228 protein-coding genes and 5 pseudogenes (2 of these 233 only partly in view) are annotated in these 221,153 nt (G+C 72.5%); 132 read left to right on the top strand and 101 right to left on the bottom strand.

The features are described from left to right. On the bottom strand, window positions 1-89 hold the start of the coding sequence (locus tag Pdca_RS37005) for a transglycosylase family protein (protein WP_269462868.1). Its footprint begins 94 nt before the window's first position; the window shows 89 of its 183 coding nt (coding positions 1-89); the start codon lies at window positions 87-89; the stop codon falls past the left edge of the window. 72 nt (window positions 90-161) lie between these two features. Here Pdca_RS37005 and Pdca_RS36450 point away from each other — a divergent pair, with 72 nt between their 5' ends. From Pdca_RS36450 to Pdca_RS19700, 3 genes and pseudogenes are all read left to right on the top strand, one after another. After that, the gene (locus Pdca_RS36450; RefSeq protein WP_232021060.1) at window positions 162-953 is read left to right on the top strand and encodes a tyrosine-type recombinase/integrase; all 792 of its coding nucleotides are present in this window, start codon (window positions 162-164) and stop codon (window positions 951-953) included. After that, a pseudogene (locus Pdca_RS36445) lies at window positions 905-1,309 on the top strand (tyrosine-type recombinase/integrase); the annotation flags it as partial. The gene Pdca_RS36450 and the pseudogene Pdca_RS36445, both read left to right, overlap by 49 nt. Beyond that, window positions 1,306-2,583 (top strand): hypothetical protein, encoded by a 1,278-nt coding sequence (locus Pdca_RS19700; protein ID WP_085915147.1) that lies wholly within the window; start codon window positions 1,306-1,308, stop codon window positions 2,581-2,583. The pseudogene Pdca_RS36445 and the gene Pdca_RS19700, both read left to right, overlap by 4 nt. A gap of 277 nt (window positions 2,584-2,860) precedes the next feature. Here Pdca_RS19700 and Pdca_RS19695 read toward each other — a convergent pair whose 3' ends face one another. After that, a complete protein-coding gene (locus Pdca_RS19695) occupies window positions 2,861-3,940 on the bottom strand; it encodes an Rv3169 family protein (RefSeq protein WP_085915146.1) in 1,080 nt (359 codons plus the stop codon). Beyond that, window positions 3,937-5,007 carry a phosphotransferase family protein gene (locus Pdca_RS19690; RefSeq protein ID WP_158092268.1) on the bottom strand — a complete coding sequence of 357 codons (1,071 nt, stop codon included), beginning with the start codon at window positions 5,005-5,007 and terminating at the stop codon, window positions 3,937-3,939. The genes Pdca_RS19695 and Pdca_RS19690 overlap by 4 nt, the downstream gene beginning before the upstream one ends. Before the next feature lie 221 nt (window positions 5,008-5,228). On the opposite strand from Pdca_RS19690, the gene Pdca_RS19685 reads away from it, so the two are divergent. From Pdca_RS19685 to Pdca_RS19665, 5 genes are all read left to right on the top strand, one after another. Next, window positions 5,229-6,371, top strand: coding sequence for a helix-turn-helix transcriptional regulator (locus Pdca_RS19685; protein ID WP_085915144.1), 1,143 nt, complete (start codon window positions 5,229-5,231; stop codon window positions 6,369-6,371). 109 nt (window positions 6,372-6,480) lie between these two features. After that, window positions 6,481-8,256, top strand: coding sequence for a PEP-utilizing enzyme (locus Pdca_RS19680; RefSeq protein WP_085915143.1), 1,776 nt, complete (start codon window positions 6,481-6,483; stop codon window positions 8,254-8,256). 73 nt (window positions 8,257-8,329) lie between these two features. Continuing rightward, on the top strand, window positions 8,330-9,541 hold the full coding sequence (locus Pdca_RS19675; RefSeq protein WP_085915142.1) for a cytochrome P450: 1,212 nt from the start codon (window positions 8,330-8,332) through the stop codon (window positions 9,539-9,541). Next, window positions 9,535-10,275, top strand: a complete 741-nt coding sequence (locus Pdca_RS19670) for a tyrosine-protein phosphatase (protein ID WP_085915141.1) — start codon at window positions 9,535-9,537, stop codon at window positions 10,273-10,275. The genes Pdca_RS19675 and Pdca_RS19670 overlap by 7 nt, the downstream gene beginning before the upstream one ends. Before the next feature lie 56 nt (window positions 10,276-10,331). After that, window positions 10,332-11,840 (top strand): AMP-binding protein, encoded by a 1,509-nt coding sequence (locus Pdca_RS19665; protein WP_085915140.1) that lies wholly within the window; start codon window positions 10,332-10,334, stop codon window positions 11,838-11,840. A 5-nt stretch (window positions 11,841-11,845) separates the two neighbouring features. Here the strand turns inward: Pdca_RS19665 and Pdca_RS19660 are convergent, their stop codons facing one another. Continuing rightward, a complete protein-coding gene (locus tag Pdca_RS19660; RefSeq protein ID WP_085915139.1) occupies window positions 11,846-13,486 on the bottom strand; it encodes an AMP-binding protein in 1,641 nt (546 codons plus the stop codon). A gap of 106 nt (window positions 13,487-13,592) precedes the next feature. Here Pdca_RS19660 and Pdca_RS19655 point away from each other — a divergent pair, with 106 nt between their 5' ends. Beyond that, window positions 13,593-15,065, top strand: coding sequence for an AMP-binding protein (locus Pdca_RS19655; protein WP_085915161.1), 1,473 nt, complete (start codon window positions 13,593-13,595; stop codon window positions 15,063-15,065). Here Pdca_RS19655 and Pdca_RS19650 read toward each other — a convergent pair. From Pdca_RS19650 to Pdca_RS19625, 6 genes are all read right to left on the bottom strand, one after another. Next, window positions 15,056-15,472 carry a MaoC/PaaZ C-terminal domain-containing protein gene (locus Pdca_RS19650; protein WP_085915138.1) on the bottom strand — a complete coding sequence of 139 codons (417 nt, stop codon included), beginning with the start codon at window positions 15,470-15,472 and terminating at the stop codon, window positions 15,056-15,058. The genes Pdca_RS19655 and Pdca_RS19650 overlap by 10 nt on opposite strands. After that, window positions 15,469-15,930, bottom strand: a complete 462-nt coding sequence (locus Pdca_RS19645; protein WP_085915137.1) for an FAS1-like dehydratase domain-containing protein — start codon at window positions 15,928-15,930, stop codon at window positions 15,469-15,471. The genes Pdca_RS19650 and Pdca_RS19645 overlap by 4 nt, the downstream gene beginning before the upstream one ends. Next, on the bottom strand, window positions 15,927-17,531 hold the full coding sequence (locus tag Pdca_RS19640; RefSeq protein ID WP_174824326.1) for a PEP/pyruvate-binding domain-containing protein: 1,605 nt from the start codon (window positions 17,529-17,531) through the stop codon (window positions 15,927-15,929). Before Pdca_RS19640 ends, Pdca_RS19645 begins: the two co-directional genes overlap by 4 nt. A 41-nt stretch (window positions 17,532-17,572) precedes the next feature. Further along, window positions 17,573-19,222 carry an AMP-binding protein gene (locus Pdca_RS19635; protein WP_197719778.1) on the bottom strand — a complete coding sequence of 550 codons (1,650 nt, stop codon included), beginning with the start codon at window positions 19,220-19,222 and terminating at the stop codon, window positions 17,573-17,575. 100 nt (window positions 19,223-19,322) lie between these two features. Then, on the bottom strand, window positions 19,323-20,384 hold the full coding sequence (locus Pdca_RS19630) for an alcohol dehydrogenase catalytic domain-containing protein (RefSeq protein WP_085915135.1): 1,062 nt from the start codon (window positions 20,382-20,384) through the stop codon (window positions 19,323-19,325). Then, entirely contained in the window at window positions 20,381-21,856 is a 1,476-nt protein-coding gene (locus Pdca_RS19625) for an aldehyde dehydrogenase family protein (protein WP_085915134.1), read from the bottom strand. Before Pdca_RS19625 ends, Pdca_RS19630 begins: the two co-directional genes overlap by 4 nt. 138 nt (window positions 21,857-21,994) lie before the next feature. On the opposite strand from Pdca_RS19625, the gene Pdca_RS19620 reads away from it, so the two are divergent. Genes Pdca_RS19620 through Pdca_RS19610 form a run of 3 tightly spaced genes read left to right on the top strand, consistent with a single transcriptional unit; the run spans window position 21,995 to window position 25,776 of the window. Further along, window positions 21,995-22,609, top strand: a complete 615-nt coding sequence (locus Pdca_RS19620; RefSeq protein ID WP_085915133.1) for a hypothetical protein — start codon at window positions 21,995-21,997, stop codon at window positions 22,607-22,609. Window positions 22,610-22,663: 54 nt separating this feature from the next. After that, complete coding sequence (locus tag Pdca_RS19615; protein ID WP_085915132.1) at window positions 22,664-23,851, top strand: acyl-CoA dehydrogenase family protein; 1,188 nt, start codon at window positions 22,664-22,666, stop codon at window positions 23,849-23,851. Next, window positions 23,848-25,776, top strand: a complete 1,929-nt coding sequence (locus tag Pdca_RS19610; protein WP_085915131.1) for an AMP-binding protein — start codon at window positions 23,848-23,850, stop codon at window positions 25,774-25,776. Before Pdca_RS19615 ends, Pdca_RS19610 begins: the two co-directional genes overlap by 4 nt. A 29-nt stretch (window positions 25,777-25,805) precedes the next feature. On the opposite strand, the gene Pdca_RS19605 is transcribed toward Pdca_RS19610, so the two are convergent. Beyond that, the gene (locus Pdca_RS19605) at window positions 25,806-26,564 is read right to left on the bottom strand and encodes a FadR/GntR family transcriptional regulator (RefSeq protein WP_197719777.1); all 759 of its coding nucleotides are present in this window, start codon (window positions 26,562-26,564) and stop codon (window positions 25,806-25,808) included. 99 nt (window positions 26,565-26,663) lie between these two features. Here Pdca_RS19605 and Pdca_RS19600 point away from each other — a divergent pair, with 99 nt between their 5' ends. The 14 genes from Pdca_RS19600 to Pdca_RS19535 all read left to right on the top strand — a co-directional run bounded on the left by Pdca_RS19600 (window position 26,664) and on the right by Pdca_RS19535 (window position 40,134). Beyond that, window positions 26,664-27,725: an acyl-CoA dehydrogenase family protein gene (locus Pdca_RS19600; RefSeq protein ID WP_085915130.1), complete on the top strand. Its 1,062-nt coding sequence runs from the start codon at window positions 26,664-26,666 to the stop codon at window positions 27,723-27,725. A gap of 100 nt (window positions 27,726-27,825) precedes the next feature. After that, window positions 27,826-28,992 carry an acyl-CoA dehydrogenase family protein gene (locus Pdca_RS19595; RefSeq protein ID WP_085915129.1) on the top strand — a complete coding sequence of 389 codons (1,167 nt, stop codon included), beginning with the start codon at window positions 27,826-27,828 and terminating at the stop codon, window positions 28,990-28,992. After that, on the top strand, window positions 28,992-29,756 hold the full coding sequence (locus Pdca_RS19590; protein WP_085915128.1) for an SDR family NAD(P)-dependent oxidoreductase: 765 nt from the start codon (window positions 28,992-28,994) through the stop codon (window positions 29,754-29,756). The genes Pdca_RS19595 and Pdca_RS19590 overlap by 1 nt, the downstream gene beginning before the upstream one ends. A 1-nt stretch (window position 29,757) precedes the next feature. Then, entirely contained in the window at window positions 29,758-30,930 is a 1,173-nt protein-coding gene (locus Pdca_RS19585) for a thiolase family protein (RefSeq protein WP_085915127.1), read from the top strand. Window positions 30,931-30,932: 2 nt separating this feature from the next. Beyond that, a complete protein-coding gene (locus Pdca_RS19580) occupies window positions 30,933-32,144 on the top strand; it encodes an acetyl-CoA hydrolase/transferase family protein (protein WP_085915126.1) in 1,212 nt (403 codons plus the stop codon). Next, a complete protein-coding gene (locus tag Pdca_RS19575; RefSeq protein ID WP_085915125.1) occupies window positions 32,141-33,070 on the top strand; it encodes a hydroxymethylglutaryl-CoA lyase in 930 nt (309 codons plus the stop codon). The genes Pdca_RS19580 and Pdca_RS19575 overlap by 4 nt, the downstream gene beginning before the upstream one ends. Next, the gene (locus Pdca_RS19570) at window positions 33,067-33,825 is read left to right on the top strand and encodes an SDR family NAD(P)-dependent oxidoreductase (protein WP_085915124.1); all 759 of its coding nucleotides are present in this window, start codon (window positions 33,067-33,069) and stop codon (window positions 33,823-33,825) included. Before Pdca_RS19575 ends, Pdca_RS19570 begins: the two co-directional genes overlap by 4 nt. Beyond that, window positions 33,822-34,676 (top strand): 1,4-dihydroxy-2-naphthoyl-CoA synthase, encoded by an 855-nt coding sequence (gene menB / locus Pdca_RS19565; RefSeq protein WP_085915123.1) that lies wholly within the window; start codon window positions 33,822-33,824, stop codon window positions 34,674-34,676. The genes Pdca_RS19570 and menB overlap by 4 nt, the downstream gene beginning before the upstream one ends. Window positions 34,677-34,684: 8 nt before the next feature. Then, window positions 34,685-35,464: an enoyl-CoA hydratase-related protein gene (locus tag Pdca_RS19560; protein ID WP_085915122.1), complete on the top strand. Its 780-nt coding sequence runs from the start codon at window positions 34,685-34,687 to the stop codon at window positions 35,462-35,464. A 16-nt stretch (window positions 35,465-35,480) separates the two neighbouring features. Then, on the top strand, window positions 35,481-36,518 hold the full coding sequence (locus Pdca_RS19555; RefSeq protein WP_085915121.1) for an LLM class flavin-dependent oxidoreductase: 1,038 nt from the start codon (window positions 35,481-35,483) through the stop codon (window positions 36,516-36,518). Window positions 36,519-36,535: 17 nt separating this feature from the next. Then, window positions 36,536-37,339 carry an enoyl-CoA hydratase/isomerase family protein gene (locus Pdca_RS19550; RefSeq protein WP_085915158.1) on the top strand — a complete coding sequence of 268 codons (804 nt, stop codon included), beginning with the start codon at window positions 36,536-36,538 and terminating at the stop codon, window positions 37,337-37,339. After that, window positions 37,339-38,154: an enoyl-CoA hydratase/isomerase family protein gene (locus Pdca_RS19545; protein WP_085915120.1), complete on the top strand. Its 816-nt coding sequence runs from the start codon at window positions 37,339-37,341 to the stop codon at window positions 38,152-38,154. Before Pdca_RS19550 ends, Pdca_RS19545 begins: the two co-directional genes overlap by 1 nt. Before the next feature lie 4 nt (window positions 38,155-38,158). Continuing rightward, entirely contained in the window at window positions 38,159-39,106 is a 948-nt protein-coding gene (locus Pdca_RS19540) for a DUF7064 domain-containing protein (protein WP_085915119.1), read from the top strand. Then, window positions 39,103-40,134 (top strand): phosphotransferase family protein, encoded by a 1,032-nt coding sequence (locus tag Pdca_RS19535; RefSeq protein WP_174824327.1) that lies wholly within the window; start codon window positions 39,103-39,105, stop codon window positions 40,132-40,134. Before Pdca_RS19540 ends, Pdca_RS19535 begins: the two co-directional genes overlap by 4 nt. A 228-nt stretch (window positions 40,135-40,362) precedes the next feature. Here Pdca_RS19535 and Pdca_RS19530 read toward each other — a convergent pair whose 3' ends face one another. From Pdca_RS19530 to Pdca_RS19520, 3 genes are read right to left on the bottom strand one after another with little or no spacing between them, the layout of a single operon-like run. After that, window positions 40,363-41,268, bottom strand: a complete 906-nt coding sequence (locus Pdca_RS19530; protein WP_085915118.1) for an SDR family oxidoreductase — start codon at window positions 41,266-41,268, stop codon at window positions 40,363-40,365. Further along, the gene (locus Pdca_RS19525; protein ID WP_085915117.1) at window positions 41,265-42,419 is read right to left on the bottom strand and encodes an acyl-CoA dehydrogenase family protein; all 1,155 of its coding nucleotides are present in this window, start codon (window positions 42,417-42,419) and stop codon (window positions 41,265-41,267) included. The genes Pdca_RS19530 and Pdca_RS19525 overlap by 4 nt, the downstream gene beginning before the upstream one ends. After that, window positions 42,419-43,219: an enoyl-CoA hydratase-related protein gene (locus Pdca_RS19520; RefSeq protein WP_085915116.1), complete on the bottom strand. Its 801-nt coding sequence runs from the start codon at window positions 43,217-43,219 to the stop codon at window positions 42,419-42,421. The genes Pdca_RS19525 and Pdca_RS19520 overlap by 1 nt, the downstream gene beginning before the upstream one ends. A gap of 186 nt (window positions 43,220-43,405) precedes the next feature. Here Pdca_RS19520 and Pdca_RS19515 point away from each other — a divergent pair, with 186 nt between their 5' ends. Both Pdca_RS19515 and Pdca_RS19510 read left to right on the top strand, forming a co-directional pair. After that, window positions 43,406-44,395: a PDR/VanB family oxidoreductase gene (locus Pdca_RS19515; protein ID WP_085915115.1), complete on the top strand. Its 990-nt coding sequence runs from the start codon at window positions 43,406-43,408 to the stop codon at window positions 44,393-44,395. Continuing rightward, window positions 44,392-45,174: an enoyl-CoA hydratase/isomerase family protein gene (locus Pdca_RS19510; RefSeq protein WP_085915114.1), complete on the top strand. Its 783-nt coding sequence runs from the start codon at window positions 44,392-44,394 to the stop codon at window positions 45,172-45,174. Before Pdca_RS19515 ends, Pdca_RS19510 begins: the two co-directional genes overlap by 4 nt. 52 nt (window positions 45,175-45,226) lie before the next feature. On the opposite strand, the gene Pdca_RS19505 is transcribed toward Pdca_RS19510, so the two are convergent. Genes Pdca_RS19505 through Pdca_RS19495 form a run of 3 tightly spaced genes read right to left on the bottom strand, consistent with a single transcriptional unit; the run spans window position 45,227 to window position 47,431 of the window. After that, window positions 45,227-46,105, bottom strand: coding sequence for an alpha/beta hydrolase (locus tag Pdca_RS19505; RefSeq protein WP_085915113.1), 879 nt, complete (start codon window positions 46,103-46,105; stop codon window positions 45,227-45,229). Between the two features lie 19 nt (window positions 46,106-46,124). Then, on the bottom strand, window positions 46,125-46,967 hold the full coding sequence (locus Pdca_RS19500; protein ID WP_085915112.1) for a mycofactocin-coupled SDR family oxidoreductase: 843 nt from the start codon (window positions 46,965-46,967) through the stop codon (window positions 46,125-46,127). Further along, window positions 46,964-47,431: an SDR family oxidoreductase gene (locus Pdca_RS19495; protein WP_208115256.1), complete on the bottom strand. Its 468-nt coding sequence runs from the start codon at window positions 47,429-47,431 to the stop codon at window positions 46,964-46,966. The genes Pdca_RS19500 and Pdca_RS19495 overlap by 4 nt, the downstream gene beginning before the upstream one ends. Here Pdca_RS19495 and Pdca_RS36440 point away from each other — a divergent pair. The 3 genes from Pdca_RS36440 to Pdca_RS19480 are packed head-to-tail and all read left to right on the top strand — an operon-like array spanning window position 47,351 to window position 49,334. Then, entirely contained in the window at window positions 47,351-47,956 is a 606-nt protein-coding gene (locus Pdca_RS36440) for an enoyl-CoA hydratase-related protein (RefSeq protein ID WP_197719776.1), read from the top strand. The two genes, Pdca_RS19495 and Pdca_RS36440, sit on opposite strands and share 81 nt — an antisense overlap. Beyond that, window positions 47,878-48,915, top strand: a complete 1,038-nt coding sequence (locus Pdca_RS19485; RefSeq protein ID WP_174824328.1) for a thiolase C-terminal domain-containing protein — start codon at window positions 47,878-47,880, stop codon at window positions 48,913-48,915. The genes Pdca_RS36440 and Pdca_RS19485 overlap by 79 nt, the downstream gene beginning before the upstream one ends. After that, complete coding sequence (locus Pdca_RS19480) at window positions 48,912-49,334, top strand: Zn-ribbon domain-containing OB-fold protein (protein WP_085915111.1); 423 nt, start codon at window positions 48,912-48,914, stop codon at window positions 49,332-49,334. The genes Pdca_RS19485 and Pdca_RS19480 overlap by 4 nt, the downstream gene beginning before the upstream one ends. Before the next feature lie 38 nt (window positions 49,335-49,372). Here Pdca_RS19480 and Pdca_RS19475 read toward each other — a convergent pair whose 3' ends face one another. Genes Pdca_RS19475 through Pdca_RS19465 form a run of 3 tightly spaced genes read right to left on the bottom strand, consistent with a single transcriptional unit; the run spans window position 49,373 to window position 52,778 of the window. Then, window positions 49,373-50,227 (bottom strand): FadR/GntR family transcriptional regulator, encoded by an 855-nt coding sequence (locus Pdca_RS19475; RefSeq protein WP_197719775.1) that lies wholly within the window; start codon window positions 50,225-50,227, stop codon window positions 49,373-49,375. Between the two features lie 59 nt (window positions 50,228-50,286). After that, a complete protein-coding gene (locus Pdca_RS19470) occupies window positions 50,287-51,630 on the bottom strand; it encodes an amidohydrolase family protein (protein WP_166665844.1) in 1,344 nt (447 codons plus the stop codon). Continuing rightward, window positions 51,627-52,778 carry a CoA transferase gene (locus Pdca_RS19465; RefSeq protein ID WP_085915110.1) on the bottom strand — a complete coding sequence of 384 codons (1,152 nt, stop codon included), beginning with the start codon at window positions 52,776-52,778 and terminating at the stop codon, window positions 51,627-51,629. The genes Pdca_RS19470 and Pdca_RS19465 overlap by 4 nt, the downstream gene beginning before the upstream one ends. Window positions 52,779-52,804: 26 nt before the next feature. Here Pdca_RS19465 and Pdca_RS19460 point away from each other — a divergent pair, with 26 nt between their 5' ends. From Pdca_RS19460 to Pdca_RS19435, 6 genes are all read left to right on the top strand, one after another. Beyond that, on the top strand, window positions 52,805-53,836 hold the full coding sequence (locus Pdca_RS19460) for an enoyl-CoA hydratase/isomerase family protein (RefSeq protein WP_085915109.1): 1,032 nt from the start codon (window positions 52,805-52,807) through the stop codon (window positions 53,834-53,836). A 99-nt stretch (window positions 53,837-53,935) separates the two neighbouring features. Beyond that, on the top strand, window positions 53,936-55,252 hold the full coding sequence (locus tag Pdca_RS19455) for an MFS transporter (protein WP_085915108.1): 1,317 nt from the start codon (window positions 53,936-53,938) through the stop codon (window positions 55,250-55,252). 79 nt (window positions 55,253-55,331) lie between these two features. Continuing rightward, on the top strand, window positions 55,332-56,705 hold the full coding sequence (locus Pdca_RS19450) for an FAD-dependent oxidoreductase (RefSeq protein ID WP_232021059.1): 1,374 nt from the start codon (window positions 55,332-55,334) through the stop codon (window positions 56,703-56,705). 42 nt (window positions 56,706-56,747) lie between these two features. After that, window positions 56,748-58,070, top strand: a complete 1,323-nt coding sequence (locus tag Pdca_RS19445; protein WP_085915107.1) for an MFS transporter — start codon at window positions 56,748-56,750, stop codon at window positions 58,068-58,070. Then, window positions 58,067-58,813 carry an SDR family NAD(P)-dependent oxidoreductase gene (locus Pdca_RS19440; RefSeq protein WP_085915106.1) on the top strand — a complete coding sequence of 249 codons (747 nt, stop codon included), beginning with the start codon at window positions 58,067-58,069 and terminating at the stop codon, window positions 58,811-58,813. The genes Pdca_RS19445 and Pdca_RS19440 overlap by 4 nt, the downstream gene beginning before the upstream one ends. Window positions 58,814-58,832: 19 nt before the next feature. Further along, on the top strand, window positions 58,833-59,858 hold the full coding sequence (locus tag Pdca_RS19435; protein ID WP_232021058.1) for an alcohol dehydrogenase catalytic domain-containing protein: 1,026 nt from the start codon (window positions 58,833-58,835) through the stop codon (window positions 59,856-59,858). Between the two features lie 46 nt (window positions 59,859-59,904). Here the strand turns inward: Pdca_RS19435 and Pdca_RS19430 are convergent, their stop codons facing one another. Continuing rightward, window positions 59,905-60,645 carry an SDR family NAD(P)-dependent oxidoreductase gene (locus Pdca_RS19430; RefSeq protein WP_085915105.1) on the bottom strand — a complete coding sequence of 247 codons (741 nt, stop codon included), beginning with the start codon at window positions 60,643-60,645 and terminating at the stop codon, window positions 59,905-59,907. Window positions 60,646-60,699: 54 nt separating this feature from the next. Here Pdca_RS19430 and Pdca_RS19425 point away from each other — a divergent pair, with 54 nt between their 5' ends. The 16 genes from Pdca_RS19425 to Pdca_RS19350 all read left to right on the top strand — a co-directional run bounded on the left by Pdca_RS19425 (window position 60,700) and on the right by Pdca_RS19350 (window position 74,773). Then, a complete protein-coding gene (locus Pdca_RS19425; RefSeq protein WP_085915104.1) occupies window positions 60,700-61,413 on the top strand; it encodes a nitroreductase family protein in 714 nt (237 codons plus the stop codon). 58 nt (window positions 61,414-61,471) lie between these two features. Further along, a complete protein-coding gene (locus Pdca_RS19420; protein ID WP_085915103.1) occupies window positions 61,472-62,260 on the top strand; it encodes an enoyl-CoA hydratase/isomerase family protein in 789 nt (262 codons plus the stop codon). Between the two features lie 91 nt (window positions 62,261-62,351). Beyond that, a complete protein-coding gene (locus Pdca_RS19415) occupies window positions 62,352-63,374 on the top strand; it encodes a phosphotransferase family protein (protein ID WP_085915102.1) in 1,023 nt (340 codons plus the stop codon). Continuing rightward, complete coding sequence (locus tag Pdca_RS19410; RefSeq protein WP_232021057.1) at window positions 63,371-64,168, top strand: SDR family NAD(P)-dependent oxidoreductase; 798 nt, start codon at window positions 63,371-63,373, stop codon at window positions 64,166-64,168. The genes Pdca_RS19415 and Pdca_RS19410 overlap by 4 nt, the downstream gene beginning before the upstream one ends. Further along, window positions 64,165-65,403: an acyl-CoA dehydrogenase family protein gene (locus Pdca_RS19405; protein ID WP_085915151.1), complete on the top strand. Its 1,239-nt coding sequence runs from the start codon at window positions 64,165-64,167 to the stop codon at window positions 65,401-65,403. Before Pdca_RS19410 ends, Pdca_RS19405 begins: the two co-directional genes overlap by 4 nt. After that, window positions 65,400-66,209: an SDR family NAD(P)-dependent oxidoreductase gene (locus Pdca_RS19400; protein WP_085915101.1), complete on the top strand. Its 810-nt coding sequence runs from the start codon at window positions 65,400-65,402 to the stop codon at window positions 66,207-66,209. The genes Pdca_RS19405 and Pdca_RS19400 overlap by 4 nt, the downstream gene beginning before the upstream one ends. Next, window positions 66,206-66,670: a Zn-ribbon domain-containing OB-fold protein gene (locus tag Pdca_RS19395; protein WP_232021056.1), complete on the top strand. Its 465-nt coding sequence runs from the start codon at window positions 66,206-66,208 to the stop codon at window positions 66,668-66,670. Before Pdca_RS19400 ends, Pdca_RS19395 begins: the two co-directional genes overlap by 4 nt. Next, window positions 66,667-67,824 carry a thiolase family protein gene (locus tag Pdca_RS19390; protein WP_232021055.1) on the top strand — a complete coding sequence of 386 codons (1,158 nt, stop codon included), beginning with the start codon at window positions 66,667-66,669 and terminating at the stop codon, window positions 67,822-67,824. Before Pdca_RS19395 ends, Pdca_RS19390 begins: the two co-directional genes overlap by 4 nt. Continuing rightward, window positions 67,821-69,131, top strand: coding sequence for an acyl-CoA dehydrogenase family protein (locus Pdca_RS19385; RefSeq protein WP_085915100.1), 1,311 nt, complete (start codon window positions 67,821-67,823; stop codon window positions 69,129-69,131). Before Pdca_RS19390 ends, Pdca_RS19385 begins: the two co-directional genes overlap by 4 nt. Further along, complete coding sequence (locus Pdca_RS19380; protein WP_085915099.1) at window positions 69,128-70,240, top strand: acyl-CoA dehydrogenase family protein; 1,113 nt, start codon at window positions 69,128-69,130, stop codon at window positions 70,238-70,240. The genes Pdca_RS19385 and Pdca_RS19380 overlap by 4 nt, the downstream gene beginning before the upstream one ends. A 64-nt stretch (window positions 70,241-70,304) precedes the next feature. After that, window positions 70,305-70,943, top strand: a complete 639-nt coding sequence (locus tag Pdca_RS19375; protein WP_085915098.1) for a TetR/AcrR family transcriptional regulator — start codon at window positions 70,305-70,307, stop codon at window positions 70,941-70,943. Between the two features lie 100 nt (window positions 70,944-71,043). After that, on the top strand, window positions 71,044-71,409 hold the full coding sequence (locus Pdca_RS19370; protein WP_085915097.1) for a hypothetical protein: 366 nt from the start codon (window positions 71,044-71,046) through the stop codon (window positions 71,407-71,409). Further along, a complete protein-coding gene (locus Pdca_RS19365; protein ID WP_085915096.1) occupies window positions 71,406-71,798 on the top strand; it encodes a hypothetical protein in 393 nt (130 codons plus the stop codon). Before Pdca_RS19370 ends, Pdca_RS19365 begins: the two co-directional genes overlap by 4 nt. Before the next feature lie 37 nt (window positions 71,799-71,835). Further along, window positions 71,836-72,165, top strand: coding sequence for an EthD family reductase (locus Pdca_RS19360; RefSeq protein ID WP_085915095.1), 330 nt, complete (start codon window positions 71,836-71,838; stop codon window positions 72,163-72,165). After that, window positions 72,158-73,645 (top strand): class I adenylate-forming enzyme family protein, encoded by a 1,488-nt coding sequence (locus Pdca_RS19355; protein ID WP_085915094.1) that lies wholly within the window; start codon window positions 72,158-72,160, stop codon window positions 73,643-73,645. Before Pdca_RS19360 ends, Pdca_RS19355 begins: the two co-directional genes overlap by 8 nt. A gap of 9 nt (window positions 73,646-73,654) precedes the next feature. Further along, window positions 73,655-74,773, top strand: coding sequence for an alcohol dehydrogenase catalytic domain-containing protein (locus Pdca_RS19350; RefSeq protein WP_085915093.1), 1,119 nt, complete (start codon window positions 73,655-73,657; stop codon window positions 74,771-74,773). 13 nt (window positions 74,774-74,786) lie between these two features. Here Pdca_RS19350 and Pdca_RS19345 read toward each other — a convergent pair whose 3' ends face one another. Further along, window positions 74,787-75,380: a hypothetical protein gene (locus tag Pdca_RS19345; RefSeq protein WP_085915092.1), complete on the bottom strand. Its 594-nt coding sequence runs from the start codon at window positions 75,378-75,380 to the stop codon at window positions 74,787-74,789. Further along, window positions 75,275-76,759, bottom strand: a complete 1,485-nt coding sequence (locus tag Pdca_RS19340; RefSeq protein ID WP_085915091.1) for an oxidoreductase — start codon at window positions 76,757-76,759, stop codon at window positions 75,275-75,277. The genes Pdca_RS19345 and Pdca_RS19340 overlap by 106 nt, the downstream gene beginning before the upstream one ends. A gap of 86 nt (window positions 76,760-76,845) precedes the next feature. On the opposite strand from Pdca_RS19340, the gene Pdca_RS19335 reads away from it, so the two are divergent. Beyond that, window positions 76,846-77,181: an isochorismatase family protein gene (locus Pdca_RS19335; protein ID WP_085915090.1), complete on the top strand. Its 336-nt coding sequence runs from the start codon at window positions 76,846-76,848 to the stop codon at window positions 77,179-77,181. 191 nt (window positions 77,182-77,372) lie between these two features. After that, window positions 77,373-78,045, top strand: a pseudogene (locus Pdca_RS19330) (IS5 family transposase); the annotation flags it as partial. 38 nt (window positions 78,046-78,083) lie between these two features. Here Pdca_RS19330 and Pdca_RS19325 read toward each other — a convergent pair. The 3 genes and pseudogenes from Pdca_RS19325 to Pdca_RS38180 form a co-directional block, all read right to left on the bottom strand. Further along, window positions 78,084-79,019, bottom strand: coding sequence for an IS3 family transposase (locus Pdca_RS19325; protein ID WP_085915148.1), 936 nt, complete (start codon window positions 79,017-79,019; stop codon window positions 78,084-78,086). Window positions 79,020-79,078: 59 nt separating this feature from the next. Next, window positions 79,079-80,230, bottom strand: a complete 1,152-nt coding sequence (locus Pdca_RS19320) for an IS30 family transposase (protein WP_125911214.1) — start codon at window positions 80,228-80,230, stop codon at window positions 79,079-79,081. Window positions 80,231-80,343: 113 nt separating this feature from the next. Continuing rightward, window positions 80,344-80,556 (bottom strand): annotated as a pseudogene (locus Pdca_RS38180) (transposase); the annotation flags it as partial. Window positions 80,557-81,070: 514 nt separating this feature from the next. Here Pdca_RS38180 and Pdca_RS37590 point away from each other — a divergent pair. Beyond that, entirely contained in the window at window positions 81,071-81,193 is a 123-nt protein-coding gene (locus Pdca_RS37590; RefSeq protein WP_269462801.1) for a hypothetical protein, read from the top strand. A gap of 24 nt (window positions 81,194-81,217) precedes the next feature. Here the strand turns inward: Pdca_RS37590 and Pdca_RS38055 are convergent, their stop codons facing one another. Both Pdca_RS38055 and Pdca_RS19305 read right to left on the bottom strand, forming a co-directional pair. Further along, the gene (locus Pdca_RS38055; protein WP_085916902.1) at window positions 81,218-82,168 is read right to left on the bottom strand and encodes a cold-shock protein; all 951 of its coding nucleotides are present in this window, start codon (window positions 82,166-82,168) and stop codon (window positions 81,218-81,220) included. Between the two features lie 507 nt (window positions 82,169-82,675). Beyond that, window positions 82,676-83,053 (bottom strand): winged helix-turn-helix transcriptional regulator, encoded by a 378-nt coding sequence (locus Pdca_RS19305; RefSeq protein WP_085916901.1) that lies wholly within the window; start codon window positions 83,051-83,053, stop codon window positions 82,676-82,678. Window positions 83,054-83,272: 219 nt separating this feature from the next. Here Pdca_RS19305 and Pdca_RS19300 point away from each other — a divergent pair, with 219 nt between their 5' ends. Beyond that, a complete protein-coding gene (locus tag Pdca_RS19300) occupies window positions 83,273-83,920 on the top strand; it encodes an NAD(P)-dependent oxidoreductase (protein WP_085916900.1) in 648 nt (215 codons plus the stop codon). 137 nt (window positions 83,921-84,057) lie between these two features. Here the strand turns inward: Pdca_RS19300 and Pdca_RS19295 are convergent, their stop codons facing one another. Both Pdca_RS19295 and Pdca_RS19290 read right to left on the bottom strand, forming a co-directional pair. Further along, on the bottom strand, window positions 84,058-85,446 hold the full coding sequence (locus Pdca_RS19295; protein WP_125911460.1) for an IS1380 family transposase: 1,389 nt from the start codon (window positions 85,444-85,446) through the stop codon (window positions 84,058-84,060). Between the two features lie 255 nt (window positions 85,447-85,701). Then, window positions 85,702-86,595, bottom strand: coding sequence for a mycobacterial-type methylenetetrahydrofolate reductase (locus Pdca_RS19290; RefSeq protein WP_085916868.1), 894 nt, complete (start codon window positions 86,593-86,595; stop codon window positions 85,702-85,704). A gap of 861 nt (window positions 86,596-87,456) precedes the next feature. Here Pdca_RS19290 and Pdca_RS19285 point away from each other — a divergent pair. The 4 genes from Pdca_RS19285 to Pdca_RS19270 all read left to right on the top strand — a co-directional run bounded on the left by Pdca_RS19285 (window position 87,457) and on the right by Pdca_RS19270 (window position 90,071). After that, entirely contained in the window at window positions 87,457-87,816 is a 360-nt protein-coding gene (locus Pdca_RS19285; RefSeq protein WP_085916867.1) for a hypothetical protein, read from the top strand. A 130-nt stretch (window positions 87,817-87,946) separates the two neighbouring features. Beyond that, the gene (locus Pdca_RS19280) at window positions 87,947-88,339 is read left to right on the top strand and encodes a GntR family transcriptional regulator (protein ID WP_085916866.1); all 393 of its coding nucleotides are present in this window, start codon (window positions 87,947-87,949) and stop codon (window positions 88,337-88,339) included. Next, window positions 88,336-89,211, top strand: a complete 876-nt coding sequence (locus Pdca_RS19275; protein WP_085916865.1) for an ATP-binding cassette domain-containing protein — start codon at window positions 88,336-88,338, stop codon at window positions 89,209-89,211. Before Pdca_RS19280 ends, Pdca_RS19275 begins: the two co-directional genes overlap by 4 nt. Then, window positions 89,208-90,071, top strand: a complete 864-nt coding sequence (locus Pdca_RS19270; protein WP_085916864.1) for a hypothetical protein — start codon at window positions 89,208-89,210, stop codon at window positions 90,069-90,071. Before Pdca_RS19275 ends, Pdca_RS19270 begins: the two co-directional genes overlap by 4 nt. A gap of 9 nt (window positions 90,072-90,080) precedes the next feature. Here the strand turns inward: Pdca_RS19270 and Pdca_RS19265 are convergent, their stop codons facing one another. From Pdca_RS19265 to Pdca_RS19255, 3 genes are read right to left on the bottom strand one after another with little or no spacing between them, the layout of a single operon-like run. Beyond that, entirely contained in the window at window positions 90,081-91,064 is a 984-nt protein-coding gene (locus tag Pdca_RS19265) for a CPBP family intramembrane glutamic endopeptidase (protein ID WP_197719774.1), read from the bottom strand. Beyond that, window positions 91,061-91,669, bottom strand: coding sequence for a DUF3887 domain-containing protein (locus tag Pdca_RS19260; RefSeq protein WP_197719773.1), 609 nt, complete (start codon window positions 91,667-91,669; stop codon window positions 91,061-91,063). The genes Pdca_RS19265 and Pdca_RS19260 overlap by 4 nt, the downstream gene beginning before the upstream one ends. Before the next feature lie 44 nt (window positions 91,670-91,713). Next, a complete protein-coding gene (locus tag Pdca_RS19255) occupies window positions 91,714-92,817 on the bottom strand; it encodes an IS630 family transposase (RefSeq protein ID WP_125911472.1) in 1,104 nt (367 codons plus the stop codon). Window positions 92,818-92,964: 147 nt separating this feature from the next. Here Pdca_RS19255 and Pdca_RS19250 point away from each other — a divergent pair, with 147 nt between their 5' ends. Then, on the top strand, window positions 92,965-94,152 hold the full coding sequence (locus Pdca_RS19250; RefSeq protein WP_085912716.1) for an MFS transporter: 1,188 nt from the start codon (window positions 92,965-92,967) through the stop codon (window positions 94,150-94,152). Window positions 94,153-94,572: 420 nt separating this feature from the next. Continuing rightward, on the top strand, window positions 94,573-94,908 hold the full coding sequence (locus Pdca_RS19245) for a zinc-binding dehydrogenase (protein WP_232021052.1): 336 nt from the start codon (window positions 94,573-94,575) through the stop codon (window positions 94,906-94,908). Between the two features lie 21 nt (window positions 94,909-94,929). On the opposite strand, the gene Pdca_RS19240 is transcribed toward Pdca_RS19245, so the two are convergent. Both Pdca_RS19240 and Pdca_RS19235 read right to left on the bottom strand, forming a co-directional pair. Continuing rightward, the gene (locus Pdca_RS19240) at window positions 94,930-95,688 is read right to left on the bottom strand and encodes an alpha/beta fold hydrolase (protein ID WP_085912718.1); all 759 of its coding nucleotides are present in this window, start codon (window positions 95,686-95,688) and stop codon (window positions 94,930-94,932) included. Continuing rightward, a complete protein-coding gene (locus Pdca_RS19235; protein WP_085912847.1) occupies window positions 95,685-96,053 on the bottom strand; it encodes a DUF1330 domain-containing protein in 369 nt (122 codons plus the stop codon). Before Pdca_RS19235 ends, Pdca_RS19240 begins: the two co-directional genes overlap by 4 nt. Window positions 96,054-96,136: 83 nt before the next feature. On the opposite strand from Pdca_RS19235, the gene Pdca_RS19230 reads away from it, so the two are divergent. The 3 genes from Pdca_RS19230 (at window position 96,137) to Pdca_RS38050 (ending at window position 98,042) form a co-directional block, all read left to right on the top strand. Next, window positions 96,137-96,763, top strand: a complete 627-nt coding sequence (locus Pdca_RS19230) for a TetR/AcrR family transcriptional regulator (RefSeq protein ID WP_085912719.1) — start codon at window positions 96,137-96,139, stop codon at window positions 96,761-96,763. A gap of 80 nt (window positions 96,764-96,843) precedes the next feature. Continuing rightward, a complete protein-coding gene (locus Pdca_RS36435; RefSeq protein ID WP_197719772.1) occupies window positions 96,844-97,401 on the top strand; it encodes an MFS transporter in 558 nt (185 codons plus the stop codon). Next, the gene (locus tag Pdca_RS38050; protein ID WP_373865549.1) at window positions 97,362-98,042 is read left to right on the top strand and encodes an MFS transporter; all 681 of its coding nucleotides are present in this window, start codon (window positions 97,362-97,364) and stop codon (window positions 98,040-98,042) included. Before Pdca_RS36435 ends, Pdca_RS38050 begins: the two co-directional genes overlap by 40 nt. A 40-nt stretch (window positions 98,043-98,082) precedes the next feature. Here Pdca_RS38050 and Pdca_RS19220 read toward each other — a convergent pair whose 3' ends face one another. Together Pdca_RS19220 and Pdca_RS19215 are read right to left on the bottom strand one after the other, a co-directional pair. After that, window positions 98,083-98,487, bottom strand: a complete 405-nt coding sequence (locus Pdca_RS19220; protein ID WP_085912720.1) for a VOC family protein — start codon at window positions 98,485-98,487, stop codon at window positions 98,083-98,085. 15 nt (window positions 98,488-98,502) lie between these two features. Beyond that, on the bottom strand, window positions 98,503-99,063 hold the full coding sequence (locus Pdca_RS19215; RefSeq protein ID WP_085912848.1) for a MarR family winged helix-turn-helix transcriptional regulator: 561 nt from the start codon (window positions 99,061-99,063) through the stop codon (window positions 98,503-98,505). A 38-nt stretch (window positions 99,064-99,101) separates the two neighbouring features. On the opposite strand from Pdca_RS19215, the gene Pdca_RS19210 reads away from it, so the two are divergent. Next, window positions 99,102-100,322 carry an FAD-dependent oxidoreductase gene (locus Pdca_RS19210; protein WP_158092138.1) on the top strand — a complete coding sequence of 407 codons (1,221 nt, stop codon included), beginning with the start codon at window positions 99,102-99,104 and terminating at the stop codon, window positions 100,320-100,322. Window positions 100,323-100,391: 69 nt separating this feature from the next. Here the strand turns inward: Pdca_RS19210 and Pdca_RS19205 are convergent, their stop codons facing one another. Continuing rightward, complete coding sequence (locus Pdca_RS19205; protein ID WP_085912722.1) at window positions 100,392-101,168, bottom strand: DUF899 family protein; 777 nt, start codon at window positions 101,166-101,168, stop codon at window positions 100,392-100,394. A 166-nt stretch (window positions 101,169-101,334) separates the two neighbouring features. Here Pdca_RS19205 and Pdca_RS35670 point away from each other — a divergent pair, with 166 nt between their 5' ends. Genes Pdca_RS35670 through Pdca_RS35665 form a run of 3 tightly spaced genes read left to right on the top strand, consistent with a single transcriptional unit; the run spans window position 101,335 to window position 101,938 of the window. Beyond that, window positions 101,335-101,484, top strand: a complete 150-nt coding sequence (locus tag Pdca_RS35670; RefSeq protein WP_158092139.1) for a hypothetical protein — start codon at window positions 101,335-101,337, stop codon at window positions 101,482-101,484. Window positions 101,485-101,504: 20 nt separating this feature from the next. After that, window positions 101,505-101,855: a GNAT family N-acetyltransferase gene (locus Pdca_RS38045; protein WP_158092140.1), complete on the top strand. Its 351-nt coding sequence runs from the start codon at window positions 101,505-101,507 to the stop codon at window positions 101,853-101,855. Next, window positions 101,783-101,938 carry a hypothetical protein gene (locus tag Pdca_RS35665; protein ID WP_166665824.1) on the top strand — a complete coding sequence of 52 codons (156 nt, stop codon included), beginning with the start codon at window positions 101,783-101,785 and terminating at the stop codon, window positions 101,936-101,938. Before Pdca_RS38045 ends, Pdca_RS35665 begins: the two co-directional genes overlap by 73 nt. On the opposite strand, the gene Pdca_RS19195 is transcribed toward Pdca_RS35665, so the two are convergent. Further along, window positions 101,908-102,786: a LysR family transcriptional regulator gene (locus Pdca_RS19195; protein WP_085912724.1), complete on the bottom strand. Its 879-nt coding sequence runs from the start codon at window positions 102,784-102,786 to the stop codon at window positions 101,908-101,910. The genes Pdca_RS35665 and Pdca_RS19195 overlap by 31 nt on opposite strands. 110 nt (window positions 102,787-102,896) lie before the next feature. Between Pdca_RS19195 and Pdca_RS19190 the strand changes: the two genes are divergently transcribed. Together Pdca_RS19190 and Pdca_RS19185 are read left to right on the top strand one after the other, a co-directional pair. After that, window positions 102,897-103,625: an SDR family NAD(P)-dependent oxidoreductase gene (locus Pdca_RS19190; protein ID WP_085912725.1), complete on the top strand. Its 729-nt coding sequence runs from the start codon at window positions 102,897-102,899 to the stop codon at window positions 103,623-103,625. Window positions 103,626-103,677: 52 nt separating this feature from the next. Beyond that, window positions 103,678-103,878 (top strand): annotated as a pseudogene (locus Pdca_RS19185) (MFS transporter); the annotation flags it as partial. A gap of 126 nt (window positions 103,879-104,004) precedes the next feature. Here Pdca_RS19185 and Pdca_RS19180 read toward each other — a convergent pair. The 6 genes from Pdca_RS19180 to Pdca_RS19155 form a co-directional block, all read right to left on the bottom strand. Next, the gene (locus tag Pdca_RS19180) at window positions 104,005-104,850 is read right to left on the bottom strand and encodes an NmrA/HSCARG family protein (protein WP_085912726.1); all 846 of its coding nucleotides are present in this window, start codon (window positions 104,848-104,850) and stop codon (window positions 104,005-104,007) included. 161 nt (window positions 104,851-105,011) lie between these two features. Beyond that, window positions 105,012-105,404, bottom strand: a complete 393-nt coding sequence (locus tag Pdca_RS19175; RefSeq protein WP_085912727.1) for a GNAT family N-acetyltransferase — start codon at window positions 105,402-105,404, stop codon at window positions 105,012-105,014. Between the two features lie 86 nt (window positions 105,405-105,490). Beyond that, window positions 105,491-105,892, bottom strand: a complete 402-nt coding sequence (locus Pdca_RS19170) for a RidA family protein (protein WP_085912728.1) — start codon at window positions 105,890-105,892, stop codon at window positions 105,491-105,493. 46 nt (window positions 105,893-105,938) lie between these two features. After that, a complete protein-coding gene (locus tag Pdca_RS19165; protein WP_085912729.1) occupies window positions 105,939-106,580 on the bottom strand; it encodes an alpha/beta hydrolase in 642 nt (213 codons plus the stop codon). Then, entirely contained in the window at window positions 106,577-107,584 is a 1,008-nt protein-coding gene (locus Pdca_RS19160) for a ring-cleaving dioxygenase (protein WP_085912730.1), read from the bottom strand. The genes Pdca_RS19165 and Pdca_RS19160 overlap by 4 nt, the downstream gene beginning before the upstream one ends. A gap of 199 nt (window positions 107,585-107,783) precedes the next feature. Then, window positions 107,784-110,543, bottom strand: a complete 2,760-nt coding sequence (locus tag Pdca_RS19155; protein WP_085912731.1) for an ATP-binding protein — start codon at window positions 110,541-110,543, stop codon at window positions 107,784-107,786. 275 nt (window positions 110,544-110,818) lie between these two features. Here Pdca_RS19155 and Pdca_RS19150 point away from each other — a divergent pair, with 275 nt between their 5' ends. Beyond that, window positions 110,819-112,771, top strand: a complete 1,953-nt coding sequence (locus tag Pdca_RS19150; protein ID WP_085912732.1) for a S9 family peptidase — start codon at window positions 110,819-110,821, stop codon at window positions 112,769-112,771. A 116-nt stretch (window positions 112,772-112,887) separates the two neighbouring features. Here the strand turns inward: Pdca_RS19150 and Pdca_RS19145 are convergent, their stop codons facing one another. The 5 genes and pseudogenes from Pdca_RS19145 to Pdca_RS19130 form a co-directional block, all read right to left on the bottom strand. Next, on the bottom strand, window positions 112,888-113,283 hold the full coding sequence (locus tag Pdca_RS19145) for an SDR family oxidoreductase (protein WP_085912733.1): 396 nt from the start codon (window positions 113,281-113,283) through the stop codon (window positions 112,888-112,890). A 100-nt stretch (window positions 113,284-113,383) separates the two neighbouring features. Further along, window positions 113,384-113,533, bottom strand: coding sequence for a hypothetical protein (locus Pdca_RS35660; protein ID WP_166665843.1), 150 nt, complete (start codon window positions 113,531-113,533; stop codon window positions 113,384-113,386). Between the two features lie 530 nt (window positions 113,534-114,063). After that, window positions 114,064-114,468, bottom strand: a complete 405-nt coding sequence (locus Pdca_RS19140; RefSeq protein ID WP_085912734.1) for a VOC family protein — start codon at window positions 114,466-114,468, stop codon at window positions 114,064-114,066. 229 nt (window positions 114,469-114,697) lie between these two features. After that, window positions 114,698-115,198, bottom strand: a pseudogene (locus Pdca_RS38040) (MFS transporter); the annotation flags it as partial. A 276-nt stretch (window positions 115,199-115,474) separates the two neighbouring features. Next, complete coding sequence (locus Pdca_RS19130) at window positions 115,475-115,957, bottom strand: hypothetical protein (protein ID WP_125911471.1); 483 nt, start codon at window positions 115,955-115,957, stop codon at window positions 115,475-115,477. Between the two features lie 103 nt (window positions 115,958-116,060). Between Pdca_RS19130 and Pdca_RS19125 the strand changes: the two genes are divergently transcribed. From Pdca_RS19125 to Pdca_RS19115, 3 genes are all read left to right on the top strand, one after another. Next, entirely contained in the window at window positions 116,061-116,759 is a 699-nt protein-coding gene (locus Pdca_RS19125) for a response regulator transcription factor (protein ID WP_085912736.1), read from the top strand. Then, complete coding sequence (locus Pdca_RS19120) at window positions 116,759-118,036, top strand: HAMP domain-containing sensor histidine kinase (RefSeq protein ID WP_085912737.1); 1,278 nt, start codon at window positions 116,759-116,761, stop codon at window positions 118,034-118,036. The genes Pdca_RS19125 and Pdca_RS19120 overlap by 1 nt, the downstream gene beginning before the upstream one ends. Before the next feature lie 240 nt (window positions 118,037-118,276). Beyond that, window positions 118,277-118,687, top strand: coding sequence for a PepSY domain-containing protein (locus Pdca_RS19115; protein WP_085912738.1), 411 nt, complete (start codon window positions 118,277-118,279; stop codon window positions 118,685-118,687). Window positions 118,688-118,743: 56 nt separating this feature from the next. On the opposite strand, the gene Pdca_RS19110 is transcribed toward Pdca_RS19115, so the two are convergent. Beyond that, window positions 118,744-119,691 carry an SDR family NAD(P)-dependent oxidoreductase gene (locus Pdca_RS19110; protein WP_197719769.1) on the bottom strand — a complete coding sequence of 316 codons (948 nt, stop codon included), beginning with the start codon at window positions 119,689-119,691 and terminating at the stop codon, window positions 118,744-118,746. Window positions 119,692-119,811: 120 nt separating this feature from the next. On the opposite strand from Pdca_RS19110, the gene Pdca_RS19105 reads away from it, so the two are divergent. Next, on the top strand, window positions 119,812-120,420 hold the full coding sequence (locus Pdca_RS19105) for a TetR/AcrR family transcriptional regulator (protein ID WP_085912739.1): 609 nt from the start codon (window positions 119,812-119,814) through the stop codon (window positions 120,418-120,420). Between the two features lie 104 nt (window positions 120,421-120,524). Next, on the top strand, window positions 120,525-121,118 hold the full coding sequence (locus Pdca_RS19100) for a mycothiol transferase (protein ID WP_085912740.1): 594 nt from the start codon (window positions 120,525-120,527) through the stop codon (window positions 121,116-121,118). Between the two features lie 115 nt (window positions 121,119-121,233). On the opposite strand, the gene Pdca_RS19095 is transcribed toward Pdca_RS19100, so the two are convergent. Beyond that, window positions 121,234-121,623, bottom strand: coding sequence for a tautomerase family protein (locus Pdca_RS19095; RefSeq protein ID WP_085912741.1), 390 nt, complete (start codon window positions 121,621-121,623; stop codon window positions 121,234-121,236). Window positions 121,624-121,726: 103 nt separating this feature from the next. Here Pdca_RS19095 and Pdca_RS19090 point away from each other — a divergent pair, with 103 nt between their 5' ends. Further along, window positions 121,727-122,173 (top strand): winged helix-turn-helix transcriptional regulator, encoded by a 447-nt coding sequence (locus Pdca_RS19090; RefSeq protein WP_085912850.1) that lies wholly within the window; start codon window positions 121,727-121,729, stop codon window positions 122,171-122,173. Between the two features lie 106 nt (window positions 122,174-122,279). Here the strand turns inward: Pdca_RS19090 and Pdca_RS19085 are convergent, their stop codons facing one another. The 3 genes from Pdca_RS19085 to iolC all read right to left on the bottom strand — a co-directional run bounded on the left by Pdca_RS19085 (window position 122,280) and on the right by iolC (window position 124,986). Next, window positions 122,280-123,155 (bottom strand): alpha/beta hydrolase, encoded by an 876-nt coding sequence (locus tag Pdca_RS19085; RefSeq protein ID WP_085912742.1) that lies wholly within the window; start codon window positions 123,153-123,155, stop codon window positions 122,280-122,282. A gap of 137 nt (window positions 123,156-123,292) precedes the next feature. Then, window positions 123,293-124,024, bottom strand: coding sequence for a Cgl0159 family (beta/alpha)8-fold protein (locus Pdca_RS19080; RefSeq protein WP_166665842.1), 732 nt, complete (start codon window positions 124,022-124,024; stop codon window positions 123,293-123,295). Further along, window positions 124,021-124,986 carry a 5-dehydro-2-deoxygluconokinase gene (gene iolC, locus Pdca_RS19075; RefSeq protein WP_085912743.1) on the bottom strand — a complete coding sequence of 322 codons (966 nt, stop codon included), beginning with the start codon at window positions 124,984-124,986 and terminating at the stop codon, window positions 124,021-124,023. Before iolC ends, Pdca_RS19080 begins: the two co-directional genes overlap by 4 nt. A 125-nt stretch (window positions 124,987-125,111) precedes the next feature. Between iolC and Pdca_RS19070 the strand changes: the two genes are divergently transcribed. Next, the gene (locus Pdca_RS19070; RefSeq protein WP_085912744.1) at window positions 125,112-125,867 is read left to right on the top strand and encodes a GntR family transcriptional regulator; all 756 of its coding nucleotides are present in this window, start codon (window positions 125,112-125,114) and stop codon (window positions 125,865-125,867) included. Window positions 125,868-125,885: 18 nt separating this feature from the next. On the opposite strand, the gene Pdca_RS19065 is transcribed toward Pdca_RS19070, so the two are convergent. The 7 genes from Pdca_RS19065 to Pdca_RS35655 form a co-directional block, all read right to left on the bottom strand. Continuing rightward, the gene (locus tag Pdca_RS19065; protein ID WP_158092141.1) at window positions 125,886-126,599 is read right to left on the bottom strand and encodes an urease accessory protein UreF; all 714 of its coding nucleotides are present in this window, start codon (window positions 126,597-126,599) and stop codon (window positions 125,886-125,888) included. Further along, the gene (locus Pdca_RS19060) at window positions 126,577-127,113 is read right to left on the bottom strand and encodes an urease accessory protein UreE (protein WP_218031419.1); all 537 of its coding nucleotides are present in this window, start codon (window positions 127,111-127,113) and stop codon (window positions 126,577-126,579) included. Before Pdca_RS19060 ends, Pdca_RS19065 begins: the two co-directional genes overlap by 23 nt. After that, the gene (locus Pdca_RS19055; RefSeq protein ID WP_085912746.1) at window positions 127,110-128,003 is read right to left on the bottom strand and encodes an urease accessory protein UreD; all 894 of its coding nucleotides are present in this window, start codon (window positions 128,001-128,003) and stop codon (window positions 127,110-127,112) included. Before Pdca_RS19055 ends, Pdca_RS19060 begins: the two co-directional genes overlap by 4 nt. Continuing rightward, on the bottom strand, window positions 128,000-128,650 hold the full coding sequence (gene ureG, locus Pdca_RS19050) for an urease accessory protein UreG (RefSeq protein WP_085912747.1): 651 nt from the start codon (window positions 128,648-128,650) through the stop codon (window positions 128,000-128,002). The genes Pdca_RS19055 and ureG overlap by 4 nt, the downstream gene beginning before the upstream one ends. Window positions 128,651-128,663: 13 nt before the next feature. After that, window positions 128,664-130,379 (bottom strand): urease subunit alpha, encoded by a 1,716-nt coding sequence (gene ureC / locus Pdca_RS19045; RefSeq protein WP_085912748.1) that lies wholly within the window; start codon window positions 130,377-130,379, stop codon window positions 128,664-128,666. A gap of 10 nt (window positions 130,380-130,389) precedes the next feature. Next, complete coding sequence (locus Pdca_RS19040; RefSeq protein WP_085912852.1) at window positions 130,390-131,133, bottom strand: urease subunit beta; 744 nt, start codon at window positions 131,131-131,133, stop codon at window positions 130,390-130,392. Window positions 131,134-131,261: 128 nt separating this feature from the next. Beyond that, entirely contained in the window at window positions 131,262-131,711 is a 450-nt protein-coding gene (locus tag Pdca_RS35655; RefSeq protein ID WP_158092142.1) for a MarR family winged helix-turn-helix transcriptional regulator, read from the bottom strand. A 189-nt stretch (window positions 131,712-131,900) separates the two neighbouring features. On the opposite strand from Pdca_RS35655, the gene Pdca_RS19030 reads away from it, so the two are divergent. Next, window positions 131,901-132,950, top strand: a complete 1,050-nt coding sequence (locus Pdca_RS19030; protein WP_232021051.1) for a substrate-binding domain-containing protein — start codon at window positions 131,901-131,903, stop codon at window positions 132,948-132,950. An 87-nt stretch (window positions 132,951-133,037) separates the two neighbouring features. Here Pdca_RS19030 and Pdca_RS19025 read toward each other — a convergent pair whose 3' ends face one another. Genes Pdca_RS19025 through Pdca_RS19015 form a run of 3 tightly spaced genes read right to left on the bottom strand, consistent with a single transcriptional unit; the run spans window position 133,038 to window position 135,788 of the window. Beyond that, the gene (locus Pdca_RS19025; RefSeq protein WP_085912751.1) at window positions 133,038-133,850 is read right to left on the bottom strand and encodes a 2-keto-4-pentenoate hydratase; all 813 of its coding nucleotides are present in this window, start codon (window positions 133,848-133,850) and stop codon (window positions 133,038-133,040) included. Next, window positions 133,843-134,877: a 4-hydroxy-2-oxovalerate aldolase gene (gene dmpG / locus Pdca_RS19020; protein ID WP_085912752.1), complete on the bottom strand. Its 1,035-nt coding sequence runs from the start codon at window positions 134,875-134,877 to the stop codon at window positions 133,843-133,845. Before dmpG ends, Pdca_RS19025 begins: the two co-directional genes overlap by 8 nt. Beyond that, a complete protein-coding gene (locus Pdca_RS19015; protein ID WP_085912753.1) occupies window positions 134,874-135,788 on the bottom strand; it encodes an acetaldehyde dehydrogenase (acetylating) in 915 nt (304 codons plus the stop codon). The genes dmpG and Pdca_RS19015 overlap by 4 nt, the downstream gene beginning before the upstream one ends. A gap of 39 nt (window positions 135,789-135,827) precedes the next feature. On the opposite strand from Pdca_RS19015, the gene Pdca_RS19010 reads away from it, so the two are divergent. The 14 genes from Pdca_RS19010 (at window position 135,828) to Pdca_RS18945 (ending at window position 151,473) form a co-directional block, all read left to right on the top strand. Next, a complete protein-coding gene (locus tag Pdca_RS19010; RefSeq protein ID WP_085912754.1) occupies window positions 135,828-136,625 on the top strand; it encodes an IclR family transcriptional regulator in 798 nt (265 codons plus the stop codon). 153 nt (window positions 136,626-136,778) lie between these two features. Further along, a complete protein-coding gene (locus tag Pdca_RS19005; protein ID WP_085912755.1) occupies window positions 136,779-137,126 on the top strand; it encodes a PadR family transcriptional regulator in 348 nt (115 codons plus the stop codon). A 40-nt stretch (window positions 137,127-137,166) separates the two neighbouring features. Further along, on the top strand, window positions 137,167-137,745 hold the full coding sequence (locus Pdca_RS19000; protein ID WP_125911470.1) for an HAAS signaling domain-containing protein: 579 nt from the start codon (window positions 137,167-137,169) through the stop codon (window positions 137,743-137,745). Window positions 137,746-137,892: 147 nt separating this feature from the next. Then, window positions 137,893-138,819, top strand: a complete 927-nt coding sequence (locus Pdca_RS18995) for a LysR family transcriptional regulator (RefSeq protein ID WP_125911469.1) — start codon at window positions 137,893-137,895, stop codon at window positions 138,817-138,819. A gap of 151 nt (window positions 138,820-138,970) precedes the next feature. Then, window positions 138,971-140,578, top strand: a complete 1,608-nt coding sequence (locus Pdca_RS18990; RefSeq protein WP_085912758.1) for a sigma-54-dependent Fis family transcriptional regulator — start codon at window positions 138,971-138,973, stop codon at window positions 140,576-140,578. Window positions 140,579-140,709: 131 nt separating this feature from the next. After that, entirely contained in the window at window positions 140,710-141,828 is a 1,119-nt protein-coding gene (locus Pdca_RS18985; RefSeq protein WP_085912759.1) for an NDMA-dependent alcohol dehydrogenase, read from the top strand. After that, window positions 141,828-142,769 (top strand): AAA family ATPase, encoded by a 942-nt coding sequence (locus Pdca_RS18980; protein WP_085912760.1) that lies wholly within the window; start codon window positions 141,828-141,830, stop codon window positions 142,767-142,769. Before Pdca_RS18985 ends, Pdca_RS18980 begins: the two co-directional genes overlap by 1 nt. Before the next feature lie 137 nt (window positions 142,770-142,906). Continuing rightward, on the top strand, window positions 142,907-143,713 hold the full coding sequence (locus Pdca_RS18975; RefSeq protein WP_232021050.1) for a VWA domain-containing protein: 807 nt from the start codon (window positions 142,907-142,909) through the stop codon (window positions 143,711-143,713). Between the two features lie 178 nt (window positions 143,714-143,891). Further along, window positions 143,892-144,992: a DNA alkylation repair protein gene (locus tag Pdca_RS18970; protein WP_085912761.1), complete on the top strand. Its 1,101-nt coding sequence runs from the start codon at window positions 143,892-143,894 to the stop codon at window positions 144,990-144,992. 451 nt (window positions 144,993-145,443) lie between these two features. Then, window positions 145,444-147,042, top strand: a complete 1,599-nt coding sequence (locus Pdca_RS18965; protein ID WP_085912762.1) for a GMC family oxidoreductase — start codon at window positions 145,444-145,446, stop codon at window positions 147,040-147,042. Window positions 147,043-147,141: 99 nt separating this feature from the next. Next, window positions 147,142-148,440 (top strand): cytochrome P450, encoded by a 1,299-nt coding sequence (locus Pdca_RS18960; RefSeq protein ID WP_085912763.1) that lies wholly within the window; start codon window positions 147,142-147,144, stop codon window positions 148,438-148,440. A gap of 10 nt (window positions 148,441-148,450) precedes the next feature. After that, complete coding sequence (locus Pdca_RS18955; RefSeq protein ID WP_085912764.1) at window positions 148,451-149,683, top strand: NAD(P)/FAD-dependent oxidoreductase; 1,233 nt, start codon at window positions 148,451-148,453, stop codon at window positions 149,681-149,683. Next, window positions 149,680-150,006: a 2Fe-2S iron-sulfur cluster-binding protein gene (locus Pdca_RS18950; RefSeq protein WP_232021049.1), complete on the top strand. Its 327-nt coding sequence runs from the start codon at window positions 149,680-149,682 to the stop codon at window positions 150,004-150,006. Before Pdca_RS18955 ends, Pdca_RS18950 begins: the two co-directional genes overlap by 4 nt. Before the next feature lie 24 nt (window positions 150,007-150,030). Then, on the top strand, window positions 150,031-151,473 hold the full coding sequence (locus tag Pdca_RS18945) for an aldehyde dehydrogenase (protein WP_085912765.1): 1,443 nt from the start codon (window positions 150,031-150,033) through the stop codon (window positions 151,471-151,473). Here the strand turns inward: Pdca_RS18945 and Pdca_RS37585 are convergent. Further along, complete coding sequence (locus Pdca_RS37585) at window positions 151,458-151,985, bottom strand: acyl-CoA dehydrogenase family protein (RefSeq protein WP_197719768.1); 528 nt, start codon at window positions 151,983-151,985, stop codon at window positions 151,458-151,460. The genes Pdca_RS18945 and Pdca_RS37585 overlap by 16 nt on opposite strands. Before the next feature lie 216 nt (window positions 151,986-152,201). Here Pdca_RS37585 and Pdca_RS18935 point away from each other — a divergent pair, with 216 nt between their 5' ends. The 14 genes from Pdca_RS18935 to Pdca_RS18870 all read left to right on the top strand — a co-directional run bounded on the left by Pdca_RS18935 (window position 152,202) and on the right by Pdca_RS18870 (window position 166,637). Continuing rightward, window positions 152,202-154,034: a flavin-containing monooxygenase gene (locus Pdca_RS18935; protein WP_085912766.1), complete on the top strand. Its 1,833-nt coding sequence runs from the start codon at window positions 152,202-152,204 to the stop codon at window positions 154,032-154,034. A 128-nt stretch (window positions 154,035-154,162) separates the two neighbouring features. Next, window positions 154,163-155,512, top strand: a complete 1,350-nt coding sequence (locus tag Pdca_RS18930) for an MFS transporter (protein WP_085912767.1) — start codon at window positions 154,163-154,165, stop codon at window positions 155,510-155,512. 81 nt (window positions 155,513-155,593) lie between these two features. After that, window positions 155,594-156,781 (top strand): GAF domain-containing sensor histidine kinase, encoded by a 1,188-nt coding sequence (locus Pdca_RS18925; RefSeq protein WP_085912768.1) that lies wholly within the window; start codon window positions 155,594-155,596, stop codon window positions 156,779-156,781. A gap of 99 nt (window positions 156,782-156,880) precedes the next feature. Next, entirely contained in the window at window positions 156,881-158,215 is a 1,335-nt protein-coding gene (locus tag Pdca_RS18920) for an MmgE/PrpD family protein (RefSeq protein ID WP_085912769.1), read from the top strand. Next, window positions 158,212-158,721 (top strand): MaoC family dehydratase, encoded by a 510-nt coding sequence (locus Pdca_RS18915; RefSeq protein WP_085912770.1) that lies wholly within the window; start codon window positions 158,212-158,214, stop codon window positions 158,719-158,721. The genes Pdca_RS18920 and Pdca_RS18915 overlap by 4 nt, the downstream gene beginning before the upstream one ends. Beyond that, window positions 158,718-159,905, top strand: coding sequence for an acyl-CoA dehydrogenase family protein (locus Pdca_RS18910; protein WP_085912771.1), 1,188 nt, complete (start codon window positions 158,718-158,720; stop codon window positions 159,903-159,905). The genes Pdca_RS18915 and Pdca_RS18910 overlap by 4 nt, the downstream gene beginning before the upstream one ends. Beyond that, window positions 159,902-160,405: a MaoC family dehydratase gene (locus Pdca_RS18905; protein WP_085912772.1), complete on the top strand. Its 504-nt coding sequence runs from the start codon at window positions 159,902-159,904 to the stop codon at window positions 160,403-160,405. The genes Pdca_RS18910 and Pdca_RS18905 overlap by 4 nt, the downstream gene beginning before the upstream one ends. An 11-nt stretch (window positions 160,406-160,416) precedes the next feature. After that, window positions 160,417-161,409, top strand: coding sequence for an HpcH/HpaI aldolase/citrate lyase family protein (locus Pdca_RS18900; protein WP_232021048.1), 993 nt, complete (start codon window positions 160,417-160,419; stop codon window positions 161,407-161,409). Beyond that, complete coding sequence (locus Pdca_RS18895; protein WP_158092143.1) at window positions 161,406-162,323, top strand: alpha/beta hydrolase; 918 nt, start codon at window positions 161,406-161,408, stop codon at window positions 162,321-162,323. The genes Pdca_RS18900 and Pdca_RS18895 overlap by 4 nt, the downstream gene beginning before the upstream one ends. Before the next feature lie 13 nt (window positions 162,324-162,336). Continuing rightward, window positions 162,337-163,005, top strand: a complete 669-nt coding sequence (locus tag Pdca_RS18890) for a response regulator (protein WP_085912775.1) — start codon at window positions 162,337-162,339, stop codon at window positions 163,003-163,005. An 82-nt stretch (window positions 163,006-163,087) separates the two neighbouring features. Continuing rightward, window positions 163,088-163,462 carry a response regulator gene (locus Pdca_RS18885; protein WP_085912776.1) on the top strand — a complete coding sequence of 125 codons (375 nt, stop codon included), beginning with the start codon at window positions 163,088-163,090 and terminating at the stop codon, window positions 163,460-163,462. A 34-nt stretch (window positions 163,463-163,496) separates the two neighbouring features. Further along, window positions 163,497-165,059, top strand: coding sequence for a class I adenylate-forming enzyme family protein (locus Pdca_RS18880; RefSeq protein ID WP_085912777.1), 1,563 nt, complete (start codon window positions 163,497-163,499; stop codon window positions 165,057-165,059). Next, window positions 165,056-165,862 (top strand): SDR family NAD(P)-dependent oxidoreductase, encoded by an 807-nt coding sequence (locus tag Pdca_RS18875; protein WP_085912778.1) that lies wholly within the window; start codon window positions 165,056-165,058, stop codon window positions 165,860-165,862. The genes Pdca_RS18880 and Pdca_RS18875 overlap by 4 nt, the downstream gene beginning before the upstream one ends. Window positions 165,863-165,887: 25 nt before the next feature. Next, a complete protein-coding gene (locus tag Pdca_RS18870; protein ID WP_085912779.1) occupies window positions 165,888-166,637 on the top strand; it encodes an SDR family NAD(P)-dependent oxidoreductase in 750 nt (249 codons plus the stop codon). A gap of 102 nt (window positions 166,638-166,739) precedes the next feature. Here the strand turns inward: Pdca_RS18870 and Pdca_RS18865 are convergent, their stop codons facing one another. The 5 genes from Pdca_RS18865 to Pdca_RS18845 all read right to left on the bottom strand — a co-directional run bounded on the left by Pdca_RS18865 (window position 166,740) and on the right by Pdca_RS18845 (window position 168,780). Further along, window positions 166,740-167,135: a nuclear transport factor 2 family protein gene (locus Pdca_RS18865; protein WP_197719767.1), complete on the bottom strand. Its 396-nt coding sequence runs from the start codon at window positions 167,133-167,135 to the stop codon at window positions 166,740-166,742. Continuing rightward, window positions 167,132-167,449: a MoaF-related domain-containing protein gene (locus tag Pdca_RS18860; protein WP_085912780.1), complete on the bottom strand. Its 318-nt coding sequence runs from the start codon at window positions 167,447-167,449 to the stop codon at window positions 167,132-167,134. Before Pdca_RS18860 ends, Pdca_RS18865 begins: the two co-directional genes overlap by 4 nt. Continuing rightward, window positions 167,446-167,631 carry a hypothetical protein gene (locus tag Pdca_RS18855; protein ID WP_085912781.1) on the bottom strand — a complete coding sequence of 62 codons (186 nt, stop codon included), beginning with the start codon at window positions 167,629-167,631 and terminating at the stop codon, window positions 167,446-167,448. The genes Pdca_RS18860 and Pdca_RS18855 overlap by 4 nt, the downstream gene beginning before the upstream one ends. A 152-nt stretch (window positions 167,632-167,783) precedes the next feature. Further along, window positions 167,784-168,221, bottom strand: coding sequence for an SRPBCC domain-containing protein (locus Pdca_RS18850; protein WP_085912782.1), 438 nt, complete (start codon window positions 168,219-168,221; stop codon window positions 167,784-167,786). 283 nt (window positions 168,222-168,504) lie between these two features. After that, entirely contained in the window at window positions 168,505-168,780 is a 276-nt protein-coding gene (locus tag Pdca_RS18845) for a hypothetical protein (protein ID WP_085912783.1), read from the bottom strand. Between the two features lie 234 nt (window positions 168,781-169,014). On the opposite strand from Pdca_RS18845, the gene Pdca_RS18840 reads away from it, so the two are divergent. The 3 genes from Pdca_RS18840 to Pdca_RS18830 all read left to right on the top strand — a co-directional run bounded on the left by Pdca_RS18840 (window position 169,015) and on the right by Pdca_RS18830 (window position 171,935). Beyond that, on the top strand, window positions 169,015-170,262 hold the full coding sequence (locus Pdca_RS18840; protein ID WP_085912784.1) for a sensor histidine kinase: 1,248 nt from the start codon (window positions 169,015-169,017) through the stop codon (window positions 170,260-170,262). Beyond that, window positions 170,259-170,936, top strand: a complete 678-nt coding sequence (locus Pdca_RS18835; RefSeq protein WP_085912785.1) for a response regulator — start codon at window positions 170,259-170,261, stop codon at window positions 170,934-170,936. Before Pdca_RS18840 ends, Pdca_RS18835 begins: the two co-directional genes overlap by 4 nt. Before the next feature lie 90 nt (window positions 170,937-171,026). Then, on the top strand, window positions 171,027-171,935 hold the full coding sequence (locus Pdca_RS18830) for a CPBP family intramembrane glutamic endopeptidase (protein ID WP_085912786.1): 909 nt from the start codon (window positions 171,027-171,029) through the stop codon (window positions 171,933-171,935). A gap of 124 nt (window positions 171,936-172,059) precedes the next feature. On the opposite strand, the gene Pdca_RS18825 is transcribed toward Pdca_RS18830, so the two are convergent. The 4 genes from Pdca_RS18825 to Pdca_RS18810 form a co-directional block, all read right to left on the bottom strand. Next, on the bottom strand, window positions 172,060-172,605 hold the full coding sequence (locus Pdca_RS18825) for a methylated-DNA--[protein]-cysteine S-methyltransferase (RefSeq protein ID WP_085912787.1): 546 nt from the start codon (window positions 172,603-172,605) through the stop codon (window positions 172,060-172,062). 141 nt (window positions 172,606-172,746) lie between these two features. Then, entirely contained in the window at window positions 172,747-173,628 is an 882-nt protein-coding gene (locus tag Pdca_RS18820; RefSeq protein ID WP_085912788.1) for a methylated-DNA--[protein]-cysteine S-methyltransferase, read from the bottom strand. After that, the gene (locus tag Pdca_RS18815; RefSeq protein WP_125911468.1) at window positions 173,628-174,266 is read right to left on the bottom strand and encodes an RNA polymerase sigma factor; all 639 of its coding nucleotides are present in this window, start codon (window positions 174,264-174,266) and stop codon (window positions 173,628-173,630) included. Before Pdca_RS18815 ends, Pdca_RS18820 begins: the two co-directional genes overlap by 1 nt. 109 nt (window positions 174,267-174,375) lie before the next feature. After that, a complete protein-coding gene (locus Pdca_RS18810; protein WP_085912789.1) occupies window positions 174,376-175,110 on the bottom strand; it encodes a 2OG-Fe(II) oxygenase in 735 nt (244 codons plus the stop codon). A gap of 187 nt (window positions 175,111-175,297) precedes the next feature. On the opposite strand from Pdca_RS18810, the gene Pdca_RS18805 reads away from it, so the two are divergent. Continuing rightward, window positions 175,298-175,921 (top strand): NAD(P)H-dependent oxidoreductase, encoded by a 624-nt coding sequence (locus Pdca_RS18805; RefSeq protein ID WP_085912790.1) that lies wholly within the window; start codon window positions 175,298-175,300, stop codon window positions 175,919-175,921. Here the strand turns inward: Pdca_RS18805 and Pdca_RS18800 are convergent, their stop codons facing one another. From Pdca_RS18800 to Pdca_RS18770, 7 genes are all read right to left on the bottom strand, one after another. Further along, window positions 175,922-177,160 carry a cytochrome P450 gene (locus Pdca_RS18800; protein WP_085912791.1) on the bottom strand — a complete coding sequence of 413 codons (1,239 nt, stop codon included), beginning with the start codon at window positions 177,158-177,160 and terminating at the stop codon, window positions 175,922-175,924. Between the two features lie 38 nt (window positions 177,161-177,198). Then, a complete protein-coding gene (locus tag Pdca_RS18795; protein ID WP_158092144.1) occupies window positions 177,199-178,281 on the bottom strand; it encodes an ABC transporter substrate-binding protein in 1,083 nt (360 codons plus the stop codon). Between the two features lie 32 nt (window positions 178,282-178,313). Then, window positions 178,314-179,153, bottom strand: a complete 840-nt coding sequence (locus Pdca_RS18790; protein WP_085912793.1) for a mycofactocin-coupled SDR family oxidoreductase — start codon at window positions 179,151-179,153, stop codon at window positions 178,314-178,316. Window positions 179,154-179,306: 153 nt separating this feature from the next. Next, entirely contained in the window at window positions 179,307-180,134 is an 828-nt protein-coding gene (locus Pdca_RS18785; protein WP_085912794.1) for an FAD binding domain-containing protein, read from the bottom strand. Continuing rightward, window positions 180,131-180,622: a (2Fe-2S)-binding protein gene (locus tag Pdca_RS18780; protein ID WP_085912795.1), complete on the bottom strand. Its 492-nt coding sequence runs from the start codon at window positions 180,620-180,622 to the stop codon at window positions 180,131-180,133. The genes Pdca_RS18785 and Pdca_RS18780 overlap by 4 nt, the downstream gene beginning before the upstream one ends. A 2-nt stretch (window positions 180,623-180,624) precedes the next feature. Continuing rightward, window positions 180,625-182,934, bottom strand: a complete 2,310-nt coding sequence (locus tag Pdca_RS18775; RefSeq protein WP_085912796.1) for a xanthine dehydrogenase family protein molybdopterin-binding subunit — start codon at window positions 182,932-182,934, stop codon at window positions 180,625-180,627. Window positions 182,935-183,014: 80 nt separating this feature from the next. Beyond that, window positions 183,015-184,037: an LLM class flavin-dependent oxidoreductase gene (locus Pdca_RS18770; RefSeq protein ID WP_158092145.1), complete on the bottom strand. Its 1,023-nt coding sequence runs from the start codon at window positions 184,035-184,037 to the stop codon at window positions 183,015-183,017. A 237-nt stretch (window positions 184,038-184,274) separates the two neighbouring features. Here Pdca_RS18770 and Pdca_RS18765 point away from each other — a divergent pair, with 237 nt between their 5' ends. Together Pdca_RS18765 and Pdca_RS18760 are read left to right on the top strand one after the other, a co-directional pair. Next, window positions 184,275-184,760, top strand: coding sequence for a MarR family winged helix-turn-helix transcriptional regulator (locus Pdca_RS18765; protein ID WP_158092146.1), 486 nt, complete (start codon window positions 184,275-184,277; stop codon window positions 184,758-184,760). Then, window positions 184,757-186,232, top strand: coding sequence for an MFS transporter (locus Pdca_RS18760; RefSeq protein WP_197719766.1), 1,476 nt, complete (start codon window positions 184,757-184,759; stop codon window positions 186,230-186,232). The genes Pdca_RS18765 and Pdca_RS18760 overlap by 4 nt, the downstream gene beginning before the upstream one ends. 32 nt (window positions 186,233-186,264) lie before the next feature. Here the strand turns inward: Pdca_RS18760 and Pdca_RS18755 are convergent, their stop codons facing one another. Continuing rightward, window positions 186,265-187,137, bottom strand: a complete 873-nt coding sequence (locus tag Pdca_RS18755; RefSeq protein WP_085912799.1) for an SDR family NAD(P)-dependent oxidoreductase — start codon at window positions 187,135-187,137, stop codon at window positions 186,265-186,267. Between the two features lie 68 nt (window positions 187,138-187,205). Next, window positions 187,206-187,961, bottom strand: a complete 756-nt coding sequence (locus tag Pdca_RS18750; protein WP_085912800.1) for an SDR family oxidoreductase — start codon at window positions 187,959-187,961, stop codon at window positions 187,206-187,208. Between the two features lie 160 nt (window positions 187,962-188,121). On the opposite strand from Pdca_RS18750, the gene Pdca_RS18745 reads away from it, so the two are divergent. The 3 genes from Pdca_RS18745 (at window position 188,122) to Pdca_RS18735 (ending at window position 191,876) form a co-directional block, all read left to right on the top strand. Further along, on the top strand, window positions 188,122-189,204 hold the full coding sequence (locus Pdca_RS18745) for a zinc-dependent alcohol dehydrogenase (RefSeq protein WP_158092147.1): 1,083 nt from the start codon (window positions 188,122-188,124) through the stop codon (window positions 189,202-189,204). An 89-nt stretch (window positions 189,205-189,293) separates the two neighbouring features. Next, complete coding sequence (locus Pdca_RS18740; protein WP_125911466.1) at window positions 189,294-190,535, top strand: cytochrome P450; 1,242 nt, start codon at window positions 189,294-189,296, stop codon at window positions 190,533-190,535. An 84-nt stretch (window positions 190,536-190,619) separates the two neighbouring features. Further along, window positions 190,620-191,876: a cytochrome P450 gene (locus Pdca_RS18735; RefSeq protein WP_085912803.1), complete on the top strand. Its 1,257-nt coding sequence runs from the start codon at window positions 190,620-190,622 to the stop codon at window positions 191,874-191,876. 49 nt (window positions 191,877-191,925) lie between these two features. Here Pdca_RS18735 and Pdca_RS18730 read toward each other — a convergent pair whose 3' ends face one another. The 3 genes from Pdca_RS18730 to Pdca_RS18720 form a co-directional block, all read right to left on the bottom strand. Then, complete coding sequence (locus tag Pdca_RS18730; protein WP_085912804.1) at window positions 191,926-193,014, bottom strand: alpha/beta hydrolase; 1,089 nt, start codon at window positions 193,012-193,014, stop codon at window positions 191,926-191,928. 116 nt (window positions 193,015-193,130) lie between these two features. Continuing rightward, window positions 193,131-193,616, bottom strand: a complete 486-nt coding sequence (locus Pdca_RS18725; RefSeq protein WP_125911465.1) for a MarR family winged helix-turn-helix transcriptional regulator — start codon at window positions 193,614-193,616, stop codon at window positions 193,131-193,133. Between the two features lie 71 nt (window positions 193,617-193,687). Continuing rightward, the gene (locus Pdca_RS18720) at window positions 193,688-194,515 is read right to left on the bottom strand and encodes a TauD/TfdA dioxygenase family protein (protein WP_085912806.1); all 828 of its coding nucleotides are present in this window, start codon (window positions 194,513-194,515) and stop codon (window positions 193,688-193,690) included. 265 nt (window positions 194,516-194,780) lie between these two features. Here Pdca_RS18720 and Pdca_RS18715 point away from each other — a divergent pair, with 265 nt between their 5' ends. The 9 genes from Pdca_RS18715 to Pdca_RS18675 all read left to right on the top strand — a co-directional run bounded on the left by Pdca_RS18715 (window position 194,781) and on the right by Pdca_RS18675 (window position 202,278). Beyond that, window positions 194,781-195,923 carry an acyl-CoA dehydrogenase family protein gene (locus tag Pdca_RS18715; RefSeq protein ID WP_158092148.1) on the top strand — a complete coding sequence of 381 codons (1,143 nt, stop codon included), beginning with the start codon at window positions 194,781-194,783 and terminating at the stop codon, window positions 195,921-195,923. 55 nt (window positions 195,924-195,978) lie between these two features. Then, window positions 195,979-196,878 (top strand): alpha/beta fold hydrolase, encoded by a 900-nt coding sequence (locus Pdca_RS18710; RefSeq protein WP_158092149.1) that lies wholly within the window; start codon window positions 195,979-195,981, stop codon window positions 196,876-196,878. Further along, window positions 196,875-197,195, top strand: coding sequence for a Dabb family protein (locus Pdca_RS18705; RefSeq protein ID WP_085912809.1), 321 nt, complete (start codon window positions 196,875-196,877; stop codon window positions 197,193-197,195). The genes Pdca_RS18710 and Pdca_RS18705 overlap by 4 nt, the downstream gene beginning before the upstream one ends. After that, window positions 197,192-198,652 (top strand): aldehyde dehydrogenase family protein, encoded by a 1,461-nt coding sequence (locus tag Pdca_RS18700; RefSeq protein ID WP_085912810.1) that lies wholly within the window; start codon window positions 197,192-197,194, stop codon window positions 198,650-198,652. Before Pdca_RS18705 ends, Pdca_RS18700 begins: the two co-directional genes overlap by 4 nt. Before the next feature lie 39 nt (window positions 198,653-198,691). Continuing rightward, the gene (locus tag Pdca_RS18695; protein ID WP_085912811.1) at window positions 198,692-199,174 is read left to right on the top strand and encodes a VOC family protein; all 483 of its coding nucleotides are present in this window, start codon (window positions 198,692-198,694) and stop codon (window positions 199,172-199,174) included. Next, window positions 199,171-199,620 (top strand): VOC family protein, encoded by a 450-nt coding sequence (locus Pdca_RS18690; RefSeq protein ID WP_085912812.1) that lies wholly within the window; start codon window positions 199,171-199,173, stop codon window positions 199,618-199,620. Before Pdca_RS18695 ends, Pdca_RS18690 begins: the two co-directional genes overlap by 4 nt. Window positions 199,621-199,815: 195 nt before the next feature. Then, window positions 199,816-200,952, top strand: coding sequence for an LLM class flavin-dependent oxidoreductase (locus Pdca_RS18685; protein ID WP_158092150.1), 1,137 nt, complete (start codon window positions 199,816-199,818; stop codon window positions 200,950-200,952). Beyond that, window positions 200,949-201,341: a nuclear transport factor 2 family protein gene (locus Pdca_RS18680; protein ID WP_085912814.1), complete on the top strand. Its 393-nt coding sequence runs from the start codon at window positions 200,949-200,951 to the stop codon at window positions 201,339-201,341. Before Pdca_RS18685 ends, Pdca_RS18680 begins: the two co-directional genes overlap by 4 nt. Before the next feature lie 175 nt (window positions 201,342-201,516). Then, a complete protein-coding gene (locus tag Pdca_RS18675; protein ID WP_166665841.1) occupies window positions 201,517-202,278 on the top strand; it encodes a FadR/GntR family transcriptional regulator in 762 nt (253 codons plus the stop codon). 19 nt (window positions 202,279-202,297) lie between these two features. On the opposite strand, the gene Pdca_RS18670 is transcribed toward Pdca_RS18675, so the two are convergent. From Pdca_RS18670 to Pdca_RS18615, 12 genes are all read right to left on the bottom strand, one after another. Then, entirely contained in the window at window positions 202,298-203,053 is a 756-nt protein-coding gene (locus Pdca_RS18670; RefSeq protein WP_158092151.1) for a FadR/GntR family transcriptional regulator, read from the bottom strand. A 152-nt stretch (window positions 203,054-203,205) separates the two neighbouring features. Continuing rightward, a complete protein-coding gene (locus tag Pdca_RS18665; protein WP_085912817.1) occupies window positions 203,206-204,348 on the bottom strand; it encodes a CaiB/BaiF CoA transferase family protein in 1,143 nt (380 codons plus the stop codon). A 43-nt stretch (window positions 204,349-204,391) separates the two neighbouring features. Then, window positions 204,392-205,270, bottom strand: coding sequence for a VOC family protein (locus tag Pdca_RS18660; protein ID WP_085912818.1), 879 nt, complete (start codon window positions 205,268-205,270; stop codon window positions 204,392-204,394). A gap of 84 nt (window positions 205,271-205,354) precedes the next feature. After that, window positions 205,355-206,320 (bottom strand): substrate-binding domain-containing protein, encoded by a 966-nt coding sequence (locus Pdca_RS18655; protein ID WP_085912819.1) that lies wholly within the window; start codon window positions 206,318-206,320, stop codon window positions 205,355-205,357. 76 nt (window positions 206,321-206,396) lie between these two features. Continuing rightward, window positions 206,397-207,653: a cytochrome P450 gene (locus tag Pdca_RS18650; protein WP_085912820.1), complete on the bottom strand. Its 1,257-nt coding sequence runs from the start codon at window positions 207,651-207,653 to the stop codon at window positions 206,397-206,399. Between the two features lie 75 nt (window positions 207,654-207,728). Continuing rightward, window positions 207,729-208,697, bottom strand: a complete 969-nt coding sequence (locus tag Pdca_RS18645) for a PDR/VanB family oxidoreductase (protein ID WP_085912821.1) — start codon at window positions 208,695-208,697, stop codon at window positions 207,729-207,731. A gap of 114 nt (window positions 208,698-208,811) precedes the next feature. Next, window positions 208,812-209,585 carry an ABC transporter permease gene (locus tag Pdca_RS18640; protein ID WP_125911464.1) on the bottom strand — a complete coding sequence of 258 codons (774 nt, stop codon included), beginning with the start codon at window positions 209,583-209,585 and terminating at the stop codon, window positions 208,812-208,814. Next, on the bottom strand, window positions 209,570-210,382 hold the full coding sequence (locus Pdca_RS18635; RefSeq protein WP_158092152.1) for an ABC transporter permease: 813 nt from the start codon (window positions 210,380-210,382) through the stop codon (window positions 209,570-209,572). Before Pdca_RS18635 ends, Pdca_RS18640 begins: the two co-directional genes overlap by 16 nt. Window positions 210,383-210,398: 16 nt before the next feature. Continuing rightward, a complete protein-coding gene (locus Pdca_RS18630; RefSeq protein WP_085912857.1) occupies window positions 210,399-211,250 on the bottom strand; it encodes an ABC transporter ATP-binding protein in 852 nt (283 codons plus the stop codon). A gap of 32 nt (window positions 211,251-211,282) precedes the next feature. Continuing rightward, a complete protein-coding gene (locus Pdca_RS18625) occupies window positions 211,283-212,386 on the bottom strand; it encodes an ABC transporter substrate-binding protein (RefSeq protein WP_085912824.1) in 1,104 nt (367 codons plus the stop codon). A 163-nt stretch (window positions 212,387-212,549) separates the two neighbouring features. Further along, complete coding sequence (locus Pdca_RS18620; RefSeq protein ID WP_158092153.1) at window positions 212,550-213,314, bottom strand: SDR family NAD(P)-dependent oxidoreductase; 765 nt, start codon at window positions 213,312-213,314, stop codon at window positions 212,550-212,552. Then, on the bottom strand, window positions 213,307-214,236 hold the full coding sequence (locus Pdca_RS18615; protein WP_085912826.1) for an NAD(P)-dependent oxidoreductase: 930 nt from the start codon (window positions 214,234-214,236) through the stop codon (window positions 213,307-213,309). Before Pdca_RS18615 ends, Pdca_RS18620 begins: the two co-directional genes overlap by 8 nt. A gap of 203 nt (window positions 214,237-214,439) precedes the next feature. On the opposite strand from Pdca_RS18615, the gene Pdca_RS18610 reads away from it, so the two are divergent. After that, window positions 214,440-215,267, top strand: a complete 828-nt coding sequence (locus Pdca_RS18610) for a TauD/TfdA dioxygenase family protein (protein WP_085912827.1) — start codon at window positions 214,440-214,442, stop codon at window positions 215,265-215,267. Between the two features lie 115 nt (window positions 215,268-215,382). On the opposite strand, the gene Pdca_RS18605 is transcribed toward Pdca_RS18610, so the two are convergent. Together Pdca_RS18605 and Pdca_RS18600 are read right to left on the bottom strand one after the other, a co-directional pair. Continuing rightward, the gene (locus tag Pdca_RS18605) at window positions 215,383-216,504 is read right to left on the bottom strand and encodes a CapA family protein (protein WP_158092154.1); all 1,122 of its coding nucleotides are present in this window, start codon (window positions 216,502-216,504) and stop codon (window positions 215,383-215,385) included. Window positions 216,505-216,595: 91 nt separating this feature from the next. Then, window positions 216,596-217,552, bottom strand: a complete 957-nt coding sequence (locus Pdca_RS18600; protein ID WP_085912829.1) for an ABC transporter substrate-binding protein — start codon at window positions 217,550-217,552, stop codon at window positions 216,596-216,598. A 287-nt stretch (window positions 217,553-217,839) separates the two neighbouring features. Between Pdca_RS18600 and Pdca_RS18595 the strand changes: the two genes are divergently transcribed. The 4 genes from Pdca_RS18595 to Pdca_RS18580 all read left to right on the top strand — a co-directional run. After that, window positions 217,840-218,688 carry an NAD(P)-dependent oxidoreductase gene (locus Pdca_RS18595; RefSeq protein WP_085912830.1) on the top strand — a complete coding sequence of 283 codons (849 nt, stop codon included), beginning with the start codon at window positions 217,840-217,842 and terminating at the stop codon, window positions 218,686-218,688. A 100-nt stretch (window positions 218,689-218,788) separates the two neighbouring features. After that, the gene (locus Pdca_RS18590; protein WP_085912831.1) at window positions 218,789-219,649 is read left to right on the top strand and encodes an SDR family oxidoreductase; all 861 of its coding nucleotides are present in this window, start codon (window positions 218,789-218,791) and stop codon (window positions 219,647-219,649) included. A 32-nt stretch (window positions 219,650-219,681) separates the two neighbouring features. Next, window positions 219,682-220,911 carry an acyl-CoA dehydrogenase family protein gene (locus Pdca_RS18585; RefSeq protein WP_085912832.1) on the top strand — a complete coding sequence of 410 codons (1,230 nt, stop codon included), beginning with the start codon at window positions 219,682-219,684 and terminating at the stop codon, window positions 220,909-220,911. 63 nt (window positions 220,912-220,974) lie between these two features. After that, window positions 220,975-221,153, top strand: partial view of a TetR/AcrR family transcriptional regulator gene (locus tag Pdca_RS18580; protein ID WP_085912833.1) — the beginning only. It continues 511 nt past the right edge of the window; the window shows 179 of its 690 coding nt (coding positions 1-179); the start codon lies at window positions 220,975-220,977; its stop codon lies off the right edge, out of view.

The raw sequence follows: 221,153 nt of genomic DNA, 5'->3' as shown, positions 1-221,153 counted from the left end.
GCCTTGGTCGCCTCGTCGGCCATGGGTGCGTAGCGGTCACCGCCGTAGGCGACCCGGGTTGCGGCGTCGAATTGAAGGCCACCACTTATCTGGACACCTCCTACGCCACGACAAGGAAGCTGCAGGTCAGACGGCCGCGGCTCATGATCTAGTTCGCGGTCATGCGAGTGGTGACGTGCGGACCGGAGCGGCCAGGCGAGCCGGCGGTGGGGGTGGTCGATGACTGCGGGGTGCCGGTGTCGGAGGTGTCGGCGTTCCTGTCGTCGTTGGCGGTGCGGGACTACTCGCCGAACACGGTCCGGGCCTACGCCTACGACCTGATGAAGCTGCTGCAGTTCCTCGACGAGCGCGGCGAAGCCGTCAGCGGGTTCTCCCCGATGCTGGCCACGGAGTTCCTGGGCTGGCTGCGGGCGCAGTCCTCGGCCGGGCGGGCGCAGCGCAGCCAGCTCGGTCTGGTCAGCGGCGACGGGCGTCGGCTGTCGGCGCGCACCTGCAACAGGGTGCTGGCCGCGGTGTCGTCGTTCTACGAGTTCCTGATCAGCTGCGGCGGCTACACACTGGTGGAGAACCCGATCCTGCGCGAGGCCGACCAGGCCTCGGCCCGCGTTCTGGGCCGGCACCGGCCACCGCTGCTGACCAGCGCCGATCAGCGCCCGGTCCGCCGGATCCTGCGGGTTCGCACCGTCGACACGCTGCCGCGCCCGATCCCGGACGAGACCTACCTGGCGCTGCTGGGGCAGCTGGACAAGCTGCGGGACCGGGCGCTGCTCGAGCTCATGCATGAGGGCGGCCTGCGACCGGGTGAGGTGCTGGGCTTGCATCTGGAGGACGTCTCCTACGGTCGAAACGGGTCACCGTCCGCCACCGCGACGATCACCCGCAGGGCGCACGGCAGAAGTCCCGCCGAGATCGAGTGGTGGACCTGCTCGAGGACTGGGCACTCCCGGCCCTGAACCGCTACGTGCTGCTCGAACGCCCACCAGAGGCCCAGACACCGCTGCTGTTCCTGATCGGCGGCCGAGGCGCCCGCAGAGACCACGCACTGAGCTACGACGGCCTGGTCCGGCTGTTCCAGCGGGCCGCGGCCCGCGCCGGAGTGCGCGAGCCCTGGCTGACCCCACACAGCCTGCGCCACACGCACGCCACCCGGATGACCGAGCTCGGGATGCGGGAGCTGACCTTGATGCGGCGCCTCGGCCACGCACACCCGGACTCGACCAAGGTCTACGTCCGGCTCACCGACCACCAGGTCCGAGACGACTACCGGACCGCCCTGGAGCAGGGCCCGCAGCCGGAGACGGCGCGATGAGCGCGCCACGACGTTCACGGTCACCGCGCACCACCGACGGCTACTCGGGCCCCTCGCACGCCTCGGCCGGCGAGTACGAGCGGTTCCTGCGCGGCGGGCTGCGCGGGTCGAAGAACTGGACACCGATGCTGATGCAGGCCCGGGCGGAGTTCGTCGCGCACTACCCGTCGATGACGCGATGGGCCCGCCGTCCGCTGGCAGAACGCGTCGGCCCCACGATCAACGCGCGCCCCGGCCCGGCAGGAACGCTGGTCGACCCGGCGGGCGCGGCGGCGAGCTTCCGAGCGCGGCCCTACCTGTTCTATCTGTCGTTGACCGGGCGGCTGCGGCTGGACTGGCCGTGGTTGTTCGGGGCCGCGAACCTGCGGATCCTCGCCATCGCCGACGGGCTGGGCCTGCCGCTGCGCGCGCAGATGGCAGCCCTGCGCGAGCAGGAGCTCGGACGGGGTCTGTCGGCCCCCAGCGTCAACAAGAGCCTGCCCTGGGCCCTGCCGCGGCTGATCCTGCACCGAGCCGACCCCGACCTCACCACGTTGTCCCTCGCCGAGATCGACGAGCTGCGCACGGCCATCCGCACCGTTGCCTCGCTGCCCGAGATCGAGCAGCTCGACCTGAAGATCCGGATGCGGTCCGGGTTCCCGATGGCCTGGCACAGCAGCGTCACCCAGACCGGCGTCGCGGTGTTCCACGCCGGGTTCATCGAGGCCCTGCCGCTGCGCAAGCAACCCCGCCCGACGGCCGCGCTCAGCTCGGTCCCCGCGGTCGAGGAGGCGATGGGCCGCTACCTGCGCGAGCTCGCCGTCCGACGCGCGCCCGGCACCGTCGCCCAGGCCCGCTCGGGTCTGCTGCGGCTGGCGGCCTGGCACGCCGAGACCCGACCCGAGCAGACCACCCTGGCCGGGCTCGACCGGCCCGCCCTGCTGGAGTTCCTGGCCTGGCTGCCCCACCAGCGCAAGTGGAAGCACCCCGACCAGCCGCTCTCGGCGGTCTATCGCGATCACGTCATCGGCCACGTCGCCCGGTTCTTCCGCCACGCCGCGATCAACGAGTGGCCCCACATGCCCACTAAACCCCCGCTGACCAGCTCCGACGTTCCTCGCGGGATCGAGCGCGTCCCACGGTTCATCCCGGCCGAGCAGCTCGACCCGCTCATGGACGGCATCCGCGCCCTGGGTGGGAGGTCCATCCTGCGACCGCAGAATCCGCACATTCCGCAGAACCCTGACCGTGCAACGGCACAGAAACGGCACAGGCACAAGCGGCGCAGGCAGTGATTTCTCGCTGACGCCCGGCGGATTGCGCGGATTGCGCGGATTGCGCGGACAGACCTGGTGACTCACCCCAAGGATGGGTGCCGTCGCGTCGTGCCTGCGATACGGCCGTGTTTCCCGCTGGCGGCGCGGGTCCAGGTGCGTTGGCGGGGCGAAACCGACCTCGCCGTTGTCCGTCCCGGGGTCTCCGACAGCCGCCGGGTGCAGACAGGGCCGGTCGAGGCCGCGCCATCGAGCGTCATGTCCGTCGAGCGCTCCCCGGTGCCGGTGTTGTCGAACGCTAGGCGGCGGTCATGCCCGAGGGGGTATGCCGTCCCACCACCGCGTGCTCGAAGAGGCCGACTCCGGAGCGACCGTCCGCGGTGCGGAGCTCGGAGAGCATCTGGGTGTGCAGGACCGAGCGGTCGGTGGGGTCGAGGTCGGCCAGCACCCAGTCCTCTCGGTCGACGACCGTCCCGCCGTGCCAGGCTCCGAAGGCATGGTCGGGGTGGGAGTAGCCCAGGCCTTTCATCAGGAAGGGAACGCGCGGGGTGACCGCGATGTCCCGGTCGACTGTCCCGCGAGGCCCGAGCCGCAGGGCGGCCGTCTCCGCCCACCGGGTCCCCGCGCGGTAGCGGATGTCGCAGTCCAGCGTCGAGGTGCGGGCGAGCTCGCCCGGCGCGTCGTGGACGGGCACGACCGCGCCGGTCGTCCCGATCCGGTTGCCCTCCGGGTCCTCGTGCCACACGGCGTGCACGCACTCCTGGTCGAAGTGGAAGACGGACCACACGAAGTAGGAGTCCGACGAGCGGCGCGCGGGCCCGGCGGCGGCGCTGCCGTGTGTCGCCCGGATGCCCCACGAGCGGTCGCGGACCGAACGCCACCGGTCCGGAGTCAGCGTGGTGGTCACGCCGTCGACGGTCAACGAGCCCTCGACCGTCCCGAACTGTACGAGCCTGGTCCGGTCCGACGTGGTGCGGATGCCGCTGGTCCGGAGCGTGCGCGGCTCCTCGAGCGGGTCGGTCCGGGAGCGGAACACCAGCTCGCCGCCCAGCCCCGCGTGGCTCTCGGCCACCACGCGCAGGGTCCGCAGCGGCTCCACGACCTCGACGGAGAGGGGGCCGACGGCGAGTGCCCGGTCGTCGGTCAGGGCGCCGGAGGCGAAGACGGAGGTCTGGACGCCGCCCCGGGAGACGGAGAACGCGGCGTCGACGACGCCGAGGTTGGGGTACAGGCTCAGGCCGAAGCCGATCGCCGTGGTGGCGTCGAGGTCGAAGGCGCTGAACCAGTATCGCTCGTAGTGCGCGGGATCGCCGGACTCCGGATGTGCCACCGGCATCGGGGTCTGGTGGACGGGGTAGTCGTCCCAGGAGGTGATCATGCGGGCAGGAACTCCTCGGCGCCGAGCTCGAGAGCCTGGGTCGCGCCCTTGTCCAACATCTGCAGCAGCATCCGGTCACCGCGTTCGGTCGAGCGCACGGTGCCCGCCGCGGGCGTGATGACCAGGAGGATGGCCAGTGACAGCCGTCGGTACTCCGTCCAGGCCCACTCCTCGGTCAGGTTCGGCACACCGCGGGCGGTGAGGTCCTCGACGTGGCGACGTACGACGTCGGCCTCCAGCCGCCGTCGGTCGGCGGGCGCCACCGAGCTCCCCATGAGGTAGGCCAGGTCCCACATCGGCGCACCCCACCCGGCGATCTGCCAGTCCAGCACCCATACGCGGTCGGCGGAGAACATGAGGTTGTCCAGCCGGAAGTCGTGGTGGGCGAGGGTGAACGGCCCGGGCAGCGACTCCGCCCAGGCGCCGCAGACCTCCCCGAACCGCGCGATCAGCTTCCGCTGCGCCGGCTCCAGCCCGGGGCCGAGCCGCTCCTGCGCGATGCCCCACGAGCGCCGGTACCGCTCGGCGAGCTCCGGGATGGGCACCCCCATCCGGCGGTGGAGCCAGTCCAGCCCGCCCGTGTCGCGATCGTCCCAGAGCGGCGCCTGCATGCCGGCCAGCTCGGCGCGGGCCCGTTCGAGCTGGTCGGCGTCGGCGCGGTCCAGCTGGTCGCCCGGTGCCGCGATCCGCGACAGGTCCTCCAGGAGCATCCCGCTGGTGCTCCCGTCGACGTCGAGGGTCCCGAACAGATGGGGGGTCCGCACGGCGAGCCGAGGGGCCAGGTCCGTGTAGAAGCGGCATTCCCGCTCGTAGGCGCCGAGGCTCGCCGCGGTGCGGGCGGCGTCGGGGTCGGCGGAGGGCATCTTCGCCACGACCGTCGCGGGTCCGGCGCCCTCGGGGCGATAGCGCAGGGCGAGGCGGAAGGTGTCCGCCAGGAGCCCCGCGCCGAGAGGCTCCGACTCGACGCCGACGACTTCCGCCCCTTCGGCGAGGCTCCCGCCGGCGAAGAGCGACTCGGTCAGTTCCGCGGTCGTCCACCCGTGCCCGGGTGGAGCCTCGATCGTCATGCGTGCGTACCTCCGTCGGTCACGCTCGTCCTGTCTCGCTCGGGCGGGCGTCATCGTGTCATGGATTTGGTCGTACCGACTATGGTCTGACCGAAAAATCTGTGCGATGGCTGGGACCCGAGGTTGACCCCGGGTCTATCATTGGTCGAACGGTCGGACCGCTGACGCGCTGCGGCCGAGCACGGACGCAGCGGGGCGAACCGGTCGGTCAGGAGGCTGTCATGCGGGACCTCGTCGACGACCCGGGCAGCGGCGACCTCGAGCCGGAGGCGCTGCTCATCCGGACCCGGGAAACACTCGTCGGGATCGAGGACTTCGCCCGCCGTCACGACGACCACCTGGGGTTCGCGGTCCGAGTGGCCGAGAACCTCCGCGACGCGGCGGACTCGCTCGTGGTGGGAGAGCACTACCTGAGACGGCGGCTGCGGCTGGCGGAGGGCGGGGGTGCCACCGCCGAGACCGAGGACCTGCGGCTCCTGGTCCGGGCTCAGGCGCTCCGCCTCTCGATCGGCGAGGTCCGGGTGCGGCGGCAGGCGCGCGCGTCCGCCGAGCTGCATCGGTCGCTGACGAGGCTGCGGGGTGACCTCGACACCGCCCAGCTGCTGTGCGAGATACCGCGGGAGCTCGGGCGGCTGGGGTACAGCCGCTCGCTGATGTCCGGGCTGCGGGGCAACACCTGGCGGGCGACCTCTGCGTACGCACACCAGGACGAGTCGTTGGCCGGTGCCCTGGTGCAGGTCGGATCGGCGATGCCCGGTCGGATCGGTCGCGAGGAGCCCGAGACGGAGGCGGTCCGCGGCCGCACGGCAGTGCTGGTCAGGGACGCCCAGGCCCAGCCCCGGGTCCACCGGGAGCTGGTGACCCTGGGCGACACTCGCGACTACGCCACCGCTCCCGTGATCGTCCACGGCAGCGTCGTCGGCCTCCTGCACATCGACCGGCACTCGCAGACCGAGGCCGTCGACGAAGCCGACCGGGACCTGCTGGGTCTGTTCGCGGACGGGGTGGGCCTCGCACTCGAGCGGGCGCGCTACCACGAGCGGATCAGTGCGATGCGGCGACAGTTCGAGCTGCAGATCAACGGGATCGACGAACTGACCTACGGTCTCACCGGCTGGGAGGAGCTCGGTGGGCGTCCCGCGCCGACGCACCCCTACCTGTCCGACGGGCCGCTGAGCGAGCTGACCCGGCGGGAACTCGAGGTACTGCGCCACCTCGCGGGTGGGGCGTCGAACCAGGACATCGCCGACCGGCTCAGTCTGTCCGTCGGCACGGTGAAGACGCACGTCAAGGGCCTGCTGCGCAAGCTGGGAGCGGCCAACCGCGCGGACGCCGCCGCCCGCTTCCGCGCGCTGAAGGGCTGAGTCGGGGGGAGAAAAGCACCCCTCGGGAGAGAGGTGCGTCACGGCCTCGCGTCCGAGGATCGGGACCGGTAGGGCGCCGATGACCACCTGTCGACCAATGGAGGTTGCCATGACCGACGCCACAGGCGTGGATGTCGCGTACGAACCCGTGGGTATCGGGCTCAACGTCCACGAGACCCCCGCCGTCGAGGGACGGGTCAAGTGGTTGGACTCGCCCGACGAGGTCCTCGACTTCGTCGAGGAGGAGGACGACGTCACCGACGTCGTCGTGATCGTTCGGGGTGGCACCACGACCTTCCTGACCCCGGCGCTGACCGCCGGAATCTGCGGGATCGTGACGCTGCAAGGCGCCCCGGAGAGCCACCTCGGCATCGTGAGCCGCGAGTACGGGATCCCCTGCGTCATGTCCGTCGCGTTCGACAAGGGCGTGCGGACCTCGCGCGGCGAGGTCGTGCCCGCGGACGGCACCCGGATCAGGCTCGACTCGACGACCCGGCCCAAGGCCACGGTGAGCGTCGAGATCGGTGCTCCGGTGTCCGACGAGCCGGTCGCCGAGGCAGGCCCCGGGATGACCCCCGAGCAGCTTGCCCAGATCCAGCTGCTGCTGGAGAAGTTCGGCGGTGAGGTCCCGCACGGGGCCGAGGGCGACGCGATCATGCGGTCGCGGCTGAACACGAAGGTCCTGGAGCTGACCGACGAGAGCGTCGGTCAGCCGCTGACGGTCACCGAGGTCAACGACATCCTCACCTACCTGACGTGGAACGAGTGGGACGCGCTCGCCGCCCGGGCGACCGAAGGCGAGTCCGGCCTGATCCCGCGCCAGGAGTACGAGGCGCTGGGCATCCTGAACTCCTGGTTCCGGCACCCGGGCTGGCTGTCGGTCATCGAGGCGAAGGTCGGAGCCGAGGGCGTGGCCGACCTCGGCGCCGTGGCGCAGCGCGAGATCGGTACGAAGGTCAACCTGCTGCACGCCTGGGCCGCACTCACCGCGCCGTTCTTCGGCCGCGGGATCGCGGTGGAGATGGGGCTGCACGACGAGCACCGCGGCGCGGCCGACCTCCTCCCGAGCGCCACGACCGTGCGCCGGATCTACCAGGGCATCTGGGGTGAGGGCGGCATGTTCACCTCGATGCGCGACTACCACGCACCCTTGCTGAACGACCAGTGGCTGGACCGCTTCGCCGCCGACCGGATCCCCCTGGCGGACGCGGACGCCCGCTCCGCCTTCCAGAAGTTCAACGCGTCCGCGGAACTGCTGGGCTTCCTGCACCACTTCGACAACCGGCTCGGTCTGGGAGACAGCGGCCCCTACCCGCTGCCCGACGGCGGATTCGTCGTGGTCCGCGACCTCTTCGTCAACGAGCCGGCCTTCGAGTGGTCCGAGCTCTCCGGCGACCTGCCGTACTCGATCACGATGGCGATGGCGTTCAAGCCGGACAGCGGGCTCGAGGTCAAGGTCACCGACCTGTCGACGATGTTCACCGAGCCCACGAACTACCTCCAGCACCTCGCCGGTGTCTCGGTCTACACCCGGCAGCACTGGGACACCCCGGCCACCGAGGTGCAGGCGCTGTCGGTGGCGGACATGGCGGAGATGCGTCAGCGGGTGGAGTCCGCGTCGGCCGCGCTCTACCGGCACATCGCGGGCATGGATCACCGCGAGAAGGTGTTGGCGGGCGCCAAGGTGTACACCGCGGGCTTCATGCTCCCGTTCGCCCGCGCGGCCGGGGTCTACGACGAGCTGGTCGCCGAGCACGGCCTCTTCGAGGTCCACCCCGAGGCCGCGGCCGTCTACGACCGCATCGTCAGCGGCGTCGCGACCGAGATGATCCCGCGGTTGTTCCTCACGGGCTCGTGGGGTGTGCCCGTGCCCGAACAGGGCTGACCCGACCGATGGAGGACCGGCGCGCCCCCGCCCCGGGGCGTGCCGGTCCACGCTTGAGAGAGCAGGAGATGCGATGACAGTGGATGTCGGGTCGGCCGAGGGCATCGACCTCACGGACATGCGGCCCTTCGTGGCGGGCACCCAGCACGAACTGTTCCGCGCGCTGCGGGACCACGACCCGCTCCACTGGAACGAGGAGACCGACGGCGGCCGCGGCTTCTGGTCGCTGACCCGCTACGCCGACGTCCGAGACGGAGCGACCGACCACGAACGGCTCTCCAGCGCGGAGGGCACGCAGCTCGCCGAGCGCCGCGTCGAGGGCAAGCTGCACAGCCTGCACAACATGGACGAGCCCGAGCACGGCAAGCTCCGCCGAATCGCCATCCCCTACCTGCGCGCGGTGAAGATCAAGCGCTGGCAGGCCTCGATCGCCGAGTCCGTGTCCCGGCTGCTCGACGAGGTCGAGGCGGCAGGCGAGGTCGAGTTCGTCCACGCCGTCTCCGCGAACCTGCCGATCCGCGTCCTCGCCCGTGTCCTCGGCGTGCCCGCGGAGGACTGCGCGACCCTGGCCGAGCTCAGCAACGTCGCCCACATCCAGGACCCCGAGTACGTCACCACCGACGAGCAGCGCGAGACCGCCCGCGAGGAGCTGTTCGCCTACTTCAAGGACCTCTCGGCCAAGCGCCGCGCGGACCCGCAGGACGACCTCGTGTCGGTGCTCGTCCACGGCGAGGTCGACGGCGAGCCACTGAGCTGGGAACAGCTCGCGGCCTACTACATCGTGCTCATGGCCGCGGGCAACGAGACGACCCGACACCTGATCTCCGGCGCCGTCGACGGTTTCGACCGATTCCCCGACGAGTGGGCGCGGCTGCAGGCCGACCGGACGCTGCTCCCCTCGACCGTGGAGGAGATGTTCCGCTGGGTCTCGCCGGTGGCGTTCATGCGCCGCACCGCCCTCGCTCCCGTCGACTGGCACGGCCGCACGATCGAACCGGGGCAGAAGGTCGTGCTGTGGTTCGGCAGTGCCAACCGGGACGAGCGGGTCTTCGCCGACCCCGACCGGTTCCACGTCGGACGGACCCCCAACGAGCACCTCACCTTCGGCTGGGGAGTGCACTTCTGCATGGGCGCCCATCTCGCGCGTGCCGAGGTGAGTGCCTTGTTCGGACAGATGCTGGACCGCGGGCTGGACGTCCGGCTGGCGGCCCCGCCGCAGCGCCTGGAGGCGAGCATGTTCGCGGGGATCAAGCGGATGCCGGTCGTCGTGAACCGCACGTGTTGAGCCCGACGGCGGGGCTGCTGCATTTTCGCGAGGTCGCTGGACTGCCGGCGGCGGACGGCCGCCGGGTGCGCCGCGGGCTGCTCTTCCGCAGCGACACACCACAGTTCCTGAGCGATGCGGGAGCCCGGCACCTCGTCGAGGTCCTGGGCGTCCGCACCGTGATCGACCTGCGGTTGCCCCATGAGCTCGAACGGGAGGGACGCGGCCCGCTGGGCCCGCTCCCGCACCGCCACCGGCACCTGCCCTTCGAGGTGGGAGCGCTCGTCGGCGACAGCTCGGTCGGGGTCATGGACCCCGACGACCCCATGGTCAGCACCTACCTCACCTACGTCCGTGCCTCACCGGAGGCGGTCGCCGGGGTGGTCGGCGAGCTCGCCGCGGCGACGGGGCCCGCCCTCGTCCACTGCAGCGTGGGCCGGGACCGCACGGGTGTCGCGATCGCCGTCGTCCTCGAGGCGCTCGGGGTTCCCCGGGAGGATGTGGTCGCCGAGTACGCGGCCGACCCTGCAGGCGCTCGGGCGGGCATGGAGCGGCTGCGGAGTATGGCCACCTACGGCGCGGCGGTCGCCGCGTTCCCGCCCGAGGCGTACGAGACCGATCCGGTCTCCATGCGCCGGTTCCTGGCCGCGGTCGACACCGAGTTCGGGGGCGTGCTCGGGCTGCTGGCCGCGCACGGGATCGGCCCCGCCGAGGTCGAGCGGCTGCGCGAGCGCCTGCTCGAACAGCCCACCTGACCGTCCCGACCCACGGCCCGGCCGCACGACCGAGAACGACCGAAGGAGCGACCACCATGTACCCCCCCGTCCACGCCGCCGCGGCTCCCGACCGTCCCGCGATGGTCCTGGCGGGCAGCGGCGCCACCCAGACCTACGCCGAGCTGGCCGACCGCAGTGCCCGGCTCGCCACCTGGCTGCGCCGTGCGGGTCTGGTCGAGGGCGACCGGGTCGTCATCGCCCTGCCCAACGACCTGCGGTGGGGCGAGATCGCCTGGGCGTGCTGGCGTACCGGTCTGGTGCTGTGCGCGGTGAACTGGCACCTCTCCGCACGCGAGCTCGCACCGCTGATGGAGGACGCCGCGCCCCGCGTGGTCGTCACCTCGGTCGAGCTCGCGCCGACCCTGCGGGCCGCGGCGGGCGACGGGCCCCGGTACCTGGTCGTCGGTGAGAGCTACGACGCCGCGGTGGCGGGTACGCAGGCCGACTCGGAGCTCCCGGAGACGATGGGTGGTCGGCTGCTGTTCAGCTCCGGCACCACCGGGCGGCCGAAGCCGTTCGAGGTGCCGCCGGCGGGCAGGCACCCCGAGGAGGTGCCGGTGCGGTCGGGCCAGATGATGGAGAGCCTGGGCTTCGAGCCCGGTGCCTGCGTGTACCTGTCGACCGGCCCGGCCTACCACGCGGCCCCGCTGGGCTTCCTGCAGTCGGTGCACCAGCTCGGCGGGACCGTCGTGCTCATGGAGCGGTTCGACGCCGAGGACGCACTGGCCGCGATCGAGCGCCACCGCGTCACGCACAGCCAGTGGGTGCCCACGATGTTCGTCCGGCTCCTCCGGCTGCCCGACGAGGTCCGCGAGCGGTACGACCTGTGCTCCCACCAGGTCGCCGTCCACGGCGCCGCGCCGTGCGCGCCGGAGGTCAAGAAGGCGCTGATCGACTGGTGGGGTCCGATCGTTCACGAGTACTACGGCGCGTCGGAGGGCTACGGCCGCACCGCGATCACCGCCGAGGAATGGCTCGCCCACCCCGGCTCGGTCGGGCGGTCGGTCGGCGGTGCGCTGCACGTGACCGACGAGGAGGGCCGCGACCTGCCCACCGGGGAGGTCGGCACGGTGTGGTTCGTCAAGCCGGACGCCGACGAGCCGGTGCGCAGCGCGGACGGCGCCGCCGACCTCGCCTCGACCCGTGGTTGGGGCGCGGTCGGCGACCTCGGCAGGCTGGACGCCGACGGCTACCTCTACCTGACCGGCCGCAAGGGGCAGACCATCATCAGCGGCGGGGTCAACATCTATCCACGGGAGATCGAGGATGTCCTCGTCCTGCACCCCGCGGTCGCGGACGTCGCGGTGATCGGAGTGCCCGAGGAGGAGTTCGGCGAGCAGGTCAAGGGCGTCGTCGGGGTGGCCGCGGGCTACGAGCCGACGCCGGAGCTGGCCGCCGCGCTGATCTCCTACTGCCGGGATCACCTGGCGAGCTTCAAGTGCCCTCGTTCGATCGACTTCGTCGAGCGGGTCCCGCGCAGCGACGCCGGCAAGATCCTGATGGCGGAGCTGCGCGGGCGCTACCACGCCGTCACGAGTCGCTGATCCGCTCAGCTCTCCCGGGCGAGGTCACGGAGGCGGAACTTCTGGACCTTGCCGGTGGCCGTCATGGGCAGCGCCTCGACCAGCACCAGCTTCTCCGGCAGCTTCTGCATCGAGATCCCCCGTCCACGCAGGAAACCCGTGAGGCCGTGGAGGGTGGGGCGCTCCCCGGGCACCGGGACGACGACGGCGCAGGCCTTCTCGCCGAGACGCACGTCCGGGTAGGGCACGACCGCGACCTGCGCGACGGCGGGGTGGGCTCCGACATGGCCTTCCACCTCGGCGGCACTGATGTTGGTCCCGCCACGGATGATGATGTCCTTGAGTCGCCCGCTCACCCGCAGGTAGCCATGCTCGTCGAGCCGTCCGAGGTCGCCGGTGTGGTGTCGCCCGCGGGAGTCGATCGCGGCGGCGGTCCGCACCGGGTCGCGCCAGTAGCCGAGCACGGCGCCGGGTCCGAAGTAGCAGATCTCGCCCTCCGCTCCGGTCGCGACGTCCTCGCCGTCCGGTCCGACGAGCGTGATCTCGATGCCGTCGAGCGCGGCGGAGCCGTCGGATCCGGCGCGCCGTTCGAGGGGGTCTCCGGGGTGGCAGCAGGTGCCCGCGAGGATCTCGGTGGCACCGTAGAGCGGCATCAGCACCCCACCGTCGAAGGCCTGGTCGAACTCGACCGCCAGGGCTTCTGGGATCGGTGCCCCGGCGCACAGCCAAAAGCGCATCGACGACAGGTCCCGCCGCGCCTCCCGCTGGGCGTCCAGGGCCATGCGCACGAACGGTGTCGCCGTGGCGCTGACCGTGCAGCCGTAGCGCTCGATCCGGCGGAGTCCCTCGTTCGGCTCCCACACGTCGAGCAGGTGGACCTCGGCGCCGACCGTCATCGGCACCAGGATGCCGACGACCAGGCCCGTCGCGTGCGCGATCGGCGACGGCATGAACACGACGTCCTCGGGGCGCGCCTCGAAGACGTCGACGGCGAGGCCGCGAGCCGAGAAGTCCGCCGTGTTCCAGGTGTGGACGCAGCCCTTCGCGGTCGACTCGGTCCCCGACGTGTAGACGATCAGATGGGGCAGATCCGGGTCGGGACGCGGTCCGAGGTCCGCGGTCGCGCCCGCACAAGCCTCGTCGAAGGCCAGCTCGTCCTCCTGCACGGGCCCACGGGCCACGACGAGTGTGCCGAGCGCCGGGATCTCCTTCCGGAGGGTGCGGAACATCTCGGCGTGGTCGAACCCGCGGAACTCGCCGGTGGTGATCGCGGCCACCGCTCCGGAGTCGCGCAGCACGTGCTCGACCTCGCTCTGCCGATAGACCGTCATGATCGGTACGAGCACGGCGCCGAGGCGGGCGACCGCCAGGTAGCCCACGACGAACTCGGCCCAGTTCGGCAGCTGCATCGCGACGCGGTCGCCGGGATCGACACCGGCGTGGAGCAGTGCCGAGGCGAGGCCGCCCGAGCGGGCGCGCACCTCGGCGTAGGTGAGCTCGACGGTGCCGTCGGACACGAAACGCCGGTCGGGGGTGGCGTCGGCCCAACGGTCGAGTAGCGCGCCCGCCGAACCGCCCTGCCACCAGCCGCGCTCGTGGAACCGGCGGACGGACTCGTCGTCGTACCGGTCGTGCACCGAGAGGGGAGCGGGCTCCTGGGTGACCATCGGGTCCTCCGCATCGTCGCGACCATCCGCCTGTGACGGGGGCCACGAGCCTAGCCGCTGTCGTTCGCCCTTATCAATGGTCAGTCCATAAATGTACGGTGGGTCCGTGTACCCCCGAATCCATGCGGAGACGGCGCCGCGGCGTCCCGCGTTCGTGGTCGCCGACACGGGAGAGCAACTCGACTGGGCCGAGCTGGACGAGCGCAGCGCCGCGCTGGCCGCGTGGTTCCGCGACCGCGGGCTGCGCCCGGCGGACACGGTGTTCGTGCTGTTGGGCAACGACATCCGCTTCGCGGAGGTGGTGTGGGCCTGCTGGCGCAGCGGCCTGGTGGTCGCACCCGTTCATCCGGGACTCGGCGCCGACGAGCTGCGCCCGATGCTGGAGGACGCCGCACCGGCCGCCGTGGTCGCGCACCGTTCCGACGTCGTGCGGGCGGCCGGGGCGACCTGCCCGGTGCTCCTCGTCGGGCCCGACTACGCCGCCGCCCTGCGCACCGCGGCGGGCGCCCCCGAGACGATGGGTGGGCGGCTGCTCTTCAGCTCGGGGACGACCGGGCGGCCGAAGCCCTTCCGGGAGGAACCGCCCGGCCTGGCGCCCGAGGACGTGCCGCTGCGCTACGCGGCGATGATGACCGACCTTCGCGTGCTCCCGGGCCCCGGCGAGTCGCCGCCGGTGCTGTTCAGCCCCGGTCCCGCCTACCATTCGGCGCCGATGGCCTTCCTCCAGGCCGTGCACCAACTCGGTGGCACGGTCGTGGTGACCAGCCGGTTCGATGCCGAGGGCTCGCTGGCGGCGATGGAGCGGCACGGCGTCACCCACAGCCTGTGGGTGCCCACGATGTTCGTCCGGATGCTGCGACTCCCCGCGGAGACCCGGGCCCGGTACGACCACGGCGCGCACCGGGTGGCGGTGCACGGCGCCGCGCCCTGCCCGGCCGAGGTCAAACAGGCGATGATGGACTGGTGGGGCCCGATCCTCTACGAGTACTACGGCTCCTCCGAGGGCTACGGCCGCACGTCGATCGGCCCCGAGGAGTGGCTCGCCCACCCTGGGTCGGTCGGCAGGCCGAAAGGCGGCGGCGTGTGCATCGCCGACCCCGCGGGAAGGGCGCTGCCGGTGGGGGAGACGGGGCAGGTGTGGCTCGGTCGGGCCGACGCCCGGGTGCCCGAGCGGCTCACCGCGGCGAGTGCGGGCTGGGGGTCGGCAGGTGACCTCGGCCGCGTCGACGTCGACGGTTACCTGTACCTGACCGGCAGGCTCGGGCAGACGATCATCACCGGCGGGGTGAACGTCTACCCGCGTGAGGTCGAGGACCTGCTCGCGCTGCACCCCGCCGTGGCGGACGTCGCCGTGTACGGCGCGGCCGACGACGAGTTCGGTGAGCAGGTCCGCGCGGTGGTCGCGCCGCTCGGTGACCCCCCGCCCGGACTGGCGGCGGAACTGATCGACTACTGCCGGGCGCGGCTGGCACACCACAAGTGCCCGCGGCAGGTCGCCCTGGTGGAGCGGGTCCCGCGCAGTGACGCCGGGAAGATCCTCCTCGGCGCCCTGCGCGCGCAGCTCGACGGTCAGGCCTGAGCGACCAGGGCCGTCCCCCGCACGACCTCGTCGGTGCCCACCGCGGCGCGCAGGACCAGCTCCGCGACGGGCTCGCCGTCGAGCTCGGTCAGCGCGGTGACCTCACCGGTGAACCGCAGGACGGCGCCGAGCCGCACCGGAGCACGGAAACGGACGTCCAGCTCGCGCAGGTGCTCGACCCCGCACCAGTCCGTGAGCCAGCCCGCGAGCATGCCCGCCTGCATCTGGCCCATCGCGATCACGGTGTCGAAGCCCGCCTTCTCGGTGAAGGTCGAGTCGTGATGCAGCGGGTTGAAGTCGCCGCCCGCCCCGGCGAACCGCACGATGTCGGTCTGGGTCACCGGGCCGTGCTCGCGCTCCGGCACGGCGTCGCCCACGGCGAGTGGCCGTGGTCCTCGGGTCGTCACCGGCCACGCTCCATCACGGTCTCCCACCACTCCACGGCCGTCACGCCGTCTGCGTCCACGAAGGCCGTCCGCAGGGTCAACCGGCGCATCGGCGACCGTCCGGGACGGCCGCCGACCTGCTCGTCCCCGACCAGCCTTCGGACGCCGCGGAGGCGGTCGCCCGCCATGAGGGGGCGGTGGTAGCGCCACCGCACCCCGCCCACCAGCACCCGCTCGAGGGCGAGCCCCAGCCGCTGCACCATCGCCTGCTGGTCCCGGTGGTGGCCGCTGACGACCACGTGCGTCGGGGTGGCGGGCTGCGCGGCGAACCCGGCCGCCAGCGCCGCACCGGCGTCCGTGTGGATCGGGTCGGTGGTCGCGGTGGCCCGGGCGAACTCGCGGATCTTCCCCTCCTCGACGGTGAAGGCGACCTCGTCGACGACGTCCCCGATGCCCAGGATCACGTCTGCGCCGCTCACGTCCGGGAGGTCCAGGACTCGAGCACCGCCAGCTCGGGCAGGTGCTCGGCGAGCACCGCCGCGTCGTCCAGACCGGTGCCGCCGGCTGCGGCCGGATCGCCACCGAGCCAGACCTCACCGGTCGTGCCGTCCAGGCTGACCAGGTCGCCGGGCGCGATCGTGTACCTCCCGTCCGCGGTGCGGGCGCCGGAGCCGTCGATGAGCAGCGTCTCCACACCGACGACGGCGGGCAACCCCCAGCCCCGGGCGACGACCGCCGCATGGCTCACGAGCCCGCCGGTCCCGGTCACCACACCCACCGAGACGGCCATCCCGGGGACGTCCTCCGGGCTGGTCTCGGGCCGGATGAGCACGATGTCCTCGTCGTCGCCGGAGTCCGCGGCCTCGTCCGCGCTGAACACCGCCTTGCCGCTCACCCGACCGGGTGAGGCCCCGAGCCCGGTCGCGATCGCCTCGCCCCGGTGCTGTGCGCAGGCGGCCGCGAGGACGGCCTGACGCGCGGTCTCGCGGACCTCGGCGTCGACCCGGGCGACCGCCTGCTCGCGGGTCAGCGGGCTGTCCGCCTCCTCGGCCATCTGCACCGCGGCCCGCACCGCCGCGACCGCGCTGCGCTTGCCGACCCGCGTCTGCAGGACCCACAGGCGCCCTTCCTCGACGGTGAACTCGACGTCGCAGATGTCGGCGTAGTGCTGCTCGAGCCGATCCAGGACGCCGTCGAGCTCGGCCCAGACCCGGGGAAGGTCGGTGCCCAGGGTGTCGATGGTCTGGGTGCGGGCCACACCGGACACGACGTCCTCCCCCTGCGCTCGTGGCAGGTAGTCGCCGTAGCGGCGGGCCTGGCCGGTCGCGGGGTCGCGGGTGAACACCACCCCGGTCCCGGACTCGCCCCCGCGGTTGCCGAACACCATCGCCTGGACGTTCACCGCCGTCGCCAGCGGCCCGGGGATCCGCTCGCGCCGCTGGTAGGCCGCGGCCCGCTCGCTGCCGCACGAGCGGAACACCGCTTCGACGGCGCCGCGCAACTGTGCTCGCGGATCCTGCGGGATGTCGACGACCCCGTGCACGCGCGCGATCTCCGCCCGGAGTGCGGCGACGTCGTCCGCGGGTGCCTCCTCGCCGAGGTCCTCGGCATTCAGCACAGTCGTCGCGTACATGCGGACGAAGCGCCGGTAGCAGTCCCAGGCGAACCGCTCGTCGCCTGCGGCCTTGGCGAGACCTTCGACGGTCTGGTCGTTGAGGCCCAGGTTGAGCACGGTGTCGAGCATGCCCGGCATCGAGCGCGGGGCGCCGCTGCGGACCGCCAGCAGCAGTGGGTCCGCGGGGTCACCGAACCGTCTGCCCAGGGACTCGCCGAGCCTCGCGATGTGCTCCTCGACGAGCGCGTCGAGGTCGGCGGGCCAGCCGTCGGCGAGATACCGGCGGCAGGTGTCGACGGTGATGGTGAAACCGGGCGGGACGGGCAGGCCCAGCGCGGTGGTCATCTCGGCGAGCCCGGCACCCTTGCCGCCGAGCAGCTCGGTGAGGGTGCGGGCCGGAACGCCGTGATCGTGGTGGAAAGCGAAGACGGTTCCAGCCAGGGGTGGGGCGGCGGGGGAGGGCATCGTTGCGGTTCCTCTGCGGGTCTGCGGAATCTCGGGCCGGGTCAGGTGGCGGGGACCTGCTCCAACTTGCGGGCGATGTCCTTGCGGAGCAGGTGCTTCTGGATCTTTCCGGTCGCCGTCGTCGGCAGCTCCGTGACGGTCTCGACACGCTCCGGGGTCTTCTGCACCGCGACGCCTCGTTCGTGCAGGTACCTCCGCAGCGACTCGAGCGACGGCGGATCGGCGGGGTCGGCGGGGACCACGTAGCAGCAGACGCGCTCACCCAGCCGCGCGTCGGGCATGCCGACCACGGCCGCGGCGCCGACGGCCGGATGCTCCGCCAGCAGGTCCTCGACCTCCCTGACGCTGATGTTCATGCCTCCGCGGATCACGATGTCCTTCGTCCGGCCGGTGACCCGGACGTAGCCGTCGGCGTCGCTGCGGCCGAGATCGCCCGAGCGGGAGAAGCCGTCCGGTGTGTACAGCTCGGCGGTCTCCCGCGGGAGACCGAGGTACCCCAGCATGTGGTTGGGGCCCCGGTAGGCGATGTCGCCCTCCTCGCCGGTGGGCAGCTCCGCCCCGGTCTCGTCGACGACGCGGACGGCGGCGTGCGGGAGGGAGGCGCCGTCCGAGGTGAGCGACCGTTCGGGATCGTCATCGACGGTGCAGGCCGTGGTGGTGAGGTTCTCGCTGCGCCCGTAGAGGCTGAGGATCTTCGCCGAGGGCAGGAGCGCGCGGGCGCGCTCGACGACCGAGCCGGGGATCGGTGCCCCCGCGCAGACCCACACCCGCAGGCTGGATGCGTCGTGCTCGGCGGGGTCGAAGGCCGACAGCGCCATCTGGAGGAACGTCGTGGCAGTGACGCTGAGCGAACAGCGGTGCCGCGCGATCTCCTCGAGGCCCCGGCAGGGTTCCCACTCGGCCATCACGTGCGTGGCCCCACCCGCGAGCAGCGGCATGAGGACACCGGTGACCAGGCCGGTGGTGTGGGTGATCGGCGACGGGCTGAACCCGACGTCCGAGGCGGTCACCGCGAAGGCCTCGTTGAGCATCCGCGCACCGGCGGCGTAGGTGTTGAAGGTGTGGACGCAGCCCTTCGGCCGCGCGGTCGTTCCGGAGGTGTACACGATCACGAACGGGTCGTCCGCGGTGACCGGCGTGCCGAGGGAGGCCAGCGCCTCCGCCGGGTCGACGTCCGCGGTGACCGCGTCGAGGGTGACCGCAGGCTCCGCCGGCTGCACGTCGGCACGCACGACGAGCAGGGTGTGCAGCGACGGCCGGTCTCGGGCCAGGTCGCGGAACATCGCCAGGTGGTCGAAGCCCTTGAAGGAGGCCGGGGTGACCACCGCCGACACCTCGGCGTCGTCGAGCACGTAGCCGACCTCGTCGCGCCGATAGATCGGCATGATCGGCACCATGATCGCGCCGAGCCGGGCCAGCGCCGCGGCGACGAGCACGAACTCGGCCCAGTTCGGCAGCTGGACGGCGACCCGGTCACCCGGCGAGACGCCGCGGTCACGGAGCCCGACGGCGAGCTGTGCCGAGCGGTCGCGGAGCTCGCGATAGGTGAGCGACTGCGTGCCGTCGGTGACGAATGTCGCCTCGCCTCGACGCCCTGCCTGGCGGTCGAGCAGCGCGCCGAAGGTCTCCGTGCTCCAGCAACCGGAGTCGTAGTTCTCCTGCACCTCGACCGCGGAGTAGCGGTCGCTCACGGTGGGAATCCTCATCGATTTCCGTCCTGGTCCGGGGTCGTGCCGACCCTGTCACCGATCGGCCCGAAGATACAATGGTCTGGCCGAAAGCTCAACGCCGTCACGTCGGCGTGAGCACGGTGCGGACCACGCGCCCCTGCTGCTGGTCGGCGACGACCTGGTTGATCTCCGTCAGGTCGGCGGTGCCTGCCACGAGCCGCTCCACGGGGAGGCGGCCGGCTCGCCACAGGTCGACCAGGAGGCCGAGGTCGCGGCGCATGCTCATCCCGCCGTGCCAGCTCCCGGTGATCCGCTTGTCGTCGTGGAAGAGCTCGTAGGCGGACAGCGGCACGGTCTCGTCCTTGCGGCCCGCGCCGACCACCGTCACGGTCCCGCCCCTGCGGACCGCTCGCCAGGCGTCGAGGATCGTCGGCGGGTGCCCGACGGCGTCGATCACCACGTCCAGGTCGCGCCCGCGCTCCGCGAACTCCGCCGGCGTCATGCTCTCGGTCGCTCCCAGCTCGCGAGCGGTCTCGCGGCGGCGCTCGGTCGGGTCGACGGCGATCAGGCGGGCGGCCCCGGCGACCTGGGCGCCGAGCACGGCGTTGAGGCCGACGGCGCCTGCACCGATCACCGCGACCGAGTCCCCGGGACGGACCCGGGCGCTGCGGAGCGCGGCGCCGACCCCGGTGGGCACGGCGCAGCCGAACATCGCCGCGACGGGGAAGGGCACGTCGTCCGGGATCGGGAGGACGGCCGCCCGGGGGAGCACGGTCAGCTCGGCGAACGTGGCCGTGTTCATGCCCTGGTGGACGACCTCGCCGTGGATCGAGAGCCGCGCCGTGGCGGGTCCGGAGCCGGTCGACCGGCGACCCGCGCACAGGTGCTCGTCCCCGCGCAGACAGGGCGTGCACGTGCCGCACGGAGCGACCCAGAGCACCAATACATGCTCGCCGACCGTCAGATCCGTGACTCCCGCACCGAGCCGCTCGACCGTCCCGGCACCCTCGTGCCCGAGTACGACCGGGGTCGGCTGCCCGAAGGCCGTGGTCAGGGACAGGTCGGTCGCGCACACGCCCGCCGCGCGGACGCGCACGACGACCTCGCCGGGGCCGGGCTCGGCGAGGTCGACGTCGCTCACCTCGAACGTCCCGCCTGCCGACCACTGCACCGCTGCTCTCATCGTGCCTCTCCTGTCTGTCGCGTCGGCGGCGTCGGCGGCAGCCGGTGGATCGAGGTCGGTGCGAGGAACTCCTCGATGCCCTCCGGCCCGAGCTCGACGCCGAGGCCGCTGTCCTTGTGTCCGGCGAAGGGCGCCGCGGCGCTCGACCCGTAGTGGTTGATGCCGATCGTCCCGGCCTCGATCCGGGAGGCGACGGCGGCGGCGCGCTCCGGGTCCGCGGAGAAGACCGTGCCCGCCAGGCCGTACGGCGTGTCGTTGGCCAGCGCCACGCCCTCGTCGAGGGTGTCGTATCCGAGGACGGACAGCACGGGGCCGAAGATCTCCTCCCGCGCGATCCGCATGGTCGGGGTGACGTCGTCGAACACGGTGGGCTCCACGTAGAAGCCGCGGACCGGGCGCGCGGGCCGACCGCCGCAGACCACCGCCTTGGCCCCCTCCGCGTGTCCGCTCTCGAGATAGCCGAGCACGCGCTCTCGCTGGCGGGCCGAGACCAGCGGGCCGAAGAACGTCGACGGGTCGGTCGGGTCGCCGAGCGGGGCCGACGACACGACGTCGGCCACGAGGTCGACGATCTCCCGGCGGCGGGTGTTCGGCACGATCAGCCGCGTACAGGCCTTGCAGGTCTGTCCGGTGTTGCGCATCGAGACCTTGAGGATGGAGCGGGCGATCACGTCGGGCTCGGCGTCGTCGAGGACCAGGGCGGGCGACTTCCCACCCAGCTCCAGCACGACGGGACGCAGCAGCCGTCCGCAGGTCTCCCCGATGCGCCTGCCCACCGCCGTCGAGCCGGTGAAGGAGATCTTCGCGACGAGCGGGTGGTCCACGAGCGCCTGGCCGGTGGCCGCGCCGCCGGTGACGAGGTTGACCACACCCGCGGGGATCCCGGCGGCGGCGACCGCGTCCATCAGCATGCGCGCCGCGAGTGGTGTCTCCGCCGCGGGCTTGACCACGACCGGGCAGCCCGCGACGAGGGCGGGTGCGAGCTTGATGACGATCAGGCTCAGGGGGTAGTTCCACGGCGTGATCAGGCCGGCGACGCCGCGCGGGCGGCGCTGCACGATCGTGTCGCCCGTGCCGTGTGGGTTCGGGCGGACCTCGTCGGCCAGGACGCCGGGGGCCACGTCGGCCGTATAGCGCAGGTGGGCCGCCGCCGCGGCGGGGGCGTGAGTCGCCTCCGCGATCGGGGTGCCGTTCTCGCGGGTGATGGTGCGGCTCAGCGCCCCGGCCCGGTCCTCGATCTGCTGCGCCAGTGCGCGGACCAGCCTGCACCGCTCGGCGACGGGGGTCGAGGCCCACGCGACCCGCACGGCGTGAGCCGCCCGCACGGCGGCGTCGACGTCCTCGGCGTCCGCGCTGACGACCGTCGCGATCTCCTCCTCGGTGGCGGGGTCGACGACGGACGTGAACGCGACGGAGTGGGCGCGCCGCGGTTCGCCGGCGACGAAGAGGTCGGAGATCAGGTCAACGGGCATGGCGTCGTCCTTGACATCGAGGGCCTGGGATCGGAATCATAACCCGAAACGGCCTGACCATTTCAACGATCGACCGGAAGGCCGCTGTCGACGGAGACGGGGCCGTGTGTGCCTCCTCCGCTGGAGGAGAGAGGGACGATGAGCGACACCACGCGTTTCCTGGCCCTGCACGCGCTCAAGGTCAAGGGGCTGGCCTCGGCCGACGACCTGGCCGTGATCACGGGTGTCGAAGACCTCGGCCCGACACTGGAGGGTCTGGTCGGCGAGGAGCTCGTGCGGCTGCGTACCGGTCGGGTCGGCGGCTACGCACTCACCAAGGACGGGCGCGCGGCACACGCCGAGGCGTTGCCCGACTCGGTGTCGGTCGCCGAACGCGCGGCCCTGGACGAGGCCTACCGGACCTTCCTGCCGGTGAACTCCCGGTTCAAGGCGACCTGCACGCGGTGGCAGTGCGTGGACGGCGGCGAGCGGCTCAACGACCACTCCGACGCCGACTACGACGCCAGGGTGATCGAGGACCTGGCCACGACCCACGAGGAGATCAGCGCGGCGCTCGCCGCGGTCGAGGACGTCTCACCGCGCTTCGGCCGGTACGTGCCGCGGTTCGCCGCGGCGCTGACCCGGGTGCGCGCCGGGGAGAACGAGGCGTTCGCGCGGCCCATGAGCAACTCCTACCACGACGTGTGGATGGAGCTGCACGAGGATCTCCTGCTCACCCTGGGGCGCGAGCGGGACGCCGCCGACGGACACTGACACATTTTGGTCTGACCGATAACGATATCGGCGATCATCGACGAAGGAGCGTGCATGGATCTCGCTGACTCCCCGGAGGAGGCGGAGCTCCGCACCCGGGTGCGGGCCTGGCTCGCCGAGTCCCTGCCCCGGCTGCCCTGGCCCGAACCGGTCGAGCTGGCCGACAAGCTGCCGTTCTGGCGCGAATGGCAGCGGATGTTGTTCGAGGCCGGGTACGCGGGACTCTCCTGGCCCCGGGAGTACGGAGGCCAAGGGGTCGATGCGGCGCTCCGGGCGGTCTTCACCGACGAGGCGGACCGCGCAGGCGCGCCCGAGCGGCTCAACACCGTCGGGGAGGACTTCGCCGGTCCGACGATCATCTCCTTCGGCACCCCGGCGCAGAAGGAGCGCTTCCTGCGTCCGATCCTGACCGGTGACGAGCTCTGGTGTCAGCTGTTCTCGGAGCCGGACTCCGGCTCGGACCTGGCCTCCCTGCGGACGCGCGCGGTGCGGGTCGACGGCGGGTGGCGGATCACCGGTCAGAAGATCTGGACCAGCCGGGCGCACCTCGCGACCAACGCCATCCTGCTCGCCCGCACCGGCGGGCCCGACCTGCCGCGACACAAGGGCATCACCTACTTCGTGCTCCCGCTGGCGAGCGCGGGCGTCACGATCCGCCCACTCAGCCACATGCTCGGCGAGGCCGAGTTCAACGAGGTGTTCCTCGACGACGTCTTCGTCCCGGACGACCTGGTGCTCGGCGAGGTGAACCGGGGCTGGGGGGTCGCGATGGCCACCCTCGGGTTCGAGCGCGTCGGCATCGCGACAGGCCGCGTGAACACCAAGCGCGCGGTCGACGACATCGTCGACCAGGTCCGCGGGATGCAGGACGCGTCCGGAGCCCCGCTCGGCGCCGACCCGACGGTGCGCCGCCGGGTCGCCGATCTCTACGGTCGCGCTCTGGTGCACCAGGCGATCGGACAGCGCGTGCTCACCATCGCGGCGGACGGCGGCCCTCCCAGGCCGGTGACCTCCATCGGCAAGCTGTACTTCTGCCCGCTGGTGGAGGACCTCGCGGACTTCCGGCAGTCGTTGTCGCCCCTCGGCGGACAGCTCGCACCCGAGGAGCAGACACCCGCGGAGGGCCGCTGGCAGCGCCTGGCCTACCAGGCCCGCGGCACGGCCATCGCCGGTGGCTCGACGTTCATCCAGCGCAACATCGTCGCCGAGCGGATGCTCGGCCTCCCGAGGAGTGGCTCGTGAGCCCCGCAGAGACCTACGTCTGGAGACCCGGCCCCGAGCGGCTGGAGCGCTCGCGCGTCGCTCGACTCGCCCGGGCCCACGGGGTGGACGGGATCGACGCGCTCCGGGCCCGGTCGGTGGCGGACGTCGCCTGGTACTGGGACGCCGTGGTCGCCGACCTCGGCCTGCGCTTCTCCCGCGGCTACAGCCAGGTGCTCGACCTCTCCGCGGGCATCACCGACGCCGAGTGGTTCGTCGGCGGCGAGCTCAACGTGGCAGACGCCTGCCTCGCGCGGTGGGCCGAGGATCCCGACGCTCGGGACCGCACCGCGGTCGTGCACGAGGCGGAGGACGGCTCCCTCGACTCGCTGACCTTCGCGGAGCTGGACGACCGCGTCCGCCGGGTCAGCGCGGGTCTGCGCGGCCTGGGCCTGCGCCGCGGCGACGCAGTGGCGCTCTACCTGCCGATGGTCACCGAGGCGGTCGTCGCGTTCTACGCGGCGGCCCGGATCGGCGCGGTCGTGGTGCCGTTGTTCTCCGGCTTCGCGCCGGGCGCGATCGCGTCCCGGCTCGCCGACGGCGAGGTGCGCGCCGTCGTCGTGGCCGAGTCGACGGTGCGACGGGGGCGCACGGTCGCGATGCTCCCCGCGATCCGCGACGCGGTGGCGCAGAGCCCCTCGGTGAGTCACGTGGTCGTCGTCGGCACCCCCGGGCCGGGGGAGACGGCGTGGGCGGACCTGTCTGCCCACGACCCGGAGACCGGGCCCGCCGAGCCGATGGCGGCGGCCGACACCCTCCTGCTCGCCTACACCTCGGGCACGACGGGGAAGCCGAAGGGTGCCGTCCACACCCATGCCGGGTTCCTCGTCAAGACGGCGAGCGAGGTCGCGTACTCCTTCGACGTCGGTCCCGGCGGGGTGTTCTGCTGGATCACCGACATGGGCTGGATCATGGGCCCGCTGTCGATCGTCGGCACCCACGCCAACGGAGCCACCCTCGTGCTCTACGAGGGCTCGCCCGACGTACCCGACCTGGGCAGGCTCTGGCAGCTGGCCGAGCGACACCGGGTCACCATGCTCGGGGTGTCGCCCACCCTGATCCGGACGATCCGCTCGTCCGGCGCGGGTCCGTTCGACCTGTCGTCGGTGCACACGCTGGGGTCGACGGGAGAGCCGTGGGACCCGGAGTCCTACGAGTGGCTGGCCCGGGAGGTCTTCGGCGGTCGGGTGCCCATCATCAACTTCTCGGGCGGCACCGAGGTCGGCGGCTCCTTCCTCGCGCCGTACCCGGTCGAGCCGATCGCGAGCTGCTCGCTCGGCGGGCCGTCGCTGGGCATGGACGTCGACGTCGTCGACGCGGCGGGGCAGCCGGTGCGTGGCGAGATCGGCGAGCTCGTCTGCAGGCAGCCGTGGCCCGCAATGACCCGCGGGGTGTGGCGTGATCGCGAGCGCTATCTCGAGGCGTACTGGTCCACCTTCCCGGGCCTGTGGCGCCACGGCGACCATGCGATCGTCGACCAGGAGGGCCGATGGTTCCTGCGCGGCCGCTCGGACGACGTCATGAACGTCGCGGGCAAGCGGCTGGCCCCGGCGGAGGTCGAGGCGGTGCTGATCGCGCACCCCGACGTCGCCGAGGCGGCGGTCGTCGGGGTCCCCGACCCGAAGAAGGGGGAGGCCGTCTGGGCGTTCTGGGTGCCCCGGGCGGGCGCGGCCGAGAACCCGGACATCGTCGAGGAGCTGCGCCGCATGGTCGGGGAGGAGCTGGGCAAGCCGTTCGCCCCCAGCCTGGTCCGTCGGGTCGCACAGCTGCCGAAGACGCGGTCGGCCAAGATCATGCGAAGGGCCGTGCGGGCGGCGGCGCTCGGCGAGGACCCGGGCGATCTCTCCGGCGCCGAGAACCCCGGCGCCCTGGACGTGGTCCGGGCCGCGGTCGGTCGGTCGTCGTGAACGCGAGCGCAGGCGGCGACACGCGGACCCTAGGTCTGGTCCGGCACCGAGACCGTGGTCCGGTCGTCGACCTCGAGGGCGGCTGCGGCGTACGAGTGGACGTGGCGGGTCATCCGGCGGATGGCGGCCTCGGCGTCCCGCTCGCGGATCGCGCGGGTGACCGAGCGGTGCGCCCGCACGGTGATGTCGCGGACCTCGTCGTTGATGAAGCCCTCGTTGTTCGTCGTCGTGTAGATGGCCCGGGACAGCGCCATCATGATGCCGGTCAGGATCTCGTTGTGGCTGGCGGTGGCCACCGCGATGTGCCAGTCCACGTTGGCGCGCAGGAAGCCCTCGAGATCCGAGCTGGCGGCGATCGCCTCGTTGGCGGTCTCCAGCCGGTCGAGGTCGCCGGACGTCCGGTGCCCGGCCGCGAGTCGCGCGCAGGAGGGCTCGATCGCCTCGCGGGTCTCGTGGACCGACGCCAGGCGCAGCTGCCGCCCGCGGATGAGCAGCTCCAGCGAGCTGGCGACGGACTCCTCACCGGGCTTCTGGACGAAGGCGCCACCGGCGCGCCCCGCCTTGATGCGGATGAGGCCCTGGACCTCCAGGATGCGCAGTGCCTCCCGCACGGTCGTGCGGCTCATGCGGGTCTGCACCACGAGCTCGCGCTCGGGCGGGAGCGGAGTGCCCTCGGGGTACTCGCCGGACAGGATCCGTTCGCGCAGCTCGTTGGCCAGGACGTCGGAAGCCTTGGGGACCTCCATGGGGGAGAGTCGGATCGCCGAGCGGGCGTCGCCGGTGGGCATGGGGACCTCCTTTCGTGGTCTAAAGGTCGGACCCAAATTACCATCGATGAGCGGGACGCGACCTCAGTGCCGCACCCCCACGCCGAGTAGGAGTACGGAATGCGCTGGGAACTCTCCGACGAGCAGGCCGACTTCCGCGCCGTCCTGTCGGACTGGCTCGGGCAGGCGTGCCCCTCCGATCGATTGCGGTCGTGGCTCGACACGGGCGATCACGCCGCGTTCGAGGAGTGTTTCGCCCAGGACGGATGGTTCGGTGTGGGGACGGCCGAGGACCTGGGTGGGGAGGGCGGCGGGCTGATCGAGCTCGTCCTCGCCGCCGAGGAGCTCGGCAGGCGCGCCGCGCCGACCTCGGCCTGGCTCGCGTCCATGGTGGCCCTGCCGACGCTCGCCGGGATGCCCGAGGCGGCGAAGGCGCTGCTCTCGGACCGGATGACGACCGTTCTCACCGTATCGGCGGGGGCGGTCCCCGGTCGCGCGGCGACCGTCGCGGAACGGGACGGAGGCCTCGTCGGCACGGTCCCCGCGGTCCTGGCCGCGTCCCGGGCCGTCCGCCTGGTCGTGCCGGTCGCGGACGGTCTGCGGCTGGTGGAGGTGGATCAGCCCGGGGTGCGGATCCGAGAGCGCGCGCTCACCGACCGCAGCCGGACCGTCGCGGACGTGGAGTTCGACGGCGCGGTCGGCGCGGTCGTCCCGGCCGAGGACGGTGCCGCTCTCCTCGAGCCGGCCGCGCTCCGGGCCGCGGTCCTCGTGGCGGCGGACTCGTTGGGGGCGATGGAGCACCTGTTGGACGCGACCGTCGAGTACGTCCAGCAGCGCAGGCAGTTCGGCGTCGCGATCGGCTCGTTCCAGGCGGTCAAGCACGCCGCCGCCGAGATGCTGGTGAAGGTCGAGGCGGCCCGGTCGATCGTGTACCTGGCGGCGGCGTCGGTGGAGGCGGGCCACGAGGACGCGCCGCTGCACGCGGCGGCGGCGAAGGCCCAGGTGTGCGCCGCGGCGGTCGCGGCGGCGGACTCCGCGCTGACCCTGCACGGCGCCATCGGCTACACCTGGGAGCACGACCTGCAGATCTTCTACAAGCGCGTGAAGCTCGACGCCGAGCTGTTCGGCGCGCCCGTGGCCTGGAACGACCGGATCGCGGACAGGCTGTCGCTCGTCCCCTAGTTCGGTATGACCTTTCTTACGACGTCGACTGTCGCGAGTTTTGGTCAGTCCTTTGTTACGATCGACCGCGACGAGACGACGTGGTCCGAGGAGGTGTGCGGTGGACTTCGAGCTCACCGAGGATCAGGTGACCATCCGGGATGCGGTCCGGGACCTGGCGGGCAAGTTCGACGACCAGTACTGGATGGAGCACGACCGGGACAAGGTCTTTCCGACCGAGTTCTACGACGCGCTGGCCACGGGTGGCTGGCTGGGGATCACCACGCCCGAGGAGTACGGCGGGCACGGGTTCGGCATCACCGAGGCGTCGCTCCTGATCGAGGAGGTCGCCAAGTCCGGCGGCGGGATGAACGCGGCCTCGGCCATCCATCTCTCGATCTTCGGCATGCACCCGGTGATCAAGCACGGCTCCGAGGAGCTGAAGAAGCGCACGCTGCCGCGGATCGTGGACGGCTCGTTGCACGTCTGTTTCGGGGTGACGGAGCCGGGTGCCGGTCTGGACACCACGAACATCACCACGTTCGCGAAGCGTGAGGGCGACCACTACCGGGTCAACGGGCGCAAGGTGTGGATCTCCAAGGCCATGGAGTCGGAGAAGGTCCTCCTGCTGACCCGCACGACGAAGCCGGGCGAGGTCGCGAAGAAGACCGACGGCATCACGCTGTTCCTCACCGACCTGGACCGCGACCACATCGACATCCGGCCCATCCCGAAGATGGGCCGCAACGCGGTCACGTCGAACGAGCTGTTCATCGACGACCTGATGATCCCGGTGGAGGACCGGGTGGGGGAGGAGGGCCAGGGTTTCCGCTACATCCTGGACGGTCTCAACCCGGAGCGGATGCTCGTGGCGGCGGAGGCGTTGGGCCTGGGCCGGGTGGCGCTGGACCGGGCGGTGACCTACGGCAACCAGCGTGAGGTGTTCGGCCGTCCGATCGGGATGAACCAGGGGCTGCAGTTCCCGCTCGCGGACTCGTTGGCCCGGCTCGACGCGGCCGAGCTGATGTTGCGCAAGGCGACCTGGCTCTACGACCAGGGCAAGCCCTGCGGTCGTGAGGCGAACACCGCGAAGTACCTCTGTGCCGACGCCGGGTTCCAGGCCGCCGACCGCGCTCTGCAGACCCACGGCGGGATGGGCTACTCCGAGGAGTACAACGTGTCCCGCTACTTCCGCGAGGCCCGTCTGCTCAAGATCGCGCCACTCCCGCAGGAGATGGTGCTCAACTACCTGGGCTCGCACGTGCTGGGCCTGCCGAGGAGCTACTGATGCCCGCCCTGGACGTGTTCAGCCTCGACGGCCGGTCGGCGCTCGTCACCGGCGCCGGGGGCGGGATCGGCGCCGCCGTGGCCACCGCGTTCGCCAAGGCGGGCGCATCGGTGCTGGTCACAGACGTCGACGAGGACGCCGCCCGGCTGGTCGCCAAGCAGATCGTGGAGGCCGGGGGCAGCGCGGAGAGCCAGGTGCTCGACGTCCGGGACCGGGCGGCCGCGGACGCCGCCGCCGCGAAGGCCGCCGACCTCGGCGGCGGCACCCTGCACATCCTGGTCAACAACGCGGGTGCGATCTCGCCCGCCATGTTCGGCAAGCTCACCGAGGACGCGTTCCGGCGGATCGTCGAGATCCACCTGATGGGTTCGTTCACCGTGTCGCAGGCCGCCCTGCCGTTCCTGCCGGACGACGGCTCCGGTCGCGTCCTCAACGTCACCTCCGCCGCGGGGCTGGTCGGCACGATCGGCCAGGCCAACTACGGCGCCGCGAAGGCCGGGATCATCGGCCTCACCAAGTCGCTGGCGAAGGAGTTGGCGCGCAAGCAGATCACCGTGAACGCGCTGGCCCCGCTGGCCGCCACGGCGATGACGGAGAACATCCGCAGCAACGAGAAGCTCGCACAGAAGACCCTGGAACGGATCCCGTTGCAGCGCTGGGCCTCCCCGGACGAGATCGCGGCGAGCTTCGTGTTCCTGGCCTCGCCCGCGGCGGGCTACATCACCGGCCAGGTGCTGCCGGTCGACGGCGGGACGGTGATCTGAGATGCCGCTGCACGGTCGGGACGTCTTCCTCGTCGAGGGGGCGCGCACCCCGTTCGGCAAGGCGCACCCCGAGAAGGGCTGGTTCCGGGACACCCACCCCAACGACCTTCTCGGCGCGGTCTACCGCGACCTCCTGGGCCGCGCCGGGATCGCCCCCGGTGTCGTCGAGGACCTGGTCGTGGGCTGCACGGCCCCCTTCGGCGAGCAGTCCCGCAACATCGGGCGGAACGCCTGGCTGCAGGAGGGCTACCCGCCCGAGGTCCCGGCCGTCGTGCTGGACCGGCGCTGCGGTTCCGCGCAGACCGCGAGCGAGATGGCGGCGTCCCTGGTCGCCTCCGGGGTGCACGACGTGGTGATCGCCGCCGGCGTCGAGCACATGGGCCACGTGCCCATGAACTCCCCGGCCAGGATCAGCGAGCTTTACGGCGAGCCGTGGACCGCGCGCATGTGGGAGCAGTACGACTTCGTCCCGCAGGGCGAGAGCGCCGAGCTGATCGCCGAGCGCTGGGACCTCTCCCGCGAGGAGATGGACGAGTTCGCGGCCCGCTCGCACACCCTGGCCGCCGAGGCGATCGCGGCGGGCCGCCTCGACGCCGAGCTGATCGACTGGGAGCTCGACGGCGAGGTCCGCCACGGCGACCAGACCGTACGCCCCGGCACCACCACCGAGACCCTCGCCGGGCTCAAGACGGTGTTCCGCAAGGAGAACGGGCGGATCACCGCGGGCTCGTCCTCCCCGATCTGTGACGGCGCCGCGGGCGTGCTGCTGGCCGCGCGGGAGGCCGTGGACGCCCACGGACTCACCCCGCGCGCGAAGATCCTGGACCAGACCACCGTCGGCGTCGACCCGGTGATCATGCTGACCGGGCCCATCCCGGCGACCCACAAGCTGTTGGAGCGCAACGGCTTGTCCATCGGCGACATCGACCTCTTCGAGGTCAACGAGGCGTTCTCCTCGGTGGTGCTGGCCTGGCAGCGCGAGCTCAAGCCGGACATGGACCGGGTGAACGTCAACGGCGGCGCCATCGCCCTCGGTCACCCCGTCGGTGCGACCGGCGGGCGCCTGCTCGCCACGATCGTCGCGGAGATGGAGCGCCGGGACGTCGAGCTGGGCCTGGTCACCATGTGCTGCGGCGGCGGCCTCGGCACCGCGACCCTGCTGCAGCGGGTCTGACCATGATCGACCTGCGGCCGTACGTCCGTCCCGGCGACGGGGTCTGGTGGAGCCAGGCCGGGGCCGAGGCGACCCCGCTGGTGGACGCCCTGCTGGACCAGGTCGCGGACATCGGCCCGGTGCGCGCGTTCAGCGGGCTGACCTTCAACCGGCGGCTGCGCGAGGTGCCACCGGAGCTCACGCTCGTCTCGTACGGGGCGATGGGGGAGCTGCGGCGCAACCGGACCGTGCAGGTCGTGCCCGCGCACTACTCGGTGCTGCCGCGGCTGTTCGCCGAGCGGGTGCTGCCGGGGGACGTCGGGCTGGTGCAGGTCTCCCCGCCCGGCCCGGACGGGGTGTGCTCGCTGGGCATCGGCGTGGACTACGCCGGGGATGCGGTGCGGCACAGCAGGATCCTGATCGGCGAGATCAACCACCGGATGCCCGTGACCACCGGCACGCCGGGCATTCCCGTGGAGCGCTTCGCCGCCACCATCGAGACCGACCGGCCGGTTCAGGAGGCCCCGGACCGAGCACCGGACGCCGTGGACGTGGCCGTCGCCGCACGCGTCGCCGAGCTGGTGGAGGACGGGGACACCGTGCAGATGGGCGTCGGCGCGCTGCCGACGGCGATCATGGACGGTCTCGCCGGGCACCGCGATCTGGGCTTCCACTCCGGCATGCTCACCGACGGGGTGCTTCGGTTGGTGGAGAAGGGGGTGCTCACCGGGCGCCGCAAGGAGATCGACGAGGGCGTGCTCGTGACCGGCACCGCCATCGGGTCCGCCGAGCTCTACACCCGCCTCGGCGAGCTGCCCGTGGAGTTCCGGCCCGCGAGCTACACCCACGATCCCGGCGTGCTCGCCCGTCTGCGCCGCCTCGTCGCGATCAACTCGGCCATCGAGGTGGACCTGTCCGGTCAGGTCGGGAGCGAGGCCGTCGGCGGTCGCTACCTCGGCGGCATCGGCGGGCAGGCGGACTTCTCCGGTGCGGCGGCCCGCACCGGGGCGCGGTCGGTCATCGCGCTCCGCTCCACGGCGGGCGAGGCGTCGACGATCGTGCCGACCCTGCGCGGTCCGGTCAGCACCGGCCGGGCGGACGTCGACGCCGTCGTCACCGAGCACGGCACCGCCTGGCTGCGTGGCTGCCCCCACGAGGACTACGGCGCGCGGCTGGTCGCCGTCGCCGCCCCCGAACACCGAGACGCGCTCTCCCGAGCACTGGAGGAGTCATGAGCAGGCGGGTGCACATCCGCGAGGTCGGGCCGCGCGACGGGTTCCAGAACGAGCCCGAGCGCATCGCGACGGACGACAAGATCCGGCTGATCGAGGCGCTGGCCCGCGCGGGCTTCGAGCGCATCGAGGTGGCCAGCTTCGTGCGGCCGGACGTGATCCCGCAGCTGGCGGACGGCGTCGAGGTGCTCAACCGCATCGACGTGCCCGAGCGCGTGAAGCTGATGGTGCTGATCCCGAACAGCCGCGGGCTGGACAACGCGCTGAAGGTGCGGGAGCGCTTCCACGAGGCGGCGATCTTCGTGTCCGCCTCGGAGACGCACAACAAGAAGAACGTCAACCGCACGGTCGCCGAGACCATGGCGGACAACGCGGTCATGGCGAAGCGGATCCGGGCCGAGGGCCTGGACTGCGCCGCCGTCGTCGCCACCTCGTTCGGCTGCCCCTACGAGGGCAAGGTCGCGCTGGGCCGGGTGCTGGACCTGGCCGAGCGGTTCGCCGAGGCGGGGGCCACGGAGATCGGGTTCGGCGACACCACCGGCATGTGCAACCCCGCCTACGCCCGCGAGTTCTTCGCCGCGGCGCTGGAGCGGCTGCCCGGGGTCGAGGTCACCGCGCACTTCCACAACACCCGCGGACAGGGTCTGGCGAACGCCTACGCCGCCCTCGAGGCGGGCTGCACGAGCTTCGAGTCCAGCTTCGGTGAGCTGGGCGGCTGCCCCGTGCCGAAGGGCTCCACCGGAAACATCGCCACCGAGGACCTGGTGAGCATGTTCCACGAGATGGGCGTCGAGACCGGCCTGGACCTGCCGGCCGTGATTGAGGCCGCCCGCGAGGCCCAGCGCGTGCTCGGCCGCACCCTGACCAGCCACTCCTTGATCGCCGGTCCGATCGAGTGGCACCTGAACGACGAGAGGATCCACGCATGAGCACCCGCACCGCGTTCGTCACCGGCGGCGCCCAGGGCATCGGCAAGGGCATCACCACCACGCTCGGCGCGCACGGCTTCGCCGTGGCCGTCGTGGACCTGAACACCGAGGCCGCCCAGGCCACGGCCGCCGAGATCGTCGAGGCGGGCGGCCGCGCGATCGCCGTCGCCGCCGACGTCACCGACACCGCGTCCGTGCAGGCCGCGGTCAAGACCGTGACCGAGGAGCTCGGCCCGATCGAGGTCGCGGTCAACAACGCGGGCTGGGACGACTTCATGCCGTTCCTCAAGACCACCGAGGACTTCTGGGACCGCATCCTGGAGATCAACTTCAAGGGCATGCTGCGGGTGACCCACGCCGTCGTGCCGGGCATGGTCGAGCGCGGCTTCGGTCGCGTGGTCAACATCGGCTCGGACGCGGGCCGCGTGGGGTCCTCGCTCGAGGCCGTCTACTCCGGCGCGAAGGGCGGCACGATCGCCTTCACCAAGACCCTCGCCCGCGAGGTCGCGACCAAGGGTGTCACCGCCAACACGGTCTGCCCCGGCCCGACCGACACGCCTGCGCTGCGCAAGTTCGCCGACGCCTCCGGCCAGGACGCGGACAAGGTGATCGGCGGGATGACCCGTGCCGTCCCGATGAAGCGTCTGGGCCTGCCCGAGGACGTCGCGGCCGCCGTCGCCTTCTTCGCCTCCGACGCCGCCGGCTACATCACGGGCCAGACGCTGTCCGTCAGCGGTGGCCTGACGATGGCATGAGGGTCTCCGGCCCGCGCCTCCCCGTGGCGTGGTCGTCCGTCGGCAGGTACACCGACATCCGTCTCGACCACTCCGGCGACGGCATCGCCAAGATCACGATCTGCAGGCCGGAGGTGCGCAACGCCTTCCGCCCGCAGACCCTGATCGAGGTGTCCGACGCGCTCACCCGCTCGCGCGAGGACGGCTCGATCGGCGTGATCGTGCTGACGGGGGAGGGGCCGGACGCCTTCTGCTCCGGCGGTGACCAGCGCGTCCGCGGCGACACGGGGTACCTGGAGGAGCCCGGCAGCGCCGACGCGGTGGGCCGCTTCCACGTCACCGACCTGCAGGTGCAGATCCGCAGGCTGCCCAAGCCCGTCGTCGCGATGGTGGCGGGCTACGCCATCGGCGGCGGGCACGTGCTGCATCTGACCTGCGACCTGACGATCGCGGCGGACAACGCCCGGTTCGGCCAGGTCGGGCCCAAGGTCGGCTCGTTCGACGGCGGCTTCGGCGCGGGTCTGCTCGCCCAGCAGGTCGGGCAGAAGCGGGCGAAGGAGTTCTGGCTGCTCTGCGAGCAGTACGACGCCGCCGAAGCCCTCGAGATGGGGCTGGTCAACACCGTCGTGCCGCTGGCCGAGCTGGAGACCGAGACCGTCGCGTGGGCCCGGCGGATGCTGCAGCTCTCGCCGATGGCGCTGCGGCTGTGCAAGGCGAGCTTCCACGCCGCCGAGGACGGCCTCGCCGGGATCCAGCAGCTGGCCCACGACACCAACCTGCTCTTCTACGCCACCGAGGAGGCCCAGGAGGGCCGCGAGGCGTACAAGGCCAAGCGCATCCCCGACTTCAGCGCGTTCCCGCGCCGGGCTTAGGAGAAGACATGTCCGAGGACGACCGGGTGGTGACGTGGGAGGACGCCGGCACCGGCGTGCTCGTCGCGACGATCGACCGCAGGCCCGCCAACGCGCTCGGCCCGCCGATCATCGACGGGCTGAACGCGCTGCTCGACGAGGCGGAGCGCCGCGACACCCGGGTGCTGGTGCTGACCTCCGGCATCCCCGGCTTCTTCGCGGCGGGCGCGGACATCAAGCACATGGGCACCGTGGACGCCGAGTCCTTCGCGGCCTACGGGGACCGGCTGCGCGCGGCCGTCGAGCGGCTCGCGGCGGCGGACCTGATCAGCATCGCCGCCGTGGAGGGCGTGGCTCTGGGTGGCGGCCTCGAGCTCGCGATGGCGTGCACCATGCGGGTCTCCGGGGCCGACGCGAAGTACGGCCTGCCCGAGGTCCGGCTCGGCCTGATCCCGGGCGCCGCGGGGACCCAGCGGCTGCCCCGGCTCGTGGGCCGCGGCCGGGCGATCGACATCATGGCCACCGCGCGCCAGGTCCCCGCGGACGAGGCCGCGGCGATCGGGCTCGTCGACCGGCTGGTGCCCGCCGGGGCGGCCGAGGAGGCCGCGCTCGTCCTCGCGGGGCAGCTCAGCGGCCTGTCCCGACCGGCCCTCGCCGCCGTGGTCCGGACCGTGGACGCCGCCTTCGACCAGCCCTTCGACGAGGGGAAGCGGTACGAGGTGGAGCAGATCCACGAGCTCTTCGTGCACGGTGAGGCGCGCGAGGGGATCACGGCGTTCCTGGAGAAGCGACCGCCGAAGTTCGGCTAGGGAGGGGCGCGCGACGATGCGCGAGCAGTACGGACTCACGATCTTCACCGGCGGCCGCGGCCCCCGGCGCTTCCGGGCGGCCGCGGACCTCGCGCGCCGCGCGGAGGCGGCCGGGTTCGGGGCGGTGTGGACCGGCGAGCTCTACAACCGGTCCGCCACCGTCCCGATGGCCGTCCTCGGTGCGGCCACGGAGCGGGTCGCGATCGGCTCGAACATCGCCTACGGCGTCGGGCGCTCACCACTGATCTGGGCCGCGGAGGCCCGAGACCTCGACGAGCTCACCGGCGGTCGGATCATCCTCGGGCTGGGCAACGGCACGTCCGGGATGATGGAGAACTGGCTCTCCACGAGCGGCGAGTCCCCGGCCGTGCGGATGGAGGAGCTGGTCACCGTGCTCCGGGCGCTGTGGACGCTGCACGAGGGACCGGTGCACCACGACGGCCGCTTCTACCGGCTGCACCTCGCCCCCACGGCCGAGACGCCCGCCCCGTTCCGGGACCACCTGCCGATCTGGACGGCCGGCGTCGGTGCCCGCATGGTCCGGGCGGCGGGTCGGGTCGCGGACGGCCTCGTCGCTCACCCGATGACCACCGCGGCGTACCTGGCCGAGGTCGTCCGGCCCGAGCTGGAACGCGGCGCCGCGGACGCGGGCCGCTCACTCGACGGGTTCGTGGTGAAGGGCACCCGCATGGTCGCGCTCGACGACGACGAGGAGGCGGCCCGCCGCCGGGTCGCCTTCGCCATCGCTCAGTACGCCGCCTCCCGCGTCTACGACCGGCTGTTCGCGCTGCACGGCTGGGACGCCGCCCAGCAGCGGATCCGCGCCGCCGTGAAGGCGGGGGACCCGGTGGCCGCGGCCGCCGCCGTCCCCGACGCCGCGATCGACGCCATCGGCATCGCCTGCCGCGCCGCCGACCTGCCCGCCCGCGTCGCCGCGCACGCCGAACACGTCGACCACCTCGACCTGTGCGCCCCGCCCTGGGGACTCGACCCGGACGGGCTCGAGGACGCGACCGAGCAGATCCTGGCTGCCCTGACCCGCGCCCACGTGTGACCCGAGAGGACGACCCGATGCCCGAGACCCCGACCACCTTCCGGCTCGAACGGCCGCGTGACGGCGTGGTCGTGCTGACGCTGGACCGTCCGGCGCAGTACAACGCCATGACCGCGGTCATGTTCCGCGAGCTGGAGTCCGCCGGACGCGCGCTCGACCGGGAGCCCGCGCTGCGGGCCGTCGTCCTGACCGGCGCCGGCAAGGCCTTCTGCGCGGGCTACGACCTCGCCGACGCCGAGAAGCTCACCGAGCTCGGTGCACTGGGGATGCTGGACCTCCAGGAGAGCGCGGCTCGCGCCCTGACCGCGATCCGCGGGATCCGCGTCCCGGTGATCGCGGCGGTGAACGGCGCCGCCGCGGGAGGCGGCCTCGCGCTCGCCCTCGCGGCCGACATCCGACTGGCCTCGCCGCGGGCGAGGTTCGTCCCCTCGTTCGTCACCATCGGGCTCTCAGCCGGGGACCTCGGAACCTCGTGGCTGCTGCCGCGGCTCGTCGGCCCGGCCGTCGCGGCGGAGTTCCTCTACAGCGCCAGGACGATGGCGGCGGCCGAGGCCGAGGAGACGGGTCTGGTCAACCGGGTCGTCCCCGAGGAGGAGCTGCTCGACTCCGCGGTCGGGCTCGCCGCGCAGATCTGCGGCAACTCACCGGGTGGGGTCCAGCTGTCGAAGCGGGCGCTGCACGCGAACATGGAGGCGAGCTCCTACGCCGCCGCTCTCGAGCTGGAGAACCGTGGACAGGCGCTGCTGACCCGCAGCGACGACATGACCGAAGCGCTCGCTGCCTTCCAGGAGAAGCGCGCGCCCGTCTTCGAGGGACGCTGATGATCACCAAGCCGCTGGCGGAGCTCGAGACCCTGCGGGTCGAGCTGCGTGAGGACGGCGTCGCCGTCCTCACGGTGAACCGTCCCGACCGCGCCAACTCCCAGACCCAGACCATGTTCCACGAGCACAACGAGGCCGCCCTCGCGCTGCGGGACAGCGGCGCGCGCGCCTTGATCCTGCGCGGGGCGGGGGAGAAGGCCTTCTGCTCCGGCTTCGACCTCGCCGAGGTCGGCGCGATCCGAGCCATGGGCGTGCGCGAGTTCCTGTTCTTCCAGGAGGCCGCCACGGGCGGGCTCGCCGCCCTTCGCGACCTGCCGTTCCCCGTGATCGCCGCGATCCACGGCCCCGCGGTGGGCGGCGGTCTCGCGCTCGCGCTCGCCGCCGACATCCGGCTCGCCGCGCCCACGGCGAAGCTCTCCTGCGCCTTCGTCCGGGTCGGGCTGTCCTGCGGCGAGCTGGGGACGTCGTACCTGCTCACCCGGTTGATCGGGTACGGGCGGGCGGCCGAGCTGGGGTTCACCGGCCGCATCGTCGGTGCGGACGAGGCGGCCCGGATCGGGCTGGTCAACCGCGTGGTACCGAGCGAGGACCTCTTCACCGAGGCGGACACGCTGGCTGCGGCCATCGCCGCGAACTCGCCCGGTGGAGTCCGGATGTCGAAGCGGGCCCTGCTGCGCAACCAGGAGGTCACCTCCTACGCCGCCGCGCTGGAACTGGAGAACCGCGGACAGGCCCTGCTCACCCGAGCCGACGACATGCCCGAGGCGCTCTCCGCCTTCCTCGAGCGCCGCCCGCCGAACTTCACCGGGAGATAGCACGATGACCCTCGCCGACACCCACGTCCCCGACCCCGGCTTCGGCCCGCGCGACGACCTGCGCCACTGGCCCGCCGAGGCGGGCGGCCGGATGCGGGACTCGCTCTTCTACGAGATGATCATGCCGGACGAGCGGCTCGGGCTGCAGGTCTACCTGTACCTGACCGCGCACGGCCGAGCGGGCTTCAACGTCTCCGTCTGGAGCCCGGACACCGAGCCCCTCGCCCTCGACCTCGACGGCGGTTCCGTGCCCGAGGACATGGACCTCGACGACTTCCGGCTCAAGGGCCTGTCGATCCGCCAGCCCGAGCTGCGGCGCACCGCCGAGGTGACCTACGAGAGCGAGAAGGTCCGCCTGGAGTACCGCTTCGACGCGGTCCAGGACGCCTTCAGCTACCGCTCCAACCCCGACGGACTGCCGGAGTGGTTCGCGCAGAACCGGCTCGAGCAGACCGGGCGGGTGTCCGGTTTCCTCGAGGTGGGCGGCCGCCGCGTGGAGTGGGACCGCCGGATGGGCCACCGCGACCATTCGTGGGGCAACCGGGACTGGGGCATCCCGCACCACTGGAAGTGGTTCGTGGCCTACACCGACTCCGGCAACGCCATCAACGGCTGGATCTGGATCGCGGGCGGCGAGTGGGGCTTCGCGGGCTCGGTGCTCAAGAACGGCGTCACCGTCCCGGTGTCGCACATCGAGCACAAGGCCACCTACCACGACGACATGTCGCAGAAGCGCCTTGAGGCGACCCTCGTCGACACCGCGGGCGGGCGCACCGAGGTGACCTTCGACCGGTTCGCGCTGATCAGGCTGCCCACGAACGACAAGATGGCCACCGAGATCTGGGAGTCCGCCTGCGACGCCACGATCGACGGCGAGGCGGCCGCCGGGCAGTGGGAGACGCACTGGTCCCGGGACTACCTCAACCACCTCGTCGCGAGCCGGAACCGGTGACCGAGGAGGCACCCGCCTGGGCGTGGTCCGCGGCGGATCTCGCTGCGCTGCGACGTTTCCTGGAGGAGCGGGGGATCAGCGAGGGCCCGCTGACCACACGCCGGATCGGGGACGGGCACTCCAACCTGACCTACCTGGTGTCGGGGAGCAGCCGGGTCGTCGTCCGGCGCCCGCCGCCCCCGCCGCTGCCCCCGGGCGCGCACGACATGCTCCGCGAGGCCCGGCTGCTGCAGGGGCTCGCGGGGACCGGAGTGCCGGTCCCCGAGGTGCTCGCGACGGCGCAGGCGGACGAGGTCATCGACGTGCCGCTCTACGTGATGAGCCACGTCGAGGGGCCGGTCGTCACCACCGAGACCCCGGCACCGCTCGCCGACACCGCGTCCCGACGGGCGATCGGTGAGAGCATGGTGGACGTCCTCGCGGCGATCCACGAGGTGGACTGGAAGGCCGCCGGACTGTCCGAGATGGGCAGGCCGGAGGGCTTCAACGGTCGCCACCTGGGGCGGATGCGCAGGCTCGTCGCGGACGAGCAGGGCCGCCCGCCCAAGGCCTTCGTCGAGGTCGACGGCTGGCTCGAGGCCCACGTGCCCGCCGAGTCCGGGGCCACGATCGTGCACAACGACTACCGGCTCGGCAACGTCATCCTCGCCCCGGAGCCGCCCGGTCGGATCGCCGCGGTGCTCGACTGGGAGCTCGCCACCCTCGGCGACCCCCTGTTCGACGTCGGCAACTTCCTGGCGTCCTGGCCGGTGGCCGGGGAGCCGATGACTCCGACGGCCGAGCTGGGTGCCGCGGTGCTGGAGGAGGGCTACCCCACCCGGGAGGAGCTCGCCGCCCGCTACGCGGCGACCACCGGCCGGGACCTGTCCGAGCTGCGCTGGTACACCACGATGGCGCTGTGGAAGCTCGCGGTGCTGTTCGAGTACAAGCACCGCCGCACGAAGGCGGGCCTCGGGGACGAGTACTTCGCCGACCCTGCGCTGGTCACCTCGTTCCTCGACCGCGCGGCGGCGACCGCGGGCCGCTGACCCCGCACGCACGAGGAGGGGTCCGCCCGGAGCGGACCCCTCCTCGTGTGTGCGTCGTGCGTTTCTAGTGCCCCGTCCAGGAACGTTGGGGCCGGAATCGGGGGATCCAGGCGCCCGTGGGCAAGGCGCCGCCCCGGCCTCGTACCGGGCGTACTCGGCCTGGGCGGCAACGCCGCCCACGGGTGGCTGGGCGGCCGAGTTCGGTCCTGAACGTTTTTGGACGGGGCATTAGGGCTTGCGCTGGGCCTTGCTGGCCGCCGAGGCCGCCTTGCTCTTCTCCTTGGCCACCGCCCAGTCCTCGGCGCTCATCGCGGTCAGGCCCGCGAAGGTGCCGGGGCCTGCGAGCATCTGGCCGCCGTCCATCGCGATGGTCTGCCCGGTGAGGTAGTCGCAGGCGTCGGAGAGCAGAAAGATGGTGAGGTGGGCCAGCTCCTCGACGGTGCCGGTGCGGCCCATCGGGATCTGGTCGATCTGGGTGGCCCCCACCGAGCTCTTCTCCGTGGGGTTGAGCATCTCCCAGGCGTAGTCGGTGGGGATCGGGCCGGGGGCCAGCGCGTTGAGCCGGATCCCGTGGCGCGCCCACTCCACGGCCAGGGACATGGTCATCGAGTGCACGGCGGCCTTGGCCATCGCCGAGGGCGTGACGAACGCGGAGCCCGTCCACACCCATGTGGTGAGGGTGGAGAGCACAGCACCCGGCAGGCCTGCGGCGATCCAGCGCCTGCCCGCCGCGTTCGTGGTGTGGAAGGAGCCCTTCATCACCGTGCTGCTCACCGCGTCGAAGGCCCGCGGGCTCAACGACTCGGTCGGGGCGATGAAGTTGGCGGCCGCGTTGTTGATCACGCTGGTCAGTGGGCCGTGCTGGTCCCAGAGGGCGCCCATCGCGGCGTCGACGCCGTCGCCGTCCCGCACATCGACGGTCTGGACGTGCACCGACCCGGGACGGGACTCGGACGCTTCGGCCGCGGCCTCCTCCAGCACGGCCTGCCTGCGACCCCACAGGTGTACCGATGCGCCGTGGTCGACCAGGTGCCGGGCGACGCCGCGACCCAGCCCGGTGCCCCCGCCGGTGATCAGGATGCGCCGGCCCGCGAGGAGGTCGGGTGCGAACGGGCTCTTCTTCGAGGTGGTCATGTCCGCTCCTTCGCCGGGGCCCGCAGGCCACGGCTGATGATCTCGCGCTGGATCTCGTTCGTGCCGCCGTAGATGGGCGGGGCCAGCGCCCGACGGACCTGGCTCTCCATGCCGTACTCGCGGGCGTAGCCGTAGCCGCCCATCAGCTGCATGGCCTCCAGCGAGGCCTGCTTCGCGGTCTCGGTGCTCTTGATCTTGGCCATCGACGAGCGCGTGCCGAGGTCGCCCTCCTCGCCCGCGTCGATGCGGTCGGCCACGTCGTAGACGAAGGCCCGGCAGTGCTCGATCTCGGTGGCGAGGTCGGCGAGCCGGTGGCGCACGGCCTGGAAGGAGCCGATGGCCCGGCCGAACTGCTCGCGCTCGGCGGTGTAGGCCAGCACGTCGTCCAGCGAGCGCTGCGCGGCGCCGACCCCCATCGCGGCGATGATCACCCGCTCCACGCCGAGGCCGCGGTTGAGGTGCTCCCACGCGGCGCCCTCGGTGCCGACCACGGCCTCCGCGGGCAGCCGGAGGTCTGTGAGGAACACGTCGTTCACGACGTGCCCCTCCATCGTGTCGATGCCGCGGATCTCCAGGCCGGGGGTCGAGGTCGGAACCATGAACAGCGTCAGCCCCTCCTGCCTGCGCCCGCTGCTGTCCGTCCGGGCGAGGACCAACAGGTGATCGGCCAGGTGCGCGACGGACGTCCACGTCTTCTGCCCGTCGAGCACCCAGTCCGAGCCGTCGCGGCGGGCCCGCAGTCGCGCCGAGGCGAGGTCGGACCCCGCTCCCGGCTCGGACAGCGCGATGGCCTCGATCCCGCCCGCGACGAGGTTCCCCACGATCGTGCGGCGCTGCTCGGGTGTGCCGACCAGCAGGTAGGTCTGCGCCGCCGTCAGACCGGTGGAGTAGCCCGAGATCGGGGCCAGTCCGCGGGTGGTCTCCTCCAGGAACAGACACTCGTCGACGAAGGTGCCGCCGAGCCCCCCGTCCGCCTCCGGCAGCGAGATGCCCAGCCATCCCTGAGCCGCGAGCCGCCGCAGCAGTTCGGGGCTGTTGGTCTCCGTCCCGCCCGCGGTGAGCGCGTCGCGCTGCGCAGCAGAACCGCACTCGCGGTCGCAGAACGCGCGCACCTCGGCGGCGAAGCCGGCCTGCTCCGGGGAGAACCGCATCAGTGCGTGCGGTAGTTGCCGAACTTGGGCTGCCGCTTCTCGTTGAAAGCGGTGATGCCCTCCTTGGCCTCCTCGGTCTCGCCGAACATCTTCAAGGTCGTGATGGCCATGTTGCCGATGCTGATCATGTGCTCGGTATCGGTGTTGAAGGACTGCTTGAGCACCTTCAGTGCGGTGGGGGAGTAGGAGTTCATGGTGTCGGCCCACTCACGGACCGCGCTGCGGAGTTCCGCCGCGGGCACGACCTTGTTCACCAGGCCCCAGTCCAGGGCCTCCTCGGCGGACAGCCTGCGCAGCATGAACCAGATCTCGCGGGCCCGCTTCTCGCCGACCACCCGGGCCAGGTAGCTCGAGCCGAGACCGGCGTCGAACGAACCGACCTTGGGGCCGTTCTGGCCGAACGTCGCGGTGTCTGCGGCGATGGTGAGGTCGGCGAGGACGTGCAGCACGTGGCCGCCGCCGATGGCGATGCCGTTGACCGCTGCGACGACGGGCTTGGGCACGTCGCGGATGACCCGGTGCAGAGCCTCCACCTCGAACAGGCCGGTCTCCGAGGGCCCGTAGTCGCCGGACTCCATCCGCTGCTTCTGGTCGCCGCCGGAGCAGAACGCCTTCTCCCCGGCGCCGGTCAGCGCGAGAACGCCGACCTCGTCGTCCGCCCAGGCGAGCTTGAACGCGAAGACCAGTTCGTCGACGGTGCGCGCGCGGAAGGCGTTGTACCGATCCGGACGGTTGATGGTGATCCAGGCGAGGCCGTTGTCGACCTCGTAGGTGATGTCGGTGAACTCCTCGGGCTTCATGCTGCCCCTTCCTCGGCGATGAGAGACGTGGAACGGCCGACACCACGCGGCGGCGACGGCGGCGGTCGGCCTGCGGTCAGGAGCCTAGGTCGTCGGCTTGAGTTTTGGCCAGACCTTTATATCATCAGCCCGAAACTTCCGGAGCGGCGAAGGCCGCGGCCGGCGACCCGAGACCAGTGGGCGGCGATGACGAACACGACAGTGCAGTCGGGTGCGAACAAGGACCTGACTCTCGAGGAGGCCCACTTCAGGGCCCGGGTGGAGGCGCGCGAGGAGCCGGCCGACGGCGTCGTCGGTCTGACCCTCGTGCCCTCGGACGGCGGGAGGGTTCCGTCGTGGAGCCCCGGCGCCCACATCGACCTGGTGCTGGAGGACGGGCTGGTCCGCCAGTACTCGCTCTGCGGCGACCCGCAGGACCGGACCCGGTACACCGTGGCCGTGCTCCTCGAGCCGGAGGGACGCGGCGGCTCCCGCCGGATCCACGAGACGCTGCGGGTGGGCGCCGAGGTGGAGGTCCGCGGGCCGCGCAACCACTTCCGCCTGGAGCCCGCCGAGCGCTACGTGTTCGTGGCGGGCGGCATCGGGATCACCCCGATCCTCGCCATGACCGGCGAGCTGGACCGGACCGGCAGGCCCTGGACGCTCGTCTACGGCGGCCGCCGTCGGGACTCGATGGCCTTCGCCGACCGGCTCGCCGCACTCGGCCCGCACGTGCGGCTGTGGCCGCAGGACGAGCGCGGCCTGATCGACCTGGCGGACGCGCTGGGCGACCCCGCCCCGGGCACCGCGGTCTACACGTGCGGCCCCGAGCCGCTGCTGCGGGCCCTGGAGGAGCACTGCGCGGCCCACTGGCCCGCGGGCAGCCTCCACCTGGAGCGCTTCACCCCGCTGGACGTCGACACCACCGGCGACACGCCGTTCGAGATCGAGCTCGCGGACGGCCGGGTGCTCACCGTGCCCGCGGACCGGTCGGCGCTCTCGGTGCTGGCCGAGGCGGGCCTGGACATCCTGTCCTCCTGCGAGGAGGGCACCTGCGGCACCTGTGAGGTCGAGATCGTCAAGGGAGAGGTCGACCACCGCGACACCGTGCTGACGCCCGAGGAGAAGGAGGAGAACTGCAGCATGATGGTCTGCGTCTCCCGCGCCGCCTGCGCGCGCCTGAAGCTCGACCTGTGAACGCCCCGGTCCGCTACGAGGTGGACGAGTACGGTGTCGGAACGCTGACACTCGACCGACCCGAGTCCCGCAACGCCCTGAGCGACGAGGTGCTCGACGCCCTGCTGGCCGCACTGGAACGCGCCCGGGCCGACTCCGCGGTCCGGGTCGTGGTGCTCGCCTCCGCCGACGACCGGGTGTTCTCCGCGGGCGGTGACCTCAAGGCCTTCGCCTCGGACGCCCCCACCATCGAGAAGTACGCGGGGCTCGACCGTTTCCCGCGGCTCTTCACCCTGCTCGGCGAGCTGGGCAAGCCGGTGATCTGCGCCGCCGGCGGCGACGTGCTGGCGGGGGCCTTCGGGCTCGCCCTGGCCTGCGACCTGGTGATCGCCCGCCGCGGTGTGCGCTTCGGCTGCCCGGAGATCAACGTCGGCGTGTTCCCGTTCATGATCTCCGCGCTCATCTACCGCTCGATCGACCGGATGAAGGCGAACGAGCTGATGATGCTCGGCGACCCCGTCGACGCCGACGACGCGGCCCGGCTGGGCTTCGTCAACGTCGTCGTCGAGGCCGAGGACTTCGACACGACGGTCCGGGACTGGGCGCGCAAGGTCGCGGCGAAGTCCCCGCTGCTCATGAGGCTGGGCAAGGAGGCGCTCGCCGCGACCCGGGACCTGGCCCTGCCCGAGGCCCTCGACGCGCTGCGCCCCCGGCTCGCCCTCGCCTTCACCACGGAGGACATCAAGGAGGGCGTCGCCGCCTTCCGGGAGAAGCGGGACCCGGTGTGGCGGATGCGGTGACCGCCTGCTGAGGCCGGCGCGATCGACGTCGCCTCCCCGCCTCCCCGACCGCTCAGACCCGGGGGCGGACGAACGCCTTCGCGGCCTCGAGGGCCTCGGCGGCCTCAGGGAGGAAGGGGAAGATCGTGAAGATGTGCGGGACGTGGGCGATGAGCAGGAGCTCGGCCTCCCCGCCCGCGGCCCTCGCCTTCTCCACGACCCGCACCGAGTCGTCGCGCAGGGCCTCGTGGGCCCCGGCCACGGCGAAGATCGGCGGGAGGTCGTGGAAGTCCCCGCTGACCGGCGAGGCGTAGGGGACCGTGTGCGGGTCGGCGCCGCTCAGGTACAGCTCGCAGTTCGCCAGCGCGAACGGGCGGCTGACGACCGGATCCTCCGGGAACTCGTCGTAGGACGCGCCCTCGGCGGCGAGATCGGCCCACGGCGAGAACAGGGCGATCGCACCGGAGGTCGGCTCGCCCTTGTCCCGCAGGGACATCTGCAGGCCCAGGGCCAGCCCGCCGCCCGCCGAGTCGCCCGTGGCGATGATCCGGGCGGGGTCGACCTGCGTGGTCAGCCAGAGATAGGCCGCGCGGGCGTCGTCGAGCGCGGCGGGGTACAGGTGCTCGGGCGCGAGCCGGAAGTCGACGACCAGGACCCGGGCGTCGAGCGCGCGGGAGAGCCGGTAGGCGAACTCGCGGTAGTTGTGCGCGGAGCCCATGACGTAGCCGCCGCTGTGCAGGTGGATCGCGGCGCGGTCGCGCGCGACGCCGGGTGCGGACACCCACAGGCACGGCACCCCGCCCGCGTCCACCTCCCCGATCTCCGCGTCCTCCGGGACCGGGTACTGCGCGTGCATCGCGGTGACGGCCTGGCGCCACTCGGCGAACCCGGGCTCACCCGGGGGGTGGGCGTCGAGCCAGGCCTGGTTCGCCTGCGCCACGAACTCACTCATGATCGCTTCTCCTCGTTCGTCACTTGACCAGCAACCCGGCGTCGATCGGCAGGGGGACGCCGGTGATCAGCCGAGAGTCCTCCGACGCCAGGAAGACCACGGCACGACTGATGTCCCACGGGTCCGCCCACGGCGCCGGCAGCGCGTGCATGCTCGCCGACGCTTCCGTGAAGTCCTCGCGGGTGGGGTCCTCCAAATCCGGGCGGAAGATCTTGTAGGTGGTCTCGTTCTGCACCATCGGGGTGTCCACCTGTGTCGGGTGCACGCTGTTCACCCGGATGGAGTGCGGGGCCAGCTCGGAGGCCAGCACCCGCATCAGCCCGACGACGCCGTGCTTGGCCGCCGAGTAGGCCCCGATGCCCTGGTAGCCGCGCAGCCCCGCCATGGAGCTGGTGAGGACCATCGACCCGCCGCGCCCACCCGCGATCAGGTGCGGCACGGCGGCCCGGCAGGTCTTCCAGACCCCGGTGAGGTTGATGGCGAGCATCTGCTCCCAGTCCTCGTCGGTGATCTCGTGCGCCGCGACCTTCGACGCCGCGATGCCCGCGTTCGCCACCACGACGTCCAGCCTGCCGAGCTCGGCGACCGCGGCGTCGAGCGCGGCGCCCAGCGCCTGCCCGTCGCGCACGTCGACCCGCGCAGACACGGCGCGCCGGTCGAGCGCCTCGACCTGCGCGACCGTCTCCGCCAGCTCCTCGGCGGTGCCGAGCGGGTAGCCGAGCCGGAGCTCGGGCAGCTCCTCGGCGACGTCGACCAGGATGACGTCCGCACCCGCCTTCGCCAGCTCGATCGCATGGGACCGGCCCTGGCCCCGCGCGGCACCGGTCACGAACGCGACCTTGCCCTCCAGTCCGCCGCTCACCGGATCACCAACCCGGCATCGACGGTCAACGCGGTGCCCGTGACGTACCGGGACTCGTCCGAGGCGAGGTAGACCACCGCATTGCTGATGTCGACGGGCTCCACGGTCTCCACCGGCAGCGTGTTGAGGAACAGCGGCGCGAGGTCCGTGTCCTGGCTCAACAGGGCCTCCAACCCGCCCATGCCCTCCAGCATCCGGGTCGCGACACCCGTGGGGTGCACGGTGTTGACCCGGATGTGGTGCTTGGCCAGCTCGTTGGCCAGCGACCGGGCGATGCCGACGACCCCGTGCTTCGACGCCGTGTAGGGCCCGAGGAACGGCAGCCCCTTGATCCCGGCCGTGGAGCTGGTGGCGATCATGGAGCCGCCACCGTCCGCGATCAGGTGCGGCGCGGCCGCGGCGAGGGTGTTCCAGACGCCGACGAGGTTGGTGTCCAGCGTCTCGCGCCAGATCTCCGGGGTCACCTCAGTGCCGCCCGCGCGCTGACCGGGATCCGGAGCATCCGGGTACCCGTCATCGCGGCGGTCAACGGTGCCGCGGCGGGCGGCGGGCTCGCCCTGGCCCTGGCCGCGGACATCCGGCTGGCCTCGCCGCGGGCGAAGTTCAGTGCGGCCTTCGTCAAGATCGGACTGTCGGCCGGGGACCTCGGCACGTCGTGGCTGCTGCCCCGACTGATCGGACCCGCCGCCGCCGCGGAGTTCGCCTATACGGCGGGCACGATGGACGCGGCGAGGGCCGAGGAGACCGGGCTAGGCCGGCCGCGCCGGAGGCGCCTTCGTCCAGCGGCCGCCGCGCGCCCGGCGCCTGCCGCGACACTGTCGGATGAGGCCTTCGCCTCCTGGTCCAACGGGCAGTACCCGGTCCGGGGTCGTGTCGCCGGCTCGACGACGCCGGCCTCACCCCGTCCGATGTGGACGGCATCGTGCGCTGCTCGCACGACACGGTGTACGCGCACGACCTGGCGCACGCGATCGGCGTCCCGCAGCTGACCTTCTGGTCCGACGTCGGCCCCGGCGGGGTGGCGCCCGCCGCGATGGTCGGCCAGGCCGTGGCGGCGATCCTGTCCGGCCAGGCCGAGACCGTGGTCGTGTTCCGCGAGCTCAACGGCCGCTCGGGCCGCCGCTACGGGCTCGCCGACGCCGCCGGTGACCGGGTCGGTGGCGCCGGGACCTACGACGAGTTCTTCCTCCCCTACGGCCTGCTCACCCCGGGTCAGGTGTTCGCGATGCTGGCCCGGCGGCACATGGCCGAGTTCGGCACCGAGCCCGAGCACCTCGGCCACATCGCGCTGACCTGCCGGGAGCGTGCCAACGCCAACCCCGCGGCGCAGATGCACGAGCGCACGATGACGATGGACGACTACCTCGGGTCACGTCCGATCGCCGAGCCGCTGCGGCTGTTCGACTTCTGCCTGGAGACCGACGGGGCCTGCGCCGTCGTCGTCACCTCGACCGAGCGGGCCCGGGACCTGCGCCGGCCGCCGGCGCTGATCCGGGCCGTCGCGCAGGCGAGCATCCCCGACCCGCAGCCCGGGATGATGTACCCGATCCTGATGCGGGACTCGCTGACCGAGCTGCCGGCCGCCGCCGTGGCCCGAACCCTGTGGTCGCGGGCCGGGCTGGGCCCCGGGGACGTCGACGTCGCCCAGCTCTACGACTGCTTCACGATCACCGTGCTGCTCCAGCTCGAGGACTGGGGCTTCTGCGCCAAGGGCGAGGGCGGACCGTTCGCCGCGAGCGGGAACCTCGGTCCGGGCGGCTCGCTGCCGATCAACACGGCCGGCGGGCACCTGTCGGAGGGATACGTGCACGGCATGAACCACGTGCTGGAGGGGGTGCGGCAGATCCGCGGCACCTCGACGTCGCAGGTCCCGGGCGCCGAGACCTGCCTGGTCGCGACCACCCCGCTGCCCCCGGGCAGCGGGCTGCTGCTGCGGAGCGACGGGTGACCGGGCCGGCCGGGCCCTCCCGGCTGCTACCGGTCGACGACGACCTGGACACCGGGCCGTTCTTCGCCGCCGCCCGCCGCGGCGAGCTGGCGCTGCAGCACTGCACGGCCTGCGGGCTGCTGCTGCACGTGCCCAAGGCCTACTGCCACCGGTGCGGGAGCTGGGAGACCGACTGGCGGGTGGTGCCGGGCCGCGGCAGCCTGCTGACCTGGACGGTCGTCACCCACCAGGTCCATCCCGCGCACCCGGTGCCCTACACGGTGGTGCTCGTCGCCGTCGACGGCTGCGGAGCGCACCTGGTCGGCTCGCTGCCCGGCCGGCCCGAGCTCGCGACCGGGCAGCCGATGGAGGTCTGGTTCGAGCACCTCGACCACGGCGTCGTGCTGCCGAACTGGCGGCCGGTCGCGCCGCACGAATGAGCCCCGCTCCCCGGTGACCGGCGGGCCCGGTCGGGTGGTCACAGCCACTCGACCGGGCCCCCGGCGCGCTCGCCGAGATCGGCCGCGGTCGCGGCGACGACCTCACCGATGTGGCGTTCCATCTCCTCGCGGGCCTTCCGCGGACGACCGTCGACGACGGCGCGGGCTATGGCGTGATGGTCGTGCACCAGCACGCCGTAGAGCCGGCGCGGATCGTCCACCCGCGCCACGTGGTGACTGACGATCAGGCCGTAGCTCGGCAGGGTCAGCTCCAGCACGCGGTTGGCGGCCAGCGTCGCCAGCCGGGCGTGGAAGCCCGCGTGCATCTCGACGAAGTCGTCGACCCCCTCGGAGTCGTACGGCGGGTGGTCACCGAGGTAGGGCGCCATCAGATCGCGGCGCAGCCCGGCGTCGGGATGGCGGGCCGCCCGCTCGGCGAGCATCGTCTCGGCCACCTCCCACGCCTCGAGCAGCTCGGCGTAGCTGGCTCCCGCCATCCGGAAGTAGAGCGTGGTCATCCGGCCGATGCTCGCCGGGTCCACCGACCCGACCTTCGGCCCGCCCCGCGGGCCCCGCCGGATCGTGATCAGCCCCTGGGTCTCCAGCAGCCGCAGCCCCTCCCGCAGGGACTCCCGGCTGACCCCGTACTGCTCGATCATCGACGCCTCGTTGGGCAACGCGTCACCGGTGCGGTAGCCCTTCTCCAGGATGTCGGTGACGATGTCGCGGGCCACCGCCTCGGACGCCTTGAGCGGCCGGAACACCGCACCCGCCGAGCCCATCGTGACCAGCCGGTCGTCCCGGGGGGTGGACGAGACCCGAGCCGCCCGGACCCAGCCCCCCGAACCCGGTGCCGACCGGTCCGTCCCCCCGGCGTCAGCGGGATTCCTCATGAGCGAAGGCTAGCCCATCCGGGCCCGCCGACCTGGTCCTCCGGGCCCGGTCGGCGGTGTCACGGGACCAGGCGTTCACCGGCGAGGAACACCGCGCGTACCGCGGAGGCGTCCGGTGCGGACAGCACCGTGTCGAGCGGGGCGTGCAGCAGGACCAGGTCCGCCGGGGCGCCCGGGGCCAGCCGGCGCGCCGGCCCACCGGGGGCGTGCGCGGGCGAGAGGTAGCCGGCCAGCGCGCGGCGTGCGCCGAGCCGTTCCGCCGGTCCCAGGGGCTCGCCGTCCGGAGTGGTGCGCGAGACCGCCGCGGCGACGACCGTCCAGGGGTCGGCCGGACCGTAGGGCGCGTCCGAGGACAGCCCGAGGCCGACGCCGGCGGCGTCGATGCTGGCGCACCGGTACAGGTCGGGGTGCTCGACGGCGGGGACCTCGCGGCGGAAGCGGTCGCCCCGATCGCGCAGGAACCCGGGCTGGGTCACGACGGTCAGCCCGCGCAGTTCCGGGAGCAGGGCCTCCGGTACCAGGGCGGCGTGCTCGACGCGGTCGCCGGGGTGCCGCCCCGCCACCTCCAGCGCGGCCAGCAGCAGCACCAGCGACTCGACGGTCACCGAGTGCACGGCGACCCCGCGTCCGGCGCGGTGCGCGGCCGCGATCCGGTCGGCGAGCTCGTCCGGGCCGGGCAGGTCGTGATCGGACAGGACGATCTTGTACGGCCCCGCGGCGACGCCCGGCGGCGGATCCGCCCCCAGCGGCAGACCGAGCAGCGTGAGCCGCTGACGGACCGTGGACAGCGAGGCGACGGCCGCCGCGGCGAGATCCGGCGTGGCGTCGGTGACGGCGGTGATCCCGTAGCCCGCCAGCTCGGTGGCGACGCCGCGCGGGTCCGGCGGCCCGGTGCCGGGCAGGTGCGCGCGCAGCCAGGCGTCGGCGCGGAACAGCCGCCCGGTCGGGGCCCCGGCGGCGTCCCGTTCCAGGCCGGGGTGGTCCGCGTCGCCGAGGACGGCCAGCGCGGCCGAGTTCAGTGTCCACATCGCACCGCTGTGGTGCTGGACCCGGACCGGATCGGCGGGGCGGACCGTGTCGAGCACCCGGGCGTCGAGGTCGTCGTCGTGGTTGCCGACGACCCGGATCCAGCCGCCGGTCCCTGGCCGGGCGGCCGCGAGCGCGGTGAGCAGGCTCGACCGGTCGCGCCCGGCGGGCACCGACTCCCGGGCGGCGGCCAGCGCGTGCAGGTGCAGGTGGTGGTCGGCGAGCCCGGGCAGCAGGGCCCCGCCGCGGCCGTCGAGCACCTCGGACACCCCGGCCGGGACGGCACCGGCGGGATCGACGGCGTGGATCCGGCCGTCCCGGACCGTCACGTCGGCGAGCGCGCCGCGGACCTCCACCCGCCGCAGCAGCAGGGTCACCGTGGTGCCGCCCGCTCGGCGGTGACGGCGGTGATGACGGCGGTGGTGTCGGCGCCGAACGCCGGTGCCCGGCCCGGGGCGGTGCGGGCCCGGGGCTCCGCGACGGCCCGGTCCCCGGACGGGCCGCCCGGCGACCCGTCCAGTGTGGCCGCCACGACGCCGGTCATCGACACGTCGTGCAGGACGCCGGGCTCGCACAGCGCGAGCGCGGCCGCGGTGAGCCCGGTCAGCGGGTCGGCGATCGCGTCCCCGGCGAAGACCGGGAGCCCCTCGTGGTCGCGGGCCACCAGGCCGGCGGACGCGGCGACGTCGTCGCCGAACCCGACCCGGTCGCTGTCCCGGCCGGCGGCGGTGATCGAGATCCAGGTCGCGCCGCGGGCCACCTCGGCCCCGGCGTCGATCCCGAACCCGCGCAGCGCGCGCGGCCGCGAGGCCTCGACGACGATGTCCGCGCGGCGCACCAGCCGGTGCAGCGCGGCGCGCTGGTCCGGGTCGCCGGGGTCCAGCACGACCGACCGGTCCCCGGCGTGCAGCAGGTCGTGGAACCCGGGCGTGCCGTGCCGCGACCGGTCGGGCCGCGACGGCGTCTCGACGGTGACCACCCGGGCCCCGGCCAGGCCCAGCAGGTGGGTGCACAGTGGAGCCGCCCAGAGCGCTCCGAACGAGACGACCGTGGCCCCGGCGACGTCGCGCGCCGGACCGGGGACCGGGACGGCCGGTGCCGGCTCGACGGCGTCCGGGACCGAGTGCGCGGCCAGCCCCAGCAGCGCGGCGCCGTCGTCCAGCTCGGCCGGGGTGAGGCCGGCCAGCGCCCGCGCCAGCTCCGGCCACGGGTCGGCGGCGGGCAGCTCGCGGCCGACCAGGGCGCCCAGCAGCGCCGGGTCGTCGGGCCGCGCGCAGCCGACGGCCGCCCATCCGGTGCGCAGCCGCAGCAGCCTGCTGCCGCCGCCCACCGAGATCCGGCCCGCGCGCCGCCGGCCGGTGAGCGCGGCCCGCTCCGCGAGCAGGGCCGCTCCGTCCGTCCCGAACAGCCTGCCGAGCTCGGCGGCGACCGCGGCGGCCCGGCCGGGCGGGACCAGGGCCGGGCCGTCCGGGTGCCCGGTCAGCGGGACGACGCCCGAGGCGAGCCAGGCGTCGGCGGCGTCCATCCCGACAGCCTAGGCTCGCCCGCACCATGACAGACACGGACGCGGTGGTCGTCTCACCCGGCGACCTGGCCGGGCTCTGGTCCCTGGCCCGGCCCGGCACCGACGGGCCGGTGGTGCTCGGAGTGGACCTGCGCGCCCCGGCCGACGCCGGCGCCGTGCTGCCGGACCCGCTCCCGGATCTCGTCCTGGTCGGGGTGGGCCCGGTCGCGCCGGAGCACGCCCGGCTGGCCGCGGCGCTGGACCTCACCCTGGCACCGCGCGGCCCCGCCGCCGCGGCCCGGTGGAGCATCGCGGTCGACGACCCGCCGGCCGAGCTCGCCGAGCTCACGGCGGCCGCCGCACGGGCGCCCCGGGCGACCACGGTGCTCACCGACCTGCTCCGCTGGAACGGCCGGCTCACCGTCCCGGCCGCGATCGAGGTCGAGTCGTTCGCCTACGCGACGGTGCTGGCGGGGGAGGAGTTCCGGTCCTGGCTCGCCCGCCGCGGGGACCGGCCCGAGCCGCCCGACGTGGACGATCCCGTGCTGCTCGCCCGGGACGGCGACACGCTGCGGGTCACACTGAACCGCCCGGCCCGGCGCAACGCCTACGGCCGGCTGCTGCGCGACGCGCTGGTCGACGCCCTCGACCTCGCCGTCGCCGACCCGTCGGTCACCCGGGTGCTGCTCGACGGGGCGGGTCCGGCGTTCTGCTCCGGCGGCGACCTCGACGAGTTCGGGACCGCACCGGACCCGGTCGTCGCCCACCTCGTCCGCACCCGCGGGGGAGCGGCGCGCCGGGTGCACGCCCTGGCGGCCCGGACCGAGGTGCGGGTGCACGGGGCCTGCGTGGGCGCCGGCGTCGAGATCCCGGCGCTGGCGGGCCGGGTGGTCGCCGCGCCGGATGCGACGTTCCGGCTGCCGGAGATCGGGATGGGCCTGATCCCCGGCGCCGGGGGGACGGTCGGCATCCCGCGCCGGATCGGGCGCCGGCGGGCGCTGTACCTGGCGCTGTCCGGGCGGGCCGTCGATGCGGGCACCGCGCTCGACTGGGGTCTGGTGGATCGCATCGACCCGTGACGGGCCCGCGACGCTGTTGAACTGATATCAGTTTTGTTCTAGCGTCCTGATCCGGTTGCGGCACGGAGCGGTGTCGCCCGGGACCCCTGAGGAGCGTCCATGACGGCGACGGACGAGAACCCGGCCCGCCGGGCGAGCATCGCGGCGGCGGTCGGCACCGCTGTCGAGTACTACGACTTCGCGGTCTTCGGCGTGCTCGCCGTGGTGCTGGCGCCGCTGTTCTTCCCGGCCGGCGATCCCGCCGTGGCGCTGCTCGCCACGCTCGCGGTCTACGGTGCGGCGTTCCTGGCCCGCCCGCTGGGCGGGCTGCTGTTCGGCCGGATCGGCGACCGGCACGGGCGGCGCACCGTGCTGCTGGTCACCGTGGCGCTGATGGGGGTGGCGACGCTCGCGACCGGGCTGCTCCCGACCTACGCCACGATCGGCATCGCCGCGCCGGTGCTGCTGACCGTGCTGCGGATCGTGCAGGGCCTGTCGGCCGGAGGGGAGATCGGTGGCGCCGCGTCGCTGGCGACCGAGTCCGCGCCCCGCGCGCGGCGCGGTCTGTTCGGCTCGGCCACCTCGATCGGGGCCGCGGCCGGCATCGCCGGTGCCTCGGCCGTCGCCGGGCTGGTCGCGCTGGTGCTCACCCCCGAGGACATGGCGGCCTGGGGCTGGCGGCTGCCGTTCCTGGTCGCCGCGCCACTGCTCCTGATCAGCGTCGCGCTGCGGTGGCGGGTCGAGGACTCGCCGGTCTTCACCGAGATGCGCGACGGGGGCGAGCGCGCCGCCGCGCCGGTCTCGGAGGTGCTGCGTGAGCACCGGGCCGCCGTCCTGCGGGTCGCGGCCGCCGCGTTCGCCCAGACCACCACGGGCGGTCTCGCGTCGGTCTACCTGGTCGTGCACCTGACCTCGGTCCTGGGGTACCCGCTGGCCCAGGCGGTCTGGCTCTCGGTCGGCATCGCGCTCGTGCCGCTCACCGTGATCGCATGGACCGGGGCGCTGTCCGACCGGTTCGGGCGGCGCCGGATCGGCGCGCTGGGCTACGGCGGGTTCGCCGTCCTCGCGATCCCGTGCTTCGCGCTGATGGGGCTCGGCAGCCTGCCGGTCGCGGTCCTCGCGGCCCTGGTGCTCAACATCCCCTACGGCGTGGTCCTCGGCGTCGCCTTCACCCAGTACGCCGAGCTCTTCCCGACGCGGGTCCGCTACACCGGGGTGTCACTCGGCTTCAACGTGGGCGGGGTCGTCGGGTCCGGGCTGTTCGCCCTCGTGGCGACCTTCCTCGTCGAGGTCACCGGCAGCCCACTCGGGCCGGCGTTCTATCTCGTCACCGCCGCGGCCGTCGGGCTGCTCGTGCTGCTCTCGGTGCGGGAGACCGCGGGCAGCGACATGCGCGACCCGGCCCCCGATGTGGTCGCGGGGCGCGACACCGCTTGACCCGCCGACGTCGGGTGCCTAGCGTCTAACTGAACTCAGTTCATGTGAGCGCAGTGGCTCACGACGGAAGGGTGTGACCGTGGACGACCAGCACGCCACGACCGGACGGGCCGACCTGCTCGTGCTGGGCGGCGGGATGGCCGGACTCTCCGCGGCCGCCCGGGCCGCCGGGCACGGCCTGCGGGTGACCCTGGTGGAGCGCGGCCCGGACCTGGGCGGCTCCGCCCGGTACGCGGGCTACCTCTGGACCGCCGCCACCCCGGAGGTCATGGCCGAGGTCAACCCCGGTGGCTCGCCCGAGCTGCGGGACACGGTCGTCGCGGGCTTCCCCGGTGCGCTGGACTTCGTCCGCGACCTCGGCGTGCCGGTCGGGGAACCGGTCACGGTCCTGAGGTACGGGACCGGCCACCAGGTCGACACCGGCGCCTTCGTCGCCGCCTGCCGCCGCCGCATCGCGGCGTCCGGCGAGATCGTGACCGGGGCCCGCACCGAGCACCTGCTGACCGACGACGCCGGCCGCGTCACCGGCGCCGGGATCGTCACCCCCGACGGGACCCGGCGCACCGTGCGGGCGACGACGACGCTGCTGGCCACCGGCGGCTTCCCGGCCGACGCCGACCTGCGGGCCGAGCACGTGCACCCGCAGGCCCGTGACATCGCCGCCCGGTCCAACCCGTGGAGCCGCGGCGACGGCCTGCGCCTGGCGCTGGCGGCGGGTGCCCGCGTCACGAACTCCGGCGGCGGCTTCTACGGCCACCTCGTCCCGACCGGCGTCGAGCTCACCCCGGAGCTCTACGTCGAGGCCGCGCTCTACTACAGCGAGCACGCGTGGCTGTTCAACCTGGCCGGGGAGCGCTTCGTCGACGAGAGCGTCGGCGACCACCTGACCACGATCGCGCTGGTGGACCAGCCGGAGTGCCGGGGGCTGCTGGTGACCGACGCCCGTGGCTACCGTGAGGTGGTGTGCGCGCCCTACGTCGAGGGCGGTCCGGCGAACGACAAGTTCGAGCTGGCCCGGCGCCGGGGCGCGCGCTGCGTGGTGGCCGACTCGGCCGCGGACTTCGCCCACGTGCCCCCGGAGTGGGGCTACGACGGCCCGCGGATCGCGGCCGAGATCGCCCGGCTCGCCGCCGGCGGCGAGCCCGGCCCCGCCCGCTCGATCCTCCCGCGCCCACTCGACGAACCGCCCTACTACGTCATCGAGACGACCGCGGCGATCACCTTCCCGTTCGCCGGTATCGAGGTCGACGGCCGCGGCCGGGTCCGCTCCGCGGACGGCGGCGTGGTCGACGGCCTGCACGCCGCGGGCGCCGACGCCGGCGGCCTCTACCGGAACGCCTACGCCGGCGGCCTCGTCCCGGCCGTCGTCCTCGGGCTGGCCGCGGCGGACGCGGCCCGCGACCGCGCCGCGGGCACCGCGGACCTCGTGCCCGGGCCGGCGGGCACACCCTGACCGGCACCATCCCCGATCCCCCTCTCCGCGCAAAGGAGCGCCATGTCGAGCACCACCTCCACGGAGGCCCGGCGGATCGGCCGCCGGGCCAGCACTGCCGCGGCCGTCGGGACGGCCATCGAGTACTACGACTTCGCCATCTACGGCTACCTCGCGGTCGTGCTGGCACCGCTGTTCTTCCCCTCCGAGGACGGCCTGATCGGTGTGCTCGCCACGCTGACCGTCGTCGCCAGCGGGTTCCTCGCCCGCCCGCTCGGCGGTTTGTTCTTCGGCCGCCTCGGTGACCGGAAGGGGCGCCGGGCGGTACTGATGGCGACCGTCGCCGTGATGGGTGTGGCGACCGTGCTGACCGGCCTGCTCCCGACCTACGCGGAGGTCGGCGTGCTCGCGCCGGTCCTGCTCACCGTGCTGCGGATCGCGCAGGGCTTCTCGGCCGGCGGCGAGATCGGTGGTGCGGCGTCGCTGGCCACCGAGTCCGCTCCGTCGAAGCGCCGGGGCCTGTTCGGATCGGCGACTTCGGTCGGCATCGCGCTGGGCCTCGCCGGCGCGGCCGGGATCGTGGGCACGGTCACCGCGCTCACCACGCCGGAGCAGCTGGCGAGCTGGGGGTGGCGGATCCCGTTCCTGATCGCGGGCCCGCTGCTGGTCGGCGCGGTCCTGTACCGGATGCGGGTCGAGGACTCGCCGGTGTTCCAGAAGATGATCGACACCTCCGAGCCGCCCAAGGCGCCGATCACCGAGGTGGTGCGCGACCACCGGCGCTCGGTCTTCGGCGTGGTGGGCGTCGCCTACGCCACGATGACAGCGGGTGGTCTGAGCTCGGTGTACCTGCTGGTGCACCTCTCCGCGGTCCTGGGCTACTCGCTCACCTGGGCGCTGTGGCTGATCGTGCTGATCGTGCTGCTCCCGATCGGGCTCATCCCGTGGGCCGGGGCGCTCAGCGACCGTTACGGCCGGCGGACGGTCCTGACCGTCGGCCTCATCGGGTTCGCGGTCCTGGCGGTGCCCTGCTACTGGGCGATGCAGCAGGGGTCGATCGGGCTCGCCGTCGCCGCGGCACTGCTGCTGAACGTGCCGTTCGGGATCTGCCAGGGCGTGATCTACACCCTGTACTCCGAGCTGTTCCCGACCCGGGTCCGCTACACCGGCGTCTCGATCGGGTTCAACATCGGCGGCGTCATCGGCTCCGGGCTGGTGTCGGTGATCGCGACCTCGCTGGTCTCGCTGACCGGCAACACCCTCGCGCCGGCGTTCTACCTGCTGTTCGCCGCGCTGGTCGGTCTCGCTGTGGTCGCGACGCTGCGCGAGACCTCGCGCATCGCGCTCGCCGACGACGCGGCGGACCGGGCGACGGAGCGGGCGTGACGCCTGCGACGGCCGGCCGCCGGATCGTCGTCACCGGTGCCGGGAGCGGGATCGGGCGGGCGGTCGTCGAGCGGCTCACCGAGGCGGGTGCCGGGGTGGCCGGCCTCGACCTCGGCGGCGCCCGGGCGACGTCCGGCGGGGCTCCGCTCATCGAGTGCGACGTGCGCGACGAGGCGGCGGTCACCCGGGCGTTCGACCGGGCGGCCCGCGAGCTCGGCGGGATCGACGGGCTGGTCACCTGCGCCGGGGTCACCGACGGGACGCCGACCGCCGAGATGGGCCTGGCGACCTGGGAGACGGTCGTCGGGGTCAACCTCACCGGGACCTTCCTCGCCGTCCGGGCCGCGGTCGGGCACCTGCTCCGGGCCGGGGGAGGGTCGATCGTCACGATCGGCTCGGTCGGCTCGCTGGTCGCGGCCGGGCGCTCGGCGGCCTACGACGCGTCGAAGGGCGGTGTGCTGGCCCTGACCCGGTCCTGCGCGGTGGAGTACGCCGACCGCGGGATCCGGGCCAACTGCGTCTGCCCCGGCGCGGTCGACACCGGTCTGGGCCGCAACAGCGCCGACCGGCTGGGGCTCTCCCCGGAGGTCCGCACCGGGGTGCCCGGCCGGGTCTCCCCGCCGCAGGCCAGGGCCGCGCACCCGCGGGAGGTCGCCGACGTGGTGGCCTTCCTGCTGTCCGACGCCGCCACGTTCGTCACCGGGGCCGCGGTCCCGGTCGACGGCGGCTACACCGCCATCTGACCCTCGGAGGGGAAACCACGTGCACGCCTACCGGATGACGGCCGCGGGAACGGCCCGGATGGTCGAGCTGCCGGCACCGCGACCCGGCCCCGGGCAGGTCCTGCTGCAGGTCCGCGCCGCCGGAATCTGCCACAGCGACCTGCACGTGCTCGACGCACCGGCGGCCATGTGGGAGCCGCCCTTCACGCTCGGGCACGAGATCTGCGGGACGGTCACCGCGACCGGCGACGGGGCCGACCCGGAGCTCGTCGGCCGGCAGGTCGTCGTGCACGCCCCCTACGGTTGCGGGGAGTGCAGCCGATGCCGGGCCGGCGCGACCAACGACTGCGACCGGCGGCGCTCCCTGCCCGCGGGGCTGGGCCTCGGCGTCGACGGCGGGATGGCCGACGAGATCGTCGTCGACGCGGCGCGGCTGGTCGGTGCGGACGGGCTCGACCCCGCCGAGGCGGCCGCGCTCACCGACGCCGGCCTGACGTCCTACCGGGCGGTCACCGGATCGGCGGCGCACCTGGCGGAGCCGGGGGCGGTCGCCGTCGTGATCGGGGTGGGCGGGCTCGGTCACATGGCGATCGGCATCCTGCGCGCCCGGACCGGCGCGCACGTGGTGGCCGTGGACACCCGTGAGGAGGCGCTCGAGCTGGCCCGTGCCTGCGGCGCGCAGACCGCCTGCCGCCCGGACGAGGCCGCGGCCGCGGTGGCGTCGGCGTCGGAGGGGCGCGGCGCGGACGTCGTACTCGACTTCGTGGCCGCACAGGCCACACTGGACGGTGCGGGACCGCTGCTGCGGATCGCGGGGGAGCTGGTCCTCGTCGGCGGCGCCGGTGGGGTGCTGGCGGTGCGCAAGCCGGGCCCGCTGCCCTCCGGCGCGAGCCTGCGGCTGCCGTTCTGGGGTTCCTACGACGAGCTCGTCGAGACCGTCGCCCTCGCCCGGCAGGGCGGCATCCGGGCCCGCACGACGACCTACCCGCTCTCCGAGGTGACCCGCGCGCTGGAGGACCTGCGCGCCGGACGCGTGCTCGGGCGGGCGGTCCTCGTCCCGGAGTGAGGCGTCCCGGACCGAGGCCGTGATCCGCGTGCGGGCCCGGCCGGCCTCAGCGGGCCGACCAGCCGCCGTCGACCAGCAGCTCCGAGCCGGTGGTGTAGCCGGCCTCGGCACTCAGCAGGAAGGCGACGGCGGCGGCGACCTCCTCCGGGCGGCCCAGCCGGCCCATCGGGGTGTGGGCCAGCATCTCGCGGTGGCGGTCGGTGCCCTCGTAGCGTCCGAGCAGCTGCGCGGTACCGATGAACCCCGGGACGACCGCGTTGACCCGCACGCCGCGGTCGGCCCAGTGCAGGGCCGCGTTGAGGGTCATCGAGCGCACGGCGCCCTTGGCCGCGGCGTAGGAGAAACTGTTGCCCAGCCCGCCCGTCGTGCCCAGGACCGACCCGATGTTGACGATCGAGCCCCCGCCGGAACGCTCGATCACCGGTCCGCAGTACTTCATGCCCAGCCAGGTGCCGAGCTGGTCGACGGCCACCACGTCGTCCCAGCGCCGCCGGGACTCGTCGGCGACGGTGCCCAGGCTGCCGATCCCGGCGTTGTTCACCAGGCCGTCGAGCCGGCCGGTCGCGGCGGCGAGCCGCTCCCACTGCTCCTCGGCGGCGACGTCGAGCGCCGCGGTGCGGGTGCGGCCACCGATCCGGCCGGCGAGCTCGGCGCAGGCCGCCTCGTCGACGTCGGTGAGCACGACCTCCGCCCCGTCGGCCACCAGCCGCGCGGCGATCGCCGAGCCGAGACCGCCGGTCGCGCCGGTCAGCAGCACGGTCCGGCCCTCGAGCCCTCGCTCCGTCATCCGCTCCTCCTCGAGCTCTTGACAACGCTACCTGAATTGACTTTGATTCAGGTTATGCTCATCGACGAGGCCCTGTCCACCACCCGCGCGGTGCGCCGGCGGCTGGACGCGACGCGTGACGTGCCCGTCGAGCTCGTACGGGAGTGCGTCGAGCTCGCGATGCAGGCTCCGGCCGGGTCGGCGGTGGCGCGGACCCGGTTCGTCGTGGTCCGGGACCCGGAACGGCGCCGGGCGGTCGCCGAGATCTACTCCGACGTCTACCGCAACTCCTACAAGGAGTCCGCCGGCTACATCGGCAAGGTGTCCCGGGCCGACGCGGAGGGGCAGCTGATGCAGGAGCGGACCGCCCGGTCCGCCGACGCCCTCGAACGCGCCCTGCACGAGGTCGGGACGATCGTGATCGGCTGTCTGGACGGTGCCCGCCTGGACGGGGTCCCCTCGATGACGAGCAGCTCGCTGCTCGGCGGGGTGCTGCCGGCCATGTGGAGCTTCATGCTCGCCGGGCGTGCCCGCGGGCTCGGCACCTGCTGGACGACCATGCACCTGGCCCGCGAGCGGGACGTCGCCGAGGCGCTGGACATCCCCTTCAACCGGGTGCAGCAGGTCTGCCTCACCCCGCTCGCGTTCACCGTGGGCACCGACTTCCGGCCGGCGAGCCGGCCCGGGGCCGACGAGGTCGTGCACTGGGACGGCTGGGACGCCGACCGCGAGGGCCCCGCGCCGATCAAGGGTCTGCTGGGGCCGTCGACGGCGCCCGGGACTCCTTGACGGAAACCCGCTCCATCCGCAGATTTAACTGAGTTCAATTCAAGACATCGGAGGAATCATGGCAGTCGAGGACGACATCCAGTTCGAGCGCGACGGTCACGTGGCCCGGATCTGGCTGAACCGCCCGCACAAGCGCAACTGCATCACGGTCCCGATGCTGCACCGGCTCGACGAGATCATCACCGAGATCGAGGCCGACCCGGAGCTGCGGGTCGCGGTCGTGCGCGGGCGTGGCAACACCTTCTCGTCGGGCTTCGACCTCGACAGCCTGCAGGCCGAGTTCATCGGCAGCAGCACCGCGATGGACGTCGCCGTCGTGTCGGCCAAGGTCTGCGACCGGCTCTACAACATGTCCACCCCGTCCGTGGCGGTCCTGGAGGGCTACGTCACCGCCGGCGGGTTCGAGGTCATGATCTCGTGTGACTTCGCCATCGCGGACGAGACTGCGCAGATCGGCGACTTCCACATCCGCCGCGCGCTGTTCGGCGGCGCCGGCCCGATCTACCGGCTCCCGCGCATACTCGGCATCCGCAAGACCAAGGAGCTCATGCTCACCGGCAAGCTGCTCAGCGGCAAGGAGGCCGACGACTTCGACCTGGTCAACGCCAGCGCGCCGGCCGAGAAGCTGGACGCCACGGTCGAGGAGTTCATCAGCCACCTCACCGACAAGAGCCCGTTCCAGATGAAGTTGACCAAGATGGCGGTCGACCGGGGCCTGGACGCCGACATCGCCTCGCTGATGGTGCTGGAGCACCTCGCGGTCGGCGTGACCCTCAACTCCGACGACGCCGCCGAGGGCGTCGCCGCCTTCCTCGAGAAGCGCGAGCCCAAGTGGACGGGTCGCTGACCCGCGGACGGATCGCGTCGGCGGTCTGGCGCACGGCCATGCTGGTCGGCGCCGGGCCACCGGCAGGTACACCTCGACGAGGAGGACGACGATGCCCCGGACCGACGTTCCGCGGGACGCGGACCCGCAGCTCGCCGCACGGGTCCGCACCGAGCTCGGCACGGACACCGCGGGACCCCTGAGCGTCCTGGAGGGCGGCCGGTCGGGACTGACCTACCGCATCGACGCCGGCGCGCTGCCGCTGGTGATCAAGGCGGTCCCGCCGGGACGGGAGCCGATCGGGCGCAACGACGTCCTGCGCCAGTCGCACGTCCTGTCCGCGCTGGCGGGCTCCGGCCTGCCAGTGCCCGCCGTGGTCGCTCGCAGCGACGAGGCACCGGCCTGGTTCGCGATGGAGTTCGCGGCCGGCGAGGCCTCCGAACCGGTCCTCGACCCGACCGGGGGCGCCGACCAGGTGCTGTCCCGGCTGCGGATGCTGGCGGCGGCGCGCGTGCTCGGCGCGCTGCACGCCGTCCCACTCGACACCCTCACCGCCGGGATCACCGCCGCCGGCGGCACCCCGCCGGAGGTCTCCGGGCCGGCCGACGAGCTGGCCCGCTGGACGCGGACGATGGAGGCGGTGCCCGAGGACGTCCGCCCCGGTGCGACCGCGCTGCTCGACCGGCTCGCCGCGTCGGTGCCCGGCCCCGTCGCCCCGGTCCTCGTGCACGGTGACTTCCGGCTCGGCAACCTGCTGTGTGTCGGCACCACCCCCACCGCCTTGGTGGACTGGGAGATCTGGGGGCTGGGCGACCCGCGCGTCGACCTGGGCTGGTTCGGGGTCTTCACCGACGGGTCGCTGTTCCCCGGGGTCGGCAGCGTCGTGTCCGGACTGTCGGACCCCGACGAGCTGGCCGAGGCCTACCGTGCCGCCCGCGGCGAGGACGGCGGCACCGCCGACGACATGAGTTGGTTCCACGCGCTGGGCCGGCTGAAGATGGCGGCGATCATGGGCCACAATCTGCGCCGGCACCGCGAGGGCCGGCACCACGACCCGGTCCAGGAGCAGCTGCCCCCGACGATCCTGGCCCTGATCGCGTCGGCCGCGGCGATCCTGGACGGGGAGCCCTCGTGACCGCCACCGACGCCGCAGCCACCGGCGCCGCACCGTCGCCGGCCGAGCTGTTCGACCTGACCGGCCGGACCGCGGTGGTCACCGGGGCGTCGTCCGGGCTCGGCGTGCGCTTCGCGCGGGTGCTCGCCGCGGCGGGGGCGACCGTGGTCGTCGCCGCGCGGCGCGCCGAGCGGCTGGCCGAGGTTGCCGCCGGCGACGACCGGATGCATCCGTTGGTCGCCGACGTCTCCGCCGAGGCGGACCGCGCGGCGCTGATCGAGGCCGCGTGCTCCGCGGGCTCCGGGACGATCGACGTCCTGGTCAACAACGCCGGCGTCGAGAGTGCCGGGAAGCCGGCCGAGGAGAGCCCGGCCGGCTTCGCCGGGGTCCTGGACACCAACCTCGTCGCCCCCTTCCACCTGGCGCAGCTGGCCGCCCGGCACCCCGGACCGGACGGTCTGTCGATCGTCAACATCAGTTCGGTACTCGGGCTGGTGTCCGCCGCGCCGCTGGGCGGCGCGAGCTACGCCGCCTCCAAGGCGGGGCTCATCGGGCTCACCCGCGAGCTGGCCGGTCACTGGGGCGCCGGCGGCGTCCGGGCCAACGCGCTGGCCCCGGGCTGGTTCCGCACCGAGATGAACGACGCCCTGTTCGACGACGAGCGGTCGGTCCGCTGGATCGAGAGGAACACGATGCTGCGACGCCCCGGACGCCCGTGCGAGCTCGACACCGCGCTGCTGTTCCTGGCCGCCCCGGCCAGCTCGTACCTGACCGGGCAGGTCCTAACCGTGGACGGGGGGTGGACGGCCCGATGACGCCGCCGACCCCGCCGAGCAGCGACGAGCTCGAGGAGTTCCGCCGCACCGCGCGGGCCTGGCTCGCCGGGCACCTGCCCCCGCGCCGCGACGACGAGCGCAGCTCGGTGGCCGTGTTCCACGACCTGCCGCACGACGAGGAGCGCGCGCTGATCGCCCGCGTCCAGGACTGGCTGCGCGTCCGCTACGACGCCGGGTACGGCGCTCTGACCTGGGCGGTCGACGACGGCGGTGCCGGGCTGAGCGGCCTGCACGAGGAGGTCTTCGTCGAGGTCGAACGGGAGTTCGCGACCCCGGGCCAGCACGAGCTCACCTCGGTGAGCACCGCGCTGATCGCCCCGACGGTGCGGATGTTCGGCACCCCCGCCCAGCGCGAGCTGCTCATGACCCCGCTGCTGCGCGGCGACGAGCTGGCCTGCCAGCTGTTCTCCGAGCCCTCGGCCGGGTCGGACCTCGCCGGGCTCGCCACCCGCGCGGTCCGCGACGGTGACAGCTGGGTGGTCAACGGGCAGAAGGTCTGGAGCTCCGGGGCTCAGTTCGCCGGCTGGGGCGAGCTGATCTGCCGGACCGACCCCGACGTCGTCAAGCACAAGGGCCTCACCGCGTTCCTGCTGCCGATGGACACACCGGGCGTCGACGTCCGGCCGCTGCGCCAGATGTCGGGCGGGACCTCGTTCTGTGAGGTCTTCCTCGACGACGTCCGGATCCCCGACTCGCTGCGCCTCGGCGAGGTCGGCGGCGGGTGGGGCGTCACGCTGGCCACGCTGGGCTTCGAGCGCGGGCACTCCGGTGCGAACGCCGAGCTGGGCGGCGGGTTCGCCGACCTGCTCGCCGACGCGCGGGCCCTGGGCCGCGGCGACGACCCCGAGGTCCGCCGACTGCTCGGCGATGTCCGGGTGGCGGAGAAGATCGCCGAGCTCTCCGCCCAGCGGGACCGCGAGTCCCGCCTTGCCGGGACCGAGCCCGGCGCGATGGGCTCGCTGCGCAAGCTCGTCTGGGCGCAGCGGCTCGCACTGGTCTCCGAGGCCGCCGCGGCGGTCCTGGGGCCGCGGCTCGTCGCCGACGCCGGGGACGGGACGCACCGCTGGGTCTCGCACGTGCTCGGCGCGCCCGGCTACCGGATCGCCGGCGGCTCGGACGAGGTGCAGCGCACGATCATCGCCGAGCGGCTGCTCGGCATCCCGCCGGAACCGCGCGCCGACCGGGGCGTGCCGTGGAAGGACGTCCCCCGATGAGCAGCAGTACAGCGAGAACGGTGGCCGACGCCGTCGCGGAGACCCGCGCGTCCGGCGCACCGCTGGCCGGGCGCACCGCGCTGGTCACCGGCGGGTCGCGCGGGCTGGGGCGGGAGATCTCGATCGCGTTCGCCGCCGCGGGCGCCGACGTCGCGATCGTCTCCCGCAAGAAGGACGCGTGCGCCGAGCTCGCGGCCGAGCTCGCCGAAGCTACCGGCCGGCGGGTGACCGGGCACGGCGCGCACGTCGGCGAGTGGGACCGGCTCGGCGAGCTGCTCGACGAGGTCGAGGACGGTCTCGGCCCGGTCGACATCCTGGTCAACAACGCCGGGATCGCGCCGGTCTACCCGAGCCTGGACGGGGTCACCGAGGAGCTCTTCGACAAGATCATCGGAGTCAACCTCAAGGGCCCGTTCCGGATGATGGCCGTCGCCGGGAAGCGGATGGCCGAGCGCGACGGCGGGGCGATGCTCAACATCTCCTCGATGGCGTCCGGCCGGCCCACGGCCGGTGACCTGCCCTACGCGGCGGCCAAGGCGGCGCTCAACACGCTCACCGCCGGGTTCGCCCAGGAGTACGGGCCGACCGTGCGGGTCAACACGATCGTCGCCGGGCCGTTCCGGACCGACATCAGCAAGGCCTGGGACATGGACGCGGTCGACGAGATGGCGCGCAGCTGGCCGTCCCGCCGGGTCGGCGAGCCCTCGGAGGTGGTCGGCGCCGCGCTCTACCTCTGCGGTCCCACGGCGAGCTACACGACGGGCAGCCTGCTGGCCGTCGACGGCGGACGGCTGGCCGCGCCGTGAGCCCCGCCGCGAACGTCGCCGGCACCGTGTTCGTCGACGACGGGCTGCTCACCGACACCCCGGACGGTCCCGCCCTGCTCGGCAGCCGGTGCGCGGACTGCGGGGCGCACACCTTCCCCCGGCAGGGCGGCTGCCCGCGGTGCACCGGTGAGGCGATGCAGGACGTGCCGCTGCACCGGACCGGGACCCTGTGGACCTGGACCGTGCAGGGCTTCCGGCCGAAGCCGCCCTACACCGGTTCCGCGACCCACGAGCCCTACGGCGTCGGCTACGTCGAGCTCGCCGGCCAGCTGCTGGTCGAGGCCCGGCTCACCGAGTCCGACCCGGCCCGGCTGCGGATCGGGATGCCGATGGAGCTGGCGATCGTCCCGTTCCGGGAGGCCGACGGCGACGGCGGCGATGGCGGGGGCGGCGGCCCGACGCACACGTTCGCGTTCGCCCCGGCGGGGGTGGACCGGTGACCGGCGTCGCGATCGTCGGGGCCGGGATGCACCGGTTCGGCCGCACCGACGGGGTCTCGGGCCGGGCCCAGGCCGTGCACGCCGCCCGCGCGGCGCTCGCCGACGCCGGGCTGAAGTTCTCCGACATGGGCTTCGCCTTCGGCGGCTCGCACTCCGCCGGGGACGCCGACACGCTGGTCTCCGAGCTCGGCCTGACCGGGCTGCCCTTCATCAACGTCTACAATGGCTGCGCCACCGGCGGCTCGGCGCTGATCTCCGCGCACGCCGCGATCGCCTCCGGGGCGCAGGACGTCGGCATCGTGATCGGCTTCGACAAGCACCCCCGCGGCGCGTTCGACACCGACCCCTCCGAGCACGGCATCGGCTCCTGGTACGGCGAGACCGGGATGATGGTCACCACCCAGTTCTTCGGCATGAAGATCCAGCGCTACCTGCACGACCACGACATCGAGCCCGGGGTGCTCGCCGCGGTCGCGGAGAAGGCGTTCCGCAACGGCGCACGCAACCCGATGGCCTGGCGGCGCAAGGAGCTCAGCGCCGCGGAGATCGCCGCGGCCCCGATGATCTCGCACCCGCTGACGCAGTACATGTACTGCTCACCGGGGGAGGGGGCGGTCGCGCTCGTGCTCGCCCGCGCCGACCGGGCCCGCGACCACACCGACCGGCCGGTGTTCCTGTCGGGCGCGGCGTTCCGCAGCCGTCGCTACGGCTCGTTCGAGGTGTTCTCGCCGTGGCTGGCGCTGGACCGGGCCGACTCGCCCACCTCCGAGGCGTCCCGCGCGGTGTTCGAGCAGGCCGGGATCGCGCCGTCGGACGTCGACGTCGCCCAGATCCAGGACACCGAGAGCGGCGCCGAGCTCATGCACATGGCCGAGACCGGGCTCTGCGCCGACGGCGAGCAGGCAGAGCTGATCACCTCCGGCGCCACCGCGATCGAGGGCCGGCTTCCGATCAACACCGACGGCGGCTGCCTCGCCAACGGCGAGCCGATCGGTGCGTCCGGGCTGCGGCAGGTGTTCGAGAACGTGCTGCAGCTGCGCGGCGAGGCCGGCGACCGGCAGGTGCCCGGCGGGCCGGAGGTCGGGTTCACACACGTCTACGGGGCACCCGGCATCTCCGCCTGCACGGTGCTCACCCGAGAGGAGACCAGATGAGCTGGGGATTCGAGTCCGACGAGGACGTCCAGGCCGAACTGGACTGGGTCGAGACCTTCGTCCGCGAGCAGGTCGAGCCGGTCGACCAGGTGATCGAGCACGCCTGGAACCCGCGCGACCCGGTCCGCAACGCGCTGATCAAGCCACTGCAGCAGCAGGTCCGGGAGCGCAAGCTGTGGGCCTGCCACCTCGGGCCCGAGCTGGGCGGGGAGGGCTACGGGCAGCTGCGGCTGGCCCTGCTCAACGAGCAGCTCGGCCGGACCCACTCCGGCCCGGTCGTGTTCGGCTGCCAGGCGCCGGACTCGGGCAACGCCGAGATCCTCGCGCACTACGGCACCGACCACCTGAAGAAGACCTACCTGGAACCGCTGGTCGAGGGCGACATCGTGTCGTGCTTCTCGATGACCGAGCCGCACGGCGGGTCGGACCCGACCGGGTTCCGGACCACGGCCCGGCTCGACGGCGACGAGTGGGTGATCAACGGCGAGAAGTGGTTCTCCAGCCACGCGCTGTTCTCCGAGTTCCTCATCGTGATGGCGGTGACCGAGCCCGACGCGCCGCCGCACAAGTCGATGTCGATGTTCGTGGTGCCCGCCGACGCACCCGGTCTGACCCGGGTCCGGGACGTGTCGGTGTGGGGTCACGAGGAGCCGGTCGGCACCCACCAGTACCTGCGCTACGACGACGTCCGGGTGCCCGCCGAGAACCTGCTCGGCGGGCGGGGCGAGGGGTTCGCCGTCGCCCAGACCCGGCTCGGCGGCGGCCGGATCCACCACGCCATGCGCACCGTCGGCCTCGTGCAGTCCGCGTTCGAGATGATGAAGCGCCGGGCCGTCTCGCGGACCAGCAAGGGCACCCGGCTCGCCGACAAGCAGCTCGTCCAGGAGATGATCGCCGACTCGTGGGTCCAGATCGAGCAGTTCCGGCTGCTCGTGCTGCGCACCGCGTGGCGGATCGACCGCTACAACGACTACAAGCGGGTCCGGGCCGACATCTCCGCGGTGAAGGCCGCGATGCCGAAGGTCCTCGCCGACGTCGCCGGGCGGGCGATCCAGATCCACGGCTCGCTCGGGATCTCCAAGGAGCTCCCGTTCGGCAAGTGGGTCATGGAGTCGTTCCACATGGGACTGGCCGACGGCGCCACCGAGGTGCACAAGGTCAACCTCGCGCAGGCGCTGCTGCGCGGCACCGAGTCCGACGACGGCCTGTTCCCGCCCTACATCCGGCCGACCCTGCAGGCGCAGGCCCGGGAACGCTTCGCCGAGGTGCTCGCCGAAGTCGCCGACGAGGGGGAGCCCCTGCGATGACCCCGACCCTCACCCCGGACGCCGACGCCGAGGAGCTGCGCGAGGTCGTGCGCGACTTCCTGACCCGGCACGGCGGCGCCGAGTCCGTCCTGCACGGGCGCCCGGCCGGCCCGGACGAGCGCAGGAAGGTGTGGCAGCGGTTCGCCGGCGAGCTCGGCGCCGCCGGCCTGGACCTCCCGGAGCACCTCGGCGGCGCCGGGGCGAGCTTCCGCGAGGTCGCCGTGGTCGCCGAGGAGATGGGCCGCTCGCTGGCCTGCCTGCCCTGGCTCTCGACGTCGGTGATGGCCCTCGGCGTGCTCGCCGGGACCGGCGAGGAGGAGCTGGCCGGCCGGCTCGCCGCCGGGGAGGCGACGGCCGCCGTCGCGCTGGCGGACGCCGCTCCGGCCGACGACCCGGCCGCGGGGCCGGTGACCGCGGACCAGGACGCGAGCGGCGGGTGGCGGGTCACCGGCCGCAAGGACCTGGTCGTCGACGCCGACGGCGCCGACGTGCTCCTGGTCGCCGCGACCGCGCCGGACGGGCCGGTCGTGCTCGCCGTCGACGCCGGGGCCCCGGGGCTCTCGGTGACCCCGGTCCGCACGCTCGACCCCACCCGGCCGCTCGCCTCCGTGGTCCTGCGGGACGGGCCGGCCCGGCTGGTCGCCGGGCCGGACACCGCGGGCGCGCTGCTCGACCGGCTGCGGGACCGCACCCGCGCGGCGCTGGCCTGCGAGCAGACCGGCGGCACCGCCGCGGCTCTGGACATGGCGGTCAGGTACGCCTGCGACCGGGTCCAGTTCGGACGGCCGATCGGCACCTTCCAGGCGATCAAGCACCGGTGCGCCGACATGCTGGTCCAGCTCGAGGCCGCCCGGTCGGCGTCGCTCTGGGCCGCGGCCTGCGCGGCCGACGACGAGGCCGACCTGCCGGTCGCCGCGCGGACCGCCGCGCTCGTCTGCGGCCGGGCCTACTCGTGGGTGGCGGGGGAGAACGTCCAGGTGCACGGCGGGATCGGGTTCACCTGGGAGCACCCGGCCCACCTGCACGTCCGGCGGGCCGCGACCAGCCGGGTGCTGCCCGACGGCGACGCCGGCACCGCCGCCGACCTGCTCGACATGCGGCCGGGGTGAGAACCGGAGCCGGTGCGGGCCGGTCGTTACGCTGGGGGCACCGCCACGCGAAAGGTTCCCCACGATGAGCATTGCAGCGCTCACCGAGGCCGACGACGGTCCCCGCTCCAAGCGTCCGGCCATCCTCGCGGCGGCCGTCGAGTGCTTCGGGGAGGTCGGGTTCGAGGCCACCAAGTGGTCCGAGGTCGCCGACCGGGTCGGGATCGGCCAGCCCGCCCTCTACCACTACTTCGAGTCGAAGACGCACTGCCTGCTGACGATCATGCGGCTCGGGCTGCGCAACTCCGACGACGCCTTCCGGGCCGCCGTCGCCGAGTCCGGTACCGCGCACGACGCGCTGCGTGCCGCGGTGCGGGCGGCCTTCGAGATCTCGCCGCAGGAGGTGCAGCAGAACCGCATCCTGCAGTCGAACATCGCCCTGCTGGCCGGCCGCCGTTCCTCGGAGCGGGAGGAGGCCGAGCGGCAGGCGTGCCGCAAGCTCGTCGCCCGGATCGAGCGCAACTGGGCGGACCTGGTCCAGCACGGCATCGACCGCGGGGAGTTCGCCCGGCACGACCCGCTGATCATGGCGCGCAGCCTGCTCGGTCTGGTCGTCAGCGTGTGGCGGTGGTACCGCCCGGACGGTTCCATGGAGCTGCCGTCGATCGCCGAGTTCATCGGCGGGTGCTGTGCCCGGATGGTCGGCGACGGCGCCCCGGAGTGATCCCGCGGGCGGCCGGGACCCCTTGTCCGGCCGCCCCGACCGGCCTAGTGTTCCACCAGAACTGAATTCAACTCACTAACCCGTCAGAGAGGACGGTCGCATGGTTATCGTCGACTACTACTCCCGGCTGGACGGGCCCGAGCCGCTGAGCGGGCTCGACCTGGTCGAGCCGGACGTCGAGTTCCTGATCGCGCTGCCGAACGGTGAGGTCACCGGCTCCGGCCGGGACGACCTCGCCGCCTACGTCTCGGGCCGCCCGCCGGTCGGCCGCAAGCACGCGGTGCTGCGCAGCTCGGCCGACGGCGACCTGGAGATGGTCTACGGGGTCGTCACCGAGCGGGACGGCCGGGGCACCGGAGCGTTCTCCGCAGTCGCGCTCGTCTCGCCGAACGGGCTGGTCGCCCGCTACCAGGCGTTCTTCCACCCGAGCTTCACCATGTACCCACTCCCGGGGGCGGCGGCATGAGCGCGACGACACCGAGCGCGACGACACCGAGCGTGCTCTCCCGCTGGTTCAGTACCATCGACTCGGACACCCCGGAGCGGATCCTCGACCTGATCGCGCCGGATTTCCGGTTCTCGATCGTCTTCGGCACCGGTGGCGGCGCCGCGACCGACTTCGCCGGTGGCCGCGCCGAGATGGAGGGCTACCTGGCCCAGCGGGAGAAGGGCGTGCTCACCCATCACGTGCTGTCCGAGGCCGCCGTCGGCCGCGACGAGCTGGTGCTCGGCCAGGCCCGCCGCGCCGGTGCGTTCGAGTCCACATTCGTCGCCTCGGCCCGGCTCGACGCCGACGGCCGGGTCACGGCCCTGATGATCGGCCGCTCGCCAGAGCTGGACATCGAGTCGATCTGAACCGGCACGCCCGCCGGTCACTGCGCAAGGAGGCGTCATGTTCAACCTCGTCCTGCTCGCCGCCCGGCCACCGGAGTGGACCCACGACGAGTTCATCACCTGGTGGCGCGGCGAGCACGCGGAGATGACCTACCCGCTCCCCGGCCTGCGCGCCTGGCGGCACACCGCGGTGAGCAGCGCCCTGGAGGCGCGGTCCGAGGGCTGGGACGGGCTCTCGGTGCTGAGCTTCGACGACGAGGAGTCGGCCCGGGCGGCGCTCGCCAGCGACGAGTGGAAGGCCGCCGTGGAACACGTGGGATCGATGCGCGGCAAGCGGATCGCGCTGCTCGGCGACGAGCGCGAGATGTTCCGGTCCGCAGATGCGTGAGCTCGTCGCCGAGCTGGACCGGCGGGTCACCACCGACCCCGGCCAGGTCGTCGCGGTCGACGGCACGGGCCCGCACACCCTCGGCGCGGTCCTCGCCGCCGCCGGGGAGCTCGCCGACACCCTCGCCGGGGCGACCGGGCCCGGCCCGACCGTCCTGGTCCAGGCCGAGAACACCTGGCGGACCGTGGTGTGCGCGCTGGCGGTCGGCCGGGTGGAGGGGACGCTCGCGCTGCTTAGCGGGCACGCCACCCCGCAGGAGTTCGCCGCGGCGCGCGAGGACCTCGACCCCGACGTCGTGATCGCGGCCCCGGCGACCGCGCGGGCCTGGGGCGCCGACGCCGTGGGCTCCGCCCGGGCGTCGGTGCTGGAGGGGTGGAGCCTCAGCGGCCGCGCCGCGACCCGTCCGGGCCGGTGGGGCGGCGGCGTCGTGATCGGGCTGACCTCCGGGTCGACCGGCCGGGCCAAGGGGGTCGTCCAGACCGAGGCGGCGCTGCGCTACGCGGGCCGCACCACGATCGAGGCCGTCGGGCTGCGCGCCGGTGACCCGGTCGCCGCGCTCGTGCCGCTGTCGTCGGCCGCGGCGGTCTGTTTCGGTCTCTACCTGCCGCTCATGCTCGGCGGTCCGATCCTGCTGGCCGAGAAGTGGAGCCCGCCGGACGCCGTCGCGCTGATGGCCGAGCACAGCGCCCGGTGGACGATGTGCGTCCCCACCATGGCCCTGCAGATGGGCATGAAGGCGCCCGAGGCCGGGATGCTGTCGGCGATGAGCGCGATGACGGTCGGCGGTGGGCCGATGGACCGCGGCGCGCTGGCCCGCGCCGAGCAGCGGCTCGGCACCCGCTTCCTGCGGGTCTTCGGGATGTCGGAGTGCCTGGGGCACACCACCTCGCTGCCGTCGGACCCGGAGGACGTGCGGCTCGGTACCGACGGCGTGCCGTTCCCCGGCACCCACCTGCGGGTGGTCGACGGGGCCGGTGCGGAGGTGCCCGCCGGGACGGTCGGGCGCGCCCAGGTCCGCGGGCCGTCGCTGTTCGCCGGCTACGCCCGGGCGGGTGCGGTCACCGCACCCGACCTCACCGCCGACGGCTACCTGACCACCGGTGACCTCATGTCGTTCGACGCCGACGGGCGGGTGTCGGTCCGCGGCCGGGAGAAGGACATCATCATCCGGGGCGGGCGCAACATCGACATCCACGAGGTGGAGAGCGCCGTCGCCCGGCACCCGTCGGTCGACCAGGTCTGCGTGGTCCCGGTCCCGGACGCCGTGCTGGGGGAGCGGGTGGCGGTGCTGCTCGTGACCACTCAGCCCGATCTCGGGCTGGACGCGCTGCAGACGCACCTGGGCGGCGAGGGGCTGGCGAAGGGCAAGTGGCCCGAGCACGTGTTCGTGGTCGACGCGCTGCCGCAGAACCGGGTCGGGAAGCTCTCGCGTCCCGACGCGACCCGGCTCGCGGAGTCCCTCGCCGCCGGCACGGACTGAGGAGGGGACGTGGGCGAGCGGGCGGCGGTGGTCTGGCCCGGCGCGGACGCGTGGTCGGTCGAGCCGGTCGAGCTGGCGCCACCCCGGGCCGGTGAGGTCCTGGTGCGGATCGAGGCCGCCGGCCTGTGCCACAGCGACGCGCACCTGCTCACCGGCGGGTACGCGGGGCTGCGCAGGCCGATGGTCGGTGGCCACGAGGGCGCCGGGGTCGTCGAGGCCGTCGGCCCGGGTGTCACGCTGGTCGGCGAGGGCGACCACGTGGTGTTCGCCTTCATGCCCTCGTGCGGGACCTGCCCGGACTGCACCGCGGGTCGTCAGCACCTCTGCGTGCTCGGAGCCGGTGTCGCGCAGGGCTTCGCGGTGAGCGACGGGACCCCGCGGCGGCGCGCCCGGGACACCGACCTCGGCTCCTTCTGCTTCGTCGGGTCGTTCGCCACCCGCACGGTGGTCCACGAGCGCAGCGTGGTGCGCTGCGACCCGGCGCTGCCGCTGGACGAGGTCTGCCTGCTCGGCTGCGCCGGCATCACCGGCTGGGGCGCCGCGGTCAACACGGCCGGGGTCGGCGTCGGCGACACCACGGTGGTCGTCGGGGTCGGCGGGATCGGGGCGATGGCGCTGCTCGGCGCTCGGTACGCCGGGGCCGGGCAGGTGTGGGCCGTCGACCCGGTCGGGTCCAAACGGGACGCGGCGACGGACCTGGGTGCGGACGGCGCCGCCGCCTCGACGGCCGGGCTCGCGGCGGTGCTGCGTGACGAGACCCGGGGCCGGATGGCCGACCAGGTGATCCTCTGCGCGGGCACCGGCGACGGCGCCGCGATGGCGGAGGCGATGGCGCTGCTCGGCAAGCAGGGCCGTGCCGTTGTGGTCAACGTGCACGACGACGCCGAGCGGGAGGTCCGGATGAGCCTGCGCGACCTCCAGTCCTACGAGAAGCAGGTGCGCGGTTGTCTGGCCGGTTCGTGGTCGCCGCGGCACGGGCTGAGCACGCTGCTCGACCTCTACGGCCGCGGTCGGATCCCGCTGGAGAAGCTGGTCACCGCCCGCTACCCGCTCGAGAAGATCCACGACGGCGTCGCCGACCAGGAGGCCGGCCGGAACGTGCGCGGCGTCCTGCTCCCCGCAGCCTGACCGCGGCGACCGCTCAGCGGACCCGGTCCGGGCCGCGCAGTGCGGCCTCCTCGGCCGCGGCCCGGCCCTCCGCGGTCGCGTGGCTCACCCCGCGCGGCGCGACGGCGTCGCCGATCCAGGTCGCCGGGCGGTCCGGGAACGGCACGGAGACCGGCCGGCGGGTCCCGACCTGCACAACGAGCCCGGCCGGCACCTCGTGCTCCACGCCGTCGAACGCCGTGCGGACCACCAGCACGCCGCCCGCGGAGCGCATCGGCGACGCCGGCAGCCGGACGGTCAGCGGCCGGCCCGCCAGCCGTTCGAGCAGCTGGGTGCGGGACTCGGGCGGGATGCCGTGCGCGAACGCCGCCCCGGGGGCGACGAGGGTGACGGGCAGCCCGGCCGCGAGCGCCGTCTCCACCGCGCCGATCCCGGACCAGCCCCCGAACCCGTCGTCGCACACCGCCACCGAGTCCACACCGGACAGCAGCACGTCCGGATCGCGGAGCAGGGCCTCCGCGGTCACCGCGCCCGGCAGCGACGGCGGCTCCTCCCGGGCCCCGGTCGCGCGGACGACCTCGTCGGCGCCGTCGAGGTCGGCGTCGGTGACCTCGACACCGAGCCGCACGTCGACGTCGAGCGCGTCGAGCCGGTGCCGGTAGTAGTCGAGCAGGTCCGACCACCCGCCGGGTGCGGTGCGCGCGCAGCGGCGACGAGCTGGCCGCCGATCCGGGGCGCCCGCTCCAGCAGGGTGACCTCGGCGCCGGGACGGGCGGCGGCGGTGACCGCGCACTCCAGCCCGGCCGGGCCGGCGCCGACGACCACGATCCGCGGCCCGGCCGGCCGGTGCCCCGCGGGACGCCACGGCCGCGCGGGCTTTCGCGGCTCCCCGGCCGGCGCCAGCTCCGGGTTCACCGCGCACAGCCCGGTCGGCTCGTAGCTGCGGCAGTCCTGCAGGCAGGCCACGCACGGGCGGATCTCGGCCGCGCGCCCGCCGAGCACCTTCGCGGCGAAGTCAGGATCGGCGATGTGCGCGCGGGCCGAGCCGACCAGGTCGGCGGCGCCGGAGGTCAGCGCCTCGGCGATGTCGGCCGGCCGCCGGAACGCGGCACACAGCAGCAGCGGGACGCCGAGGCCGGCGCGCAGCTCGCGGGTCCGGCCCAGTAGCGGCGGCCGGTCGGTCGCCATGTCCGGGACGTAGCGGCCACGGTCGCCCCAGGTCAGGTTCAGATAGTCGAACGGAGCGCTGTCCTGCACGTGCGGCAGCAGCTCGGCGAGTTCCTCGAGCCGCAGGTGCGCCGGGCCGTCGCCCTCGACCGAGACCCGGACCCCGACCACGACGTCGTCACCGGCGCCCTCGCGCACCGCCCGCACCACCTCGGCCAGTGCCCGGGCCCGATTCGCCGGGCCGCCGCCGTAGCGGTCGGTGCGGGTGTTCGCCGCCCGGGACAGGAACTGGGCCAGCAGGTAGCCGTGCGCGGCGTGGATCTCGACGACGTCGAACCCGGTCTCGGCACAGCGGCGCGTGCTGAGCCGGAAGTCCTCGGCGATCCGGGCGATCTCGTCGGTGGCCAGCGGCCGCGCCGGCGCCGGTTCCCGCGGCCCGGTCACCGGGCCGGGGGCGACGAAGGGCAGGAACGTCCCAGCGCCGAGCGTCTCGCGACCGAGGTGGCCGAGCTGGATGCCGGCGAGCGCGCCACCGGAGCGCATCGCCGCGGCCCGGGCGGCCAGGCCGGGGGCGGCCCGCTCGTCGTAGGCCTCGGTGAGGATCCGGTTGCGGGGCATCGACTCTGGTGAGACCTGGGTGCCGCCGGCGACGATCAGCCCTGCGCCACCGGAGCCCAGTCGCCGCCAGTAGACCGCGTCCTGGGCGTCCGGGACGCCGTGGGTGACGGTGGCCAGCCCGTGCGCGGAGACGACAAGCCGGTTGGACAGGGTGCGCCCGCCGACGGTCAGCGGGGACGCCGCTGGACGCAACCCACCCCGGTCGGACTCGTCGCGCGTCATCACAGCCACCTATTCAAGTGCTTGAACTGAATTCAATTTAGGATACGCCATGGCCTCGATCCGTCAAGCTCGACTATGTCCGCGATCTGTCGACGCCCCTGTGGTTCGCTGTCGTCGCGAACCGTGTCTCGCGTCACGCTCACGCCCGACTCGACGGACACCTGCGCGAGCGCGGGGTACGGCGCCTGGCGATCTGCGGAGTGATGTCGGAGATGTGTGTCGCCGCCGCTCGCGGCGCCCTGGCACGCGGCTACGGCGTTGTCCTCCCGCACACCGCTCACGCCACCTACTGTGTCCCGGCCGGGCCAGGACCGTCGCGGGCCGTGCCCGCGGCACTCGCTGCCCGTGTGGCCGAATGGCCTCTGGGCGACGACGTCGAGGTCGTCGCCGACCCCGACGCGGTGCCCTTCCGACCGAGGTGATCGGCCCAGACGTGACCCCGGACCGGCTTCGGGTACCGCGTCAGCGCTGAACGGCAGAGGTCTCGGTGACGCGGTCGAGCCGTCCGGCGCGGGTTGACAGCTCACGTCAACGCAGAGCGGAGTCGCCTGTCGTCGTCACTCAGGCCGGCCCCTAGGGATTGTCTGCCGGATCTTGATCAGCGGTGTCGGTCATGATGTTGATGGTGAGTGGTCGACAAGCGATCTCCGACGAGGCCTGGGCGGTGCTGGAGCCGTTGCTGCCTGATCGGACACCACGTCGTGGCGGGCGGTGGCGTGATCATCGGCAGGTGATCGAGGCCATCGCTTGGAAATACCGGACGGGGGTGGCGTGGCGGGAGGTCCCGGTCGAGCGGTTCGGGCCGTGGCAGACCGCCTACGAGCGGCTCAACCGTTGGAGCCGGGACGGCACCTGGGCCCAGGTGCTGGCCGCGGTCCAGGCCCGTGCCGATGCCCGCGGCGAGTTGGACTGGGTGGTGGCCGCGGACTCCTCGATGGTGCGGGTGCACCAGCACGGCGCCGCGGCGCGCCGCTACGGCGGCAACGCTGCGACCGCGCCGGGTCTGGCCCCGGACACCGCCGCGCTGACCGGCCCGGACACAGGGGGCTCGGTCGAATCACAACAAATCTCGCGGTGATCAACGATCGAGCCCGTCAGTGGTCGAGCCCGCAGATCGTGCGATCGGCCGGTCCCGGGGCGGGCTGACCACGAAGGTTCACGCCCTGATCGATGGCCGCTGCCGCCCACTGGTGCTTACCTTGACGGCCGGCAACATCAACGACACCACCCAGTTCCCCCAGCTCATGGTCCGACTACGCATGGCACGGCCTGGTCGCGGGCGCCCCTCCGGACCTGAGGTTCCCCCGCCGGCTCGGAGTGCTGGTTAGCTGACCGGGGCCGGGTCGGCCTCGTCGGCGGGTGATGCGGGTTGATCGTCCATGATGCGCTCCTGGTCGCGCCAGGTGGTCTCGTACTCATCAGGCGAGAGCCACCCGAGTCGGGCCTGGATGCGTTCGGTGTTGTACCACCCGTCGATGTAGGCGAACAGCTCGTTCTCGGCCTCCTCACGGCTCCGCCAGGATTTCCGGTAGATGAGCTCGGTCTTGAGTGTGGAGAAGAAGTTCTCCATGAGCGCGTTATCGTAAGAATCGCCGACCGACCCCATCGACGCGAGAATCCCGTGGTCTTCCAAGCGCTGCCCGAATCGCAGAGACGTATAGTTCGAGCCGCGATCCGAGTGATGGATTATCTGTCCGCTTGCGACGTTGCGGGTCCAGACCGCGTACTCCAGCGCGCCGAGGATGAGGTCGGTGTCGCAGCGGTCCGAGCAGCGCCACCCGACGATGCGGTTGGAGAAGGCGTCGCGGACCGCGGCCAGCCAGAACACGCCCTCCCCGCACGGGATGCGGGTGGCGTCGGCGGCCCACAGCCGGTCGGGCGCCGCGGCGGTGAAGTCGCGGTTGACCAGGTCCGGAGCCGGGGTGTGGCGCGGGTTCGGCCTGGTCGAGGCGACACGCCAGCGCTTGCGTAGGAACGTGCCCTGCAGCCCGTGCTCGCGCATCAGCCGCTCGACCCGCTTGCGGGAGACATGGCGTCCGCGGCGGCGCAGGGTCGCGTGCACTCGCGGAACGCCATAGGTCGCCCCGGAGCGGTCGTGGATCTCGCGGATCTGTTCGAGTAGCTCGGCGTCGGCGCGGCGCCGCTGCGACGGGTCACGCTGTTGAGCGAGCCAGCCGTAGTAGGTCGACGCAGCGACACCGAGAACTTTCAGGATCGGAGCGATCCCGAACCGGTCCTTCAGTGCCTCGACGGCTTTCACCACTTCTTCCTTGTCGGGTCCATCTCCTGGGCGAAAAAAGCGCTCTTGGACTCAACCCGTCAGCGCAACAGTGCTTCGAATCTATCAGCCGGGGTGTCGAAGTCGAGGGTCTTACGGGGGCGCGTGTTGAGTCGGTGGGCAATCTCGTCGAGCTGGGCCTGGGTGACGTCGCCGAGGCTGGTGCCCTTCGGGAAGTACTGCCGGAGCAGCCGGTTGGTGTTCTCGTTCGTGCCGCGCTGCCAGGGGCTGGCCGGGTCGGCGAAGTAGACCTCCAGCCCGGTCCGCGCAGTGACGATCTTGTGTCGGGCCAGTTCCATCCCGCGGTCCCAGGTCAGCGAGCGGCGCAACTGCTCGGGCAGCCGGCACATCTGCTGCGACAGCGCCCAGGTGACGGTGTCCATGTCGCGTCCCTGCAGGGCGACGAGCACGGTGAACCGGGTGGTGCGCTCGACCACGGTGGCGATCTGGGTCGTGCCGCGCCCGAGCAGCAGGTCGCCCTCCCAGTGCCCGGGCACCGCCCGATCGGCGACCTCGGCGGGGCGCTCGCGGATCGAGACCGCGTCGGTGATCTGCGAGCGCCACTGCCCGGTGGTGGTGTTGTGCACGTTGCGCCGGATCGGCCGCCCCGACCGCAAGTGCTTCTGCAGGGTCTTGGCCAGTACGCCGCGGGTCTGCACGAACAGCGACTTGTAGATCGTCTCGTGCGACACCCGCATCCCTGAGCCCGGCTCGAAGTGCTTGGCCAGGTGCCCGGCGATCTGCTCGGGCGACCAGTCCTCGCCGAGTCTGTCAGCGACGAACCCGCGCAGCAGCGGACGCCGCGCGAGCAGGCACACCTTCGGGCGCCGTGCCCGGCGCCAGGCACGATCCTCGGCGTCGACCGCCCGGTACTTGCGCCGGCCCTTGTTGCGGGCGATCTCGCGGCTCACCGTCGAGGCGGGTCGGCCGATCTCGGCCGCGATCGCGCGCATCGACTTGTTCTGGCCCAGCCCGCGCGAGATCTCCTCGCGCTCGGCGGCAGTCAGCGTCCCCGGTCGGCGCCGGCGTGGCGGCGGAACATAGCCCCCGCTCGACTTGAGCACCGTGAACACTGAACCCGGGGGCCGCTCGATCGCCCGAGCGATGTCACTGATCGACTCCCCGCGCCCCCAGCGGACCCACAGATCAGTGCGGTCCTCATCGGACATCCCCGGCCTGCCCAAGCGTGCCATCGCCCACCCCTATCATGATCAACTACCTGTGGGGTGTTGCGCTGACCGGTTGAGTCCAAGCTCGCCGCCTTGAGGATCTCGTTGGCCCGGCGCAGTTCGGTGTTCTCCTTGCGCAGCCGGCGCAGTTCCTCGGACTCGGCGGTGGTCGGGCGGTCGTGGCGTTCGCCGTGGTCGGCCTCGGCCTGGCGGATCCAGTTCCGCAGCGCTTCGTGGTGCACGCCCAGCTGCTCGGCCAGCCGCCGGATCACCGGCTTGGGGTCGGACTCCCGGTAGAGACGCACCGCGCGCTCACGCAGCTCGTCGGGGTACTTCTTCGGTGCTGCCACGGAGACTCCTTACACGGCCCTTCGGCCATGATCGTCGATCTCCGAGCAAGCGGGGGAACCTCAGCTCAAGTCGACGTCGCAACGTTGGCAGGTCGGGCGAGGCTAGTGCCCCGTCAGGCAACGTTCGGTAGGTAAGGGACTGCCCAGACTTCAGTTGACTCCTGACCTGTGAGGCCGCGCTCCTCGTTGGAAGGGTCGACATCGTGCCCAAGCCGTTCCCGACCGAGTTCCGTCGCGACGTGATCGCGGTCGATCGCCAGGGCGACCAGTCGATCGCTCAGGTCGCCCGGAGTTTCGGGCCCGATCGCCGACGGACATGCGCCATGGAGTCCTTCTTCCTCGAGCCGCATCCTCGACGTCGTTTGGTCCCTGCTCACCGCGACCGGCCCAGTGCTATTCGCCCTCCCGGGGTCAGGCGCTGCACTTCCTCTCTGGGGCGTCGGTCTCGGCCTGGCGGCTGAGCCTCTAAGACCTTGTTGGCACCGAACTCGACTGGACCGCCGACGATCCCCGCGTGCTCGAAACCGCCGCGGTCCTGGATCGCATCACGACGCGTGCGGCGGAAGCCGGCGACATGGGAGACGACGTACTCGATGACCAGGTGGTCGCACTCCTGGACGCTGCTTCGCGGACGTGACCGACCGTCGGCGGGGCCTCCTCGTCAGAGGCGCTCGATGCGGTCGGCCTGCGGGCCCCGGTCGCTCTGACGCACCGCGTACCGAACCCGGTCACCCTTCTGCAGCGGCTCCGACCCCATGACCACCGACACGTGGGCGAAGAGATCCTCGCCGCCTGCGTCCGGGGTGATGAACCCGAAGCCGCGGTCGCCGTCGTAGCGCGCGACGACGCCCTCGCCACCCCGTGCGGGAACGTCCCGCGACGCCGACCGTGCGGCCGGGGCAGGTGCCGACCGCTGCGGCGCCGTCCGGGGCTCGGCGCCCCGGACGAGGTGCACGTCGCGGGCCTGCGGGCCCTTCTCCGCGCTGGCCACCTCGTAGGCGACGCGGTCGCCCTCCGTGAGCCACGTCAGCCCCTCGGCCAGGGCCCGGGCGTGGACGAAGATGTCCCCGTCCCCGGAGTCGGGGTTGATGAAGCCGAAGCCCTTGTCCTCGTCGTACCAGGCCACCGTGCCGTCGGCGCTGTCCGGGCCGTCCGAGCCGTCCGCAGTGGGTAGGCCGGCGTCGGCTCCCAGCGGGATCACGTGCCCGGCCTGCGGGCCACGCTCACCCTCGACGATCAGGAAGGCCACCCGCTGCCCCTCGGTGACCACGCCGCCGGTCACGATGGCGGAGCTGTGCACGAAGATGTCGGCGCCGCCGTCGTCCGGCGACGCGAAGCCGTACCCCTTGCCCGGCTCGTACCAGTTGACGGTGCCGAGCAGACCCACGGCGCTGTCGGCCACCTCGGCCGTGACGCGCACCCGCAGCGCCTGGGGACCGCGGTCGTTCTCGCCGATCTCGAACTCGACGACCTGGCCCTCGCGGAGCACGGGCGCGCTGCCGCCCCCGACGATCTCGGAGGCGTGCACGAACACGTCGGGCGAGTCGTCCTCGGGCGCGAGGAAACCGAAACCCCGTTCGGTATCGAACCAACGGACGGTCCCTTGCGGCATCGGAGGCTCCAGGTCGGGAAGGCGGGTACTGGCGGGCCCCAGTCTCGCCGACGGACCTCGCGGTCCGTCGGGTGGCCTCGACGTCGTGGGGCGCATCTGCGAGACCGCGCTGGTCCTGGAACCGGGCGACGGGCGCACGACGGAGGCTCCCCGCATCGGCACGGCTGGTCGTGCACCGACCTCTCTGCTCAACGGACCGGCGGGCAGAGCCTCTGCCGACCTGATCGAGTCTTGGCGATCATGAGGCTCTGAACTGCGGCGACGAGGTCGCCGGGGCGGCGGGCGTGCGTGGCGTTGGCCTCACGCCGGTCGGCCGAGAGGCGTCGGTAGCTGCCGGTGTCGCGGTCCTTGCGGCGGGCCGAGGACGAGCTCGCGCAGGAGTTCGCCGGTGTCGGCGTCGATGATGCGGATCTCGCGATCGATGATCATGAGAAGGCGGAGAGAGCCGAGGGAACGTCGAGGACCGCGCCTCGGCCGTCCGCCGTGAGCGTGGGCGGGGTCCCGGCACTATCGGCGGTCGTGCTTCTCGCGGGCCGCAAGGATCTCGCTTCGGTGGCTGGTGGCCCACGTGCTGAGTGCATTGAGCGGAACGAGCAGTGTCCGGCCCAGTTCGGTGAGTTCGTAGTCGACCCGGGGCGGGACGCTGGCGTGGACGGTGCGTTCGAGCAGCCCGTCGCGTTCCAGGGCACGCACGGTGCGGGTCAGCATCCGCTGGCTGATGCCCTGGATCGCACGGTGCATCTCGTTGAAGCGGTGCGTCCGTTGCCCGAGCAGAACGATCACCAGGACGCTCCACTTGTCCCCGACCCTGTCGAGGACCTCACGAACCGGGCACTCGTCGTCCAGCCCGAGGGATGGGGTCGTCTCGATGTGCCCTGCTGACATGAAAGTGCCTCCTTGCGATGTGCCCGAGAGTGACAGAAGGTTGGGTTACGAACAAGAAGTAACTACCGCACGTCGGGGAAGCATCACACGGAGATGCCGTCGAACGGCCACGCAGTCGTAGTCGTCCCTCGAGCTGAGCAAACCCGGCCGCGGTGTGCCTCGGTTGACGCCGGGTCGCCGAGGACCGCAGGCACCTGAGACCAGCAACGAAAGGCAGTCATGTCTCGCATCGTCGTCATCGGGGGTACCGGCTACGCCGGATCGGCCATCGTCGCGGAGGCCGCCGCCCGCGGCCACGCCGTCACCTCGTTCAGCCGTACGCGTCCCGGCGCCCCCGTCGCAGGCGTCGACCACGTCGAAGGAGATGCCACCGACCAGGCGGCGCTGGAGTCGGCAGTTCGCGGCGCCGATGTCGTCGTGGCCGCGCTTGCGCCCCGCGGGCCTCTGGCGGGCCCGTTTCGTGAGGTCAACCGCATGATCGCGGGTCTGGCCGACGTCGAGGGAGCCCGGCTGTTCGTCGTCGGCGGTTACTCCTCGCTGCGTCCGGCCGCCGGGGCTCCGCGCTTCGTGGAGGACCTCAGCCACGTGCCCGCCGCGATCCACGACGAGATCCTCGCCGGGGCGGCGCTCATCATCGAGGACCTCCCCGCGACTCCGGACACGCTGGACTGGGTGTTCGTCAGCCCCGCGATGGGCTTCGGTTCCTTCGCCCCCGGTGAACATCTGGGTACCTACCGGCTGGGGGACGACGTCGCCGTACAGCCCGAGGACGGTGGGGCCATCTCCGACACGGACTACGCGATCGGGGTCCTCGACCTCATCGAGCGGCACGATCATCGCCGTGCGCACGTCAACGTCGCCCACTGAGCCTGAATCCACCGGTTCTGCTTCGGATTGATCTTCGCCTAGTTGTTGATCTTCGATTCCGGGTGTGGGCATGAGGGTGCCTGGAGTGGGGGTTTCCGGGTCCTCGGGTCGTGGCTGGTCAGGGTCGGTGACGGAGGTCAGCCGGCTGGTCCTGGCAGGGCGCGAAGTCGGTGTAGGCCTGCGATGAAGGCGTGGACCCAGGGCCAGTGGGCGGGTAGTCGTAGCTGGTGGCGGCGGGCGTGAGAGCTCAGCCGGGCGGCGACGCGCAGGTAGCGCCGGCGCAGGGTCTTGATCGTCTGGCGGGGTGTGGCGGCGAGCCCGGCCAGACGGGCGCTCCAGCGGCCCAGGTTGTGGGCCAGGGTCTGCAGGACCAGCCAGGCCTGGTTCGCGCCGAACCGTTTCGAGGGCAGGTGACTCAGCGCGAGGCCGTGTTTGAGGTCGCGGATGGCCAGTTCGACCTCGGCGTGGGCGCGGTGGAACCGGTCGAGCTCGACGGGGTCGCCGGACTGGTCGGTGATGAACGGGTGGTAGTCGTAGCCGGGAAACAGCTCCAGCTGTCCGGCGGCGGCGCGGCGGTCCCGGATCGCCGGTGGGGTCGGGGTGCGGCGCACGATCAGCCGGACCCAGACCCCGGCGCCGCGGTGTCGCCCGGGGAGCCCGTCGCGGCGGCGGTGGTCGCGGTCGAACACGCGCCAGCCGAGTTCGGTGACCGCGGCGCCGGGCTCGAAGTAGGGCACCGGGGTCCACTGCGACTCGTCGATCGCGGCGATCGTGGCGCGCATGCGGCCGATCATGCGGGCGCCGACGGAGAACCCCGCCCGGTGACGACGACATGCGGTGAGCACGTCGGCGAGGTAAAACCCGGTGTCGGCGCGCACCACCACCGGCCCGCCTGCGCCCGCGGCCCGGACCCGGGACAGCGTTTCGGCCAGGAACGACCCGGCCCCGCTGGAGTCGTTGGTGCGGCCCCGACGCAGCCGGGCGTGCAGCACGTCACCGGTCCCGGCCATCACCGCGAGCAGCGGGTGGTAGCCGCGGCGACCGGTGCGCATCACCTGCCGGGCCCCGGACTTGTCCAAGCCGTAGGTCTCGACCAGGGTCGCGTCGATATCGACCACCACCGCAGCGTCGTCGGGTGGGGTCGTCTCGACCGCCCCGAGCCCGGCGGCACGGGCCAGGACAGCTCGGGCGACGGCGTCGAGTTGGCGGGCGTGTCCCCAGCTCATCGACCGCAGGAACGTACCCACCGTCGACGCCGCGACCGCTCGATGGCCGAGCACTGTCTCGGTGGCGCCGGCACGCAGCGCGTTCACGTCGTCGATGCAGTCCCCACCGGCCAACGCCGAGTGGATCACGCTCAGGCACTTGTCCCCCGCGTTCGCGCCGGCGGTGACCCGGCTGTCGAGCAGGCCTGGCAGGCCGAGTCGCTGCCCCAACGTGGCCGGCAGCAGCAGCCCGGCATCGTTGATCAACGACTCGTCGTCGGCGCTGACCTGGATCCGGTCGAGCGCGTGGGATGCTTGCACCAAGAGGGTGCTCCCTTGTCCAGAACGTTGCTTGGTGTGAGAACCGCAATCGTCCTGCTCAGGAGCACCCTCTTCCCGTCACCACGCCGAACCACCCCGAACTATCGGTGGATTCAGGCTGAGACCGGCTCGCCGCCCCCCCGGCGTGGGACGTGTCTCGTGGGCGCCACGGGACGGCCTGTCCCGTGCGGATCACCTCGGTGTCGCTGAGGTGCTCGTCGGGGAGTCCTCTCTGTTCCTTGATGATTTCCGACGTCACACGGCGTCCGGAGCCCAGTGGTCGAGCATTGCGGCGAAGGTCTCGAATGCAGGTGCGCTGGCACCGTACGGGGCTTCGAAATGCAGGCTGACCGGAAATCCGAGTTCGAGCACTCCGTCGATGACTCGCTTGTAGAGTTCGAGCAGCATCGCGCGTTTCTCGGCAGGCTCCCCGCCGGCGAGCTTGGTCACGAAGTCCTGCTCCGCGGAGACCAGCGGATTGCGGGGGTCCTGAATCAGCCAGTTGATCAGGTTGACCCGGTTCTCGGCCCGGGGCACGAAGCCGAAGGACAACAGCAACTCCGGCCGATGCGGGCTCTGTGCGGCGAAGTCGCGGAGGAACGTGACGATCCAGTCGGAGTAGAGCAGCTGGGTGAGGCCGAAGGTCGCGCCCCGGTCGCACTTGAAGTTCAACCTTCCGACCTCGCCATCGCGGGTCGGAATGACGACCACGCCGCGTTCGGGGACCAGATCTGGGTAGGTGGCCAGCGCGTCGACGGGGGCTGTTCCCGATCCGTCGCCGTCGTTCATCGTCCGTGGGACACCCACGAAGACGATGCCGTCCATGCCTGCGCCACGCAGCGCACTCAGCCGCTGGGTCAGCTGCGGCTCGGCCATGAACGAGGTCACCTGGGTGCACAGGCCACGGACGTTCGGAAGCTCGGGCGAGATCGTCGACCAGAAGTCGAGGGCATCCATCTTCGGCTTCATCGCGACCGGACGGTCGTCGTCCTCCTCGATCATGCCGGGGATCAGAATGTGCCCGATCCGTTCCTGCATGCCACACGCTGCCGAGTACTCCAGCACCTTGCCCGCCTCCTCGACGGCGGGCTGCCGACCGAGTTCGACGTTCGGCGCCACCAGCTCGAAGGCAATGGTCTGAAGGGCCACGGGGTCGCTCCTTCCGAACAGCCACTCTCGGGCAGGTGTCCGGTTTAGACGTTCGGTCGTTCTCGACCGTAGTCGGGTGAGTTCAGCCGGTCGAAGCATGTGATCGTGGTGTCCGGTGGGGGGCCGGATCGGGCGGAACCCGTCGGTGATCCCAGGTCGGCCTCGATCTCGCGTGGGCGCGGGCTCAGCGTCGACGGGACGCCGAGGCGACGTTGAACCTGCTCGCGGCGGAGGCGGCAGCTCCCGAGGCCATCGCGAACAACGTCATCGCGCGTGAGGTCATGCGCGAGATGTTGGCCCGAGCCGAGCGCGGGAACGGGAACGCCCTGCGGGGCTCGCGAACCGGACCGGTGTGCTGGGCTGGGCTGGGCTGGGAAGCATGTCGGCGCCGTTGGGGTCCGTGGTCTGCGGTGCCCCGCTGGCGACACGTGCGGTGGACGTGTCGCGCGCGAGGCCGGCTGCCGGAAGCACCGCGAAGCCGTCATGGCAGGCGTACGCCGAGCGGATGGCCGCTCGCAGGCGCGGAGCACGGTGCAGGTGAGCGTCGCCGAGCGCCGGTCCAGCCGGTGGCGGTCACGGGGCGGCGACGAGCAGCAACACCCCCGGCGCGACCAGAGGTCAGGCGGTGGGGCGTCGACGAGCCCCGGCCGGGCCCGCTCCAGACCGGCGAGCGGCCGCCACGGCCACGCACACCAGGCCGTCACGATCCGCATGCGCCACACCCCGCACCGCGCCTGTGCCTCCGGGATCGGGTGCGGTCCGGCCTGCGCGCCGGCGTCGTCCTGCGTTCGAGGGTTGCACTTCACGGCTTTCAGTAGTTAACTAGTTAAAGCAAGAAGGAACGTAGCACGAGGGGGAGACATGACGGCACGATTCCTGGTCACCGGACTGCTCACGCTGGCGCTCGCCGGGGGCGGCGCCGGCACCGCGCTGGCGGACCCGCCGGCCACCACCGACCCGACGCCGATGACCGTGACCTCGCTGTACGGCCCGGTCGAGGCGACCGCGCTGAACGTGCACGGCGAGGGCCCCACGTTCTCGGTCCCGGCCGGAGGGCAGATCGACATCCCGACCGATGAGGGCGGCTACACCCGGCTCGTCATCTCCGAGAACGGGCAGTACATCGGCGAGTACCCGCTGTACAACCCACGCCTGCACAGCTTCTGCGAGGTACGCCCCGCAGCGGAGGACCCGCGTCTGAGCTGCGGGATCATCGCCTGAGCCACGGTCGGCGCTCCCCGGGACGAGGGGATCCGGGGAGCGCGCGGACCGGCCGGCGGGCCGGGTGCCGGTGGGGGACCGGGACCCGGCCCGCATGATGTGACACCACACCGTCCGGAGGGGGACAGCGGTGATCGAGTACCGGATCGACCGGCGCTCCGGGGTGGCCGCGTACGTCCAGATCGTTCGGCAGACGAAGGAAGCGCTGCTGCTGGGCACCCTGCGGGCCGGGGACCGGCTGCCGACGGCCCGTGAGGTCGTCGAGGCAACCGCGATCAACCCGAACACCGTGCTCAAGGCCTACCGGGAGCTGGAGCGGGACGGGCTGGTCGAGGCGAAACGGGGGGTCGGGACGTTCATCCGCTCGGACGCGGTCGCCGCGGGCCCGGCCGCGAGCTCGCCGTTGCGGGCCGAGCTGGAGGACTGGGCCGCTCGCGCCGTCGCGGCCGGGCTGAGCCGGGAGGAGATCGACGCGCTCGTGCGCGCCATCCTCGACCGGCACTACGACCGAGGAGAAGCATGACCACCGCAGAGATCGTCGCGGTGCGCACCTCCGGGCTCGGCCGCCGGCACGGCCGGACCCGGGCGTTGCGTGACTGTGCGCTGACCGTCGAGCCCGGCTCCGTCGTCGCGCTGACCGGCGCGCCGGGCGCGGGCAAGTCGACGCTGCTCGGCCTGCTGGCCGGGCTCGACGTGCCGTCGGAGGGCACCGCCGAGGTGCTCGGGGCGCCGGTGCCCGCCGGTGGTCCGCATCCGGCCGTCGGCTACCTCGACCAGGCCCGGCCGCTGCCCGCGTCGTTCACCGTGCACGAGACGCTGCGACTGGGCCGGGCGCTCAACCCGGGCCGGTGGGACGACGACCGCGCGGCCGATCTCGTCGGAGCCCTGCCGCACGGCAGCCGGGTGCAGGCGTTGTCGAGCGGGCAGCGGGCGATGCTCGCAGTCGCGCTGGTACTCGGCAGCACCCCGGACCTGCTGCTGCTCGACGAGCCGCTGGCCGGGCTCGATCCGTTGACCCGGCGCCGGGTGCTGGCCGCTGTCACCGCGCACGTCGCGAACACCGGGGCCGCCGCGGTGCTGGCCTCGCACGAGATCGAGGACCTGCAGAACAGCTGCGACCGGGTGCTGTTCCTGGACCGCGGTCGGGTACTGATCGACTCCGACACCGACGACCTGCTCACCGAGCACCGGCTGCTCGACGGCCCGGCCGGGAGCACCGCCTGGTCCGACGGGCACACCGTCGTCGAACAGCGGGTGCACGGGCGCAACCAGACCGTCCTGGTGCGGGGCGGGCCGATCGGCGCGACGCCGGGCTGGCGGACGAGCACGCCCGGATTGCTCGAGGTGATCACGGCCTACCTGCGTACCGCCGACGACCGTGCGGAGGACCGATGACCTGGGTGATCTGGCGCAACAACCGCACCGTGCTGCTCACGACCGCGGCCGTCGCCGTCGCCGCGTGCGTGGCGATGGCCGTGCTCGCCGCGACCGGACGGCTCGACGACGCCGTCGGCCTGGACGGCATCCTGATGGCCGACGCCTCGCAGGTGCTGGCCGCACTCACGACGCTCGCCCCGGCGCTGGCCGGAGCGTTCGTCGGGGCTCCGCTGCTCGCCGGGGACCTGGAACGCGGCACCCACGTGCTCCTGCTGAGCCAGGGGGTCTCCCGGCGCCGCTGGGCGACGACGTCGCTGGTCCTGGTGGGCGGCGCGACCCTGGTCGCCGTCACGGCGGCGACCGCGGCGCTGGCGCCGTTCAACGGATCGGGCCAGTGGTACTCGCTGGAGGAGTTCTCCTCGACCGGCCTGCTGCCCATGGCCCGTACCCTCTCCGCGATCGCGGTCGGCGCCCTGCTCGGTCTCCTCCTGCGCCGGGTGCCTGCCGCGTCGGCGCTGACGCTGGCCGCGGTCGTCGGGACCGAGGTGGCACTGGCCGCCCTGCGGAACGTGCTCGTCCCGCCGGTGCTGCGCACCGGCCCGCTGCCGCACGGCGGCTCCGTCGACGCCGACCGGGACCAGCTGCTGGACAGCGGCTACACGCTGACCGGCGGCGGGCTGCGCCCACTCGGGACGAACTGCATGCAGGACGACGTGGCCTGCCTGAACGCCGCGGGCATCGACGGCAACTGGGTGTCGGTCCGGCCGCTGGAACTGCGCTGGCCGATGCACTGGACGGAGGTCGCCCTGCACCTGCTGCTGGCCGTGGCGGCCCTCGCCCTCCTCCACCGGCGCCTGCGTCGCCCTCTGGGGCGCTGATCCCGTCACTCACCCGTGGTGGCTCGTCCGGTCGCGGTCATCGGGGCGTGCCGGGGCGGCGAACCGTCCGGTGGCGACGAGCAGGGCGACCAGTGCCAGCGGCACGATCCAGCCGCTCCAGCCGAGGATGGTCGCCCGGGTGGTGTCGATGGGAACTCCGGCCTGGGCGAACAGGAGGAACGATGCGCCCGTCGCGTTGAACGCGGAGTGCGCGAGGGCTGCGGGCCACACCGAGCCCGAACGGAGCCGCAGCCAGCCGAAGACCGCGCCCACCACAGTGCACATACCGACCATCGAGGCCACGCCCAGCCAGCCGGGCGCGTCGGAATAGTTGTATCCGAGCAGGACGACCGGGGCATGCCAGGTGCCCCAGATGACGCCGGAGACCAGGATCGCCGGAACTGCACCGAGCGGCATCAGCTTCGGCAGCAGCCACCCCCGCCACCCGATCTCCTCGCCCAGCGCCGGGAGCACGCCGATCAATGCCGCCACCGGGACCAGGGCGAGCTGCGCGGTGATGAGCGGGCCGACCGATGCGGGCACCAGGTCGGGTCCGAGTTGGGACTCCAGGGCCTGCCGGAAGGTGGAGAAGTGGGTGAAGTCGGCCGGGTAGACCCCGAGCAGTGCCCCGATCGGCAGCGCGACGAGTACGAGTGCCATGGACACGGCGATGCCGGTCGCGATGTAGCCGCAGAGCCGTCGCAGGGGTCGCAGCGGCCACAAGCCGAGCGACTGCCACTTGTGCGCCGGCCGCTCCACGACGAACAGCACGACCAGGGCGGCGATCGCCGGGGTCGTCATCATGACCGTGGCCAGGGGCAGGAACGCGGGATCGGTGAGTCCGTCGCCGAGCCAGAGCGGGAGCGTGACGAGCCAGGCGAGGCCGAACGCCAGTACGAGGAACACGGCGATCGATCTCAGATCGGTCGGGCCGAGCCGGGCGCTGCGGCCGCTGTCCGACAGGGGCTGCCCGCCGGTCTGTGTCGAGGTCACGCCGCACCCTCCGGGAGAAGGAACAACCCGGCGATGCTCCGGTCGTCGCGGTAGGTGATTCGGGCGGTGTACTCGCCCGCTTCCATCGAGAGCCGGGTGTTGGTGATCGTCACGTCCCCGGCGCGGGTGACGTCCGGTGCTCCGTGTTCCTCGAAGGCCCCGGACAGGCCGATGATCTGCGCCCATGCGGCGGCGAGTGAATCCTCCGACAGGCCGTCGCGCATGGCCGGATCGAACTCTGCGGTCACCCGTGACCAGCGCCCGGCCACCAGATCCTCGATCGTCGACGTCGCCAGGTCGGCGGCAGCGGGGAGCGGCGTGGTGTTCATGGGGTTTCCTGTTCTGGGGTCGATGGGCTTTCCGTAGCGCTGGAACGCTGCCTGCCTGCTCACACCGAGCGCATCGCCGACGACCTGCCACGTGGCGCCGCCCTCTCGGGCCTGCTGCACGACGACTCGCACGACGTCGTCGGCGGCCGAACGGACGTGCAGGGCCTGCTCGATCGAGCCGGCCCAGTCCCGCTCCTGCGTCAGGACACGTGCCGCGAGAAGGGCATCGGTACGGCTTCGCAGCACCCGCGCCGCCTCTGTCAATTTCTCGGTCACGTTGTAAACCTCACCTTGACAGTGGTGCGTTCGCTAGTGCCTCGTCAGGCAACGTTCGGTAGGTAATCCGGTCTGCGGATCTTGGACTCGGGGGCGAAGTGCCGTTTCGGGGTCGCGTGTCTGTTGGCCCACCGGATGTAGCCGGCGATCGAGGCTTCTTGGGCGGTGTGGGAGGGGTAGTCGCTGCCGTCGAGGGTGAAGTAGCGCAGCGCCGTGAACTCGCACTCGATCCAGTTCAACCACGAGGCGTTGGTCGGGGTGAACACCAACTCGACGTCGTGGCCGGCGCACCAGTCGGCGACCTGAGCCTTGCGGTGCGGGGAGAAGTTGTCGCACACGACATGCAGCCGTCCGGTCGGGAACCGGGCACGCAGCTGCTTGAGGAAGGCGAGGAACTCCTGCCAGCGCTTCGGGTCCCGGAACCGGTAGAACATCTGGCCCGAGGCCAGATCCAGTGCCCCGAACACGTGCCGCACCCCGCCGACGCGGTTGTAGGTCGCGCGCAGCCGCGCTGGTCGCCCGCTGGGGAACCATCCCCGCCCTGGTCGGGGCTGCAGGTTCAGCGGCCCGAACTCATCGACGCAGATAACGCGCCCACCGTCGGGGATCTGCCCGGCTGCGGCCTGGTCATAGAGCTCCAGGATCCGGTTCATCTTCACGGTGAACTCCGGGTCCCGACTGGTCTTCCAGGTCTTGGTGGCCTGCCAGCGCACACCGGCATCGCGCAGGACCTGACGCACGGTCTCGGTGCTCCCCACGATCCGATGCCGCTCGCGCAGGTGGGCGACCAGCTTGGTCAGGCTCCACGTGGTGAACGGCAACTTGAGGTCCTGCGGCGGGGTGCGGGCGACCCGGCAGATCAGCTCGCGGGCATCGGGGCCGAACCTACGGGGTCGGCCCCCGCTCCATTTTGGGTCCAGCCCGGCGAACCCCTTCTCGTTGAACGCGTGGATCACCTCCCGCGCGTACTGGGCCGTGGCGGCGAACATCGCCGCCGCCTCGGTGGCGCTGCGGCCCTGCACCGAGGCCAGCACGATCCCCGCCCGGCGCAGTCGGACCCGGTCCCGCGCAGTCCTGGTGATCTTCACCAGACGCTCCGCGTCGGCCGGGTCCAACTCCCGGACGAACACCTCAGGCTGTCGAGCCATCGCCCACCTCCAGCGACAGCCTCGCGCTCGCCGGCCCAGTCGATCAAGCTGGCCGGTTACGCCCCCAACGTTTCCTGACGAGGCACTAGCCTCGGATCCGTGATCCCCGATGCTCCTTCTTCCGCCGTCCCGGCGGCCTGAGGCCCGGTGTTCCGGTCCCGATCCCGCCCGACAGCATTCGCGACGGCGTCGCTGGCCTTCGTGGTGGTCTGCGGCGTCGCCGGGGTGCCGGCGCCGCTCTACGTCGTCTACCAGCAGGCGTACGGCATCTCGACGGTCGCGCTCACCGGTGCGTTCGCCGTCTACATCGTGCCGCTGCTGATCGCCCTGCTGTGCTGCGGCAGCCTGTCCGACCACGTGGGCAGGCGTCGGGTTGCGGTGCCCGCGCTGATCATCGGCGCGGTGGCCTGCCTGGTCCTCACGACCGTGGACTCGGCGCTGCCGCTGATCGTCGGGCGGGCGATCCAGGGCGCGTCGGTGGGGCTCGCGCTCGGCGCGCTCGGCGCCTACGTCGTCGATCTGGCGCCCCCGGCGCGCCCCGGGCTGGCCGGGGCGATCACCAGCGGCGCGCCGCCGGGCGGCATCGCGCTCGGGGCGCTCGCCTCCGGAGCCGCGGTGCAGCTCGCACCGGACGGCGCGCCCGTCTGGTCGTTCGTCACCGCGGCGGGACTGCTGGTCGTGGCCGCCGGGGCGCTCGCCCTGCTGCCGGAGACGGCGGCCCGGCGCCCCGGTGCGCTGCGCTCGCTGCGGCCGGAGGTCCGGGTGCCCGCGGCCGCGCGCGGGGTGTTCCCGATGGTGTGCCTCGTCGTCGCGGCGACCTATGTCCTCGGCGGGTTCACCCAGGCGCTGGCGCCATCGCTGGCCGCCTTCGTGCTGGGCCGCGACGACCTGTTCAGCGGTGCGATGGCCGTCGCCGTATATCATCTCGCCGGCCCGGCGGCGGGGCTCGCGGCCGCCCGGCTGCCCGCCGCCCGCGCACTGACCGGCGGGGCCGCCGTGCTGGCAACGGGCGCGGCCGGGTTCGTCGGGGCGATCGCCATCGGGAGCTTCGCCGCGTACCTCGCCGCCGCGGTCGTGGCCGGGGCCGGGTTCGGTGTCGCGTTCGCCGGTGCGATGCGGGTGCTGCTCGCCCGGAGCCCGGCGGGCGCGCACGCCGGTACTCTCGCCGCGGTCTACCTGTACTGCTACCTCGCGGCCGCCGTCGCGAGCCTGCTGGCCGGGGCCGCGGTCGACGTGTGGGGCCTGGCGCCGGTGGCGTCGGCGCTGTGCGGGGTGGTCGTGGTGATGCTCGCCGTGGGTGCCGTCGGGTCCGCGCGCTGGCTGCGCACCGGATGAACGTGGGAACGGTGGCCGTTGCCGTCCCGGTCATTGTTCAGGCCACGCTCGCCTCCGGATGAGGAAGCCGAGGATCACCCCGTCCATCCCGGCGCGGGAGAGGTCGACGAGCTGCGCCCGGTCACGCTTGGCGGCGATCACCCGGTGTGGGGCTCCCACGACGACTTCATCACCGTCGTGCCAGCCGAGCAGGCCGCGAAGTTCGTGGAGGAGGTCGGCAGGCTGGCCGGGCCCGTCGGCTGCAAACGTGACCAGTCCCGGTTGGAGCGGTGCCCCCGTGCCGCCCGCCCGCGTCGTGCCGACGCCCCCGGAGGCGCACCTGACGACGCAGCCTACGCTGATCACCGCCGAGAAGTTCCCGCACTCAAGGCGCTCATCCCGCCCGGCCGGGGGTGACGACGCGGTATCCGGGACCGGCGCGTGATCCGGTCGACGTCGGTGAACGGGGCCGACCAGGACCGGCTCGGGGGACCCGGGAGCAGGCGGTTCCTGCGCACCCTCAAGCGCGGCGGCTCCCTCTACCCGGTGTACTTCGGCGAGTTCGACGACGAGGAGAACGCGCGGCTGGGCGTCACGGTCACCTCCACCCAGGTCCGCTCGAACGGCGCCCGGCTCGCCGAGATCGGACGCCTGGTCGAGCGCGGCACGCTGCGGGTGGCGATCGACAGCACGTTCCCGCTGCACGACGCCCGCGCGGCGCACGAGCGGGCCGCCCGCGGCCACATCCAGGGCAAGATCGTGCTGACCGTCGGGTGACCGCGCCGGGAGCGGCTGCGGTCAGGACCCCGGCGAGTTCCAGAATGTCGCCAGCGTCCGGGCTCCGAGCTGCGGGTCCTGGTCCATCCACCAGTGACCCAGCCCGGGGAGCACGGCGGTCGCGGCGCCGGCCCTCGTCGCGGATCGCTGTCGCAGGGTTTCGCCACCGCCGACGTGGTCGGCGGTGGCGATGACGGCCAGGCCGGGGCGCTCGGCGGCGCGGTGCAGGTGCTCACCGAGCCGGGCCATCGCGGGCTGGACGGCGGAGCGGTAGAGCGTGAGGACCGCGCGTCCCATCGCCTCGTCCTGCCCGGCCGCGACCTGCTCGGCGACCGGTCGGCTGATGCCACGCCCGACCAGGGATTCGACCCGCTCGCTCAGCGGTGCGCCGAAGCGGTCGGCGACCGCGGTCTCGCCGCGACCGGGCGTCTGCCATTCCCGCGCGAGATCGTGCCAGACGTAGTCGGGGTCGAAGAGTCCGACCGCGTCGCTGACCCAGCTGCGGAGCAGGTCCGGCCGGGTCATGGCGACCCCGACGACGTGCCCGCCGCCCCAGTCGTGCCCGACGAGGTCGACCGGCTCGTCGAACGCCTCGAGCTCGCCGATCAGCCAGTCCCGGTAGTCGGTGACGGTCGCACCGAAGTCGTCGGGCAGCGGGGCGCCGAAGCCGGGCGGGGACAGGCACGTCACGTCGTCGCGGTCGAGCTCGCGCAGCAGCGGCGCCCAGATCGCGGCGGTCTCGGGATTGCCGTGGACGAACACGGCCGGCGTCCGGGTCACGGCCGGATCGGTGTGGTCGGCTGCAGGACGGACTCGATCAGCGCGGCACTGCGCAGGTGCGCCCCGGCGCGGTAGTCGGGGTCGCGGACCATGTCTGCGAACGCCTGCCGGCTGGGGTAGCGGACCAGCACGACCGCGTCCCGCGCCTGCCCGTCCTCGGCCACGAGCGCACGCTGGCCCTCGCCGAGGTAGTCGACCTGCAGTCCGTACCGCTCGTTGATGCCGGTGTTGAGGTGCTCGACGTAACGCTGGTAGCTCTCGCGTCCTCCGTCGGGCCGGAACCGGAGCAGGTTGAGCATCACCACCGGCCCGCCGGGGTCCTGCGCCAGCAGCACGTCCAGTTCCCGGTCCTCGATCTCGATCACGGCCATCTCCTCGTCGTGGGGTCCCCGAACTCTCACATACTTGTGTAGTGACACGCAAGTATCGATCCGCTTAGGATCCGCCCATGCCAGTGGGGGAGCGGGCCGGGCGGCGCACGCAGCAGGAGCGACGGGAGTACACCGGATCGGCGCTGCTCACCGCCGCCGCGGATCTGGTCGTCGAGTCGGGGGTGCGGGCGCTGACCCTGGCCCGGGTCGGCGAGCGGGCCGGCTACAGCCGGGGCATCGTCACCCATCACTTCGGCTCGAAGCGGGCGTTGCTCGACGCGCTGGCCCGGGCGACGCAGAGCGGTTTCGTCCCGGGCCTCGCCGACACCGCGCCCGGGCTGGAGCGGTTGCTGCTGCTGGTGCGCGGCTACGTCGGTGCCCTGGGTGATCTCGGCCCGATGAACCGGGCTTTCCTGTTGCTGTGGGCCGAGGCGGTCACCGACCCCGAGCTGTCGGAGACCTTCCGGGAACGCGACCACAGGTTCCGTGCCGACCTGCGCTCCGATGTCGAGGCCGGCGTCGAGTCGGGTTCCGTCCGCTCCGACGTCGATCCGGACGAGGTCGCCGTGGCACTACTGGGGCAGTTGCGGGGCATCGCGTTGCAGGTCCTGCTCGACCCCGACGCCGTGGACACGCGGCGGCTCGCCCCCGTCGTCGCGGAGCAGTGGCGCCGGGTGCTGGAGACGGGGGCCGGCGAGGTCTGACTCCCGGCCCCCGACCGGTGGGCGATGCCGGTCCTCGCAGATCGGGCGCCCGCATCCGGTACACCTCGTAGGCTCGTTCCGTGGGCGGCGGCGAGGTCCTGCGGGTCCCCGCGTTCGCCCGGTTCTGGACGGCGAGCACGGTAGGTGCCTTCGGCTCCCCGGTGACGATCGTCGCGATCCAGATCCTGCTGGTCATGGTGCTGGACGCCTCGGCCACCGAGGTGGGAGTGATCAACGCCGTCCAGTTCCTCCCGTACCTGCTCGTCGGCCTGCTGGCCGGTGCGCTCGTCGACCGTTGGCGCCGCAAGCCGGTTCTGGTCGTGGCGAACCTGGGTCGTGGCGTTCTGCTGCTCGTCATCCCGGCGCTCTGGTGGTTCGATGCCCTGTCGCTCCGAGGGTTCGCCGCCGTGCTGTTCGCCGTCGGGGTGCTGTCGGTGTTCGGGATGGCAGCCACCCAATCGCTGCTGCCGTCACTCGTCCCGCGCCGGTCGCTGGTCGACGCCAACGCCCGGCTCGGACAGTCGGCGACGGTGGCCCAGACCTCCGCCCCGCGGCCGGTGGCGGCCTCGTCGGCTGGGTCGGTGCGCCCCTCGCCGTTCTGGTCGACGCGCTCGCCTGCTTCCTCTCCGCGGCGTTGATCGCCTCGGTCCGGGTCACCGAGGAGCCTCCCCGCTCGTCAGTGCGGCCGAGCATCCGGCGTGCGATCGGGGAGGGCCTGAGCTGGACGTACCGGCACCGCACGCTGGCCCCGCCCGCCATCTCGACCCACATCTGGTTCATCGCGAACGCCGCGGCCCTGACCGTGTTCACTCCGCTGGCCCTTCGGGATCTGGGGTTGTCACCGTGGGTCTACGGCGTCGTCCTGGCCATGGCCGGTTGTGGCGGATTCGTCGGTGCGCTGCTCGCTCCCCGGGCAGGCCGCCGGCTGGGCGAGGGGACGACCATGCTCGTCGGTCGCTCTCGTCCCCGACGGCGGGGTCTGGTCCGTCCTTCTGGTCGCAGCGGCCCAGGCCGCCTACGGGTTCGGACTCGGCCTGGAGGACCCGAACAAGCTCGGCTGCCGCCAAGCCGTCACCCCGGCGGGGATGCAGGGCCGGATGAACGCGACCATGCGTTCGGTCAACCGCACCATGGCCGTCGTCGGGGCTCTGGCCGGCGGGGTGCTGGGCGACCGGATCGGTTTGCAGCCGACGTTGTGGCTCGCGGTGGTGGTCGTCTCGGTCGCCGCGGCGGTGATCGCCTTCTCACCGCTCCGTGGCGCCCGGCGCGATGCCGATGAACGCGCGACGTGAACGTCGCCCGCCCGTTGTCGTCATCGTTCAGGCCGGATCCGCCGGGCCGAGCAGGTCCCAGCGGTTACCGGCGACGTCACGGAGCACGACGACGCGTCCGTAGGGCTCCGTCCGGGGCTCGGTCAGGAACTCGACCCCGGACGCCCGCATGTGTCGGTACCGGCCGTCGAAGTCGTCGTCCCGGAGGAAGAAGCCGACCCGCCCGGCGTGCTGGTTCCCGATCGCCGCGACCTGGCGCTCCCCGTCGGCCCGGGCGAGCAGGATCCCCGTCTCGGCACCCGGTGGACGGACGACGACCCATCGCTTGGGCCGGCCGTCGTCGGTGCGGGCCGGGGAGTCCTCCACCAGGTCGAACCCGAGGGGGCCGGTGAAGAAGGCGATGGCCTCGTCGTAGTCGTCGACGACGATCGCGGTCAGCTGGAGGAACGCCATGCCCGTGACGGTGCCTCATCGCCCCGGACGGTTCGAGTATCGCTCCTCGCCGAGGTTGCGGGCCGCGCGTTCCTGGATCCCGGTCGCGGCCTCGACGAACCCGAGCACCGTGCGCAGGTCCTCGGTGGAGTACCGCGCGTAGAGCTGATCCAGCTCGGTCAGCAGCTCGGTGAACAGCGCGCCGACGGCGCGGACGTGCTCGGGATCGGGGACGACGCGGAAGCTGCGCCGGTCGTCGGCGTTGCGCTCCCGCCGCAGGAGCGACCTGCTCTCCAGCCGGTCGAGCACCGCACTGATCGAGGCCGGGGCGAGTCCGGTCCGGGCTGCGAGCTCCTTCGGCGTGAGCGATCCGTGCCGGGTGATCAGCTCGAGGACCTTCTCGTCGGTCGCGCTCAGTCCGAGGCGGGCGGCGAGGTTGTGGTGGAACAACACCATCGCGGTGCTCTGGCGTCGTCCGGCCAGGGACAGGCGCTCGACGACGTCGTGGCGGTCGTCGTCGCTGCTCGCCGGCGGTGCGGCGGTGCCGTCGGTGCTCATGTCGTCCTGCTCGGTTGACGCGGTTGACTCTCCGCTCATATATTTCCTTCGATCGAACTAACTATCTAGGGGGAGCCGTGCGGGTCGTGATCTGTGGCGGCGGGATCGCCGGGTGCGCGCTGGCGTTGGGGCTGCGCCGGGCGGGCATCGACAGCCGGGTGCTGGAGGCCCGCGACGCTCCGTCGCCGGAGGCGGGGGCGTTCCTGACCGTCGCCCCGAACGGGATGCTGGCGCTCGCCGCGCTGGGGCTGCAGGGCGTCGTCCCGGCGGCCGGCGGGGAGGCGGTGTCGGGCATCGAGTTCCACAACGCCGGCGGGCGGCGCATCGCCCGGCTGGACGGGAGCGGTGACCGGGCGCGGTACGGGGAGACGAGCCACCTCCTCCGGCGCGGTCTGCTGCACGAACAGCTGCTCTCCGCCGTGGCGGACGCGGGGATCCCCGTCGAGTTCGGAGCGCCGGTCGAGGCCGTGCGCGAGACCCCGGACGGGGTGACCGCCCTGCTCGCCGACGGCCGCGAGGTCACCGGCGACGTGCTGGTCGGCGCGGACGGGATCCGGTCCGCCGTCCGCACCTCGGTGTGGCCCGCCGCGCCCGCGCCGGCCTACTCCGGGATCGTCGACTGCGGTGGCTGGGCGCCGGTCGAGCTGCCCGACACGCCGATGCAGCAGATGTACTTCGGGCACCGGGCGTTCTTCGGGTTCGTGGTCCGCAGCGGGACGGCCTACTGGTTCAGCAACATGCCGGGGCCCGAGCCGGACCGCGGGTCCCCCGAGGCGGCGGACCCGGCCGCCCGGCTGGCCCGCGTTCGTCTGCTGCACGCCGCCGATCCTGCCCCAGTGCGCCGGGTGCTGGAGTCGGCGACCGGTGCGATCGGGACCTGGCCGATCCACGACCTGCCCGACCTCGCCACGTGGCACACCGCCCGCGTCGTCGTGATCGGGGACGCGGCACATGCGGCCGACCCCAGCGTCGGGCAGGGGGCGAGCCTGGCCCTGGAGGACGCGGTGATCCTCGCCCGCGCACTGCGCGACGCCCCGGACCCGGCCGCCGCGCTGACCGCCTTCGCGACCACGCGACGGGAGCGGGTGCGCACGGTCGTGGCGATGGGGCGCCGGATCGGGACCCGCAAGGCGTCGTCGGCGTGGGCGAGCCGGTTCCGGGACCTGACACTGCCGATGTTCCTGCGGATGGGCGCGGCCGCGACCCACGAGCAGTACTCCTACCGGGCCGGGGAGGTCGACCCGCTCGCGGACTCGGCCGTTCCCCGTCGGTCGGACCGGCCGGGAGTCGGGCGGTGATCGCCAGGCGGGCGATGCGCCGGCCGTCGTGGTCGAACCGGTACCGCGGGGTGGCTGTGCCGGCGACGATCACCCGGTGGAATCCCGGCCGAGGGTGTCCTCGGGGGTCACGCCGGGGCGGGTCCACTGTGGCACGGGACGCCCGGTCGGGCCCCAGGTCGGGTGGCCGTCGACGTCGGTGCGCCAGTACCAGCACGCGTGGTCGCCCTCCGGCCATCCCCGCGGGGTGTCCTCCCAGGCCTCGCGACGGCCGTACGGCGTCATGTCCAGCAGTCCGAACGTGCTGCTGGCGGGCTCGTTGCCGCGGCCCGTCGTGGAGTAGGTGAGGAAGGTGCGGTCGCCGTCGCGCAGGTAGGCGGTCAGGTGGCCCATGTCGCCGCCGGCCGGGCCGTCGATGCTGCGCACCGAGTACCAGGGCTGGGTGTAGCCCATGAAGTCGAGGAACGGGGCGACCTCGTCCCACCGGCCCGTGGTGAGGACGGCGAACGAGACGCCGCGGGCGTTGAGGTAGGACGCGTCGCGCAGGCTCCAGGCCGTGGTCGTGCAGCCCTCGCACTGTCCCTGGTGCGGGGCGCCGTCCCACCACATGTGCTTGTAGACGACGAGCTCGTCGCGGCCCTGGAACAGGTCGAGGAACGGGACCGGGCCGCCGGCCCCGACGATCTCGACGGTCCCGTCGAACTCCACCATCGGCAGCCGGCGCCGCGCCGCGGCGAGGGCGTCACCGGCGCGGGTGTGGGCCTTCTCCCGGACCAGGAGCTCGTCGCGGGCGGCCTGCCAGGTGGCCGCGTCGACCACCGGCGGGCGGCCGGGCTGCGCGGGCCTCGGGTCGTTCGTAGTCGTCACGGTGTCCTCCGTAGGGTCGGGCGCCGGGCGCGGTGATGCGCCCTGCAGCGGTCACCGGGGAACGACTCGGGGCCGGGCCGGAACTCATCGGCGGTCCCGCCCGCCGGCGTCGGAGAACGCCGTTCGGCCATTTATCATCGCAGGTCGGAGTGCTGACGGTCGGACGATGACGGTTCGCCGCGCCACCCCCGACGACCTCCCCGCACTCGTCGATCTCGCGCTCGGACTGTTCCGGGAGGACTCCGGGAGACGCGATCCGTACGCCGACCCGTCCTGGCCGCGTCGGCGGAGGGGCGCGGGCACTACGCGCGCCTGATCGACGACCCGGGCGCCTGCGTGCTCGTCGCCGGGCGGGCGGAGCCGACCGGTTTCCTGGTCGGCGAGCGCAGGCCCGCGCACGGCCTCGGGCCGGGCCCGGCCGCCGCGGAGCTGCAGAGCATGGTCGTCCGGCCGGGACACCGCGGCGCCGGGATCGGGGCGGAGCTCGTCACGGCGTTCGCGGCCTGGGCGTCCGGCGGCGGCGCCCGGGCCCTGTCGGTGACGGCGGCGGCCGGCAACACCCGGGCGAGTTCCTCTCCTACCTCGCGGCGGCGCCCGTCTATGCGCTCTTCGGGATGGGCGACACCGGGCTGCCGTCGACGAGGTGGAAGCCCGGCACCGACACCGGGTTCCGCGGCGCGGGCATGAGCTACCACCTGCGCTCCGGCGGGCACGGGCTGAAGTCGGCGGACTGGGACATCTACCTCGACGGGGACCTGTTCGGCCGCTGACCGCCGGCCACGGCCGACGCGACCCGGACCAGGTCGGCGACGGCCCGGGACCGGCAGTGCGCCGGCCAGGCGATCACGGTCGTCACCGGGGCGGCGTCGTCGACGGGCACCGCGGCGAGGTCGTCGCGCAGGTGGGTGCGGACCGATTCCGGCAGGACGGCCGCGGCCCGGCCGAGCGCGATCAGCCGGTAGAGCTGCGTGCTGTCCCGGACCTGCGGGCCGGGGCCGTCCGGGTAGCGGCCGTCCGGATCGGGCCAGCGCGGCATCGGCAGCCCGGGCAGCGCGGTGACCTCGGCCAGGCGCACCCGGGCACGCGAGGCCAGCGGGTGCCCCGCCGGCAGCACGGCGACCTGCCTCTCCGTGTGCAGCACCTCGGTGTCGAACCCGTCCGCCGAGTCGTGCGGCAGGTGCAGCAACGCGACGTCGGCGCGGCCGTCGCGCAGCATCGGTTCCTGCTCGCCGACGCCGCACAGCTGCACGTCGACGCCCACGGCGCCGGGCTCGACGGCGTAGGCCTCCAGCAGCGTCGCCAGGAACTCGCCCGCGGCCGCCGCCTTCACGACCAGGACCAGCCCGGGGTGGGCGCCGAGCGCGGCACGCCGGGTGCGGCGGTCCGCCGCGTCCACGGCGTCCAGCGCGGCCCGGCCCTCCTGCAGCAACACCTCGCCCGCCTCGGTCAGCGCGACCGTACGGCTGGTCCGCAGCAGCAGCGGGGCGCCGAGGCGTCGTTCGAGCCGGCGGATCGCCCGCGACAGCGGAGGCTGCGCCATCCCGAGCCGGTGCGCGGCCCGCCCGAAGTGCAACTCCTCCGCGACGGCCACGAAGTACCGCAGCTCCCGCGTCTCCACCTCGTCAGGCTACCGGCCGCGGGCCTGCGAGCTGCGTCGATACCGGACGGGTATCGCCGCAGCTCCGATCGGTGTTGGAGCTTCCCGGCCGGTGCGGACACGGTCGGGGCATGAGCGAATCGACGACGGTCGCGCTGGTCACCGGCGCGAACAAGGGAATCGGGTACGAGATCGCGGCCGGTCTGGGAGCGCGGGGTGCGACGGTGGCGGTCGGTGCCCGGGACGCCGAGCGCCGGGACGCCGCGGTGACCTCGTTGCGTGCGTCCGGCGTGGACGCGTTCGGGGTGCGGCTCGACGTCACCGATGACGACGATGCCGCCCGCGCCGCGGAGGCCGTGGCCGATCGCTACGGACGCCTCGACGTGCTGGTCAACAACGCGGCCGTCACCGGGGGGATGCCGCAGGACCCGACCACCGTCGGTATCGGCGTCCTGCGGGTGGCGCTGGAGACCAACGTCGTCGGCGTCGTCCGGGTCACGAACGCGATGCTCCCGCTCCTGCGCCGCTCGGCGTCGCCGCGGATCGTGAACGTCTCCAGCAGCGGCGGGTCGCTGGCCCGGCAGTGCGACCCCGGCCGGGACAGCGGCCCGCTGTCGGTGGCGTACTCGCCCTCGAAGTCCGCACTCAACGCCGTCACCGTCCAGTACGCGAAGGAGCTGCGCGGCAGCGGGATCCTGGTCAACGCCGGGTGCCCCGGCCATACGGCGACCGACCTCAACGCGTTCGCCGGCGCCCGGACACCGGCACAGGGCGCGGCGATCGCGATCCACCTCGCCACCCTCCCGGACGACGGCCCGAGCGGCGGCTTCTTCGACGACGCCGGGTCCGTTCCCTGGTGACCGCGTAGGAGACGTCCGGACCTGTCCGGCGGGCCCCGCGGGTCGCTGGCGTTTGCGCCCCGTGGCCGTTCCCGCCCGCGTCCGCCGCGGCTACGCGCTGGGCAGCATTGCGACCGGCACGTTCGGCACCGTTCCGGGTCTGCTGCTGCCGTACCTGACCGACACGCTCGGCGTCGCGGCCGCGGTCGCCGGGCTGATCGTGTTCGTCCCGAAGGCGTGGGACGTGGCCAACCCGCCCGCCGAACGGCCGTCGGCCCGGTTCCCGGTGAGTTCGGTCGTCATGCGTCTGCTTCCTCTCGGGTCGCGGTCCGTCCGGATCCGGGGCCCGGACCGGCTCCGGTTCTGCTTCGGTGTCCCGGGCGCCCCGGGACGGTGCCGGTCACCTCGGGGACAGCGTCCGCTCGGCCCAGTCGGCGAACCGCGTCCAGCTGATCTCGGGGAACCCGGCCCGCAACGCGACCGGGTCGGCCTGGTAGCCGTCCCCGGCGAGGAACGTCCACATCGCGTGCATGTCGGGGTCGCCGATCAGAGCCAGATCGTGCTGGAGGTGGCGGACATCCCGCCCGAGGACCCGGGTGAACACCTCGGCCATCTCGGTGGGCGTCGGTGCGTCGCCTGCCACCTCGATCCGCCGCCCGGCCAGCCGATCGGGCTCGGTGAGCCCGATCGCGGCGACGGCGGCGAGATCGGCGCGATCGAGCTGCTGCAGCGGGTGGTCGGCGGCGATCGGCAGCCGCAGCATCCCGGCGAGCAGCTCGTCGCGGCCGCCGAGAGCGTTGTCGAAGAAGTAGGTCGGGGCCACGACTCCGTGCCGCAGCCCGGACGCGCGCAGCTCGGCCTCGATCACGTTCTTGCTCTCGAAGTGCGGGACGCCGGTGCCCGCGTCGGCCCCGGCGACCGAGCTGAACACCAGGTGCGGGAGCCGGGCGTCGACGGCCCCGGCGATGATCGCCCGGCCCTGGGCGACCTCGGCGTCGGTGCCCGACTCGAACGGGGTGGTGACGGCGAAGGCCGCGCTGACTCCGTCCATCGCGGCGCGCACCGCGAACGGGTCGGACAGGTCGCCCGCGACGAGCTCGACGCCGTTGCGGGCCAGCGCCCGTGCGCGCGGCGAGTCCGGGCGACGTACCAGTGCGCGGATCGCGGCCCCGCGTTCGCGCAGGGCACGGACGACGGCGCCGCCTTGACCCCCGGTCGCTCCCAGCACCAGGATCGAATCAGTCATGTCTGCCTCTCTCGTGGTGACGCGTTGCGTGGGGGCCGGAGTGCGCACAACGGTGGAACCCTCCGGGAACGCGACGATCCGGGTGCCCCGTCGCAGACCGTTCAGGGCCGAACTCGGTGGCCGCCACCACCCGTTCCGGCCCCGGCGTCCTGCGCGGTGCGCTAGGAGCCGGCTCGTGTGGCACGTCGGACCACGGCGAGATCGGCCTTCGTCGGCAGGCGGAAGCGTCCACCGTCGGCGACGAAGTCGTCTCCGTGCTTGTCCAGGTGGCCGGCGAACAGCGGGCACACCGGGACGACGGTGCGTCCCGTGCGAATGCTGTCCGCGAGCGCTTCGCGGATCAGGATCCCGGCCAGGCCTCGTCCGCTGAACTCCCGGTCCACCTCGGTGTGGAAGAAGATCCGCTCCTGGTCGACCGTGGGCGAGTCCACGAAGTCTGCTCGACCTGCGGGGGAGCCGTCGGCGACGGTCACGATGAACGCGCTGACCGGCCGGGATTCATCGATGCTCACGGTCACCGCCGCACCGGTCCTGTCGTGAAGATTGTCGGCCATCGGGTTTCCTTCCGTGATGTGTCGTGCCGGTCCCGGGGCGGCGGCGCGATACCGCGCACCGCGTTGCCGGCCGGTGTCGGCTCCGGTCAGCGCGGCAGGTCGAGCCGCACCACTGCGCTGATCTCGACGAGCTGGCCCGGGATCGCCAGATCCACGACACCGAACGTCGTGCTGGTCGGCCGCCGGCCCGCGAAGTACGCGCGATGGGCCGCGGCAGCCGCGTCGAAGTTCTCCCGCAGGTCGACGAGGATCACGGTGGTCTGCACGACCTGCCGGCGAGTGGCGCCGAAGTGCTCCAGTACGCCGTCGAGGTGCTCGAACGTCGACTCGAGCTGCTTGCCCAGGTCGCCCTCCCCGACGAGACCCTTGTCGTCGTGCGGGAGCTGGCCGGAGATGTAGACCGTGTCGCCGACCTGCTGGGCCTGGTCGAAGCCGTAGGCGTCCTCCCACGGGACGCCCCAGTTGAAGGGGGGCTCGTTCGAGGTCATCGTCGTTCCTCTTCCGGTAGTGGTGTGCAACGGGAGCGGGGTCGGCTCATGCCTGCTGCGGGTCGCCGTGGGCCTCGGCGAGCCAGCCCGCCATGCGCGGCAGCAATGAAGGGGCGATGGTGTGGCCCCCGGTGTGCGGGGCGGTGGTCGTCTCGGCGCCCGCCGACCGGAACTGGTCGACCAGCGTCGAGGTGTGGACGGCCGTGGCCATCGGGTCCTGCCGGCCGTTGGAGACGAGCACGCGTCGTCCGGACAGATCCGAGGGCGGCGGCCCGTCGCGGAACGGGACCATCGCGGCGAGCAGGATCGCCCCGCTGAGCCGCTCCGGGTGGATGAACATCAGCGCCGACGCGATGTTGGCGCCGTTGGAGAAGCCGACCGCGGTCCAGGATCCGGCTGCGACCTCGTAGCGGTCTTCGGCGGCGAGGAGGAACTCGGCGAGGGCATCGACCTGGATCCGGAGGTCGTCCTCGTCGAAGACGCCCTCGGCGAGCCGGCGGAAGAAGCGGGGCATGCCGTTCTCCAGCACGGTTCCGCGCACCGACAGCACGGGTGCCGCCGCGTCGAGGTGCTCCCGCAGGGGGAGCAGGTCGTGCTCGTCCCCGCCGGTCCCGTGCAGGAGCAGCAGGGGCGGATGCCCGGCGGTACCCGGCCGCCACACGTGGGGACGGGTGAGGATGTCGGTCACGATCCGGCCCTCGTGTCGTCGGCCCGCTCGTCGTCGGCCGGCTCGTTGTCGGCCCGCTCGTCGTCGGACACAGTGAGCGGCGGCAGCGCGCGTTCGATCTGCGCCCGGTTCGGCTCCAGCCACGGGGGCAGCTTCAGGGCCCGGCCGAGGGTCAGCAGCGGCTCGTCGACGGTGAACCCGGGTGCGTCGGTGGCGATTTCGAACAGCACGCCGCCGGGCTCTCGGAAGTAGATCGACGTGAAGTACTGCCGGTCCAGGATCTCGGTGACGGCCAGCCCGGCTGCGACCAGCTGCCGTCGCCAGTCCTCCTGGGTGGCCCGGTCGGGTGCGCGGAAGGCGACGTGATGGACGGTCCCGCCGGCCTGCAGGCCTCGGACGCCGGTGGATCCGGTGACGTCGACGAGCGCGCCCGCGGCACCGCCGGCCATCGCGAACCGGCTGCGGTCGCCGTTCTCCTCGGACAGGCTCATGCCCAGCATCTCGGTCAGCAGCCGCTGGGTGGGCTCGGTGACCGACTCGGTGAGGGTGACCGAGTGCAGGCCGCGCACGGCGTGCTCGTCGGGGACGTCGGCCGCGCCGTCCCACCCGGAGCGGTGGTCACCGGGGGAGGCGACCAGATCGAGGACCAGGCCGTGCGGGTCGCGCAGGGTCAGGACCTCCGTCCCGTCGCGGTCGGCGGGGGCGTCGGCGTCGATCCCGAGCGACGCGAGGCGGTTCTGCCACCAGCCCAGCGAGCCGGGCGGCACGCTGAACGCGGTGGCGGTCGTGAGCCCCGTGCCCACGCGGCCCGCGGTGATCCCGCGCCACGGGAAGAAGGTCAGGATCGAGGCCGGCGAACCGGAGGTGTCGCCGTAGTAGAGGTGGTAGGTGCCGGGGTCGTCGAAGTTGACGGTCCGCTTGACCAGCCGCAGTCCGAGGACGTCGGTGTAGAAGTCGACGTTCTCCTGGGGGTCCGCGGCGATGGCGGTGACGTGGTGCAGTCCGGCGGGTGTGATCTCGGTCATCGTGCCTCCTGCGGGAGCGTTCGGGTGCGGGCGCCGGTCGGAGGACCATCTCGCCCGGCGGGTCGGCGACCAGCTCGCGACGGTCCCCGTCGCCGGTCCCGGTAGATCACACCCCGGCTCCCCGACGGCCGCACGCTATGACGGGGCCGAGGCGTACGAATCGTGCGCGTAATCGGTCACCGGCGCAGGGCCCGGCCGATCATCCGTCGTGCACGCCCACCCGGAGCCGCAGATCGCCGTGCAGATCGATGCGGGTGAGCTCCCCGCGCGAGGTGATGCCGAGCTTGGGGTAGACGTTCGCCAGGTGGTGCCCGACCGTGCGCGGGCTGATCAGCAGCTGCGCCGCGATCTCCCGGTTGGTCATCCGGTTCGCCGCCAGCCGCGCCACCCGCAACTCCTGGGCGGTCAGGGTGGCCGCCGGGCCGGGCCCGCGGCGGGCTGTGGGCGCGTCGGCCAGATCCTGCTCGCGCAGCGATCTCCTCCGCAGCGGCTCCGCGCCGAGCCGGTCGAACACCTCCGCGGCCGTGGCCAGCCGGCTGCGGGCGTCCGCCCGGCGGCGTGCCCTGCGCAGCCACTCGCCGTACAGCAGCCGGGTGCGGGCGTGCTCGAAGGGACGGTCCGCCGCCCCCGGCGCATCCAGCGCCTTCCGGTACGAGTCCTCGGCCGTCGGTCCGCCACGGACGAGGGCTCGCAGGCGGTGGACGGTCGCGTGCGCCCAGCCGGCGTCCGACCGCTGTGCCCACGTCGCCACCGCCCGCAGCCGGGACTCGGCGACGTCGAAGCGGCCGACCTGCACCGCGGCCTCCGCGGTGTCCGCGGCGGCGAGCATCGCGAAGGTGGGATGGGCGGCCTCGTGGCCGGGCTCGGCCAGCGGCATCAGGTGGCTCAGCGCCTCCAGGGGACGACCGGCGAGCAGCGCCGCCCGGCCGCGGGGCCAGTACGCGGACGCGGTGAGGGCCCGCACTCCCCGCGGCACCGACACCTCCAGAGCCCTGGTCGTGTGCTCCTCGACGGCCGGCTCGTCGCCGCGGCCCGCGGCCAGCAATCCCAGGGTGCCGCGACACTGCGTGGCCACGTGGTCCGCGCCGACCTCCTCGGCGAGGTACAGGCCGTCGATCGCGTCGGTCTCGACGGCGTCCCACCGCCCCGCGGCCAGGTCAAGGACCGCGGTCTGGGAGAGCACCACGGCCAGGGCGGCGAGCTCGTGCCGCCGCCGGAGCTCCGCGGCCTGCATGCGCAGCACGTCGCGCAGCGAGCCCTCGATGCCCCAGGCCAGTACCAGCGGCATCGGTGGCAGCAGCTCCCAGGCGGCGGTGACGATCCGGCCGACCGTGTCCCCGGCCCGGTCCGGGGCGATCGAGGTGATCTCGCCGGTCTCGTCGTAGCACGACCACCAGGTGCGCAGCGTCGGCAGCTGCTCGGCCAGCGAGGCGTCGACACCGGCGTCCACTGCCAGCAGCCGCCGCAGCGCCTCGTGCTGGAGGTCGGTGCGGCCGGCCGACCAGGCGGCCCGGACCGCGACCGCCCCCAGCCCGACCGTGGACCGTGGACCGCTGACGGCGTCCATGTCGCGGACCAGGTAGTGGTGCGCGCGCTCGGGGATGCCGGTGGTGAACTCGAGGATCCCGCGCAATCCGTGGCTGGCCCGGGCGATGTCGGTCTCGCTCTCCAGGCGTGCGGCGTCGTCGAGCAGCCGCCGAGCGGTGTCGGCGTCGCCCGCGTCCCACGTGGCGCGGGCGGCGGCGGCGAGCCGGCGTGCGGCGTCGGCCGGAGCCGGGGACAGCTCGGCCGCCCGCCGCAGCGTGCGCACGGCCGTCGGACCTGCACCGCAGCGCAGGGACTTCTCGGCCGCGAGTTCGAGCAGCGCGGCGACGTCCTCGTCGGGTGTCTCGGCTGCGGCGGCCAGGTGCCAGGCGCGTTCCTCGACCGCGGACGGGGGCAGGACCGCGGCCAGCGCCCGGTGTGCCGCCTGCCGCTCCGACAGCGCGGCGCCGTCGTAGATCGCCGCGGGGATCAGCGGGTGCCGGAACTCGACGCGGGACCCCGCGGTACGGAGCAGGCCCGAGTGCAGCACGTCGTCCCAGGTGGTGGCGTCGATGTCCCACCCGGTACCCGCCCGGTGCAGGGCGAGGCGGTCGCCCCGATCCTCGGCCGCGGCCAGCAGCAGCAGAGCGCGGGTGGGCGCCGACATCGCCTCGACCCGGGCCTGGAACGCCCGCCGCAGCCGGGGGCCGATCGGTACCGGGTCGCCGCCCGGCGGCGGCAGTGGCGCGTCGTCCGGTTCCCGGACGAGGGTCGGCAGCTCGTGCAGCGCCAGCGGATTGCCTCCGGCTGTGCGGGTCACCTCGTCGATCAGCGACGGCCGGGCCTCGGGCACCGAGGCCGAGAGGAGTGTGCGGGCGTCCTCGTCGCTCAGGCCACCGATCTCCAGCGCGGGCAGCCCCTCCCACGGCCCCGACGAGGGATCGGAGTGTCCGGTGAGCAGGACCAGGACCGGGTCGGTGCCCACCCGCCGTGCCACGAACCCCAGCGAGTGCGCGGTCGCCTCGTCGATCCACTGGGCGTCGTCGACCACGACGAGCACCGGACGGTCGCGGGCCAGGTCGGAGACCAGCGACAGGACCGCCGCGCCGATCAGGAAGCGGTTCGCCGGCTCGTCGCTCAGGCCCAGAGCGCCGCGCAGGGCCGCGGCCTGGGGCGCGGGGAGCGTGTCGAGGCGGCCGGTGACGGGCCACAGCAGCTCGTGCAGCGCCGCGAAGGCGAGCCCGGCCTCCATCCGGGTGCCCCGGCAGCGCAGCACCGTGGCCCCGGCGGCTGCGCTCACGGCGTGGTCGAGCAGCGCGGTCTTGCCGATCCCCGGTTCACCCCACAGCACCAGGCCGGAGCCCGCACCGTCCGCCGCCCGGGCGAGCAGCCGGTCCAGGGTTGCGGTTTCGGCCCGCCGTCCGAACAGCTCCATCACGACCGCAGCCCTTCTCGTCGGGCCACCAGGCAGCGACCCGACCCAGTTATAACAACCAGCTTGCAGGCCGGAACAGGACGAACCGACTGATCGGACGACCGATTCGGTCCGGGGCGGGGCGCTCGACACTCGTCCGATGAGCGTGTCCTCCTCCGGCATGTCCCTGGTCGGCGTGCTGGGCCGGAACGGGGCCGAGCGCATGCAGCACCCCGGATGACCGATGACGAACACGCGGCCGACGCCCCGACCGCCGCACCACGAGAGGACACGACATGACCGCCGCGGACACCGCCCCGGGCACCCGGCCGAGGCTCGTCGAGGTCGACGAGTTCTTCGCCGATCCCGCGTTCGTCGTGCCCTCGATCTCCCCCGACGGCTCCCGGATCGCCTACCTCGCCCCGCACCTGGGGCGGCGCAACATCTGGGTGCGCGGCGTCGACCAGACCCACGCCGACGCCGTCCCGGTCACCGCGGACACCCGGCGCGGGATCACCATGTACCACTGGACCGACGACCCGCGCTGGCTGCTCTACCTGCAGGACACCGACGGCAACGAGGACTGGCACCTCTACCGGGTCGACCTCGACCGGGTGGGTGGCGACGATCCGGCCCCGGCGGTCGACCTCACCCCGATGGGTCCGGGATCGCGGGTCTTCGGCGTCGAGCCGTTGCCCTCGGTGCCCGGCAACGTCCTGGTCACGATGAACCTGCAGGTCGAGACGATCGACGTGCACCGGATCGACGTCGCCACCGGCGAGGTCGTGTTGCACCACCACGAGGCCGATCCACTGGCCGCGACGCTCCTCGACCGCGGCGGTGCACCGGCGTTCCTGATCGCGACCGAGGAGGACGGGACCGTCGCCGTCTCCGGGATCGACCGCACCACCGGGACCCCCCGGCTGCTGCGCCGGATGGGCGGTGCGGAGTACCCGCTGAGCGTGCAGCCGCAGCTGGTGACCCCGGACGGCGGCGGCCTGCTCGTCGGCTCCTTCCGCGACGGCGACGACCTGGCGCTGGTCCGGATCGACCGGGAGACCGGCGAGGAGACCGTCGTCGCGGCCGTCGAGGGTCGCAGCCTGGACATCATGGGCATCATGGCGCCCGGGGTGCTGCCGCCCGCGGTGTACACCCACCGGGGGACCGGCGAGGCGATCGCGGCCCGCTTCGTCGACGACCGACCGCACATCGAGGTCCTGGATCCCGACTTCGCCCCGGTGTACGCCGAACTCGCGGCGCTCTCGGAGGGCGTGCTCGGCACGATCTCGTCCGATGTGTCCGGCCGGCGCTGGATCGTCACCTTCACCCACGACCGGGAGCCGGGGGTGACCTGGTTCTACGACCACTACACCGGTGAGCGGCGCCGGCTGTTCCAGCCCTTCCCGGATCTCGACCCCGCCGACCTGGCCCCGATGACCCCGGTGCGCTTCCCCGCCCGGGACGGGCTCGAGCTGCCCGGCTACCTCACCCTGCCGGTCGGTGTGGAGCCCCGGAACCTGCCGACGGTGCTGCTGGTGCACGGCGGCCCGTGGTCCCAGGACTACTGGACCTACAACCCCGAGGTGCAGCTGCTGGCCAACCGGGGCTACGCGGTGCTGCAGGTCAACTATCGCGGCTCGCTGGGGTACGGGCGCCGGCACCTGACCGCGGCCGTCGGCGAGTACGGCCGAGCCATGCAGGACGACCTGATCGACGCCGTCGACTGGGCGGTGGCGCAGGGCTACGCCGACCCCGCCCGGATCGGGATCTCCGGTGTCTCCTACGGCGGATACGCCGTTCTGCGCGCGATCACCGTCACCCCCGACCTGTTCGCCGCCGCGGTCGACTACGTCGGCGTCTCCGATCTCGTCGCCGCCCTGCGGGCGCTGCCGCCGTTCACCCGCCGGTACAACGCCAACAGCTGGTACCGCTACCTCGGGGACCCGGACGTGCCCGAGCAGGAGGCCGAGCTGACCGCGCGCTCGCCGATCACGATGGTGGACCGGATCCGGACGCCGCTGCTGGTCGCCCAGGGCGCCAACGACGTCCGGGTGCCGCAGGCACAGTCCGACCGGATCGTGGCGTCGCTGCGTGAGCGCGGTGTCCCGGTCGAGTATCTGCTCGCCGAGGACGAGGGGCACGGGTTCGAGAACGAGGGCAACCGGCTCCGCCTGTACCGGGCGATCGAGCGTCACCTCGCCGAGCACCTGGGCGGACGGTGCACCGCGCAGCCGAAGGATGCTCGATGAGCCGGGTCGCCCTGCTGGCGGTCACCGTGCTGAGCACCCCGATCGAGGCGACCGGTGAGGGTGCGCCCGCAGATCCGGGAACGGGTCTGCTCCATCGCTGCGGGTGGACGGGGTCGTCAGGTACTCGTGCCGGCGGCGCCGAGGAACAGCCCGGTCCGCCGCATCGGCGGGATCCGGCCGAGGTGGTTCTCGAGGCACCAGCCGTCGCGCAGCATCACGGACGGCACGCCACCGGCGTGCATGTACTGCTCGGTGCGCTGGTGCTCGTCGGCGATCCGCATCGAGGTGGTGTCGGTGAAGTCGGCCCGCCGGACGTGGACCCCCGGCCCGCGCAGATCCTCTGCGGCGTCACAGCACGCCCGGTGGCGACGATGCCGGAGGCTGCCACTCCGGCGGCGAGGGGCTGATCGAGGACGATCCGTGTTCGCCGAGCTTCCGCCTCGGTTGATCGCGCCGCCCGCGTCGAGCAGGTAGGTGACGGCGACCAGGGCGTCGTGGCCGACGCCGGTCATCTGCTACCTCGGGTGAGGTTCCCCGAGTGGTTCGGAGATCGCGTGACCCACGTATGTCCGAGCCGTGCACCGCGGCACCGAACGCCCACGTGCGTGCCTGTCACGGGATACGTGCAGATCTGCCTGCACGGGCCACGCCGGTCACGTCACCGACCCGGCCGAACGTCGGGCCGTGCCGGCCGCGATCGTCGCGGATCTCGATCAGCCCCTCGATCCGGCCGACCCGGATCGAGGACCGCGGGGCGTGCACATCCTGCGGGAGCGCCTTTGCGACGAGACCGACCGGTCGTCCTCGTCGGTGCTGCTCCACTCGGTGTCGCCAGCGTGCGCGTCGAGCCCGGGCGCGAGCGTGAAGGATCTGGGCCGGGTTGGGTGGCCAACCGAGTGTCTGTCCAGGGTCGACCTCGACGGTGGCCGACGTCGTACGCTCGGCAGCCACCGCAGAATGGGGCGTCATGGCCGTTGCACACCTGAACGCCGAGGAGATGGCGTGATTCGCGTCGAGGCGGGCCGACGACCCGGCGCGCATCGCCGACACCCGGATCCGCGACCACGCCGAACGTGAAGGCGGCCGGACGCTGGCCTACTGGAAGCTGGAACTCGGTCGCATCTGGGACGTCCCGATCATGATGACGCCTGACGAAGCGGCGGCGCGTCTGGGCTGGACCGTGGCCGAGGCGGAGGAGATCCGGCAGGCCACCTTCCGGGCCTGCGGCTACGCGTGATCGGTCGCTTCGACGACATCGTCGAGAGCCGAGCGGTACCGGGCAGCGCAATCGTTCACGGCGGGCTCGCCGGACCGAGCAGGTCCCAGCGGTTGCCGGCGACGTCACGGAACACGACGACGCGTCCGTAGGGCTCGGTCCGTGGTTCGGTGAGGAACTTGACCCCGGCCGCCCGCATGTGTGCGTATCGGCCCTCGAAGTCGTCGTCGGAGAGGAAGAACCCGACCCGCCCGGCATGCTGGTCCCCGACCGCCGCCGCTTGGCGCTCTCCGTCGGCGCGGGCGAGCAGGATCCCCGTCTCGGCGCCCGGCGGGCGGACGACGACCCACCGCTTGGGCCGGCCGTCGTTGGTCGAGGCAGGGGAGTCCTCGACCAACTCGAACCCCAAGGCGCCGGTGAAGAACGCGACGGCCTCGTCGTAGTCGTCGACGATGATCGCGGTGAGCTGGAGGAACGCCACGGCTGCAAGAGTGGCACTCCTTCTGCTCGGATGGCGGCGATCCGGCCCCGAGTCCGAGCAGCGCCAGCGATGCGGCCGTCAGCACCAGCGAGCAGGCAGCGACCGGGCCCGGCCGGAAGCGGGTCACGAGCGTGCCCGTCCGGAGTCCGGCGAGCCCGGTGAGTCCGACGAGGGTGAACACGATGGGGCCGGCGGCCGCGCCCAGTCCGCCCCGCTCGGCGCTGTCGGCAGCGTAGGTGAAGTACGCCGTCGCGCCGGCGGCGAGGACGGCCAGCGCCGCCCACAGCCAGCGCCAGGACAGCCACGTCGACGTCGCGAGCGCGAGCGGTCCGACGGCGAGCAGCCCGGCGGCGGCTCCGGTGGTGATCCATGCCAGCAGGCGCTGCCGTTCCCCGGGGCGTGCGACCTGGGCGGCGATGTCGGAGTAAGGAGCCCACACCCAGCCGGCCGCGCTACCCGCGAGCAGCGCTCCGGCTGCGAGGACGGACGGTGCGTGAGCGGTGGAGATGATGACGCTGCCGGTCGCGGCACCGAGGCCGCCGAGGGTTGTGGTGGCTCGTGGGCCGACACGTGCGGACACCGGTGTCGCGAGCAGCAGCGCGAGCAGGAATCCGAGGAACGTTCCGCCGGCGATCAGTCCGAGTACGGCGTCGGAGAGGCCGAGGTCCGCGCGGACGGCGGGCAGGGTGAGGCCGTAGGCGTAGCGGGCCATCCCGAAGGTCACGGCCATGAGCGCGCCGCCGGCGATCCCCACACGCCGGGCTGCACGATCCGTGCGTTCACCGTTGGCGGTCACGGTGGAACGGTGGCGTGGTTGCCCGGGCCGTGCAGCCGACTTCTCGGGCGCCGGGGCTGCCCCGAGATCGGCTGACCCGATCTTGGTAGGTGGGGCAGGTCACGTGGGCGGTGTCGAGCAGCGCCTCGAACTCGATCGGAGTGAGCGGTCCGCGTGCGCGCCGGCGGTGGTGGGCGGTCCCGGTCGAGGCACGGGTGGTGTCCGGGATGCTCAGTCGTCGGGGATCGTCTCGACCCGGCCGGCCGGGGTGCCGTCGGCACAGCTCAGGGTGACCCGGACGTCGACGTCGTCGCCGTCGAACTCGACCTGGTCCGGCGAGAGGTCGTCGTCATCGCGCTCGAAGCCCTGCGCCGGGTTCACCGACACCACGTACGGCGTTCCGCCCTCGCAGCGGACCAGGATCGTCCCGGCCGCACCGGCCGGGACCACGCCGACCGGCTCCGGCGCGGGGCCGGGTGCCGAACCGGTGCCGGGAGTCGTACCGGGTGCGGGACCCGTCGCGGGGCCGCCGTGCCGGTCCAGCTCGGCCCTGACCTCCTCTGCGGCGAGCGGCTGCACCGACCGGCCGCCGGCCAGGCCGCTGCCGATGGCGCCGACCGCGGTCAGGCCCAGCAGCAGCGCGCCTGCCGCCGCGGCGACCCACAGCCCGGCGGCGAGCCCGATCCGGGTGGTGCGCCTGTTCGGTGGGTTCACCCGCACAGGATGCCCCGGCAGACGGTTAACGCATCCCTAAGGAGGCCCGAAAGCCCGTCCGGGGCGCCCACGCGGCCGGGGCGGGCAACTAGGTTCTGGTCTCGTGGCCCAGATCCTGATCGTCGAGGACGACCCCGCCATCCGCGGTGCGCTGATCCGCGGTCTGGGTGAGCGCGGACACGCCGTCGACTCCGCGCCGACCGCGATGACCGGGTTGGAGTCCGCCGTCGGGAACCGGCCGGATCTGGTGGTGCTCGATCTCGGCCTGCCCGACATGGACGGCACCACCATGCTGCGGATGCTGCGTGGCGCCAGCAGTGTCCCGGTGATCGTCGCGACCGCCCGCGACGACGAGTCGGAGATCGTCGCGGTGCTCGATGCCGGCGCCGACGACTACCTGGTCAAGCCGTTCGCCGCGGCCCAGCTGGACGCCCGGATCCGGGCGGTGCTGCGCCGGCTCGGCGACGGATCGCCGGATCCGACCGTGGTCGTCGGGGAGCTGTCGGTGGACCCGCGGTCGCGGCGCGCCCGGCTCGACGGCACCGAGTTGGAGCTGACCCCGCGCGAGTTCGACCTGCTGCACTATCTGGCCGCCCGCGCCGACCAGGTCGTCAGTAAGCGGGAACTGGTCACCGAGGTGTGGCGGCAGCCCTACGGCGGCGCCGACAAGACCGTCGACGTGCACCTGTCCTGGCTGCGCCGCAAGCTCGGCGAGACCGCGCAGCGGGCCCGCTACCTGCATTCGGTACGCGGGGTCGGGATCCGGCTGTCGGCCCCTGACGGCCCACCGGGCAGCGGCTGATGCGGCGCCGGATCCTGGTGCTCGTCGGGGCGACCGTGCTGCTGGTGCTGGTGGCGTTCGCCGTCCCGCTGGCGGTGCTGGTCCGGACGGTCGCGGTGGACACCGCGCTGTCCACCGCGACCACCCAGGCTCAGTCGCTGACCCCGCTGGTCGCGACCGCCGACCGGGCCACCATGGAGCCCACCGTCGCGCTGGCCGACGACCGCAACGCCGGGGACGTGTCGGTGGTCCTGGCCGACGGGACCGTTCTCGGAGCGCCGGCACCGCGCAGCGACCTGGTCGAGCTGGGGCTGCGTGGGGTGAGTGCGTCGACCGAGGCACCCGGCGGGCGGGAGATGGTGTTCTCCGTCCAGGGTGCGACGGCGGGCAACAGCGTGATCCGGGTGTTCGTGCCGGACGCCGAGCTGACCCGCGGCGTCGCCCGCTCCTGGCTGCTCCTGGCCGGACTGTCGCTCGCCCTGCTGGCGGGCGGGCTGCTGATCGCCGACCGGTTGGCACGTTCGCTGGTGGACGCCACCACCGACCTGTCCGGGGTGTCCGAGCAGCTGGCCGGCGGCGATCTCGCGGCCCGTGCCGACCCGGATGCCCCCGCCGAGCTCGGTGTCGTCGCCCGCGCGCTGAACGGGCTCGCCGGGCGGATCTCGGAACTGCTGCGGGAGGAACGGGAGAACGTCGCCGATCTCGCACACCGGGTCCGCACCCCGCTGACCGCGCTGCGCCTCGACGCCGAGGCGCTACGCGACCCCGACGAGTCCGCCCGGATCTCATCCGGGGTGGACGGCGTGCAGCGGGCCGTCACCGGCGCCATCGAGCAGGCCCGGCGGCGCGGCGGCGAGGGCCGGGCCGCCGACGCCGCCGCCGTCGTCCGGGAGCGGGTCGCGTTCTGGCAGGTGCTCGCCGAGGACACCGACCGCGCCGTCACCCTGGACCTGGCGGACGGCCCGCTGCCGGTCGGTTGCGCTCCCGGCGACCTGCAGGCGTGTGTGGACGCGCTGCTGGGCAACGTCTTCGCGCACACGCCGGACGGGACGGCGTTCGGCGTCGAGCTGAGCAGGCGCACCGCGGGTGGTGCCCGGCTGGTCGTGCACGACGCGGGCCCCGGCCTGCCGCCGGGTGCCGACCCGACCTCGCGGGGGGTGAGCGGCGGCGGGTCCACCGGCCTGGGGCTGGACATCGCCCGCCGGACCGCCGACGCCACCGGGGGACGGCTGATCCTGTCCGGTCCGCCGGGGGCGGGGCTGCAGGTGGTCCTGGAGCTCGCCGGTCCGCAGCGCTGAGACCGTCACCCGCTTCCGGGCTTCCGAGCCCCGTTGGGAGCCCCCTCGCGACCGGGCCGCACCCCGCCTGTTCGGGCTGCCCGATCGATACGCCCCCGGTGGTGCAGGTCGGGATCGGCCCCGCTGATCACTAACGCGGCGTTAGGGATCAGGTAGCGCGGCCTTGGTGCCCCCGGCGGCATCGTTCGTCCCGACACCGAGCGACAGCCGCTCACCCGACGTCACGGAGGACGATCCCGAATGCTCACCAGGACGACCATCGCCGCCATCGCCGCCACCGGCCTGCTCCTGATCGGTGGTGGAACCGCGCTGGCCCTCGGCTCCGGCTCCGGCGCCGCCCAGGTTCCGGTCGCACCGGCCGCGGCGAGCGCACCGGAGCTCCCCGGGGCCGGTCCGGACCCTGCCGCACAGGGCACCCCGCAGCCGGTCGTCGACCGGGCCACCGCCGAGCGGATCGCACTGGATCGGGCGGGCGCCGGGCGGGTCACCGAGGTCGAGTTCGACCGGGCCGACCTCGATGACGACGACGACCGGTACGACCGCGACCACTGGGAGATCGAGATCCGGGACGGCGCCGTCGAGCACGAGATCGACGTCGATGCCGTCACCGGAGAGATCCTCGACCACGACATCGACCGGGACGACGACTGAGCAGGTCGTGCGCAACCTGCTCGACGGGGCGGGCCGGTGGCCGAGCCACCGTCGGGTCAGGAACGGTCCGCCTCCAGGCCGAGCAGCACCGCGCTGTCCTGCCACAGCGCGTCCCGGGCACGGTCGTCGCGAGCCAGCTCCGATGGCCTGGTCCAGGTGAGCTCGTCGCGCCGGACGGCCGCGTAGTACTGACCGGCAGCCGGCCGGACGGTTCCCAGCGCGATCGCGGCCAGGTTTCCGCCGACTGCCTCCTTGCTGTTGAAGCGCCGGACCAGCCTGCGCAGGAGGGGGCCGGAAGCGCGCCACGCGAGGCCCGCCATCGGCGGTGCGTTGCGGAGCAGACCGGTTCCCGGGGTGGGGCCCGGGTCGTATGCCAGCACCGTCACGTTCTTCGCCGTCACCTCCGGCTGCAGCGCGAGTGCGCGCGCGGTGAGGATGTTGCAGAGCTTCGATGACGAGTAGGCCTGTCCCGCCGCCGCGCGAGGCCTCGTCTCCTGCCCCGGGTCGCGTTCGGGGTGGGCCAACAGTTCGGCGTTCGCGTGCCGGGGCGGCGGAATCATGGTGCCGCCGGCGGGGTCGTGGGTGCCGCTGGTCGTCAGCACGATGACGGCCTCCGGTGCGAGGCGGGGCGCCAACAATCGGAGGAGCAGGTAGTGGGCGAGGTGGTTCACGGCGAACGCGGTTTCGAAGCCGTCGGGTGTCCGGCCGTCGACGTCGGGAGGGCTGACGCCCGCGTTGAGCACGACGGCGTCGATCAGGCCGGTACCGAGTCGGTCAGCCACGCCCTCGGCGAACGAGCGCACGCTCGACAGCCGCGCGAGATCGAGCGGGATCGTCTCCGCCCCGGCCGGGGCGGGCCCGCGGGCTCCGAGCAGGAGCCGGGTGGACGGAGTCTCGAGGAACCGGTGCGCGGTCAGCAGCCCGAATCCGGAGGTTCCGCCGGTCATCACGATCGTTGTCATCGGGGTCGCATCTCCCAGGGTGTAAGTCGAGTAGGTGCTCATTTTACTATAATGAGTATCCACTCGACTTAATCGGCGCGTAGACCGCCGCGGTAGCGTGGCCGGGCGACAGGACCACTGCCGGCCGGGGCCGAGGCGGCGGGGTGCAGGGCGGGGGAGTACATGGCGACGCGGGGCGAGGCTGCTGCCCACACTCCGCCGACGCGGCTCCGGGCCGATGCGCGCCGGAACCGCGAGCGGGTGCTCGAAGCCGCCGACGAGGTCTTCTCCGAGACCGGTCCGACCGCCTCCACGGAGGAGGTGGCTCGCCGGGCCGGCGTCGCCATCGGCACGGTGTTCCGGCATTTCCCCACGAAGGAGCTGTTGATCGAGGCGGTCGTGGTCGGGCGTCTCACGCAGCTGACCGTCGAGGCCGAGCAGCTCGGCGAGGCGGCCGACGCCGACGCCGCCTTCGTCTCGTTCTTCCACCGATGGGTCGAACTATCGGCGACGAAGCACCAGTTCAGCGCAGCGCTCGCTCGTTCCGGCACCGACGTGCAGGACGTCAAGGACACGAACCCGGAGGTCGTCGAGCGGCTCTACGACGCGATCGGCGGACTGCTCCGCCGGGCTCAGCGGGCTGATCGGATCCGGCAGGATCTGACCGTGCCGGACGTCGTCGCGCTGATGGGTGGAGCCTCCTGGGCTCACGAACAGGCCGGCCCCGACCCGGAGCGGCGCGCGCGCCTGCTGTCGGTCGCGATCAGTGGTCTGCGTCCGTCCGGTCCGTGAATGTGAGCCGATCCAGACACTCGGACCGCCTGATCGAGGACAGAAGCTGACCGCTACGGCTGTCAGGGTCATGGCTCCCACCCAGGTGATCCGGAGGCCACACGATGTACCCACCCGCCCGGCACGACGAAGCCACAGGCCTGGTCAACTACATCGACGAGCAGCTCACGGCCATCCGAGCCGCCGCGTTCGGCCTGACCGAGCAACAGGCCCGCGAGACGCCGTGCCGGAGTGCGCTCTCGGTCGGCGGCATCATCAAGCACGCGGCCCACATCATGCGCGGCGCACTGCAGCGGTGGACGACCGAGGTCGCCGAGCAGCCGGTCGATGCGGCAGCCTTCGCCGCGTTCACCGACAGCTTCACCGTCCGCGAGGACGAGACGGTCGCCGGAACAATCAAGGACTTCGACGAGCTGCGGATCCAGCTGCTGGCTGCGATCGCCGCAACCGACCCGGCCGCCGACGCCATGGCGCCGCCTGCGCCGTGGCACGGGATCTTCGACGCCCGGCCGATCCACGCGCGTCATCATCTGGTGCACCTGGTCGAGGAGTGGGCCCGGCACGCGGGGCATGCCGATATCATCCGCGAGCAGATCGACGGTGTGTCGGTGCCGTCGCTGGTGCTCACCCTGGCCGGGGCACCTGCCAACGACTTCTTCCAGCCGTACCAGCCGGCCCCGGGCACGCTTCTGGCGTGAGGTGACCGGCTCGGAGGTCGTCGAGGTCGATGGGCCCACCGTGCGGATCCGGTGCGGATCCGCGACCTCGTCGGAGCCGCCTCGACCGACGACCGACGGCCGCCGGCCGGGCGGACTACCCGGCGACCACGGGATCGTCGGCGGCTTCGGGGAGGATCTCACCGTCCTCCAGGACGTTCGCGCCGGGCACTTCGTGCAGGAAGATCGCCACGCTCTCCTTCGGTGCCCCGGTGACGGCGCACCACGCGTCGGCGATCGCGTGCAGGAGCGCCGCCCGCACCTCCGTGGAACGGCCCTCCCGGATCAGCCCGACCATCCGGGGGCCGTCGACGGCACGACCACCGGCGAAGACGCTGCCCTGCGGCACCTCGACGAACGCGCAGTGCACGTAGGCGGCGGGCGCACCGGTGACCTCGACGTGGACCTTCGTCACCGCCGCCGCGACCTCGGCCTTGTGCTGCAGCGTCGCGTCGCCGGCGGGGACTGTGAACCGGTAGTAGGGCATCGTCGACCTCCAGGGAGTGAGACTTGATTCGAGTCCGACCGTAGGGCGTGGTCGCCGGGCTCGCAAGCTGCATGGACTCGAATCGTGTCTTATGATCTGGAACGTGAAGCACGACGATCTGCAGGACGTGTACTGCTCCGTCGCCCGCACCTGGTCGGTGATCGGCGAGCGCTGGACGATGATGATCCTGCGCGAGTGTTTCCGCGGCGAACGCCGCTACGACCACTTCCGGTCGAAGCTCGGGCTGGGCTCGGGGGTGCTCAACGACCGGCTGCGGGTCCTGGTCGCCGAGGGCGTGCTGGATCGGGTGCCCTATCAGGAGAACCCGGAACGTCACGAGTACCGGCTCACCGCCAAGGGGGCGGATCTCTATCCGGTGTTGCTCGCGCTCATGTCGTGGGGCGACAAGCACAAGAACGACGTGCCGCCGGTGCGGCTGGTCCACCGCAGCTGTGGCCATCCCGCCGCCCCGCGGATGACCTGTGCGCACTGCACCGAGCCGGTCTCGTGGCGCGAGATGACGGCCGAGATCGCGCCCGACGCCTGGTAGGAGCCGGAGTTCAGGGCATCGGGGCGGTGCATCGGATCGTCACAGCCGCGGGGCGCGAACTCGCGCCCCGCGGGGAGCGGGTCAACTCCGAGAGCGTCACCAGGGCCTACTCCGGCTGCGAATGGCACTCTTTCAGGTAGTCCAGAAAGGATGCCTGCAATCCGGTGACGTGAGTTTCACGCAACAGTGCACTGGAAACCCCCGACGAGCGCCCCTTGTCCTGCAGACGGTCGACGACGGCCAGCATGTTCTGCGCCAGTCCGCGATACACCGGGATGGAGCCGAGTAGTTCGACCTCGTTCAGCGTGAGGTGCAGCCGCGCAGTGGTCGAGTCGGCATCGGGTTCCGGCAATGCGTCGATCAGGGTGAAGATCTGGCTCTCCGTCGATGTGACGCCGGGGCTGCCGGCGCCGACGGTGGAGAACAGAGGTGCATCGCGCAGCCATGCATAGAGCGCGAAGAGCCCTCCGTAGGAGTAGCCGAAGAGCCCGTGTCCGGATTCGCTCACGCGCAGCCGCGACTGCAGGTGCGGATGGAGCTCGTCGGTCAGGAAATCGAGGAAGACGTCGGCGCGGGTGTTCGCGAGTTCGCTGAGGTAGGCATCGACCTGCTCCTGGGACATCGCACCCGAGTCGCGAGCTGCCGTCAGCGTCGACACCATGACCTCGCTGACGGGCTCTCCCGGCGGCACGAGGTCGCGATTGCGAATCGTCGCCCAGTCCTCGGCCTCCGCGCCGGCGTAGCCGACACTGATCTGGATGTACGGGGCGACCGTCAGATACGGGTCGGCCTGGGTCACGATGAGGGGTGCGGTGAGACCGACCGCGAAATTGCCGTCCAGTACATAGATGAGGGGCAGGGAGTCCGTGCTGTCCGCGTATCCCGGGGGAGTGGTCACCCAGACGCCGTAGGAGTGCCCGGACGACGCCGTGAGTTCGAAATACTCGGTGTCGGAGAGGCAGCCGTGCAGAATATTGCTCATTCAGTGTCCTTTCGTGAGGGGTGCTGCATGTCTCGGTCGGCGAGCGCCACGGCGCCGTGACGCGGATCCCGCCACTGTCCGATCCTGCCGCCGTCAATTCCGACGGAAGTGTACGTCGATCGACCGTCGAGTCGATTTCAGCCCAGCACGGTTCCCGAACTGTGGGCGTTCACCGGGCGTTGCCGCGAAAATGCTCCGAGGTCGATCGTGGCGCCGGTGTGCGGTGCGGTGAAGAGCAGCGGCGTGGTGTCGTGGTCGGCGCCGTTCTCGACCCGGTCGATGATCGTTCGCATGAACTGTCCGACGACCGGTGCGTTCTTGAACTGGTTTCCGCTGGTGCCGATCGCGACGTAGTAGCCGGGAAGCTCGGTCCGGTCGTAGATCGGGGTCCAGTCGTCCAGGTCGACCCTGGTCAGGGTCTTGATCCCGTCGAACCGGGACTCCACGGTGGACTGCACGTCGAAGCCGGTCTGCCGGTCGTCGAGCTCGAACGTGGCGCCCTGGATGCCGCCCCGGTTCATCGAGGACATCACGACCTTGTCCTCGAGTGCCCCGAGCAGGAGCAGGTCCTCCAGGATGTCGGCGGTGCCGAGGATGCCGTCCACCCCGGGACGGGCGAGTGCGGTGGTGAGCCGGTCGAGCAGATCGGGACGGCTGGCCATCGCGTCCGTGCGGCCGCCGGCGGCCAGCGCCCCACGGGCGGGGTGGTCCGCGGCGACGATCATCAGCCGGCCGTCCGACGGGACGAACGGGCGGCGCCGCCGGGCGGCGAGCAGGGCCGGGATGCGCTCGGGCGCGGTGGCCCGGATCTCGCGGACCTCGTCGTAGGACGCGGCGAATACCTGGTCGGTCGGGCGCACGGTCGTCATCGGCCCTCGTTCGGGTCGCCGCCGGCGAGCAGGAGGTCGATCTCGGCGGAGGTGGGCATGGCGGTGGAGCACTCGAGCCGGGAGGCCACGATCGCGCCCGCCGCGTTGGCCCGGTTCAGCAGCTGGTCGAGGGGCCAATCGGCGAGCAGGCCGTGGGCGAACGATCCGCCGAAGCTGTCGCCGGCGCCGAGGCCGTTGTAGGGGGAGATCGGCAGCGGCGGGGAGACGACCCGCTCGGTGCGGGACTTCGCGAGCACCCCCTTGGGGCCCTGCTTCACCACGGCGAGCTCGACGCCGGCGTCGAGCAGCGCGTCGGCGGCCCGCTCCGGATCCGTCTCACCGACCGCCACCTCGCACTCCTCGCGGTTGCCGACGGCGACCGTGACCCGGCCGAGGACCTTCTGCACCTGCTCGGTCGCGGCGGCCGGGTTCTCCCAGAACATCGGCCGGTAGTCGAGGTCGAGCACGGTGTGGCCGTGGCCCCGGTCGCGGGCCCCGAGTGCCGCGTGGTGCGCCGCCCGGGACGGCTCCTCGGAGAGACCGGACACCGACAGCCAGAGCAGGCCGGCGTCGGCGATCGCGTCGAGATCCAGGTCGGACGGGGCGACCTGCAGGTCGGGGGCGCTCGGCTTGCGGTAGAAGTAGAGCGGGAAGTCGTCCGGCGGGAAGATCTCGCAGAAGGTGACCGGGGTCGGGTACGCGGTGCTGGTGACGACGTGCCGGTCGTCGACGCCGAGGCGGTGCAGCTCCCGGCGGACGTAGCGGCCGAAGGGATCGTCGCCGACGCCGGTGATGATCGCGGCCCGGCGGCCGAGGCGGGCGGCGGCGACGGCCACGTTCGCGGTCGTCCCCCCGAGGAACTTCCCGAACGAGGAGACATCTTCCAGGCCGACACCGACCTGTAGCGGGTAGATGTCGACACCTGCGCGTCCGAAGGTCAGGATCTCGGCGGGTTCGGTCATGGTCCTCGGCGACCTCTCGGGTGACTGCGGTGATGACGTCGCAGACCGTATGACGCGAAGTACCTATCGGTCAATATTTTGTACAGACATAAGGACAATCTCGGACGTCCGGCTACAGTGCCCGCATGGCCACTCGATCCGAGGCCGTCCAGCTCGATGTCGTGCTGGACCGAGCCAGTCCGGTGCCGCTGTACCACCAGCTCGCGCAGGCGATCGAGGCGGCGATCGACCGCGGTGTGTTGCGGCCGGGGGACCGGCTGGAGAACGAGATCGCCCTGACCGAGCGGCTCGGGCTGGCCCGGCCCACCGCGCGGCAGGCGATCCAGGAGCTGGTGCGCAAGGGGCTGCTCGTCCGGCGCCGCGGGCTCGGCACCCAGGTCGTCCAGCCCGCGATCCACCGCGACGTGCGCCTGACCAGCCTCTACGAGGATCTCACCGATGCCGGACGAACCCCCGAGACGCGGCTGCTGGCCCACGAGCCGTGCACGCCGGGCACCGCCGGGGTGCCTGCGCTGAGCGAACTCCTGCCCGCCGACGAGCCGCTGCAGATGCTGCGCCGGGTACGGCTGGCCGACGGCGAGCCGCTCTCGATCATGACGAACTACCTGCCTGCGCGGTTCGAGCTCGACGACGCGGTGCTCGGCCAGCGCGGCCTGTACGCGCTGCTGCGTGAGCAGGGTGCGCAGGTCACCCTCGCGTACCAGACCATCGGTGCCCGGCTCGAGCTCGACGACGAGGCCGCGCTGCTGGGGGGCCCGAACCTGCTGGCCTGCGTGACGGCCGAGCTCACCGTGTACGACGACGCCGGTGCGCTGGTCGAGCTGGGCCGGCACGTCTACCGGGCGGACCGCTACACCGTGCAGACCTCGCTGATCATCTGAACCGCCGCCGCGGTGCGCTCAGCTGGTGAACAGCCGCGCCCTGGCCCGCTCGTGCCGCATCGCGTAGAGCTCCAGCTCCGGTGCCGTCGCGCTCATGTCCGCCGGTTCGGTGCTGGTCGCGACGCCGGCCAGCTCGACGATCGACGGGCCGCTGTCGAGCAGGAGGCGCTGGGCCGCCAGCGGCGCGAGCCTGCCGAGCCGGACCGCCGCCGAGAACAGGCCGGCCAGCGCGGCACGCAGCGAGCCGAGTACGGCGTCGGTGAGGCCGATCCCGAGGTGCCGATGCACCAGGCCCTCGACGACAGGGAGATTGCCGGGTACCTCGCCGGCCGGCACCCGGGCCAGGTATCCGGTGCGGTCGGTGCCCGGGGCGATCCGGGTGATCGCCATCGCCAGCTGCCTGCCGGGCAGCTCCGATGCCGTTCGTGCGGCCGCCGACATCCGGTAGGTCCGCAGCAGGCGGTCGTAGGTCTCCGCCCGTTCCGGCGCACGCCAGGTGTGTGCGAGGACGACCGCGTCGAGCGTCGCCACCGATCCGGCCAGCCAGGCCCGTGCGAGCCGGCCGATGTCCTCCTCCCCGGCGTCGCGGTGCTGCGCCAGCCAGCACTCGAGCCCGTTCGAGTGGACGAACCGCCCTGCCGGGAACGTGCCGTCCTGCAGCGTCAGCCAGGCCAGCCGGGCCTCGGCCGCGGTGCCGTGGGCGGCGGTGTCAGTCGTGCCGGTGCGCGTCACGATGCTCCCCCGATGTCGTCGTCCAGCCGTGGGCCGCGAGCGGTGTCTCGTGGACCGAGCCGCGCAGTCCCAGCTCGGCCAGGGTCCGGCGGGCGGTGTCCGGCCCGGTCAGCAGCGGTGCCCGCACGTCGTCCGGGGTGAGCTCCAGCGGCGCGTGCTGGTTGCCGAGCGCGTATCCCAGCAGCAGCGCCGCCCGGATCGCCTCGGACTCGGAGTAGGACGCGGTGTCGACGACGATCGCGGGTTCGGCGGGCCGCCGGACGACCACGATCGTGATTCCGTCGTCGAGCAGGACGTCGCCGTCGGAGAGGAAGGAGCCGCGGGGCAGCCGAAGGGCCACCTCCCGGCCCGAGATCGTGCGCAGCATCCGGCGGTGCTTGGCCGCGTCGCCCCATCCGACGTCGACGAGGTCGTGTTCCCGGCCGCTCCAGCATGCCTCGGAGACGTCGCCGAGCACGGTCTCGACCAGGGGCGCCGCTCCGGCTTCCTCCGGGTTCCCCGTCGCCGGGGTCACAGGATCCGCTCCGGCATCGAGGATCGTCCGAGCAGGATCCTGCGGGCGATCGCCCAGGTCTCGCGCAGGGCCCCGTGCACGGCCGGCGCCCGCCCGGCCAGGATCCGCACGACCAGCCCCGCCCCGTCCGGCAGCTCGCTGACCGCGGCGACACGATCCGGGCGCAGCTCGCAGGTCGTGGCCAGCTCGTCGGCCAGCTCCACCCAGACCGACCGGGCACGCGCCGGCGCCACCAGCAGCACGGTCGCGGCGTAGTCCCACCCGCCCAGCACCCCCGGCTCCGCGGGGTGCCTGCGGGCCGGGACGATCCGGAGCGCCTCGGTGGCCACCGGAACACCGTCGCAGGACACCGACGTGCGCAGATCGACCGCCCGGAAGGCGAACCGCTCCCCGTGACCGATCCGGCCGGCCGCCAGCACGTCCCAGCCGAGGTAGGTCCCGTCGCCCCGCAGCTCGACGTGGACCTGCTGGCGGTAGTCGCAGTCGCGGTGCGGAATCGTCGTCCGGGGGACGTGCTCGAGCACCGCCCCCGGCTCGACGATCAGCCGGTAGTCGTGACCGGCCGCGCCTCCGGCGTAGACCTGGGTCGCCGACTGGCCGCTGAGCTGCACACCTGCGCCGGGTGCCGCACGCAGCCGGGTGGTGAGCCGGTCGCCGGCGAACACCCCGCCGGAGGGGTTCTGCACGCACAGGAACGCCGTCCCGGGAGCGGCCGGGTCCAGGTACATCGGCGTGGTGACCCGTTGCGGGAACCTCTGCACCAGCCGCTCGACCCGGGTGCGGCCGTCCGCCGCCAGGACCAGCTCGACGTCGAGCAGCCCGGGTGGCACCTCGGGCCGGACGGGCCCCGGCGCGCGGCCGGTCGCGCCCCGGACGGCTTCCAGCGTCACACCGATGTCCGCACGTCGAGCTGGGCGTGCCGCACGAGGAGGGTGAAGAGCTCGTCGAGCCCGGTCCCGCTGCGCAGGTCGACGAACACACTCGGCGACGACGGCCGCGCGGCGCGCACGTCCGCCCGCATCCGGTCGAGATCGGCCCCCACCAGCGGGGCGAGATCGATCTTGTTGACGACCAGCAGATCCGCCTGCAGCAGTCCGATGCCGTTCTTGCGCGGGATGTCGTCCCCGGCGGCGGTGTCGATCACGAACAGCCAGAAGTCGACCAGGTCCGAGGTGAACGTCGCGGCCAGGTTGTCGCCACCGGACTCGATGAGTACCAGCTGCAGACCCGGGAAGCGCTGTTCCAGCGAGTGCACGGCGACCAGGTTGGCCGACGGGTCCTCCCGGATCGCGGTGTGCGGACAGGCGCCCGTCTCCACCGCCAGCACCCGGTCCGGGTCGAGCAGGCCGCTCTCCCGGACCCGGCGGGCGTCCTCGTCGGTCACCAGGTCGTTCGTGATCACGGCCGTCTCGACGCCCGCGTCGTCCAGCAGCGGCAGGAGCCGTTCGACCAGCCGGGTCTTCCCCGAGCCGACCGGCCCGCCGATGCCGATCCGGATCGCGGACGCCGGCCCGCCGGTCCTGTGCGCGTGGTCCATCGGAGGGCTCCTCCTACTTGAGCGTGTAGCGGCGGCCGAGCGGGACCCGGGTCATCGGTGTGGAGGTGCAGTGCTCACCGTCCACCTCGACCCGGTAGGTCTCCGGATCCACCCGGATCTGCGGGACGTGGTCGTTGCGCAGCAGATCGGCCTTGGTCAGCGTGCGGGCGCCGACGCACGGGCGCAGGGGAGTGGACAGCTCCAGGCGTTCGGCCAGGCCGCCCTCGATCGCCGCCTCGGCGGCGAACGTGACGGACACGTCGGCCGGTGTCCTGCCGAACGCCGACCACTGCGGACGGTAGAGCAGCGGCTCGCAGGTCATCAGTGAGGCGTTCGCTTCCCCCATCACCGACCACGTCGGGAACCCGCCCTTGAACACCACCTCCGGCCGGATCCCGAAGAACCGCGGGTCCCAGAGCACGATGTCGGCCAGCTTGCCCGGTTCGAGCGAGCCCACGGTGTGCTCGATCCCGAACAGCCGGGCCGGGTTGATCGTGATCTTGGCCAGGTAGCGGAGGATCCGCGCGTTGTCCGCACCGGTGCCCGCGTCGGTGTCCAGCGGGCCACGGGTGTGCCGCATGTGCGACGCCAGCTGCCAGGTCCGCGCCACGGTCTCGCCGATGCGCCCCATGCCCTGCGAATCCGACCCCATCGCCGAGATCGCCCCGATGTCGTGGAGCACGTCCTCGGCGGCGATCGTCTCGCGCCGGATCCGCGACTCGGCGAACGCGACGTCCTCGGGGACCCGAGGGTTCAGGTGGTGACAGACCATCACCATGTCGAGATGCTCGTCGAAGGTGTTCACCGTGTAGGGGTTGGTGGGGTTGGTCGACGACGGCAGGCAGTGTGGTTCGCCGACGACCTGCAGCACGTCGGGAGCGTGACCGCCGCCGGCGCCCTCGGCGTGATAGGTGTGGATCGGGCGGCCGGCGATCGCCCGCATGGTGTCCTCGTAGAAGCCCGCCTCGTTCAGGGTGTCGGTGTGGATCTGCACCTGGATCCCGAGTTCGTCACCGGCGTCGAGCGACGCGCGGATCGCGGCCGGGGTCGCGCCCCAGTCCTCGTGGATCTTGTAACCGATCGCGCCCGCGAGGCCCTGCTCCAGCAGCGGGGCGGTGTGCGCGGCCGAACCGTTGGCCAGGAACCCGAAGTTCATCGGGAACTGCTCCACCGCCCGCAGCATGCGCGCCAGGTTGGTCGGCCCCGAGCTCGTGATGCCGACCGTGACGGGGCCGAGGCCGCCCCCGATCATCGTCGTGACACCGCTGGAGATTGCCTCCTCGACGAGCCCGGCGCTGTCGAAGTGCACGTGCACGTCGATCGCCCCCGGGGTGGCGATCATCCCTTCACCCGCGCGGACGTCGGTGCCAGCGCCGATGACGAGATCGGGATGCACCCCGTCCATCGTCCGCGGGTTCCCGGCCTTGCCGATCCCGGCGATCCGGCCGTCGCGGATCCCGATGTCGGCCTTCCGGATGCCCAGCACCGGATCCAGCAGGACGACATTGGTGATCACGAAGTCCAGTGCGCCGGCCTCGTTGGTGACCGTGTTGTGCACGGCCATGCCCTCGCGCATGGTCTTGCCGCCGCCGAACACCGACTCGTCGCCGTAGACGGTGTCGTCGCGTTCGATCCGGGCCAGCAGCTCGGTGTCGGCCAGCCGCACCCGATCCCCGGTCGTCGGGCCGAAGAGCTCGGCGTACTGCCGCCGAGAGATCCGTGTCGCCATCAGTTCCTCCTCAGGCCGGCGTCGCGCCGGTGTCGAGGAACCCGTGCTCGGCGAGTGCGGTGAGCAGTGCCGGTGCGGGTTCGGCCGTGATCGGACCGTTGGTCATGTCGTTCAGCCCGTGGATCTCCCTGGTGCCGCCCACCGCCACCAGGGCGACGTCACGCTCCTCACCCGGTTCGAACCGCACCGCGGTGCCCGACGGGATGTCGAGGTGCATGCCGAACGCCTCCCGGCGGTTGAACCGGAGCGCGCGGTTGGCCTCGAAGAAGTGGAAGTGCGACCCGACCTGGACCGGCCGGTCGCCGGTGTTCACCACGGTCACCACGGCGGTGGCGCGCCCCTCGCCGAGCACGATCTCGCCGTCCTCCACCAGCAGCTCGCCCGGGACGTGCGCCTGCTCCTCGTCGCCCTTCGCGGTGGCCGTGCCGGCATCGGTACCGGCGCTCGCCGCGGGCCGGATCGGGTCGTGGATGGTGACCAGCTTCTGACCGTCCTCGAAGAATCCCTCGACCTGAACGGTGCCGATCAACGGCGCGACGCCGGGCAGCAGATCGTCGGCGCGTAGCAGGCTCGCCCCCACGGCCGCGGCCTCCGCAACGCCGGCCCCGCCCCGGGCGGCCTCGACCACCTCGTCCGCGATGAGGGCACGCGCCTCCGGGTAGGTCAGACGCAGCCCCTTCTGCCGGCGTCGCCGGGCGAGCTCGGCAGCGAGGAACAGCAGCAACCGGTCCTGGTCCTTGGGGGTGAGATGCACGGGCTCCTCCGGCGACATCGACCGAACAGCGTGGTCATCGGGAAACCGGCAGGTGTCGCCTCGAGGGAGTGGGGCGTGACCCCCGACACAGCTTCCGCCAGGAACAGTTCCCTGGGGAAGTAATATTGTCAAGCGATCGGTTGCCCGCCGCGGGGTGCGAGACGGCCCGCGGCGTCGTCGACGGCGCGTCCCAGATCCAGCAGAACCTCCGAGCCGATGAGGTCGGCGATCGCGGCGTCCTCGGCGTCGACCGCGGAGCGCAGCCGGGCATGCCGATCGAGTCCGCGAACGGTGGGGAACAGCAGGCAGCGCCGCCGATCCGACGAGTCCGACTTGCGGTAGACGGCGTTGGTGTCCACCAGCCGGTCGACCAGCTTGGTCATGCTGGCGGCCGGGAGCAACGCGTGCGCCGCCACCTCACTGGTCGGTCGACCGGGATGCGCCGTCACGTAGTCCAGCACCCACCACTCCTCCAGCGAGGCGTCGGCGGCCGCGAGAGCCGTCCGCAGGCGTGCGGCCACGCGCAGCTGCAACACCGTCAGCGAACGGGCGAGAGCGGGTCCATCCTCGGCGCGCACCACGAATCCTTCACTCGTGAAATACTCTGCACGGAAGTTAACATGGCGGACCGGCGGTTCCACCGGGTACGCGCGTTCCCCGGTGTCGCCCGCCGGCGGACCGGCGCAGATGGTCCGTGTCCGCCGAGATACCGCCGGCCGCGGTGTGCGACGGACGGGCCCGCTCGACAGGTTGGCGGTGGTGGCGACGTGGCACCCGATCGGCTGCGGGTCGGCCTGGTGGTTCCGTTGCAGGGCCCGGCCGGCATGTACGGGCCGTCGTGCGAGCTCTGCGCGGAGCTCGCGGTCCGGCAGCTCAACTCCGGCTCCGGGATTCTCGGCCGCGAGGTGTGCACGGTGCCGATCGACGGTGCCGCGGCCCCCCGGGCGGTCGCCGCCGAGATCGACTCGCTGATCTCGGCGCGGCGGATCGACGCCGTGGTGGGCTGGCACATCTCCGCCGTCCGGGAGGCGGTCGTCCCGGCCGTCGCCGGCCGCGTCCCCTATGTGTTCACGGCGCTCTACGAGGGTGGCGAGCACCGGCCGGGGGTGTTCCTGACCGGCGAGACCCCGGACGCCCAGGTCTGCCCGGCCATCGCCTGGATGGCGCGCGAGCTCGGCGTACGGCGGTGGACCGTCGTCGGCAACGACTACTCCTGGCCGCGTGGCAGCGTGCGGGCGAGCCGTGCGTACGCCCGGGCGAGCGGGGCGACCCTCGACGAGGAGTTCTACGTGCCGCTGGGCACCGACGACTTCACCCCGGTGCTGCGACGCCTGACCCGGCGCGCCGACGGCGGGATACTGATGTTCCTGGTCGGGTCGGACGCCGTCCGGTTCAACCGCCAGTTCGCCGAGGCCGGCCTGCAGGATCTGCCTCGGCTCGCCCCGCTGATGGACGAGAACATGCTGCTCGCGTCCGAGCCCGCCGGCACCCGGGGATTGTTCACCGCCGCCGGATTCTTCGAGAGCCTGGTGACGCCGGAGAGCCTCACCTTCGGCGGCGACTTCACCCGCGCGTTCGGGCCGGACGCACCGACGCTCAACAGCGCAGGCGAGTCCTGTTACGAGGGGATACTCCTGCTCGCCGCGCTCCTGGACGCCGCCGGCAGCACCGATGTCGGCCGCATCCACGCCCACGCCGAGGACGTCCGGTACACCGGCCCCCGCGGCGAGCTGGTGGTGCGGGGCGGACATGTCCGGCAGCCGGTCTATCTGGCAGCGCCGGGGCCGGACGACCTGGAGATCCTCGCGACCCTGTGAGGTCGAACCCTCCATGATCTGCGTCCCGGGAGTGCGGCGTGCCCGATCCGGCACCGGCACTCCCAGGACACGGATCAGCCTCGGGATCTACGAGGATGACGCGACGACCCGGACCTCGACCGTGCCGATCCGGTCGAACTCGGCCCGGTAGGTCTCACCCGCCGCCATCGGGACGGCCGCATGCAGCGCCCCGGTCATCACCAGATGACCCGGTTCGAGCGCCAGGCCGCGTTCGCCGAGCACGTTCGCCAGCCAGGCGACGACCGCCACCGGATCGCCGAGGGCCGCGGCACCCGCTCCGGTGTCGATCACCTCGCCGTCCCGGGAGAGGACCATGCCGATGAGCCGGGTGTCGATGCCGGCGACGTCCACGACGTCGTCGGAGGCGACGAAGGCGCCGTTGGACGCGAGATCGGCCACCGTGTCGGCGAGCTTGATCCGCCAGTCGGCGATCCGCGAGTCCACGATCTCGATCGACGCCACGGCGCCGGCGATCGCGCTGCGGGCGTCCTCGGTGGTGACGCCGGGCCCGGCCAGCCGCTCGCGCATCACGAAGCTGATCTCCGCCTCCATCTTGGGGGCGATGAACCGGTCCAGCGGCACCTCGGCGCCGCCGGTGTAGCGGGTGGAGGCCAGAACCGGGCCGAAGTCGGGGGAGTCGACCCCGATCAGGCGCTGCATCGCCGTCGAGGTCAGGCCGACCTTGTAACCCACGATCTCGTCGCCACCGGCGAGCAGCATCGGGACGAGCTCGCGCTGGACGGCGTAGCCGTCGGCCATCGTCAGATCGGGCTCGGTGTCGGTGAACGGCGCGATCGGCACCCGGGTGCGCCGGGCCTCGAACAGCGCCGTCGCCTTCGCGACGGGATCGGCCAGGGGATCGGACACGGTGTCAGGCATGTGCGTGCTCCCCGGCGAGTTCCATCGCGACGTCGATGATCATATCTTCCTGGCCGCCGACGTAGCCGAGCTCGCCGCAGCGGCGCAGGATCTCGTGCGGGGCGACCTTGTAGCGGTCGCCGGCTCGCTCCGCGTGCAGCAGGAACGACGAGTAGACACCCGCCCAGCCCTGGACGATCGCGTTGCGGTCCATCTTCGGCCACCGCGGGAGGAACGGGCGGACGACGTCCTCGGCGGCGTCGATCACCGCGCCGGCGTCGAGGCCGGTCCCGACACCGAGCCGGTCGAACACCGCGGCCAGCACCTCGGTGGGGGAGTTGCCCGATCCGGCGCCGAGGGCGCACAGTGACCCGTCGATGTAGCGGACGCCGACCTCCTGGGCGATCACCGAGTTCGCGACGCCGAGGCTGAGGTTCTGGTGTCCGTGATAGCCGACCCAGGCGTCGTCACCGACCTCGGCCAGCAGCGCCTCGAACCGGGCGCGGGCCTCGTGCATCAGCAGGGCCCCGGCCGAGTCGGTGACGTAGGGGGCCTGGCAGCCGGCGTCCACCATGATCCGCGCCTGGCGCGCGAGGTTCTCCGGTGAGGTCCGGTGGGCCATCATCAGGAACCCGGCGGTCTCCATGCCGAGCTCCCGGGCGACGCCGAAGTGCTGCGGGGACACGTCGGCCTCGGTGCAGTGGGTCGCGATCCGGACCATGTCCGCCCCGGCGTCGCGGGCGCGGCGCAGGTCGTCGGCGGTGCCGATCCCCGGTACCAGCAGCACCGCGATCTTCGCCCGGGCCGCTTCCTCGCGGGCGGCGGCGATCAGCGTCATCTCGTCGGTGCGGGAGAAGCCGTAGTTGAACGACGACCCGCCGATCCCGTCGCCGTGCGAGACCTCGATGACCTCCAGTCCGGCCCGGTCCAGGGCGCGGACGGTGTCGCGTACCTGGGTCTCGGTGAACCGGTGGGCCATCGCGTGGCTGCCGTCGCGCAGCGAGGTGTCGATGATGCGGATGTCGTGCTCGAGGACGGGCCGGCTCATGCGGCGTTCTCCTTGGTCCGGTTGGCCATCAGCTCGCCGACGCGGGCCGCGGCGGCGGTCATGATGTCGAGGTTGCCTGCGTAGGCGGGCAGGTAGTCGGCGTTGCCCTTGACCTCCAGGAAGACCCCGACCCGGGCGTTGCCGTCCCAGGACTGCTGCGGCTCGTCGAACTGCGGCTCGGCGCGCAGCGTGTAGCCGGGTACGTACTGCTGGACCTCGGCGACCATCTCGTGCACCGACGCGGTGATCGCGTCGCGATCGGCCTCGGCGCCGATCGCGCAGAACACGGTGTCCCGCATGATCATCGGCGGCTCGACCGGGTTGAGCACGATGATCGCCTTGCCGCGGACCGCGCCGCCCACCTCCTCGACGGCGCGGGCGGTGGTCTCGGTGAACTCGTCGATGTTGGCGCGGGTGCCGGGGCCCGCGCCGCGGGAGGCGACCGAGGCGACGATCTCGGCGTAGGGCACCGGGGTGATCCGGGAGACCGCGTGCACGATCGGGATCGTGGCCTGGCCACCGCAGGTGATCATGGAGACGTTCGGGGAGTCGAGGTGCTCCGCGCCGTTGACCGGGGGCGACACCATCGGTCCGAGGTGGGCCGGGGTGAGGTCGACGGCCTGGATGTCTGCCTCGGCGTAGCGCGGTGCGTTCGCGACGTGCGCCGCGGCGGACGTCGCCTCGAAGACGATCTGCGGGAGCGGGTCCTGGCGCAGCAGCCAGTCGATGCCCTCGGCGCTGGCGTCCACACCGAACTCCCGCGCCCGGGCGAGCCCGTCGGACTCGACGACGCCGACGACGTACCGGACGTCGATCGAGGCACTGCGGCGGAGCTTCACGAGGAGATCGGTGCCGATGTTCCCGGGGCCGACGATCGCGGCGGTCACCGGTTGTGGCGAGGTCTGGGACATGACTGGACGGTGGCACCGCGGCCCCGCGAGACTGAAGCGATGCGTTCCACTGAGCGAGACGATGCGCCGGACTCGGTGGTCGGCCGGGTGATGGCCATCCTGTCGGCCTTCCGCCCCACGGACGGCGACCTCTCACTCGCCGAGCTGGCCCGCCGCTGCGGGCTGCCCAAGCCGACCGTGCACCGGCTCGTCCGGCAGCTGGGGACCTACGGAGCGGTCGAGATCTCGCCCCGCGGAGTGCGGCTCGGAATGAACCTGTTCGAGATCGGTCAGCTCGCCGCGCGCCCGCGCACCCTGCGCGAGGCGGCCACCCCGCACCTGGCCGACCTGCAGGAGGCCACCGGGGAGACGGTGCACCTCGCGGTGGCCGACGGCGAGGACGTGGTCTACGTCCAGAAGCTGGAGAGCCGGCGTGCCCCGGCCGTCGGGTCGCGGGTGGGTGGCCGGATGCCCGCGTACTGCACGGCGGTCGGCAAGGTCCTCCTCGCGCACGCACCGGCGGAGCAGATCGAGGCGCTGCTGTCGCGCCCGCTGCGGCGCCGGACACCGCGCACGACGGTCGCGCCCGGCCTGCTGACCCGGGAACTGCAGCGGATCCGCGATACCGGGATCGCCGAGGAGCACGAGGAGTCCACGGTCGGCATCGCCTGCGTCGCGTCCCCCGTCCTGGACGACGGGGGAGCGGCTGTGGCCGCGGTGTCGATCACCGCGCGGGTCGGGGTGCGGACGGACCGACTGGCTCCCGCCGTGCGGACCGCGGCTCTCGGGATCTCGCGCTCGTTGCGCCACACCGTCGTCGCGGTACCCGCCCGGGACGGTGCCGGGGCTACTCGGTGATGTGGTGGTCGGGCTCGGCGTGCATCCGCGCCCCGCGCCGGTCGACACGCGCGGTCGGGACCGCCGGTGCACCTCCGAGGCCCCGGACCCGCGTCGGCCATCCGGGATGGGCCGATCGGCGGATCGCGGCCTCGCCGCACTATCATGTGACACATGGAACCTGGCCGTGCAGGGAAGTCGATGAGCGAGCTGCGCCGCGGCATCATCGTCTTCTGCGTGCTGGCGCTGCTGGATGTCCGGGAGCGCTACGCCGTCGAGCTGGTGTCCGATCTGGCCGCCAGCGAGACACTCGCCGCCGGTCAGGGAACGATCTACCCGTTGCTGTCCCGGCTGCGTTCCGACGGGCTGGTCAGCACGACCTGGCAGGAGTCCCCGTCGGGGCCGCCCCGCCGCTACTACCGCCTCACCGAGTCCGGTGCCGCCGCGCTGGTGGCGTTCCGCGGGGAGTGGACGCAGTTCCGGGACGCGGTGGACGACCTGCTGCTGGAGGGACGAACATGATCGAGACAGCAACCGGGGCCGGGTGGCGGACGGTGATCTCGTGATCGACGAGCCGACTCCGGTCCACGAGCTGGTCGAGCGCTACCTGCTGCGGCTGCGCGCCGCGTCCGCCGACCTCCCCGGAGCCCAGCGTGACGAGCTGCTCGGTGACATCACCGCGCACCTGGCCGAAGCCGTGCCCGATGGGTTCGACGAGCTGACCGCGCGCCGCGCGCTCGACGCGCTCGGTGCCCCCGAGCAGGTGGCGGCGGCCGCCAGGGCGGAGAACGGTGCCGTGGCGCGGCCGGGCGCCGGCTCGGCCCAGGCGTTCGACGTGGCTGCGGTACTGCTGCTGTTGCTGGGCGGGTTCGTGGTCCCGGTCCTGGGCTGGGTGGCCGGAGTGGTGATGCTGTGGAGCAGCCCGCGATGGGCGGTCGCGGACAAGTGGCTGGGCACCCTGGTGATGCCGGGAGCGGTCGTGGTCGGCTTCCTGTCGTTGGCCTGGCTCGAGGCCCTCGGTGCCCGGGGGATGTGGTTCGGGGTCGGGGTGGCGGTGCTCGGTGTGCTGGGGTGGACGTTCTGGCGGCTGCTCAGCCGCAGCCGTGACGCGTTGGGTGGGGGCGCCTGGCTGCCTGCGTAGCGCCCGTCCGCCGAGCCGATCCCGGCCGGGGGCGCCGGCGGGATCGAGGGTCCGCGACATCCGTCGCGATTCCTCGCGGATGTGGTGACCGGTGTCCCGTTGTCGGGTACAACCATCTGCACCCGACGACGGGACGAGAGGTGGGACGTGGACGTCCGGCTGCTGGAGCTGTTCGTCTGTGTTGCGGAGGAAGGCAGCATCCACGGCGGCGCGCGCCGGCTGCGGATCGCGCAGCCCGCGGTGTCGAAGGGCCTGCGCAGGCTGGAACGCCACGTCGGGACCGAGCTGGCGCACCGTTCCGCACACGGGGTCGAGCTGACCCCCGCCGGGGCCCTGCTCCTGATCGAGGCCCGCGAGCTGCTGGAGCGGATCGGCCGGATCACCGACGCGGTGCGCGACACCGCGCTGCGGGAACGGCGGATCACCCTCGGGCTGATCGCGGGCACCGTGTCCGCGGCCGAGCTGACCAGGCAGATCGTCGATGTCTACCGGCGCCGGCACCCCGGTCTGATCGTGTCGTTACGGGAGCTGACCTTCCCCGAGCAGTTCACCGCGGTCGAGTCCGGCGAGGTCGATGTGGCGCTCGTGCGGCCGCCCTACGTCGACGACGAGCTGGCGGTCGAGCCCCTGTTCGACGAGCCGCTGGTGTTGTGCTGCGGTGCGGACCATCCGCTGGCGGAGGCGCACGAACTGACGGTTGCCGAGGTCCTGGACGAGCCCATGCCGGACATGCCGGCGGCCACCAGGGACTGGACGGACTTCTGGCATCTCACCGACAGCCGAGGCGGGCCCGCCCGGATCGGCGGCGATCCCGCCGGGACGCTGTCCGAGCTCTGTCTCGCCGTCGATCTCGGTGGTGTGGTGACCCCGGCCGCGGCCAGTGCCTGGCGGATGGGCCTGGAGCGCCCGTCGCTGCGGGCGGTGCCGTTGTCGGACGCCCCACGCAGCCAGGTCGCGGTGGCGTCGCGCCGACGGGACCAGCGTTCGGATGTGCTCGGCTTCGCCGAGTGTGCCCGTGACGTCGCCCGGGCGATGATCGACGACGTGGACGGTGCGACCCTGCTGGTCCGCTGAGAACGACCCGGCGCCCGACGAGGATCGGGACCCGGCAGCCGAACACAGCCGATCCATGCCACGGCGCCCTGCAGCGCCGCGGCCGGGCTCGTCACCTGCTCCTGAGGTGACGTCGTGGTCGTGGAGGAGCGGGCCATGGCAAGGTGACGACGTGACTCCGGCGCGGGACGACATCGCGGCCTCCTGGCATCGTGCCCGTATCGCCGGGGTCGATCCCGCGGTCGTCGACGTACGGCCGACCGTCGGGGTCGACCGGTCCAGCCGGCTGCAGGCCGCGGCCGAACCGGTCCTGCGGGCGCTGATCGCCGATCTGGCGGACGAGCCGTTCTCGGTGCAGCTCGCCGACGAGAACTGCCACATCGTGCAGATCTGGTCGGGCAACCGCCTGCTCGACACCCGGTTCGAGGAGTTCGGCCTGGTCGTCGGGGCGCGGCTGGACGAGCAGACGGCCGGCACCAACGGGATCGGCACCGCCTTCGAGGTCGGCCACGGCTTCGCGATCCACGGTGAGGAGCACTATCTCGCCGGGCTCAAGGACCTGAGCTGTTACGGCCACCCGATCCGGCACCCGTTGCGGAGCCGGACGGTGGGGGTCCTCGACATCACCATCGCGGACCGGCGCGCACACCCGCTGTTCGCCCCGCTCCTGTCGCGGGCCGCCCGCGACATCGAGGAGCGGATCGTCGAGGCGGCCAGGGAGCCCGACCGCAGGCTGTTCCTCGCCTTCCAGGAGGCGACCCGGCGACGCACCTCGCCGATCGCGGTGCTCGGCACGGATGTCGTGCTGACCAACCGCAGCGCGATGACCGTGCTCGGCGACGGGGGGATGGAGCTGCTCACGGCCCTGCGGGCCGAGGTCGTCGAGCGCGGGTCGCTGTCCCGGGTGCTCGAGGTCCCGCACGGCGGCGGGATCCGGGTCCAGGCCGAGACCGTCGCGGACACCTCGGACGGCGTGCTGTTCCACCTCGCACCGGTGTCCGCCGCGGCAGACCACCCGGGCCGGGGTCGTGCCCCGGCGACACCGTTCCGGTCCGCTCTGATCGCCGGCGAGCCGGGGAGCGGTCGCAGTACCGCGGCGGCCCGCCTGCTCGGGGCGGGATCGGAGCCGGTCGTCGTCCGGGCCACGGACGCGATCACCGGCCCCTCCCGGCACTGGGCCGCGCGGCTGGCCGCGCTCGTCGAGGACGGGGTCCCCGCCGTCGTCGTCGACGACGTGCACGTGCTGCCCGAGGACATGTGCACCGTCCTGCACCGGCTCCTGGACGACGCCGGATCGACCAGGATCGTCCTGACCTCGTGCCCGGTGGACGAGCTGCCGGTCCCGATCGGTCGGACGGTCGCCCGGTGCACCCGCCGGGTCGAGCTGGCACCGCTGCGGGAACGCCGCCACGAGATCGCCGACCTGGTGCGCGAGATGGCCCTCGACACCGGTGCGGGCCGGGAGCTGATCCTGACCAGGGCGGTGGTCGAAGCCCTGTCCGCGCAGGCCTGGCCCGGCAATCTGAACGAGCTGGCCGCCCTGGTCGAGCACCTGGTGACCCTGCCGGGCACCCGCCGCATCGACGTCGCCGACCTGCCCGAGCGCTACCGGGTCGGGCGGCGCACGACCCGGCTCCGCGAACGGGAACGCTCCGAACGGGTGGCGATCCAGCACTGCCTGATCTCCACCGGGGGCAACAAGCTGGAGGCCGCGCGGATCCTGGGCATCAGCAGGACGACGCTCTACCGGCGCATGCAGGCCCTCGACGTCCGCGGGTAACGGCCGGGGCCGTCCCGGGCTGTCCAGTTCTGGAACAGTCCGGGCCGCCCGGGTGGGGCAGTGTCGATCTCGCATCGCCGACGGCGCATACGCCGCGAGATGTTCCTGCCCGACGTCGTGAAGGAGCACCTGTGAAGACCAAGGCCGCGGTCGTCTACGAGACGAACAAGCCGATCGAGATCGTCGAGCTCGAGCTCGACGGCCCGAAGGCCGGTGAGGTCCTGATCCGTTACACCCACGGCGGCCTCTGCCACTCCGACGTGCACATCGCCCACGGCGACCTCGAGGCACGGCTCCCGATGGTGCTCGGCCACGAGGGCGCGGGCATCATCGAGGAGGTCGGCGAGGGCGTCACCCGGGTCAAGCCCGGCGACCACGTCGTCTGTTCGTTCATCCCGAACTGCGGCACCTGCCGCTGGTGCTCCACCGGCCAGCAGGCCATCTGCGACATGGGCGCCACCATCCTTGAGGGCTACCTCCCCGGTGAGCGGTTCCCCTTCACCGGGCCGGGGCCGGTGCAGAACTACGGCGCCATGTGCATGCTCGGCACGTTCAGCCAGTACTCCACCATCCACCAGAACTCCTGCGTGAAGGTCGACGACGACCTGCCGCTGGACAAGGCCGTGCTCGTCGGCTGTGGTGTGCCGACGGGCTGGGGCTCCGCGGTCAACGCCGCGGACGTTTCGCCGGGCGACACCGTCATCGTCGCCGGGGTCGGGGGCATCGGCATCAACGCCGTGCAGGGCGCCCGCTACGCCGGCGCGAAGAATCTGATCGCGATCGACCCGCTGCAGAACAAGCGGGAGAAGGCGATGGAGCTCGGCGCCACGCACGCCGTCGCCACCGCCGCCGAGGCCGGCGACCTGGCCCGGTCGATGACCAACGGCAACGGCGCGGACAAGACCATCGTCACCGCCGGTATCGTCACCGAGGAGATCGTCACCGACGCGTTCGACAACACCGGCAAGGGCGGCACCGTCGTCCTGACCGGGCTGAACAAGCTCTCCACCACGAACATCCAGCTGCCCGGGTCGATCATGACCCTGTTCAAGAAGACCGTGAAGGGCAGCCTGTTCGGCGACTGCAACCCGACCGTCGACATCCCCAAGATCCTCGGCCTCTACCAGAGCGGGGACCTCAAGCTCGACGAGATCATCACGAAGTACTACACCCTCGAGCAGGTCAACGAGGGCTACGACGACCTGCTCAACGGCAAGAACGTCCGCGGCGTGATCGTGCACGAGCACTGATGACGGCTGTCACCAACCCCGCCGGCCCGGCCGACCTCGTGTCCGGGCCGGCGGGCCCGTCGTCCGTCGTGGGCCGGTCCCGCGAGGTGGAACTGCTGGTGGCCGCCCTGGAGGCCGGCGCGCACGTCGTGCTGGAGGGCCCGCCCGGAACGGGCAAGACCACCCTCCTGAGGGCCGTCGCCGCCGAGGCCGCCGCACCGTTCGTCTTCGTCGAGGGCAACGCCGAGCTCACCCCGGCCCGCCTGGTGGGGCACTTCGACCCGGCCCAGGTGCTCGAACGCGGCTACGACCAGGAAGCCTTCGTCGACGGTCCGCTGGTCGAGGCGTTGCGCACCGGGGCCCTGCTCTACGTCGAGGAGGTCAACCGGATCCCGGAGGAGACCCTCAACGTCCTGATCACCGTGATGAGCGAGGGCGAGCTCCACGTGCCCCGCGTCGGCCGGGTCCCGGCCGCCCCGGGCTTCCGGCTGGTCGCGGCCATGAACCCGTTCGACGCCATCGGGACCGCCCGGATCTCCTCGGCGATCTACGACCGGGTCTGCCGGATCACCATGGGCTACCAGGAGGCCGACGACGAGACCGCCATCGTCGAGCTGCGGGCACCCGAGGTGGACGAGGTGTGGCGCGGCAAGGTCGTCGAGCTCGTCCGCCGGACCCGGTCGCACGCCGACATCCGGATCGGGTCGTCGGTCCGCGGCGCCATCGACACCGTCCGGATCGTCGACGCGCTGGCCCGGCGCCGGGGTGTCGAGCCGACGCAGTGGCGGGTGGGCCTCGACGCCGCGCTCGTCGCGCTGTCCGGCCGGATCCGGCTGACCGAGTCCTGCGAGCGGTCGCCGGAGGCCGTCGTCCGGGAGGTCTACGAGGCCGAGTTCGGCCTCGAACCGGCCCCGCAACCCGACGAGGACCCGGCCGGCGGTGATGCGCCGGGGGGAGCCTGAGCCCGCCGACCCCGGCGGGCGCCCCCGACCCGGCGGCCCGTCCGCCGCGCCCCCGCGCCCGGCCGGGTGACCGCACCACGCCCCGCGCCGACCTCGCCCGGCAGCGCGGCTTCGCCGAGATCTCGCCCGAGGTCGGCGTGCTCGACACCGAGGCGTTCGACGCGGCGCTGCAGGAGTCGCCGGACTCCACGCTCGCGCTGCTGGCCGACATGGCGCGGGCCACCGACGAGAAGCTGCGCGCCGCGGCGCGCCGGCTCGCCGGGCGGATCATGCTCGACGCCGCCCGGTCCGGCCCGCCCCGCGAGCGCGGGATCGGGCGGCTGCGGACCGTCCCGGCGGACCGCGGCGGGGACCTCGACCTCGACGCCTCCCTGCCGGTGGTCGCCGAGGCCCGCGCCGCCGGCCGGGCCCCGGCGATGGACGAGCTGACGTCGCGGGCCTGGGCGCGGCCCGGTCTCGCGGTCTGCCTGCTCGTCGACGCGTCCGGGTCGATGGGCGGCACCCGGCTCGCCGCCGCCGCGCTCGCGGCGGCGGCCTGCGCGTGGCGGGCGCCGGGGGAGCACGCGGTGCTCTCGTTCGCCAAGGAGGTCACCGTGCTGCGGGGGCTCGACTCCACCCGGGCCCCGGCCGCCGTCGTCGACGACGTCCTGGGACTGCGCGGGCACGGCGTCACCGGGCTGGCCGGGGCACTACGCGCGGCGGGGGAGCAGCTCGCGCGCTCCCGGGCCGGTCGGCGCGTGGTGGTGCTGCTCTCGGACTGCCGGGCGACCGACGACCAGGACCCGGTCCCGGCCGGCGCCCGGCTGCCGGAGCTGCTGGTCCTGGCCCCGGCGGAGGACACCGAGCAGGCCGCGGACCTGGCCCGGCGCACCGGTGGCCGGTGGGCGCCGATCAGCGGGGCCGCCGACGCGGCGTCCGCGCTGACCGAGCTGCTCGCGCGGTGACGCGGCCCGCGCCGCTGGACGGGCCGGCCGGTCCGGACTCCCGGCCGCGGACGCCCGTTCGTACGATCGCAGGCATGGTGGCGAGGGACGACGGGCTCGACGCGCTCGACGGGGTCCGGTGGGCCGGCCGGTCCCGGGGGCACCTCGTCCCCCTCGTCGAGCACCGACCGGCACGCTGATGCCCTTCGCCGACGAGATGATCAGCGCGGGGACCGCCGAGAGTCTGACCCGGGCGATCGGCGCCGCCGCTCCCGATGCGGCGCTGCCGCACCTGCGCGGGGCGGCCGCGCGGCTCGACGGGCTCGCCCTGCGGGAACGGGCGGACCTGCTGCGCGACGCGCTGCTCGCCGACGTCCCGGGGACCCACGCAGACCTGGCCCGGGTCGTGCGCACCGCCGCCCCGGCGTTGCAGGGGTGGATGGTCTGGCCGGTGACCGCGGCCGTCGCGGCCCGCGCGGTCGAGGACGGCACGACCGCTGCGTTCGACGACGCGATGGACCTGCTCGCGGAGCTGACGGGCATCCTGACCTCGGAGTTCGCGATCCGCACCCTGCTGCGGCACGACCTCGACCGGGCCCTGTCCGCGGTGGCGACCTGGACCGGGTCGGCCGAGGCCGACGTCCGCCGGCTCGCCTCGGAGGGGACCCGGCCCTACCTGCCGTGGGCGGTGCGGGTGCCGGAGCTGGCCCGCCGGCCCGGGGTGACCGTCCCGGTCCTCGACGCCCTGTACCGGGACCCGTCGGAGTACGTGCGCCGCTCGGTCGCGAACCACCTCAACGACCTGAGCCGGGACCATCCCGCACTCGTGGTGGACACCGCCGCGCGCTGGCTCGCCGAGCCCGATGCGAACACCGGCCGGCTGGTCCGGCACGGCCTGCGCACGCTGGTGAAGCGGGGTGACCGGGGCGCCCTCGCGTTGCTCGGGTTCGCCGCGGCGGAGGCGTCGGTGCAGATCGACGGACCGCACCTGGACCGGGAGCTGCTCCGGGTCGGGGAGTCGCTCGGGCTGCGGGCGACCGTGCGCAACGTGGGCGAGGACGACGTGCGGCTGACCGTCGACTACGTCGTGCACCACCGCAAGGCCAACGGGACGCGGTCGCCGAAGGTCTTCAAGCTCACCACCGCGACATTACGGCCCGGGCAGAGCCTCGCCCTGCAACGCACGCACTCCTTCCGGCCGATCACGACCCGCCGGTACCACAGTGGACCGCACGCGATCTCCCTGCAGGTCAACGGGGTCGCCACCGAGACCGTGGAGTTCGAGCTCGTCACCGGCTGAGGGCGGCGGAACGCCGGCGGCCCGCCGCGGGCCCCTTCCGGTGCGGCTCAGGTGCGGTCGGCGTGCACGAACGAGATCACCCTCACCGGTGAGGGTGACGTCGAACAGCACGCCGGTCCGCCCGCCGGGGAACCCCCGGTGAAGTCGACCTCGACGTGCAGCTCCTCACCGCGCGGTGTCGTGGCTGTTGCTCGACTCGATCCATCGGAGATGATCGTGTCGACGTCGCCGTGGGCGCACGCCGCGGAGACGGCCGCTCCGACGTGCTCGGATTCGCCGACTGCGCCTGCGACGTCGCCCGCACGATGAGCGACGACATCGCCGGGGCGACCCCGCTCACCCGGTGAGAACCAACCGGCATCGGGGGATGCCGAGCTCGTTCTACCCGTGACGCCCGCCACCACCCAGCCTGTGTTCACCGGGAACGGCCCCGGGACCGACTGGAGGTGCGATGAAGCACTGCGACTACGTCATCGTGGGCGCCGGCTCGGCGGGTTGCGTGCTCGCCGAACGGCTCGGCGCCGAGGGGCACCGCGTCCTCGTCCTCGAGGCCGGGGGCCCCGACGACGACCTGATGGTCAAGGTCCCCGCGTTGTTCGCCGGGATGTTCCAGGGCCCGAACGACTGGAACTACACCTCCGAGCCCGAGCCGGGCCTGTTCGGGCGCAAGCTGTTCCTCCCGCGCGGCAAGATGCTCGGAGGCAGCTCCTCGATGAACGCGCTGCTCTACATGCGCGGCGCCCGTGAGGACTACGACGGCTGGGCCCGCGACCACGGCGCCACCGGCTGGTCCTACGACGACGTGCTGCCCTACTTCATCCGGTCGGAGACCAACGCCGACATCCACGACGCGTTCCACGGCTCCGACGGCGGGCTGCACGTGACGACGCAGCGCTGGGTGTCCCCACATGCCGAGTCGTTCGTCGAGTCCGCGGTCGCGGCCGGGATCGCCCGGAATCCCGACTTCAACGGCGCCCAGCAGGCCGGTGCGGGCATGTGCCAGGTGACGGCGAAGGACGGCCGGCGCTGCTCGGCGGCGGACGCGTTCCTGCGCCCGGCGTTGCAGCGGCGCAACGTCGAGCTCGTCACAGGGGCCACGGTGCACCGGGTGGTGCTCGACGGGACCCGCGCGGTCGGCGTCGAGTACGAGAGTGCGGGCAGGGTGCACACCGCCGTCGTCGAGCGGGAGGTGGTACTCAGCGCCGGCGCCTACAACTCCCCGAAGCTGCTGATGCTCTCGGGAATCGGGCCGGCCGCGCACCTGCGCGAGCTCGGCATCGAGGTGGTGGTGGACCAGCGCAACGTCGGGGCCCACCTGCAGGACCACCCGCTGACCCTGCTGCACTGGGAGACCGCGGCGCCGCACACGCTCGCCGAGGCCGCCGACCCGAAGCACATGGAACAGTGGCTCGCCGACGGCACCGGCATGATGAGCTCCAACGCCGCGGAGTCCGCGGTGCTGTGGCGTTCGGACCCCGCGCTCGCCGCCCCGGACTTCCAGCTGATCTTCGTGCCGGGCACGTTCTGGGAACACGGGATGCGCCGCCCGAGCGAGCCCGCGATGACGATCGGATTGTCCTACAACGGCCCCAGCTCCCGCGGTGAGCTGCGGTTGCGCTCCGCGGACCCGGCGGCCGCCCCCCGGATCCGCAGCAACCTGCTCTCCCATCGGTCCGAGGTGGACGCCGTGCTGCGGGCGATCGACCTGGCCACCGACATCGCGTCACGGGAGCCGCTCGCCGCGGTGCTCGGTGCCCGGATCAATCCCGGCCCGGGCGTCGACGACCTGGGGTCCTGGGTGCGGGCGGAGACCCAGCACATGTACCACCCGTCCTGCACCGCGCGGATCGGCACGCCGGAGGAGGGCGTCGTGGACGCGCAGTTGCGGGTGCACGGGATCGAGGGCCTGCGGGTCGTCGATGCCTCGGTGATGCCGCGGATCGCCTCGGGCAACACGAACGCCCCGACCATCATGATCGGGGAGCGCGGCGCCGACCTGCTGCTCGACCGCAGCATCGATCCCACCCCACTGGCGGCCGCCCCGGCCTGACCTCGGGGCCCACCTCGCCACGGGACCACCGCATCCGCGCCGTCCCGGGCCCCCTCCTGCGCCCGACACCGAGTTCTGCGAACGAGGAGCGACACCACCATGACCACCACCGAGTCCCGCACGGATGCCCGGATCCCCGACGACGTCGCGGCCGCCGCCGTCCTGCCGCTGAGTTACACCGACGAGCAGAACGTCACCTATCCGGCCTTCAGGTGGCTGCGGGCGAACAACCCCTTCGGCGTCGCGCACGTCGAGGGGTTCGACCCGATCTGGCTCGCGACCACCCAGGAGCACATCCTGGCGATCGAGCGCGATCCGGCGACCTTCTCCAGCGGCCGCGACGAGCCGATGGTGAACGACCGGGCGAGCAGCGCGTTCCTGCAGCTGATGCGGGGTGACGCCCGCACGCTCGACACGCTGGCCTACATGGACGCCCCCGAGCACACGAAGATCAAGAACGTCACCAGCAGCTGGTTCCTGCCGGCCACCGCCCGCACGCGCGAGGAGCCGATCCGCGCGCTGGCCCGGGAGGCCGTCGATCACCTGATGTCGTTCGACGGCCGGTGCGACGTGGTGACGGACTTCGCCCTGCACTACCCGCTGCGGGTGATCATGACGCTGTTCGGGGTGCCCCGCGAGGACGAGCCGTTGATGCTCAAGCTCACCCAGGAGCTGTTCGGCACCACCGACCCGGAGGAACAGCGCGCCGAGGTCGCGCCGGAACCGGACGTCGCCGCGAGGATGTGGCGCGCCGCGATCGCCGACTTCGCCGGCTACTTCACCGAGCTGGCCGCGCAGCGGCGCGCGAACCCCACCGACGATCTGGTCTCGATCATCGCCAACGCCCGGGTCGACGGGGAGCTGCTGCCGGACTCCTTCGTCGTCGGCTACTGCGTGGCGATCGCCACGGCCGGGCACGACACCACGGCGTCGACCATCGCCGGTGCCGTCCAGGCACTGGCCCAGTTCCCCGATCAGCTTCGGCTGGTGAAACAGGACCCGGCGCTGATCGGCGGGCTGGTCGACGAGGCACTGCGGTGGGTCTCCCCGGTGAAGCACTTCCAGCGCGTCGTCGCCCGCGACGTCGAGTTCGCGGGCCGGCAGCTGACCGAGGGCGACCACATCATGCTGCTCTACCCGTCGGCGAACCGGGACGAGGCGGTGTTCGAGAACCCCGACGTCTTCGACATCACGCGGCGGCCGAACCGGCACATCGCCTTCGGGTTCGGACCGCACATGTGCATCGGGCAGCACGTCGCCAAGCTGGAGATGCGGATCCTGTTCGAGGAACTGCTGCCCCGGATCGAGTCGTTCGGCATCGACGGGACCGCGAAGTACGGCGCGGCGAATTTCCTGTCCGGGCTCAAGACGCAGCCGATCACCTTCACGAAGGCCTGATCCGCGCGCGATGATCGACGACTCCGTGCGGGTGGCCGTGGTGGGGGCGGGGCACGGCGGCACGACCGTCGCGGCCCTGCTCCGCCAGCACGGCTTCGGTGGCCCCGTCACCCTGGTCGGAGCGGAACCGCACCCGCCCTATCACCGGCCGCCGCTGTCGAAGAGCGCCGGCGGCGCGCTCGAACCGCTCCGGCCGGAGGCGTTCTACGCCGAGCAGCGCATCGGGCTCACCCTCGGCGCGACGGTGCGGGCGCTCGACGCCCGCGAGTCGGTGCTGCTGCTCGACGACGGGTCCCGCCTGGTCTCCGACGTGGTGGTGCTCGCGCTCGGCGCCCGGCCGCGGCGGTTGCAGGTTCCGGGTGCGGACCTGCCGGGCGTGCACACGCTGCGCACGGTCGACGACGCCCGGGCGCTGACCGGTGAGCTCGGCCCGGGCCGGAGCCTGGTCGTGGTCGGCGGCGGCTACATCGGACTGGAGATCGCCTCGACCGCGCGGCGCCTCGGCGCGGAGGTGACCGTGGTGGAGGTCGCGGAGCGGGTGCTGGGCCGCAGTGCCGGCGCCGAGCTCGCGGATCGGCTCACCGCCCGGCACCGTGCGCAGGGCACGCGGATCCTGACCGGTACCGCCGTCGCGGGTCTCACACCCGCGCCGGACGGGCGGGTCGGCGCCGTCGTGCTCGACTCGGGCCGGTCGCTGCCCTGCGACGTCGTGCTGGTCGGGATCGGGGCGCAACCGTGCGACGAACTGGCCCGGTCGGCGGGCCTGGAGTGCGACGGCGGGGTGCTGGTCGACGAGCGGGGCCGCACCTCCGCGCCCGGTGTGTGGGCGGTCGGCGACATGACCCGCCGCCCGCTCGCCGGCCGGTCGGGCCGGTTCCGGCTGGAGAGCATTCCGAGCGCTGGGGAGCAGGCCAAGCAGGTGGTGGCCGACCTGCTGGGGCTGCCGGCCCCCGCTCCCGAGGTGCCGTGGTTCTGGTCCGATCAGTTCGACCTGAAGCTCAAGATCGCGGGTCTGGTGGGGCTCGGCGAGACGACCGTGGTCCGCGGCGACCTCGACGGCGGCCGGTTCGCGGTCTTCCATCTCGACGGTGCGGGCCGGGTGGTGGCCGTCGAGACCGTCAATTCCCCCGGCGAGTTCATGGCCGGGAAGAAGTGGATGGCGGCGGGCTCGGTGGTGCGTCCCGACGCACTGGCCGACGCGTCGGCGCCGTTGCGTGAGTCGATCGTCGAAGGAGCCACGTGAACCTCATCAAGATCACCTTCCAGGACGCCGCCAGCGGAGCCCGGACCGTCGAGGTCGAGCCGAACGGCACGGTCATGGAGGCGGCGGTGCTCAACAACGTCGCGGGCATCGTCGCGGAGTGCGGCGGCGGATGCTCCTGCGCCACCTGCCACGTCCACGTCGACGAGCAGTGGATCGACCGGCTCCCCGCGCCCGCCCCGGAGGAGGGCGATCTCGTCGAGTTCCTCGACGGCGCCGGACCGACCTCCCGGCTGTCCTGCCAGCTCGAACTCACCCCGCAGCTCGACGGGCTGGTCGTCCGCACCCCGCACGCACAGGGCTGAGAACCGTTCGAGGAAAGGCACACCATGACAGGGCACGACAGGCTCTACATCGGCGGCGAATGGGTCGCCCCCGCAGGCACCGGCACCCTCACGGTGGTCTCGCCGTCGACCGAGGAGGTCCTCGGCGCGGTGCCCGAGGGCACCGAGGCCGACGTCGACCGCGCGGTGGACGCCGCCCGCACGGCGTTCGACGACCCGCAGGGCTGGTCGACCTGGACCCCGCAGGCCCGCGCCGAGGTGCTCGAGCGGTTCGCCGTCGCCCTCGACGCCAGTGCCGCGGCCACCGCGCAGGCGGTCAGCAGCCAGAACGGCATGCCGATCCGGATCGCGCAGGCGTTGGAGTCGGTGTTCCCGGCACTGCTGCTGCGCTACTACGGGACGCTGGTCGCGAACCGGGGCACGGAGGAACGCCGGGACGCGATGTTCGGCGGCACGACGATCGTGCGGCGGGAGCCGGTCGGGGTGGTCGCGGCCATCGTGCCGTGGAACTTCCCGCAGGCGCTGGCCTTCGTGAAGATCGCCCCGGCGCTCGCCGCCGGCTGCACGGTCGTGGTCAAGCCGGCCCCGGAGACCGTGCTGGACTCGTGGGTGATGGCCGAGGCCGCGCAGGCGGCCGGCCTGCCGCCGGGCGTGCTCAGCATCGTTCCTGCCGGCCGCGAGGTCGGGGCACACCTGGTCGCGCACCCCGGTGTGGACAAGGTCGCCTTCACCGGATCGAGCGCGGCGGGCCGTGCCATCGCCGAGACCTGCGGCCGGCTGTTGCGCCCGGTCACCCTGGAGCTCGGTGGCAAGTCCGCGGCGATCGTGCTCGACGACGCCGACCTGACCGCGCACTCCGAGGCTCTGTTCGGGGCGACCCTGCTGAACAACGGGCAGACCTGCTTCCTCGGTACCCGCGTGCTGGCCCCCCGCTCGCGGTACGCCGAGATCGTCGAGCAGGTCTCCGCACTGGCGAGTGGGCTCGTGATCGGCGACGCCCTGGACCCGGCAACCCAGATCGGTCCGCTGGTCTCCGCCCGGCAGCGCGACCGGGTGGAGACCTACATCGCCAAGGGCCTCGCCGACGGGGCCCGGGTCACCGCCGGTGGTGGCCGGCCGGCCGACCGTGACCGTGGCTTCTTCGTCTCGCCCACGGTGTTCGCCGACGTCGACAACAACCACACGATCGCCCAGGAGGAGATCTTCGGCCCGGTGCTCGCGGTGATCCCCTACACCGACACCGACGACGCGGTCCGGATCGCCAACGACAGCGACTACGGTCTCGGCGGGTCGGTGTGGAGCAGCGATCCGGAGCGGGCCACCGCGGTGGCCCGCCGGGTGCGGACGGGCTCGATCGGCATCAACTCCTACGTCAACGACCCGGTGTCGCCGTTCGGCGGGGTCAAGGCGAGCGGACTGGGCCGCGAGATGGGCCCCGAGGGTCTGGCCGGCTACGAGGTCCTCACGTCCATCTACGCGGCACCCTGAGCGGCCCCGGGAGCGGAGGCCGCCGCCTCCGCTCCCGGGTGCCTCAGAACCCGGCGGGATCGAAGTCCGGTGTGGCCCGGTCCAGGCTCTCCAGCAGTCCGAACCAGGCCGTGGGTTCCCTCGTGGATCGGGTTGAGCCGGTTGTCCCGGTAGTGCTGCTCGACGTCGTACTCGCGGGTGTAGCCGTAGCCGCCGTGGATCTGGATGGCGAGGTCGTTCGCCGCCGGGCACCACTGCGAGGGCCTGCTCTTCGCGATCGGGGTGGGGACGTCGAGCAGCAGCGCCGCGTGTGCTCGCTGCCCGGGGTCGGGGGCTGTGCGCTCGTCGTCGATCAGGAGTCCACAGTAGAGGGGCAGGCCGCGGTTCTCGGCGCCGACCAGGTAGCCGAGGGCCTCGCCGACCGCCGAGACGGCCTCGCGGACGGTCAGCGCCTGCACGTCCAGCCAGTCGTGGAGCTGGAAGTCCAGATCGGCCCGGGAGAGCAGGAGGCGGGCGCTGCGGGGGACGGTCATCGTCGCTCCGATCGGGAAGGGGACACGTATCCGGCGAACGGACAGCGGGCCGGGCCCGGCGCGGGAGAGCCGCCGGCCGTGTCGCGGCGCGACGCATGTCTCGGTCGGTCGCGACCGCGGTCGCTACGCCCGTGCGGCGGCCCTCGCTTGACTGGCGGCACGGGTGCGGCGCCGCACGTGGGGCGGCACCCGACCCGCACGGCGAGAGGAACAACGATGTCGCACGACGCGCTTGTCGGGCAGCTCGACTTCGATCCGGACGCACTCAAGCGCCGCTACGACGCGGAGCGCGACAAGCGCATCCGGCCCGAGGGACAGGGCCAGTACGTCGGCACGGGCGGGAAGTTCGCCGCCTACGGCAGGGACCCGTGGGCGGACCCGGACTTCCGGCGGGAGCCGATCCGCGACCACACGACGGTGATCGTCGCCGGTGGCGGTTTCGGTGGTCTGCTGATGGGCGCCCGGCTGCGCGACGCCGGCGTCACCGACGTCCGGATCATCGAGATCGGCGGCGACTTCGGCGGCACCTGGTACTGGAACCGTTATCCCGGGGCCATGTGCGATCTCGAGGCGCACATCTACCTGCCGCTGCTCGAGGAGCTCGACTACGCCCCCCGGCACCGCTACTCCTACGCGCCGGAGATCCTGGAGCACAGCCAGCGGATCGGGAAGGCGTACGGCCTCTACGACAAGGCCCTGTTCCAGACGACGATCACCGGAGCGGACCGGCGGGAGGACCGCTGGTTGCTCACCACCGACCGCGGCGACGAGCTGACCGCGGACCACCTGGTGCTGGCCTGCGGGCGGCAGAGCCTGCCGAAGCTGCCGAACCTGCCCGGCATCGACCGGTTCGCGCCGCACACCTTCCACTCCAGCCGGTGGGACTACGCCTACACCGGCGGGGACGCCGCGCAACCGGACCTGACGAAGCTGCGGGACAAGCGCGTCGGCATCATCGGCACCGGGGCCACGGCGATCCAGATCGTGCCGGAGGTCGCGAAGTGGGCGAAGGAACTGGTGGTCTTCCAGCGCACCCCGTCCACGGTGGGCGTGCGCGGCCAGTGTGAGACCCCGGCGGACTGGGCCGACACCTCCCGGCCGGGCTGGCAGAAGGCCCGGCGGGAGAACTTCCAGTCCTACCTGCACGGCCTGCGGCCCGAGGACGACCCGGTCGGCGACGGCTGGACGGCCACCCTCGACGTACTGATCCCGGAGACCGCCGACGACCTGGCCCGCAGGCTCGGGCGCACCCCGACGGCCGCGGAGCTGCAGCGCTTCGCAGAGATCAACGACTACCGGGTGATGAACGGCTTCCGGGACCGGATACACGAGCTGGTCACCGATCCGGCCACCGCCGACGCGCTCACCCCCTGGTACCGCTGGTGGTGCAAGCGGCCCTGCTTCCATGACGACTACCTGCCCGCGTTCAACCGGGACAACGTCAGGCTCGTCGACACCGCCGGTCAGGGGGTCTCGGGCTTCACCGAGACCGCGGTCCGGGTGGGGACGGACGAGTACGAGGTCGACTGCCTGATCTTCGCGACGGGTTTCGAGGCCGCCATCCCCTACACCCGGCTCGCCGGTTTCGACATCACCGCGCGCGGCGTCGCACTGTCGGAGCACTGGCGCGATCAGGTCCGCACGCTGCACGGCGTGGCCACCGACGGGTTCCCGAACCTGTTCTTCGTAGGCGGGAACGTGCAGACCGCGATGGCGGTCAACGCCGTCCACCTGCTCGACGAGCTCGCCGAGCACGTCGCGTACGTCATCGCCCGGAGCCGGGAGCAGGGACTGGTCTCGGTGGAACCGGAGCCGTCCGCCGTCGACGACTACGTCGCGGAGATCGTCGGCTCGGCCCGCAACGAGGCGACCTACGCGTTCCTCGCCGAGTGCACCCCGGGCTACTACAACGGCGAGGGCAACGCCCGGTCCGGTGAGGACCTGTTCTCCGGCGCCCGCTACGGCGACGGCGCACTCGCCTACTACGACCTGCTGGCCCGATGGCGGGCCGAGGGCTCGATGCCGGGCATGACCGGGACGCCCCGGTAGCCGCTGTGCGACGGACGCCCCGCCGGGGCTCCTCCGCCCCGATCTCGTCCCGAACCGTGGTCCACCGGGACCCACGGTCCCCCTGAAACCGATGGCTTTCCCGGAGCCCGCCTTCAAAGGAGAACGGCATGGACGGTAACGACGTGCGGGCGGTCGGCGGCTCGCCCGCGCAGGCCCGCAAGGTGTGGGTGTCGAGCTTCCTCGGCGCGACGATCGAGTTCTACGACTTCAGCATCTACTCGACGGCCTCGGCCCTGGTGCTCGCCCCGCTGTTCTTCTCGGGGGTGAGCCCGTCGGTCGGGCTCACGCTGTCCTTCGCGACGCTGGCGATCGGGTATGCGGCCCGCCCGATCGGCGCGGTCGTCTTCGGTCACTTCGGCGACCGGGTGGGCCGCAAGAGCACTCTGATCGCCACCATCGTCCTGATGGCGGTGGCCACCTTCCTGATCGGCTGCCTGCCGACCACGGCGCAGATCGGTGTGGCCGCACCGGTTCTCCTGGTGCTGCTGCGGCTGCTGCAGGGCATCTCGGTCGGGGGCGAGTGGGGCGGTTCGGTGGTGCTCACCACCGAACACAGCTCGGCCCGCAGGCGCGGTCTGATGGGGAGCGCGACGATGACCGGGGCCTCGGCCGGTGTGCTGCTCGGCTTCGTGGCCTACGCGATCATGGTTCCGCTCTCCGGCGACGGGTTCATGACCTGGGGCTGGCGGGTGCCGTTCTGGGTGACCGTGGTGCTGTTCGCGCTCGCGTTCTACATGCGGCTCAAGGTCGACGAGACCCCCGTCATGAAGACGCTGCAGGCCGAGGCTCCCACCGAGCGGCGGGAGCTGCCGATCACGGCGCTGCTCACCCGCTACCCGGGGACCGTCATGCTCGCTGCCGGTGTGTTCGTCGGCGCGTTCATGCTGCAGCAGGTCATGATCAGCTTCTTCGTGTCCTACGGCGTGAGCGACCTCGGGCAGACCCAGTCGGCGATGATCAACGCCTCGATGATCGGCGTCGCGGTGTCGTTCGTGGCCATCCCGCTGGCCGGACTGCTCACGGATCGATTCGGCCGGCGCCGCGTGCTGCTGACCGGCATCGGCCTGCAGACCCTGAACTGCCTGCTGATCTGGCCGTTCCTCAACTCGGGGGACTACGGGCTGATCCTGACGAGCTTCTGCCTGGTGTTCCTGTTCCACTCGCTGTGCTATGCCCCGCTCGCCGCGCTGTATTCGGAGCTGTTCCCGAGCTCGATGCGCTACACCGGGGTGTCCATGGCGTACCAGGTGGCGTCCCTGATCGGTGGCTTCGGACCGCTGTTCGCGACGCTGCTCATCGGCGCCGGGCTGAGCCCGGTGTGGGTGATCGGCCTGCTTCTGGTGGGCATGCTGGTGTCCCTCGGCTGCGCCCTGGCCATGCCGCGGACCGATCACGTCGACCTCACCGAGGTCGGGGAGAAGCCGGCTCCCGCCGCCGTCGAGGAGACCACCCGCTGACCGCCGGGCCGCCGGGGCTCGTGGACACGAGGCCCGGCGGTCTACGGTCGTCGGGTCCACCGACCCCCGGAGCGGGCCACGATGACGTCGCACACGGCCGACCAGGGCCGCCGAACGGCCGCGTTCGCCGAGGCGGCTTCGGTGATCGCCCGCGAGTCCGACCTGTCGACCGTCCTGGACCTGCTGGCCTCCGAGGTCCGCGCGGTCACCGGGCTCCCGACCTGCGCGATCATCCTCGTCGACCCGGTCGACGAGTCACTGCGCCACGTCGGCCGCTCCGGGCTCCCCGCCGACTATCCGGCGCGCGTCGAAGAGGCCCGCCGCAACGGAGCCCCGATGGCGACGCTGGACGCCTACCGGGCCCGGCGGACCGTGATCGCCGCCGGGTCGAAGGCCCGGGTCCTCGGTGATCCGCGCTGGGCGCCCACCCAGAACATCGTGGCCGACAACGACTGGGACACCTTCATCGCCGTCCCGCTGATCGTGCGGGGAACCGCGATCGGGGTGATGACCGGCTTCAGCCCCGACCGCAGCGGTCCGACGCCGGAGGACGTGCAGTTCCTCGAGGTCATGGCCGATCATGCGGCGATCGCGGTGGACAACGCGCGGATGTCGGCCCAGCTCCAGCTCCGGGCCGCGGAGGGCGAGCGGCAACGGCTGGCCCGGGACCTGCACGATTCGGTGAACCAGGCGCTGTTCTCCCTCACCCTGCAGGCCCGTGGATTGCAACTGCGTCTCGACCGCACCGACGAGCCGGTCGACCGGGAGGCACTGGTCTCCGGCCTGGCGGAGCTCCGCGAGCTGGCCCAGGAGGCACTGGGGGAGATGCGTTCGCTGATCGAGCAGCGACGCCCCCGGGAACTGCGCGAGCGCGGACTGCTCTGCGCTCTCGACGCGCTGGCCGAATCGTGCGCCCGCACGACCGGCGTGTCGGTCGAGCTGTTCGCCCCCGAGGTCCTGCACCTGGATCCGGCCGTCGAGGAGGACCTCTTCCGGCTGGTCCAGGAGGGTCTGAACAACGTCGCCAAGCACGCCAGGGCGCGGACGGCCGTGGTCGAGGTGTCCGCCGCGGGTGCCGATCTCGTCGTCGAGGTGATCGACGACGGCGTCGGGCTGGGGGAGCCCTCGGGGGTCCGGGCGCACTTCGGCATGCAGACCATGCGGGAGCGCGCCACCCGGCACGGCGCCACACTGACGTTCGAACCGGGCCCCGACGGCGTCGGGACCCGGGTCCGTGTCCGGGTACCCGCGGCACTCGGCGGGGACTGACGCGAGCCGCGACATTCGTCCCGGTCCGCCGCGACCGCAGGCGCTCGTTCCCGCCCGGACCCTCACGTTGACTGACCGGGACAGAGGGGAGCGTCGTCGATGATCGCCGACACGGCAGGACGGATGGGCGACCCGCCCACGGTGCGCCTGCTCGCTGCCGAGGCGGCGGGCCTGCGGTTCGCCGACCTGCCACGCGACGCCGTGACGATCGTCGGGCTGTGCCTGCTGGACACGCTCGGCGTGGCACTGGCGGGGCGGGACGAGCCGGTGGTCCGGTTGATCCGTGAGGAGTTCGCCGGGGCCGGTGACGCCGCGTTGTGGGGCGGCGGGCGCACCGACCCGCAGACGGCCGCACTGGTCAACGGGTCCGCAGCGCACGTCCTCGACTTCGACGACTACGCCCCCGGATCCGGGCTGCACCCCTCGGCACCGCTGGTGCCCGCGCTCTGGTCCGCCGCCGCGGTGGCCGGGCGCGAGGTCACCGGCCGGGATCTGGTCACCGCCTACGTCGCCGGGTACGAGACGCAGGAGCGGTTGGGTCTGGTGCTCTGGCCATCGCACTACGACCGGGGTTTCCACACCACCGGGACCGCGGGCACCATCGGTGCCGCAGCGGCCGCGGCACATCTGCTCGGAGCGGACGAGGAGACGACGGCGGCCGCGCTCGGCCTCGCCGCGACCGACGCCGCCGGGGTCAAGGCGATGTTCGGGTCGATGGGCAAGGCCTACCACGCGGGCCGGGCCGCCGAGGCCGGGCTGCGGGCCGCCCGGCTGGCGGTGCGTGGCATGACCGTCGGCCGGGACGCACTCTTCGGTGACCAGGGCTTCGTCGCGGCGTCCTCCTCGGCCTCGGACCTCGGAGCCGCGCTGACACCGTTCGGCGAGCCGTGGCACGTCCTCGACGTGCTGCCCAAGCTCTATCCCTCCTGCTTCGGCACGCACGCCGCGATCCGGTGCGCGCTGGAGCTGCACCCGGCGCTGGACCCGGCCGGGGTCCGGGAGGTCACGCTGACGGTGCCGCCCGTGCTGCGCGACGTGTGCGCGATCGCCGCGCCCGCCACCGGGCTGGAGGGTAAGTTCAGCCTCGCCCACACCACCGCCGTCGCCCTGCTGGACGGCCGGATCACGCCGTCGTCGTTCACCGACGAACGGGTGCGGGCGACCGGCGGGCTCGGTGCTCGTGTCCGCCTCGAGTACGACGACCGGATCGCGCGGACCTCGACCGTGCTGCGGATCGTGCTCGACGACGGTCGCGTGCTCAGCGCCGAGTCCGATGCCGCCGACCGCCCCTGGAGCCACGCTCCCGAACAGATGCGCCCCCGCATCGAGGAGAAGACCCGCGCGCTCGTGCCGGCGGCGGACCGGCTCATCGCGGCCCTGCGCGACCTCCCCGACGCCCCCGTCCTCCCCGATCTTCCCGAGGTGAGCCCATGAGCAGCAGTACCGGCGAGCGGACGGATCCCGTCCTCGCCGACTTCCCGATCCGTCAGCGCGGTGCGTACCTGGAGAAGTTCGAGCCGGGGGAGACGTTCGCCCACCACTGGGGGCGCACGCTCTCCGCCGCGGACAACTCCGTGTTCAGCACCGCCCTGTGCAACTGGAACCCGATGCACCTCGACGCCGACTACGCCCGCGCGCACGGCCACACCGACGTCGTCGTCAACCCGATGCTCGTGCTGTGCACCGTGATCGGACTGTCGGTCGAGGATCTCAGCGAGAGCGGCGGACCCTTCCTCGGTATCGAGGAGTGCGCGTTCCCGATGCCGGTCCATCCCGGCGACACCCTCACCGCCACGTCCGAGGTCCTCGCGGTGCGCGGCTCCCGTAGCCGCCCCGACACCGGGATCGTCACGTGGCGCACGACCGGCCGCAACCAGCGGGGAGAGACCGTGTGCAGCTACGTCCGGAGCAATCTCGTCGCGAAGCGAGGCCCCCGGTGAGCGCGCTCGCGGGCCCCACGCTGCCGGCGCCCTGGTCCACACCGGAGCGGACCGCGCTGCAGGTCGAGGCACGCCGGTTCGCGCTCGACCGGCTCAAGCCGGTCGCCGACGAGCTGGATCCGCAGCGCGCGGACATCCCCGCGGACGTCCTCGGTGAGATGGGCCGCCACGGCTGGTTCGGGATCATGATCCCGGCCGAGGACGGTGGTCTGGGCGGCGGTGTGTTCGAGTACTGCCTGGTGTCCGAGGAGCTGGCGCGCGCCTGGCTCAGCGCGGCGAGCATCATCGCCAGGGCCCAGGGGCTCGGCACCGCCGTCGGTGACCCCCAACGCCGCCGGGAACTGTTGGCGCGCAGCGCACGCGGTGCGTGGATCGGGGCGGCCGCCTTCTCCGAGCCGGACGCCGGCTCGGACCTCGGGGGCGTGGCGACCACGGCGGTCCGGGACGGGGAGGACTACCTCGTCTCCGGGCACAAGCGGTGGTGCGGCAACGCGGTGGCTGCGGACTTCATCGTGGTGCTCTGCCGGATCGAGGGCGAGCCCGGACTGCGCACGCTGTTGCTGGAGAAGAAGCCGGGCGAGCTGCCACCGGGTGTCACCGCCACCCCGATCGACAAGATCGGTTACCACGGGATGACGACCTACGATCTCGTGCTCGACCGGGTGCGGGTCCCGGTGTCCGCCCGGGTGGAGGCGTTCGGGATGCCGGTCGCCCGGGGCGAGGGCTTCGCGGCGCTGGAACGCGGACTGAACATGGCCCGGGTGCAGACCGCGGCCCGCGCGGTGGGCGTCGCCCGGGCCGCGGTCGAGGACACCACGGCCTACCTGCAGCAGCGGGTGCAGTTCGGCCGGCCGATCGGGGAGTTCCAGGCGCTGCGTTTCGACCTCGCCACGATGGCCGCCAGGGTCGACCAGGCCCGGGCGTACTACCGGCAGGTCGCGGCGATGATGGACGCGGGCGAGCCCTGTGAGACCGAGGCCGCCATGGTCAAGCTCCTGGCCACCGAGATGGCCGCCGAGGTGACCGCCCAGGCGATCCAGCTGCACGGCGGCAATGGCTACACCACCGAGCACCAGGTGGAGCGCTACTGGCGCGACGCCCGGTTGACCACGATCTTCGAGGGGACGAGTCAGATCCAGCAGCTCATCATCAGCGACCGGATGCTCGGGCGGGTGCGGTCGTGAGCGCCGGGGACGTGCGGGGGCCGCTGGCCCGGCGGACGGGGGAGGGTACCTGGTTCGAGGACTTCCACCCCGGCGACCGCTGGCGGCACGCCCGGGGCGCCACGATCGACGAGGTCGAGAACCAGCTCCTCACCAAGATGGTCATGAACACCGCCCAGGAACACTGGAACGAGCACAGCATGGCCGACTCACCGTGGGGCGACAGCCGGATCGTGTTCGGCATGATCACCGGCTCGCTCACGGTCGGATTGACCAGCCAGGACACCGCGGAGAACGCACTCGCCGAGCTCGGACTCACCGGTATGCGATTCCGGGCCCCGGTGTTCCACGGTGACACGATCTACGCCTACACCGAGGTCCTCGCCGCTGATCCGGCCGATCGCGAGGACGCCGGAACCGTCCGGTTCCACCACTGGGGCGCCACCGCCGACGACCGGATCGTCTTCGAGTGCGAGCGCTCCGTCCTGATCAAACGCCGCAGCCACTGGTTCTCCCGATGAGAGGTGCCTCCGTGACCCGCCCCCTCCGTGCCCGCCGCTCCGAGCTGTCGGTGCCCGCCACCAGCGAGAAGATGATGGCCAAGGCTGCGGCGGGCGACGCCGACCTGGTCTTCCTCGATCTCGAGGACGCCGTCGCCCCCAACGCCAAGGCCTCCGCCCGCGCCGGCGCGGTCCGGGCCCTGCGCGGCCTGGACTGGGGCACCAAGACCCGTGCCGTGCGGATCAACGGCGTGCACACGCACTGGTGCCTCGACGACGTCGTCGACGTCGTCACCGGGGCGGGGGACGCGCTCGACGTCCTCATCGTGCCGAAGGTCAAGGCACCCCGCGACGTCTGGTTCGTCGACAGCCTGCTCACCCAGCTCGAGAGGAAGCTGGGCCTGGAGGCCGGCCGGATCGGGCTCGAGCTGCTGATCGAGGAGGTCGAGGCGCTGGCCCGGGTGGACGAGATCGCCGCCTGCTGCCCCCGGATCGAGGCCCTGATCCTCGGCGTGGGGGACCTCGCGGCCAGCCACGGCATGCGCGGCGCGCACATCGGCACCAGCACCGCCTACCCGGGCGACATCTGGCACTCCGCCCGCACCAGGATGATTGTCGCCGCGCGGGTGAACGGCCTGGACGCGATCGACGGTCCGTTCGGCGAGTTCCGCGACACCACCGCCTACACCGAGCAGGCCACCTGGGCCGCTGAGCTCGGCGCGGTGGGGAAGTGGGCGATCCACCCGAACCAGATCCGCCCGGCCAACGAGGTCTTCTCGCCCACAGCGGCGGATGTCGAGAAGGCTCGGAAGGTCGTGCACACGATGCGGGCCGCCGAGGAGGCCGGCGAGGGCGCGGTAGCCGTAGACGGGATGATGGTCGACGCGGCCACCGCCCGGATCTTCGAGGTCGTGCTGGAACGAGCGCGGCTGATCGGAGCCCTCCCCGAGGAGCCACAGCCCGACGAGTCGCAGCCGGACGGATCACAGCCGGTCGGGACACAGCCGGTCGGAGTGCTCCCGTGAGCCCCCTGCCCGGGACAAGCCCGGAGTTCCGGGACCTGGTCGACCAGCTCCGGGCGCGCCCCTTCGAAGCCGACACCCGCCCGGTCGCGGACCTGCGGGCGGGCTTCGAGCGGTTCGCCGCCCAGCTCGCCGATCCGCCGGAGGTGCACACCGAGCAGGTCGAGGCCAACGGGGTGCCGGCCGAGTGGGCCCGCCGGCCGGCGGGAACCACCCGTGGTGTGCTGCTCTACCTGCACGGGGGCGGCTTCACGATCGGGTCGGTGCCGGCCTTCCGGGACCTCTCGGCGCGGCTGGCGGTCCGTACCGGCTGCGCGGTCCTGACCGTGGAGTACCGGCGGGCGCCCGAGCACCGCTTCCCGGCCGCGCTCGACGACGCCGTCGCGGCCTACGAGTGGCTGCGGGCCGCGGGCGCGGGCCCGGTCGTCGTGGCGGGGGACTCCGCCGGTGGTGGGCTGGCCCTGTCGACCGCACTCGTCGCGCGCGACCGCGGGCTGGACCCGCCCGACGGACTGGCACTGATCTCGCCGCTGCTCGATCTCGCCCACACCGGCCGGTCGGTGCAGATGAACGCGCCGATCGACCCGATCGTCACCCCCGCCGGCAGTCACGCCTACGCCGAGCGCTACCTCGGAGCCGACGGTGATCCCTACGATCCGCTGGCCTCGCCGCTGTTCGCCGACCTCACCGGGCTACCTCCGACGTACGTGCAGGTGGGGACGACCGAGTGCCTGCTCGACGACGCGCTGCGGGCTGCCCGGCGGCTGCGGGACGCAGGCGTGGACACTGATCTCGACGTCTGGCCGGACATGCTCCACATCATGCCGTTCTTCGCCTCGCGGGTACCGGAGGGGGACGCGGCGCTGCAGGCTGTGGTGAACTTCGTCCGCTCCCGGACGGACGGAGACGCCCGATGACGGGGAGGACCCGGTGACCACGCCGGACCAGGTGCCGATCAGCACGCTGCTCGTGGACGACCACGCGGTCGTCCGGCGTGGGTTGCGCGCATTCCTCGACGCGGTACCCGGGATCGCGGTCGTCGGCGACTTCGGCGACGGACGGGCCGCACTCGAGCACCTGGCCCGGCAGGCGGCCCATCGGCACCCGCTCCCGGACGTCGTCCTGATGGACCTGATGATGCCGAGGCTCGGGGGCATCGACGCGATCGCGGCGGTCCGCGCGGCACACCCGAGTGTCAAAGTCATCGCGCTGACCAGCTACAACGACACCGAGCGGGCACGCGCCGCGTTGGAGGTGGGCGCCTCGGGCTACGTGCTCAAGGACGCCGACTCGGACGAGATCGCCACCGCGATCCGTGCCGCCGCGCGCGACGAGGTGCACCTCGACGCCAAGATCGCGCGTGCGCTGGCCCGATCGATGGGGGCCGGTCGGCCGGTGCACGATCTCACCGCCCGTGAGCGCGAGGTACTCGTGCTCGTCGCGGCAGGAAAGTCCAACCAGGACATCGCGACCACGCTGGTGATCAGCGAACGCACCGCCCGGACACACGTCAGCCACGTCATCGGCAAGCTCGGGCTCGAGTCGCGGGTCCAAGCCGCGCTGTGGGCCATCCGCAACGGGCTGGTGACCGTGGACTGAGGGGGCCGACCGGGACAGATGTCGCAGGTCGTCGCGTCCCGCGTCGCTTCGCCCGTCGTGCCCGGGGCAGTTGGCTGGGGGCATGGCACAACAGGCGGGGAACCTCCTCGTGGCCGACGCGGACCCGCGGGTCCGCCGGGCCCTGCGCACACTGGCGCGGGCGGCGGGCCCGTGGACAGTCGTCGAGGCGGCGGACGCCGAACAGGCGCACCGTGCGGCGCGTCCGACGGCCGCGGTGGTCGAGCCGCTGCTCCCGGCGCTCGCGCAGGGCTGCGCGCTCATCCGGGATCTCACCGGATGCGGGGTCCGGGTGCTGGCCCTCTCGTTGCGTGCCGAGTCCGAGCCCGCGGCGCGCGCGGCGGGCGCCACCGCGTTCCTGACCAAGAGCTGCACCCCCGAACACCTGCTCGAGGGGATCGAACGAATGCTGGCGGTGCCGGTCACGCGCAGAGCGTGACCGGCACCGGGGCACGACGGGGCAAGGAGGCACCGTGCCACTCGACACGACGACCACGGCCGGAGACCGGGTGATCTCCCCGGTGGCACGACGGATCCGGGACCGCGCCGCGGCGCAGCCCGATGCGGTGTGCCTGCGCTGGGAGTTCGACGGCGAACCCGTCGAGCTGACCTACCGACGGACCTGGGTCGGCGTCGAGGCGGCGGCGGAGGGGTTGCGTGGCAGAGGGATCGGGCCCCTGAACAAGGTGGCGGTGCTGAGCCCGAACGATCCACGCGTCGTCGTCGCGACGATCGCGGTTCTCACGGTCGGGGCGGCCTGGCTGCCCGTCAACTCCCGGGAGTCGGTGGACACGATCGCCGGTCTGCTCGAACAGTTCGGATGCGATCTGCTCGTGGTGCACCCGGATCTCCGTGCGGTCGCGACCGAGATCGCCGCCCGGGTGCCCGGGCTGGGCGGGGTCGTCGAGCTGGACCAGCTGAGCTCGGTCCCGGCCGATCGACCGGCTGCACGGGCGGGCGACGAGGCGGACCGCGAGCTGGCGGCGATCTTCCCGACCGGCGGGACCACCGGCCGGCCCAAGGGGGTCGCCTTCACCCACGAGCGGTTGGCGGCGATCGTCGACGCGTACGCGCAGGTCCAGGCCGTGCCCGGAGACGTCTACCTGGCCGCGGCCCCGTTGACCCACGTCGGCGGGCGGATCTGCCTGTCGGTCGTCGCGAGCGGTGGCGCGGTGGTGATCCTGCCGAGTTTCGACGAGACCGCGGTGCTCGCCGCGATCGACCGGCACCGCGTCACCACCCTCACCGTCACCCCCACGATGCTCTACCGGTTGCTGGACGCGCCGCACCGCGACTCCTACGACACCTCGTCGCTGCGCGCACTGGTCTACGGCGGCGCACCCACCGCGCTGAGCCGGATCCGGGAGGCCCTGGCGGTGTTCGGGCCGGTTCTGGAGGGTGGTTACGGGCAGACCGAGTCCCCGATGTTCATCACCCGGTTCCGCGCTGACGAGCATCTCGTCGACGGTGCCGCAGCACCGGACGTGCGGCTGCGCAGCGTCGGCAGGCCGACCGCCGTCAGCGAGGTCCGGATCGTCGATCCCGAGGGCGACGACCTCCCCGCCGGGGAGCCGGGCCGGATCCTGGTCCGCGGTGCGTTCACCATGGCCGGCTACTACCGGGACCCCGCAGCCACGGCGTCACGTACCGAGGCTGACGGTTTCCGCAGCACGGGCGACATCGGTTTCCTCGACGCCGACGGCTTCCTGACCCTGGTCGGCCGGGAGACCGACCTGATCATCACCGGTGGGTTCAACGTGTACCCGGCGGAGGTCGAGACCGTTGTCGCCGCCCAGCCCGGGGTGCGGGAGTGCGCGGTGTTCGGTCTCCCCGACCAGACCTGGGGGGAGGCGGTCGTCGCGGTGGTCAGCGCCGAGGAGGGGGCCGTCGTCGATCCCGGGGCCCTGCGCCGCGCGGTGCGTCCGCTGCTGGGCGGGGTCAAGACCCCCAAGCGGATCGAGGTGGTCGACGAGCTGCCGCGCAACGACAACGGCAAGATCCTCAAGCGAGTCCTGGTCGAGGAGCGGCAGGCATGAGCATCGACCTCACCGGCGTGCGCGCGCTGGTCACCGGCGCAGGCCGCGGCATCGGACGGGCCACCGCGCTGCGGCTGGCGGAGTGCGGCGCCGACGTCGCGGTGCTGGACCGGAACCCGGACTCTCGTGCCGAGGTGTCGGACGACGACGGCGAGCCGACCGCGCAGGTCGTGGCCGCGCTGGGCCGCCGCGGTCTCGGGATCCGGGCCGACCTGACCGACCGGTCCGCCGCCCGTGCCGCGGTCGATCGGGTCGTCGCGGAGTGGGGCGGCCTGGACGTGGTGGTGGCGGTCGCGGGTGGCGCGATCACCCCGTTCGCCCGCAGCGCAGCATCGGAGATCCCGGTCTCCGATGTCCGGACCCTGCTCGAGGTCAACCTGATGACCACGATCCACGTGTGCCAGGCCGCGGTGCCCGCGTTGCGGGCCTCGGCGGCGGCGGGCGGTGCGCCGAGCATCGTCACCACCTCGTCGTTGTCCGCGTCGGGGGTGATGCCGGGCGGGACGTTGTCCGGCTACGCGCTGGCCAAGGCCGCCGTCGTCCACTACACGCGGTCGCTGGCCGAGGAGCTCGGCCCGGAGGGGATCCGGGTCAACGCCGTCGCACCCGGCTACACCATGACCGAACGCGTCCGGGCCGAGTCGGTGCACACCGGATTCGCCGAGAAGGCCGCCGACAGCGCACTGCGCAGGCTGGGTACCCCGGAGGACGTCGCCGACGCCTACGTCTACCTGGTGTCCCCGATGGCCGCATACGTCACGGGACAGATCCTGGCGGTCGACGGGGCCACCCGGTTGACCTGATCCGCTTCGTCCGAGGAGGAAATGTATGCAGCGCAACGAGATCGACCTGTCCGGTCGGGTCGCGGTGGTGACCGGCGGCGCGAGCGGGATCGGGCTCGCGGTGACCCGTCGGTTCCTGGGGTCCGCAGCGCAGGTCGCCGTGTGGGACGTCGGCGACGTGCCCTCCGACCTGCCCGGCGAGGTACTGCGGGACCGGGTCGACGTCACCGATCTGGCGGCGGTCGAGGCCGCGACGGCCCGGGTGGTGGACCGGCTCGGCGGCGTCGACATCCTGGTCAACGCGGCCGGCATCGCCGACGGTACGTGGGTGGTGCAGGACTACCCGCCCGAGACCTGGCACCGTGAACTGGCCGTCAACCTCACCGGTGTCTTCCACACCTGCCGCACCGCGATTCCGCACATGCTCGCGGGTGGCTACGGCCGGATCGTGAACGTGTCGTCGATGGCGGCGAAAGACGGCAGCCCGAACCAGGCCGGCTACGTCGCGTCGAAGGCAGGGGTCCTCGCGCTGACCCGGACCATCGCACGTGAGGTCGCGGAGGCGAACATCGCCGTGAACGCGGTGACCCCGACGCTGTTCGACACCCCGCTGTTCCGGGACTGGGAGTCCCGTACTCCGCCGGAGGTGTCACAGTGGGCGGCGTCCAGGGTCCCGATGAAGCGGATCGGGCGTCCCGACGAGGCAGCGGCGATGATCGCCTGGATGGCGTCCGAGGAGTGTTCCTTCACCACCGGGATGACGTTCGACCTGTCCGGGGGCCGTGCCGTCTGGTGAGCGCCGGAACGGACGTCACGCCCGGCACGCCGACCGACGGCAGGAGCTGTCCCGTGCTTGCGACCGGGCGCCGACAACCTTGCGGGTCACCGGCCTCGCGGGTCACACCATGGCGTTCCCGCTGGCCGTCGACCCGGGCTCGGTGAGGTCCTGCACGACGTCCCAGTGCTCGACGATGCGGCCGTTCTCCAGCCGGAAGATGTCGACGATCACCACCGGACCGGGCCCCCACCCGTGCACGAGGCTGTGCGTGAACACGAGGTCGCCCTGGGCCGCGGTGCGCTGCGGCTCCCACGAGAACCCCTCCAGGCCGGGCACCACGGCCCGCAACGTGCCGAGGCCGTCGGGCATCTGCGGGCTGTGCTGCACGTACGGCTCGGCCCAGTAGCGGTCCAGCGCGGTGAGGTCCTTGTCGACGAAGAGCTCGCGCATCGCGGTGACCACGATCTCGGTGTTGCGCCTGGCCCGATCGTTCTCGGTGACGGTGTCGTCGGTCATGGTCGTGCCTCCGTGATGGTTCCGACGAGGTTGTACAGGATGCCGTCGACGGTGACGTTGGAGTACACCGTCGCGTTGGCGAAGTCCTCCACGTGCGTCACCGTGGCGCCGCTCGCTTCGGTCCACGAGTTCAGGTAGACGCCGTCGCGGATCCTCCTCAGGTCCAGCGTGACGGTCTCGGCGTGGCCGTCCGGCGCGAGCCCGCCGCCTTCCTGCACGACGAAGCTGCCCTGGGACGGCGAGTCGAAGGTGAACCGCACCTTCAGCGGGCTCAGATCGAAGTAGTAGGTCCGGCCGACCAGTTGCTCGGTCACGCGACCCCGGCCTCCTCGCGGACCGAGCCGAGGAACGGGTTCGGCGCCGCGTCGGCCTCCTCGGCGTGCGTCCGGAGCAGACCGGGCGGGGCACCCTCGGCGACGGACAGTCCCGAGCCCTGGTTCTCGTGGTCCGGCTGGATCGGGGGGCTGTTCTCGCGTCCGACGGGGAGATATCCCATGGGCTCGTCCTTCATGAGGAACACAGACACCGCGGTCCCTCGATGGCGGAGGGCGTGGCCGGGCTCTGTGGGGCTGATCGGGTGCCCGGAACGTACGGATGTCGTCGGTCGATCCGCATCGGTCGTCGTATCGGTCGGACGACCGCCCCGCACTACGCCGGTCGCGACTCCGCTCGCGCGGCGAGGGCCGTGTTCATCTCGGCGAAGCCCGCCTCGGCCGAACGCAGCATGCCGCGCAGAAGCGGTACGAGCAGTCCGGAGAAGCGCTCGGACTGGGTGAACCGGGTCGTGCCGGGGGAGAGCGGTTCGAGCTCGAACGAGTGCGCGCCGTCGACGATGCCGGGGAGCAGCAGACGGCCGAGCCAGCGAAGGCGCCGCTCGGGTTCCACCGTGGTCACGGTGGGGCGGAAGCTGTTCGGGCGTCCACCGGGAGGAACGATGGTGACGGCGAGCCGCGAACCCGTGATCAGATCCCCCTCGACCTTGGTCATGAAGGGGTTCCACTCCGGATAGGAGCCGGTGTCGGTGAAGACCGCCCACACACGATCCGCGGGTGCGTCGATGTCGATCGAGTGGCTGAGGGTGAGCACGGTGGTCCTCTCGCTCGGTGCATGCAGACGTGACGACGCTCATCCACCGGCAGCCCGGCGGATGAGCGGGTGAGGTCGTCCGGCGTCCCGACGACGGCGGGGGCGGCGGCCGTGCGCCCAGTGGACACCGTGCCGTAGCGGCATGGTCAATCGCCGGGAGGCCGCCTCCTCGGTTCCACGGCGCAATCGACCGGGGTGCGGATCTGCGACGGGCGCGGCGGCACCCGGCCGGCGCCGAGCCACCCGGCGGTGCGGCGCGGCGGTGCGGTGTGACGGCACGGTGTCACGTGGTGGCGCGGGAGGATCGCCGATGGTCCCGGATCAGCAGCGCACCGATCCCGATGACGAGCACCCCGAACGCGGCGGCGACGGCGGCGGGCAGCGGCGAGAGTGAGAGCCCGGCGTTCGCCACCAGGGCGATGACGAGCAGCGTCCAGAGCAGCGGTCGCGGCAGCGGGCGGGCGCCGGCGATCGGCACACCGGTGCTGCCTGTGCTGCCGGTGCTGTTGGTGACGTCGGTGGCTCCGGTGGTGTCGGGGCCTGCGTTCTCGTTGGTCACGTCCGTGTCCTCTCGGTGATCGGGCGGCCCGGCCGGCCGCGTGCTCCAGCCTGGCTCGGCAGGCGCTCGGCGGAGTCACCCGGAGGGACGCAGCCGGGCACCTCCGTCTTTCGATGCAGATCCGGCCCGGGCGGCTCTCGGCGCGGGCGGCGTACCGGATGATGAGCCGGGTCCCGGCGACGGCCGGGTGCTCGACCGGTGATCAGCGATCGTCCCGATGGGGGAGGCTTGCCCGTGTCCACCGCAGAACAGGCGCCGCTGCGGGTCGTGGGGGCCGTCGTGTGCGGGCTCGTCGCGACGGCCCTGCTGCTCGTTCTGCCGGTCGTCGCCGGCGCCGACGCGGGCCTCGATCCGGTGCCGCACCCCGGCGGGACCGGATGGTGGGTGGTCGCGGCTGTGCTGGTGGCCCAGGCGGTGACCCTGATGTGGGTGAGCCGGGCGCCAGCGGCGGTACTGATCGGGGTGACCGCGCTGCCGCTGCTCCTCGCATGGGCGGCGCCGGGTGGGGCCTACAGCCTGACCGCGGTCGTGCAGTTGGTCGCGGTGTTCCTCGCGGTCCTCGCCGCACGCCCGCTGCGACGACTGTGGGGGGTCCTGGCCGGTACCGGGCTGCTGCTGGCGACGGGTCAGTTCGGCAACGAGATCGGTGCGGGAGCCGAGGCCGGACCGGCTGCCGCGGGCGCGGTGTTCCAGGCACTCGTCGTCGTCGGGCTGCCGCTGCTGTTCGGGCTCGTCGTCGCGGCCCGGCGGGACGCGTCCGAGTCGCGTCGCAACGAGGTGCAGGCGCTGCGCCGCGAGCAGGACGCGTTGCTGGCCGCGGCGATGTCCCGGCAGCGCACGGCGCTCTCCCGGGAGCTGCACGACATCGCCGCCCATCACATGTCCGGCATCGCGATCATGGCCGCGGCGATCGACCGGCAGATCGACTCCGACACCGCAACGGCGAGACGGTCGGCGCGTCAGATCCGGGAGCACAGCCGCGCCGTCCTCGACGACCTGCGCCGGCTGGTCGGTCTGCTCCGCGAGGAGCCCGATGCCGACCGGCCGCCGGCGACCATCGAGGCGGTGGCCGCACTCGTCGAGACCCGGCGGGCGGCGGGCACCGAGGTCGATCTCGTCGTGTCCGACGAGGACGTCGATGCCGGACCGCTCGCGCAGCTGGTCGCCCACCGGATGGTGCAGGAGTCACTGGCGAACGCCGCGGTGCATGCGCCCGGAGCCCGCTGCACGGTCGAGATCGGTGCACCGCAGGACGGATGGCTCACGATCGCCGTGCGCAACGGGGTACCCACCGGACCCGATCCGGGCCCCGGCGGTGGGTTCGGGCTCCTCGGCATGGCGGAGCGGGCGCAGCTCGTCGGTGCCGACCTCACCCACGGGCCCACGACGGACGGCGGTTGGGAGGTCCGCCTACGGCTCCCGCTCGGCGAGACGGTCGGTACGGTGAACCCGACCGCGCCGTCCTCGGAGGCCCCTGCATGATCCGTGTCCTCATCGCCGACGATCAGCCGCTGGTGCGTGCCGGTCTGGCGTCGCTGATGGGGGCCGAACCCGACATCGACGTGGTCGGTGTCGCCGCCGACGGGACCAGTGCGCTCGAGATGGCCCGCGACCTGGTGCCCGACGTCGCCTGCCTCGACATCCGGATGCCGGGCCGTAGCGGCATCGATGTCGCCCGCGAGCTGTGCGCGCCGGGGACCGAGATCCCGGTGCTCGTCCTGACGACCTTCGATCTCGACGACTACGTGTTCGGGGCGCTGGAGGCCGGCGCGTCCGGTTTCCTCCTCAAGGACTCCGACCCCGACGACATCATCCGTGCGGTCCGCCAGGTCGCCGCCGGGCAGGGGACGATCGACCAGACCCTCACCCGCCGTATCCTGCGCGAGTTCGTGCACCGTCGGAGCCTGCAGCCGGTGACCGGCCGGCGGGCCGAGGAGCTGCTCACCCCGCGCGAGCACGAGATCCTGCTGTTGCTCGCCCAGGGAATGTCCAACGACGACATCGCCCGCACACTCGTGGTCGAGCAGTCGACGGTGAAGTCGCACCTGGCGCGGATGCTGCCGAAACTGGGGGTGACCTCCCGGCTGCAAGCGGTCGTCTGGGCCTACCAGAACCGTGTCGTCGATGTCCCCGGCGTCCGGGGCGCAGCGGGCTGACGAGGGGCGCCCTGCATCCTTCGATGCAGCTGCGCAGCTTCCATCGCCGGTGGCTCGTTCCGGGCCGGTGACCGGCCGAGGCTTCTCGGCATGGTCATTTCGACAGACAACCCGTCCAGGTCGCGGGGTGCGACCGGGCTCGCGGGGGCGATCCGGCGCAGCCCGTTGCTGAGCTTCTTCCTGCTCGCCAACCTCATGAGCTGGGTGGCGTGGACCCCCTACATCCTCTCCGAGAACGGGCTCGGTGTCTGGATCTACCGATTCCCCGACGTCCTGGGAACCAGCCAGATCCTCGGGGTGCTGCCCGGCGCGTATCTCGGTCCCATCGCCTCGGCGTTCCTGGTGACGGCGATCGCCGACGGCCGGCCCGGTCTGCGGCGCTGGATCGGGCGGATGTGGCGGTGGCGGGTCCGCCGGCACTGGTACGCGCTCACCCTGCTCGGGGTGCCGGTCGCGATGCTGGTGACCGGGTTCGTGTTCTCCGGCGGCCGGATCGTCATGCCGTCGCTGCTGGTGGTCGCGGTCTACGTGCCCGCCCTGCTGATCCAGATGATCACGACCGGGCTCGCCGAGGAGCCCGGCTGGCGCGACTTCGCGCTGCCCCGCCTGCAGCGCCGGTTCGGGCCGCTGGCCGGGACGATGGTGCTCGGTCCGCTGTGGGCGTTGTGGCACATGCCGCTGTTCGTCACCGACTGGGGCGGCTGGCCCGACGCGGACTGGACCCGGCCCGCCGCCTTCGTGCTGTTCTGCCTGACCTTCAACATCGTGATGACCTGGGTCTTCAACCGCACCGGTGAGAGCCTGCCGCTGGCGATGCTGCTGCACGTCAGTGTCAACAACTTCGCCTCGGTGGTGTGGTCGGAGATGTTCCCCGCGCTGGATGCGAACAGGTCGATGCAGGCCATGGCCGCCGGGAGCCTCGTCGTCGCGGTCGTGGTCCTGGTCGGTACCCGCGGTCGGCTCGGGTACGACCACCGGAACCCGGCGGCCCCGGTGTGACGACGGGGCCGCCGTGCGGTGCTGTGCGGTGCTGTGCAGAGCGGTGCTGTGCAGCGCGGTGCTGTGCTGTGCCGTGCAGAGCAGTGCCGTGCAGAGCGGTGCGGCGCGGTGCGTGGTGGAGGGATCAGCCCGCGAGACCGCTGAGATCGTCGGCGTCGAGCGGGAACTGGCCGCGCTCCAGGGCGAGCAGCGCCTTCTTGACCGGCAATCCACCGGCGTAGCCGGTGAGCGCCCCGCCGGCGGACACGATCCGGTGGCACGGGATCACCAGGAGAACCGGGTTGCGCGCGCAGGCCGCACCGGCGCGGCGGGGGCCGTCCTCGGTCAGGCCTGCTGCACGCGCGAGCTCCCCGTAGCTGCGGGTGTGCCCGTAGCCGATCGCGCACAGCTCGTCGAGGACCCGGCGGTGCTCCGGCTCGACCCCGGACAGGTCGACTGGCACCGTGAACGTGGTGCGGCGCCCGAGCAGGTACTCGCCGAGCTCGGCGACGGCCTGCTCGAGCAGCGCGTGCTCGGCGCCGGCGGGCTCGGGCCGCGGGTCGTGCGCGGCGGGGGCGGTCCGGCCCAGGCGCAGGCGGGTCAGACCCTGCGGGGAGGCCGAGAGGGTGATCGGGCCCAGGGTCGTGTGCTGGACGACGGTCGGGCGGGCGGTGGTGGCTGCGATCGACATGACGGGCGTGGTCCTCTCCGTGGGCGGCGGTCGGTGTCCGGGTGGTGGACGCGGATCGGGCCGTCGCGGGTGGTCACGATGCAGAACCCGGACCGCTCCGCCGGGTTGCAGCCGCACGGCCGGTGCCGGGCACGGCCGCCGTCAGGCGGCGGCCGGGCGGCAGGTGCGGCACGGCCGGTAGCCGGCGCGGCGGGCGTCGTCGAGGGTGCCGAAGCCGTGCCGGTGCGCCCGGGTGATCCGGCGGGCGTCGCGGCAGGTCGGAAAGCAGACGATCCCGGTGGTGTCGCTGGCCAGGAAGTGCACGCCCGCACGGGCCAGCGCCGCCAGCTCGGCGAGATCGGCGCCCTCCGCGGCGAGCAGCTCGGACTTGCGGTCCGGGCCGAACATGTAGCCACCGAGCGCCCCGTCGGAGCGGACGACCCGGTGGCAGGGCACGAGCAGCGGCAACGGATTGCAGGCCAGCACCGTGCCCACCGCGCGGACCGCGGTCGGGTGCCCGGCCTCCCGGGCGACCCAGGCATACGGGCGGACCTGCCCGGCCGGGATCCGCCGGGTCGCGGCGAGCACCGCCCGCTCGAACGGGCTGCCGGCGGCGAGATCCAGTTCCGGCCGGGCCGCGGCGGTGCCGCGCAGCGACGGGCCGACGCCCGCGGGCAGCCGCCGGGCCGGACGCAGCGGCCGGGCGAACCGGCTGCGGTACTCGGCGGCGAACGCGCCGTCGTCGGTGCCTGCGGCCGGTCGCAGGAACTGCGCGCCGTCGCCGGTGAACGCCACCCGGACGTCGCCGAGCCGGCTGGGGGCGCTCAACCACCGGGCGAACACCCGGTCGTCGAGCTCGGCCGGGGCAATGGTCCCGAGCCCGGACAGCGCGGCGAGCAGCGGATCGGGCTCGGTGGCTGCCCGTTCCGCGCCGGGATCGGCGGTGTCGCCGGGCCCGGCGGAGCGGGCGACGACGACGGCGCTCTGTCCGCCGTCGTGGACCGGCCGGCCGTTGCGGCGGGCCGGGAACGAGATCGTCGTCATCAGGTCCTCCTTTCGAGGGGACGCGGTCGTGGCGCCGCGGGTGCGGCCAGGACGGTGCGCAAAGCGGTGAGACCGCGCGAGACGTGCGACTTCGCGGTGCCCTCGGCGCAGCCGAGCACCTGCGCGACCTCGGAGGTCGGCAGCCCGTGCACGTGCCGGAGCACGACCGCGGTGCGCTGCGCCTCGGACAGCTCTCCGAGGGCGGTGCCGAGCGCGCGTTGCAGCTCTCCGCGCTCGGCCTGCTCGGCTGGGTCCGGCTCGATACTTCGATCCTCGGGCAGCGCCGCGTCGAACGGGTCGTGCCGTGGCGGGGGCGCCGGTCGACGGGCCGCGTCCCGGGCCCGGTTGCGTGCCGTGTTGCGCAGGATCACGAGCAGCCACGGGCGCACCCGCAGCCCCCGGATCCGCTCCGTCGAGTACCCGCAGAGCGCCCGGTAGGCGCGCAGCAGGGCGTCGGCGGCGAGGTCCTCGGCGTCGGCCGGGGTGCGGACGAAGCTGCGGGCCACCGAGAACAGCAGATCCCGATGGGCGTCGACCAGCTCGCCGAATCCGGCGTCGAGATCGGCCGCGAGGGCGCAGGCGACGGCGTCCGTGCCGTCGTCGTGCCCGGCGCCCGGGCCGATGTCGTCGTCGGTCATGGCGTGCAGAACACCACCGGGACGTGTCCGGTTGCAGCGATCTGCCGGTGGTAGTCGCAGCCGAGCGTGCCGTCGTCGGGCCCGCCGGGCCGCGGCGTCGTGCCGGGCGTCATCGTGCGTTGTGGAAGATGATGCCGAGCACGGTCCGGTTCCCGCTGTGCACGGCGCTGACCCCGTGCCGCATCTGGACCCGGTGCTCGCCCCGGGTACCGCGGCACGGCCGGTTGCGCACCGGGAAGATCACGGCCTGGCCCTGCCCCGGTCGCAGCACCATCGGTCGGGACTGCCGGCGCGGCCGTTGCTCGACGAACACGCTCTCGCCGCCGGTGAAGTCGACGTCCGGGCGGGACAGCATCACCAGGAACTGCAGCGGGAACGTCAGGTCGCCGTAGACGTCCTGGTGCAGGCAGTTGTAGCCGGAGGGGCCGTAACGGAGCACCAGCGGCGTCGGTTTCGTCTGCCCCCGCGCGGCACAGGCGTCCAGCAGGCTCTCCAGCGTCTCCGGCCAGCCGTCCTCACCGAGCCGGCGGGCCCAGTCGTTCGCGATCCGGGCCAGTGGCGGGTACAGCTCGGTGCGCAGGGTCTGTACCAGCTCGGGCAGCGGATCGGCGAAGTACCGGTAGCTGCCCTCGCCGAACGAGTGGCGGGCCATCCGGACGGTGGAGCGGAACCGGTCGTCCTCGTCGAACATCGCGGTGATCTCGTCGCACTGCACCGGTTCCAGCAGGGGCGGGGTCATGGCCGCGCCGTCGGCGTTCAGTGCCGCCGCCAGCCGGGACCAGTCGAGCGCGTGCAGATGCGGGCCCGCCGGGGCGGCTCCGGCATCGGCCGGGGTGGTGGTCATCTCCCTGCCTCCGTGTCGGTGAGGTGCGTTCGACGGTCCGGACCCCACCGTGGCTGATCCGGTTGCAGCCGGCCCGCCGGACCGGACGTGGCGTCCGATATCCGCCGGCCCGTCTCGGACGATCGGACAGGCGGTCCGGAGTCCGGGCCATGGCCGCGCCCGGACCCGGGCCGCGACGATCGACCGCATGAGCACAGAAGAGGCGGAGCAGCAGCGCACCCTCGTGGTGGTCGCCCATCCCGATCCCGGGTCGCTGACCCGGTCGGTCGCCCGCGCGGTCGCCGGGTCGCTGGAAGGGGCTGGTGCGGCCGTCGAGGTGGCGGACCTGGCGGGTGAGCGGTTCGATCCCGCGTTCACCATCGAGGACGTCCGCCACTACCACGGTGCCGCTCCGGCCCCGGCCGATGTCGTCGCCGAGCAGCAGCGGATCGACCGCGCGGACCGGGTGGTCCTGGTGTTCCCGGTGTACTGGTGGTCGATGCCGGCGCTGTTGAAGGGCTGGATCGACCGGGTGTACGTCAACGGCTGGGCGTTCGACCACTCGGTGGACGCCGGGATCACGCCCCGGCTGACCGGTACGTCCGTCCACCTGGTCGCCATCGCCGGGGGCGACGCCGACGGGTACCGGCGGCACGGTTACACCGAGGCACTGCGGGTGCAGATCGAGAGCGGGATCTTCGGGTTCTGCGGCGCGACCGTCGGGCCGGTGAACATGATCTTCGAGTCGGAGGCGACGACGGCGGCCACGTTCGCGGCGGAGGTCGAGTCGCTCGCCGGGGTCGTATCGGGGCCGGCCGTCGCCGCCGTCTGATCAGTGGAAGCGCAACGGCAGAGCGAGGAACCCGTTGTGCAGCACGGACGGATTGCGGACCGGCTCGCCGGCGACCTCCCAGCCCGAGAAGCGTTCCAGCAGCTCCTCGAGGAGGATCTGCGTCTCGAGCCGGGCCAGCGAGGAACCGGGGCACATGTGCGTACCGGCGCCGAAGGCCATCGACCGGTTCCGGGTCGAGCGCCGCACGTCGAACGTGTGCGGATCCGGGAAGACCGACGCGTCGTGGTTCGCCGCGGCGTAGAGCAGGTGCACGTACTGTCCGGCTCCGATCTCGACATCGTGGAGCACCGTGCCCGCGGTCGCGCGTCGGCTGTGCGCGATCACCGGGCTCATCCACCGCAGTGACTCGTGTACCGCTCCGGCGATCAACGAGGGCTCCTGGCACACCTGCTCCAGTTCGGCCGGGTGCCGGGCCAGGGCCCATGCCGTGCAGGACATCAGGTTGCGGGTCGTCTCGTTCCCGGCGACCAGCACTGCCATCGCCATCGCGAGCACGTTGAGGTCGGAGATCGCCTCCTGATCGAGCGAGGCGTCCACCAGCACCGAGAGGAGATCGGGGGTGCCGGTCGGACGGGTGCGCCGCTCGGCCAGCGCCTCGTACACGTAGTCGCGCAGCGGGACCAGCCCGGGCCGCACGGCGTCCAGCTCGGCCGATCCGCCGACCGGCGCTCCCATTTTCACCATCTCGTCGGTCCACTGCCGGATCGTCGCGATGTCGACGTCGTCGAGACCGAGGACCATCGCCACCACCCGGATCGGGAGCGGGACCGCCACCGACTCCAGGAAGTCGATCTCCCGGCCGGGCTCGATGGCGGAGACGATCTCCCTGGCGAAGGCGCGGATCCGCGGTTCGAGCCCGGCGATCACCGCGGGTGCGAACGCCGGCTGGATGACCCGCCGGAGCTCGTGATGGCGCGGTGGGTCGGTCGTGACGATGAGCTCGCTGTCCGGGGGGAAGAAGTCGACCGCGGTGTTGCGGCCGAACTTCGCGTCGTTGAGCATGATCCCGTCGGCGGTCGAGAACACGTTCGCCCGGCGCGAGACGTCCTGCACGTCGGCGTGCCTGCTGACGGCGAAGGCGTTGACCCGGGGGAGCCAGAGGACCGGCGCCTCCTCGTGCATGCGCTGGTAGACGGGGCCCGGATCGGCGAGGAAGAACGCGGGATCGTCGAGCCGGACGACGTCCTGCAGGTCCGGTCCCCGGTGTGTCTGCGGCACGGTGCACTCCTCGGTCAGGTCGGTCAGGTCGGACGGGATCAGGAGCTGCTCGGCCGGGGGATCCCGAGCCGGGAGTACGCGGCGTCGACGAGGCTGTTGTCGATGTAGCTCTGCGCACCCGGTCCTGCGATGTCCTCTGCCGAGAACTCATCACGTGTGGTGTCTCGCAGCGCATCCGGCTCGGTCGATCCGTCCGTCGGGAGGAAGGCGGGTTGCATGAGCTCCCACTCGGCGGCGAAGGCTTCCGGGTCCGGGTGCGCCTCCTGGAATTCCGGTGGCATGAGGCCGTGCACGACGCTCGCGTCGGTCTCCGCACGCACCCTGTCGAGGCCGGCGATCGTCGCGTCGACCAGATCCTGGGCCAGTTCCGGGTAGGTCTCCCGGAACTCCCGGCCCATCACGAGCCCGTTCCCGAGGATCCGTCCGGTCGCGGCCTCCGAGCTCGGCAGGTCGTTGGAGTTGTGGATCAGGTAGCCGTGGCCGTCCCGGATGCTCGTCGCGGCGCTCGCGACGTCCATGACGGCTGCGTCCACCCGTCCGCTCTGCAGCGCCGGGACCAGTGCGGTGATCGACCCGACCGCGATCCCGTTCTGGTCGGCCCAGTTCATGCCCCGGTCCTCGACGGTCGCGACCAGGGTCAGATGGCTCGCCCCGCCTTCCTGGGTGTACCCGAAGGTACCTCCGTCGTAGGCCCGCAGGTCGGTTCCGCGGTCCGCCTCGTGCGCCGCGGCCCCGATCAGGGCGGTACCGGGACCGATGAAGAAGTTCGAGACGTAGCTGATCGGCTGGTCCTGGACGGCGCCGCGCAGGCCCTGGGCGAAGTTGCAGATGCAGACGTCCGCGCCGCCGCCGACGACGGCGGTCAGGGCGTCCCCGCCGCGGCCGAACGAGGAGTAGGCGATCTCGGTGGCGTACCGCTCCTCGATCGCGGCGAGTTCGGGTGCGCCGGCCCAGAACGGGGCGTAGGCGGTGATGTAGTTGCCGACCACGGAGACGGTGACGCGGTCGGGCGCCGCGGGTCCGTCACCGGTGTCGGCCGGCGCGGCTGCACCGCAGCCGACCGCCATGGCGAGCGCGACCGAGCACACTGCCAGCCGCGAGAATCGACTCTTCTGGTTCACCATCACGTCCTTGTGATCGTCGTCGGAGAGGTTCAGAACTTGATCGAGAGACCCAGATCGATCGGCAGCGTGACGCCGGTGATGTAGCGGGATTCCTCCGACAGCAGGAACGCGACGGCCGATGTGACGTCCTGCACCTCGATCCACGGCTCACCGAGCGGATGCATCGCGGCCATCACGGGCCGGGCGTCGTCGACGGTGGGGGAGTCGAGATCGGGGCGGAAGATCCGGAAGAGGCGTTCGTTGTGCAGGAATTCGGTCGGGACGCTGGTCGGGCAGACACAGTTGGCGCGGATCCGGTGCGGTGCGAGATCGGCGGCCATACACCGCATCAGGCCGATCAGACCGGTCTTCGCCGCGGTGTAGGCGCCGAGGTTCGGCGCGGCCTTCAGCGCCGCGGCGGAGCTCGTGAGGACGATGGATCCGCCGCGCCCACCGTCGAGCATCGAGGGCACGGCAGCGGAGGCGGTGTTCCAGGCACCGGTCAGGTTCACGTCGATGCAGTCCTGCCAGGAGTCCTGTGGAATCTCCCAGAAGGGGAAGCTCTCGATCCCGATCCCGGCGTTCACGACGACCGAGGTGAGGTTCCCCAGCCGCTTCACCCCGTGCTCGACGACGTCGGTGACCGCGGCACGGTCCCGGGCGTCGGCCCGGGCGGCGTGGATCTGCCCGCCCGCCTGCTCCACCAGCGCGACCGTCTCGTCGAGATCGTCCTGGGTGGCCTGGCCGAACGGAACCGTCGGGTACTCCTGGAGCGCGTCGAAACCGATGATCGAGGCTCCTGCCTCGGCCAGCCGCAGCGCATGCGCGCGGCCCTGGCCACGGGCCACCCCGCTGATGAGGGCGACCTGCTGGTGTGTGGCTCGTGTCATGGTCGGTGGCCTTCCCCTCGGGGTGGACAGCGGAGCGGTACCCGGCAGCGGCCGGGCGGACATGGACACGCCGGCCCGCCCGCAGCGGCCGTGCGGGTGCACGGCCGCGGCGGGCCGTCCCCTGCCGCTCCGGTGACTGTGGGACGAGCGCGGTCAGGAGGAGTTGCGGCCGGCGAGCGCGCGGGACAGCAGGACCCGCGCGAGATGCCGCCGGTACTCCGGCGATCCCGAGGCGTCGCCCACCGGTGCGGTGTCCTGGTCGGCGAGTGCGGCGACCTGTGCCGGATCGGCTCCGGCGCGCAGCGCCTCCTCCGCCGCAGCGGCGCGCAGCGTGGTGGGACCCATGTTGACCAGTCCGATCCCGCCGGCGCCGGGTTCGGACTGGTAGGCGACACCGACGATCGCCCAGTCGATGCCGCGGCGGCGGAACTTCTGATAGCCCCACGGCGCGTCGCCGGTCCGCGGAACCCGCAGCTCGACGACCAGCTCGTCGGGCGCCAGCGCGGTCTCCAGGAATCCGGTGTAGAAGTGGTCGACCGGAACCGTGCGTCGCCCGCCGGGGCCGTCGACGACCACGGTCGCCCGCAGCGCCACGAGGGTGGCCGGCAGATCTGCGGACGGGTCGCCGTGGGCCACGGAGCCGCCGAGGGTGCCGCGATGCCGGATCTGGCAGTCACCGACCAGGCCTGCCGTGTGCGCCAGGAGCGGGACCTCCTCCCGGAGCAGGGCGGACAGCTCGAGATCGGAGTGCCGGGCGAGCGCGCCGAGGACCATCTCGTCGCCCTCGACCCGGATGTGGTCGAGATCGGGGATACCACCGAGGTCCACGAGGAGCTCGGGGGCGGCGAACCGCAGCTTCATGATCGGCAGCAGCGAGTGTCCGCCGGCGATCGCCTTGGCTTCCTCACCGTGCTCGGTGAGCAGGGAGATGGCCTCCTGGACGCTGGTGGCGCGGCGGTAGGCGAACGGAACCGGTGTCATCGGTCGGCCTCGATCTCCTGTGCGGCGGACAGCACGGCCGCGACGATGTTCTGGTAGCCGGTGCACCGGCAGAGGTTTCCCTTGAGCGCGGCGCGGACGGACTGCTCGTCGGTCGCCCGGCCCTCGTCTATCAGCGAGACCGATGCCATGACCATCCCGGGTGTGCAGAACCCGCACTGCAGGCCGTGGCAGCGCTGGAAGGCCGCCTGCACCGGATGGAGCACCTCGCCGTCGGCGAGATCCTCGATCGTGCGGACGTCCCGGCCCTGCCCCTGGACGGCGAGCATCGTGCAGGACTTCACCGATCGTCCGTCGACCAGGACGGTGCACGCGCCGCACGAGGTCGTCTCGCACCCGAGGTTGGTCCCGGTCAGCCCGAGACGCTCGCGCAGGACGTCGACCAGCAGCTCACGCGGCTCGAGCTCGACCTGGTGGGTCCGTCCGTTCACCGTGAGATCGAGGGTGACGGTCTCGGTGCTCTCGGTCATGGTCACTCCTCGTCCTGCAGCGCCTGCCACACCCGCATCGGGGTGAGAGGCAGGTCGATGTGGTGGATGCCCAGATGGGCGACGGCGTCGAGCACGGCGTTGTGCACGGCTGCGATGGACCCGGTCGTGCCGGCCTCACCGAGGCCCTTGGCGCCCAGCGGGTTGCGCGACGTCGGGGTCACCGTGTGCGCGGTGTCGTAGGAGATGAGGTCGGCGGCGCTGGGCATTCCGTACTCGGCGAACGAGGTGGTGGTGGGGTTACCCTCCTCGTCGAACAAGCTGGCCTCGAACAGCGCCTGTCCGATGCCGGCGGCGACGCCGCCGTGCACCTGCCCCTCGGCGAGCAGCGGGTTCACCACGACACCGCAGTCGTCGACGGCGACGAAGCGGCGCAGGGTGGTCATGCCGGTCTGCCGGTCCACCTCGACCACGGCGATGTGGGCCCCGAACGGCGAGGTGCCACTGCCCTGGTCGAACCCCGGGTCGGCGAACAGCCGGGGTGCCATCGACGGTGGCCGCCGGTCGTCGTCGGCGGCGGCGGCGGCGATCTCCGACCAGCTGAGCCCGCGGCCGGGCACACCTCGCACCACCAGCCCCTGCCCGTGGGCGACCTCGATGTCGTCGGGGGACGCCTCCAGCAGGTGGGCGGCGAGCTGGGTGGCCTGCTCGACGACCTCGTCGGCGGCCTTGCGTACCGCGGTGCCCCCGAGCTGCAGCGACCGCGAGCCGGACGTGCCCATCCCACGCGGGACGGTGGCGGTGTCGCTCTGTACGAACCGGACCTGCTCGACCGGAATCCCCATCTGCTCCGAGACGACCTGGGCGTAGACGGTCCAGTGACCCTGCCCGTGTGCCGAGGTCCCGGCGACCACGGTGGCGGTGCCGTCCTCGTCGACCTCGACCGAGGCGTACTCCGAACCCATGCCCGGCGTTCCCGCGGAGACCTCGACATAGCAGCTGACGCCGATGCCGAGGAGGATGTCGTCCCCGGCGGCGCGACGGTCGGACTGCTCGGCGCGCAACCCGTCGTAGCCGACGATGCGAAGGGCCTCGTCGAGGGGCTTGCCGAAGTCGGCCGAGTCGTACTCGGTGCCCATGATGTTGACGTAGGGGAACTTCTCGTTCGGGACGAAGTTGCGGCGACGGATCTCGACCGGGTCCAGCCCGAGCTCGACGGCCAGCCGGTCCACTGTCCGCTCCAGCGCGTGGATCGCCTCCGGTCGGCCCGCGCCGCGGAACGGGACGGTGGGGGAGGTGTTGGTGGCAACGCAGCGGACGACGTGCTGCGCGTGCGGAATGTCGTAGACCCCCGTCATGAGCCCGCGTGCGGTCATCGCCATCCCGATGCCGAGTCCGGGATAGGCCCCGACGTCGGTGAGGCTCGCGGATCGGATGCTGGTGATCCGTCCGTCCCCGGTCGCCTCCAGCGTGACGTCGAAGAGGTGGCCCCGGGCCTGCATCGTCAGCAGGTTCTCGCTGCGCGTCTGGGTCCAGCGCACGGGGCGGCCGAGGTGCCGCGCGACGGCCGCAATGAGGACGTAGTCCGGCTCAGCGGGGGTCTTGCCGCCGAATCCGCCGCCGACCGCGGGGCACACGACCCGCAGATCGGCCGGGTCCATCTGCAGCCAGCCGGCCATCAGCCCCTGCAGCACGTGCGGCATCTGGGTGGAGCACCAGACGGTCAGCCGACCACCGTCTCCGGGCACCGCGGCGACGGCCAGCGGCTCCATCGGGGCGACGGCCATCCGCGGGTGCGCGACCCGCTGGCTGACCTGAACCGGGGCTTCGATCCGCTCGCCCGCCTCGAACGGGATGTCGACCGCGACGTTGGTGCCCGTCGCCGGGAACAGCAACGGGGCGTCGGCCGCGGTCGCCGCGTCCGGATCGACCACCGCTTCGAGCGGGTCGTAGTCGATCTCGACCAGGTCGGCGGCGTCCCGGGCCTGGGTGAGGGTCTCGGCCACGACGACCGCGACGATGTCGCCGACGAACCGGACCACGTCCGAGGCGAGCGGCACCCGGTGGTACGCGGCGTCGATCAGCCGGCCGAACGAGGGAAAGAAGACCGCGGGCAGGTCCAGGTCCCGGTGGGTCAGCACGGCGACCACTCCGGGTGCCTTCTCGGCGTCGGTGGAATCCACTCCGGTGACCCGGGCGTGCACGACCGGCGAGCGGACGAACACCGCGTGCAGAGAGCCCGGGATGTCCAGGTCCGAGGTGAACCTGTCCCGGCCGGTCAGCAGACCGGGATCCTCGAGCCGCACCTGCCGGGCGCCGATGCCCGATGATGGGGCGACGGACGTCGATGTCACCGCTGACCTCCTTGTGAGCGTGTGTCGACCGGGTCGACGACAATCAGGCTAACAGTAATCATCAAAAACGATACGTCCGTTCAGGTCACGGTCGTCCCTTCCGGGTGTTCGGGCACTCGGGGTTCAGCGACGAGGCCCTCCTGTCGCAGTACCGGCAGCACCTCGTGTGCGAACAGGTGCAGGCCGGACCAGCCGATCTCGGGATCGCAGCCACCGGCGAGCGGATGGAACTCGATCCCGCCGTCGGGGCCGAGTTCCCTGGCGAGTCGCAGGCATTCCTCGGGGGTGACGATCCGGTGCGTGCCCGCTGCTCGCAGCTCGTCCACGTCGGCGGCCGCCCGGTACTGCGTGCCGGCACCGGCCTCCGCGAGCCACCCCGCGTACGAGCGTGCTTCGTGGAGCAGATGCGGACCCAGCTGTTGCCATGCGATGTCGGGATGGCGTGCGACGTGCAGGAACCGGCCGGACGGCATCGGCGGCGGCGGTCCGCCGGGGTGCACGCCGATGCGGGCGCACTCCGCGGCGTAGTCGGCGTAGAGGTCCGCCCGGGTCGGTTCGAAGCCGTCACACAGCCGGGCCGCCCGCAGAGCCGCCGCCCGGGAGGATCCGCCCAGTACCAGGGGAGGATGTGGCCGTTGCACCGGGCGCAGCGCCACCCGGGCGGGGCGGCCGCAGTAGTGGAACGGCTCGCCGGTCCAGGCGTCCTTCAGGGCCCGGATGCCGTCCTCCATCAGTGAGGGGCGCTCGCGCAGCGACCGGCCGAACATCGCGAACTCGGCGGCGACGTAGCCGCCTGCGATCACCAGCTCCAGGCGTCCCCCGCTGAGGACGTCGACGACGGCGGCGTCCTCGGCGATCCGGACCGGGTCGTGCAGTGGCAGGACGAGGGCTTTGGCGCGCAGTCGCACCCGGGAGGTGCGCGCGGCCGCGGCGGCGGCCACGGTCAGCGGTGCCGGGCAGTACCCGTCGGGGCTGCCGTGGTGTTCCAGGAAGCGCACGGTGTCGAAACCGGTCGCGTCGGCCCAGGCGCACTGGTCGAGCGCCGCCGCGTACAGGGCCTCGGCCGGGGCGCCGAAGGCCGGAGCTCGGAGGTCGAACTTCAAACCAAGGCGCATAGTGCGCATAGTTACCGGCGATGGGGCGACCTGGCAAGAGGCTCGGGCAGTACGTGCGGTGTCGATCCGGGTGGCCCTGCGTCGCCGGCCCGGGTGGGCGGGAGGTGCTCGGCCCGGTGAGCTGCCGGGCGTCATAGGGTGCCGGCTGGCCGATGACACGTCTCAGAATAGACAGGTAAACTGCTGAGCTTGCCTGATTAGATGTCCTGCTCGTATGCTCGGGCCATGGTTCCGACGCGTACACGCAGTGACGCTCCCGCTCTCGCCGTCCGGCTCGGCCTCGTCATGACCCGGCTGCGGGCGCGGCTGCGTCTCGAGCAGGCGTCGGTGACCACCGGGCAGACGATGTCGCAACTCTCGGTGCTCGGCCGGATCGGCGACAGCGGGCCGGTCACCGCGAGCGAGCTGGCTCAGGCCGAGCACGTGCGGGCCCAGTCGATCGCCGAGACCGTGACCACGCTCAAGAAGCAGGGGCTGGTCGAGGCCCGGCCGGATCCCGCCGACGGCCGAAAGTCCCTGCTGTCGGTCACCTCGGCCGGGCGGCAGCTGATCGACTCCATCGTCGACGTCCGTGGCGCCTGGCTGGCCCGCGCGATCGAGCAGCACGTCACCCCCGACGAGCGGGAAATTCTCGCCCAGGCGACCGAGATCCTCTCGCGGGTGGCCGACTCCCGGTCCGAGCCGCCGACCGGCGAGTCGTGGCGGGTGTGACCGGGGGCCGTCGAACCCCGTCCGCCGGCGCCACGGCGTTCAACCGGCGTTTCTCGCTCACCCTGGTCACCGCGGCCGTCCTCAATCCGGTCAACAGCTCGATCGTCGCGACCGCGCTGGTCCCCATCGGGGAATCGCTCGGGACCCCGGTGGGCCGGGTCGCCGTGCTGGTGACCGGCCTCTACATCGCGAGCGCGGTGGCGCAGCCCGCGATGGGGCGCTTCGCGCAGTGGTTCGGGCCCCGCCGGGTGTTCCTGGCCGGGGCGGTGGTCGTGGCGGTCGGCGGGGCCGTCGGTGCCCTCGCCCAGGACCTCACGACCCTGACGGTGGCGCGCGTGCTGATCGGCATCGGCACCTCGGCCGGGTTCCCCAGCGGGATGCTCATGATCAGGCGGCGGGCGGACGAGAGCGGCGAGCACCCGGGGAGGGTGCTGGGGACGCTGGTCGCCACCAGCCAGGTCACGGTGCTGCTCGGGCTGCCGCTGGGTGGGCTCCTGGTGTCGGCCGCCGGCTGGCGGGCGACGTTCTGGATCAACATCCCGCTGGCGGTGGCGTTGCTGGTGATGGCCTACTTCTGGCTGCCGTCCGACGACCGACCCGCCCGGCGCGGCGGGGTCCGCCGGCTGGCCGGCGAGCTGGACCTGCTGGGGATCGCGTTGTTCGGTACCGGTCTGACGTTGCTCGTGGGGTTTCTCGTGTCACTGCCGCAGGCGCACTGGGTCCTGTTGTGCGCGGCGCTGGTGGCCGGTGGGCTGCTGGTCGGGTGGGAGCTGCGAGCGGCCACCCCGCTGGTCGACCTGCGCGATCTGCTGGCCAACCGTGCGTTGCTCACGACCTACCTGCGCACCGCCGGTGGGATGCTGATGGCTTACACCGTCATGTACGGGTTGACCCAGTGGTTGCAGGGATCGCGTGGCCTCTCGGCCACGGTGGCCGGTCTGCTCATCGTGCCGATGAGCGCCGCCGGTGCCCTGGTGAGCGGGCCGGTCGCCCGTCGCGGGCTGGTGAAGGTGCCGCTGGTCGTCTCCGCGGTGCTCGGGGTGGGGATGGCGGTCGCGCTGCTCCTGCTGTCCGGTTCGACACCGATCGTCGTGGTCGTCGCCGTCACCACCGTCGTCGGCGTCGCGGTGGGTCTGGCCACCGTCGGCAATCAGGCCGCGGTGTTCGCGCAGGCCGACCGGGAGGACACCGGGGTGGCGGCGGGATTGATGCGCACCTCGGGCTACGTGGGTGCGATCGCATCGGGGAGCATCATCGCCGTCGCGTTCCGTGAAGGATCGAGTGATACCGGCCTGCACATCATCGCGGAGGTGCTGATCCCCGTGATGGTGGTGGTGCTGCTGCTCACGGTGTTCGAGCGGCACCTGCCACGGCGGTTGCCCGTCTCCGGCCGGGCGGCCGCGGAGCCGCCGGGCTCGCTCGGACCGGCCGGTCCCACCGGGAGGGAACCGGGCGGCCGGTCCGTCCACTGAGTGCGGGCCGGCCGCCCGGCTCCGTACCGGCGTCAGTCCGAGAGTCCGCCGCCCACACTGACCGCGGTCCCGTCCACGTAGGCCCCGGCCTCGCCGGCCAGGAAGGCCACCATGTTGGCCACTTCCTCGGGGAGTGAGAAACGCCCGGCGGTCAGGCGGTCGAAGGACTGCTCGAGCGCCGAGATCGACGCCGCGGACCCGTTGCCGGCGAGCCGGGACAACGCGTGCGGCCCCACCATCACCCCCGGGCAGACGGCGACCACGCCGACACCGGTGTCGCGCAGCTCCCGGGCGAGATTGCGGGTGAAGCCGATCGCCGCGGACTTGCACGCGTTGTAGACGGCCAGCCCGTCCAGGCTGATCTTCCCGCCCTCGGACGCGATCGTGATGATCCGCCCGCTGTCCTGGGCGAGCATGTGGTCTAGTGCGGCGCGGGTGGAGTAGAGGACGCCGACGAGATTGAGATCGACCAGCCGGCGCATGCCATCGGGTTCGAGTGCGCTGAACGGCCCGTGCAGCTTCAGGCCGCCGCCCGCGTTGTTGATCACGACGTCCAGTCCGCCCATCAGCTCGGCCGCCCGGCCGACGGTCGCGTGCACGTCATCCCAGTCGGTGACGTCGGCCTGCAGCGCGAACACCTCCGCATCCCACCGGTTCGCGGCCTCCTCCGCGACGTGCCGGGCGGCGGCGAGATCGACGTCGAGTGCGGTGACCCGCGCTCCGAGGGAGGCGAACCGGTGCACGACGGCCTGACCGAGGTCGGCGCCTCCGCCGCCGGTCACGACGACCCGCGTCCCGGTCAGCCGGGTCAGCTCGTCCAGGCTCGACCTGGCCTGGTGGAACGGAAGCCGGTCCAGGTGGAACCGGTTGACGACGTCCGGGGCGATGCCGTCCAGTTCGGTCACTGCACACTCCTCTGCATGATGGTGCGGACCGCCGCGGCGCGGAGGTCACGGGTGGGTCGGGCGCGGGCTCAGGCGGCGGACCAGCCGCCGTCCGCCGTGACGACGGCTCCGTTGACGTGCGACGCCTCGTCGCACCCGATCCACGAGACGACCGCGGCGATCTCGTCCGCCTGCGCCTTCGGCGCCATGGTCGCCTTGGCCAGCGAGGCTCGTTCGAAGGCCCAGCCGCCGCGGTCGGAGCGGGTGTGCATCTCGGAGTGCACCCTGCCCGGCAGTACCGCGTTGGAACGGACGTGCTGCGGGCCGTAGTAGTAGGCGATGCTCTTCACCAGTCCGAGCAGGCCGTGCTTCGTGGTCGCGTAGGCGAGTCCGGCGGGGCCGGCACCGAGCGATGCGCGGGAGCCGACGGCGACCATGGCACCGCCACCGCCCGCCAGCATGATCGGCAGCACCGCCCGGCACACCCGCATCGTGCCGGTCAGATTCACGTCCACGACCCGCTGCCAGGTGTCGTCGTCCAGGTCGCCGAGGGGAAGGTAGTTGTCCATCGCCCCGGCCACGCCGGCGAGCAGGTCGATCCGTGGCCCGGCGGCCTCGACGAGCGCGTCCACGTCCGCCTGGACGGAGACGTCGGCGGGGACGAGCCGGACGTCGAGCTGCTGCTGGTCGAAGTACGCCTGCGCCTCGCTCCGGGAGCGGGGGCTGACGTTGCACCCGACCACCGTCGCGCCCTCGCGGGCCAGCCGGGCTGCGACGGCCCGGCCGATGCCGCCGGCCGCGCCGGTCACGACGGCCACCTTGCCGGCATGCCGCTGCAGGTCCATCGGTGTGGCTCCCTCCTCGGGGGCGCGTGCCGGCGGAACGGGCGACGAATCGTGGCCGTCGCCGGGCGACGCGAGAACAATAGCTAGTTATTCTAGTCAGATTATTGATGCAGAGTCGACGTCCGGCACGGATGCCGGGCATTCCGAGGGGAGTGCAGCGATGGCGCTGGACAGCGCGAGGGTGGTCGTCGGCACCGGCCGCGGACGGCTGGAGATCGTCGAGGTCGCCCTTCCGGAGATCGGCGACGACGACGGGCTGGTGCTGGTCGAGACGAACGGCGTCTGCGGCTCCGACCTGGAGCTGCTGCACGGCGAGGAGCACGGCTACGAGCTGCCCATGATCCTCGGCCACGAGCCCGCCGGGCGGATCGTCGCACTCGGCGACGCCGCCGCGCGACGTCTCGGGCTGGCGGTCGGGGACCGGGTCGCCGTGAACTCGCAGCTGCGCTGCGGCAGCTGCGCCCAGTGCCGGGCCGGCGGGCGCTGCCGGACCTACCCGGGCACCTACGGGACGATGCCCGCGCGGGTGCCGCCCGGGCTGTGGGGCGGGTTCGCCACCCACCTCTACCTCGCGCCGGGGGCGACGGCGGTCCGCGTCGAGGAGTCGGTGACGACCGCTGAGCTGGCCTTTCACAATCCGCTCGCCAACGGTTTCGAGTGGGCGGTCGAGGCGGGAGGCGCGGGCGCGGGCGCCGAGGTCCTGGTGCTCGGCGCCGGTCCGCGCGGTATCGCCTGCGCCCTGGCCGCGTTGCACTCCGGCTCCCCACGGGTCGCGCTCACCGGATTGGCGCACGATCGGGCTCGGCTGGATCTCGCGCGGGAGCTCGGCGTGCAGCACACCCACGTGGCGGCCACCGCCGACCCCGCGGAGTTGCGGGACGCGCTCGGCGCGCATCGGGTCGTCGTCGACACGACTCCCGGTTCCGGTGTGGCCGTGCGTCAGGCGGTGGCCGCCGCCGCGCCCGGCGGCCGGGTGGTGCTCTGCGGTCTCAAGGGGCCCGGGGTGCGATTCGACGTCGACGTCGACGACCTGGTCCACCGCCGGCTCACCGTCGTCGCGCCGCCGAGCAAGACCCCCGGGTCGTTCCGGCGTGCGGTCGAGGCGCTCAACAGTGGCCGGATCCAGCTGGGGCCGATGGTCACCGCGAGCTATCCGCTCGACCGCACGGGGGAGGCCGTCGGGACTCTCACCTCGACCGACCCCGGTCGTGCCCTGCATGTCCGGGTCGATCCGCGGACGTGATCCGGCACTGGATCTAAATGCTTGTTATGATGAGCAGATTAAATGCGCCAGTTGGCGCTCGCTCCTTCGTCCGAACCCCGGAGGCTGCCGTGGCCAGTGTTGCCGCACCGCACGTCCCGATCGAGGATCCACAGTTCTATCTCGACGATCCGTGGCCGACGTTCGCCTGGATGCGCGAGAACGCGCCGTTCCACTACTACCCACCGCTCGACGCGTGCGTGCTCACCCGGCATGTGGACGTGAAGGAGGTGGCGAGCAGGGCGACCGAGTTCGTGAGCTCGCGCGGGATCTTCCTCAACGACTGGAAGTACGCCGATCACGGCGGCGGCGACCAGGACGAGACCCTGACCGACAGCTTCTTCCCCCGGGGTGGTGAGCAGGTCGGCACCACCGACCCGCCGCGGCACACCGAGCTCCGCCGGGTGATCGCGCCCGCCTTCGCGCCACGGGCACTGCGGCGGATGCAGGAGCGCCTCACCGTCGAGATCGAGACGATCCTCTCCGGCATCGTGCCCGGCGCGGTGACCGACTGGATGCCCTACGCCGGGCTGGTGCCGATCAAGGCTGCGACCACGCTGCTCGGCCTGCCGGACGCCGACGTCGGCCGGGTGCAGTTCTGGAGCGACGAACTGGAGAAGCTCGGCGGGGATCTCACCCTCGACGAGCTCCGGGCGGCGGCCGCGGAGTTCCACAGCCTGCAACAGTTCATCCTGGACAACGCCGAGGCGAAGCGCCGCGATCCCGGCGGCGAGGACCTGCTCTCGGTGCTGCTGGAGGCGGAGCTGGACGACGACAAACTCTCCGAGGCCAACGTCATCATGTTCGCGATGACGGTGCTGGCGGCCGGCAGCGACACCACCCGGGCGCTCCTCGCGGGACTCGTCCATCACCTCGCCCGGCACCCCGAGCAGTGGGAGATGCTGCGCGCGGACCGCTCGCTCGTGCCCCGGGCGATCGAGGAGACGCTGCGTTACGTCACCCCGGCCCGTGCCTTCGGCCGCACCGCCGTGGCCGACACGACCGTCAACGGCCGGGAGGTCGCGGCGGGGCAGCGGCTCTACCTCATGTACATGGCGGCGAACCGCGACGAGACGGTGTTCCCGGATCCGGGCCGCTTCGACATCACCCGCCAGGAGAGCACCCAGCACCTGGCACTGAGCACGGGTGCCCATGTGTGTGCCGGCGCCGCACTCGTGCGGCTGCAGGCGCCGCTGCTCGTCGAGGCGTTGCTCGACCGTTTCGCCGGGATCGAGGCGGCGGGCGAGGCCGTTCCGGTCCGGCACGTCATCCGGAACAGCTGGACCCGAATGCCGATGCGGTTCCGCACCTGACCCGGCTCCCGGTCGCAACGGCGGCCACTGCGCAGATCACGGCAGCGCGGCAGACGCGCTGCCCCGGAACCAGGAGGCCGGCAGATGACATCGGAGACGACGCGGTCGACGGCAGGGACACCGTCGACGCAGGATCCTCGGGAGTGGCTGGAGCTCACCGAGTACCGCGAGGTGGAGGAGGTGCTGCGCCGAGGGCGTGAGTTCCTGACCGGTGGCGGGCCTGCCGAGTCCGAGGACGTGCACGTCAGCCTGGTCGCGATCGACGGCCGGGAGCACCTGGCACGCCGGCGGGCGCTGATGCGGATGATCAACCCGAGCCGGCCGTGGGGGGCCGAGGGCACGCTGATCGACGAGGTCTTCGCCGAGGACATGGCCCGGCTCCGAGCAGGCGTCGAGCCGGTGGACGGGTTGGTGCACTTCGACCTGGTGGAGTTCCTGCGCGGGATCATCTGGCGATTCACCGCGAAGTTCGTCGGGATCGACGGGATCGACGACCAGGAACAGACCGCACGTTTCGTCGCGCTCGCGGTTCCGCTGGTGAACGGGATCGCGATCGAGTACGTGCCGGAGGACCGGCGGGACGAGGCCCGGGAGCAGGCCCGCCGGGCCCGTGCGGTGATCCGCGAGGACCTGTTCCTGCCGAGTCTGGAGCGGCGCCGAGCGCTCGTCGACGCCGGCACGCCGGACGACGAGCTGCCCGGCGACCTGCTCACGAGCCTGCTCCAGGCCGGCGCGAGCGATGAGTTGATCTTCACCGAGGCGGTCCAGCTGCTGGCCGCGTCGGTCAACAACCCGGTCCTGCAGTCCACGCTCGCGGTCGATGACCTGTTGCGCTGGCTGGAGTCCCACCCCGCCGACCGCGCCCGCATCGGGGAGCGGGACTTCCTCAACGCCGCGGTGAAGGAGACGCTGCGGCTGCACCGTGCCACCCGTCCCTACCTCACCCGGCGCGCCGCCACCGACGTCACGCTCGCGTCGACCGGCCGGTTCGTTCCCCAGGGCACCTGGATCGCCGGCTACCTGATGGACGCCGACCACGACCCGTCGGTCTTCGGGGACGACGCGCACGAGTACGACCCGCACCGCACGCTGGCCGATCCCGAGGTCGCGCGTTTCGGCCTGGCCTTCGGCGCCGGCCCGCACGTCTGCATCGGGCGACCGATGCTGTTGTGGGAGCAGGGGGACGAGCGGGCACAGGGCGTGCAGACGAAGGTGCTGCGGTTCCTGCTGGAGAGCGGTGTCCGGGCCGACCCGGACGGACAGCACCCGATGACCGGCGAGCGGGGCAGCCACCGCTTCACCCGCTACGACGTGGTCGTACCGGCCGATCCCGCATCCTGACCGGCGGCTGCGCCGGGCCGGCCCGGCGCAGCCGCCGTGCCCCGGTGGATCAGGGGCTCGCCGGCGCACGGCCCAGGAGGGTGAGCAGCTCCGCTCCCACCAGCTCCGGAACCTCCTCGGGCAGGTAGTGCCCGCAGTCGGCGCGCACCGCACGCAGGTCGGGGAAGTACCGGGGGTACTGGTCGGCGAAGGGATTGCCGGTGCGCTCGGGCAGCGCGGCGAGTTCGGGGAACCGGCCGAGCTGCTGGTTGCCGAAGACGAACGTCACCGGCCCGGGGTAGCGCTTGTGCCGGTCCTCGGGGCCGACGTCGTGGTACTCCGGCCACCATGGGTGCGCCTCGAACCCGTCCGGGTGCAGCCACATCGCGGCTACCTCGCGCTCGGACAGCGGCTGGTAGCGCTCACCGTGCGGTGCGGCGGGATCCGGGAGCACCCGGTGGATCGGCATCGCGTACCGGTAGTACTGGATCGCCGCCCGCTGGGACGCGGCGTCGAACGCGTCGGCGTAGTGCGCGAGATCGGACTCGGTGAGGAAGAACGGCAACGGCCGGGGCCCCGCTGCGACGGCGTAGGGATTGCCGGGGCGCCCGCCGAGCACGGTGGAGTCCCGCCCGCCGAGCCGCACCTCGACGAGCTCGCGGGCGTGTTGGGCGAGGAACTCCTCGGGCAGCGGCTCGGCCTTGAACCAGTACGGGTGTGTGATCGCCGGGGTGATCACCGTGGTGTTGCTGTCCAGCAACGCGAGCCGGGTGAACAGGTCCGGCCGGTCGATCGCGGCCTTGAAGGCGATCAGGCCGCCCCAGTCGTGCCCGACCAGGGTGACGTCGCGCAGGCCGAGTGCCGTGCAGAAGCGGACGACGTCGTCGGCGAGCAGGGCACGGCTCACCCTGGTGTGCGGCTTCCCGGTCCGGCCGAACCCGCGGGTGTCCATCGCATAGGCCGGATGGCCCGCCTCGGAAAGGGTGGTCAGCTGATGGCGGAAGCAGTGCGAGGTCTGCGGGAAGCCGTGCAGCAACACGACCGGGGGGCCGGTCCGGTCGGTGCCGGCCGCGAGTGCGTGCACCCGCAGCCCCGGTATCGGCACCCACACCGACGCGTGCGTGCGGGGCGTCGACCGGTGGTCGGGCCGTGCGCTCATCGGGCCGGGGCGGTGCCCGCGGCCGCGGTCGTGCTGGTCATGTGCTGCCTCGTCTCCGACGGGTGTGGCGCGGCCGGTCCCGGGTCGGGTCCGGCCGCGCCGTGTCGTGCAGGGGCTCAGGTCGCCGTGCGACGCGCGGCGCCGGGTGGATGCCTGCGCCCCGCGACCTCTGAGCCGGCGAGCCGTTCGAGCAGTGCCAGCGCGCCCCGCAGCCGGGACCGCTCCTCGGTGCTGAGCTCCTCGGCGAGGACGCTCACGATCCAGGCGTCCCGGACCTCGCGGTCGGTCCGGAGCTCGTCGCGGCCGCGGTCGGTGAGGTGGGCACGGACCCGCCTGCGGTCCTCGGGATCGCGTTCCCTGGCCACGAGTCCGCGCTGCTCGAGCGTCTCGAGGCTCGCCCAGACTGTCTGTACGCGCAGGCCCTGATCGTCCGCGAGCTCGCTCGCAGTGGCCAGGCCACGGCGAGCCAGCTCACTGAGCAGGGCGCTCTGCGACCAGGTCAGGGGGCTCCCGCTCTCGTAGCGCACCCGCCGGATGACCATGCCGGCGGCCTCACGGACCGCCGCGGCCAGCCCGGCGAGGTCGTCGGTGTCGTCCTCCATGGCGAGCCACGATGCCAGCTCGTCGATACCGGGCTGCGCGGGGACGCCCGCCGGAGGGACCCGCGCCGGCGTCACCAGTTGAGGGATTCGAGGACCAGACGCCGCAGGGTCCGCGGGTTGTGGTCGATCTGCCCGGTGCGGGCGTGCTGGACCGCCCAGTTGTTGAACAGCACGAGATCGTCGTTCGTGTAGTGGTGGGTGTAGATGTTGTCGTCGGCGTAGATCGCCGCGAACAGGGTCTGGATGAGCTCCTCGCCCCGCTCGGAGTGCACCCCGTACTCGACGATGTGGCTGGTGTTGAACTCGTTCACGAACAGCGCCCGCTCGCCGGTGTGCGGGACCGTGATCACCACGGGATGCTCGGCCGTCCGGATCGCGGACAGGTCGGCGTCGGCCGGGTAGTCGGCCAGCCGGACCCTTCGCTGCTCGGCCTCCTGCTCGTTCATGTCGAAGGCGTTGCAGGCGTGCAGGTCCTCGATCTCGTCCTTGATCTCCTGCGGCAGGTTCGCGTAGGCGCGGACCGTGTTGGCGAATGCGGTCGGCGGCGAGGTGGGGGAGACGTCCTGGGCATAGAGACAGGTGCCGGAGGCGACCGTCTCCCGGTACGCGCCGTCGTTGTGGAACAGCAGCCGGCGGCTGCCGGCGAGTGAGGGGTTGTCCTCGATGACGTTCGACAGGTACTCGACCTGGGCGCCCCACCGGAAGGTGTGCAGGTTCCCCAGGGTCATCACGAACCGGTCCTGGTCCTCGTCGCGCAGCTTCTGCCCGCGTACGAGGACCACGCCGCCACGGTCGAACGCCTCACGCAGGACGTCGACCTCGTCCGCGGCGAACGGTTGTGACATGTCCAGGTCCTGCAGCTCGACGCCGATGCTGTCGGTCAGGGGAACTGCCTTCATGGGAATCTCCCGGAGGTCGGGATCCGACCGGCAGGGGCCGGATCGTCGATACAGGATCAGGACCACTGAGGTTCAGTAGACCTGAGTGATGGCGACCGTACCGGCGCCCCTTCGCCGACGCAAACACAGGATGCCTGTTCACTAAGCCTGTGTATATTCCGCTCGCCACCGCTCGATGTCGAGGGCGACTCTCCCTTGTTCGGCGAGCTAATCATGCTTAGTATGATTATAAATAAGCCGGCCGATGACGCCCAGGAGGAACCGCATGGTGGTCACGACAGAGACCGCGGACCTGGTCCGCCTCGTCCAGACGTTCGCCACCGAGGTCGTGGCGCCGCGCGTCGCCGGTTACGACGCGGCCGAGCGACTCCCGCGCGACATCCTCGAGCAGATGCGCGATCTCGGTCTGTTCGGCGGGACCGTGCCCGAGGAGCTGGGCGGGGCCGGCCTGGACCACGTCACCTACGCCGCGGTGATCGAGGCGATGTCCACCGTGGACCACTGCCTGGGGGTGCTGATGAGCATGCCGTCGGCGCTGGTCGGGAGCGGATTGCTCGCGCACGGCACCCCTGAGCAGCAGAAGACCTGGCTGGTGCCGCTCGCGTCCGGCGAGATCTTCGGCGCGGCCGGGGTGACCGAGCCGCAGTCGGGTAGCGACGTGGCCGCGATGGAGACGACCTACCGCCGCGACGGCGACGGCTTCGTGATCCACGGTGCCAAGACCTGGATCACCAACATCGACATCGCGAGCTTCGTCGTCACCTTCGCCACCGTCGACCGGTCCCGGGGGCGGGACGGTGTGAGCGCCTTCGTGATCCCGATCGACACCCCGGGCCTGACCACCGCGCCGTTCGCCGACAAGCTGGGATTCCGGCCGCTCTGCAGCGGTGAGGTCTCGCTCGACGAGGTCCGGGTCGGTCCGGATGCATTGCTCGGCACCGAGGGGCAGGGCTATCGGATCGCGATGGCCGCCGTCGAGCGGGGCCGGCTCTCGGTGGCCGCCCGCGCGGTAGGGATGGCCCAGGGCTGCCTGGACGACTGCGTGCGCTACTCCCGGGAGCGGGTGGTCGGTGGCACCGCCATCGCCGACCACCAGCTGACCCGCGCCAAGCTGGCCCAGATGGCGGTGGAGATCCAGGCGGCGCGGCTGCTCGTCCGCGACTGCGCGGCGGCGATGGACGCGGGATCGAGAGCCCGCACCGAGGCCAGCATGGCCAAGCTCTACGCCTCCGACGTCGCACAACGGGTGGCGACCGAGGCGGTCCAGATCCACGGCGCCTACGGCGTCTCCCCGGAGTTCCGGGTCGGCAGGGCTTACCGGGACGCGAAGGTGTTCCAGCTGGTCGAGGGCACGAACGAGGTCCACCGGTTGCTGCTCGCCCGCTCCCTGCTGGGCCCGAACCGCTGACATCCGCGATCGCTCCACCGGGCCGGCGACGGCCCGTGGCACGGAAGGAAACGCTGTGGCACCACGTGACACCGTCTGGCTCGACCTGCTCGACGTCGGATTCGAGCAGAGGTTCTACGACGTCGGGGGGATCCGGACCCGCTGCATCGAGGCGGGGGAGGGTCCGCCGATCGTCTTCCTGCACGGCGGCGGCGGCCACGCCGAGACCTGGGTGCGCAACCTGGGGCCGCACAGCCCACACCGGCGGTGCTACGCGATCGACATGCTCGGGCACGGGCACACCGATGCCCCGGCGGACGCCGGGTACACCACCGACGAGGTGATCGACCACGTCGTCCGGTTCCTCGACATCGCGGGCATCGACCGCGCGGACTTCTGCGGCGAGTCCTTCGGCGGACGGGTGTCGGCGTGGATGGCGATCCGGCATCCCGACCGGGTGGGCAAGCTCGTCCTGAACACCTCCGGCGGGCTGCCCGCCACCGGCGACCGGCATCAGGTCGACGTGCAGGACCTGCTCGCGCGCACCACCGCCTCGCTGGAGGCGGGGACCGAGGAGGCCGTCCGCTCCCGGATGGAGTGGTTGTTCGCCGATCCCGGCCGGGTCCCGGACGAGTTCATCGCGATCAGGCAGGCCATCTACCGCAGGCCCGGGATCAAGAACTCGCTGACCACACTGTTCAGCAGGCTCTTCGATCCCGCGGATGCGAAGCGGTACTGGCTCACGCCCGAGCGGCTCGCCGGGATCGACGCTCCGGCACTGGTGATCTGGAGCGACCACAACCCGATCCACTCCTGGCAGGACGCTCGCGAGGGTTTCTCGCACATCCCCGACGTCCGCTTCCATCTGGTCAAGGACGCGGCGCACTGGCCGCAGTGGGAGCAGCCGGACGAGTACAACACCGTGCAGGTGGACTTCCTGCGCGGCATCGAGTCCGCGAACGAGGGGGCGGCATGAGCCCGGTCTTCCGGCACGTCGTGCTGATGAAGTTCCGGTCCCCGCTGGACGCAGACCAGGCGGACCGGGTGACACGGGCCCTCGACGACCTGGGAGCGCAGAGCCCGACCGTGCGGGCCATCAGCCACGGCCCGGACCTCGGGGTCCGGGCCGGTGGGCACGACTACGCACTGGTCGCCGACTTCGATGACGCACAGGGCTGGCAGGCCTACAGCGCGCATCCGGCCCACGACGTCGTCCGATCGGTGATGAAGGATCTCGTGGAGTCGCAGGTCGCCTGCCAGTTCGCCGTCGGTGACCCGGGCGACGGCGCATGAGCCGCTCCGCGGACCGCGCCGGGCTGCAGTTCGTCGGCGGTCACTGGATCGCCTCGACCGGCACCGGCACCGTCGCGGTGGAGAACCCGGCGACCACCGAGGTGCTGACCCGGGTGTGCCGGGGCACGCCGGACGACGTCGACGCGGCGGTGGCCGCAGCGGCCGCGGCCGCACCGATGTGGGCGGCGACAGCGCTCGACGAGCGGATCGCCGTCGTCCGACGCGCCGCCGCCCTGCTCGAGGAGCGGGCGGAGGAGATCGCGCGCACCGTCACCGCAGAGGTCGGCACGCCGCTGGAGGTCTCCCGGGCCGTCCAGGTCGGCCGTCCGATCCAGGTGCTCCGGGCGCTGGTGGACGCGGCGCCGCTGGTCCGGTGGATCGAGCAGATCGACGCGGCCCTCGTGGTCCGCGGGCCGCTGGGCGTCGTCGCGGCCGTCACCCCGTGGAACGTCCCGCTGCACCAGAGCGTCGCCAAGATCGGCGCGGCACTGCTGGCCGGGTGCACCGTGGTGCACAAGCCGTCCGAGGTCGCTCCGTCGAGCGCCTACGCGCTGGCCGATGCACTGGCGGAGGCAGGGCTCCCTGCCGGTGCCCACAACGTGATCACGGGACTGGGGGAGACGGTCGGGGAGGCGCTCGCCTGCCATCCCGGGATCGACGGGATCTCGTTCACCGGCTCGACGGCCGTCGGCAGGCGGATCGGGGCCGTCGCCGCGCAGAACATCACGCGGGTGGCCCTGGAGCTCGGGGGGAAGGGACCATCGATCGTCCTGCGTGGGGCGGATGTCGCGGCTGCGGCCGTCGCGACCGCCGCCCGCTGCTTCACGAACTCCGGTCAGATCTGTGCGGCCCTGTCCCGGCTGATCGTGCCGCGCGAGGAACTCGCGGTCGCCGAGCAGGCGCTGTCCGCCCACGTCGGGCGGCAGCGGCTGGGCGATCCGCTGGATCCCGCGACCACACTCGGCCCGCTCGTGTCCGGTGCCCAGCGTGCGAGGGTGCGGACGTTGATCGAGGCCGCCGTGGGCGACGGGGCCCGGGTGGTCGCCGGAGGGCCGGACGCGATCGTGCCGGAGACCGGGTACTTCGTGGCGCCCACGGTCCTGTCCGACGTGCACCCGGCGATGCCGATCGCCCGCACCGAGGTCTTCGGCCCGGTGCTGTGCGTGCTGCCCTACGAGACCGAGGACGAGGCCGTCGAGATCGCAGACGACAGCGAGTACGGCCTGGTCGGAGCGGTGTTCGGGGCCGACGACGAGCACGCCGCGATGGTGGCGTCCCGGCTGCGTCTGGGCATGGTCGGGGTGAACGGGGGCCGGCTCGACGTGCGGGCACCGTTCGGTGGGCACCGCCGATCCGGCATCGGTCGTGAGTTCGGCGTGCACGGGATCGAGGAGTTCCTGGAGACCACGACGATGAATTTCGCGGCCGCCGACCGGATCGTCCGTCCGGCCGTCTGACGGCCTGCGCCGTCACCAGAGCAAAGGAGGCGACACCACGTGTCCACCGCACAACCGGGGCCGCGCATCATCTGGCACGCCGGGTTCATCGTCGACGACCTCGACGCCGCGAAGGCCGAGCTGACCGCCGGGATCGGCCTGACCTGGGCGCCCGACCACGACATCCGCGGGCAGCGGCTCGACGGCCCGGACGGGCAGAGCTGGACGCTGGACTCGCGGGTCTGTTTCTCCACCGATCTTCCGCTCTCGGTCGAGCTGATCGAGCCGACCGCGGGGACCCCGAACGTCCGCCGGGGTGGATCGGCGTTCCATCACCTCGGCTACTGGGACACCGATCTCGTGGCGGAGGAGCACCGGCTGGCCGAGCTCGGCTACGGCTGCGTGATGTTCCGCGACGATCCGGAACAGGCCCTGCGCCGGATCCTGGTCACCGAGGGGCCCTACGACATCCTGCTCGAAGCCACCAACGCCCTGGTGAAGCGGCCGGGCCTGGAGGCCTTCTACCCGGAGGGACATCGATGATCTGGCACATCGCCTTCGCCGTCGACGATCTCGAGGAGGGGATGGCCGCGTTCGGCGATGCGCTGAACCTGAGCTGGAACCCGATCAAGAACTTCGAGGGGCGCAACGTGCACGCCGACGGTACGCCGTTCACGTTGCGGACCCGGCTGACCTTCGCCACCGCCGGACCGTGCGCGCTGGAGCTCTTCGAGTCCGTCCCGGGGACGCCGAACGAGCCGGCCCGGGGCACCGTGTTCCATCACATGGGCTACTGGACCGAGAACGTCGCCACCGAACGGGAGCGGCTCGAGCAGTGCGGCTGGTTCCACGCCGGCGGGCCGACCGAGGTGGAGTCACGCGCTGCGTTCTTCTCCAGCAGGCTGGGGGTGTTCTTCGAGGCCTGCAACGTCACCATCGACCGTCCGGGGCTGGAACGGTACTACCCCCTCCGGGCTCCCGGCGCCTGACTCCGGGACGGGGGCGTGCGCCGAGTTGACGGCGGCGCACGCCCTCTTTAATATGCACATGATATACATCACTGGGTGTCGATGACGATGCTCTGCGTGCTGCGGTGGTGCCCGTCCCCGGGTTCCCGGACGGTGGCGCGAGGAGTGCTCGGCTGTCCGCCCGGCCCGATCCGCTCCACCCGGAGGTACCGCACCGTGACCGACGCCGCCAGTCACCGCCAGCCGCTATTCGATGGTCTCGACCGTCTCAAGCTCGGCGTGTTCCACATGAACTGCACCCGTGGAGCCACCCCGTCGACCGCCGAGGGCACCATCTCACCGCTCGACTGGGGGCAGCAGGTCCGGATCGCCCGGCTCGCCGAGGACGCGGGCCTCGACGCCTTCATCCCGATCGCCCGGTGGCGGGGCTACGGCGGGCCGTCGGGCTTCAACGACGAGCAGTACGAGCCGATCCCGTGGGCCGCGGGGCTGAGCGCGCTCACCGAGCGCATCGCGGTCTTCGCCACCGCGCACGTCCCGCTCATCCACCCGGTCCGGCTGGCCAAGGAGGTCGCGACGATCGACCACATCTCCGGCGGCCGGTTCTGCCTGAACGTGGTGGCCGGCTGGAACAAGCGCGAGCTGGACATGTTCGGCGTCGACCTCGTCCCGCAGGAGGAGCGTTACGAGGTCGCGGCGGAGTGGACCAGCTTCCTGGAGCGGCTCTGGGCCGAGGACGAGGAGTTCGACGTCGCCGGGAAGTACTTCCGGGCCGAGCGGGTGCTCAGTGCGCCGAAGCCGATCCAGCGACCCCGGGTGCCGATCATGAGCGCTGGATCGAGCCCTGCCGGGATCGCCTTCGCCGCCGCGCACGCCGACATCTGCTTCGCGGCCGCGAACTCCCCGGAGGACCTGCAGCCGCTGGTCGCGCGGATCAAGGAGGCCGCGGCGGAGCGCGGCCGGACGGTGTCGGTGTGGACCCAGGCCGGCGTGCTGTGTGGCGAGACCGAGGCCGAGGCCACCCGCCGGTACGAGCACGTGGTGCGCGAGCAGGGCGACCTGGAGGCCGTGACCAACCAGATGACCATGCTGATGGGCGGCGACAGCCGGACGCTCGACTTCGCGCTCGATCCGGCCATGCTGGAGCGGATGGTGGCGATGCAGCACGCCTACCAGCTGTTCGGCACGCCCGAGCAGATCGTCAAGGAGATGCAGCAGCTGGCGGACATCGGCATCGACGGCCTCGCCCTGATGTGGCCGGACTACGAACGCGGGATCTCCGAGTTCCGCGACCAGGTGCTGCCACTCGCGGTGCAGGCCGGACTCCGGGCCGGTGCGCAGGTGCAGCGATGAGCGCCCCCGCCGAGGTCGTCGCGGCCTTCTTCGACGACGTCAACGCCGGTGAGTTCGGGTCGGCCTTCGGGCGGATGGCGCCGGACGCGGAGTTCTGGATCGCCGGCCGTGAGTGGTCGGTCGGCGGAACCTACGACCGGGACGGGGCCCTCGCGGTGGTCGGCAGCAGGATCGGCCCGGCGCTGGCCGGGCCGCTGCAGATCGCCGTGCGCGGGGTGACGGCCGACGGCGAGCGGGTCGCCGTCGAGGCCGACGTGACCGCGCCGACCCGGGACGGGCGTCGTTACGAGAACCAGTACCACTTCCTGTTCGTCGTCCGGGACGACGTGATCGTCACCGTGAAGGAGTACCAGGACACGCTGCACGCGAGCCTGCTGATCTGTCCCTGATCTCCGTTGTCCGGAGTCGTGTGGGCACCCGGCCACCGGTCGCCCGTCCAGCGCCCCGGGATGATGACGGCGAGAAACGATGCTTATGATGTGACGATCATCGGTTCCGCGGTGCCGGTCCGATGTCGGACCAGCACCGCGGGACCGACGGCAGCAGGTGTCGAGGGGGATGGGAATGGCTGGTCCGGCCGCCCGGGCGATGAAGCAGTCCGAGATCGTGGCGAGGCAGATCGTCGCGCAGATCCTCGGGGACCGCCTCGCCGAAGGGACCAGGCTGCCGACGGAGCGCGCGATGCTCGAGACCTACCAGGTCGGGCGGAGCACCCTGCGTGAGGCACTGCGGATGCTGGAGAGCCGGGGGATCCTCAGTATCCGCACAGGGCGTGACGGGGGGCCGGTCGTGCGGCGGCCACGAGCGTCCGACCTCGGCGAGGCGATGACCCTCATCCTGCAGTTCGAGGGGATCGAGTTCGCCGAGGTGTTCGCGGCCCGCCAGGCGCTGGAGCCGATCCTCGCCGGGCTGGCCGCGGAGCACGCCGAACACTCCGAGCTGGAGGAGCTGCGCGGGTGCGTGGACCGGATGGCGTCGTCGCTCGACGAGTCGGCGGTGTTCCACGCGGAGAACCTGCGCTTCCACGAGCTCGTCGCGCGGGCGGCCGGGAGTCCGGTGCTGGAACTGATCAGCCACGCGGTCGAGTGGGTGGCCGACGGCATCGCCTTCGGGGCGGTGGACGCCGGCTTCAGCCAGGGAGCGCGCCAGGTGGCGCTGACCTGGCACGAGCGCATCCACGCTGCGATCGCCGCCGGTGACGCGGTGGCCGCGACCGCAGCGATGGAAGGTCACCTGGAGGACTCCCGCGAGGCGTGGATGTCGCGCTACAGCGACCTGACCCAGCGGCTCGTCGAGTGGACGCCGCTCACCGAGGCACCCGCCTGACCGGTACCCGGGTGGTCGGTCAGTCCGCGCGACGCGCCCCGGCCCGGTGGCCCCGGAGCTCCCCGGGCCGGTCCCGGACCCGGGCCGGCACCACAGCGACCAGCTCGTCGGCGGCAGCGGCAGCGGCATCCGCGTCGCCACGCTCCACCGCGTCGTACAGCCGGTGGTGCAGCCGGGTGACCTCGACCCGGTCCGCTCGCAGGTCGCGCCCACCGGTGGGCGCACGGTCGGCCCGTACCCCGTCCAGCACCGAGTTCAGGGTGCTCAGCAGCATCGCCAGCACCGGGTTCTGCGCCGATCCCAGCAGGATGGCGTGGAACCGGCGGCATTCCTCCTCGAACACCGGGATCTGCTCGACGTAGAGGTCCATCCGGTCGAGGCATTCGCGCATGGCAGCGAGCTCGACGGTGGTCACCTGCCCGGCTGCGATGCGGACGAGGCGGGGGAACAGCGCGCGCTCGGCGGCCGAGATCTGCTCCGGGGCGACCCGGTTGAACCGGAGGACCAGGTCCATCGACTCGCCGAGGTCGGACGGCCGCGGGTGCCGCACCACCGGACCGCCCTCACGGCCGGTCTTGATGGTGAGTACCCCGCGGCTCTCCAGCAGCCGCAGCGCCTCACGCAGGGTGCTGCGCCCGACCCGGTACTCCTCGATCATCGTCTTCTCCGGCGGCAGGCGGGCGCCCTCGGCCAGTCCGTCGGCGATGATCTGCCGGGAGAGTTGGCGCGCGACGATCTCCGACTGCTTCATCGCCCGGCGAGCGGGTCCTGGCACCTGTGACCTCCCCAGCGGGGGCAGGAGGCTGCCCGCCCGCAGTACGTGGCCGGGCGCGGGCCCGACCGGTTCGCCCCGCCGTGGCGGTGATCCGATCATTGTGCCAGGTGGGAGGGGGACGACACCGGGTGCCACGCAGAGCCCGGGCGCGCTCAGGGACCGTTGAGCACGTCGGTGGTGTGTTCGCCGATGGTGGGGGCCGGGCGCGGGTCGTCGAGGGGCAGGCCGTCGAACAGGAAGGGCGCTCGCACCCGGCGCACGGCACCCTCGGTGGGGTGCTGCTCGACGACGACGGTCCCGGCCTTCAGCAGATGCGGATCGGTGAGCAGGTCGTCGAACGAGTGCACCCGGCTCGCCGGGACGTCGAGCCGCTCGAAGATCTCCAGCCACTCGCCGGTCGTCCGGCCCAGCAGCTGCTCGGCCAGCCAGCCGTACACCTCGTCGATGTGCAGCGACCGGCCGGCCACCGTGGTGTAGGACGGATCGGCGGCCAGGTCCTCCCGGCCGAGCCAGTCCAGGAACGCCGACCAGTGCCGGTCGGTGTAGAGCATGACGCCGACGTGACCGTCGGCGGTGCGGTAGGGCCGGCGTGACGGTGACATGGTCCGCGGGTACAGCGGCGGGCCCTGCGGTGGTTCGAAGGTCAGCCCGCCCAGCTGCTCCACCGTGGTGTATGCGACCATCGTCTCGAACATCGGGATCCGCACCGACCGTGACGGATGGCCGGTGGTGCGCCCCAGCAGCGCGGCACACACCGCCAGCGCGGCGTAGAGCCCCGCGGTCTTGTCCGCCACCGCGGAGCGCACGTACTCGGGTTCCTCCCCGCGCCCCTGCACCCAGGCCAGGCCGGAGATCGATTGGGTGGTGTCGTCGTAGGCCGGACGGTCCTCGTAGGGGCCGGGGCCGTAGCCGACGATCTCGCACAGCAGCGCCTCGGACCCGGCCGCAGCCAGCCCCGCCTCGGTGAGCCGGATGCGGGCGGCCGCTGCCGGGCGCATGTTGTGCACCACCGCGTCGTAGCGGGGGAGCAGCCCGGTGAGCCGGTCCCGGTCCCGCTCGGTGCGCAGGTCCAGCACGATGCTGCGCTTGCCGGCGTTGAGACCGAGGAAGATCGGCGTCATCGTGTCGTTGCGGCCGCGCATCAGGGACCTTGTGATGTCGCCTGCCGGCGGCTCGACCTTGTCCACCGACGCACCCAGCTGCGCGAGCAACAGCGTGCAGTACGGGCCGGACATGGTTCCGGTGAGGTCCAGGACGCGGAGTCCGGTCAGGGGGCCGGGGACGGTGTCGGTCATCGGTCGCTGCTCGATTCGTGCTCGGGTCGTTCTCGGTGGTTCCTCAGTAGTCGGCGGGCGGCTGCCACACGTCCTTCGCCTGCAGGACGCGGGCGAACCGGCCCGGCCGGTGGCCCGGTTCGACCCGGGCGTGTCCGTGGCAGAACTCGATGCCGAGGCCCTCGGGGAGCCCCTCGAAGTAGAACCCGATCGAGCTCGACGGTGCGTGCTTGAGCAGATCGTCGCGCAGCTCGTGGCCGGACCGCTGAACGATCGCCCGCGCCCGCATGACGTCGTCGAAGGTCTCGGTCTGGAAACAGAGGTGGTCGACCCGGGGCGGGCCCGGGCGGGCCTGGAGCACCAGCGAGTGGTGGAAGCGGTCGGTGGCGTGCAGGAAGACCGAGGTCTCCTCGATCCAGTCGGACTCCCGCAGACCGAGTACCTCGGTGTAGAAGTGCAGTGACTTCTGCAGGTCGCCCACGGCGATCGCGGTGTGCAGGATGCGCTCGAGCTGCACCCAGCGGGGCGCGCGGGGCCACGGAGCGGCGAGCATCCCGCGGAAGAGCTCGATGGTGGTCCCGTCCGGGTCGGCGAGCCGCAGCAGCTGGTCGACCCGGTCGTCGGCGACCGGCGACGCGCTGTACTCGAACGCCACACCCGCCTCGTCCAGCACCGTCTCGGCCCTGGCGAACGTCACCTCGTCGTCGAGCTCGAAACCGATGGTGCGCAGTCCCCGCGGTACCCCGTCGTCGGAGCGCAGCACGACCCAGTGGTGGTCACCGCCGCTGCCCAGGTGGACGGCGTCGTCGGTCCGCTGGTTGACCTGGAGCTGCACCTGGCGCACGAACATCTCGGTCGCGATCGCGAGATCGTCGACCTGCAGGACCACGTAGCCCAGCCGGTGCGCCAGCCGTGGTGTCGAAGGGTCGTTCTCGGTGGGCATGGGGCGCTCCTCGTTCCGTGTCACGGTCGCGCCGGGCTGCCGGCGCGGTGCTGTGTCGTGTCGTGTGGTGCTTGCTGTGCGATCTCAGGTTCGTGCGAAGTAGTCGTCGAGCGGCAGGTCGTCCCACAGCAGGCCCTGCTCGTGCAGGTACCGGTGCAGCGTGGTGAGGGTGGGCAGGTTGTCGGCGATGCCGTAGGGCCAGGGGTCCGGCCCGAAGACCGCGGCCTGCTCCTCGACGGCGGCCAGCGTCCACGGCAGTGTCACGTACGACACGCTGGGCGACCGGAGCCGCGCCAACGCCATCTGCTTGGCGCGTTCGAACGCGGCCAGCACGGTCGGCACCTCGTCCGGGCGGGACTCGACGAACTCCCGGCGCAGGACGAGCACGTGCATGATCGGGAAGATGCCGGTGCGCCGGTAGTAGTCGCGTTCGACGGCGACGTGATCGGCGAACAGCCGCCGGATCCCCGGCGGGCGCGGATCGAGGCCGGCCGCGGTGATCACGGCGTCCAGCTCGCCGGTGACCAGCTGGGCCGGCAGCGGGATCGACCGGTTCGCCCTGGTGATCTCGACGTCGCCGGGAACCCGGAGGAGCTCCTCGCTCAGCGAGGCCGGATCGCGGCCGGTGAACCAGCGGACGTCGGACGGTGCCAAGCTGTCCTCGTCCTGGAAGGTCCCCCGCAGCCAGACCGCCATGGTCATGCCGTACTCGGCCAGCCCCACCCGGCGGCCGGCCAGATCGGCCGGGGTGTGCAGGTCGGAGTCGGCCGCGACCCACACGTTGCCGTGCCGGAAGGTCCGTGAGATCCAGACCGGCAGGGCCACCAGGTCGCTGCGCTCCTTCAGACGGGACCGCCGGGTCATGTAGAAGGAGATCGACATCTCGCCGCCGTCGGCGTCGGTGTCGTGCGACAGCGCCTCGAACGCCGCCTTCGCCCCGGGCAGGTAGCGCGGGTTGATCTCGATCCCCAGCTCACGCCCGGCCGCGGGCAGGGTGCTGACTCGGTCGTACTCGCCACCGAACAGCAGCGTCACCGGGCGGGTCGCCATCGGAATCTCTCGCCTCTCACCATCGTCGGGGTCCACCGGGACGAGCATCTCGCCGGACGGGTGGACACGTATCGGGTCACCGGCCGCCGGCGGTCCCGGGGGCCGGCATCACCACGTCGTACCGGGTGTGCCGGCGCCCGCCGTCGGGGCCGCTCTCCAGTTGCAGGCCCGCCGGGTCCGGGCGGACGCCTGCCACCAACAGGAACCGGAGCACCTTCACGAGCAGGCCCTGGGCGTCCTCGTCGCCCTGATCCCACAGCAGCAGTGGCCGGCCCAGGCAGACGTGCGCGCCGCCGCCGAGGCCGATGCCGAACGGCGCGACCGTGGGATCCACCGGGCACCGGTTCAGGTCGTAGCGGTCGGCGTCGGCGCCGAACATCGAGGGATCGTGGTTGGCAGCGTCCAGCCACAGCGACACCCATGTGCCCTCCGGGATCTCCCGCCCGCTCGACTCCAGCACGGAGTCCTTCGCGGCGATCCGCACGACGTGCGGCCGGGAGGACCGGTGCAGCCGCATCGTCTCCTTGACCGCGCGCCCGAGGAACTCCTTCTCGCCGATCCGGCGGAGGTCCTCGGGGCGATCGGTGAGCCAGCGGGAGGCGTCGTCGAGCGCCCACGCGATCTGCGACACCGGGTTGTTCACCGCGGCCGCCAGCAGAGCGACCAGCTCGCGGAAGATCAGCTCGACGTCGGGGTCGTCGCTCTGGGTGAGCATGCTGGTGATGAGGTCGTGCGGCAGGTCGCCGGTCCCGCCGTCGTTCCGGGCGGCCTTGATCAGCCGGCGCCGGCGTTCGAGGCTGGGATCGAACATCTCGGCGCGGATTCGAGCCCGGTTGGTGCGTGCCGCGGCGAGGATCTCCGCATGCCGCTCCTCGGGCTGGTATTCGAGTGTGAGCCCCTCCAGCACCGGCTCGACGAGCTCCTGGAACCGCTCGACCTGGGCCGGGTCGTCGATGTCGTCCAGGCCGACGAGCGCGGCGGTGACCCGCCAGATCACCCGTCGCCCCAGGTCGACGAGGTCGAAGCGGATGTCTCCCGAACGGGGTTCGTGGGCCCGCACGATCCGCTCCAGGTGGCGCCGGAAGACCTCGTCGACCAGCGACCCCTCGGCGCCCCACGGTTGGTCGGCGCTGATCATCTTCATCAGGCCGCGCCGGCGGGCGAGGTGCTCGCGGCCGTCGATCGCGACCAGGGTGCCGTGGACGAACTCGTCCGAGCCCGCCTTGGTCCCGCCGAGCACGAAGTCGCGCCCGCGCCGGAAGACCTCCTCCACCTCGCGGAAGTCCGTGAGGTGGACGAAGGTGTCGTGGTCCCAGGCTGTGCTCCGGGTCATCGCTCGATCACGTCCTCGTTCGCAACGGTGGTTGTGGCCGGCCGCCGGTGGGAGCCGGGTGTGGTGCGCCGCGGGTCAGAGATCGAGGACCAGCCTGGGGGAGCGGGACCGGCCGACGCAGATCAGCATGGTGCCGTCCTCGTCGTGCTCCTCGGGGGTCATCATCGTCCCGCGGTGGTCGGGACTGCCCTCGATGACGCGGCTCTCGCAGCTGCCGCAGTACCCCTCCTGGCAGGAGAAGTCGATGTCGCTGCGGACGTCGCGGACGACCTCGAGCAGGGTCTGGTCCGCGCCGACCGTCAGCGTCAGCCCGGACCGGCGCAGCTCCACCTCGAATGCGGTCTCCCCGTCCACCGGCGGGGGCGGGGCCTCGCCCGCGGCGAAGCGCTCGATGTGCAGCCGGTCGGTGATGCCGATCGCCTCGCACGCCTTTCCGATGGCGTCGAGCAGTCCCTCGGGGCCGCAGCAGTACACGTGCGTGCCCGGTTCGACGTCCGCGAGTGCCCGGACCACGTCGATCAGGCCGTCGACGTCCTGCGGGACGAGTGTGACCCGATCCCCGTGGCGTTCGGTGAGCTCTCCGGCGAAGACCATGGAGGCCGCCGAACGGCCGCCGTAGAGCAGCGACCAGTCCGCACCGCGACGCTCGGCCTCGACGATCATCGCCGTGACCGGGGTGATGCCGATGCCGCCCGCGACGAACAGGAAACGCGGCGCGGGCACCAGCTCGAAGTGGTTGCGCGGCCCGCTGATCGTCAGTTCGGTGCCGACAGTCAGGGCATCGTGGACCTCGGCCGATCCGCCACGCCCGGCCGCCTCGCGCAGCACACAGACGGTGTAGGCGGTGGTGTCCGAGGAGTCACCGCACAGCGAGTACTGCCGGGAGAGGCCCGACGCCAGGTGCAGGTCGACGTGTGCGCCGGCGTCCCAGTCCGGGAGCTTGCCCTCCTCGACCGGCTCGAGCACCAGCCGGACCACGTCGTCGGTGAGGTGTGCGGCCTCGGCGACGCGGACCAGTGTGCGACGAGCGGCGTTCTGCTCCATTCGGACTCCTTCGACCGGAGGTCATGTCGCGTGGGCACGCCCACCGCGCACCCACAACACTAGTTATCATGATGATAGTTTTGCGCCGACATTTCAAGGGTGCGGCCGGACGGCTCACCCGCGGGCGGGCATCCAGCGGAGCAGCCTGCGGTCCGCGGCCGAGACCAGCCCGTCCAGTGCCCAGGCGATGATGACGACCGCGACCAGCGCCGCCCAGATCTGGTTGACGTCGAGGCGTTCCTGGCCGAGGACGGTCAGGTACCCGAGCCCGACCGACGCGCCGACGAACTCCGCCGCGATTGCGGCCTGGAACGCGTATCCGAGTGTGACCCGCGCGGTGCTCACCACCCAGATCGCCAGTGACGGGCCGTAGACGTCCCGGATCGTCTGCGGCATCCCGGCGCCCAGCAGGCGGACGTTGGCGAGCAGGTCGGCATCGACCTCCCGGAACCCGGACGACACGGTGAGGATCACCGGCACGCTGATCACCATGGCGACCATCGTGACCTTGGAGGTCAGGTCGAAGCCGAGCCAGATCGCCAGGAAGGGGTAGAGGATCAGCCGTGGCATCCCGTTGAAGAACGCCAGGTACGGCCCGGCGACCCGGTTCGCGAACGATGACAGGCCGAGCACGGTGCCGACCACGACACCGACCGCCATGCCGATCGCCCAGCCGATCAGGAGGACCTGCAGGGTCGCCACGGCGCCCTCGAGCAGGGTGCCGTCCTGCAGCCAGGCGGACAGTTGCGCGCCGGTGTCCCACGGGCTGCCGAAGGAGAAGTCGTCCAGCCAGCCGGAGACCGACCCCCACGCCCAGATCCCGATCAGCGCCACGACCAGCCCCAGCTGCGCCAGCGGCATCAGGGTGGCTCTCAGAAGACGCGCCACTGGGTGTACCTCCTCTCGACGAGCACCAGCAGTTGGTCGACCAGCACCGCCAGTACCGCGACCGTGACGATCCCGGCGATGACCGCCGACGGATCCAGGGTCTGCTGGGCGAGCGCGATCCGGTACCCGATACCGCTGTTCGATCCCAGGTACTCCGAGACGACCGCGGCGGTGAGCGCCCAGGCCGACGACAGCCGCAGGCTGGAGATCAGCCAGCCGACGATCGACGGCAGGTAGACGTCGAGAACGATCCGTCCCCGGGTGGCGCCGAGCACGCGGGCGTTGTCCAGCAGGACGTGGTCGATGCTGCGCACCCCGGAGTAGACGCCGTAGAAGATCAGGAAGAAGATGCCGGCCGCCACGAACAGCACCTTCGAGGTGATGCTGAACCCGAGCCAGAGGATGAACAGCGGGGCGAGCACGATCTTGGGCAGCGCGTTCGCCATCGCGATGAACGGGGCGAGGAAGCGGTCCAGGAAGGGCAGCGGGACGATGACCGCGACCAGGATCACCGCGATCAGCACACCGAGCCCGTAGCCGAGTGCGGCCTCCAGGCCGGTGAGCCCGACGTCCAGCCAGAACGCGGAGTCGGCGAACCACTCGGCGAGCTGGTCCACCACCCCGGCCGGGCTGCCGACGAGGTTGATCCACACGTCGTCGCGGGCGAGCAGCGCCCAGCCACCGAGCAGGACGGCGAGCAGGGTGAGCTGGGTGCTGACCACGGCGACGGTCGTCCGGCGCCGGGCGCGTCGCCGGTCCGCGGACCGGTCGGCCGGGCCCCCGGATGGATCGGTCACGGGCCGGGGGGAGAGGTCAGTCGACACGGGACCGCACCACCTCGGTACGCAGCTGGTCCCAGATCCGCTCGTGGGTCTCGGTGAACTGCTGGTCGAACCGGATCTCCAGGAGGTCCCGCGGGCGTTCGAGCGGGACGACGTGATCGCCGATCACGTGCCCCGGCGAGGCGCTCATCACGACGACCCGGTCGGACAGGCCGACGGCCTCCTCGAGATCGTGGGTGATGAACAGGACCGCGGGCCGGGACGCCGACCACAGTTTGAGCAGGTCGTCCTCCATCAGCGTGCGGGTCTGGACGTCCAGTGCACTGAACGGCTCGTCCATCAGGATGATCCGGGGCTCGTAGACGAGGGTCGCCGCGATCGCGACCCGCTTGCGCATGCCGCCGGACAGCTGGTGCGGGTAGGAATCGGTGAACTTCGCCAGGCCGACCCGCGCGAGCCATTCGCGGGCCTTCTCCGTTGCGGCTCGTTTGTCGGCTCCCCGGTAGCGGAGCGGGAGCGCCACGTTCTGGACCGCGGTGCGCCATGGCAACAGGGCGTCCCGCTGGAAGATGAACCCCACGTCGGGATTGACGCCCCGGACCGGGGCCCCGAACGTCTCGACGGTGCCACCGTCGGGCTTCGCCAGTCCGGCGAGCAGGTTCAGCAGCGTCGACTTGCCGCAGCCGGACGGGCCGACCACGGAGAGGAACTCGCCCTGCTGGACCTCGAGGTGGACGTCGCGGATCGCGGTGAAGCTGCTTCCCCCACGGGTGAAGACGCGGTTCACCCCGGTGATCCGGATGGCCGGGGCGTCCGGGACGTCGACGGCGCCGGGCCGGACGTCGTCGCCGTCGTTGCGGATGTCGGTGGTGGCAGGCGGCATGGTGGTCTCCTGTCCGATGGCGGAACGGCCGGTCACGGGGTGCTCTGCGGCTCGACGACCGGGCGGGGGAGGCCGAGCTGCTGGTAGGCCTGGTCGACCAGGCTGTTGTCCAGGAACCGGCCGGCCCTCGGTGAGGAGAGCTCGCCCTCGCCGAAGTCGCCGTGTGCGGTCGTGTCCCGGAACTCCTGGTCGCTCGAGGAGCCGTCGGTCGAGAGGAAGGCGGGCCGGGTGAAGGCCCACTCCCGCGCGAAGGTGGGCGAGTCGGCCCGGGCCTCCCGGAAACCGGGCGGCATCAGCGCGAGCAGCTCGTCGGGATCGGTCACGTCCCGGACCCGGCCCAGCCCGGTCACCACGGCGTTCACCAGGTCCTGGGAGAGCTCGGGGTAGTCGTTCAGGAATGCCTCGGGCAGCACCAGGCCGTTGCCGAGGAGGGTGCCGCCGATGGGGCCGAAGACGCTGAGATCGTTCGTGTTCAGGACCGGATAGCCGACCCCGTCCTCGATCGCCTGGGCGGCGGACGCGACGTCCATCATCGCGATGTCGACCCGGCCGCTCTGCAGCGCCGGGACGAAGGCGCTCATCCCGCCGACCGCGATCGTGTCCTGCACGGACCAGTCGATGCCGGCGTGCTCGGCGGCCAGCCGGAGGCTGATCTCGCTGATCGAACCGGCCGAGGTGAACCCCCACGTCCCGCCGTCGAACGCGGCGATGTCGGTGCCGCGTTCGGTCTCGAACCGGGTGGCGGCTACGGCAACCGTCCCCGCTCCCTTGTTGATGTTGACCACGTACGCGAGCTGGTCCTTGGCCAGCGCGGCCTTCAGGGCCGTGTTGAAGCTGCAGTTGCAGACCGCCGCGGATCCTCCGAGCATCGCCGTCAGCGCGTCGTTGCCCTTCCCGAAACCGGGGTAGGAGATCGTGGTGCCGTACTTCTGCTCGATCTCCGCCATCTCGGGTGCGGCCGCCCACAGCGGGGCGAACGTGGTGATCCAGGTACCGCTGGTGGCGATGGCGACCTCGGCGGGGGCGCCTGTCGGTCCCCGTGCCGGGTCCGGCCCGCCGCCACAGGCGGTGAGGGTCAGCAGGGCCGCGGTGCAGGCGGCGAGTAGTGGTGCGGCGATGCGTCGTCGCGGGAACATGAGCCCTCCATTGGGCAACACCGGTGGACGGCACGAAGCAGGTGTCGTCGGGAACGCAGACCTCCGGAGAGCGGCCGGCATCTCCGAAGTATGCATATTGTTAGTATTTTCACCCGGAAGCGTCAAGAGAGCCGGACGGGAGAGCGGCGGCCGGTTGCGCCGCTCAGCGGGAGACCGCGCCGCCGTCGACGCGCAGCGTCGTGCCGGTGACGTAGGACGACGCGTCGGCGGCGAGGTAGAGCGCCGCCGGGACGACCTCCTCGGCCAGTCCGCGCCTGCCGAGCGGGGTGCGAGCGATCTGGGCCGCGAGGCGCTGCGGCTCGAGCGCGGCACCCATGCCGGCGTCGACGGTGCCGGGTGCGACGGCGTTCACCCGGATGCGGTCCGGCGCCCACTCCTGGGCCAGCACCATGGTGATCGCGTGCAGCGCGGCCTTGGAGGAGCGGTAGAGCAGCGACTGCGGTCCGCCGTTCCACATTCCGATCGACAGGATGTTGATGATGCTGCCCGCGCCCGTGGCGCAGAGGTGCGGGTGGGCGGCCTGGCTGAGGAACAGCGCCGCCTCGGTGTTGATCCGGTGCAGCCGCCGGTAGGCCTCGACGGTCAGTTCGACCGCGGGGACCCGGTGGGTGGCCCCGGCATTGTTGATCAGGACATCGAGCCGGCCGAACTCCGCCACCGCCGCCGCCACGAGGGTCGACCGCTCGTCGTGGCGGGTGATGTCCACCGGCACGCCGACGGCCTCCCCGCCCGTAGCCCGGATCCGGGCGACGACGTCCGCCAATCGGTCGCCGTCGCGGCCCGCGACGACCACTCGCGCGCCGCTCGCAGCGAGCCCGCAGGCGATCGCCGATCCCAGGCCGCCGCTGCCGCCGGTGATCAGCACGGTCCGGCCGGACAGGTCGAACGACGGGCGGGGGTCAGCCACGAAGGCATTCGGGGTGGCCGCCCGCCGCGCGGAACGGTGGGATGAGCTCCTGCCCGCACACGGTGCACCGCGGAACGTCCGGGACTCCGCCGTTGGAGTCCAGCCAGGTGTCACGTTCGCCGATCCGGGTGAGCAGTGTGTCGGTGGCCACCGCGGCCAGCGGTGAGACCAGTCCGGCGCGCCCGGCTGCGGTGGTGAAGGCGCCCAGGTCCTTGCGCATCACCAGTGGCGGCGGTGTGGTCCCGGCGGGGACGTTGCGCCGCATCCGGTCCTGCACGCCCCAGGTGCGCACCGCCCGCGAGTCCGCGTTGCTGGTGCTGAGGACGGCGCTCAGAGTGTCCTCGGTGAGGCCGTGCGCCCTGGCGAAGTTCATCGCCTCGATCTGCAGCGCGTAGCCGGCGATCGTCATGAAGTTCACCGAGAGCTTGGCTGCCGAACCGGCGCCGGGCGGGCCGACGTGGAAGACCTCGCGCCCGAACGCGTCGAACACGGCCGCGAGTAGTTCGGCGTCGGCCGCGGACCCGCCGACCAGCACCGTGAGGTCGCCGGTGCGGGCCCTGGCCAGGCCACCGGCGACCGGAGCGTCCAGGACCGATACGCCGATGTCCGCGAGCTGTTCGGCGAGATCGGACACGAACGCCGGGGTGACCGTGCTGTGCACCACGAGATGTCGCGGCAGTCCGGTGCCGGCGACGTCGTCGGCAACCGCGCGGACCTGGGCCTCGTCCAGTACGACGACTCCGATCACGTCGGCCGCCTCGGCGAGCTCCTTCACCGAGGCGGTGCCGTGCGCACCCAGCTCGACGAGCGCGTCGACGGCCTCCGGGCGAATGTCGTGGACGTAGGTCTCGAACCCGGCGCGGACCACCGCTGCCGCGATCAGCGCGCCCATGTTGCCGAGCCCGACGATGCCGATCCTCATTGGTCTCCCTCGTTGCGCCGCGTGCGGCAGTCAGTGCGAATACTATGCACAGAATTACTCACCCCGGTTCGATGGGCAAGAGATATCGCCAGGGAAAGTGAACAGGCTGCCTGTTGACATGGCCGAGGATCGCGCCCACCATCTGCCGGTGACCCGCACCCGACGCGTTGGGTGTGCGGTGGGACGCAGGGGAGGAGACATCGATGGAGATCGTTCCGCTCGACGGGAACGTGGGTGCCGAGGTTCGTGGGGTCGATCTCACGGAGCCGCTCGGCGATGCGGAGCTCGGGACGCTCCGGCAGGCGTTCTCGGATCACCTGCTGCTCGTGGTGCGCGGCCAGGACCTGGCGGGCGCCGACCACGACCGGTTCATCAGGTACCTGGGCCCGCTGGAGACCTTCGACAACGGCGCTCAGGTGCAGTTCATGACCAACAAGAAGGTCGAGAACGCCGCGGAGGCGGGTAGCGCACGGCTGCTGTTCCACAACGACGGCGCCTACCGCGAGCACCCCAGGGCCGGCACCTCGCTGTACGCCCTGGAGGTCTCGCCGACGTCGCCGCCGACCAGCTTCGCGAACGGGGTGCGGGCCTACGAGAGCCTGCCCGCCGACCTGCAGGAGGAGGTCGGCAAGCTGACCGCGTTCCACATGCTCGATCTCGAGGACCCCTACGGCGAGTCCAACCGGCAGCGGATCACCGAGCTGCGACCGGGCCGCACGGTCGAGGAGGTCCGGCACGCCGTCCATCCGGCGGTGATCACGTTGCCGCACAGCGGCCGGAAGGCCTTGTTCGTCAGCGAGTTCTACACCAGCCACCTCGTGGAGTACGGCGAGAGCTCGGGGGAGGGGGAGTCGCTGCTGCAGACGCTGTTCGCGGCGCTGTACGCCGACGACAACACCCACTCGCACCACTACACCGACGGTGACCTGGTGGTGTGGGACAACCTCGCCGTACAGCACGCGCGCTCCGGTGCGGTGGACACGAACCCCCGGCACCTGCGCCGGCTGGTGCTGCGGTCCGTCGACTGGTGAGGACGGCGCGCGGCACCGGCCCGGTGCCGTCGCGCGCGACCGAGCGGCCGGTGGATCGCCCCACCGGCCGCTCGGGCCCGGCCGTACGGTCCCAGGAGGTGCCCGGGACGCCCGGTCAGCTCAGCCGGATGCGGACCTCGTCGTCTCCGACCTCGAACGCGGTGTCGAACCCGACCTCCTTGCCGACCGCCTGCTGGTAGCCGGCGACCTGGTCGAACCGTGGATCACCCGCCCGGAGCGGTTCGGGCCTGCCCTGCGGGTCGATGTAGGCAGGCACGAACGACGCGCCGGTCACCGTGCCGTCCTCCACGGTGAGCCGGGCGACGACGGTCTGACGCGCTTCGGGATGGAACGGGTACGTCGGGTACTCCGGGTCGTAGCGCACCGAGTAGGACGAGTGCTTCTGCAGGTCGCGGACGGCGGCGCCCTTGAGGTGCTCGGTCGGTGTGTCGACGGCGAAGTTGCCGAGGCCGTGGAAGATCGGCTTGTTCCGGTACACCTGGATGCCCTTGAGGATGTGCTGGTGGTGGCCGAGCACCGCGTCCGCGCCGGCGTCGATGGCCGCCCGCGCGAGCTCGGTCTCGTAATCGGCGACGACCGCCGGGGTGAAGTGGATCCCCCAGTGCGGGGTGAACACCACCACGTCGGCCTGCTCGGCGGCGGCGGCGACGTCCTCGCGGACCATCTCCAGGGACGGTCGCTCGACGAACGTGCGGACGACCGCCGAGCACCCAGGCTGCTCGGGCGCGCTCATCGCGTAGTGCGTCGCGACCGAGATCCGGGCGCATCCCGGCTTGTCCGGTCCGGCCTCGTAGCCGGGGAACATGACCGTCGAGTAGCTCAGGAACGCGACCGTGACGCCGTGTCGTTCGACGATGCCGGGGCGGCGCGCCTCCTCGGTGTTCCGGCCCGCCCCGGCGTGCACGATCCCGGCGTCGTCGAGGTGGCGCATCGTCTCGAAGAACGCGTCGTAGCCCGAGTCCAGGTGATGGTTGTTGGCGAACGACATGACGTCGAATCCGGCGTGCGTCAGACCGATCACGTTGACCGGATCGGCCCGGACCTCGCCGCGGGTCGCCGGGTTCGTCGAACCGCTCCTCGCGTAGACCGACTCGCAGTTGCCGAACACGATGTCGGCGGCGTCGAACACCGGTTTCACCAGGGTGAAGACGCCGGCCGGGTCCGGGCGGTTCACCATGACGTCGCCGACGGCGGCCACGGTCACTCTGCTGTTCATGAGGTTCTCCACGTTCGTCGGGGTGGGGTGGTGTCGGCACGAGCCGCGGGATCGGAGCGCCCCGCGGCGGGTCGCGGCCGTGGGTTCGGGGTCAGGACCGGGACGCGGCGTCCGGCCGCGGTATGCCGAGGTCGGCGTAGGCGCGCTCGACCGGCTCGTTGTCGACGAAGCCCTCGGTGTCGGTCGCCGGCGGTGCGCCATCGGTGAAGGTCCGGGCCGTGGCGTCGCGCAGGGTCTCCGCCCCGATGGTGCCGTCGGCGGCCTCGAAGCTCGGCCGGATCAGCGCCCACTGCGCCCGGAACGCGTCGCGGTCCGGATTGGCGGCGTGGAACTCCGGCGGAAGCACGTCGTAGACGGCGTCGGCGTCCTGCTCGGCGCGGACCCGGTTGAGACCGGCGACCACCGCGGTCACGATCTCCTGGGCGAGCTCGGGATGGGCGTCGCGGAAGGCATCGGAGAACAGCAGCCCGGAACCGGGGACGGCGCCGCCGACCGGGGCGAAGGCGTCGTAGTCGTTGGTGTTGAGGACGACGTACCCGACGCCGTCGCGGACGGCCTGCGCGGCCGAGGTCGCGTCCATCATGGCCAGATCGACCCGGCCGCTCTCCAGGGCGGGGAGGTAGCCGGCGATGGAGCCGACCGCGATCCCGTTCTGCCGGCTCCAGTCCAGGCCGGCGTGGTCGATCGCCGCGGCCAGGCTCCGCTGGTCGGAACCGCCCTCCGAGGAGTAGCCGAAGGCTGCGCCGTCGAATCGGGCGAGGTCGGTTCCGCGCTGCGCCTCGTGCCGTGCGGCCGCGACGAGCACGGTTCCCGGTCCGATGAAGAAGTTGGCGGTGTAGGTCAGTTTCTGCCCCTGGGCCGCAGCGCGCAGGCCGGTGGGGAACAGGCAGTTGCAGATCTCCGCGGATCCGCCGAGCACCGCCGTCAAGGCATCGGATCCCTTGCCGAACGAGGGGTACTCGATGGTCGTGCCGAACCTGCGCTCCACCTCGGCCAGCTCCGGCGCCGCGGCCCAGAGCGGGGTGTACGCCGCCAGGTGCTGACCCACTGTCGAAATCCGGACCGTTGCGGGTACCGGATCGGCGGCCGATGGCGCCGATCCGGTCGTGGCGCAACCGGCGAGCAGCAGAGCGCCGACCGACCAGGCGGTGATCCTCAGCCGGCGAGCTCGTCGAGTGAGCACCGTACCTCCAGTGTATTGCAGGAATATTATGATTATGCTTAACATCACCATGGGATTGGGGTCAACGGTGCGTGAGGACCCACCGGCGGACTCCACGGAGCCCGGCCGGCCCTCGGTTCCGGGCGTCCCACGTCGACTCGAAGGAGTGGCAGATGCGGGTAGCTTTCGTCGGCCTCGGGAACATGGGTCGCGGCATGGCGACGAACCTGGTGCGGGCCGGGATCCCGACCACGGTGACCGACGTACGAGCCGATGTCGTCGAGGAGCTCGTCCAGCTCGGGGCCACCGGGGCGGACGGCGCGGCCGTGGCGGCGGCCGAGGCGGACGTCGTCTGCGTTGCCGTGTTCGACGAGGCGCAGGTGCGCGAGGTACTGCTGGGGAACGCCGGAGCACAGGGTGTGGTCGACACGGCCCGTCCCGGCTGCGTCGTCGCGATCCACAGCACGGTGTCACCCGGTTTCGTCCGGGAGATGGCGGAGGTCGCCGGGTCCCGGGGGGTCCGGTTGGTGGACGTGGCGATGACCGGTGGCGGTGACGCTGCCGCTGCGGCCGGGGACCTCACGTTCATGGTCGGGGGCGCGGTGGACGCGGTCGCCGACGTCCGGCCCGTTCTGCAGGCGATGGCGCGCGACGTCACGCACCTGGGCGAGGTGTCGGCGGGGGTCAGCGCCAAGATCATCAGCAACTACCTGGCCGCCGGCACCGTCGCACTGGTGCGCGAGGCGCTGGCCATCTCACGTGCGGCCGGGCTCGGAGAGGACGTCCTGCGGGTCGTCGAGGACGGCCGGGTCGGCGCCAGCTGGGTCAGCAACAACTGGGGTCGTATCCGTCAGCAGGAGATCGAATACACCACCGGGCGGGCCGGGATGGTGGCGATGTGGGCGAAGGATCTCCAGCTGGCGCGCTCGCTGGCGGCCGAGACGGGGGTGGCCGCACCGCTCGCCGGGTTCATCGTCGACGAGATCGTGCCGGACCTCGGCGAGCACGGACTCACCGGCTGATCCGACGTCGCACCGCACAATTGAACCTGAGCACGGATTCAACTAGCGTCCGCCGGCGAGGGGCGCCACCGACGGCTCCCCGATCCGCCGGAGGGAACGCATGGACGTCACGGGGCAGGTCGCGGCCGTCACGGGCGGGGCGGGCGGCATCGGCCGCGCGATCGCCCGGCGACTCGTGGAGAACGGCTGCCGGGTGGTGGTCTCCGATCTCGACACCGGCCGGATCGCCGAGGTCGTCGACGAGCTGGAGTCGATCGCCCCGGGCCGGATCGCCGGACACGTCGGTGACTGCGCGGACGAGGCCGATCTCGCCCGGCTGCTCGCCGATGCGGAGCGCCGGTTCGGGCCGGTCGAGCTCTTCGTCGCCAACGCCGGGATCGGCCCGGGTGCCGGGCTCGACGCCCCGGATGCGGAGTGGACCGCTGCGCTCGAGGTGAACGTCCTCGCGCACGTCCGCGCCGCCCGGCTGCTGCTGCCCGGCTGGCTGGAACGCGGCCGGGGGCACTTCGTCGTCACCGCGTCGGCGGCCGGGCTGCTGACACAGATCGGGTCGCCGACCTACTCGGTCACCAAGCACGCCGCGGTCGGCTTCGCCGAATGGCTGTCGGTCACCTACGGCGACCGCGGGATCGGGGTCAGCTGCCTGTGCCCGATGGGCGTCGACACCGCGATGCTGCGCGGCGAGCCGAGCGCCGGCGGATCCGGGTCGGACACCGGTACCGGGGCCGGGTCCGGCACCGGGGCCGATGCCGGGGCACTGTCGCAGGCGTTGCGTGCGGTCACCGGTGCCGGGCGCGTGCTGGATCCGCTGGACGTCGCCGATGCACTGCTCGACGGGCTGCGCGACGAGCGGTTCCTGGTGCTGCCGCATCCGGAGGTACTGGAGTTCTACCGGCGCAAGGGCGCCGACTACGACCGCTGGCTCGCCGGGATGCGGCGCTACCAGCAGAGCCTCGCCTGACCGGCGCCACCACGACCCGACGGAGACACCCCATGGATTTCGCCCCCAGCCCGCGCGCCGTCGAGTACCGCGATCGGCTGCTCGCCTTCATGGACGAGCACATCTATCCGGCCGAGCCGGTCTACGCCGAACAGATGGCGGCGTCCGGGAACCCGAACTTCCACCCGCCGGTGCTGGAGGAGCTCAAGACGGAGGCGCGCAGCCGGGGCCTGTGGAACCTGTTCCACCCGCACGAACGCCCGGACTGGGGCGCACCCGGCCTGAGCAACCTCGACTACGCGCCGCTGGCCGAGATCATGGGCCGCAGCCCGCTGCTCGCCCCGGAGGCGACCAACTGCAACGCCCCGGACACCGGGAACATGGAGGTGCTGGAACTCTTCGGCACCGACGAGCACAAGGAGCTGTGGCTGCAGCCGCTGCTGGCCGGGGAGATCGCCTCGGCGTTCGCGATGACCGAGCCGGACGTGGCGAGTTCGGACGCGACCAACATCGAGCTGCGGATGGTCGCCGACGGCGACGACTACGTGCTCGACGGCCGCAAGTGGTTCGCCTCGAACGCGCTGCACGCGAATTGCCGGGTGCTCATCGTGATGGGCAAGACCGATCCCGACGCCGCGCCGCACCGCCAGCAGTCGATGATGGTCGTGCCACTGGACACGCCGGGCGTCACCGTCGTGCGCGCCCTGCCGGTGTTCGGCTACCTCGACCGCGAGGGGCACGCCGAGATCCTCTTCGAGGGTGTCCGGGTGCCGAGGTCCGCGCTGCTCGCCGGCGAGGGCGACGGCTTCGTGATCAGCCAGGCCCGGCTCGGACCCGGCCGGATCCACCACTGCATGCGCTCGATCGGCGCCGCCGAGCGGGCCCTGGACCTGCTGATCGCCCGGGCCCAGCAGCGGGTGACCTTCGGCAGCCCGGTCGCCGAGCGGTCGAACGTCCAGGACTGGATCGCCGAGGCCCGGATCGACATCGAGATGACCCGGCTGCTGACGCTGAAGGCGGCCTGGCTGATGGACACCGTCGGCAACCGGGAGGCGCGCACCGAGATCGCGGCGATCAAGGTCGCCGCCCCGGCCGTCGCGCTGCGGGTGATCGACCGGGCGATCCAGGTGCACGGCGGCGCCGGCGTCACCGAGGACTTCCCGCTGGCCGCGTTCTACGCCCACCAGCGCACGCTGCGGCTGGCCGACGGCCCCGACGAGGTGCACAAGCGCACCATCGCCCGGATGGAGCTGCGCCGCGTCGCGTCCGCCGGGGCGCGCTGATGGCTGCCGCGCACGTCGGGCCGAAGTGATGGGCCCCGCACCGGTGGCAGGCCGGGCACGGGCATGAGCGACGCCGGCGCTGCCCGCATCGGGGGACCGGCCGACGAGGTTCCGCCGATCGCGGACACCTCGGGGATCCGGGAGCCGACGACCCGCCGCGGCGCCCGCACCAGGGCCACGCTGGTGGCGGCCGCCCGGACGGTTTTCGAGCGCGACGGCTACCTGACGGCCCGGTTGAGCGA

The organism is Pseudonocardia autotrophica (assembly GCF_003945385.1).
In the GTDB taxonomy this organism is placed as follows: Bacteria; Actinomycetota; Actinomycetes; order Mycobacteriales; family Pseudonocardiaceae; genus Pseudonocardia; species Pseudonocardia autotrophica.
Note: the sequence above shows the minus strand (reverse complement) of the source record. Positions and strands in the feature narration are given on the sequence as shown.

Excerpts from the sequence above, each read along its gene's own strand:
- Pdca_RS36450 (WP_232021060.1), top strand. The coding sequence starts at position 162 with ATGCGAGTGGTGACGTGCGGACCGGAGCGGCCAGGCGAGCCGGCGGTG.
- Pdca_RS19700 (WP_085915147.1), top strand. The coding sequence starts at position 1,306 with ATGAGCGCGCCACGACGTTCACGGTCACCGCGCACCACCGACGGCTAC.
- Pdca_RS19695 (WP_085915146.1), bottom strand. The coding sequence starts at position 3,940 with ATGATCACCTCCTGGGACGACTACCCCGTCCACCAGACCCCGATGCCG.
- Pdca_RS19690 (WP_158092268.1), bottom strand. The coding sequence starts at position 5,007 with ATGACGATCGAGGCTCCACCCGGGCACGGGTGGACGACCGCGGAACTG.
- Pdca_RS19685 (WP_085915144.1), top strand. The coding sequence starts at position 5,229 with ATGCGGGACCTCGTCGACGACCCGGGCAGCGGCGACCTCGAGCCGGAG.
- Pdca_RS19680 (WP_085915143.1), top strand. The coding sequence starts at position 6,481 with ATGACCGACGCCACAGGCGTGGATGTCGCGTACGAACCCGTGGGTATC.
- Pdca_RS19675 (WP_085915142.1), top strand. The coding sequence starts at position 8,330 with ATGACAGTGGATGTCGGGTCGGCCGAGGGCATCGACCTCACGGACATG.
- Pdca_RS19665 (WP_085915140.1), top strand. The coding sequence starts at position 10,332 with ATGTACCCCCCCGTCCACGCCGCCGCGGCTCCCGACCGTCCCGCGATG.
- Pdca_RS19660 (WP_085915139.1), bottom strand. The coding sequence starts at position 13,486 with ATGGTCACCCAGGAGCCCGCTCCCCTCTCGGTGCACGACCGGTACGAC.
- Pdca_RS19640 (WP_174824326.1), bottom strand. The coding sequence starts at position 17,531 with ATGCCCTCCCCCGCCGCCCCACCCCTGGCTGGAACCGTCTTCGCTTTC.
- Pdca_RS19630 (WP_085915135.1), bottom strand. The coding sequence starts at position 20,384 with ATGAGAGCAGCGGTGCAGTGGTCGGCAGGCGGGACGTTCGAGGTGAGC.
- Pdca_RS19625 (WP_085915134.1), bottom strand. The coding sequence starts at position 21,856 with ATGCCCGTTGACCTGATCTCCGACCTCTTCGTCGCCGGCGAACCGCGG.
- Pdca_RS19620 (WP_085915133.1), top strand. The coding sequence starts at position 21,995 with ATGAGCGACACCACGCGTTTCCTGGCCCTGCACGCGCTCAAGGTCAAG.
- Pdca_RS19615 (WP_085915132.1), top strand. The coding sequence starts at position 22,664 with ATGGATCTCGCTGACTCCCCGGAGGAGGCGGAGCTCCGCACCCGGGTG.
- Pdca_RS19605 (WP_197719777.1), bottom strand. The coding sequence starts at position 26,564 with ATGCCCACCGGCGACGCCCGCTCGGCGATCCGACTCTCCCCCATGGAG.
- Pdca_RS19600 (WP_085915130.1), top strand. The coding sequence starts at position 26,664 with ATGCGCTGGGAACTCTCCGACGAGCAGGCCGACTTCCGCGCCGTCCTG.
- Pdca_RS19590 (WP_085915128.1), top strand. The coding sequence starts at position 28,992 with ATGCCCGCCCTGGACGTGTTCAGCCTCGACGGCCGGTCGGCGCTCGTC.
- Pdca_RS19585 (WP_085915127.1), top strand. The coding sequence starts at position 29,758 with ATGCCGCTGCACGGTCGGGACGTCTTCCTCGTCGAGGGGGCGCGCACC.
- Pdca_RS19580 (WP_085915126.1), top strand. The coding sequence starts at position 30,933 with ATGATCGACCTGCGGCCGTACGTCCGTCCCGGCGACGGGGTCTGGTGG.
- Pdca_RS19575 (WP_085915125.1), top strand. The coding sequence starts at position 32,141 with ATGAGCAGGCGGGTGCACATCCGCGAGGTCGGGCCGCGCGACGGGTTC.
- Pdca_RS19570 (WP_085915124.1), top strand. The coding sequence starts at position 33,067 with ATGAGCACCCGCACCGCGTTCGTCACCGGCGGCGCCCAGGGCATCGGC.
- menB (WP_085915123.1), top strand. The coding sequence starts at position 33,822 with ATGAGGGTCTCCGGCCCGCGCCTCCCCGTGGCGTGGTCGTCCGTCGGC.
- Pdca_RS19560 (WP_085915122.1), top strand. The coding sequence starts at position 34,685 with ATGTCCGAGGACGACCGGGTGGTGACGTGGGAGGACGCCGGCACCGGC.
- Pdca_RS19555 (WP_085915121.1), top strand. The coding sequence starts at position 35,481 with ATGCGCGAGCAGTACGGACTCACGATCTTCACCGGCGGCCGCGGCCCC.
- Pdca_RS19550 (WP_085915158.1), top strand. The coding sequence starts at position 36,536 with ATGCCCGAGACCCCGACCACCTTCCGGCTCGAACGGCCGCGTGACGGC.
- Pdca_RS19545 (WP_085915120.1), top strand. The coding sequence starts at position 37,339 with ATGATCACCAAGCCGCTGGCGGAGCTCGAGACCCTGCGGGTCGAGCTG.
- Pdca_RS19540 (WP_085915119.1), top strand. The coding sequence starts at position 38,159 with ATGACCCTCGCCGACACCCACGTCCCCGACCCCGGCTTCGGCCCGCGC.
- Pdca_RS19530 (WP_085915118.1), bottom strand. The coding sequence starts at position 41,268 with ATGACCACCTCGAAGAAGAGCCCGTTCGCACCCGACCTCCTCGCGGGC.
- Pdca_RS19525 (WP_085915117.1), bottom strand. The coding sequence starts at position 42,419 with ATGCGGTTCTCCCCGGAGCAGGCCGGCTTCGCCGCCGAGGTGCGCGCG.
- Pdca_RS19520 (WP_085915116.1), bottom strand. The coding sequence starts at position 43,219 with ATGAAGCCCGAGGAGTTCACCGACATCACCTACGAGGTCGACAACGGC.
- Pdca_RS19515 (WP_085915115.1), top strand. The coding sequence starts at position 43,406 with ATGACGAACACGACAGTGCAGTCGGGTGCGAACAAGGACCTGACTCTC.
- Pdca_RS19505 (WP_085915113.1), bottom strand. The coding sequence starts at position 46,105 with ATGAGTGAGTTCGTGGCGCAGGCGAACCAGGCCTGGCTCGACGCCCAC.
- Pdca_RS19475 (WP_197719775.1), bottom strand. The coding sequence starts at position 50,227 with ATGAGGAATCCCGCTGACGCCGGGGGGACGGACCGGTCGGCACCGGGT.
- Pdca_RS19465 (WP_085915110.1), bottom strand. The coding sequence starts at position 52,778 with ATGGACGCCGCCGACGCCTGGCTCGCCTCGGGCGTCGTCCCGCTGACC.
- Pdca_RS19460 (WP_085915109.1), top strand. The coding sequence starts at position 52,805 with ATGACAGACACGGACGCGGTGGTCGTCTCACCCGGCGACCTGGCCGGG.
- Pdca_RS19455 (WP_085915108.1), top strand. The coding sequence starts at position 53,936 with ATGACGGCGACGGACGAGAACCCGGCCCGCCGGGCGAGCATCGCGGCG.
- Pdca_RS19445 (WP_085915107.1), top strand. The coding sequence starts at position 56,748 with ATGTCGAGCACCACCTCCACGGAGGCCCGGCGGATCGGCCGCCGGGCC.
- Pdca_RS19430 (WP_085915105.1), bottom strand. The coding sequence starts at position 60,645 with ATGACGGAGCGAGGGCTCGAGGGCCGGACCGTGCTGCTGACCGGCGCG.
- Pdca_RS19425 (WP_085915104.1), top strand. The coding sequence starts at position 60,700 with ATGCTCATCGACGAGGCCCTGTCCACCACCCGCGCGGTGCGCCGGCGG.
- Pdca_RS19420 (WP_085915103.1), top strand. The coding sequence starts at position 61,472 with ATGGCAGTCGAGGACGACATCCAGTTCGAGCGCGACGGTCACGTGGCC.
- Pdca_RS19415 (WP_085915102.1), top strand. The coding sequence starts at position 62,352 with ATGCCCCGGACCGACGTTCCGCGGGACGCGGACCCGCAGCTCGCCGCA.
- Pdca_RS19405 (WP_085915151.1), top strand. The coding sequence starts at position 64,165 with ATGACGCCGCCGACCCCGCCGAGCAGCGACGAGCTCGAGGAGTTCCGC.
- Pdca_RS19400 (WP_085915101.1), top strand. The coding sequence starts at position 65,400 with ATGAGCAGCAGTACAGCGAGAACGGTGGCCGACGCCGTCGCGGAGACC.
- Pdca_RS19385 (WP_085915100.1), top strand. The coding sequence starts at position 67,821 with ATGAGCTGGGGATTCGAGTCCGACGAGGACGTCCAGGCCGAACTGGAC.
- Pdca_RS19380 (WP_085915099.1), top strand. The coding sequence starts at position 69,128 with ATGACCCCGACCCTCACCCCGGACGCCGACGCCGAGGAGCTGCGCGAG.
- Pdca_RS19375 (WP_085915098.1), top strand. The coding sequence starts at position 70,305 with ATGAGCATTGCAGCGCTCACCGAGGCCGACGACGGTCCCCGCTCCAAG.
- Pdca_RS19370 (WP_085915097.1), top strand. The coding sequence starts at position 71,044 with ATGGTTATCGTCGACTACTACTCCCGGCTGGACGGGCCCGAGCCGCTG.
- Pdca_RS19365 (WP_085915096.1), top strand. The coding sequence starts at position 71,406 with ATGAGCGCGACGACACCGAGCGCGACGACACCGAGCGTGCTCTCCCGC.
- Pdca_RS19360 (WP_085915095.1), top strand. The coding sequence starts at position 71,836 with ATGTTCAACCTCGTCCTGCTCGCCGCCCGGCCACCGGAGTGGACCCAC.
- Pdca_RS19355 (WP_085915094.1), top strand. The coding sequence starts at position 72,158 with ATGCGTGAGCTCGTCGCCGAGCTGGACCGGCGGGTCACCACCGACCCC.
- Pdca_RS19340 (WP_085915091.1), bottom strand. The coding sequence starts at position 76,759 with ATGACGCGCGACGAGTCCGACCGGGGTGGGTTGCGTCCAGCGGCGTCC.
- Pdca_RS19320 (WP_125911214.1), bottom strand. The coding sequence starts at position 80,230 with ATGGCACGCTTGGGCAGGCCGGGGATGTCCGATGAGGACCGCACTGAT.
- Pdca_RS38055 (WP_085916902.1), bottom strand. The coding sequence starts at position 82,168 with ATGCCGCAAGGGACCGTCCGTTGGTTCGATACCGAACGGGGTTTCGGT.
- Pdca_RS19305 (WP_085916901.1), bottom strand. The coding sequence starts at position 83,053 with ATGTCAGCAGGGCACATCGAGACGACCCCATCCCTCGGGCTGGACGAC.
- Pdca_RS19300 (WP_085916900.1), top strand. The coding sequence starts at position 83,273 with ATGTCTCGCATCGTCGTCATCGGGGGTACCGGCTACGCCGGATCGGCC.
- Pdca_RS19285 (WP_085916867.1), top strand. The coding sequence starts at position 87,457 with ATGACGGCACGATTCCTGGTCACCGGACTGCTCACGCTGGCGCTCGCC.
- Pdca_RS19275 (WP_085916865.1), top strand. The coding sequence starts at position 88,336 with ATGACCACCGCAGAGATCGTCGCGGTGCGCACCTCCGGGCTCGGCCGC.
- Pdca_RS19270 (WP_085916864.1), top strand. The coding sequence starts at position 89,208 with ATGACCTGGGTGATCTGGCGCAACAACCGCACCGTGCTGCTCACGACC.
- Pdca_RS19255 (WP_125911472.1), bottom strand. The coding sequence starts at position 92,817 with ATGGCTCGACAGCCTGAGGTGTTCGTCCGGGAGTTGGACCCGGCCGAC.
- Pdca_RS19230 (WP_085912719.1), top strand. The coding sequence starts at position 96,137 with ATGCCAGTGGGGGAGCGGGCCGGGCGGCGCACGCAGCAGGAGCGACGG.
- Pdca_RS19220 (WP_085912720.1), bottom strand. The coding sequence starts at position 98,487 with ATGGCGTTCCTCCAGCTGACCGCGATCGTCGTCGACGACTACGACGAG.
- Pdca_RS19215 (WP_085912848.1), bottom strand. The coding sequence starts at position 99,063 with ATGAGCGGAGAGTCAACCGCGTCAACCGAGCAGGACGACATGAGCACC.
- Pdca_RS35670 (WP_158092139.1), top strand. The coding sequence starts at position 101,335 with ATGACGGTTCGCCGCGCCACCCCCGACGACCTCCCCGCACTCGTCGAT.
- Pdca_RS35665 (WP_166665824.1), top strand. The coding sequence starts at position 101,783 with ATGGGCGACACCGGGCTGCCGTCGACGAGGTGGAAGCCCGGCACCGAC.
- Pdca_RS19190 (WP_085912725.1), top strand. The coding sequence starts at position 102,897 with ATGAGCGAATCGACGACGGTCGCGCTGGTCACCGGCGCGAACAAGGGA.
- Pdca_RS19180 (WP_085912726.1), bottom strand. The coding sequence starts at position 104,850 with ATGACTGATTCGATCCTGGTGCTGGGAGCGACCGGGGGTCAAGGCGGC.
- Pdca_RS19175 (WP_085912727.1), bottom strand. The coding sequence starts at position 105,404 with ATGGCCGACAATCTTCACGACAGGACCGGTGCGGCGGTGACCGTGAGC.
- Pdca_RS19170 (WP_085912728.1), bottom strand. The coding sequence starts at position 105,892 with ATGACCTCGAACGAGCCCCCCTTCAACTGGGGCGTCCCGTGGGAGGAC.
- Pdca_RS19160 (WP_085912730.1), bottom strand. The coding sequence starts at position 107,584 with ATGACCGAGATCACACCCGCCGGACTGCACCACGTCACCGCCATCGCC.
- Pdca_RS19155 (WP_085912731.1), bottom strand. The coding sequence starts at position 110,543 with ATGGAGCTGTTCGGACGGCGGGCCGAAACCGCAACCCTGGACCGGCTG.
- Pdca_RS19150 (WP_085912732.1), top strand. The coding sequence starts at position 110,819 with ATGACCGCCGCGGACACCGCCCCGGGCACCCGGCCGAGGCTCGTCGAG.
- Pdca_RS19145 (WP_085912733.1), bottom strand. The coding sequence starts at position 113,283 with ATGACCGGCGTCGGCCACGACGCCCTGGTCGCCGTCACCTACCTGCTC.
- Pdca_RS19120 (WP_085912737.1), top strand. The coding sequence starts at position 116,759 with ATGCGGCGCCGGATCCTGGTGCTCGTCGGGGCGACCGTGCTGCTGGTG.
- Pdca_RS19115 (WP_085912738.1), top strand. The coding sequence starts at position 118,277 with ATGCTCACCAGGACGACCATCGCCGCCATCGCCGCCACCGGCCTGCTC.
- Pdca_RS19110 (WP_197719769.1), bottom strand. The coding sequence starts at position 119,691 with ATGAGCACCTACTCGACTTACACCCTGGGAGATGCGACCCCGATGACA.
- Pdca_RS19105 (WP_085912739.1), top strand. The coding sequence starts at position 119,812 with ATGGCGACGCGGGGCGAGGCTGCTGCCCACACTCCGCCGACGCGGCTC.
- Pdca_RS19100 (WP_085912740.1), top strand. The coding sequence starts at position 120,525 with ATGTACCCACCCGCCCGGCACGACGAAGCCACAGGCCTGGTCAACTAC.
- Pdca_RS19095 (WP_085912741.1), bottom strand. The coding sequence starts at position 121,623 with ATGCCCTACTACCGGTTCACAGTCCCCGCCGGCGACGCGACGCTGCAG.
- Pdca_RS19085 (WP_085912742.1), bottom strand. The coding sequence starts at position 123,155 with ATGAGCAATATTCTGCACGGCTGCCTCTCCGACACCGAGTATTTCGAA.
- Pdca_RS19080 (WP_166665842.1), bottom strand. The coding sequence starts at position 124,024 with ATGACGACCGTGCGCCCGACCGACCAGGTATTCGCCGCGTCCTACGAC.
- iolC (WP_085912743.1), bottom strand. The coding sequence starts at position 124,986 with ATGACCGAACCCGCCGAGATCCTGACCTTCGGACGCGCAGGTGTCGAC.
- Pdca_RS19070 (WP_085912744.1), top strand. The coding sequence starts at position 125,112 with ATGGCCACTCGATCCGAGGCCGTCCAGCTCGATGTCGTGCTGGACCGA.
- ureG (WP_085912747.1), bottom strand. The coding sequence starts at position 128,650 with ATGGACCACGCGCACAGGACCGGCGGGCCGGCGTCCGCGATCCGGATC.
- ureC (WP_085912748.1), bottom strand. The coding sequence starts at position 130,379 with ATGGCGACACGGATCTCTCGGCGGCAGTACGCCGAGCTCTTCGGCCCG.
- Pdca_RS19025 (WP_085912751.1), bottom strand. The coding sequence starts at position 133,850 with ATGCCTGACACCGTGTCCGATCCCCTGGCCGATCCCGTCGCGAAGGCG.
- dmpG (WP_085912752.1), bottom strand. The coding sequence starts at position 134,877 with ATGAGCCGGCCCGTCCTCGAGCACGACATCCGCATCATCGACACCTCG.
- Pdca_RS19015 (WP_085912753.1), bottom strand. The coding sequence starts at position 135,788 with ATGTCCCAGACCTCGCCACAACCGGTGACCGCCGCGATCGTCGGCCCC.
- Pdca_RS19010 (WP_085912754.1), top strand. The coding sequence starts at position 135,828 with ATGCGTTCCACTGAGCGAGACGATGCGCCGGACTCGGTGGTCGGCCGG.
- Pdca_RS19005 (WP_085912755.1), top strand. The coding sequence starts at position 136,779 with ATGGAACCTGGCCGTGCAGGGAAGTCGATGAGCGAGCTGCGCCGCGGC.
- Pdca_RS18980 (WP_085912760.1), top strand. The coding sequence starts at position 141,828 with ATGACGGCTGTCACCAACCCCGCCGGCCCGGCCGACCTCGTGTCCGGG.
- Pdca_RS18970 (WP_085912761.1), top strand. The coding sequence starts at position 143,892 with ATGCCCTTCGCCGACGAGATGATCAGCGCGGGGACCGCCGAGAGTCTG.
- Pdca_RS18965 (WP_085912762.1), top strand. The coding sequence starts at position 145,444 with ATGAAGCACTGCGACTACGTCATCGTGGGCGCCGGCTCGGCGGGTTGC.
- Pdca_RS18960 (WP_085912763.1), top strand. The coding sequence starts at position 147,142 with ATGACCACCACCGAGTCCCGCACGGATGCCCGGATCCCCGACGACGTC.
- Pdca_RS18955 (WP_085912764.1), top strand. The coding sequence starts at position 148,451 with ATGATCGACGACTCCGTGCGGGTGGCCGTGGTGGGGGCGGGGCACGGC.
- Pdca_RS18945 (WP_085912765.1), top strand. The coding sequence starts at position 150,031 with ATGACAGGGCACGACAGGCTCTACATCGGCGGCGAATGGGTCGCCCCC.
- Pdca_RS37585 (WP_197719768.1), bottom strand. The coding sequence starts at position 151,985 with ATGACCGTCCCCCGCAGCGCCCGCCTCCTGCTCTCCCGGGCCGATCTG.
- Pdca_RS18935 (WP_085912766.1), top strand. The coding sequence starts at position 152,202 with ATGTCGCACGACGCGCTTGTCGGGCAGCTCGACTTCGATCCGGACGCA.
- Pdca_RS18930 (WP_085912767.1), top strand. The coding sequence starts at position 154,163 with ATGGACGGTAACGACGTGCGGGCGGTCGGCGGCTCGCCCGCGCAGGCC.
- Pdca_RS18925 (WP_085912768.1), top strand. The coding sequence starts at position 155,594 with ATGACGTCGCACACGGCCGACCAGGGCCGCCGAACGGCCGCGTTCGCC.
- Pdca_RS18920 (WP_085912769.1), top strand. The coding sequence starts at position 156,881 with ATGATCGCCGACACGGCAGGACGGATGGGCGACCCGCCCACGGTGCGC.
- Pdca_RS18915 (WP_085912770.1), top strand. The coding sequence starts at position 158,212 with ATGAGCAGCAGTACCGGCGAGCGGACGGATCCCGTCCTCGCCGACTTC.
- Pdca_RS18885 (WP_085912776.1), top strand. The coding sequence starts at position 163,088 with ATGGCACAACAGGCGGGGAACCTCCTCGTGGCCGACGCGGACCCGCGG.
- Pdca_RS18875 (WP_085912778.1), top strand. The coding sequence starts at position 165,056 with ATGAGCATCGACCTCACCGGCGTGCGCGCGCTGGTCACCGGCGCAGGC.
- Pdca_RS18870 (WP_085912779.1), top strand. The coding sequence starts at position 165,888 with ATGCAGCGCAACGAGATCGACCTGTCCGGTCGGGTCGCGGTGGTGACC.
- Pdca_RS18865 (WP_197719767.1), bottom strand. The coding sequence starts at position 167,135 with ATGACCGACGACACCGTCACCGAGAACGATCGGGCCAGGCGCAACACC.
- Pdca_RS18855 (WP_085912781.1), bottom strand. The coding sequence starts at position 167,631 with ATGGGATATCTCCCCGTCGGACGCGAGAACAGCCCCCCGATCCAGCCG.
- Pdca_RS18835 (WP_085912785.1), top strand. The coding sequence starts at position 170,259 with ATGATCCGTGTCCTCATCGCCGACGATCAGCCGCTGGTGCGTGCCGGT.
- Pdca_RS18830 (WP_085912786.1), top strand. The coding sequence starts at position 171,027 with ATGGTCATTTCGACAGACAACCCGTCCAGGTCGCGGGGTGCGACCGGG.
- Pdca_RS18825 (WP_085912787.1), bottom strand. The coding sequence starts at position 172,605 with ATGTCGATCGCAGCCACCACCGCCCGCCCGACCGTCGTCCAGCACACG.
- Pdca_RS18820 (WP_085912788.1), bottom strand. The coding sequence starts at position 173,628 with ATGACGACGATCTCGTTCCCGGCCCGCCGCAACGGCCGGCCGGTCCAC.
- Pdca_RS18815 (WP_125911468.1), bottom strand. The coding sequence starts at position 174,266 with ATGACCGACGACGACATCGGCCCGGGCGCCGGGCACGACGACGGCACG.
- Pdca_RS18810 (WP_085912789.1), bottom strand. The coding sequence starts at position 175,110 with ATGACCACCACCCCGGCCGATGCCGGAGCCGCCCCGGCGGGCCCGCAT.
- Pdca_RS18805 (WP_085912790.1), top strand. The coding sequence starts at position 175,298 with ATGAGCACAGAAGAGGCGGAGCAGCAGCGCACCCTCGTGGTGGTCGCC.
- Pdca_RS18790 (WP_085912793.1), bottom strand. The coding sequence starts at position 179,153 with ATGACACGAGCCACACACCAGCAGGTCGCCCTCATCAGCGGGGTGGCC.
- Pdca_RS18785 (WP_085912794.1), bottom strand. The coding sequence starts at position 180,134 with ATGACACCGGTTCCGTTCGCCTACCGCCGCGCCACCAGCGTCCAGGAG.
- Pdca_RS18780 (WP_085912795.1), bottom strand. The coding sequence starts at position 180,622 with ATGACCGAGAGCACCGAGACCGTCACCCTCGATCTCACGGTGAACGGA.
- Pdca_RS18765 (WP_158092146.1), top strand. The coding sequence starts at position 184,275 with ATGGTTCCGACGCGTACACGCAGTGACGCTCCCGCTCTCGCCGTCCGG.
- Pdca_RS18750 (WP_085912800.1), bottom strand. The coding sequence starts at position 187,961 with ATGGACCTGCAGCGGCATGCCGGCAAGGTGGCCGTCGTGACCGGCGCG.
- Pdca_RS18745 (WP_158092147.1), top strand. The coding sequence starts at position 188,122 with ATGGCGCTGGACAGCGCGAGGGTGGTCGTCGGCACCGGCCGCGGACGG.
- Pdca_RS18735 (WP_085912803.1), top strand. The coding sequence starts at position 190,620 with ATGACATCGGAGACGACGCGGTCGACGGCAGGGACACCGTCGACGCAG.
- Pdca_RS18730 (WP_085912804.1), bottom strand. The coding sequence starts at position 193,014 with ATGAGCGCACGGCCCGACCACCGGTCGACGCCCCGCACGCACGCGTCG.
- Pdca_RS18725 (WP_125911465.1), bottom strand. The coding sequence starts at position 193,616 with ATGGAGGACGACACCGACGACCTCGCCGGGCTGGCCGCGGCGGTCCGT.
- Pdca_RS18720 (WP_085912806.1), bottom strand. The coding sequence starts at position 194,515 with ATGAAGGCAGTTCCCCTGACCGACAGCATCGGCGTCGAGCTGCAGGAC.
- Pdca_RS18715 (WP_158092148.1), top strand. The coding sequence starts at position 194,781 with ATGGTGGTCACGACAGAGACCGCGGACCTGGTCCGCCTCGTCCAGACG.
- Pdca_RS18705 (WP_085912809.1), top strand. The coding sequence starts at position 196,875 with ATGAGCCCGGTCTTCCGGCACGTCGTGCTGATGAAGTTCCGGTCCCCG.
- Pdca_RS18700 (WP_085912810.1), top strand. The coding sequence starts at position 197,192 with ATGAGCCGCTCCGCGGACCGCGCCGGGCTGCAGTTCGTCGGCGGTCAC.
- Pdca_RS18690 (WP_085912812.1), top strand. The coding sequence starts at position 199,171 with ATGATCTGGCACATCGCCTTCGCCGTCGACGATCTCGAGGAGGGGATG.
- Pdca_RS18680 (WP_085912814.1), top strand. The coding sequence starts at position 200,949 with ATGAGCGCCCCCGCCGAGGTCGTCGCGGCCTTCTTCGACGACGTCAAC.
- Pdca_RS18675 (WP_166665841.1), top strand. The coding sequence starts at position 201,517 with ATGGCTGGTCCGGCCGCCCGGGCGATGAAGCAGTCCGAGATCGTGGCG.
- Pdca_RS18665 (WP_085912817.1), bottom strand. The coding sequence starts at position 204,348 with ATGACCGACACCGTCCCCGGCCCCCTGACCGGACTCCGCGTCCTGGAC.
- Pdca_RS18660 (WP_085912818.1), bottom strand. The coding sequence starts at position 205,270 with ATGCCCACCGAGAACGACCCTTCGACACCACGGCTGGCGCACCGGCTG.
- Pdca_RS18655 (WP_085912819.1), bottom strand. The coding sequence starts at position 206,320 with ATGGCGACCCGCCCGGTGACGCTGCTGTTCGGTGGCGAGTACGACCGA.
- Pdca_RS18650 (WP_085912820.1), bottom strand. The coding sequence starts at position 207,653 with ATGACCCGGAGCACAGCCTGGGACCACGACACCTTCGTCCACCTCACG.
- Pdca_RS18645 (WP_085912821.1), bottom strand. The coding sequence starts at position 208,697 with ATGGAGCAGAACGCCGCTCGTCGCACACTGGTCCGCGTCGCCGAGGCC.
- Pdca_RS18630 (WP_085912857.1), bottom strand. The coding sequence starts at position 211,250 with ATGCCGCCTGCCACCACCGACATCCGCAACGACGGCGACGACGTCCGG.
- Pdca_RS18625 (WP_085912824.1), bottom strand. The coding sequence starts at position 212,386 with ATGTTCCCGCGACGACGCATCGCCGCACCACTACTCGCCGCCTGCACC.
- Pdca_RS18615 (WP_085912826.1), bottom strand. The coding sequence starts at position 214,236 with ATGAGGATCGGCATCGTCGGGCTCGGCAACATGGGCGCGCTGATCGCG.
- Pdca_RS18610 (WP_085912827.1), top strand. The coding sequence starts at position 214,440 with ATGGAGATCGTTCCGCTCGACGGGAACGTGGGTGCCGAGGTTCGTGGG.
- Pdca_RS18605 (WP_158092154.1), bottom strand. The coding sequence starts at position 216,504 with ATGAACAGCAGAGTGACCGTGGCCGCCGTCGGCGACGTCATGGTGAAC.
- Pdca_RS18595 (WP_085912830.1), top strand. The coding sequence starts at position 217,840 with ATGCGGGTAGCTTTCGTCGGCCTCGGGAACATGGGTCGCGGCATGGCG.
- Pdca_RS18590 (WP_085912831.1), top strand. The coding sequence starts at position 218,789 with ATGGACGTCACGGGGCAGGTCGCGGCCGTCACGGGCGGGGCGGGCGGC.
- Pdca_RS18585 (WP_085912832.1), top strand. The coding sequence starts at position 219,682 with ATGGATTTCGCCCCCAGCCCGCGCGCCGTCGAGTACCGCGATCGGCTG.